Source organism: Kitasatospora sp. NPDC085879 (assembly GCF_040686255.1).
Classification (GTDB): domain Bacteria; phylum Actinomycetota; class Actinomycetes; order Streptomycetales; family Streptomycetaceae; genus Kitasatospora.
The window spans coordinates 1-211885 of the sequence record NZ_JBFBJZ010000007.1 but is presented as its reverse complement, the minus strand read 5'-3'; the positions used below and the strand labels follow the sequence as shown (position 1 = coordinate 211885).

Here is a 211885-nt window from a genome sequence, read left to right as displayed (position 1 = left end):
GACCACGTCCGCGTCCTGCACCGCAAGGGCAAGGAGGGCCTGGGCGCCGCCTACCTCGCCGGGTTCCGCTGGGGCATCGACGAGGGCTACACCGTCCTCGTCGAGATGGACGCCGACGGCTCCCACCAGCCCGAGGAACTGCCCCGCCTGCTCACCGCCCTGCGCGGCGCCGACCTCGTCCTCGGCTCCCGCTGGGTCCCCGGCGGCAAGGTCGTCAACTGGCCCAAGTCCCGCCTGCTGCTCTCCCGCGGCGGCTCCACCTACTCCCGCCTGATGCTCGACGTCCCGATCCGCGACGTCACCGGCGGCTACCGCGCCTTCCGCAAGGAGACCCTCGAAGGCCTCGGCATGGACGAGGTCGCCTCCGCCGGCTACTGCTTCCAGGTCGACCTCGCCTGGCGCGCCGTCAAGGCCGGCTTCAAGGTCGCCGAGGTCCCGATCACCTTCGTCGAGCGCGAGCACGGCGCCTCCAAGATGAGCCGCAACATCGTCGTCGAGGCCCTCTGGCGGGTCACCGCCTGGGGCATCACCTCCCGCCTCGACAAGATCACGCACACCGTCACCGGCAGGAACACCGGCGGGAGCAGGGGCGGGATCACGGGCGGGAGCGGGACGAGGTAGCCGGACGCCGGTCGGCGCGGGTGCGGGGCGCCACCGCCGGGGCGAGCATGGGGCTGGGTCGCACGGAGTGCACGCTCGCGGAGGGAGCCGGTGTGACAGGGTCGCAGCAGCCGGGGATGCGGGCCAGGGCGGCCGGAACGGCCCGTTCGCTCAGGCTGATGCCCGACCGCGTGCCGCTGATCGGCCGGGCGCTGCACCAGGTCCTCCGGGTGAACCTGCTGGACTGTGCCACCCGGATGGCCGCACAGGCCTTCCTCAGTGCGCTGCCCGCGCTGATGGCGCTGGCGGTGTTCGCCCCGGCCGCGATCAAGGAGGGCGTGGTCACCTCGCTGCGCGAGCAGCTCGGGTTGAAGGGCGCCGCCCAGCAGCAGGTCGCGGCCTTCCTGTCGACCGGACACGACGACGACGTCGCGCAGAGCTTCGGTGCGGTGGGCGTGATCGTGACCCTGCTGTCCGCCACCGCGCTGAGCCGCGCCGTGCAGCGGGTCTGCGAGCGCTGCTGGGAACTGCCGAAGGCGTCCGGGCGGATCACCGCCTGGCGGTGGCTGACCTGGCTGCTGGTGTGGCTGGTGGTGCTGGTCTTCCAGCACCAGTTGCACGACGGTTTCGGCGCGGGCCTGTGGCTGGGCATTCCACTGACCCTCCTGATGGACTCCGCGCTCTGGTGGTGGACCCAGCACCTGCTGCTCGCCGGACGGGTCCCCTGGCGCCCGCTGCTGCCGGGCGCGGTGCTGTGCGGGGCGGCGGTGGTGGGGGTGAGCGCGGCGGCCGCGGTGTACCTGCCCCGGGCGGTGTCGCAGAGCATCAGCCGGTTCGGCCCGTACGGCGTGGTGTTCACGCTGCTGTCCTGGCTGATCGTGATGTTCACCGCGGTGACCTTCACGATCGCGCTGGGCCGGGTGCTGTCGCAGGAGCCCGCGGTGGCGGCGCTGCTGGGCATCGAACCGACGACGCCGGCTGCACCGGACACACCGGCCGCACCGGGCGACGCCGCCGCGGCGCCGAAGACCGTCCAGGACGACGCGGGCGGCGGGGGCGGAACGGGCCCGGAGGCGTCGGAGCCGCGGAACGGCGGCGGGGGTTCCGCGCGGGGCCCCACACCCGGGTGAGACCGGGGGCGAGCCCGGACCGGGATGCGGGAAGGCCCCGCCGTTGCCGCCTTTCGGGGCGGGAACGGCGGGGCCTTCGCCCGTCCTGCGGGTGTCAGAGGATGCGGGTCAGCCGCGACAGGATGGACGGCGGCGCCAGGTCGCCCTGCAGGGTGACCGGCACCTCGATCCGGCCCTCGCCCTCACCGGCGGACAGGGTGCCGACCTGGGTGCCGGCCTTCACGGCGTGGCCGAGCTTGGTGGCGTCCAGGGTCAGCTCGGCGGTGATGCCCGACCAGCCGGCGACGGTGAGGTCCTTGGCGGCGACGATCGGCACCGAGCCGCCGAGGCCGTCCTCGACCCGGCCGACGACCTGGCCCTGCTTGGCCAGCGTCTGGCCTTCGAGGCCGTTCTGCACCGACTTGATGATCTTCAGGCTGGGCGCCTGGGCGACCTTGGCGAGGTCCACGCCGGCGACCGCCGGCTGCCGCAGGGTCACGCCGATGATGGTCCGCTTGGTGCCGCCGATCTCCTTGACCGCGGCCCACATCAGCGCCGACTGGGCCGCGGTGGACGAGCCGGTCTTCACGCCGATGACGCTGCCGCGCTCGGTGAAGACCAGGTCGTTCGTGTTCGGGATGCGGACGTTGTTGTACCGCATCTCGGGCTCCGCGACGATCTGCCGGAACACGTCGTCCTTCATGGCCTGCTCGGCGAGCTTGAGCTGGTCGGTGGCGGTGCTCTTGGTGTCGTCGTTGTAGCCGGCCGGGTCGGCGTAGGTGGTGTTGGTCATGCCGAGCTTGGCGGCCTCGGCGTTCATCTTCGCGATGAACGCCTCCTCCGAGCCCGCGTCCCAACGGGCCAGCAGGCGGGCGACGTTGTTGGCCGAGGGCAGCATCAGCAGCTCCAGCGCCTGGTACTGGCTGAGCTGCTGGCCCTCGGTCAGCTGGGCCCGCGACTGGTCCTTGAGGACGGACTCCTGGGCGGCCGCCTTGTCGACGGTGATGCTCGGGCCGCTCTCGCCCTTCTTGAGCGGGTGCGCCTTGAGGACCAGGTAGGCGTTCATCACCTTGGTGACACTGGCGATGGAGACGGGCGTCTGCTCACCGGAGGTGCCGACCGTTCCGACCCCGATCACCGCTGCCGCGGACTGGCCCTTGGCCGGCCAGTCGACCGCGAGCTTCTCGCCCTGGAAGGTGTAGTCGGTCGGCAGGCCGAGCTTGGTCTCCGGATCCGGGAGCGGGCGCAGCAGCTGCGCGACCGCCACCACGCCGAGCACGAAGGCGATGAACAGCGCCCAGATCGCGGTCCGCTTGGCGGCACGGCGCAGCGGGCTGGCCGGGCGGGCGCTGAGGGTGGCGAGCACCTCCATCGCCTCGATGGTGTTGTCCGGCGACGGGAGCGGAGCCGGCGGCACCGGCAGCGGGTCCGGCACGGGCAGCGGAGGCGGCGGGGGCGGGGTGGGCCGGGACTCCGGGCGCGGCGGGGCGGCTTCGGGGGCGTTGCCGCCGACGGGCTTGCGGGTGTCCTTGAGGGCGGCGCCGGCCACCTCGCGGCTGTCGCGCATGGCGAGTCGCGGGTCGGTGGACTTCGCGGAGGCCTTGTCCGGGTCCTCGGCAGGGGAGGCGGCCGGGGCACCGGTGGCGGGCGTGCGGGTCTCGGGGGGCAGCCGCAGGGCGCGCGTGGCGTTGTCGACGGGCAGCCGCAGCGCCCGGGTGGCGTTGTCGGCGGGGGCGTCGGCCGCGCTGTCGGACCCGGTGCCGGCGGCGGGCTTCTCGGGCCCAACGCTCTTGTCTGGCCTGGCGTCCTTGTCCGGCCCGGCGTTCTTGTCCGGTGCGCTCTTGTCGGCCTCGTCGGGCTTGGGTGCCTCCGGCTCGGGTGCCACCGGCTTGTCCGCGGCGGACTTGTCGTCCGTGCCGGCGCGGTCGGCCGGCGCCGACGGGGCCTCGGCGGCCTTGCGGACCTCCGGCGGCAGACGGAGCGCGGTGGTGGCGTCCGGGACGGGCTCGGCGGCGGTCTTGCCGAACGATCCTGCGGGGACCCGCAGCATCGTGGTCCTGTCGCTCGGCTGCTGGTCGCCGGCCTCGGCCTCGGCCGGCTCCGCGGCTTCGGCGGGCTCGGCGGGCTCGGCGGGCTCGGCTGCAGGGGCGGCGGCCTTGCGGACCTCCGGCGGCAGGCGCAGGGCGGTCGTGGCGTTGTCCACGGGCAGCCGGAGGGCGGCGGTGGCCTTGTCCGAAGCGCCGAGGCGGAGGTGGACGGTCGCGCCGCCCGCGCCGGCGGCGACCGCCACGGCCTCGTCGGCGTTCTCGTCGCGGTCCTCGGCAGTGACCTCGTCGCTGTCCTCGTCGATGCCCTCGTCCGTGTCGGGGGCAGCGTCGGAGGCAGCACCGTCGGCGTCCGCTGCCGCATCGGCGCCGTCGGAAGTGCCGTCGGAAGCTGCATCGGCGGCGGCATCAGCAGCGGTGTCGGTCGCGTCGTCGTCGCGGGCCGCGTCGTCGGTCTCGGCGGTGTCCGCCGGCTCGGTGCGGTCCGCGGGTGCGGAGGTCTCCGCGGGTTCGGCGGTACGCGCCGATGCGGTGTCCTCCTTCGTCGCCGAACCCTCGGCCGCCCCGTCGCGCCGCCCTGTGTCGGGGGACTCGCCCACTGACCCTCTCCTCCTCGTCCGCCCGGCGGACCGGCTGCCCGCCCGGGCCGGCGGGCCGTGGGCCGCGCCGATCCTTCATTTTTTCCTACGGGTTCTCGTCCCGTCGGGATGTCTGTACAGTCTCCGCCACCGGCGGCGCGTCAAGCGCGCGCACCCCGCCCGACCGGCCCTTTTTTCTGCCCGTCCGGTCCCGTCCCCGGCTCAGACGCCGGGCCGGGGAGACCGGTTCCAGCCTGCCGTGCCAAGGTCACGATTCGGAGGCGTACTCGACAAGCCTGTGTGAGAGGCGTCACGCTGTCTCTCATCCACGCGGGGAGGCTTGGATGGGCAGGAGCCGCAGAACAATTCCCGAGGAGCTGTTGCTGCTCGCACTGGACCCGACCACGGGTACCACTGCGCAGCCCCAGACCCTCGACCTCGGACTCGCCGGGGCGCAGCTGGTCGAGCTGTCCCTGGCCGGACGCATCGCCCCGGACGGGGACCGGATCGCCGTGGTTCTCGCACGGCCGACCGGTGATCCGACCCTCGACCACGCCTTGGAGCTGCTGCGACGGCGCGGCAGTGCGGTCCGGGCGTCGCACTGGATCGGCGGGCCCCGGCTGGGCCTGCGGCAGACGTACCTGGCGCACCTGGAGCGGTGCGGCATGGTGACGGCTGTGGCGGGCCAGGTGTGCGGGGTGCTTCCGACGACGCGGTACCAGGCGTCGGACGACTGCACCAATTCCGCGATCAAGCAGCGCTTGGACACCGCGATCCGCACGGGCGTGCCGCCGGACCCACGGACGGCCGCGCTGGCCGCGCTGGCGCACGCGGTGGGTCTGGGCAAGCACCTCTATCCGGGCAACGAGGGCAGGTCCTCGCGGTCCCGGCTGCGGGACCTGATCCGCTACGACCCGCTCGGCGGGATGGTGGCGCACGCGGTGATGGACGTGCAGAACGGTCTGCCGGTCCAACAGAACCGCAGTGCGGCCCCGGTGGCGGCGAGGCCGGCCGCGGGCGGCCGTCCGGTCGCCACCCGGGTGGGCGCGCGTTGATCGGCGCGCGCCGCAACTGAGTACGTGAGGGCGGCCCGCCCGGCAGGAAGACTGCCGGGCGGGCCGCCCTTCTGTGTCACCTGTGCCGTGGGGGGCGTTCGGCGCGCCGCGGCGGGGTAGGAGTGCGGACACCGCGCGTCGGCGGGCTTTTACCGCGCGGGACGACCAAGTGCAAGGCATGCCATCCCGATTACACACTTTTCCGATGATCTGTTCTAGTCCGCTGGGAGGATTCCCCGGCACGGAGCAGACACAAGATGGCATGCTCTCCACGTCAGGGGGGGTTGGTACCAATTTCCACACTGTTCCGAGGTGCAGCGCTGTCGTCTGCGCCAGAGGTCCGGCCGGAGGTCGATGTGTCCGCCAGCGTCAATCCCACCGTGCGCCGACGCAGGCTCGGCGCCGAACTCCGGCGCCTGCGCGAGCTCAAGGGCATGACCGCCGAGGAGGTGGCCGGCCGCCTGATGGTCTCCCAGTCGAAGATCAGCCGGCTGGAGAACGGCCGGCGCAGCATCAGCCAGCGGGACGTCAGAGATCTCTGCGACGTGTACGAGGTGGCCGACGAGCGGGTCCGCGCCGGGCTGATGGAGATGGCCCGCGAGTCCCGCCAGCGCGGCTGGTGGCACGAGTTCGGCGACATCCCGTACAGCGTCTACATCGGTCTGGAGGCGGAGGCCTCCTCGATCCGCGCGTACGAGTCCTCCTTCGTGCCGGGCCTGTTGCAGACCCGGGAGTACGCGGAGGCCGTGGTCGCCGGCACGTTCCCGGACTACGACGGCCAGGCGGTGCAGCGCCGGGTCGAGGTCCGGATGAAGCGCCAGCTGCGGATAGACGGCGACAGCGAGGACCGGCTCGGCAGTCTCTGGGTCGTCATAGACGAGGCGGTGCTGCGCCGCGAGGTCGGGAGCAAGGCCGTGATGGCGGACCAGCTCTGCCAGTTGCTGACACTCAGCGAGCAGCCGTACATCAACCTGCAGGTGATTCCGTTCAGCCACGGCGCCCACCCGGGCATGAGCGGGACATTCTCCCTGATGGAGTTCCCCGAGTCTGCCGATTCGACTGTTGTCTACTTCGAAGGGGTGACGAGCGATCTCTACCTGGAGAAGGAGGCCGACGTGCGCCGCTATACCAATCTTTACGACCACCTGCGGGCCGCGGCGCTCAGTGTCGCGGACAGTCGGTCACTGATGCACACCATTGCAGAGGGGTTCAGGTAATGACCACCACGTCCACGACCAATCTGACCTGGCGCAAGAGCAGCCACAGCGGCGGCAACGGCGCCTGCGTGGAGATCGCCGTCCCGGATACCCGCACGATCGCGGTGCGGGACTCCAAGGACCCGGAGGGCCCCCGACTGCAGTTCTCCAACGCCGCCTGGTCCGCCTTCACGACGGCCGTCGCGGCGGGCGCCTTCGGCGAGCTCTGACCGGGCAGAACGGTACGACGCGCTGCCCGGCGGCCCTCAGCCGACCGGGTAGCGCTCGGCCCAGCCCGGCGTGCCGTGCAGCTCGGGCCCGTGCAGGAGCTCCAGCGCGAAGTCGTCCGCCAGCTCCAGGATCGTGCCGCGCCCCTCCAGCTCCGCCACCAGATCGGCGGGCAGCGCCGTCTCCCCGTGCAGCGCGCCCAGCAGGTTCCCGCAGATCGACCCGGTGGAGTCGCTGTCGCCGGAGTGGTTGACCGCGAGCAGCAGGCCGGTCCGCACGTCCTCCGCGACCAGCGCGCAGTAGACGCCGATGGCCAGCGCCTCCTCGGCGACCCAGCCCTCCCCGAGCGCCTCGACCCGCTCCGCGGAGGGCTCGCCGGCCCGGACGGCGTCGAGTGCGGCGCGCAGGGCCGCCGTGGTCTCCTCGTGCGAGGGCCGCTCGGAGAGCAGCGCCAGGGCGAGGTGCACGCCCTCCTCGGGGGTGCCGCCGCGGGCCACCGCGTGGACGATCACCGCGAAGGCGCCGGCCGCCAGGTAGCCGGTGGGGTGGCCGTGCGTCAGGACGGAGCACTCCACGGCGAGCTGGAAGACCAGGCCCGGGTCCCAGGCGGTCAGCAGCCCGAACGGCGCTGCCCGCATCACCGTCCCGCAGCCCTTGGAGTGCGGGTTGCGGGGCGCGTCCACGGTGCCGAGGCGGTTCGCGTCCGGCCCGGAGAGCCCTGTGAGGCAGGCCTGGCCGGGTGCCCGCTGGGCGTACAGCCATTCCTGCCGGCCGAGCCAGCCGAGGTCGGGACGGCGCTCGTCCGGGCCCCAGTCCTGCTGGGTGGCGTGCCACCGCAGGTAGGCCTTGTGCACGTCGGTCGGCGGGTGCCAGGTGCCGGTGTCCCGGCCGACGTGTGCGCGGATCAGGCCGTCCAGGGTGAACAGGCTCATCTGGGTGTCGTCGGTGACCGCGCCGCGCCGCCCGTAAGCGGGCACGTAGCCGGTGACGCCGAGCGGGCCGTGCGCGGAGCGGATCTTCTCCAGCGGGTCGAACTCGATCCCGGCGCCGAGCGCGTCGCCGATCGCCCCGCCGAGCAGACAGCCCCGCACCCGGCTGCGGAAGTCCTGCTGCTGCGCGCGCGACCACAGGGGCATCACGGGTCTTCTGCCTTTCGTCCGGGGCGACCAGGAGCCTGCACTGTATTCGAAGAGCCGTACGGGGCGGTGTCGGGGTCGCGGACCTGCACCTCTCGCCCACACGCCCCGGCGGGAGCGTGCGGACTCCGCCTCCGGACCGATCCGACCCTGAGTCCTCCTCAGGGTCGGGTGCGACGACGGTCGTACCCGGATCCAGCTCTGCGGAGCGATGCCGCGGCGGCCCGCGGCGTCTCTAATGGAGAGGACAGACAGAGCGACGACTCGGAGGGGATGGACGAGATGGCGGAGCAGGAGCAGGGGGCGCCGTACCGGTCGGGCCGCAGGACGCTGGTGCGGGTGGCTGTTCCGGTGGCGGTGGTGGCGGCGGTGGCCGCGGGCGTCGGCCTGGTGCCGGCGCTGGCGAGCGACTCCGGCCCCGACCTGCCGTCGGTGACGGCGGAACAGCTGGTGGCGAAGGCGCTGGGCTCGGACACCCAGGCGCTGTCCGGAACGGTGCAGGTGAAGGCCGACCTCGGGGTGCCGTCGCAGCTGCTCGGCGCCGCCGGCGGGCTGGGCGCGCAGGGCCGGGGCGGCTCGGGCGGGCACCGCGGCTCCGAGGGCGGTGCCCAGCCGCAGGCGAAGCTCGCGGAGCTGCTCGCCGGCCAGCACACCCTGCAGGTCGCGGTGGACGGGCCGGACCGGCAGCGGATCGGCCTGGTGGAGGACCTCGCCGGCTACGAGCTGGTGCACAACGGCACGGACGTCTGGGCGTGGGACAGCTCCTCCAACGAGGCGGTGCACCTGACGGGCCCGCAGACCGCGACCGGGAGGACGCCGGGTCTGCCGGCGGCGGGCGCGGTGACCCCGCAGGACGCGGCGAAGCAGTTCCTGGCCTTCGCCTCGGGCAGCACGACGGTGGCGGTGGACGGCACGACCACGGTCGCCGGCCGGAACGCCTACCGGCTGACGCTGACCCCGAAGGGGCAGGGTTCGACGATCGCCCGGGTGCGGATCGCGGTGGACGCGGAGCACGGGGTGCCGCTGGCGGTGCAGGCGACGGCCGCGTCCGGCGGCCCGGTGCTGGACGTGCACTACAGCAAGGTGTCCTTCGACCGGCCCGCCGCCTCGGTGTTCGCGTTCACCCCGCCGAAGGGCGCGAAGGTGACGGAGCAGAAGGCCGACGAGACGGGCAGGGGTGCCGCCGGGCACGGCACGCCGAACGGGAAGCCGAACGGGAAGGCGCCCGCCGGCGGCCGGCCGGACGTGCAGCTGACGGGCGAGGGCTGGACGACCGTGGTGTCGCTCCGGCTGCCGGCGGGCGAGCTGTCCGGGCAGGGCGGCCAGGGGGCCGAGGGCGGGCCGCAGGGCGCGCTGTCCCTGGTGAAGGCGTTCGGCAAGCCGGTGGGCGGCGGCACGCTGATCGGCACGAAGGTGGTGAACGTGCTGGTGACGGACGACGGCCGGGTGTTCGCCGGTGCGGTGACGCTGCCGGTGCTGCAGCACGCGGCCGGGGTGAAGTAGTGGCCGGCGCTCCGCCGGTGGAGCGGTCGGGGGGCCGGGCCTTCGCGGGTCCGGCCCCCGCCGGGTCCGAGGAGGTGATCCGCACCAGCGGTCTGACCAAGCGGTTCGGTGACCGCACGGCGGTGGACGGGCTGGACCTGGTGGTACCGCGCGGCAGCGTGTTCGGCTTCCTCGGCCCGAACGGCTCGGGCAAGACGACGACGATCCGGATGCTGATGGGCCTGATCGCGCCGTCCGCCGGGTCGGCGGCGGTGCTGGGCGCACCGATGCCGCAGTCGGTCGGGGTCGTGCTGCCGCGGGTGGGGGCGCTGATCGAGGGGCCGGCGCTGTACGGCTTCCTGTCCGGGCGGGCCAATCTGGCCCGGTTCGACGCGGCCGATCCGACCGCCGACCCGCGGACACGGGAGCGGCGGGTGGCGGCGGCGCTGGACCGGGTGGGCCTGTCGGCGGCGGCCGGCCGGAAGGCCCGCGGGTACTCGCTGGGCATGAAGCAGCGGCTCGGCCTGGCGGCGGCGCTGCTGCGGCCGCGGGAGCTGCTGGTGCTGGACGAGCCGACCAACGGCCTGGATCCGCAGGGCATGCGGGAGATCCGGTCGCTGGTGCGGGAGCTTGCGGCGGACGGCACGACGGTGTTCCTCTCCTCCCACCTGCTGGACGAGATCGAGCAGGTCTGCACGCACGCGGCGGTGATGTCGCGGGGCCGGCTGGTGGTGCAGGGCACGGTGCCGGAGCTGGCCGCCCGGGCACAGGGCCGGCTGGTGGTGCGGACGGCGGACGGCGAGGAGGCGGCCCGGGTGCTGAAGGAGCACGGGGTGACGGATCTGCAGGTGGCGGCCGGGGTGGTGGACGGGCTGCCGCCGGACGGCGAGGAGGCGCTGCCGGCGCTGTGCGCGGCGCTGGTCGGCGCGGGGGTGCGGGTGCGCGGCTTCGCGGTGGAGCGCGGCACGTTGGAGGACGCCTTCGTGGCGCTGACCGGGGAGGGCTTCGATGTCGCGGGCTGAGGCGGTGCCGCGGGGCTCGGCGGCTCCCGCCCGGGCGGGGGCGGCCGGGTACGCCGCGCTGTTCACCAGTGAGCTGGCGCTGGTCTTCCGCCGGGCGCGGACGATGGCGATGCTGGGCATCCTGGCCGCGCTGCCGGTGCTGATCGGTGTCGTGGTGCGGGTGCAGACCGGGGGCAGCCGCGGCGAGGGGCCGGCGTTCATCGCCCAGGTGACCCAGAACGGGCTCTTCCTGGTCTTCACGGCCTTGGCCGTCACGTTGCCCGTCTTCCTGCCGATGACGGTGGGCGTGGTGGCGGGGGACGCGATCGCCGGTGAGGCGGCCACGGGCACGCTGCGCTATCTGCTGGTCGCCCCGGCGGGGCGGTCGCGGCTGCTGGCGGCGAAGTTCTCCGCGGCGATGGCGTTCTGCGTGGCGGCCACCGGTGTGGTGGCGGTCTCGGCGCTGGTGACGGGGGCGGCGCTGTTCCCGCTGGGCGAGGTGACGCTGCTGTCGGGGGACTCGATCGGGGTCGGCACGGCGCTGCTGCGGGCGGTGCTGGTGGCCGGGGTTGTCGCGCTGTCACTGGCCGGGCTGGTGGCGATCGGCCTGTTCGTGTCGACGCTGACGGGCAGTGGGATCGCCGCGATGGCGACCACCGTGGTGCTGGTGATCACGGTGCAGATCCTGGACAGCTTCCCGCAGCTGCACGCGGTGCAGCCGTTCCTGTTCACGCACCGGTGGCTGAGCTTCTCCGACCTGCTGCGGAACCCGATGCACTGGGACGACGTGCTGCAGAACCTGGGGCTGCAGGCGGTGTACGCGGTGGTGTTCGGCTCGGCGGCGTGGGCGCGCTTCACCAGTCGGGACATCACCGTCTGAGCCGTCCGCCGAAGCGTCCGGGGCCGGGCGGCCGGTCAGCGGACCGGCAGCATCCGGGAGGCGGCGGCCGCGCAGGCGAGCAGCGGCAGCTGGGCGGGGGCGATCAGGAAGAGCGGCGACCACTCGGGGCAGACCAGCCGGACGCCGGCGGTCAGGCCGTACAGCCGGGCCCGGTGGGAGCCCTTGAGGTCGACCCGGTCGAGCCGGTACGGGCCGTCGAGGGTTATCGCCGGGCGGCCGTGGCGCTGCCACTCGATGCGCACCGTGCCGCCGCTGGGGGCGCCGGTGAGCAGCAGGTCGCCGCTCTCGGCGGCGTCGAGTTCACGGCGGACGGCGGGCAGGCGCAGGGCGGCGCCGCGGGCGAGGAGGTCGTCGGCGGCGTCGCGCAGCGACTGGGCCGCGCGGCCGGGGCCGGCGGCGACACGGCGGAACGGCCGGGCGAGCTGCCCTGTGAGTTGACCCGTGAGGTGGACCATCACAACCCTCCTGTGGCCGTGCGGGCGCCCGCGCAGAACGGGGTTTCCGTCGGCCGGCGGCGGTGGCACCCCGGACGTTAGCAGTCCGAGACCTGGGTTGAGGAGATCCGGCGGGGACTTCTTCACAACGGGATTCCCGGTGCGAACGGCCCCCGCGCGGAGCGCGTTCGGGTGGTCTCAGCGGGTGACGGCGGAGGCGGTTCCGGGGGCCGCGGGGGCGGTGTCCGGCCGCTCGGTGGAGGCGGCCGCGGCGGCCGCGGCGAGGGCGGCGCGGTCCGTCCGGACGCGGCGCACCGCGTCGTAGGTGAGGACGGCGAGGGCGGCCCAGACGAGGGAGAAGCCGGCCCAGCGGGCGGGCGGCATCGACTCGTGGAAGACGGTGATCCCGATGAGGAACTGGAAGACCGGCGCCAGGTACTGGAGCAGGCCGAGGGTGGTCAGCGGGACGCGGACGGCGGCGGCGCCGAAGCACAGCAGCGGGATGGCGGTGATGAGGCCGCTGAGCATGAGCAGCCCGGAGTGCGCCCAGGCGGAGCTGTCGCCGGCGGCGTGGCCGAGGCTGCCCTCGCCGCGGATCTGCAGCCAGATCAGGAAGCCGAGGGCGAAGGGGAACATGACGGCGCTCTCGAGGGCGAAGCCCTCCTGGCCGCCGAGGGCGACCTTCTTCTTGAGCAGGCCGTAGGTGGCGAAGCTGAGCGCGAGGGTGAGGGCGATCCAGGGCAGCCGGCCGTAGCCGGCGGTGAGGACGGCGACGGCGAGGACGCCGATGCCGACGGCGACCCACTGGGCGCGGCGGAGGCGTTCGCGGAGCAGCAGGACGCCGAAGGCGATGGTGACGAGCGGGTTGATGAAGTAGCCGAGGCTGGTCTCGACGACGTGGCCGGAGTTGACGCCCCAGATGTAGACGCCCCAGTTGACGGAGATCACGGCGGCGGCGAGGGCGACGAGGGCGAGTCGGCGGGGCTGGGCGAGCAGCGGGCGGATCCATGCCCAGCGGCGCTGGACGAGCAGCATCAGGGCGACGGCGACGAGGGACCAGACCATCCGGTTGGCGAGGATGTCGACGGCTCCGGCCGGCTCCAGCAGCGGCCAGAAGAGCGGGAAGAGGCCCCACATGCCGTAGGCGGCGGCGCCGTACCAGAATCCGCGGCCGGTCTCGTGGTCGTCTCTCATGCCGCTCTGCCTCTCGCGCGCGCCGGTGCCGGATCGACGGTAGCGGCGGAAGGCAAGGATGTCACGCCCGTATCCAGATTTTGGTCATGACAGTTGCCTCATGCACCCGATGCGCGGCCCGATCCGCCGGTCGGCCCGTCGCTCGGCCCGTCGCTCGGCCGGCCGTCCGGTGCACGGTCGAGCGCGGCCAGCCCGTCGAGCACGCGCGCCAGGCCGAAGGCATAGGCGTGGGCCGCGCTGGAGGCGGCGCCGTGGGCCTCGCTGGCCGCGGTGCCGATCCGGGCGGCGGTGGGGAAGCGCTCCGGGTCGAAGACCTTGGCGAGCAGGTCGGCGTTGCCTGCCCACCACTGCTCGTCGCTCATCGCGCTCTCCTGCTCGGCGGCCCGTTCGTCGGCGGCGGCCCGGGCGCAGCTCTGCACGAAGCCGAGGACGAAGGAGAGGGCGGCGTCGGTCTCGACGTCGCCGAGGCCGAGCCCTTCGAGGGCACGCAGCTCGTACTCGTACTTGGCCATCAGGCCGGGGCCGAGCGGGGGGCGGCCGGTGGCGACCTCGGCGACCCAGGGGTGGGCGGCGTACAGGGCGGCGTTGTCGTCGGCGACGGCCGCGGCCCGGGCCCGCCAGCCGCCGTCGGCGGGGGTGCGGCGGGGCATCGCGGCGTAGACGGTGTCGAGCATCAGGTCGAGCAGTTCGGCCTTGCCCGGCACGTAGGTGTAGAGCGCCATCGGGGACAGGCCGAGCCGTTGGGCGACGGCGCGCATGGTGACGGCGCCGACGCCCTCGGCGTCGGCGAGGCCGATCGCGGCGGCGGCGATCTCCGGCACCGTCCTGGCCTGCCGGGGGCCGCGACGGCCGGACGGGACGCCGCCCCCGCCCCAGAGCAGCGCGAGGGTGCGCGCCGGGTCGCCTGCACTGCTGCGGTCGGTCACCATGGCCGGAATTCTTCCACCGCCAATCTCCGTACTGTGTACAGTGTACTTGGTACGGAGATGAGGAGGCGCATGACCGAGTTCGACCGACAGCTGCAGCGGCTGACCGACCTGGGCTACCCCGCCCTGGCCGGCCTGCCCGAGGACGACTTCACCGCCCTGCTCGAACCGCTGCGCGCGGCGGCCGGCCCCGGCACTCCGCCCGACGGCGGCCGGGTCCCGTTCGTGCTGGTGGTGACCCGGGAGCTGGTGCCGATCGAGCGGACGGTGCCGCTGACCGCGCTGGCCGGCCGCAGCCGCCCCGGGATCGTGGACCGGCACTACCCCGAGGGCGACCTCGCCCGGTTCACCCCGACCGTGCCGCTGCCGGGCGGCCGGGCCTACCTGCTGCGGGACGTCGACCGCGGCGAGGAGTTCTGCGGCGCCGTCCCCCGGGACGCGCTGGCCGCCGTCGCCGAGCGCGGCCGCACCCCGCTGACGATCGAGGAGGGCGTCGCCGTGGTCACCCAGTACCCGGAGCTGCTCGCCACCAACAGGTGCTTCTCGCTCGGCGCCTCGCGCTGCGGGGACCGCCGGGTGCCCGCGCTGTGGATCAGCGGGGGCGCGCCCAAGCTGGGCTGGTGCTGGGAGGGCAATCCGCACAGCTGGCTCGGCATGGCCTCGGCCGGCGGCCGGGCCTGAACTCAGCCGCGTCCCGCCGACGGCACGGCCTGCGCCGCCGGCGGGACGGGCAGCGCCTCCCGGGCCGACCGCCGCCCCGCGGCCCGCAGGAAGAGGCCGAACGAGGCCGCACCGAGCACCGCCGCCGCACAGATGAACCAGCCCAGCCCCGCCAGGTCGCCCTGCGGCAGCCGGCTGGACAGGAAGATCCCGACCGAGGCCGCCGACAGCTGCAGCGCGCCCATCAGCCCGGAGGCCGCACCGGCCGTGGAGCGGAAGTTCGTCACGCCCGCGCTCATCGACAGCGGCAGCAGGAAGCCGTTGCCGAGGGTCAGCACCGGCATGAAGGCGAGCACCAGCAGGTTCCACGGGTAGCCGACCCCGGTCAGGCCGAGCACCAGCACCAGCAGCGACCCGAGCACGAAGAACCGGTGGCCGCGCCAGAGCAGCGGGTCCACCGCCCGGGTGCGCACCAGCCGCCGCGACCACAGGTTGCCCAGCACGTAGGAGACGGACACCGTGATGTAGCAGTAGCTGGTGGCAGTGGTGGACAGCCCCATCCGCTCGAAGATCAGCGGTGAGGCCGCCAGGTAGCCGAAGTAGCCGCCGTACGCCACGCACAGGTTGCCGGTGTACGCCCAGAACAGCGGCTCCCGGGCCAGCCGCGGGTAGGCGCGCAGCGTGGCGCCGAGGCGCTTGGCCCGGCGCTCCGCGGGCAGGCTCTCCGGCACCGCCGCGACCACCGCGACCAGGGTGGCCAGGCCGATCACCGCGGTCGCCACGAACGGCGCCCGCCAGCTGACGTACTCGGTCAGGTAGCCGCCGACCAGCGGCGCGACCGACGGGGAGACACCCACGATCGGCATGATCGTGGTGAACACCCGGGCGGCGTCCTTCTCCTCGTACAGGTCGCCGATCACCGCCCGGCCGACCACCATGCCGGCGCCCGCGCCGAGCGCCTGCAGCAGCCGGCCCGCGGTGAACAGGACCACGCCGGTGGAGGCCGCGCAGAGCAGTGAGGCCGCGGTGAACAGGGCGAGCCCGGCGACGATCACCGGCCGGCGCCCCCAGCGGTCGGAGAGCGGGCCGTACAGCGCCTGGGCGACCGCGATGCCGATCACGAAGGCGCTGAACGTCCACTGCACCGAGGCGACCGAGGTGCCGAGGGCGTGCGCGGCCACCGGGATGCCGGGCAGGTTGATGTCGGAGGCGAACAGGCCGCTCGCGCTGAGCGATACCAGGACGGCGAGCAGCAGGCCGCGCGCGGGCGCGGCCTGGCGGGCCGACGGTTGACCGGTCGTCATCGGGACGGGCTCCCTTCGGGGGTGAGCATGAGGGCCGGGACGTCACGGGTGACCTCGCGGATCCGCTCGTCGGTCAGGCCGAAGTCGGTGAACCACGAGCGGGTGAGCTCCAGCCAGCTGTCGATGTCGGGCTGGGAGGGCTGGCCGAGGTCGGAGCTGTACAGCGCCCGGGGCAGCGCGGTGACCACCTTGCGGACGTCCTCCTCGTCCTGGTAGCCGAGCAGGCGGGTGAGCGCGGTCTGCTCGGTGTAGACCATCGGGGCCTCGGCCAGCTCGACCAGCTGCTCGTAGCGCAGCCCGGTCAGCGGGTTGGCGGGCTGGTTGAGCATCAGCGCGGGGATACCGGTGTCCACCGCGGCGTCGACCAGTCGGCGGACCTCCTCCGCCGAGGCGTGCCCGGTGGAGACCACGAAGTCCAGGTCGCGGGCCATCCGCAGGATCTCCAGCACCGCCGGCTTCAGCCTGCCCTGCTCGTCGGAGACGGTGAGCGGGGCGATGCCGTGGTCCGCCATGTGCGGGTGGCAGGGCCGCCGGACGAGGGTGCTGCGGTGGCTGCGGCCGGTCACCGTCGGCAGGTGGACGACCAGGCGCACCCCGGTGCCCTCGCCGTGCCGGTACACCGCGCCGAGGACGGCCTGCGGGTCGAGGCCGCCCGCGGTGCTGTTGAGCACCAGCGAGCCGGAGACCGGCAGGCCCATGGCGCGCAGTTCGCGGCTCTGCGCGACCGTGCAGCCGAGGTGGTTCTTCAGCACCACCCAGCCGCCGTGCCAGGCGTAGCGCCTGGCGGCCCGCAGGGCGGTGTGCCGGCGCAGGTAGGCGTCCGGGTCGGCGTGGTAGTGGACGTCGACGAAGGCCGCGGCGGACGGCCCCGCCTCAGTGGCCTGCATCGGCGACCGCCTCCTCGGCCGCGCGGCCGCCGTGCGCGTCCTCCCAGGGCCGGTCGTAGCGGAAGGCGGCCCGGGCCTCGTCCAGCCGGGAGCCGCCGGCGACGGCGGCCCGGATCCGGGCCTCGGTGCGCTCCACGTTCTCGGCGCGGGCGACCACCTCGGCCAGCCGGGCGCGCGGCACCACGAGGGCGCCGTTGTCGTCGGCGAAGACCAGGTCGCCGGGGGCGACGGCCGTCCCGCCGACGGTCAGCTCCACCTGGGTGCGGTCCAGCTGCACCCGGTTCTTGCCGCTGACCATGGTGACGCCGGTGCTGAACAGCGGGTACCCGGCCGCCCGGATCTCGCGGACGTCGCGGGCGCTGCCGTGCAGCACGGTGCCGCGCACACCGGCGGCCTGCGCCACCCCGGTGAGCAGCGAGCCCCAGTTGGTGCAGTCGGTGCTGCCGGCGTTGTCGACCACGACGACCGAGCCGGCAGGCACCTCGTCGAGGTAGTCGGCGGCGTTCCGGAAGCCGGTGGCCTCGCCGACCGGCCGGTAGCGGACGGTCCAGGCCGGTCCGAAGGCGACCGCGCCGGGCACCCGGGCGGCGACGCCGGGCAGCACCCCGGTGATGCCCAGGCTGTCGAGGGCGTCGGAGAGCGCCGCGGTGTCCAGCAGGGCGAGCCGGGCGGCGAGCTCGGGGTCGAGCGCGTGCGGCTCGCGGACGGTGCCGGCGGTGCCGGCCGGGACGGTCTCGGTCGGACGGTGGTCAGCGGTGGGCATCGGCGGTCTCCCCGGTCAGGGCGCGCAGCACGCTCCAGGCGATGAACTCGGCTGCGCAGTCGGATACTTCGGGCCCACGGCGGGGCACGGCGAGGGTGTGGCTGCGGACGGCGCCGGCCCGGGTGACGGTGCACCGCATGTCCAGCGAGCCGGTCCACTCCCCGGGTGCGGGCTGCGGGCCCTCGGCCCGGGCCCGGACCTCGACCGGCTCGCCCGCCGGGTCGGCGAGCGGGGCCAGCAGCCGTTCGGCCGCGCCGCCGCTCAGGGTGTCGTCCAGCTTGAGGGCGAACCCGGGTGCGGCGGCGGCGAGTTCCTCGGCGGCGGTCAGGCCGCTGCGGCTCACCACGTAGCCGGCGAGCAGCGCCTCGACCTCCTCGGCCGCGGCGGCCGGGGCCTCCGGCGGGAGGGTGATGTCGAGGTACGGGTAGTGCCAGCGGTAGCCGGCGGTGCGGCCGGGCAGGTGGGCGGTGAGCACCCGGTCGACGCCGGCGGCGACGTCCGCCTCGATCAGGCCGAGGGTGCGCCAGCGGGCGCGTTCGGCGGCGGGCGCCGCGGGGAAGTCCCGGTCGAGCAGGGTGCGCAGCATCGGCAGGCACTCCTTGGGCGGCCCGGGGAGCATCACCACGCGGGTGCGACCGAGGCGGGTCACCGAGCCCCAGGCGGTGCCGTCGGGGTTGGGCAGCAGGGTGCTGTCCTGCGGGAAGAGCGCCTGCCGCTCGTTGTCGGCGTGCACGGTGAGGCCGAAGCGCTGCAGCCGCTCGGTGACGGCCTGCCAGGCCTCCGGGCGGCGCTCCAGCGGGAGGCCGAGTGCCTGGGCGACGCCCTGCCGGGTGCGGTCGTCGGAGGTGGGGCCGAGTCCGCCGACCACCAGCAGCAGGTCGCCGCCGAGGAGTTCGCGGACGGCGCCGGTGATCTCGGCCAGGCCGTCGCCGACGGTGCGGCGGGCGGTGGTGCGCAGGCCGTGGGCGGCGGCCAGCTTGGCGGCCTCGGCGCCGTTGGTGTCGACGACGTCGCCGTTCAGCAGTTCCTCGCCGACGGTGAGGATCGCCGCGGTGGGCTGCGGGGCGGGCGCGGCGAGGGCGCGCAGGATCGCGTCGGCGCTCTCCCGGGTGCCGGCGGTGCCGCCGAGGTCGTAGGTGAGCGTCTCGCCGCGGCGCAGTACCTCGCGGACGGCACGCGGGATCTCCCGGGCGGCCTCGTCCAGGCCGAGGTGCTCCAGCATCAGGGCGATGGTGAGGGCGGTGGCGGCGGGGTTGGCGCGGTCCCGTCCGGCGAGGTGGGGGGCGCTGCCGTGGACGGGTTCGAAGTAGCTGCCGTGCTCGCCGATGTTGCCGCTGGGGGCGAGGCCGAGTCCGCCCATGACGCCGCCGCCGAGGTCGGAGAGGATGTCGCCGAACATGTTCTCGGCGACGATCACGCCGAACCGTTCGGGGCGGCGCACCATCCAGAGCGCGACGGCGTCGACGTTGTGCACCTCGGCCTCGATCTCCGGGTACTCGGCGGCGACGCGTTCGAGGATCTCCCGGGCGAAGTCGCCGCTGTGGCGGAGCACGTTCGGCTTGTCGGCCCAGGTGAGCCGGGTGTGGCCGTGCCGGCGGGCGTGGTCGAAGGCGAAGCGGAGCAGCCGTTCGATGCCGTGGCGGGTCGTCAGGCGCAGGGAGACGGCGGTGCCGTCGGGGCCGGAGGCGGTGGCGTTGGGGTGGTCGGCGACGTGCCGGCGCAGCGGTTCGGGGACGCCGGCGCCGGCGTGATCGAAGCCGGCGTAGAGGCCCTCGGTGTTCTCCCGGATCACCGTGAAGCGGTAGGGCAGGCCGCGGCCGAGGTGGTTCTCGACCGGCCGGATGTTGGCGAACAGGCCGAGTCGCTGGCGCAGTTGGATGACCGGGGAGACGTAGGCGGGCGGGTCGGCGCGCAGGTGGTCGGCGAGTTCGGCGCGGGCCTCGCGCAGTGGCTTGCTGGTGATCGCGCCGAGCAGGCAGGTGTCGGTGCGGTCGATGAGGTCCCAGGTGCGTCGGGGGACGGGGTCGCCCTCCTCGCGCCAGCACTCCCAGCCGATGTCGCCGTGGATCAGTTCGACGGGGGCGCCGACCGTGTCGAGGACGGGCAGGACGGCCTCGACGACCTCGCGGCCGATGCCGTCGCCGGGCAGGACGGCGATCTTCTTGACGTTGCTCACGCTGCCAGTTCCTCCAGGAACCGTCCGACGGCGGCGGCCGTGAACGGCGGGTTGTCGGCTTGGGGTCGCATGCCGGCGCCGGGCACCGGGGTGCTGTGCCGGTGCGGCGGGCGCGGCGGGACGCCGTGTCGGCCGGTGACGAGCTGGGAGTGCTCGCCGTACAGGTGGAGCAGGGGGCCGTCGAGCCGGGGTTCGGCGGCGCCGAGGTCGAGTCCGCGCAGCAGTGGCAGGCCGCGGGCGAGGCGGGTGCTGCCGGGCGTGGCGGGTGCGGGGACGGGGGTGGTGCGGGGCGGTTCGCCGACGCCGGTGGCGGGGGCGACGCGGTGCTCCAGCAGGGCGAGCGCCGCGCCGAGGTCGCCGGCCGCGGCGAGCACGGAGATCGCGCCGAGCCGCTCGTCGAGCTCGGCGTCGGCGCGCATCGGGGCGGAGATCAGCAGCGCCGGGGTGCCGCGGAAGGCGGGCCGGGCCAGCAGGTCGAGCGCGGTGGCGCCGCCGAGGGCGGCGCCGGCGATCAGGTCGGGCCGTCCGTCCGCGGCGAGTTCGGCCGCCCAGTGGTCGGCGGCGGCCGTGAAGTCGGGCCGGTCGGCGGAGAGTGTGTCGTACACCGTCACCCGGTAGCCGGCCGCGGTGAGCAGGCCGGTGACCGGCCCGAGGAACGCGCCGCCGTCCCACACCGGCATGGCCGGTGCGAGGACTGCGGCGCGCTTCGGGCCGTCACCGACCGTGCGACGTGCGTCGGTCACGCGGCCGCCCTTGCGTTCCTGGCGAGTTCGGTCGCGGAGTCGAACAGGGCGCCGATGCCGTCACCGCGCAGCCGGGCGCGGTGCTCGACCGTGAGGTCGAACCAGCCGAGCAGCAGGTCGGGCAGCGGCAGTTCGGGGCTGGCCTCGGGGATGTCGCGGCGGAGCTTCTCGGCGAGGGCGAGCGCGGAGCCGAGGTCGTAGCGGGCGGTGCCGTGCTGCCGGATCAGGTAGGCGAGCCACTGCTCGGTGATCAGGTTGCCGGGGCCCTTGCCCATGCCGAGGACCGAGGAGTCGATCCAGGTGGCGCCGGCCTCGGTCGCGGCGATCGCGTTGGCGAGGGCGAGGCCGAGGTTGTTGTGGGCGTGCAGGCCGATCTCGCAGTCGACGACGTGACCGACGGCGGTGACCAGGCGGTGGGTGTCGGCGGGCAGCAGGCTGCCGTTGGAGTCGGCCAGGTAGACCACGTCCGCGCCGAGTTCGGCGGCGTCGGCGGCGACGTGCACGAGCTGCCGCCGGGAGTGGTGGGTGACCCGGGTGAGGTTGATCGCGGTGGTGAAGCCGAGCTGCTTGGCGCGGGCCAGAGTGGCGAGCGCGGGTGCCGGCGCGGAGGCGTCGGCGCAGATGCGCAGCAGTCTGGCACCCGCCTCGTGGACGGCGGCGAGGTCGTCGTCGTCGGTGTTGTGCGGGTGGAGGATGACGCAGACCCGGTCGGGGCCTATCGCGTCGGCGGCGGCGCGGATGAACGCGTCGTCCCCCCGGCCGGTGAGACCGATGTCCGGGACCGGCTTGAAGGAGCCGTTCCGGTAGGCGATCTCGATCCATTCGACGCCAGCCCCGGCGCTGGTCCGCGCGTGGTCGAGCGCGTAGCCGAGTGGGAAGTCGAAGTTGTTGCGGTATCCGCCGTCACGGAGTGTGACGTCGATGTTCGTGAGCACCTGTCTCCTTGGTGGCGTACATGATGCCCATCCCCCTGCGGGATGTGCGGTCCCTCTGGGAAACCACCCCACCACCGGCAGTGACCGCGATCAACGGCCATTCCTCACACGAACCGATCGTCCGGATCAATCGATGGCGGCGCCGGGGGCCGGCTCGGCGAGCTGGTCGCGGACGTCGGCGCAGGCGACGGCGAGCCGCTCGACCCTGCGGGCGGGCAGGCCTGGGCGCAGGGCCAGGGAGACCGGGACGGCGAGCGGCGTGCCGGCGAACTCGCGCCAGACCACCCGCCGGGAGAGTCCGGCCTCGGCGTTGCTGGCGTAGAGCACCGTCCAGGAGTCGGCGCTGAGCGCGATCTCGGCGAGGGTGTCGTGCTGGGTGGTGAAGGGCCGGCCGAGGACGGGCCGGAACCCGGCGGTGGCGCAGGCGGAGAGCAGCAGGTCGACCAGGGCGGGGTTGAGGTCGCGGGGGACGATCCGCAGCGGGAGGTCGCGCAGGGCGTCCAGCGGGACGGCCTGCCGCCCGGCGAGCGGGTGGGCGGCGGGCAGGACGGCGACCAGGCGGTCGGAGAACAGCGGCAGGACGCGCAGGCCCGGGATGGAGACGGCGCCGCGGACGACGGCGCCGTCGAGTTCGCCGGTGCGGACCTGGCGGATCCGCTGCGGGCCCGCGAGGTTGCGGAACTGGACCCGCAGGTCGGGGTCGTGGGCCATCAGCGAGTCGAGGAAGAGGTCGAGCCGGCTGCCGAGGCTGCTGCCGGTGCCCAGGCGCAGGGTCTCCTCGGCGGGGCCGGTGAGGCTTCGGGCCTCGGCGGCGAGCGAATCGAGGGCGACCAGGACGGCGCGGGCGCGCGGGAGGATGCGGTGGCCGGCCGGGGAGAGTTCGACCGATCGGCTGGTGCGCACGAAGAGGTCGTGGCCGAGTTCCCGTTCGAGCCGGCGGAGCTGCTGGCTGAGGGTGGACTGCGCGATGTGCTGGCGCTGCGCCGCGCGGCCGAAGTGCAGCTCCTCGGCGACCGATACGAAGTACTGCAGCTGCCTGATCTCCATGTCCGCCCCCGTGCCGAAAACATTCCTGCCGATCTGAAATGTAACGGACAGACATGCCGATCGGAGGCTACAAGGCAGATGGAGCAGCGGTTTCCAAAGCATCGGCCAGGATCAGGCAATGATTCGGCCAAGCCGGGGACAGCGCGGGCCCCGGGGGCGTACCTCCGGGGCCCGCGCGGGAGCGGTCAGACCACCGTCCAGGTGTCCTGGCCGGTGAGCAGGGCGCCGAGGTCGCCGCGGCCGCGGTCGGCGGTGGCCCGCTCCAGCTGCTCGGCCATCAGGTCGTCGTAGACCGGCCGCTCGACCGAGCGGAGCACCCCGATCGGGGTGTGGTGCAGGGTGTCGGCGTCGGCGAGCCGGGTCAGCGCGAAGGCGGTGGCGGGGCCGGCAGCGTGCGCATCGTGGACGAGCACCCCGGCCTCGTTGGCCGGTGTGACGGTGTCGACGTGGAGCTCGCCGTCCGGGCCGCGGAAGACGCCCTGGTCGGCCCCGAAGAGCATCGGACGACCGTGTTCGAGGCGGATCAGCGCCTCGTCGCGGGTGCCGGGCTCCTTGAGGACCTCGAAGGCGCCGTCGTTGAAGATGTTGCAGTTCTGGTAGATCTCCACCAGCGCGGTGCCCTGGTGCTCGGCGGCGGCCCGCAGCACGGACTGCAGGTGCTGCCGGTCGGAGTCGATGGTGCGGGCGACGAAGGTGGCCTCGGCGCCGAGCGCCAGCGAGAGCGGGTTGAACGGCGCGTCCAGGGAGCCCATCGGGGTGGACTTGGTGATCTTTCCGACCTCGCTGGTGGGCGAGTACTGGCCCTTGGTGAGGCCGTAGATCCGGTTGTTGAACAGCAGGATCTTCAGGTCGACGTTGCGCCGCAGGGCGTGGATCAGGTGGTTGCCGCCGATCGAGAGCGCGTCGCCGTCGCCGGTGACCACCCAGACGCTGAGGTCGCGGCGGGAGCTGGCGAGGCCGGTCGCGATCGCCGGGGCACGGCCGTGGATGGAGTGCATCCCGTAGGTGTTCATGTAGTACGGGAAGCGGGAGGAGCAGCCGATGCCGGAGACGAAGACGGTGTTCTCCCGGCGGATGCCGAGCTCCGGCATGAAGGCCTGGACGGCGGCGAGGATCGCGTAGTCGCCACAGCCGGGGCACCAGCGGACCTCCTGGTCGGTCTTGAAGTCCTTGGCGCTCTGCGGGCCCTCGGCCTTGGGCACCAGGGAGAGCGAGCGGAATTCGGTCATCGCTGGTCCTCCGCGTCGAGGGTGCCGATCGCCGCGTGCAGCACATCGGCCAACTGGGCGGCCTTGAAAGGAAGTCCGCGGACCTGGTTGTAGGACTGGGCGTCCACGAGGTACTTGGCCCGCAGCAGCAGGGCGAGCTGGCCGAGGTTCATCTCGGGGACGATGACCTTCTCGTAACCGCGCAGCACCTGGCCGAGGTTGGCCGGGAAGGGGTTGAGGTGGCGCAGGTGGGCCTGGGCGACGCGGCCGCCGTCGGCGCGGACCCGGCGCACGGCGGCGGTGATCGGCCCGTAGGTGGAGCCCCAGCCCAGCACCAGGACGCGGGCATCGCCCTGAGGGTCGTCGACCTCCAGCGGCGGGACCTCGATGCCGTCGATCTTGGCCTGCCGGGTGCGGACCATGAAGTCGTGGTTGGCCGGGTCGTAGGAGATGTTGCCGGTGCCGTCCTGCTTCTCGATGCCGCCGATCCGGTGCTCCAGGCCGGGGGTGCCGGGCACCGCCCAGGGGCGGGCCAGCGTCTGCGGGTCGCGCTTGTACGGCCAGAAGGCGCGGCTGCCGTCGGGCAGCTCGTGGTTCGGCTCGGTGGCGAAGTCGACGGTCAGGTCGGGCAGTTCGTCGACGGCGGGGATGCGCCACGGTTCGGAGCCGTTGGCGAGGTAGCCGTCGGAGAGCAGGAAGACCGGGGTGCGGTAGGTCAGCGCGATCCGCGCCGCCTCCAGGGCGGCGGTGAAGCACTCGGCGGGGGTGGCAGGCGCGACGACCGGCACCGGGGCCTCGCCGTTGCGGCCGAACATGGCCTGCAGCAGGTCGGCCTGCTCGGTCTTGGTGGGCAGGCCGGTGGACGGGCCGCCGCGCTGGATGTCCACGACCAGCAGCGGCAGTTCGAGCGAGACGGCGAGGCCGATGGTCTCCGACTTGAGGGCGACGCCGGGGCCGGAGGTGGTGGTGACGCCGAGCGCGCCGCCGAAGGCCGCGCCGAGGGCGGCGCCGATGCCGGCGATCTCGTCCTCGGCCTGGAAGGTGCGCACGCCGAAGTTCTTGTGCTTCGACAGCTCGTGCAGGATGTCGGAGGCCGGGGTGATCGGGTACGAGCCGAGGAAGAGCGGTAGCCCGGAGCGCGTGGAGGCGGCGATCAGGCCGTAGGAGAGCGCCAGGTTGCCGGAGATGTTGCGGTAGGTGCCCGACGGCAGCGCGGCCGGGGCGATCTCGTAGGAGACCGCGAAGTCCTCGGTGGTCTCGCCGAAGTTCCAGCCGGCCCGGAAGGCCAGGATGTTGGCCTCGGCGATGTCGGGCCGCTTCGCGAACTTCTGCCGCAGGAAGGTCTCGGTGCCGCCGGTCGGCCGGTGGTACATCCAGGAGAGCAGGCCGAGCGCGAACATGTTCTTGGCGCGTTCGGCGTCCTTGCGGGCCAGGCCGCTCTCCTTGAGCGCCTCCAGCGTCAGGCTGGTCAGCGGCACCTTGTGCAGTCGGAAGGCGTCCAGCGAGCCGTCGCCCAGCGGGTCGGCGGCGTAGCCGACCTTCGCCAGGGCCCGCTTGGTGAACTCGTCGGTGTTGACGATGATCTCGGCGCCGTGCGGCACGTCCGGCAGGTTGGCCTTCAGCGCGGCCGGGTTCATCGCCACCAGCACGTTGGGGGCGTCGCCCGGGGTCAGGATGTCGTGGTCGGCGAAGTGCAGCTGGAAGCTGGACACGCCCGGCAGGGTGCCGGCGGGTGCCCGGATCTCGGCCGGGAAGTTCGGCAGGGTGGAGAGGTCGTTGCCGAAGGACGCCGTCTCCGAGGTGAAGCGGTCCCCGGTGAGCTGCATGCCGTCGCCGGAGTCCCCGGCGAAGCGGATGATCACCCGGTCGAGCGTGCGGGTGGGCTTGACCGGACGCCCCTGCCTGGCCGACGGAGGCGCCGAGCCGGCCCGGCCCTCGCTCCCGTCCGAGCCGTCCACTGCCTCTGACTGATCGACCTGACTGGTCACTGCCGCGGACCTCCTCGTGGGCGCCAGCCGCGGGCGTGAGCCGTGTGCCCCGTCCGCCTGGTGCACCACTCGCATCCTAAGGCGGACGGGGATCACTCGACCGGAACTCGGGCACGTGGAGTCGCTCGATGCGCCAACTCCGATCGGACGGCGACCGCAGGGTGGGCCGATACGGTCAGGAGTTCAGGTAGGTGAGCACCGCCAGCACCCGGCGGTGGTCCTCGGGGCTCTGGCCGAGGCCGAGCTTGAGGAAGATGTTGCTGACGTGCTTCTCCACCGCGCCGTCCGAGACCACCAGCTGCCGGGCGATCGCCGCGTTGGTGCGGCCCTCGGCCATCAGCCCGAGCACCTCGCGCTCGCGCGGTGTGAGACCCGCCAGGACGTCTCCGCGGCGGCTGCGGCTGAGCAGCTGCTGGACCACCTCCGGATCGAGCGCGGTGCCCCCGCCGGCCACCCGGACGACCGCGTCCACGAACTCGCGGACGTCGGCGACCCGGTCCTTCAGCAGGTAGCCCACGCCCCGGGTGGAGCCGGCCAGCAGCTCGCCGGCGTACCGCTCCTCCACGAACTGCGAGAACACCAGCACGCCGAGCCCCGGGTACCGGCCGCGCAGGGCGACGCAGGCGCGCACGCCCTCGTCGGTGTGGCTGGGCGGCATCCGGACGTCGGCGACCACCACGTCCGGCAGCTCGCCGGCCTCGGCCAGCTCGTGGACGGTCTTCAGCAGCGCCTCGCCGTCGCCGACCCCGGCAACCACCTCCAGGCCCCGATCGATCAGCAGCCTGGTGAGGCCCTCCCGCAGGAGGACGGAGTCCTCGGCGATCACGACGCGCAGCATTGACGAGCCCCCTTCGACGGCGGGCCGCCCCCGTGACAGGCCCGGTCTCACCCCAAAGTCACATGGTACGGATCGCGACCGCGTCGCAGAGGCCCTGCAGGGCCGCCTTGGCCGGGCACTCCGGCAGCGGGGCGAGCAGGGCGCGGGCCTCCTCGGCGTACCGCAGGGTCTCCCGGCGGGCCCGCTCCAGCGCCGGGTGGCGGCGCAGCAGGCGCAGCGCCTCGGCGTGCAGCTCGTCGTCCTCGGCGAGGTCGCCCTCCAGCAGCTCGCGCAGCCGCAGGTCGGCGGGGTCGTCCTGGTCCACCGGGGTCTGCCGGAGCAGCAGCACGGGCAGGGTGGGGACGCCCTCGCGCAGGTCGGTGCCGGGGGTCTTGCCGGACTCGTGGCCGTCGCTGGCGACGTCGAGGACGTCGTCGGCGAGCTGGAAGGCGGTGCCCATGCGCTCGCCGTACTGGGTGAGGATGTCGACCACCCACGGCTCGGCGCCGGCCATCAGGGCGCCGAAGCGGCAGGAGACGGCGACCAGCGAGCCGGTCTTGCCGGAGATGACGTCCAGGTAGTGCTGGAGCGGGTCGTCGGCCGGACGGGGCCCTGCGGTCTCCAGGATCTGGCCGGTGACCAGGCGCTCGAAGGCGTCGGCCTGGATCCGGACGGCCTCCGGGCCGAGGTCGGCGAGGACCTGCGAGGCGCGGGAGAAGAGGAAGTCGCCGGTGAGGATGGCGACCGAGTTGTCCCAGCGGGAGTTCGCGCTCTGGGCGCCGCGCCGCACCGGGGCCTCGTCCATGACGTCGTCGTGGTACAGCGTGGCGAGGTGGGTGAGCTCGACGACGACGGCGGCCGGCACCACGCCGGGCGCGTACGGGTCGCCGAACTGGGCGGCGAGCATGACCAGCAGCGGGCGGAACCGCTTGCCGCCGGCCTCGATGAGGTGGCTGGCGGTGACGGTGATGAACGGAACCTCGCTCTTCACCGCCTCGACGAGCGCGGTTTCGACCGCGTCCATCCCCGTCTGGACGTCACGGGTCAGATCGCGGTCCTGCACGCTCAGCCCGAAGGGCCCCACGACGGTCACGAAGACCACTCCTGTCCCTGGTCGTTCCCAGCGGCCTGGTCCCCCCGGTCGCCGCCTCGATGCGTACTGCTGCACGCACTAGGCAGCGTATCCGGTCACGAGTGGATCACTGCACGGGCATGTCCCCAACCAGCGCGTCGGCGCGGTGCGGCACCCGCCCGGGGGCCGGAAAGCACCCGGCCCCCACCGGTCGGCGGGGGCCGGGCAGCGGGCCCGTGCGGCCTAGCGGACGAAGAGCGAGGCCTTCGACGCCAGGTCGAGGAAGTACTGCGGCAGCAGGCCGAGGCCCAGCGTGACCAGCACGCCGACGCCGATGGCGGTGGCGGTGAGCGGGCTGGGCACGGCCACCGAGGGGCCATGCGGCTGCGGGTCGGAGAAGAACATCAGCACGATGACGCGGATGTAGAAGAACGCCGCGACGGCCGAGCTGAGCACACCGACGATCACCAGCGGGGTCGCGCCGCCGGCCGCCGCGGCCTGGAAGACCGCGAACTTCCCGGTGAAGCCGCTGGTCAGCGGGATGCCGGCGAAGGCCAGCAGGAACAGCGCGAAGACCGCCGCCAGCAGGGGCGAGCGCCGGCCGAGGCCGGCCCAGTTGGAGAGGTGGGTGGCCTCGCCCTTGGAGTCGCGCACCAGGGTGACCACGGCGAACGCGCCGAGGGTCACGAAGGAGTAGGCGAGCAGGTAGAAGAGGACGGCGCTCAGGCCCTGCCGGTTGGTGGCGATCACGCCGGTGAGGATGAAGCCGGCGTGGGCGATCGAGGAGTAGGCGAGCAGTCGTTTCACGTCCTGCTGGGTGACGGCGAGGATCGCGCCGACCACCATGGTGAGGATCGCCACACCCCACATGACGGGCCGCCAGTCCCACTTCAGGCCGGGGAAGGCCACGTAGAAGAGGCGGAGGAAGGCGCCGAACGCGGCGGTCTTGGTCGCCGCGGCCATGAAGCCGGTGACCGGGGTCGGCGCGCCCTGGTAGACGTCCGGGGTCCAGGCGTGGAACGGCACGGCGCCGACCTTGAAGAGCAGGCCGACGGCGAGCATGGCCAGGCCGATCAGCAGCAGCGCGTCGTTCTGGGTGGTGACGGCGAGCGCCGGGGTGACCGGGGCGACCCCGGAGACCACGTCGGCGATGTCGCCGAGCTGGACGCTGCCCGCGTAGCCGTACAGCAGCGCGGTGCCGAACAGGAAGAACGCCGAGGCGAAGGCGCCGAGCAGGAAGTACTTGAGCGCCGCCTCCTGGGAGAGCAGCCGGCGCCGCCGGGCGAGCCCGCACAGCAGGTAGAGCGGGAGGGAGAGCACCTCCAGCGCCACGAACATGGTCAGCAGGTCGTTGGCGGCGGGGAAGAGCAGCATGCCGCCGACGGCGAACAGGGTGAGCGGGAAGACCTCGGTGGTGGTGAAGCCGGCCCGGGTGGCCTCGCGCTCCTGGTCGCCGCCGGGGACGGACGCGCCCTGGGCGGTGAAGGAGTCGACGCCGTGCCCGTTCAGGCGCGGCTCCAGCCGGCGCTCCGCGTAGGTGAGGACGGCGAGGACCGCGGTGAGCAGGATGACGCCCTGCAGGAAGAGCGCCGGGCCGTCGATGGCGACCGAGCCCATGGCGAGCAGGCCGGCGTCGGTGGTGGCGTAGCCCTGCGCGGCGAGCACGACGACCGCGGTGAAGGCGCCGCCGAGACCGAGCAGGGAGATCCCGATCTGGGCGCCGTAGCGGGCCCGGCGCGGCAGGAAGGCCTCGGCGAGGATGCCCACGACCGCGGCACCGAAGACGATCAGCATCGGGGAGAGCTGGCCGTACTCGATGTGCGGGGCGGGGATGCTCGCGCTGTTGCCGCCCGCGGCGGCGAGCCACTGGGTGGGGCTCATTCGTGCTCACCTCCGTTGGTGGCGGCGACCGGGTGGGCCGGTGCCGGGTCGGTCGAGTGGACCTGGGAGAGCGTGGCGTCGACGGCCGGGTTCACCATGTCGGTGAGCGGCTTCGGGTACACGCCGAGCAGCAGGGTGAGCGCCACCAGCGGTGCCACCACGGCGAGTTCGCGGACCTTGAGGTCCTCCATGCCCTCCATCCGCGGCTTCACCGGGCCGGTCATGGTGCGCTGGTACAGCAGCAGGGCGTACAGCGCGGCCAGCACGATGCCGAAGGTGGCGGCGATGCCGATCGCCGGGTACCGGCTGAATGTGCCGACCAGCACCAGGAACTCGCTGACGAACGGCGCCAGGCCGGGCAGCGACAGGGTGGCCAGACCGCCGATCAGGAAGGTGCCGGCGAGCACCGGGGCGACCTTCTGCACGCCGCCGTAGTCGGCGATCAGCCGGGAGCCGCGACGGGAGATCAGGAAGCCCGCGACGAGCATCCACGCGGCGGTGGAGATGCCGTGGTTGACCATGTAGAGGGTGGCGCCGCTCTGGCCCTGGCTGGTCAGCGCGAAGATGCCCATGATGATGAAGCCGAAGTGCGAGATGGAGGCGTAGGCGACCAGCCGCTTGATGTCCTTCTGGCCGATCGCCACCAGGGCGCCGTAGACGATGCCGATCAGCGCGAGCACCAGGATCGCCGGGGCGAAGGTCTTGGAGGCGTCCGGGAAGAGGCCGAGGCAGTACCGCAGCATCGCGAAGGTGCCGACCTTGTCGACGACCGCGGTGATGAGGACGGCCGTTCCGGCGGTGGACTCGCCCATCGCGTTCGGCAGCCAGGTGTGCAGCGGCCAGAGCGGGGCCTTCACTGCGAAGGCGAAGAAGAAGCCGAGGAAGAGCACCTTCTCGGCAGCCGGGTCGATCACCAGCTTGCCGTCGGCGATCGCGGAGGTGAGCGTCGGCAGGTCGAAGGTGGCGAGGTCCTGGTCGGCGGCGATGACGTACAGCCCGATCACCGCGGCCAGCATGACCAGGCCGCCGAGCAGGTTGTACAGCAGGAACTTCACCGCGGCGTAGGACCGCTGCCGGCCCGCGTCCGGGCCGCCCGCCCGGTCGCCGAAGCCGCCGATCAGGAAGTACATCGGGATCAGCATGGCTTCGAAGAACACGTAGAACACGAAGACGTCGGTGGCCAGGAAGGACACCAGCACCATCGCCTCGACCGCGAGGATCAGGGCGAAGAAGCCCTGGGTGCGGCGCTTGGCCTCGAAGGTGCCCTCGGGGGCGGGGGCCTGGTCCGCGTCGTGCCAGGAGGCGAGCAGCACCAGCGGCACCAGCACCGCGGTGAGCAGCGCCAGCACGGCGCCGATGCCGTCCACGCCGAGCGAGAAGCTGATGCCGAAGGAGCGGATCCAGCTGTGGGACTCGGTCAGCTGGTAGCGCGGGCCGCCCGGATCGAACCGGGTGGCGACGACGGCGGTCAGCGCCAGGGTGGCCGCGGAGACGGCCAGTGCCACGGCCTTGGTGGTACGCCGGCGGGCCTCGCTGTTGCCCGCCGGCAGTGCGGCGGTGACCACCGCTCCGGCGGCGGGCACGGCGCAGGTCGCGGTCAGCAGGTAGCTCATGGCCGGCCTCCCCGCAGAGCCTCAGCTGTCATGGTGTGACCTTCCATCAGACCGACCTCATGAGCAGGGTGGTGGCGACCAGCACGAGCGTGCCGCCGAACATGGAGAGCGCGTACGTGCGGACGAAGCCCGTCTGCATCCTGCGCATGCGTCCGGAGACGCCGCCGATGGTGGCGGCGAGGCCGTTGACGAAGCCGTCGAGGCCGCGGCTGTCGAACCAGACCAGGGTCGCGGCGAGCGCCGAGCCGGGGCGGACCAGGACGGCGTGGTTGAAGTCGTCCTGGAGCAGGTCGCGGCGGGCGGCCCGGGTGAGCGCGGAGCCCACCGGCGGGGTGACCGGGACGCGGGTGCGGCCGTACATCGCGTAGGCCAGGGCGACACCGGCCAGCATGCAGACGGTGGTGAGCGCGGTGACCGCGGCCGCCGGGATCGGCGGGTGGCCCTCCTCGAAGCCGGTGACCGGCTCCAGCCACTTCAGGAAGGCGTCGCCGTACGTGAACAGCGCGCCGGCGAAGACCGAGCCGACCGCGAGGACCACCATCGGCAGCGTCATGACCTTCGGGGACTCGTGCGGGTGCGGCTCCTCGCCCGTCTCCGGGTCCGGCTGCCAGCGCTTCTCGCCGAAGAAGGTCAGCATCATCACGCGGGTCATGTAGAACGCGGTGACGGCCGCGCCGATCAGGGCGCACAGGCCGAGGATCCAGCCCTCGGCGCCGCCCTTGGAGAACGCCGCCTCGATGATCTTGTCCTTGGAGAAGAAGCCGGACAGGCCGGGGAAGCCGATGATCGCCAGGTAGCCGAGGCCGAAGGTGGCGAAGGTGACCGGCATGTACTTGCGCAGGCCGCCGTAGTGCCGCATGTTCACCTCGTCGTTCATGCCGTGCATGACCGATCCGGCGCCGAGGAAGAGCCCGGCCTTGAAGAAGCCGTGGGTCACCAGGTGCATGATCGCGAAGACGTAGCCGATCGGGCCGAGGCCGGCCGCCAGCACCATGTAGCCGATCTGCGACATGGTCGAGCCGGCCAGCGCCTTCTTGATGTCGTCCTTGGCGCAACCGACGATCGCACCGAAGAGCAGGGTGACGGTACCGACCACGACCACCGCGGTCTGTGCGTCCGGCGCCAGGTCGAAGATCGCCGAGGAGCGGGTGATCAGGTAGACGCCGGCGGTCACCATGGTCGCCGCGTGGATGAGCGCGGAGACCGGGGTCGGGCCCTCCATCGCGTCCCCGAGCCAGGACTGCAGCGGCACCTGGGCGGACTTGCCGCAGGCGGCCAGCAGCAGCATCAGCGCGATCGCCGTCAGCTTGCCCTCGCTCGCGTCGTCCGCCGCCCCGAAGACCGGGCCGAAGGCGAAGGAGCCGAACTCCACGAACATCAGCATGATCGCGATCGACAGGCCCAGGTCGCCGACCCGGTTGACGATGAACGCCTTCTTGGCGGCCGTCGCGGCGCTCGGCTTGTGCTGCCAGAAGCCGATCAGCAGGTACGAGGCGAGGCCCACGCCCTCCCAGCCGACGTACAGCAGCAGGTAGTTGTCGGCCAGCACCAGCAGCAGCATGGCCGCCAGGAACAGGTTGAGGTAGCCGAAGAAGCGGCGGCGGCGCTCGTCGTGGGCCATGTAGCCCACCGAGTACACGTGGATCAGTGTGCCGACACCGGTGATCAGCAGGACGAAGGTCATGGACAACTGGTCCAGCTGGAAGGCGACATCGGCCTGGAAGCCGTTCACCGGGATCCAGCTGTACAGGAATTCGCGGACCGGCCGTTCCTCCGTGGGCCGGCCGAGCATCTGGGAGAAGAGGACCAGGCCGAGGCCGAAGGAGGCGGCGGCGGCCAGGGTGCCGAGCCAGTGGCCGAACCGGTCGAGCGCGCGCCCGCCGAGCAGCAGCAGGGCGGCGCCGGCCAGCGGTACCCCGACCAGCAGCGGAATGAGTGAGTTCACCGTGGGCCCTCCGCCTTACAGCTTCATCAGGTTGCTGTCGTCGACCGAGGCGGTGTGCCTGGTCCGGAAGATGCTCACGATGATGGCGAGGCCGACCACGACCTCGGCCGCCGCGACCACCATGGTGAAGAACGCGATGATCTGGCCGTCCAGGTTGCCGTGCATCCGGGAGAAGGTGACCAGGGCCAGGTTCGAGGCGTTGAGCATCAGCTCGACGCACATGAACAGCACGATCGCGTTCCGCCGGATCAACACACCGGACGCGCCGATGGTGAACAACAGGGCGGAGAGATAGAGGTAGTTGACGGGGTTCACGCCTCGTCCTCCTTCTTCGTCTCCTTCGTCGGCACCGTCTCCAGCGCGGGACGCCGGCCCGGGGCGACCGGGCGGGCGGAGGACTCGCGGCCCAGCCACTCGGCGGTGGACTCCTCCAGCTCCGCCATCCGCTGCAGCATCTCCTGGCTGACGTCGCGGACCTGGCCGCGCTCGCGCAGGGTGCCCATCACCGAGTCCTCGGCGACGGTGCCGTCCGGAAGCAGGCCCGGGACGTCGACCGCGTTGTGCCGGGCGTACACGCCGGGAGCGGGCAGCGGCGGCACCTGCAGGTTGTCCTGGACGCGCTGGGCGGCCAGCTCGCGCTGGGTCCTCGGCTTCCGCACGTACTCGCGGTGGGTCAGCACCATGGCGCCGATCGCCGCGGTGATCAGCAGCGCGCCGGTCACCTCGAAGGCCCACACGTACTTGGTGAAGATCAGCCGGGCCAGGCCCTGCACATTGCCCTCGGCGTTGGCCTCGGACAGGCCGGTGAAGTCGCGCAGCTTCGCGTTGGCGAGGCCTGCGATCAGCAGCACGCCGAAGCCGAGCCCGCAGAGCACCGCGGCGAACCGCTGGCCCTTCAGCTGCTCCTTCAGCGAGTCCGCGCTGGTGACGCCGACCAGCATCACCACGAACAGGAAGAGCATCATGATCGCGCCGGTGTAGACGACGATCTGCACCACGCCCAGGAACACCGCCCCCTGGGCCATGTAGCAGACCGCCAGCGACAGCATCGTCGCCGCCAGGCAGAGCGCGCTGTGCACCGCCTTGCGCATCAGCAGCATGCCGAGCGCACCGCCGACCGCGATCACCGCGAGAACCCAGAACTGGACGGCCTCTCCGGTGGAGGTCATGGCTGCACCTCCTTGTCGTGCTGGTGCCGCTCCTGCTGCACGGTGCCGGGCGCGGCCTGGGTGATCTCGCCCCGGTAGTAGGCCTGTTCGTCGGCCCCCGGGTAGTAGGCGTGCGGGCTGTCGACCATCCCCTCGGAGAGGCCGACCAGCAGCTGCTCCTTGGTGAAGATCAGGTCGGCCCGGGAGGAGTCCGCGAGCTCGTACTCGTTGGTCATGGTGAGCGCCCGGGTCGGGCAGGCCTCGATGCACAGCCCGCACAGGATGCAGCGGGCGTAGTTGATCTGGTACACCGCGCCGTAGCGCTCGCCGGGCGAGTAGCGCTCCTCGTCCCGGTTGTCGGCGCCCTCGACGTAGATGGCGTCGGCCGGGCAGGCCCAGGCGCACAGCTCGCAGCCGATGCACTTCTCCAGGCCGTCCGGGTGCCGGTTCAGCTGGTGGCGGCCGTGGAAGCGCGGAGCGGTGGGCTTCTTCTGCTCCGGGTACTGCTCGGTGAGCCGCTTCTTGAACATGGCCTTGAAGGTCACGCCGAAGCCGGCGGCCGGGCCGAGGATCGACGGCTTGGCCGTCGTGTCGTGTCCCGGGGTGTCGTCCGATGACATGTCGGCTCAGCTCCCTTCGGAATGGTCGGCCCCGTTGAGGGCGTCCTGGAGTTGCGGGGCGCGGCTGCGCCGGCGGGGCACCGGCGGCAGCTCCTGGCCGGGCAGCGGCGGCACCGGGTAACCCCCGGCCAACGGGTCGAAGGCGGCGGGCGGGGCGGGCTCGGCCGCGCCGGGCTTCTTCCGCAGCAGGTCCCAGACCAGTGCGAGCAGCAGCACCGCGGCGATCGGCGCGCCGACGTAGAGCACCACCTCGGCGAAGTCGTAGCCCTCGTTGCGCAGGGCGCGGACGCTGGCCACCATCACCAGCCAGACCAGCGAGACCGGGATGAGGATCTTCCAGCCGAGCTTCATGAACTGGTCGTAGCGCAGCCGGGGCAGCGTGCCGCGGAGCCAGATGAAGAAGAAGAGCAGCAGCTGGATCTTGACGATGATCCAGAGCATCGGCCACCAGCCGTGGTTGGCGCCCTCCCAGAAGGCCGAGATCGGCCAGGGGGCCCGCCAGCCGCCCAGGAAGAGGGTGGAGGCGACGGCCGAGACGGTCACCATGTTGACGTACTCGGCGAGCATGAACATCGCGAACTTCAGCGAGGAGTACTCGGTGTTGAAGCCGCCGACCAGCTCGCCCTCGGCCTCCGGGAGGTCGAACGGCGCCCGGTTGGTCTCGCCGACCATCGCGATGATGTAGACGATGAACGAGACCGGTAGCAGCACCGCGAACCAGGTCGGCTGCTGGGAGGCGACGATCTCCGAGGTGGACATCGAGCCCGAGTAGATGAAGACCGCCGCGAAGGACAGGCCCATCGCGATCTCGTAGCTGATCATCTGGGCGGAGGAGCGGATGCCGCCGAGCAGCGGGTAGGTCGAGCCGGAGGACCAGCCGGCCAGCACGATGCCGTAGATGCCGACGGAAGCGGTCGCCAGGATGTAGAGCAGGGCGATCGGCAGGTCGGTGAGCTGCAGCGGGGTGCGGGTGCCGAAGATCGACACCTGGTCGTCGGCCGGGCCGAAGGGGATCACCGCGAAGGCCATGAACGCCGGGATCGCGCTGACGATCGGGGCGAGGATGTAGACCACCTTGTCCGCCCCGGTGACGACCAGGTCCTCCTTGAGGGCCAGCTTCACGCCGTCGGCGAGCGACTGCAGCATGCCCCAGGGGCCGTGCCGGTTGGGGCCGATCCGCAGCTGCATCCAGGCGACGACCTTGCGCTCCCACACGATGGCGATGAGCACCGTGAGGACGAGGAAGGCGAAGACGAAGACCGCCTTGAGCAGCACCAGCCACCAGGGGTCGCGGCCGAAGAAGCCGAGCGTGTCGTAGGCGGCGAGCATCTGGGGGGCAGCGAGGGTTCGCATCACGCCTCCTGTGCCGGTGCGATGGTGACCAGGTGGCCGACGGTGGTGCCGAGCGTGCGGTGCGCGCCGCCCGGCGTGGAGTTGAGGGGCAGCCAGACCGTGCGGTCCGGCATGCCCTCGGTGATCTCCAGCGGCAGGACGACCGAGCCGGCCGGGCCGGTGACCCGCAGTGCCGCCGCGGCGCCGATCTCGGCGGCGGTGCCCGCGGAGAGCCGGGCGACCACCGGGTGCCGGGTGCCGGCGAGGTGCTCGTCGCCGTCCTGGAGGCTGCCGTTGTCGAGCAGCATCCGGTGGCCGGCGAGGACCGCCTGGCCGGTGGCCGGCCGGGGCAGCGGCGCGGGGTGCGCGGTGGGGGCGGCCGGCCGGTCGCCCGGCCACGGGGTGAAGCGGTCGAGCTCGCGGCGGGCGGCGGTGACGTCCGGCAGGCCGAGCGGCCGGCCGAGGGCGTCGGCCAGCATGTGCAGCACCCGCACGTCCGAGTGCAGATGGCGCCGCATCAGCTGGTCGGCCTTGAGCGCGGGCTCGAACAGCCGGACCCTGCCCTCCCAGTCGAGGAAGGTGCCGGCCTTCTCGGCGACCGCGGCGACCGGCAGCACCACGTCGGCGTGCGCGGTGACGGCGGAGGGCCGCAGCTCCAGCGAGACCACGAAGGCGGCCCGGGCGAGCGCCTCCTCGGCGAGCGCCGGGTCGGCGAGGTCCTCGACGCCGACGCCGCCGACCACGAGCGCGTCCAGGTCGCCGGCCGCGGTGGCGGCGAGGATCTGGTCGGTGTCGCGGCCGAGCCGGGACGGCAGGTCGGGCACGCCCCAGGCGGCGGCGGCCTCGGCGCGGGCGGCGAGCACGGTGACCGGGCGGCCGCCGGGCAGCAGGCCGGGCAGTGCGCCGGCCTCGACGGCGCCGCGCTCGCCGGCCCTGCGCGGGATCCAGGCGAGGGTGGCGCCGGTGGCGTGGGCGAGCCGCAGGGCGGCGGTGAGGCCGCCGGCGACGGCGGCCAGTCGCTCGCCGACCAGGATCACCGCGCCGGGCGAGCGCAGCGCGTCGGAGGCCCGGCCGGCGTCGTCGGCGAGCACCTCGTCGCCGGCCAGGGCGGCCAGCCACTCGGCCTCGGTGCCGGGGGCGGCGGGCAGCAGCGAGCCGCGGAGCTTGGTGAGGCCGCGGGTGGCGTGCGAGGCGATCGCGTAGACCCGCTGGCCCTTGTCGCGGACGGCCTTGCGCAGCCGCAGGAAGACGATCGGCGACTCCTCCTCGGCCTCCAGGCCGGCGAGCAGCACGGCCGGGGCGTCCTCCAGCTGCCGGTAGGTGACGCCGGCGCCGTCCAGGTCGGTGCCGCGGCCGGCGACGGCGGCGGCCAGGAAGTCCGCCTCCTCGCCGCTGTGCGGGCGGGCCCGGAAGTCGACGTCGTTGGTGCCGAGCACCAGGCGGGCGAACTTGGCGTAGCCGTAGGCGTCCTCGACGGTGACCCGGCCGCCGGCGAGTACGCCGGTGCGGGCGCCGCGCAGCCCCTCGGCGGCCCGGGCGAGCGCCTCGGGCCAGGAGGAGGGGGCGAGTTCGCCGTCCGCGCCGCGGACCAGCGGGGTGGCGATGCGGTCGCGCTGCTGGGCGTAGCGGAAGGCGAAGCGGCCCTTGTCGCAGCTCCACTCCTCGTTGACCTCGGGGTCCTCGCCGGCGAGGCGGCGCAGCACCTTGCCGCGGCGGTGGTCGGTGCGCATCGAGCAGCCGGCGGAGCAGTGCTCGCAGACGCTGGGCGAGGAGACCAGGTCGAAGGGGCGGGAGCGGAAGCGGTAGGCGGTGGAGGTGAGCGCGCCGACCGGGCAGATCTGGATGGTGTTGCCGGAGAAGTAGGAGTGGAAGTCGTCGCCCTCGCCGGTGCCGACCTGCTGGAGGGCGCCGCGTTCGACGAGGTCGATGAAGGGGTCTCCGGCGATCTGCTGGGAGAACCGGGTGCAGCGGGCGCAGAGCACGCAGCGCTCCCGGTCGAGCAGGACCTGGGTGGAGATCGGAACGGGCTTGGGGTAGGTGCGCTTGACGCCGTCGAAGCGGGTGTCGGCGTCGCCGGTGGACATCGCCTGGTTCTGCAGCGGGCACTCGCCGCCCTTGTCGCAGACCGGGCAGTCCAGCGGGTGGTTGATGAGCAGCAGCTCCATGACGCCGCGCTGGGCCTTCTCGGCGACCGGGGAGCTGAGCTGCGTGCGCACGACCATGCCTTCGGCGACCGGGATGGTGCAGGAGGCGACGGGCTTGCGCTGGCCCTCGATCTCGACGATGCACTGGCGACAGGCGCCCGCCGGGTCCAGCAGCGGGTGGTCGCAGAAGCGCGGGATCTGGGTGCCGATCTGCTCGGCGGCGCGGATGACCAGGGTGCCCTTGGGCACCTGGACCTCGACGCCGTCGATGGTGAGCGTGACGAGGTCGGTGGCCGTGGTGTCTGTGACGGTCACGCGTGCACCTCCCTCTCCGTGGCGGACTCGTGGGCGTGGGGCCGGCCTGCCCAGACGGTGGAGGCGGCGGGGTCGAGCGGGCAGCGCCGCTCGGTGAGGTGCTGCTCGTACTCCTCGCGGAAGTACTGCAGCGAGGAGACGATCGGGCTGGCGGCGCCGTCGCCGAGGGCGCAGAACGACTTGCCGTTGATGTTGTCGGCGATGTCGAGGAGCTTCTCCAGGTCGCCGCTCTCGCCCTGGCCCGCCTCGATCCGCTTGAGCAGCTGGACGAGCCAGTAGGTGCCCTCGCGGCAGGGGGTGCACTTGCCGCAGGACTCGTGGGCGTAGAACTCCGTCCAGCGGGTGACGGCGCGGACCACGCAGGTGGTCTCGTCGAAGACCTGGAGGGCCTTGGTGCCGAGCATGGAGCCGGCGGCGCCGACGCCCTCGTAGTCGAGCGGGACGTCGAGGTGCTGGTCGGTGAACATCGGTGTGGAGGAGCCGCCCGGGGTCCAGAACTTGAGGCGGTGGCCGGCCCGGATGCCGCCGCTGATCTCCAGCAGCTGGCGCAGGGTGATGCCGAGCGGGGCCTCGTACTGGCCGGGGTTGGTGACGTGCCCGGACAGCGAGTAGAGGGTGAAGCCGGGGGACTTCTCGGTGCCGAGTCCCTTGAACCACTCCTTGCCGCGGCTGAGGATCGGCGGCACGGAGGCGATCGACTCGACGTTGTTCACCACGGTCGGGCAGGCGTAGAGGCCGGCGATCGCGGGGAACGGCGGGCGGAGCCGGGGCTGGCCGCGGCGGCCCTCCAGGGAGTCGAGGAGGGCGGTCTCCTCGCCGCAGATGTAGGCGCCGGCTCCGGCGTGCACGGTGATGTCGAGGTCGATGCCGGAGCCGAGGATGTCCTTGCCGAGGTAGCCGGCCTCGTAGGCCTCGGCGACGGCGGCCTGCAGCCGGCGGAGCACCGGGACGACCTCGCCGCGCAGGTAGATGAAGGCGTGGTTGCAGCGGATCGCGTAGGAGGCGATCACCATGCCCTCGATGAGGGAGTGCGGGTTGGCGAAGAGCAGCGGGATGTCCTTGCAGGTGCCCGGCTCGGACTCGTCCGCGTTGACGACGAGGTAGTGCGGCTTGCCGTCGTTCTGCGGGATGAACTGCCACTTCATGCCGGTGGGGAAGCCGGCGCCGCCGCGGCCGCGCAGGCCGGAGTCCTTGACGAGGGCGATGACCTCGTCGGGCGGCATGGCGAGGGCGCTGCGCAGGCCTGCGTAGCCGTCGTGACGGAGGTAGGTCTCCAGCGTCCAGGGACGGTCGTCGTCCCAGCTGGCGGAGAGGACCGGCGTCAGGAGCTTCTCGGCCGGTTCGGCGGAGGTCATCACGCTTCGGTCCCTTCGTGCCGGGGGGCGACCACCTTGGTGCCCGCGGTGCCGGGGAGCGCCTCGCCCTTGGCGAGCTTGAGGCCCGCGAGGGAGGGGGTGCCGCCGGCGCCGGACTCGTCGACGGCGCCGGGGCGCTCGTCGGGGAAGCCGGCGAGGATGCGCGCGGTCTCCTTGAAGGAGCAGAGCTTGGCGCCGCGGGTGGGGCGGACCTCCCGGCCGGCGCGCAGGTCGTCGACGAGCTGCTTGGCGCTCTCGGGGGTCTGGTTGTCGAAGAACTCCCAGTTGACCATCACCACGGGGGCGTAGTCGCAGGCGGCGTTGCACTCGATGTGCTCGATGGAGATCGCGCCGTCGTCGGTGGTCCGGTTGTTCTCGATGCCGAGGTGCTGCTTGAGCTCGTCGAAGATCTGGTCGCCGCCGAGGACGGCGCACAGGGTGTTGGTGCAGACGCCGACGTGGTAGTCGCCGGCGGGCCGGCGGCGGTACATGGTGTAGAAGGTCGCGACCGCGGTGACCTCTGCGGTGGTGAGGTCGAGTTGTTCGGCGCAGAAGCGGATGCCGGTCGGGGTGACGCAGCCGTCCTCGGCCTGCACCAGGTGGAGCAGCGGGAGCAGGGCGGAGCGGGCGACCGGGTAGCGGCCGATCAGTTCGCGGGCGTCGGCGGCGAGCCGCTCGTGGACGTCCTGCGGGTACGGCTTGGCCGGCAGTGCCGGCAGCCCGAGTTCGACGTTGGTCACCGGTCCACGCCTCCCATCACCGGGTCGATCCCGGCCACCGCGACGATGACGTCGGCGACCTGGCCGCCCTCGCACATCGCCGCCATCGTCTGCAGGTTGGTGAACGAGGGGTCGCGGAAGTGGACCCGGTAGGGCCGGGTGCCTCCGTCGCTGACCACGTGCACCCCGAGTTCGCCCTTGGCCGACTCGACGGCCGTGTAGGCCTGGCCGACGGGCACCCGGAAGCCCTCGGTGACCAGCTTGAAGTGGTGGATCAGGGCCTCCATGGAGGTGCCCATGATCTTCCGGATGTGGTCGAGGGAGTTGCCCATGCCGTCGGGGCCGACGGCGAGTTGGGCGGGCCAGGCGATCTTCTTGTCGCCGACCATGACCGGGCCGGGCTTCAGCCGGTCGAGGCACTGCTCGACGATCCGCAGGGACTGCTTCATCTCCTCCAGCCGGATCAGGAAGCGGCCGTAGGAGTCGGCGGTGTCGGCGGTGGCGACCTCGAAGTCGTAGTCCTCGTAGCCGCAGTAGGGGTCGGTCTTGCGCAGGTCGTGCGGCAGGCCGGTGGCGCGCAGGATCGGGCCGGTGGCGCCGAGGGCGAGACAGCCGGCCAGGTCGAGGTGGCCGACGTCGACCAGGCGGGCCTTGAAGACCGGGTTGGTGGTGGCGAGTTTGTCGTACTCGTGCATCCGGGAGCGGAACAGCTGGACGGCTTCGCGGATCTTGTCGACGGCGCCGGGCGGGAGGTCCTGGGCGAGGCCGCCGGGGCGGACGTAGGCGTGGTTCATCCGCAGGCCGGTGACCAGCTCGAAGACGTCCAGGATGAGTTCGCGGTCGCGGAAGCCGTAGATCATCAGAGTGGTGGAGCCGATCTCCATGCCGCCGGTGGCGAGTGCCACGAGGTGCGAGGAGATGCGGTTGAGCTCCATCATGAGAACGCGGACCACGGTGGCGCGCTCGGGGACGTCGGCGGTGATGCCGAGCAGCTTCTCGACGGCGAGGCAGTAGGCGGTCTCGTTGAACAGCGGCGTCAGGTAGTCCATGCGGGTCACGAAGGTGGTGCCCTGGACCCAGTTCCGGAACTCCATGTTCTTCTCGATGCCGGTGTGGAGGTAGCCGATGCCGCAGCGGGCCTCCTTCACCGTCTCGCCGTCGATCTCCAGGATGAGCCGGAGCACGCCGTGGGTGGACGGGTGCTGCGGGCCCATGTTGACGATGATCCGCTCGTCGTCGGCACGGGCGACGGCGTCGACGACCTCGCCCCAGTCGCCGCCGGTGACGGTGAAGACGCGCCCCTCGGTGGTCTCGCGGGCACCGGCCTCTTCGTAGTGGTGAGTGGTCATCAGCTGTACGACCTCCGCTGGTCGGGCGCCGGGATCTGGGCACCCTTGTACTCGACGGGGATGCCGCCGAGCGGGTAGTCCTTGCGCTGCGGGTGGCCCAGCCAGTCGTCCGGCATCATGATCCGGGTGAGGGCGGGGTGGCCGTCGAAGACCAGGCCGAAGAAGTCGTAGGTCTCGCGCTCGTGCCAGTCGTTGGTCGGGTAGACGCTGACGACGGAGGGGACGTGCGGGTCGGTGTCCGGCGCGGTGACCTCCAGCCGGATCAGCCGGGTGTGGGTGATCGACCGCAGGTGGTAGACGGCGTGCAGCTCACGGCCCTTGTCGGCCGGGTAGTGGACGCCGCTCACACCGAGGCAGAGCTCGAAGCGGAGCGCCGGGTCGTCGCGCAGCGTGCGGACGGCCTTCAGCAGGTGCTCGCGGGCGACGTGGAAGGTGAGTTCGTCGCGGTCGACGACGGTCTTCTCGATCACCGCGGCGACGTCGAGGCCCTGCTCCTCCAGGGCGCCCTCGAACTCGTCGGCGACCTCGTCGAACCAGCCGCCGTAGGGGCGGGTGCTCGCGGGCGGGAGGGCGACCGGGCTGTTGAGGCCGCCGAATCCGGAGGTGTCGCCGGTGCCCTGGGCGCCGAACATGCCCTGGCGGCTGCCGATCACCTCGACCGGGATCTCCTTGCGGGTGGCGGGTACGCCGTTCTGCTCGGTCATCGCAGCAGCCCCCGCATCTCGCTGACCGGCGTGGCCTGCAGGGCGATCTGCTCGGCCTGCTCCTCGGCGCGGCGGCGGTTCACGCCGAGCTTCTCGTGCTGGATCTTGTCGTGCAGCTTGAGGATCGCGTCCAACAGCATCTCCGGGCGGGGCGGACAGCCCGGCAGGTAGATGTCGACGGGGACGATGTGGTCCACGCCCTGGACGATCGCGTAGTTGTTGAACATGCCCCCGGAGGAGGCGCAGACGCCCATCGAGATGACCCACTTCGGGTTCGGCATCTGGTCGTAGACCTGCCGCAGCACCGGTGCCATCTTCTGGCTCACCCGGCCGGCCACGATCATCAGGTCGGCCTGCCGCGGGGAGCCGCGGAACACCTCCATGCCGAACCGGGCCAGGTCGTAGCGGCCGGCGCCGGTCGTCATCATCTCGATCGCGCAGCAGGCCAGGCCGAAGGTGGCGGGGAAGAGCGACGCCTTCCGCACCCACCCAGCGGCGGCCTCCACGCTGGTGAGCAGAAAGCCGCTCGGCAGCTTCTCCTCGATACCCATCAGATCCCTCTCAATGCCCTCAAGTCCGGTGGCTTGTCCGCCCGTTCACAAAGTCAGCGGTCAGTCCCACTCCAGACCGCCGCGGCGCCAGACATAGGCGTACGCAACGAAGACGGTGGCGATGAACAGGAGCATCTCGACCAGCCCGAAGATCCCGAGGGCGTCGAAGCTGACCGCCCAGGGGTAGAGGAAGACGATCTCGATGTCGAAGACGATGAAGAGCATCGCCGTCAGGTAGTACTTGATCGGGAACCGCCCGCCGCCCAGCGGCTGCGGGGTCGGCTCGATGCCGCACTCGTACGCCTCCAACTTGGCCCGGTTGTAGCGCTTCGGGCCGGTGAGCGAGGCCATCACGACGGAGCCGACCGCGAACGCCGCCGCGATGGCACCGAGTACGAGGATCGGCGCGTAGGCATTCATAGCCCCCGCTCCCTCCGTCCAGTCGTCCTTGACTGCAGATAGGAACTGCCGGGTCACGCCGGGGTGATCCGGTGATCCGGACCGTGAGATCAACCCCATGTGAGGCAGTTCACAAAGCCTGGATCGAGCGCATCTTATGCCCGTCGGCTTGTGATCTGCGACACGCGGTTCGGAACGATCTTTGTGATCTACGCCACCTGACAAACGACCCCCAAGGGGATCAAGCCACGGCTCAACCACCCATTGAAGGCAAATGGTCACAAACAGTCGCATTCACTTCTGAAGCGACTGGTCAGAGGCTTGCGCCTATATCAATCATGCGGCGGCCGGAGCAAATTTCTGAGCACTCTGTCAGACGTGATATAGGCACCTCACCCACCCGAGTGCGGCACCGGTGCGATCGATTGACCTTTCTTTCACAAGCTCACGAACGGCACCCCGCCGCCACGGCGCGGTACCCGTTCAGCGGCTGGCCGCGCGGCCCCCGGCCCGCGAACCTTGATCCATGCCTCTCCCCCGCTACGGCGTGGCCGCCGGCACCTTCCTCGACTTCACCCGCGACCCCTCGCACGACTTCGGCCACTGGTACCACGGCCACCTCACCCTCGCGACGCCCGAAGGCCCGCACCACGCGGCGCTGGACGTGGACTCGCCGAGCGACAACGGGGTCGCCTACCGGGTGGTGGACGGCCTCACCACCGCCGACATCGCCGCCGTCCGCGCCCTGCCGGACGGCTTCCACCCGCTGGCCTCCACCCCCTCCTCCGGCGCGCTCGACTACGTGCGCAGCCCGATGCTGCAGGACGTCACCTGGGTCGCCGCGGTCGCCGCGCTGATCCGCCGGCTGCGGCTGCTGCTGGCCCGCCCGGCCGTCGGCGCGGCCGCCTTCGGCCCCGACCTCGCCGACCGGCTGGCCGGGCTGCTGCCCGTCCGGGCCTACCCGTGGGTGCCCAGCGACGGCGACAACGCGCTCGACGTGCTGCAGCCGTACCTGCATGCCGCGAGCCGGATCTACGTCTTCGGCCAGCGCTTCGACACCGGGCTCGGCGTGCACGACGTCCACCTCAACCAGGGCGACCCGTACGGCAGCCCGTGGTGGGACGACAACGGGCCCTGGCAGGACGGCGCGGTGGTCTGCGAGCACGCCACCGGGTCGGTGGCGGTCTGGCAGATCAAGTTCGACACCCAGGTCCTCACCACGGACGACGCCGGCCACCCCCGCTGACGCCCTGACGCGCGGCGGCCGGGCTGCCGTACGGTGGAGGACCGCCCCGTCCTCCGTCGCCGAGGAGCCGCCCGCATGGAGACCAGCAACTGGGAGAGCATCGACCGCCTGGTGGGCTGGCTGGACGGCGCGAGCGTGCTGCCCGTCGGCGAGGAACGGCTGCTGCGGCTGCTCAAGCTCTCCGAGGAGGTCGGCGAGGTCGGACAGGCCGTGATCGGCGCCACCGGGCAGAACCCGCGCAAGGGCGTCACACACAGCTGGCAGGACGTCCAGGAGGAGCTGTGCGACGTCGTGGTGAGCGCCCTGGTCGCCCTGCGCACGCTCACCCCCGACGCCCGGGCGGTGTTCGAGCAGCGGCTGGCCCGGATCGAGGCCCGCTCACTGGCCGCCCGCCGGGAGAACCAGGGCAACCCGTGAGGGGCGCGGGGCCTTGGGTCACCGGTTCCCGGTGAGCCGGAACGAGGCCCGGCCGAAGCCCACCTGGTCGCCCGGGCCGACCCGGACGGGGCCGGTCACCCGGCGGCCGTTGACGAAGGTGCCGTTGGCCGAGCCGAGGTCGTGCAGCACCCAGCCGCCGTCCTGGTAGCGCAGTTCGGCATGGGTGCGGGAGACGGTCGAGTCGGACAGCCGCAGCCCGCTGCCGTGGTTGCGGCCGATCCGCAGCGGCGCCGGGCCGGGCTGCGGCAGACCGAGCTCGGGCAGCTGCTGGTTGTGCCAGGTGCGGCGCAGCCGCACGTGGAAGGCGGAGACGCCGCCGACGGCGCGCAGCACGAGGCGGCCGACCGGGCCGCCGTTGGGCAGCCCGGAGAGCGCCTCGTCGATCTCCGCGCGGGTGCGGGCGACGAGGACGAGCTCCATCCGCCGCATGAAGGTGTCGTGGGACAGCCGCCCGTTGCCGACTCCGTCGCGCAGCGCTCCGAGCGCCCGCTCGCGGTCGGCCTCGGACGGCCGGGCCACCTCTGCCCCGAACTCTGCTGACGCCATGGAGGAATTGTCCGGCCAGCCCAACTTCCCTGTCCAGCGGCGGTGCGCGGACGGCCCGTCAGGCCCGCGGGGCCACCTTGGTGAGGCCGTTGATGATGCGGTCCATCGCGTCGCCGCCCTGCGGGTCGGTCAGGTTGGCGAGCAGCTTCAGCAGGAACTTCATCAGGATCGGGTGGGTGAGGCCGCGTTCGGCCGCGGCCTGCATGATCTTCGGGTTGCCGAGCAGCTTCACGAAGACCCGGCCCATCGAGTAGTAGCCGCCGTAGACGTCCTTGAGGATCTGCGGGTAGCGCTGCAGGGCGCGCTCGCGACCGGCGTCGGTGACCCGGGCCAGCGCCTGGACGATGACGCCCGCGGCGATCTGGCCGGACTCCATGGCGTAGGCGATGCCCTCGCCGTTGAACGGGTTGACCATGCCGGCGGCGTCGCCGACCAGCAGCAGGCCGCGGGTGTAGTGCGGCTGCCGGTTGAAGGCCATCGGCAGGGCGGCACCGCGGATCGGGTCGGTCATGTTCTCCGGGGTGTAGCCCCACTCCTCGGGCATGCTCGCGCACCAGCTCTTCAGCACCTCGCGCCAGTTGAGGTCGCCGAAGGAGGGCGAGGAGTCGAGGATGCCGAGGCCGACGTTGGAGGTGCCGTCGCCCATGCCGAAGATCCAGCCGTAGCCGGGCAGCAGCTTGCGCTGGCCGTGCCGGGTGTCCCAGAGCTCCAGCCAGGACTCCAGGTAGTCGTCGTCGTGCCGGGGCGAGGTGAAGTACGTCCGGTAGGCGACGCCCATCGGGCGGTCCTCGCGCCGGTGCAGGCCCATGGCGACCGACAGCCGGGTGGAGTTGCCGTCCGCGGCGACGACCAGCGGGGCGCTGAAGACGACCGGGCGCTTCTCGTCACCGAGCTTGGCGGTGACGCCGGTGATCCGGCCGGTGCGCTCGTCCAGCACCGGGCCGGTGACGTTGCAGTTCTCGTACAGCCGGGCGCCGGCCTTGGAGGCCTGACGGGCCAGCAGCTCGTCGAAGTCGGCGCGCTTGCGGACGAGCCCGTAGTCCGGGAAGGCGGACAGCTCCGGCCAGTCGAGCTCCAGGCGGACGCCGCCGCCGATGATCCGCAGGCCCTTGTTGTGCAGCCAGCCGTTCTCGGTGGAGACGTCGATGCCCATGTCGACGAGCTGCTTGGTGGCGCGCGGGGTCAGGCCGTCGCCGCAGACCTTCTCCCGCGGGAACTCGGTCTTCTCCAGCAGCAGGACGTCCAGCCCGGCCTGGGCCAGGTAGTACGCCGTGGTGGCGCCGGCCGGGCCCGCGCCGACCACGATGACGTCGGCGGTGCTCTCGACGGTACCGCTCAGGTCGATGGCGGTGTCGGACACGGGGCACACTCCTGCGCTGGAACGGCGGACGGCTGACTGCGATGAGTCTAGCCAGCGCTTATGCGCGGAACCCCCGGTGCAGGGCCACGATGCCGCCGGTGAGGTTGCGCCAGGCGACCTTCGTCCAGCCGGCCTGCTGCAGCTTGGCGGCGAGCTCGGGCTGGTCGGGCCAGGAGCGGATGGACTCGGCGAGGTACACGTAGGCGTCCGGGTTGCTGCTGACCGCGGAGGCGACCGGCGGCAGGGCGCGCATCAGGTACTCGGTGTAGACGGTGCGGAAGGGCGTCCAGGTCGGCGTGGAGAACTCGCAGATGACGACCTTTCCGCCGGGCTTGGTGACCCGGTGCATCTCGCGCAGCGCGGCGTCGGTGTCCTGCACGTTGCGCAGCGCGAAGGAGATGGTGACGGCGTCGAAGGTGGCGTCGGCGAAGGGCAGCTTCGTGGCGTCGCCCGCGGTCATCGCCAGCTCCGGGTGGCGCTGCTTGCCCTCGGCGAGCATGCCGGTGGAGAAGTCGCAGGGCACCACCTTGGCGCCGGCCTCGGCGAACGGCAGCGAGGAGGTGCCGGTGCCGGCCCCCAGGTCGAGGACCAGCTGGCCGGGCTCGGCCGCGACCGCGTCGGCGACCGCCCGCCGCCAGGCGCGGGCCTGACCGAGGGAGAGCACGTCGTTGGTGCGGTCGTACTTGGCCGCGACGTCGTCGAACATGGCGGCGACTTCGTGGGGCTGCTTGTCCAGGGAGGCTCGGGTCACGCCCCCATTGTTCACCCTGGGCCGGGCAGCGCGGGACACGGGTGCGCCCCGGGGTGGCGCACCCCGCCGGCGGCCGGATGCTTCGCGGCGGAACGGCCCGGCGCGGGCGGCCGGGACACGCTTTCAGGGCCGGGCGCGGCGGCCGCCTCTGCGCCGGCGGCGGGAGCGCTTGCCGTGGGTGAGCGCCGGCATGCCCTCGGCGGCCAGCACGACGGTGGTGCGGGCCCGGGCGCGCTCGGTGCGGGCCGGGAGGGTGCGGCGGTGGCGCAGGATGCGGGCCAGGCACAGGCCCAGGAAGAGCAGGGCGATCGGCACGCTGGTGCGGGCCAGGGTGATGCCGACGGGCTGGGGGTAGCGGTTGCCGCAGACCCGGACGGCGGCCGGGTCGTCGGCGGCGTGCTCCAGGCAGAGGGTGTCGCCGAGCCTGGTGCTCTCGGGCAGCCAGAGGTCGGCGGCGGTGAGGCTGCGGCCCTCGGCGGTGTAGCGGACCTCGCTGTAGCTGCCGCTGCCGCCGGGGAGCTGGGTGACGGTGCCCTGGACGCGGACCGGGTTGGCGGTGATCCGGTCGGCCTGGTCGGCCTGCCGCCAGCCGAGCAGGCACATGCCGAGGGCGAGCACGGCGCTCAGCACGGCCCCGAGGTACCAGCCTCGGCCCAGCCGGGGGGCTGGCTGGCGGGGGGCGGTGGCGGGTCGCATCGGTCCTGTCCTGGCGGCCGGGGCCCGGTCGGGGGCCCGGTGGTGAGGGGCGCCCTCAAGACGGCGCCTGAGGGGCTGTCCGGGATCGTAGCCGCTGGCGGGGCCTCAGGTCACGGCAGGATGTGTGCGGTTTGTACGACCTTTGCCGGTCCGGACGGTGTGCGGGTGCGCGGAACGTGCGCGAGAGGGCGTCAGCGGCCGCGGTAGAGCAGCCGCCCGCCGAGCACGGTGGCCAGGCAGCAGCTCGCGCCGGACCGTTCCAGTTCGGTGGCCGAGGCGGCCGCGAAGACGGCGAAGTCCGCCGGGCCGCCGGCCCGCAGCGGGCGGTGCACGGCCTCGGCGAGGGTGCGGCCGGCGAGCGGGTCGAGGCCGCCGTCGGCGCCGTCGCCGGGGACGGCGGTCAGCCCGGAGCGGGCCACCGCAGTGCGGACGGCCGGGTGTTCGAAGGGGCCGGCGACCGCGGTGGTGCCGTGGCCGAGCATCCGCTGCAGGCCGCGCCGGGCGGAGCCGCCGCGCCGTTCGTCCGGCACGTCGAGGACGAGCGGCTGCTCGCCGAGGTCCTCGCGCGGGTCGGGGTGGTAGCGCCGCTCCAGCTGGCAGGCCCCGTACGGGTTGAGCAGGCCGGGGGCGAGCAGGCCGGGCCACTCGCGCAGCCGGGCGGCGGTGCCTGGCCGGTCGGCGTACCGGCCGAGCCAGGTGACCCGGTCGCCGTCGACGAGCACCGCGCCGTCCGCGAACGCCGGGGCCGCGGCGTCGGCCGGGTCGGCGAGCAGCAGGGCGGCGCGGTGCAGGGTCAGCATCAGTTCGTCGAGAGGATCTTCAGCTCGGGGTGGGCGGTGCCGCCCTCGATCGCGGTGGAGGCGATGTGCGAGGCGACCCGCGGGTCGACCGGGTCGTTCGCCGGGTCGTCGAGGACGCGCAGGTGCTGGTAGGTGGTGGAGCGCTGCGCGGGGGTGCGTCCGGCCGCCCGGATGAGGTGGATCAGCTCGGTGAGGTTGGAGCGGTGCTTGGCGCCGGCCGCGGAGACGACGTTCTCCTCCAGCATCACGGAGCCGAGGTCGTCGGCGCCGTAGTGCAGCGAGAGCTGGCCGGCCTCCTTGCCGGTGGTGAGCCAGGAGCCCTGGATGTGGGCGACGTTGTCGAGGAAGAGCCGGGCGACGGCGATCATCCGCAGGTACTCGAAGACGGTGGCCTGGGTGCGGCCCTTGAGGTGGTTGTTCTGCGGCTGGTAGGTGTACGGGATGAAGGCGCGGAAGCCGCCGGTGCGGTCCTGCACGTCGCGGATCATCCGCAGGTGCTCGATCCGCTCGGCGTTGGTCTCGCCGGTGCCCATGAGCATGGTGGAGGTGGACTCCACACCGAGACCGTGCGCGATCTCCATGATCTCCAGCCAGCGCTCGCCGGACTCCTTGAGCGGGGCGATCGCCTTGCGCGGCCGCTCGGGCAGCAGTTCGGCGCCGGCGCCGGCGAAGGAGTCCAGGCCGGCGCGGTGGATCCGGGTGACGGCCTCCTCCACGGAGACCCCGGAGATCCGGGCCATGTGCTCGACCTCGGAGGCGCCCAGCGAGTGGATGACCAGCTGCGGGAACTCGGACTTGATGGCGGAGAAGGCCCGCTCGTAGTACTCCACGCCGTAGTCGGGGTGGTGGCCGCCCTGGAACATGATCTGGGTGCCGCCCAGCTCGACCGTCTCCGCGCAGCGGCGCAGGATCTCGTCGAGGTCGCGCGACCAGCCCTTGTCGCTCTTCGGCGGGACGTAGAACGCGCAGAACTTGCAGGCCGTCACACAGACGTTGGTGTAGTTGATGTTCCGTTCGATGATGTACGTGGCGATGTGCTCGACGCCGGCGTAGCGGCGGCGGCGCACCGCGTCGGCGGCCGAGCCGAGGGCGTGCAGCGGCGCGGAGCGGTACAGCTCCAGCGCCTCCTCGGGGGTGATCCGACCGCCGGCGGCCGCACGGTCGAGAACGGCCTGCAGGTCGGCGGCGGCGGGGGAGTCGAGGGTCTGCTCGGACACCTGGCGGGCCTACTTTCTTTCCAACGGCGGGCTGTCCGACGGCGGTGCCGGAGGGGCGGCGGGGCACCCCCGGCCCGGAGGACACGGCGGGACCGAACCAGCCTACGCCAGCCGTTTTCGGCGCCCGGTCACCCCTGCTTGGCCAGGTCCCCGGAGGGGTCCATGCCGAGCGCCTCGCCGCTGACCTGCAGGTGCAGCGCGCCCTGCCCGCTCGGGGTGTAGGTCTGCTTCTCGGGATCGCCGGTGCACCGCGGGTCGCTGCCGACCGGGCGCTCCTGCAGCTCGATCCGGTCGGCGCCGGCGGTGAGCAGGGTGAGTTCGCCGTGGCAGACGGTGTCGCTGAAGGCGGAGGCGTTGCTGGTCCGGCCGACGACCTCGCCGACCCGGCCCTTGGTGAACTCGACCCGGAAGGTGCTGGGAAGGCCGCCGAGGCGGGTGACGATGGTGCCCTTCCAGCTGCCGAGGTAGCCGGCCGGGAGGCTGCCGGAGCCGCTCGCCGCGGGCGTCGCGGACGAGGGTGCCGCGGACGAGGGTGCCGAGGAGCCGGCGGCCGACGGCCCGGGGGTGTTGTTGCCGTCCGGGCCGGCGGGTCTGCCGGTGGCGGCGTCGTGGCTGCCGCCGTTCGCCTCGCCGGAGTCGTGCAGGGCGAACCAGAGGCCGCCGCCTCCGGCGGCGAGCAGCGCCAGCACGGCGAGCGGGGCGGCCCAACGGCGGCGCGGCCGGCGGACGGCGGGCCGGTCGAGCTCGGTCGGGGTGCGGTCGTGCGGCACTCCGACGGGCGTCGCGGGCCCTGCGGGTACGGGCGGTACGGCGACGGCCGGCGGGTCGTGCGCCTCCGGGTCGTGTGCCTCCAGGTCGAGCAGTCCGACGGCGCTGCGGGCGACGGCGGCGGAGACGGCGGACGGCAGCCAGTCGCCGGAGGCGGGGGAGGCGCCGGGGGCCAGCAGGGCGCGCAGCGCGGCCGGGGTGGGCCGGTCGGCGGCGTGCTTGGCGAGGCAGGCCCGGACGGCCTCGTACAGCGGGCCGGTGAGCCCGTCCAGGTCGGGCTCCTCGTGCAGCACCCGGTAGAGCAGCACGGCGGCGCTGACGCCCTCGCCGAAGGGGGCGGTGCCGGTGGCGGCGAAGGCGAGGACGGCGCCGAGCGAGAAGACGTCCCCGGCGGGCCCGGCGGGTTCGCCCGCGGCCTGTTCGGGCGAGAGGTAGCCGGGCGAGCCGACCACGTAGCCGGAGCGGGTGAGGGCGGTCGCGGCGTCCAGGGCGCGGGCGATGCCGAAGTCGATCAGACGCGGCCCGTCGAGGGCGAGCAGCACGTTGGAGGGTTTGACGTCGCGGTGCACCAGGCCGAGCCCGTGCACCTGTTCCAGGGCCTCCGCGAGGGCGGCGCCGAGGGTGTGCACGGCCGGGACGGGCAGCGGGCCGTGCCGCCGGACGGCGGCGTCCAACGAGGGACCGGCCACGTAGCCGCTGGCCACCCAGGGGTGGTCGCCCTCGGTGTCGGCGTCCAGCACCGGGGCCGTCCAGCGGCCGCCGACCAGCCTCGCGGCGGCGACCTCCTGACGGAACCTGGCCCGGAACTCGGGGTCGTCGGCGAGTTCGCCGCGCACCACCTTGACCGCGACGGTGCGGCCGCCGGCCGTGCGGCCCAGGTAGACCCGCCCCATGCCGCCGGCGCCGAGGCGGCCGAGCAGCCGGTACGCACCGACCCTGGCCGGGTCCGCAGCACCCAGTGGTTCCATCGCCCCCGCCTCCCGTCCGCCCGATGCGCCCCGCCGGACAGTACCAACCCGGGCGCCCGCACGCCGGTGTTACCCGGCCGCGGGCACGGACACGGACTCCAGCAGGCGCACCGTCACATCCGGGGCGAACCCGCTGTCGTGGGCGACCCGGCGGGCGAACTCGGCGATGCCGGCGAGCTGGCGGCCGCCGAGCGAGTAGTCGAGGGCCTCGGTGAAGTAGCGCTCCAGCAGCGGCGCGTCGAAGGACTCCCAGCGGGCGGCCTGCTCGGCGACCTTGGCGGCCTCGGTGAGCGAGAGGTCGCGGGACTCCAGGAAGGCGCGGTGCACGGCCGCGGTCGTCCCCGGGGAGCGCTCGAGGTAGTCGCGGCGGGCGGCCCAGACGGCGAAGACGAAGGGCAGGCCCGTCCAGTCCTTCCACATGGCGCCGAGGTCGTGCACGGCGAGGCCCTGGCTGGGGGCCTGCTGCAGGGAGGCGCGCAGGGCGGGGTCGCCGATGAGGACGGCGGCGTCGGCGCGGGCGAGCATCGCGTCGAGGTCGGGCGGGCAGGAGTAGTAGTCGGGCCGGACGCCCTCGCGCTCCTCCAGCAGCAGGCGGGCGAGCCGGACGGAGGTGCGGCTGGTGGAGCCGAGGGCGACGGGGCGGCCGTCGAGGTCGGCGAGCGGCACCTTGCTGACGATCACGCAGGACATCACCGGGCCGTCGCTGCCGACCGCGATGTCCGGCAGGACGACGAGGTCCTCGGCGTGCCGCAGGTACTCCACGCAGGTGATCGGGCCGATGTCCAGGTCGCCGGCGACCAGCCGGTCGCTGAGCTTCTCGGGGGTGTCCCGGGTGAGGTCGAGGTCGAGCAGGTTGCCGGTCCGCGCGAGCCCCCAGTAGAGGGGCAAACAGTTGAGGAACTGAATGTGTCCGACCCGGGGCCTTACCGCCGCCGAGCTGCCCGCTTCGCTACCGGTCACCGTGCTCTCCCTCTGATGTTCGTACTCTCCCCGCAGCGTATGCCTGCCGGTTCCGGCTCCCGACACCAGGCGGGCGACACACCGGCGCGCCCTCCGTTCACCCCTGGTCGGGGCCGCTCCACCGTGCTAACGTCTCTTCCAGTTGCAGTTTGATTTCCCTTGCAGTACTTGAAGCCTGCGGAGCATGTAACCGCGGGCTTTTCGTAGTTTTTCAGCAGTTTCAGCGCAATTGAGCATTGATTGAGCACTGTGCGAAAAACTCCGGAGCTTCCCGGAGGCAGGGCGATCAGCGCAGCGGACCGGATGTCACACGGTGTGGCCTCCAATACGTCCCTCGCAAGGAGAACGGCATGGCTCAGGGAACCGTCAAGTGGTTCAACGCTGAGAAGGGCTTCGGCTTCATCGCCCAGGAGGGCGGCGGCCCCGACGTCTTCGTCCACTACTCCGCCATCAACTCGAGCGGCTTCCGCTCGCTGGAGGAGAACCAGGCGGTCACCTTCGACGTCACCCAGGGCCCGAAGGGCCCGCAGGCGGAGAACGTCACCGCTGTCTGACGATCCTCTTTTGATGATCTGATCGCTCAGGACCTCCGGGTCCGCCGGCGGCCACCGGCCGTCTCACGAGCACGAAGAGCAGTACCAAGGGGGCCTGCCACGGCTGTGGCGGGCCCCCTGCCTGTTTTCCCGCCGAACGCCGGCCCCGGGGAGCGGGCCTCCCCGGGCTCCGACACCCGGGCGGGCACCCTGGGCGGGCACCCGGAAGAGGCACTGCTCCATCAGCCTTCCCCCATCGCTCGATCGGGTGATCCTCGCCACCCCGCCGCGGCCGTTGTCTATTCGTGACCGGACGAGTCCGCCCGGGTGCGAAACTGCCGGAGCCCTTCGCGCGTCTAACGAGGGGAATACGGCGAAGGGGTATGGCAGTGAAGCGGGCGGCAGGCAGGGTCGTGGCGGCGGCGGTACTCGGTGGGGCACTGGTGCTGACCACCGCGTGCAGCAGCAGCGGCGGGGGTTCGTCGGCGGGCCCCGACAAGCAGGCGGAGCAGAAGAAGTCGCAGGCCGTGGTGAGCATCGAGCCGGCCAACGGCGCCACCAAGGTGAAGCCGACCGCGCTCAAGATCGCGGTGGCGAACGGCAAGCTCACCACCGTCAAGGTGACCGGCAAGGACGGCAAGGAGGTCCCGGGCACGATCACCCCGGACGGCCTCGGCTGGACGCCCTCGCAGAACCTCGCCGTCTCCACGGAGTACAAGGTGAGCGCCCAGGCCGCCGACGCCTCCGGGGTGGCGGCCACCACGGAGAGCAGCTTCACCACGCTGACGCCCACCAAGGGCGCGAGCCCCTACGACAACATCGCGGACGGGCAGACCTACGGCGTCGGCATGATCGTCTCGCTGAACTTCAAGAAGGGCGTCGAGAACAAGGCCGCGGTCGAGAAGGCCGTCACCTTCGAGGCGTCCGACGGCAGCGTGGTCAAGCCGCACTGGTTCGGCAACACCCGGGTGGACTTCCGGCCGGAGCAGTTCTGGAAGCCGCAGACCAAGGTCAGCGTGCACTACCGGCTGAAGAGCGTCGAGACCGCCCCGGACGTGTACGGCGAGGTCGACAGCGACCAGAGCTTCACCATCGGCCGCTCCCGGGTCAGCGTCGCGGACGCCTCCACCCACCAGATGGTGGTCAAGGAGGACGGCAAGCCGGACGCCACCATCCCGATCAGCGCCGGCGCCAGCTCGCCCGCCTCCCAGAACACCTTCAACGGCACGATGGTGGTCATGGCGAAGGAGGGGACGACCGTCATGGACTCCTCCACCGTCGTCAACCACCAGGGCCCGGCCTACAAGGTCGAGATGCCGCACGCCCTGCGCCTCACCCCGACCGGCACCTACGTGCACGGCAAGTACGCCCCCGGGGTCTTCGGCCACACCAACACCAGCCACGGCTGCATCGGCCTGGAGGACACCTCCGCGAAGGACGGCTCGCCGGGCTCCTCCGCGGGCGTGTTCTACGACGCCGCGATCGTCGGCGACCCGGTCACCGTGCAGAACTCGGTCGGCCAGCAGGTGAAGCCGGACAACGGTCTGAGCGGCTGGAACATCTCCTGGGACAAGTGGTGACCCGCTGACCCGAACGCCGTCGGGGCGTCCGTCCGGAGGGGGGATCCGGACGGGCGCCCCGACGGCGTTTCAGGAGTGGTCCAGGGGTCAGGAGCGGTCCCCGGGCGGCGTCACCAGGCGGACGGCGCGGGCGGGGCCACCACCGGCGGGCGGTCGTCGCAGGTGATGGTGTTGGGCAGCTCCCACGGGGCGAGCCAGGCGCCGGTGGTGCCGCCGCCGTCGTTGCCGCCGAGGTCGGTCACCGAGAACTCCGAACCGGCCGGGGTGAAGTGGAAGGTGCCGCAGTTGTTGACGCCGACCGCGCCGACGTTTCGGGCGTCCACGTTCTCGAAGTCCGCGGAGCCGGCCGCGCGGGCGCTGAGCACCGAGGTGCCGGTGCCGTCCACCCGGATGTCCTTGAAGTGCAGGCCGGTCACCTTGTAGAGGTCCTTCACCGGCCAGTCGGCGACCACCATCACCGCGTTGTAGGTGCTGTCGAGGAAGTGGTCCCCGGTCACCCGGACGTCCGCGGCGATGTCCTTCTCCAGCGCGTAGACCCAGATCGCGCCGAGGCCGATGTTCCAGTTCAGCTCGTGGGTGCCGGAGCGGACGGTGGTGTTGTCGGTGATCCACAGGTGGCCGGTGAACGGCTCGGCGCCGAAGCGGGAGCCGACGTGGATCGCGCTGCCCTCGCGGACGGGGTCCGCGACCAGGTTGCCGGAGACGGTGTTGTCGGCGCCGCCGTAGATCGCGATGCCGTTGGCCAGCACCGGCGACTGCACGGTGTTGTGGTCGAAGGTGTTGCGGGCGTCCGCGGTCTTCTCCGACCACATGGCGAGGCCGTCGTCGCCGGTGTTGCGGACGAGGTTGTGGGAGACCACCGAGTCGGTGACGCCGGTGTGGAAGTTCAGGCCGTCGGCGATCTGGTCGGTGATCACATTGCGGGTGACCTCGAGGTTCTTCATCGGGCCGTCGAACCAGAGGCCCACCTTGGTGTGGTGGATGTACAGGCCCTCGACGGTGGAGTCGCTCATCGCGCCGCCGACGCCGTTCACCTGGTCGGTGTCGATCCGCTCGCGGACGTCGCCCTCGATCGCGAAGCCGGACAGGTGGACGTTGCGGCTGCCGCCCACGGCGGCGTCCTTGCCGTAGAAGCCGACGCCGGTGTGCACCGAGCTGTCCGGGGCCGGGGTGGCGAGGTCCACCTGGTGGCCCTTGACGACGGTGTACCAGCTGCCGGCGCCCTCGATCGTCACGTCGTCGACCACGATGTGCCGGTTGACCTGGAAGATGCCCGGCGGCAGGTAGACCGGCAGGTGCGTGCGGCGGGCGAAGGCGATCGCCCGGTCGATGGCGTCCGCGGAGTCGCGGCGGCCGGTCGGGTCGGCGCCGAAGGCCAGCACGTCGGCGGCCGCGAGGTTCAGGTGCGGGGCGCCGACGAGCTCGGAGTCGAGCAGGTCGACCACCGTCCAGGCGGCCTTGCTGCCGGCCGGGACGGTCAGCCGGACGGTGTCGCCGGCCTTGTGGGTGCGGCCGAGCAGCAGGCGCTGCTCGTCGTAGAAGTGGCTGGGCCGGAACGGCTTGGCGATCTCCGGCGCCGGGGTGGTGGCGCTCGGCACGCAGGAGCACTCGGTGATCCACCAGTCGGGGTGCAGCAGCCCGGCCTGCGGGTCGTTGCTGAAGGGGTACTGGTTGTAGAGCCAGGAGTACTGCGAGGTCAGCGTCATGGTGCTGCGGTTGCGGCCGTTCACCGTGACGTCGAGCGGCGCGGTGATGCCGCCGCCGTTCGGGGCGTCCGGGATGCTGTAGCGCACGGTGATCGCGTTCGCCGCCGCGGGCAGGGTGAACTCGACGTACTGACCTGGCGTCAGCTTCACCGCGGAGCGGCCGGAGGCCTCCGAGGGCAGGGTGTAGGCGGTGCGGTCCGGGCCGATCACGGTGCCGTTGCTCTGGGCGTTCTCCGCCTCCTGCTCGGCCACGCCGAGGTCGGCGCCGCGGCCGGCGACCAGGTCGGGTGCCAGTCCCGCCCGCGTCACGACGGCCCCGGCGGCGGCCCGCCCGGCGTCGGCGGCGGCCGGGCTGGCGCAGCCCACCGTGACCGCGGTCACCGCCGCCAGCACCGCCGCGGCCCGTCGCTGCGGCCCGCCGGCCCGGCGTGCCGCAGCTCCTCTGATGCTCCGTGACATCGCTTGCTCGTTTCTCTCGGGGTGGTGGCGGACCAAGGCGCCCGCCGCGGAGCGTAGGGCGCCCGCGCGCCACCCCACAAGAGTCGTGCAAGCTATTTTCGAAGATCTATTGATTTGATGCAGGATTGATTATTGATTCTTGCGCGCCGGCGGGAGTGCGGGCGACCGGCCGGGGAACGGCCCAGGGCCCCTCCCCCGGGTACGGGAAGGGGCCCTGGACGGGTCGGTCCGGCGTCAGGCCGCGGCGGGCTCGGCCTCCCGGGCCGGGCCGCCGGCCGGAGCCGCGGCCGGCTCGGCCAGCAGGTCACCGGTCGGGTGGTCGTACGCGGCGCGGTCCAGCGTCTTCTCCCGGGCCGAGACCAGGATCGGCACCACGGCCTGACCGGCCACGTTGGTGGCGGTGCGGACCATGTCGAGGATCGGGTCGATGGCGAGCAGCAGGCCCACGCCCTCCAGCGGCAGGCCGACGGTGGACAGGGTGAGCGTCAGCATGACGATCGCGCCGGTGAGGCCGGCGGTCGCGGCCGAGCCGATCACCGAGACGAAGGCGATCAGCAGGTAGTCGCCGATGCCCAGGTGGATGCCGTACACCTGCGCCACGAAGATCGCGGCGAGCGAGGGGTAGATCGCGGCGCAGCCGTCCATCTTGGTGGTCGCCCCGAACGGGACGGCGAACGAGGCGTACTCGCTCGGCACGCCGAGGCGCTCGGTGACGCGGCGGGTGACCGGCAGGGTGCCGACCGAGGAGCGGGAGACGAAGGCCAGCTGGATGGCCGGCCAGGCGCCGCGGAAGAAGTGCACCGGGTTGAGGCCGCCGGCGAAGCGCAGCAGCAGCGGGTAGACCGCGAACAGCACGATCGCGCAGCCGATGTAGACGTCGGCGGTGAGCGTGGCGAACGGGGCGAGCAGGTCCCAGCCGTACTTGGCGACGGACTTGCCGATCAGGCCGAGGGTGCCGAGCGGGGCGAGTCTGATGACCCACCAGAGCGCGGTCTGGGTGAGGTCGAGGACGGACTCGGCGAGCCGGCGGACGGACTCGGCCTTCTCGCCGATCTTCAGCACGGCGGCGCCGGTGACGATGCCGAGGAAGACGATCTGGAGGACGTTCACCTCGACGAACGCGGTGGCGATGTTGGTCGGGATGATGCCGGTCAGGAAGTCGACCCAGCTGCCGGCCTCCTCCGGAGCCTTGAGCCCCTCGGTGGAGAGGTCGGCGCCGCGGCCGGGGTCGGTGAGCAGACCGAGGCCGAGGCCGACCGCGACCGCGATCAGCGAGGTGGCGAGGAACCAGAGCAGGGTGCGGACGGCGAGCCGGGCGGCGTTGGCGACGTTCCGCAGGTTGGCGACGCTGACGACGATCGCGGTGAACACCAACGGGGGGACGGCCAGCTTCAGCAGCTGGACGAAGGTCTTGCCGACGGTGTCGAGGGTGGTGGTGAGCCAGGCGATGTCGCCGGCGCGGGCGATCCAGCCGAGCAGCAGGCCGAGGACGAGGCCGCCGGCGATCTGCGCCCAGAAGGGCGTGCGGCGGACTGCGGACAGGGGTCCGGGCATGGGGATGCGACTCCGGGGGTCGGGGGCCGAACGGGGCCGGGCGTGGTCGAACGGAGGAGCTCGGACACGGCGGCACGCGCGGGGCCCGTCCGGGCGGGGGCCGCGGAAGGACCGTCAGGAGAGGCGTGCCGCCCCGGTACAGCCGCAGGCGCGGCAGGCGCGCGGGCCGGTCACGGCCCGCGGCGGGCAGGCGCAGCGGCGGGCGGGCGTCGTGCCCGTCCAGGCCTTGAATGCTGCGTCTGCGGAGGTCATGGCCGGAACGTTAGCAGTAAACATTTGAGATGTTCAAAGTATTGGTTTGAGCTATGGCCGCGAACCAGCCAGGCGCCGCAGCGGCCGGCGCGGGCGCGGATTGACCGGGGGCGACGGTTATACGTATAACTTCAGGTATGGGCTACCTCGCGCTGCTCCGCGCCCCGCACGTCACCCGGCTGCTCCTCGGCACCCTGCTCGGCCGGCTCCCGGCCGGCATGACCGGCCTGGTGATCGCCCTCGCGCTGCGCGAGGCCGGGGCGCCGTACAGCCGGATCGGCCTGGCCACCGCCGCCTACGCGGTCTCCGCCGCCGTCGGCGGACCGGTGCTCGGACGGCTCGTCGACCGCACCGGCCAGCCGCGGGTGCTGCTCAGCACCGCCGTCGTCGCCGGTCTCGGCTACACCCTGCTCGCCGTCGCCCCCGGCTCCGCGATCGCCGCCCCCGCCGGCGCCGCCCTGGCCGGCCTCGCCATGCCGCCGCTCGAACCCTGCCTGCGGGCGCTGTGGCCCTCCGTGGTGAAGGAGGAGCAGCTCGACACCGCGTACGCCTTCGACTCCGCCTCCCAGCAGATCCTCTACGTCGCCGGGCCGCTCGCGGTGGCCGGCATCGCCGCGGGCTTCGGCCCGTCCACAGCCCTGTGGACGGCGGCCGCGCTCGGGCTGCTCGGCTCGCTGGTCGTCGCCACCGCCGCGCCCGCCCGTGCCTGGCGGGCACCGGCGCGGTCCGCCTCCGCCGGACTGCTCGGGCCGCTGCGCTCGCCCGGTCTCGTCCTGCTGCTGATCGGCCTGGCCGGCGCCGGCTGGACGGTCGGCGCCCAGAGCGTGCTCTTCATCGCCTACGCCGAGCAGCACCCCGGCGCGCTGCCCGGCGGGGCCGGACTGATGCTCGCGCTGGCCGCGCTCGGCGGGCTGCTCGGCGCGCTCGGCTACGGCGCCGTCCGCTGGCGCAGCACCACCGCGACCCGCACCTGGGTGATCGCACTGCTGATGGCCGCCTCCTACCTGCCGCTGATCGCCCTGCCGGGGCCGTACGCGATGGCCGCGCTCTCGTTCCTCTCCGGCATCGGACTGGCACCGCTGCTGGCGGCCGCCTTCGTGCTGATCGCGGAGCTGGCGCCCACCGGGACGGTCACCGAGGCCTTCGCCTGGCTGATCACGCTGTTCGCGACCGGGAACGCTGCGGGGTACGCGGTCTCCGGGATGCTGGTCGAGGGCTCGCTGTTCCGGGTGGCGGTGGCCGCGGCGGCCGGGATCGGGGTGGGCGGGGTGCTGCTGTTCGCCTGCCGCGGGTGGTTCCGGCCGGCGGCCGAGGCCGCGGCGGCGAAGCCGGCGGCACTTGCGGCCTGACGGCGGTGGCTGCGCGCCACCGGAGGGTGCGGCCCGGTTCGCCCGCGGGCCCTGCCCGGGCCCTGTGCGGCGCCCGCTCCGCCGTGGTCAGGCGGGGCGGGTGGAGGCGCGGGTGACCAGGGTGGTGGGGAGGGGCGGGACGGGGGTGACCGGGTCGCCGGCGAGGAGGGCGGCGAGGGCGGTGACGCCGGTGCGGCCGAGCTCTTCGCCGGGGAGGTCGACGGTGGTGAGCGGCGGGACGAGCAGGCCGGCGACCGGGATGTTGTCGATGCCGACCACCGAGACGTCGTCGGGGATCCGCAGGCCGAGTTCGGCGGCGGCCTGGTAGAGACCGGAGGCGACCACGTCGTCGTCGCAGATCACCGCGGCGGGCCGGTCGGGCCGCGCCAGCAGGGTGCGGGCGACGGCGCGGGCGGCCTCGGCGCCCTCGTTCAGGCTGACGCCGAGTTCGACGACCTCCAGGTCCGCGGTGGCGGCCTCGAAGCCGGCCTGGCGGGTGCGGAAGGTGTGCGCGGAGAGGGTGGAGCGCAGGTGGCCGATCCGGCGGTGGCCGCCGGCGGCGAGGTGCTCGACGGCGGCGCGCATGCCCGCCGCGACGTCGAGTTCGACGGTGGGGCGGCCGGGGTTGCGGGCCGGGTCGGCGTCGAGGAACACCGCCGGGGTGTCGGCGGGGAGCTCGCCGAGCTGGCTGTCGTCGGGCGAGCAGATCAGCAGCCCGTCGAAGCGGCCGGCGGTGGCGGCCTCGGCGAGGGTGGCGCCGTCCCAGCCGGAGGAGACGACGACGGCGAGGCCGCGCCGGTGCGCCTCCTCGTGGACGCCGGACAGCACCCGGCCGAAGAAGGGGCCGAGCAGGTTGGGCACGGCGAGCATCACCATGCCGCTGCGGCCGAGCCGCAGCTGGCGGCCGGCGGCCTGCGGCTGGTAGCCGAGGGTGCGGGCGGCCTCCCGGACGCGCTCCCGGGTGGCGTCGGAGACGCGGTGGCCGCCGGCGCCGGAGAAGACCAGCGAGACGGTGGCCTGGGAGACGCCGGCCAGCCGGGCCACGTCGCGCCCGGTGGGGCGGCGCGGCGGCGCGGGCTCGGCCAAGGTCAGTCCCGCTGGAGGGCGGCCTGGGCGGCGTCGACGGCCGCGTCCTCCTCGGCGTTCTGGGCGGCGATCCGCTGCGAGGTGCGGGCGCGCAGCCCGCCGACCGTGCCGGCGATCTGCTCGGACATGGCGTCGCGCTGCTTGCTCAGCACGACGTAGCTGACCGGGGCGGAGACCAGCAGGGCGAGCAGGATCAGGAAGACCACACCGCTGCTGCCGGCGACCGGGATGACGCCGAAGTGCCCGAGCAGCATGGCGAGGAGCAGGCAGCCGAGGAAGATACTCGCCCGCAGGGAGGTGTAGCGGAGCGTGGCGTGCGACTTGCGGCTGCTCACGGGTGGCGTCCTTCACGGCTGGGGTACGACGGGCGGCGCTCGGCCGGGCCGCCCGGGGCGGCCCACTCCGGGTGCCGGTCTCCCAGTGAAGCATGCCGGACGGCACCGTCCGCACGGGGTCAGGCGATGTCGTCGCGGAGGTCCAGCCACATGGTGACGTCGTCGCGGTCGTCGCCGGGCCCGACCCGGATCGCGCGGGGTACCCGGCCCACTTCCGTCCAGCCGCAGCGGCCGTAGAACTTCTCCAGGCCGAGGCCGCCGCGCAGGGTGAGGCGGAGGCTGTCGAGGCCCCAGGCGCGGGCGGTGCGCTCGGCCTCGGCGAGCAGCTCGGCGCCGTGGCCGCGGCCCTGCAGGTCGGGGTGGACCATGATCCGCTTGAGCACTCGCCAGTGCTCCATGAGGTCGAAGCGCATGGAGGCGAAGAAGAGGGCGGCGGCGAGCCGTCCGGTGCCGGCCTCGCGGCCGATCAGCAGCCGGTCCGGACCGGCCGGGCCGAGGCCGGCGAACTGCTCCTCGGCGGTGGGCTGGACCTGTTCCGCGGTGACCGGCGGGACGAAGCCGACCGCACCGCCTGCGTTGCTGACGTCCGTCCACAGCGCCACGATCTCGGCGCGCAGGCCGGGGGTGGGGTCGGGGTCCAGCGTGAAGACCAGTGTCATAGCCGAAGAGGCTATTCGCTCCTTACGACACCGCTCCTTACGGCACCCGTCCGCGCCGGGTCGCCGGCCGGACGCCCGCCCACCTGGACGCCCGCCCGGCCGGCCCGCTGCTCAGGCGGCCGCCGCGGCCGGGGCGGTGCCCGTCCGGTCGCCGCCGCGCAGCGCCAGGCAGAGCAGGACGGCCACGGCGCACAGCGCGCCCGCCGTGTACCAGGCGAGGTCGTAGTCGCCGAAGCGGTCGCGGGCCACACCGGCCAGTCCGGCGACCACGGCGGCGCCGATCTGGTGGGCGGCGAGCACCCAGCCGAAGACGATCGGCGCGTCGGCCCCGAAGTGGCGGCGGCAGAGCGCGACGGTGGGCGGCACGGTGGCGACCCAGTCCAGCCCGTAGAAGATCACGAAGGCGAGGATCGGGGGCTGCAGGGAGTGGCCGAACAGCTGCGGCAGGAAGAGCAGGGAGAGTCCGCGCAGACCGTAGTAGACGACCAGCAGGCGCCGGGAGTCGAAGCGGTCGGTGAACCATCCGCTGGCGATGGTGCCCGCCACGTCGAAGACGCCGACCAGGGCGAGCAGGCTCGCGCCGGTGGTGACGGGCATGCCGTGGTCGTGCGCGGCCGGGATGAAGTGGGTGCCGACCAGGCCCGCGGTGGTGGCGCCGCAGATCGCGAAGGAGCCGGCCAGCAGCCAGAACGCCCTCGTCCGGGCGGCCTCCCGCAGCACCCGCATCGAGCGGGCCAGGGCGCTGCCGTCGGTGGCCGGGGCGGGCGGCTGCTCGGTGGCCCCGTACGGCAGCAGGCCGATGTCGGCGGGGCGCTCGCGCATCAGCAGCAGGACGGGGACGGCGACGGCGGTGGCCGAGAGCGAGACCACGACGACCGCGGTGCGCCAGCCGTGGTGCTCGACCAGGGCGGCGAGCAGCGGCATGAAGACCAGGTTGCCGGCGGCGCCGGCGGCGGTCAGCACGCCGGTGACCAGGCCCTGCCGGGCCTGGAACCAGCGTCCGGTGACGGTGGTGGCGAAGGCGCCGGCCATCGATCCGCTGCCCAGGCCGACCAGCACGCCCCAGCAGAGGATGAGCTGCCAGCTCTCGGTCATGAGGACGGTGAGCCCGGCGCCGGTGGCGATGGTGAGCAGGGCGCTGACCACGACGAGCCGGATGCCGAAGCGGTCCATCAGCGCGGCGGCGAACGGCGCGGTCAGCCCGTACAGCGTGAGGTTGACCGAGACGGCGCTGCCGATGGTGGCGTGCGACCAGCCGAACTCGCCGTTCAGGGCGTCCATCATCAGGCCGGGTGCGGAGCGGAAGCCGGCCGAGCCCAGCAGGACGACCAGGGCGACGCCGGCCACCACCCAGGCGTAGTGGAGGCGGGGGGTGCGGGTGTCTGCGGGGGGTGCGGGTCTGCGGGTGGTCAGTTCGGTCACCGGTCGAGTGTCCCGGGGCGGCTCGGCAGCGGACGAGTGGCCTGACTGCCAGCTTTCGTAAGGATCGGGCCATGGCCCGCGTCCGGCCGCTCCGGGCTCACCGGGGGGCCACCTGCCGCAGGTCACGGATCGGCCGGGCGAGCAGCAGCGTGGCGACCACCAGCACCGCGACCGCGGCGCCCGCGAACAGCACCGCCCGCGGGCCGAAGGCCTCGGAGGCGGGGCCGGCCAGGGCGGACCCGACCGGCGCCATGCACACCGAGCCGGCCACCTCGTAGGCGTGGATCCGGTTCAGCACCTCGGCCGGCACCTGGGTCTGCACGTTGGTGGCCCACATGACGCCCCAGAAGGTGGCCCCGACACCGGTGACCAGGAAGCACACCGCGAGGACCGGGACGGGCAGCCCGAGGGCGATGCCGAGCGGCGTGAGCGGGAAGGCCAGCATGGCCAGCGCCCCGCCGCGCAGCGGGTACTGCGGCCGGATCCGGATGCCCAGCAGCCCGCCGAGCACGGTGCCGGCCCCGAACACCGCGTTGAGCACGCCGTACGTCGTGGAGCCGTGCTCGGGGACGATCAGGCCGGCGGCGACCGGCAGCAGCGGGCCGAAGCAGAGCGCACTGTAGAAGAACCAGATCACGATGACGCCCCACATCCAGGTGCGGGAGCGGAACTCGTGCCAGCCCTCGACCAGGTTCCGCCAGAGGCTGTCGCCGGCCGGCGGCGCCGGGGTCGGCCCGAGCCGCAGCGCGAGCAGGCAGCAGGCGCTCAGGGCGTAGGCGCACGCGGCGAGCACCATGACCCAGCCGGTGGCGGCGGCGCCCGCGAGCAGGCCCGCCACCGCCGGGCCGAGCAGCACGGTGAGCGCCTCGGAGGTGCGCAGCACGCCGTTGGCGCCGTGCACGTCGCGGGCGGTCCGCGGGACGGTGGAGGCGGCGCCGGGCTGGAACATCGCGGCGGCGGTACCGGCGAGGGCGAGCAGCGCGTACAGCTGCCAGAGGCGGTCGACGCCGGTGAAGAAGAGCCAGGCCATCAGCACCCGGGTGGCGAGGTTGACCAGGTCTGCGGTGATCATCAGGCGGCGGGCGGTGAAGCGGTCGGCGAGCACGCCGCCGACCAGCACCAGGCCCGCGAAGGGGGCCATCAGGAAGGCCATCGCGTAGCCGACGCTGCCCAGCGGGTGGCCGGCGCCGATCAGGCCGGCCGCGACGGCGACCGGGAGCATGGCGTCGCTGAGCAGGCCGGAGCTGCGGGCGGTGAAGTAGAGCCGGAAGTTGCGGGTCCAGATGGCGGGGCCGGCGGCGGGTTCGACGACGGTGCCGGCCGGGGCGGGCGCGGGTCTCAGTTCGGGCACAGCCACAGTTTTGGTCCAGACCACTTCCGCAGGCCAGGGGTTTGCGGGTCACAATGTGGAACCGCCCGCGGGAAGGGAGATCGGGATGACGGAGGCCGCGCGGCCGCACCGGGTCGCGGTGCTGGCGCTGGACCGGGTGATCGCTTTCGAACTGGCCGTCCCGGCACGGATCTTCGAGTCGGCGAAGGGTCCGGACGGCACGCCGCTGTACCAGGTGGCCACCTGCACCGTGGACGGCGGACCGGTCGCCACCAGCACGGACTTCCGCATCGTGGTCGACCACGGCCCCGAACTCCTCGCCGAGGCCGACACGGTGGTGGTCCCGGCGCAGAAGGACGGCGCGGACGACGTGGTCGCGGGCGTGCTCGACCCGCGGATCACCGCCGCGCTCGCGATGGTCCGCCCCGGCACGCGGCTGGTGTCGATCTGCACCGGCGCCTTCGTCCTGGCGGCGGCCGGCCTGCTGGACGGCCGCCCGGCCACCACGCACTGGGCGTACACCGAGCGCTTCGCCCGGATGTTCCCGCAGGTGCGGCTGGACCCGGACGTGCTCTTCACCGACGACGGCGACGTGCTGACCTCCGGCGGGGTCGCCGCCGGGGTGGACCTCTGCCTGCACCTGGTGCGGCGCGACCACGGCAGCGCGGTCGCCAACGCGGTGGCCCGGACCTGCCTGGTGCCGCCGTGGCGGGAGGGCGGGCAGAAGCAGTACGTCGAGGCGCGCGGGCCCGTGCCGCCGCCGGGCGGGGCGGGCACCGCGGCCGTCCGGGCGTGGGCGCTGGAGCACCTGGACCGGCCGCTGCCGCTCGGCGAGCTGGCCACCCGGGCGGGCATGAGCGTGCGGACCTTCACCCGGAGGTTCCGCGAGGAGACCGGGAGCAGTCCGGGCGAGTGGCTTGCGCTGCAGCGCACCGAGCTGGCCCGGCAGCTGCTGGAGGAGACCGACCTGTCGGTGGACCAGGTGGCCCGGCGGGCCGGTTTCGGCACCGCGGCCTCGCTGCGGCTGCACCTGCGCGGGCGGCTGGACGTCGCCCCGAGCGCCTACCGGCGGACCTTCCGCACCACCGAGCCGGTGCCGCGCCACTCGTCGGACGGTGCCCCGCCGCGCACGCCCCGAGCACGGCACGCCGGGACACCGTCCGAGCGGACGCGCGAGCCCTGAACCCGCGCGCCTGCACTCCGCACTCGCCGAGGAGGCCTGCGGGCGGTCGGCAGCCGGTCCCCCTGATGTGCTGGCACCACCCGGGCTTCCCCTCGGCGTCCCCTCGCGACGGAGAGCTGCACCCAAGAGTGATCAGTCGGATACGTCACGTCAATGGCTTGTCGGAAATTCGGCAAGGTTGCGGCGCATCGGCCGGAACCGGGAGCACGGCCGGGCCTGGCCGGACGACCCGCGCGCCCCGGCGCACCGGGGACGCCCGGCGGGCTCCGCGGCCGGTCGGGTGCGGGGCGGGTCCCGGTCGGTGCGGGCTGCCGCGCGGCCGGCCGGGGGCGTCAGAGCTGCCAGGCGAGTTCGTCGAGGACGGGCACCGCGGCCGGGACGGGGGCCTGCACGGCCGGGTCGATCTCGCACCAGACCCGCTTGCCGGAGCCCTCCGGGTACCAGCCCCAGCGCACGCAGAGCAGTTCGACCAGTTCCAGGCCTCGGCCGCTGGTCGCGTCCCGGCCGGCGTGGCGGGGGGCGGGCGCGCTGCGGCTGGCGTCGGCGACCTCGACCCGGACCGTCGATGAGGCGACGTCAGGCGACGCGGTGTCGGCCACCGGCATGCTCAGTCTCAGGACGGCGGGACAGCCGGTGTGCACCACGGCGTTGGTGACGAGTTCGGAGACGACGAGCACCAGGGTCTCGGCGATCGGCGCGTCGGGGTCGAGCCCGCACCCCTGAAGCCTGGTCCGTACCCACCGGCGCGCCCTGCCGACCTCCGCCGGGTCCGCCTGGACCGCCAGCTGCACCTGAAGTACCTGCACCGCTCCACCACCCGCACTCGGTAATCGGCCACCCACACCCTGCCGCCCGGCCCGGGCGGCAGCGCCTTCATCACACCGGTCGGCCGGCCGCGCTCGGCCGGTCTGCCTGGTCGGATTACCCATGGCTTCGACACGAATACGCCTCAGGATGATTCGACCGGGTGGTCGCAGCAAGCGCTTCGGGCATATTCCAGCGATCGGGGGACAGCTCGGTGCATACTGTCCCGCTCACCCTGACGAGCGTCGTACCGATGATCGTCCGGCCGGGGTCGGGGGCTGTGCACGAGCACAACGACGGTACCGCCACAACGGCCGAACGGGGTGCCCGCCACGAGCGAACCACCCTTGCCACATCTGTCCGAACCCGCCGTCGCCGCCGGGGTACCGGAAGGATCTGACGGGGTGAAACTTCCCGCCCCCTCATTTCCGCGTTTCACCCGGCGCCCCGGCGCACTTGGATACCGTGGTCGCAGGCATGGCCCGCCGGCCGTCCGCCGGGAGGATCGCGGGGTCGGCGACACGCCGGGGAGAGCGGGGAGGGACACCCTCGTGAGCAGAGAGCGCGGGACGGCATGAGCAGCTCCGACGAACGACTCGCGCTCCGCCTCGTCCGCGGCGAGGAGACCGCGCTCGGCGAGCTCTACGACCGGTTCGCGCCGCTCGTGCACGGCCTCGCACTGCGCGTCCTCGACGACCACGACGCCGCCGAGCAGCTCACCCGCGACGTCTTCGCCCAGGTCTGGTCGGAGCCGGGCCACTGGCACCCCGGGCAGGGCACCCTGCGGTCCTGGCTGGGTACGCTCACGCACCGCCGCGCGGTGGAGCGGCTGCGCGAGGGCTGCGGCGACGAGCGGGAGATCGCCACCCGGTCCGCCTCCGCGCTCGCCCACCACGCCGTCGCCTCGCTGCCCGACCCGCTCCGCGAGACCATCGCCCCCGGCCACCACGACGGCCGCACCTACCGGGACACCGCCCGCCGGCTCGGCATCAGCGACTCCGCGGCCAAGCACCGGATGCGCCTCGGCCTGCAGCTGGTGGCCGGCGAACTGGCCGGCGCCCGCGACGCCCGTCGCGGCCCCGAACCCGTCCCGGCGGCCGGACGGCCGGGGCCGTGACGGCCTCCGGGCGGCACGAGGCGCTGCGCTCCCTGCTGGGGGCGTGGGCGCTCGGTGCCTGCCCGCGCGAGGAGGCCGCCGAGGTCGACCGGCACCTCGGCGAGTGCGAGGAGTGCGCCGAGGAGGCGGCCCGGCTCGGCGGGGCCGCCGCCGAGCTCACCCCCGACGAGCCGCTCGACCTCTCCGCCGCACTGCGCCGCCAGGTGCTCGACTGGTGCCTGAGCCGCCGTCCGCCCGAGCTGCCGGTACCGGCCTGGGCCGGCCCGTACGCCGCGGAGAGCGCCAAGCTGGACGCGCTGCTGCGCGACCTCGGCCCGGCCGAGTGGCTGGAGGTCGCCGAGCTGCCCTGGCACGGCGGGGTGCAGCGCTGGCGGCCGGCCGAGGTGGTCTGCCACCTGACCGCGGTGGACGGCTACCTGGCCCGCACGGTCGGCCTGCCCGACCCGCTGGGCGGCGCCCGCCCGCCGGTGGTCGGCCGGCGGCCGCCGGCGCCCCGGACGCCGGAGCGGGGCGGCCCGGCCGACGTCCTGGGCCGCACCCTGGCACTGATCACCGCGGCCGGCGGGGACGACCCCGAGCAGGTGCGCCGGCGCTGGCGGCGGCAGAGCCACGCGCTGCTGCGGTCCGCCGCGGCCGGCGGCGTCGACGGCGGTGCGCCGGTCGACTACGGCTTCGCCGTGCTGCCGCTGCGCGACGCCTTCCTGGACCGCGCCTTCGAGTGCTGGATCCACGGCGACGACATCGCCCGCGCGGTGGACTACCCCTATCCGCCGCCCGCCCCGGCGCACCTGCACCGGCTGATCGACCTCGGGGCGCGGATACTCCCCCGGCTGTTCGCCGCGCACCGCGCGCAGCACGGCCCCTCCGGGTCCCCGGGGCGGGCGCTGCGGCTGGTGATCGACGGCCCGGCCGCCGGCGAGTGGCTGATCCCGCTGGACGGGCCGGGCGGCCTCGCCGAGCCGGTCGCCGAGATGGCGCTGGACGGGCTGGAGTTCTGCTACCTGGCGGCCGCGCACCGCGACCCGGACCTGATCCCGGTCGGCCGGGAGGGCGACCGGGAGGCGATCCGGCAGGTGCTGCACGCGCTGCCGCTGCTCTCCCGTCCCTGAGGTCCCCGCCGGGCTCCCGGGCGCGGCCGGAGACGGCCCGGGCTCAGGCGAAGACGACCGTGCGGTTGCCGTTGAGCAGCACCCGCCGCTCGCTGTGCCACTTGACGGCGCGGGCGAGCGCCTGGCACTCGACGTCCCGGCCGATCGCGACCAGCTGCTCCGGCGTGACGTCGTGGGTCACCCGGGCCACCTCCTGCTCGATGATCGGGCCCTCGTCGAGGTCGGCGGTGACGTAGTGCGCGGTGGCGCCGATGAGCTTCACACCGCGGGTGTGTGCCTGGTGGTAGGGCTTGGCGCCCTTGAAGCTCGGCAGGAAGGAGTGGTGGATGTTGATCACGCGGCCGGAGAGCTCCTTGCAGAGGTCGTCCGAGAGCACCTGCATGTAGCGGGCGAGCACCACCAGGTCCACGCTCTCCTCGGCGACCAGGTCGAGCAGCCGGCGCTCGGCCTCGGCCTTGGTCTCCACGGTGACCGGGATGTGGTGGAAGGGGATGCCGTAGGACTCCGTCAGCTCGCGGAAGTCGGTGTGGTTGGAGACCACCGCGGCGATCTCCACCGGCAGGGCGCCGATCCGGGTGCGGAAGAGCAGGTCGTTCAGGCAGTGGCCGAACTTCGACACCATGAGCACGACACGCATCCGCTCGGCGGTCGAGTGGATGTGCCAGTCCATGTGGAAGGAGGCGCCGACGGCGGCGAAGCTGGCCCGCAGCTTCTCCGCGGTGACCGGCCCGGCCGCGGAGAAGTGCACGCGCATGAAGAACAGCCCGCTGTCGGCGTCGCCGAACTGCTGGCTGTCGATGATGTTGCAGCCGGTCATGAAGAGGTAGCTGGAGACCGCGTGCACGATGCCCTGCTTGTCCGGGCAGGACAGCGTGAGGACGTACTGGGCGCCGGCCTTCTGCTCTTCCACGTGCGGTTTCCTTCACTCGTTCACGACACGACGGCCAAGCGTGTCACATCCCGGACGCGCGGCGCGCCGCTGACCGGACTGCGGGACGCAGCCGCGCGCCGGGGCCGCCGGGTCAGGCCGCCTGCGTCATGATGCGCAGCACCTCCAGGGTGCGCGGCGGGGTGTCCGGGTCGTCACCGTCGTTGACGGCGAACAGGACGTGGGCCTCCCGGGCGGCCACGACCGCCTCGGGCCAGAGCGGGTGGCCCAGGTAGGCGGCGGCCGGGGCGTCGGCGCCGACCTGGTGCAGCACCCGCAGCACCCGCAGCACCGCGGCGTCCAGCGCGGCGGCCTCGGCCGCGTCCCGGACGACGGTGCCGATGTACTTCGCGGCGGGCCAGCGGTCCAGCCAGCTGTCCTCGACGAGGCGGTAGACGGCGTCCGTGACGTCGCCGTAGCCGTCCAGGCCGGCCAGCCAGGCGTGCTGCTGGAAGGACGGGTCGGAGAGCATGTGGAGCGCCGAGCGGATCCGGGCCCGCCAGCGCCACCAGGGGAGATCGTTGAGCGGCATGCGGCCCATCGTGCTGGAGCGGCGGCCGCCGCGAGAAGAGGTGTTGGCGGACCGATACGAAGAATCTGTGGAGTCGGACATCGTGCTCCGATCGTACGTGTCGCCACCGACCGCCGTTCTACACGCGTCACCCCCCGGAGTTCCGCCCGCGTTGGCCTTCTGTTCGCTTTTCGTCCCTCTCACGGTGCCCGGCCAGGTCAAGGCTTGATTTCGGCCGAATAACAGAGCGGCCGAGTGTGTGGACCCGGGAGGGGAGAGTCACCATGTGGCGGAACGGATCGCCCGACGACCATCGCACCGCCGGCCGGCCCAGCGCCGGCCTCCGCCGGCACCACCGCAGAGCAGGTGTCCTGGCCGCCGCGGCAGCCCTGGTCCCCGCGATCTTCGCCACGTCGGCCTGCGGGGGCCCCGCCGACGCCGCGTCCGCCTCCAGCGACCTGACCGTGATGACCTGGGCGCCGTCCGACACCGGATCGGCCGACCGGCCCGGCATGACCGCGCTCGCCGAGGCGGTGGGCCGCGAGATCAACGCCAAGGGCGGCCTGCACGGCCGGCAGCTGCGCGTGCTGACCTGCAACGAGCACAACACCGCGGAGGGGGTCACCGCCTGCGCCCGGCAGGCGGTCGACGCCCACGCCGTCGCCGTGGTCGGCTCCTACAGCCAGTACGGCAGCAGCTTCGTGTCGACCCTGGAGCAGGCCGGCATCCCCTACCTGGGCGGCTACGGCCTGTCGACGCCGGAGTTCAGCAGCCCGTTCTCCTACCCGGTGGCCGGCGGCACGCCCGCGCTGATCGCCGGCAGCGGCCGCCAGCTGGTCGAGGCGGGCTGCAAGACCGTCGCGCTGATCCGTCCGGACACCCGGGCCGGCGACACCCTGGTCGGATACCTGGACGCCGCGCTGCGCCCGTCCGGGATCAGGCTGACCGACGTCAAGGCGCCGGAGCGGTCCAACGACTACACGCCGATCGCCCAGAAGGCCATCGGCGACGACAGGAACGGCAACTGCATCACCGTCGCGCTCGGCCCCGAGCCGACCGCCAACCTGCTCGACCCGTTCCGCCGGCTCGGCCCCAAGCACACCGCGCTCGCCTCGGTGATCGGCAGCTTCCAGCAGTCCGTGGTGGACTCCACCGGCGGCGACGGCGGCCCGCTCGGCGGCGCCTACGCCACCGGCTGGTTCCCGCCCGAGTCCTCCCCCGTGTGGGACGCGCTGCGCGGCACCGTCCGCACCTACGGCAGCGGCGACACCGCGATCGACGTCGCCGACCCGGGCGTGCAGACCACCTGGGTCGCCTACGAGGTGCTGCGCGCCGCGGCCTCCCGGGTGGACGCGGGCAAGCCGCTCACCGCCAAGACCCTGCGCGGCGTCCTGGACAGCGGCGACCCGATCGAGACCAACGGCGCCACCCCGCCGCTCAGCTGGGGCATGACCAGCATGCTCGCCAGCGCGGACTCGCCGCGGCTGGTGAACACCTCGGTCACCTTCCAGCACGTGCAGGGCGGCCGGCTGATCGAGCAGCGCAAGGGCTTCGTCGACGTCCGCTGGGTGCTCGCCGGCGGCAAGGCCCCGTCGTGACGGCCCCCTGACGGCCCTCTGACGACACGCACAGCACGCGAGGGGCGGACGGGATCTCATCCCGTCCGCCCCTCGCGTGCTGTACGGCCCCGGGGGGCCTCAGAGCTCCGTCTTGTCCTTGGTCGGCAGCCCGGCCTGGCCCGCGATCGCGTTCCACAGCGAGGACGCCTTCTCCTTCGCCCCGGTCGCCGTGCCGCTGGCCTCGGTCGCCGCCTTCAGGTGCGGGTTGTTCTTGATCGCCGCCGGGTCGCAGCCGGCCACGGCGTCGCCCGCCCAGCCCGCGTACTCGGTGTCCGCGGTGGCCGAGGCCTGCCAGGCCTTCTGCAGCTGCGAGGTCAGCTCGGTGCCGCCGGTCAGCTTGTCCACCTTGAGCGCGCCGAGCTTGGTCAGCAGGCCCTGCCGCTGGGTCGCCGCGCCGGCGAGCGCCGCCTGCGACTCCGGCAGCTTCTCGCACTTGCCGACCGCGGCCACCGCGCCGACCACCGCCTGCCGGCTGGCACTGGCGGTGCCGAGCAGGTCGGACAGCGCCTTCGCCTGCTCCTTGGCCTCCGGGGTCATCCCCCCGGTGCCGGCCGTGGCCGGAGCGCCGCTGGACGCCTTGGCCACCGGAGTCGAGCCGGTGCCGGACGGCGTGTCGTCGCCGCCGCTCATCAGCACCGCGACCAGGATGCCCGCGGCCGCGCAGCCGGCGATCACCCCGCCGATGATCATCTGGTTCGACGGCCGGCCCGAGCCGGAGCCCGCCCGGCGGCCCGGGTCGGCGTAGCCGGTCGGGGCGCTCGGCGCGGCCGTCGGTGCGGCCGGGAAGGACTGGCCGCCGAAGGTCTGCTGGGCGCCGTAGCCGGGCTGCGGCACGGCCTGCTGCTGGGCCTCGGCCGGGAAGCCGCCGCCGAAGGCCTGCTGCCCGCCGTACGACTGCTGCTGCCCACCGAAGGCCTGCTGGCCGCCGTACGACTGCCCGCCGTAGCCGGGCTGACCGGGCATCGGCTGACCCGGTGTCTGCGGGACGCCGCCGGCCGACGGGTCGGCCGTCGGGTACGGCGGCAGGTACTGCGTCTCCGGCGCGTGCTCGACCGGCGCGGCCGGCTGCATGGCGCCCGACTGGGCGGCACCCGGCTGGGCGGCGCCGGGTGGCGGCCCCCAGTACTCGGGGCCGCCCTGGCCCTGCACCGGTGGCGCGGCCTGCGGCACCGGCTGCTGGACGGGCGGCGCCTGCTGTGCGGGCACGCCCGACTGACCCTGCTCCCCTCCGGACTCCGGCCTGAACAGATCGTCCAAGTTGAAGTCGCTGGAGGAATGGGAGTGGGAGAAGCGGCGCTGGCTCAACGCGATTCCTCACCTGTGCCGCGCGCACGCTGACGGCGGACCACAACTGCTCGACGACCTGGGTAACGCTGCATAGCACGCCCACGCTACCCCGTCACCTGCACGGGTGACTACGCAGGGAGGGCGTTCCTCACCTGCTCCTCACGAAGCGGGCCGTCCCCGACTCAGGCCGCCTCCCCCGCCAGCCGGGCATGGAACTCCCGGACGACCCGGTGCTCGCGGTACGGCTCGAGCCGGCTGCGGAAGTCGTGCAGGTACTCCACACCTCGGTTCGACCGCAGACCGCTCAGCAGCCGCACGGCCTGCGCGCCCGTCTCGCAGGCCCGCTCCACCTCGCGCTGCTGCAACTGCGCCGTCGCGAGCAGGACGAGGTCCACCGCGCGCCGGCGCACCCGGCTCACCGGGTGCAGTTCCAGCGCGGTCCGGGCGTACGCCTCCGCCTTCGCGCCCTGCTCGAGGTCGCGGTGGCAGTGCGCGAGCTCGTCGGCGAGGTAGGCCTCGTCGAAGTGGACGATCCAGTCGGGGTCGTCCGCCGGGTTGCGGTGCGTCATCGCCTCCTGGGCCTTGGCCGCCACCGCTTCGCACGACCGGGCGTCGCCGAGCAGGGCGTGGCCGCGCGCCTCGGCGGCGTAGAACATCGCCATCGCGGTCGGGGTGGCGACCGCGCGGGCGCCCTCCTGGGCGGCCCTGGCCAGCTGGGCGATCTCCCGCGGGTTGCCGAGGGTGGCCGCCAGGTGGCTCATCGAGGCGGCGAGCACATAGCCGCCGTAGCCGCGGTCGTCGGCTGCCTGGGCCAGCCGCAGCGCCTGGATGTAGTACCGCTGGGCGAGCCCCGGCTGGCCGGTGTCGACCGCCATGTAGCCGGCCAGCTCGGTCAGCCGGGCGACGGCGGCGAAGAGCTGACGCCCCGTCTCGTCCCGGTAGCCGCCGGAGAGCAGGTTGGAGACCACGCTGTTCAGGTAGTGCACCACCACCGGGCGGACGTGGCCGCTGCCGAAGCGGTGGTCCAGCTCGACCAGCATCTGGGTGGTGGCCCGGACGGCGGCGACGTCGGTCGGGCCGACCCGGGTGGCGCCGGCCCGGGCGACCACCGCGTCCGGCGGGGTGATCAGCCAGTCCCGGCTGGGCTCGACCAGGGCGGAGGCGGCCACGGCGGCGCCGGCCAGGAAGTCGCGGCGGCCCACGTCGCTGCGCCACAGCTCGCAGACCTGCTCCAGCGCGGCGTTCAGGTTGGGGGCGAACTGCAGGCCGACCGCGGAGCTGAGCCCCTTGCCGTCGGCCATGCCGATCTCGTCCACCGTGACGCCGCGGCCCAGCTTGCGGCCGAGCGCCTCGGCGATCACCGCGGGGGCCTGGCCGCGCGGCTGCTGGCCGCGGAGCCAGCGGGCCACCGAGGTCTTGTCGTAGCGAAGGTCCAGGCCGTGCTCCGCGCCGCAGAGATTGACCCGGCGGGCCAGTCCCGCGTTCGAGCAGCCCGCTTCTTGGATCAGTTGCTGCAAGCGCTCGTTGGGCTCTCGTGCGACGAGTGGTCTCGCGGCCATGGACTTCGCCTCCCCAACGCCCCCGGCCCTGACCGGGGGGCGACGATTCTGCTGGTGCCTGCGCCGGCGGCGGGGCGCGACCTGCCCCGGCCGGGAACCCGGCGACACCAGCGGAATACCCAGGGTGACGTATCCACTCCCCCCGCGCCCTGCTGAATGCCCCCGTGCGCCCCCATTGCGCCCGTTACCGCCCCCGAAATTCCGGTGGGCGCGACGGGCGACTCACCGTCGAGAGTGACATCGGAGGCGGAGGGCTGACCACCCCCCGTCCGGCCGTAACCGCCTTCACGCACGGTAGTTGAGCAGCACGTGGACAACAGCCCAGGAGCCCGTGAGCAGGGTCTGCCCCCGCTCCTCATCGAAGCCGTCAGTTACGCGGAGGACCGCCACTGGGAGGTCGTCCCCGGCACATGGCTGGTCGACGGCGACGGACCGGCGCACTGCTCGTGCGGCGCCCTCCGGTGTGCGCTGCCCGGCGCGCACCCGGCGGAGGAGGACTGGCGGCGCAGGGCCAGCGCGGGCCCGGGTGTGGTGCGCCGCTGGTGGACGGAGCGGCCGGAGGCCTCGATCCTGCTGCCCACCGGCAGCTCCTTCGACGTGCTGGACGTCCCGGAGGTGGCGGGCTGCCTGGCGCTCGCCCGGATGGAACGGATGGGGCTGCAGCTCGGCCCGGTGGTGGCCGTCCCGGCGGCGGCCGGGCAGACCGGCCGCCGGCTGCACTTCCTGGTGCTGCCCGGGGTGGCCGCCAAGCTGCCCGAGGTGCTCAGCAAGCTGGGCTGGGCACCCGGCCGCCTCGACCTGGTGGGGCGCGGCGAGGGCGACTTCGTGGTGGCCCCGCCGTCCCGGGTCGGTCCCTACAGCTTCGCCCAGTGGGCCAGGCCGCCGTCCGCGATCAACCGCTGGCTGCCGGACGCCGCCGAGCTGATCAACCCGCTCGCGTACGCCTGCGGCCGGGAGGCCGCGCAGCCGCCCCGGCCGCAGCAGCTGCCGGTCGCGGCGGCCGTCCGCTGAACGGGGCCTGACGGGATTTCACCCGTCCGCCGATCGCCGCCCTGCTCCTATCGGGTGAGGGCGGGAACCGCGCGACACCCTCGCGCGCATCCGGCGGGCCCCGCCCCTCACAGGGGGCGGGGCCCGCCTGACGCTTTCACGCCCTGAGGCATCGGTGTACCCGCTGGTCAGAACGGCAAGCCCGCTCGTTCGGGTGACAACTCTCAAGGATTGGAAGGATCTGCCGAGGGGACAAATTCGGCGGGGAGCAAGCACGACGGCAGCACGAGAGGGGGCACGGACCCGGGGGACCGGGAGGGGCGTTCGGTCGGGGAAGCCGGACGCGGGGAAGGGGGCTCGGGGCTGCGGCACCGTCCCGGCTCGGGGTGGCCGGTGCCGCAGCGCAGGGGGACAGGGAGGGAGCAGGGAGGGGTCAGGGAGGGAACCGAGGGGGACGGGTGGGGCACAGCAGGGGCCCGGTGCCGGGGAGCACCGGGCCCCTGTCGTGGTGAGGAGCACGGTGAGGAACGTGCTGAGGAGCGGAGGGCACACCGAAGGGCGGCCCGGCGGCGGGTCTGCCTGCCGGGTCGCGAACCGAGGCCGCGGCGGTGCCGGGCCCGGGCGGTGCCTAGACCTGAGCGACGAAGACGTGCGCGGCGATGTCCTTGCCGAGCTCGGCCGCGCTCTCGCCGGCGCCGACCACGACGCCGCCGGCGGCCGGGGCGACCTGCACGGTGGCGCCCGGACGGACACCGGCCCGGCGCAGCGTCCGCATCAGCTCCTCGTCGGTCTGGATCGGCTCGCCGATCCGGCGGACGACCACGCTGGAGCTGCCGGTGCCGGCCACCGAGTCGAGGGTGAGCAGGGCCGCGTCGAAGCCCTCGCCCTCGGCCTTGGTGTCGCCGAGCTCGTCCAGGCCGGGGATCGGGTTGCCGTACGGGGACTGGGTGGGGTGGCCGAGCATGGCGAGCACCTTGCGCTCGACCGTCTCGCTCATCACGTGCTCCCAGCGACAGGCCTCCTCGTGGACCTGCTCCCACTCAAGGCCGATCACGTCGACCAGCAGGCACTCGGCGATCCGGTGCTTGCGCATGACCCGGACGGCGAGCCTTCGTCCCTCCTCCGTCAGCTCCAGGTGGCGGTCGCCCGCAACCCGGAGGAGGCCGTCACGCTCCATCCGCCCGACGGTCTGGCTGACCGTGGGGCCGCTCTGCTCCAGGCGCTCCGCGATGCGGGCGCGCATCGGCGTGATGCCCTCCTCCTCGAGTTCGAGGATGGTGCGGAGGTACATCTCCGTGGTGTCGATCAGGCCAGACATCGCCGCTGGTCTCCGTTCTTCGGTGTCCTCACCGCCAATTCTGGCGTACTGCGGTGTCAACAGGGGCGGGTCGTGGTACATGCCCGGGTCTTTTCATCGCTGTTGACAGCAGGACGCCGCAGGCAGCACCGTGCTCGCCGTATCTTCCTCCATGAGCGGTCTGGACCACCGGGCCCCGCACAGATTCGGAGATTTCGATGACCGACCTGGTCGGGCAGTACTTCGACGCCGCCGTGGCCCATCTGGAGCGGGTCCGCCGGGAGGAGGCGGAGTCGATCGCGGCGGCCGCCGGGCTGCTCGCCGACGCGGTCGCGGAGGGTCGCCGGATCTTCGCCTTCGGCGCCGGGCACTCCTCGCTCGCCGCCCAGGACGTGGTGTACCGGGCGGGCGGGCTGGTGGTGATCAACCTGCTGGACGTCCCCGGGATGACCGGGGTGAACGTGATGCCGGCGCCGCTCGGCAGCGCGCTGGAGCGGGTGTCCGGGCTGGCCACCGCCACGCTGGACCTGACCCCGGCGGGCCCGGGCGACCTGCTCTTCCTGATCTCGCTCTCCGGGCGCCAGGTGATGCCGGTCGAGCTGGCCCGGCACGCCCGGGAGCGCGGCATGAAGGTGATCGGGGTGACCTCGCTGGCCTATCCCGGGGCGGTCACCTCCAACCACCCGTCCGGGACGTACCTCAAGGACAACTGCGACGTGGTGCTGGACAACAAGATCGCGGTCGGCGACGGCGAGCTGTCCTGCCCGGGGGCGGAGACCACCTTCGGCCCGGTCTCCACGATCGTGACCAGCGCGCTGATGCAGGCCGTCGTGGTCTCGGCGGTCGGTCGGCTGACCGAGCGCGGGATCACCCCGCCGCTGTTCCGCTCCGGCAACGTGGACGGCGGCACCGAGTGGAACGCCAAGGTCATGGCGGACAACCGGGAGCGGATCCACTACGCCTTCTGACGGACCGTCGTCCGCTCCCGCGGCGGGCCGGGTGCGGCTTCTGTCCGAACTGTGCCTGTCCGCGTGGGACGGTCCGCACCCATACTGGCCGTTCCCCAGGCGTACCGCGCCACCGCGCGGGGCAGAACAGCTGCTGCTGGGGGCTGCTGGGGTTCGAGCGACGGTGGGGGGCCGACATGACGACGGGGCCGGCACGTTCGATCGGCTGGGTGCGCGAGGAGGACCTGCTGCCCGAGCTGTTCTGGGCCGCCGACTCCTCCTCGCTGCAGGGCCAGCGCCGGGCCGTACTGCTCTCCCGCTGGGAGCTGGTGCTGCTGGTCGCCGCCGCCGCGACGGGCTCCGCGGACGGCATGGCGTGGGCGTGGGTGGCGGCCTTCGCGTACCTCTGCACCGTGCTGATGGCCGCACTGGTGAGCGTGCAGAACCCGCAGGGCCTCTGGTACGAGGGCCGGGCCGTCGCCGAGTCGGTGAAGACGCTCTCCTGGAAGTACGCGGTGCGGGCCGACTCCTACCGGCCGCCGCCGAAGAAGCTGCCGGACGCCGAGCGGCTGTACGCGATCCAGCTGAACGGCATCCTCGGCGAGTTCGAGACCGACCGGGTGATCCCGCAGATGGCCCGGGTCCGCGCGGAGCTGGAGACCTGGCGGGGGCCGGCCAGGCACCCGCAGATCACCGAGAAGATGGAGCAGCTGCGCGGGCAGCCGCTCACCGTGCGCCGCGACATCTACCTGCGCGAGCGGGTGCACGCCCAGCGCATCTGGTACCAGAACAAGGCGCGGCAGTGCGCCAACGCCGGCCGCCGGGCCGGGCGGCTGGGGATCGCGCTGCCGCTGCTCGGTCTGGTGCTGGCGGTGCTGCGGGCGCTCGGCTGGTTCACCTACGACGCGCTGGGCACGGTCTCCGCGGTGGCCGCGTCGGTGGCCGCCTGGTCCCAGCTGCGGCAGTACCGGCCGCAGGCGGCCGCCTATTCGCTCGCGGCGTCCGAACTCGTCCTGGTGGAGCGTCAGCTGGACCAGCTGCGGCCGGACTCCGAGGACGCCGAGGAGACCTGGGCGCGGCTCGCCCGGGACGCCGAGGACGCCATCTCCCGGGAGCACACCACCTGGCAGGCCCGCCGCGAGGTGCGCAGCCTCGATGTCCCCAACTGACCTGGAGGAACCGCGTGGTACGACGACTGGTCGAGGCCGCAGGGCGACGGAGGCTGGCGGTCGAGACCACCGGCGACCCGTACGGGAAGCCGGTGTTCCTGCTGCACGGCACGCCGGGCAGCAGAGTGGGGCCGATGCCGCGCAGCAGTGTGCTGGCCCGGCTCGGCGTCCGGCTGCTCTCCTTCGACCGGCCGGGGTACGGCGGGTCGACCCGGCTGCCGGGCCGCCGGGTGGCCGCGGCGGCCGACGACGTGGTGGCGATCGCGGACGCGTTCGGACTGGACGGCTTCGCCGTCCTCGGCCGGTCCGGCGGCGGGCCGCATGCGCTGGCCTGCGCGGCGCTGCTGCCGGAGCGGGTCGCCAGGGTGGCGGCGCTGGTGAGCCTGGCGCCGCGGCACGCCGAGGGGCTGGACTGGTACGGCGGGATGACGCACTCCAATGTCCGGGAGTACACGGACGTGGAACGGGGCGAGGAGCACTTCGCCGACACCTTCCGCTTCCGGTCCGGCCTGATCCGGGACAACCCGCACGCGCTGATCAACGACCTGGTGCCGGAACTGCCGCCGACCGACCGGGCGCTGGTGTCCGACGCGGGGATCCGGCGGATGCTGCTGGCGACCTACCAGGAGGCGTTCCGGTACGGCGCGGACGGCTGGATCGACGACGTGCTGGCGTTCACCGCGCCCTGGGGGTTCGAGGTGTCGTCGATCCGGGTGCCGACCCGGCTGTGGCACGGTGCGGACGACCAGTTCTCGCCGGTGGACCACTCCCGCTGGCTGGCCGACCACATTCCGGGCGCCGACCTCTACCTGGAGCCGGGGGCGGCGCACTTCGGCGCGCTCAAGGTCATGACGGAGGCGCTGCAGTGGGCTGCGGCGGGCTGACCCGGGTGGGCGGTTCGGCTCCGGCGAGGACGGCGAGCACGTTGTCCACCGCCAGGTCTCCCATGGCCTGACGGGTGCGGACGGTGGCGCTGCCGAGGTGCGGGGCGAGCACCGCGCGCTCCTGGGCGAGCAGCGCGGCGGGGACGGCCGGCTCCTGCTCGAAGTTGTCCACGGCGGCGGCGAACAGGTGACCGGAGGCGAGGGCGGCGGCCACCGCCTCCTCGTCGACGACACCCGCGGTCATGCTGACCAGGACGGCTCCGGCGGGCATCAGGGCGATCCTCTCGGCGTCGACCAGGTGGCGGGTGCCGGCGGTCAGCGGGGCGGTCACCACCAGCACCGGGGACGCGGCGAGCAGTTCGTCGAGCGGCAGGTGGCGGGCGCCCTGCTCGCGGCCGGCCGGGAGCCGGTTGCGGTTGTGGTAGCTCACCGGCATGCCGAAGCCGGCGGCGCGGCGGGCGACGGCCTGTCCGATCCGGCCCATGCCGAGGATGCCGAGAGGGGTGCCGGAGAGCTCCACGCCGAGCATGAAGGTCGGTGCCCAGGCCCAGGACCGGCCGGAGCGGAGCAGCCGCTCGCCCTCGCCGAGCCGGCGGCCGGCGGCGAGCAGCAGGGCCCAGGCCATGTCCGCGGTGGCCTCGGTGAGCACGCCGGGGGTGTTGGAGACGGCGACGCCGCGGGCCGCGCAGGCGGCGTGGTCGATGTTGTGGGTGCCGACCGCGTGGTTGGCGACCAGCGCCAGGGCGGGGCCGGCCGCGTCGAGGAGCTCGGTGTCGACGGTGTCGTCGAGGGTGGTGAGCAGCGCGGTGCAGCCGGCCGCGGCGGCGAGGAGTTCGGCGCGCGGCAGCGGTGCCTCGCTGTCGTGGTGCACGACCTCGCAGGCGGCGGCGAGCCGTTCCAGTACGCCGGGGGCGAGCCGGCGGGTGACGAGGACCCTGGGCGCGGTGGTGTCGGTCATCAGGCCCGCAGGCTACACCGCCGCCGGCCCCCCGCCCCGGGGACCGGCCGGGGCGGGGGGCCGGGCGGACGGCGGCTCAGAGCGGCTGGGGTTCGAGGTCGCGGTTGATCCGCTGCCAGCCGCGGGCGGAGACGATCGTCGGGTGGTCGTCGCCGAACAGCTCGACCAGGGCGGTGATGGCCTGCCTGCGCATGGCATCCGCCTCGTCCTGGCGGCCGGCGGAGCGCAGGGTGATGGCCAGGTTGAGCCAGCACACCACGGCGTCCGGGTGGCCGGGGCCGTAGCGGTTGTGCAGCCCGGCGTAGGCGGCGCGGCCGAGTTCCTCGGCCTTGGCGAGCTGGTGGTCGTCGGCGTAGGCGTTGGCGAGGTTGATGGTGGCGTTGAGGGTGTACGGGTGGTCGGGGTCGAGGGAGTGGGCGAGTCCGGCGACGGCCTCCTCGTTGTGCCGGATGGCGCCGGTGACGTCGCCGCTGCCGCGGAGGTAGATGGCGAGGTTGTTCTGGCAGACGGCGGTGAAGGGGTGCTGGTCGCCGTGCAGGCGCCGGTAGCCCTCGTAGGCGGCGGCGGCGATGTCGCGGGCGGTCTCCTTGTCGCCGGCGGCGCTGTGGTCGGCGGCCAGGTTGAGGCGGCAGGCGAGGGCGTCCGCGTTGTCCGGGCCGTACCGGTCGACGTACCGCTCGTAGGTCTGCTCGGTGAGCCGGCGCGCCTCGCGGACTTCGCCGGCGCGGCGGAGCGAGACGGCGAGGGACTTGGCGTTGCGGAGGTTCTCCGGGGCGTCGGGCTGGAGGATCTCGTCGAGGCTCTCGGTGACCTCGCGGAGCAGTTCGGCCGAGCCCTTGTAGTCGCCCATCTCGCGCAGGTCGCGGGCCAGGTTGGACTTGCTGGAGAGGGTGTACGGGTGGCGCGGGCCGAGGACGGCCGCCCGCCGGTCGAAGGTCTCCTGGTCGAGGTCCCGGGCGAGCTGGGAGTTGCCGACGAGCCGGTGGTCGATGGCGAGGTTGTTGGCGACGGACAGGGTGCGCGGGTTGTCGTCGCCGAACAGGTCGCGGAACTGGTTGTAGGTGTCGATGTCCAGGATCAGCGCCTCCTGGAACCGGCCGAGGTTGCGCAGGTCGGCGCCGAGCGAGCCCGCGGTCATCAGGGTGAAGGCGTTGTGGTCGCCGAGGAGTTCCTTCTGCCCGGCGAGGGTGGCCCGGTCCAGTTCGAGCGCCTCGCTGTACGCGCCCTGGGAGCGGAGCACGTTGGCGAGCTGGAAGTTGAGGCTGAGCATCTGGCGGCGCAGGAAGCGTCGTTCGGCGGCGTTGGTCTCGGCGGCGTAGCGGTCGGCCCAGGTGACGTCGAGGGAGCGGGCGAGGCTCATGGCGCGTTCGAGGTCGACGCGCTTCCACAGGTAGCGGACGCGGTCGATGAGCAGTTCCCGGGTCTCGCGCTCGTCGCAGTCCTGGGCGCGTGACGGTGTGAGGTGGGGCCAGATCTTCTCGAAGGCGGGCCAGTTGCCGGGGTCGTCGGTGTCGCCCAGGGAGGGGCGCGCGTTCACCAGGATGCGGTGCACGTCGTGCATCGCGTCCTGCTGCTCGGTGGGGGTCATGCCGCTGCGGACGACGGCCTGGACGAGCCGGTGCACCTGGAAGCTGTTGCTGGCTGCGTCGGTCTTGGCGAGGGCGTACCGGCTGACGGCCTGGATGACCTTGCCGAGCATGAAGCTGTCGGTGAGCTCCTCGTCGTAGGGGGCGAGGGCGCGGGTCATCTGCTCGTTGTAGAAGAGCGTGAGGGAGATCGGCTCGGGGGCGAAGAAGGCGCAGAGCTGGAGGAGTCGGACGGCGGCCGGGGACTGCTCGCGCAGCCGGGCGATGGAGACGTTCCAGGTGGCGCCGACCGGGGTCGGGTAGTCGACCGGGGTGTCGCCGGCGGCGAGCGCCTTGGTGGCCTCGGCCTGCAGCTGGGCCACGTAGGTGTCGACGGGGGTGCGGGTGGTCTCCAGCCAGGCGGCGGCGACCTCGACGGCGAGCGGCAGGTCGCCGACGGCCTCGGCGACCCGGTCGGCGTCCTGGCGGGTGAGTCCGCGGACCCGGCGGCGCAGGTGGTCGATGCTCTCGCCGCGGGTGAAGACGTCCACGCCGAGCACTCCGGCCTGTCCGGACCAGCCCTGGTTGCGGGAGGTGATGAGGATGTGGCCCGTGCCGCCGGGGAAGTACCGGCGGACCTCGGAGGGTTCGTCGGCGTTGTCGAAGATCAGCAGCCAGCGTGAGGTCGGGGTGCCGCGGCGCAGTGCCTCGCGGGCGGACTCGGCGGCCTCGTTGACGCTCTCGCCGACCCGCAGGCCGAGTCGGTCGGCGAGTTCGGCGAGGTCGAGGACGACGGACTCGGGCTGCTCGGCGTCGATCCACCAGACCAGGTCGTAGTGCGACATGAAGCGGTGGGCGTACTCCAGCGCGACCTGGGTCTTGCCGACACCGCCGAGCCCGTACAGGGTCTGCGGGGTGGGCAGTACGGCGGTGGGCCCGCCGACCAGCTGTTCGCGCAGGTCGTCGAGGACCTTGGCGCGCCCGGTGAAGGAGGGGTTGCGCTGCGGCACCGACCAGTACGTGGGGCGGGTGCCGGGGAAGCGCGGACTGCCCGGGCTGCGCTCGGTCGGCACCGGGTCGGTGTGGCCGAGGGCGCGCAGCAGGGTGAGGGCGGCCTGGGTCTCGTCGCGGCCGACCAGGTCGACGGGGTTGCGGTTGTTGAACGGCGCGGTGAGCCGGACGTCGCCCACGCGGACGGGGATCACCTGGCGGCGGGTGCCGGCCGGGTCGCCGCCGACGGCGCGCTCCCACAGGGCCTGGGCCTGCGGCGAGACGAGGTAGGCCGAGGAGAGCACGGCGACGGTGCGGTAGGCGGCGTCGATGCCCTGCTCGGTGGAGGCCCGCGGGTCGGCACCGACCCCGAGATCGCGGGAGACCACCCGGAAGCCGGCGTCGGTGAGCACGGAGGCGATCCAGTCCGCCCAGACCCGGTCCTCGGGCACGAAGCTCAGGTAGAGGTCGGCGGGGGCGGTGGGCCGGCGCCGGATGAAGGCGTCGAGGTTGCGCAGTCGCTCCAGTTCGTCCATCGGCGGCAGGGTGGTGATCCGGTCCCGGGTGAGGACGGCGGTGAGCCGCTCGCAGGCGGAGAGCAGGGAGGCAGGCTGGCCGGGCGCGTCACCGAACGGGGCGAGGATCTCCTCGTAGGAGTAGAACGGCCGGTAGGGGATCTCCACCGAGGCCCAGTACTGGGCGAGTTCGGGTTCGGCGAGGCCGGAGGGCAGGCCGGAGAAGCGGATCCGGGCGTGCGCACGACCGGCGTCGGCCTTCTCCTTCTCGTTCTCGTCGATGCGCATCGGGACGGGCAGGATGCGGATGCCGCGGTCGGCGTAGCGGCCGTTGACGGTGTGGGCGATCCGGGCGGCGCCGTCGATGCTCTGGTCGCTGAGGGTGAAGCAGACCACCAGGTCGTCGGGCATCTCGACGGTGCAGATGTCGGCGGTGTCGGTGAGGCCGGTACGGCTGTCGATCAGGACGTAGTCGTAGTGGTGCTTCATGTCCTGGCGCAGCGACTGCAGGAACCGCTGCCCGTCGTAGCGCTCGTAGAAGTCGTCCCAGTCGATCCGGTTGGCGGAGTAGTCCCGGTTGACCTGGCCGGCCGGGACGTAGTCGAGGCCGCCGCTGCCGGGGAAACGCCAGCGGAGCGAGATGGCGTGCGGGTGGATCCGGGCGAAGTCCTCGTGCCAGTCGAGGGCGCGCTCCGTGGGGCGGCGGGCCTCGTCGTAGTAGTCGGCGAAGAGGTCCATCATGCCGGTGGTGCCGTCGACGGCCGCCTGGTCGAGGAAGGGGTGGAAGAACCGGCCGAGGCCGGGCGCCTCCAGGTCCCAGTCGACGGTGAGCACCCGGAAGCCGTTGGCGGCGAGGATCCAGGCGGTGTTGGCGAGCGCCATGGTCCGGCCGGTGCCGCCCTTGTACGAGTAGAACGTGATGATCCGCCCCTGACGGTCCTCGTCCGAGCGGCTCTCGGCCTCCGGCTCCGGCCCGAAGCGGCGGCCCGCCGTGGCGGCCCACGTCTGCCTGTCGGTCATGGCTGTCCTCCCCCAGGCGCGGCCCTTACGGTGCCTCCGCCGTCCTCGTCGTCCCCTGGCGTGTCGAGCGGCACGGTGCGGGACGGCCGCTGTCCGGTGTCGAAGTCGGCCCGCAGGCTCGGTCTGCGCTGGGCCGGCAGGTGCTGGATCTTGGGTCCGTCCCGGCGTTCGAAACCCTGGTTGGCGCGGATCACCGCCCACTCCATCTCGCCGCGGAAGGCCTCCAGGCTGCCGGGGGCGGAGGATCCGCCGCCCCGCAGGGTGGGCCGCCGGGAACGGGCGGAGCGCAGCACGTCGTCACTGAGGCGGGTGAGTTCCTCGTCGTGGGCGGCGCACTCCTCGTCCTCGGTGTTCCACGGTTCGAGGGTGGTGACCCAGGCCGGATGGCGCTGGTCCAACCGGCGCACGGCCTCCCGGCGGCGGCCGTCGTAGAGGGCCCACCGGTCGATCAGCACGATGCCGGGGGCGGTGGGCTCGGCGCCGCCGAGCATGGCCGGCGCCTCGGTCTCGAACTCGTGGACGGTGGCCTGGAATCCCATGCTGCGGGCGACGTCGACGGCGTCCTCGGCGAGCGGCCTGCGGGACTCCGGCCGGTAGGGCTGCCAGTCGGTGCGGCGCGCGCCGTAGTAGTCGGCGCTGCGGCCCGGCGGCTGTTCGCCGCGGCGGTAGGAGTAGACGGAGATGCGCAGGGTGTTGCCGGGCGGCTCGGTGCCGGTGAAGGCGCTCGGCTGTTCCTCGAACCTGGCCGGGCGGGCGACCGGGATGATGGTCCGCTCGGCGACCTCGACGATGCGCTGGGCGAGCCGGTGGACGGCGAGTTCGTACTGGGACCGGTACGCGGTGAGCTTCATCAGCGCGTACAGGCCCTCGGCGGCGTAGTCGGGCCCGAAACTGCCGTGGTTGAACTGGAGTTCACTGGCGCAGCGGGGCAGCGTGTAGTGGTCCATGGCGACCCAGAGGACCGGGACGATGCCACTGGTCACCTCGCCGTCCTGCCATCTCTGGTAGACCGGGCGCTGACTGAAGGAGTGCCACTCCTGGCCGCAGGCATGGCTCTTGAAGTAGCGGGGCGAGTAGAGCGGGACGAAGACCCGGCACGACGCGAGTTCGCGGGCGAGGCGGTCGGCCCAGAACTGCCCCTGGTGCATGGACTGGTCCATGAATCCGACCGGGACGCCCTCGGGGACGTCGGTCAGTTCGGTGATCGCCTCGCACAGGTCGTCGTAGAGTCTGGCCACCCAGTGGTTGGGGTCGCCCGCCTTGCCGGTGGCACGCGGGGTGTGGGCGTAGCTGAGGAAGAAGTACGGCCGCGCAGCATCCTTCCCCCATCCCCCCGGGCTGTTCACACGCGCCTCCCCCGAGACCGTCCGCCACCTGACCCCCAGGCGGGATCAGTCTAGGAAGGTGACCTTCCCCGAAGGAATAGGGCCGCAACGCGCGGAGGGCTCCCAACTCTCGCCCGCAGGGCGGTCGAGCCACCGCGCGGCCCCGTCCACGGCCTCGGCGATCGGCATCAGGACACAGTCCGCGTCGCCGAAATGGCCTTTCACCAGGCCTTTGAGAGTGGGGGTGATCTCCGCCGCCATCCGGTCGAAGTGGGCGGTGTCCACGCGGGGCGCATAGAAGTGTTTCCACCGTGCACGACCGCCCCTCCCGAGGACGACGGTGGAGTAGCGTTGCATCGTCCGGCCGGGCTGCCGGTACTCGGCCAGATGGAACACCGTGCAGCAGGTCCACGGCACGCCGATCATGAGGACCCTGGCCCCGGCCTTGTACAGCCGGTTCAGCGGCGAGTGCTCACCGAGGTGGCTCTCGTACCGGTGGTCGGCCGTCAGCTCCCTCGCCATCGGGCCGACGGCGGTGAAGGACGTCTGCGGGTGGCGGCTGCGCACCGCCCCCGGCAGCAGCCGGATCTCCTCGGAGACCCGGCCCATGGTGGGCGAGGCCGGCGTGCTGTTCCGGTCGAAGGGGGGCATGCGGTCGAGGAAGCGGAGCCGTTCGGCGCTTGAGAGGCCTGCCGTGGCCTCCTTGTGCAGCCGGGACGTCCGCGAGTTCTCCGGGGTCGCGGTGTAGGCGACCAGCGTTCCCTCAGGGCCGAGCGCGTCCTGCAGGGCCGACACGATGGTCCGTGCGCGGTCCTCGACCGGCCCGACCGCCCGCGCGGAGGACTGGACGAGCAGGATCTCCCCCCGCTCTACTCCGAGCGCGCGCAGATGGCCCGTCAGCTCAGCTCGGGTGTACAACCCGTCCTCCAGCCGCTGTGGCGAATCGATGGCCGAGCCTATCGGGATCCGGGGCGGGTGGCTGCACGCCGAACGGAACTGTCCATCGGCGGTCGTGCCCCCGGTCAGGGACTTCATCCGGCGCACACCGAAGTGTCATGCGGAGGAAAGAAGCGGGAAGACCAACCGATCGGCTCAATGGTCGGATGGTCTCCCGGACCGGTGTCCTCCAGTTCGGCCACCGCCTCCCGCACCCAACAGGCTGTCACCGCGCCCCGGAACCCAGCGCTGCCCTGTCGTCAGGTCCTGCCGGGGGCTGCGGCCCGGGCCTCCCAGGCGGCCCGGGCCGCGGCCGCCTCGGCGCGTGCGGCGGCCTCGACGGAGGGGCCGACCGGCACGTCCAGCCACGGCCGGACGGCGTTGCCCATGCCCTCGGCGAAGCGCTCGCCGAGCTTGGTGAGGGACCCGGAGGCGGCCAGGGTGTCGACCGCGGCGGCGGTGTGCGAGCGCCAGAGGGCGAACTGGAGGCGGGCCCGGTCGGCGGCCGTACCGGCCAGCCCGTCGTAGGTCCGCACCCGGGTGCCCCAGAACTCGGTCACCGCGAGGTGCGCGTAGGTGCCTTGCAGCAGGCCTTCCAGCGGACGGGGGTCGGGCCGCCAGGGGGCGTGGTAGAGCCGGTCGTCCGCAGGGTCGAAGAGCTCGTGCCGGTCGAGCACGGCACCCAGCTTGACGTGCTGGAACTCGTGGACGAGCAGCAGCGCCAGGATCGGCGCGGTGGCCGGGCGGGCGATGCCGACGGCGCCGAAGGCCTGCCGGGCGGCGGCGCTGACGTCGCGGCCGTCGGGGCCGGGCCGCAGCGGGGTGACGGTGCCGAGGCCGGCGGCGAGGCCGGGCGCGTACGTGGGCAGGTCGCGGCCGACGAGTTCCCAGGCCTCCCGCAGCGCGCCCGTCCAGCCGAGCAGTTCCTCGTCGGAGAGCCGTTCGGCGACCGGCCACTGGTGGCTGTCGCGCTGCGGGTCGGTGTCCTCCAGGGCGAGCGTCCAGCCGGGCAGGGCGACCCGGCGGACGGGCTGCCAGGCGCCGCCGGCCGGGGTGTCCCAGCCGACGGTCGTGCCGCGGACGGTGAAGCCCTCGGCGGTGCCGGTGAGCCGGGCTTCGCCGGCGCCGCCGACGATCAGTCGGCCCAGCGTGGGCAGGTGCACGGCGCCGCCGCGGACGGGGACCGGGAGGTCGACCTCGACGCGCGCGCGCAGCGCCGCGGCGGCGGCCAGCTCGGCGAGGCCGCCGAGGTCGGCGCCGCGTTCGCCGCGCAGGCAGCGGGCGGCCCAGGCGCGCGCGTACGGGTGGCCCAGGACGGCGTCCAGGGCGTGCGGGGCGCGGCCGTCGAGCTCGGCGAGCAGCTGCCAGGCGTCGGGGCGGCCCTCGGCGAGGGCGGCGAGCATCCGCCGGGTGAGCCCGAGCTGGGCCGCGGCGAGGGCGGTGACGGTGGCGCGGTCGCCGTACCCCGCGGCCAGTTGGTCGAACTGGTCGTCCGTCAGGTCCGGTTCGACGGGTGCGGCCTGGGCGGGCACGGTGGCGGCCGGACCGATCCGGTCACGGACGGTGGTGATGAGCTGCATCAGGTCTCCGCAGAAGACCGAGGGATTGGCGAAGCCGCTGCCGGTGCGGTAGCGGTGGGCGTAGAGGCCGCCGCCGCACGAGCGGACGACGGGGCAGGCCCGGCACTGCTCGGCCAGCCCGGCCAGCCCGGACTGCCGTTCGCGCATGCCGGGGTGGTCGGCGACCTGGTCGAGGGTGTGCTCGAACACGGTGAAGCCGGTGGCCGGGGCACCGTCGTAGGCGGTCTTGAGGCTGTCGGCCTGCTCGAAACCGCCGTCGGTCTCGACGACGACGAGGTCGGCGGGGTCGAGCCCGAGGGACTCGGTGAGGCTGGAGCGTCCGCGCAGGGTGCGGTGGACGGAGTCGAAGGTCCGCACCGGCACGGGCCGCCCGTCGGCGCTCCACCGTTGGTGGACGGCGAGCAGCCAGTCCGCGTACGGGTGTGCGCCGAGGCGCTCCGGCCTGGGCGGGGGGCTGTCCCAGGTGGCGTGCGGGAGCAGGAAGTCGATCCGCGGCGGTTCCAGGGCGACGAGCGCCTCGTAGACCGCGATCGGGTCGTTCTCGAGGTCGATGGTGCAGAGCAGTCCGGCGTAGAGGTGCCGGTATTCGGGGCGGCGCAGCAGGTCGAGGGCTGCGAGGACCTTGGCGTGGCTGGAGCGGCCGTCGGCGAAGCGCCGGTGGCGGTCGTTGGCGGTCCGATCGCCGTCGAGGGAGACCCCGACCTTGATGCCGTACTCGGCGAAGAGATCGAGAAACGCGGTGCTCAGGAGCACCGCGTTGGTGTGGATGCGCAGGTCGAGGGCGCAGCCGGGCGGCAGCGCCCGGTGCAGTTCCTCGGCGGCCCGGCGCAGCAGTGCCGGACCGGCGAGCAGGGGTTCCCCGCCGTGCAGCACGACGTGCACGGCGGGCAGGGCGTGGGCGCGAGCGTGTTCGGCGATGCGTTCGGCCGTCCTGGTGAGGACGGCCTCCGGAACGGCCCGAGGCTTGCCGCGCCAACTGGTGTCGGCGTGCTCGTAGACGTAGCAGTGGTCGCAGGAAAGATCGCAACGGCTGTGCATCTTGAGCACGAACTGCGAGAACGGCACCACCGGCGCGGCAGCCGCGTCGTGCGGGCCGCCGGACTCTCCCACCCCTGTCAGATGGACGAGTTGAACGCGGCGACGGCCACCTGGCCGTTCTCCGCACCGGGCAGCGCGCGGTGCAGCTGCGCGGTCAGTTCGTCCGTTCCCAGAGCGGCGAGCGCGGCAAGAGAAGGCCGTGTGACGGCTTCCTCGGCGGGTGCGTCGTCGACAGGCCGGGTGGCGAGTGCAGCGACCATGGGAAGTCTCGATTCTGCGAGGTCAAAGCGCCAATGGGGGAAACGCCGTACGGGACGCGCCCCGATCGTTCCGGCAGGGAAGAACCTCCTGTCCGGCCCCGGGCCCGCGGCCCGCCCCCATTATGCCGCGAGTTTGACGCACTTTCAGCGTTTCTCTTGCTCCGAATCGGGTATCCCAATCGTTTGGGTTAGCCCGGATACGACAGCATGCCCGATCAGGGGCACAGGCGCTCGACGGTCCAGCCGCCCTCGGCGTCCGCCACGAAGATCAGGCGGTCGTGGAGGCGGTTCTCGCGGCCCTGCCAGAACTCGACGGCCTCCGGAACGACCCGGTAGCCGCCCCAGAACGGGGGTACGGGCACGCCCTCGCCCTCGGGGTAGCGGGCGGCGAGGTCGGCGTAGCGCTGTTCGAGGATCTCGCGGCCGGCCACCGGGCTGGACTGCTCGCTGGCCCAGGCTCCGAGCTGGGAGCCGTGCGGGCGGGTGCGGAAGTAGGCGGCGGTCTCGTCCCGGCCGACCTTCTCGACGCGGCCGGAGACGATCACCTGGCGGGCCAGCTCGATCCACGGGAAGAGCAGCGAGGCCTGCGGGTTGACGGCGAGTTCGGCGCCCTTGCGCGAGCCGTAGTTGGTGAAGAAGACGAAGCCGCGGAGGTCGTAGCCCTTGAGCAGGACGGTGCGCGAGCTGGGCCGGCCGGCGGCGTCCGCGGTGGAGAGCACCATGGCGTTGGGCTCGGCCACACCCGCTTCCTCCGCCTCGTGGAACCACGTGGTGAACTGCGTCACCGGGTCGGCGGCCAGATCGCCCTCGGCGAGCCCCTCGTGCTGGTAGTGCTTGCGCATGACGGCGAGGTCCGGGCCCGGCCGGCGTTCGGTAGGCGTCGTCAGGGCAGTCGGGGGGCGTTCCGCGGTAGGCACGGCAACATCATCCCGTACGACAAGCGTTGCGGGCTGCTACGTCCCGGCAAACCCCGGGGGGAGTTAAGGTGTCACGCCACCGCTTGGCCGACCGCCGACCCAGGAACGTCCGGTATGGGTCGGTTTCCTGCCGGGTGTCCGCCGATGATGCCGGATGCCGGAGCGGTCGGGCGTCGCTTTGGGGGAAACATCACCGTCGTGGTGTATGGCGCAATGCACGCCGTGCCTGCCAGGCTGACACCGAGTGCCAACCACCCATGGTCACCCCGGCCCGTCGCACCACTCGCCGCGGCGAGCCGGATCGGATCACTGAAGGAGCCGTCTGATGTCCGACTTCGTACCCGGGCTCGAAGGTGTCGTCGCCTTCGAGAGCGAGATCGCCGAACCCGACCGTGAAGGCGGCGCCCTGCGCTACCGCGGTGTGGACATCGACGACCTGGTGGGCCACGTCTCCTTCGGCCACGTGTGGGGCCTGCTGGTCGACGGCAAGTTCAACCCCGGTCTGCCGGCCGCCGAGCCCTTCCCGATTCCGGTGCACTCCGGCGACATCCGGGTGGACGTGCAGTCCGCCCTCGCCATGCTCGCCCCGGTCTGGGGTCTCAAGCCGCTGCTCGACATCTCCGCCGAGCAGGCCCGCGACGACCTCGCCCGGGCCGCGGTGATGGCGCTGTCCTACGTCGCGCAGTCCGCGCGCGGCCAGGGCCTGCCGATGGTCCCGCAGCGCGAGATCGACAAGGCCGAGACGGTCGTCGAGCGGTTCATGATCCGCTGGCGCGGCGAGCCGGACCCGCGCCACGTGAAGGCCGTCGACGCCTACTGGACGTCCGCCGCCGAGCACGGCATGAACGCCTCCACCTTCACCGCCCGGGTCATCGCCTCCACCGGCGCCGACGTCGCGGCCGCGCTCTCCGGCGCGGTCGGCGCGATGTCCGGCCCGCTGCACGGCGGTGCGCCGTCCCGCGTGCTCGGCATGATCGAGGAGATCGAGCGCACCGGTGACGCGGTGGGCTACGTCAAGAAGGCGCTGGACAAGGGCGAGCGCCTGATGGGCTTCGGCCACCGCGTGTACCGCGCCGAGGACCCGCGCGCCCGCGTGCTGCGCCGCACCGCCAAGGAGCTCGGCGCCCCGCGCTTCGAGATCGCCGAGGCGCTGGAGAAGGCCGCGCTGGAGGAGCTGCACAACCGCCGCCCCGACCGCGTGCTCGCCACCAACGTGGAGTTCTGGGCCGCGATCATGCTGGACTTCGCCGAGGTCCCGGCGCACATGTTCACCTCGATGTTCACCTGTGCCCGGACGGCCGGCTGGTCGGCGCACATCCTGGAGCAGAAGCGGACCGGTCGCCTCGTGCGCCCCTCCGCGCGCTACGTCGGCCCGGGCCCGCGCAGCCCGCGCGAGGTCGAGGGCTACGACTCGATCGCGCACTGACGCACAGCTCTTTCGGGCGGGTCCGGGCGTGCCCGGACCCGCCCGGACCGTGCGGGGATCACATCTCAGCGGGCGGACGTCCGCCCCCGTACGGCCCTCCGGGGCAGTAGGCTGCCGCCGTGGCCCAGATCCAGATCCCCGCTGACATCAAGCCCGCCGACGGCCGCTTCGGCTGCGGCCCGTCCAAGGTGCGCCCCGAGGCCCTGAGTGCCCTCGCCGCCACCGGAACCTCCCTGCTGGGTACCTCCCACCGCCAGGCCCCGGTCAAGAACGTGGTCAAGCGCGTGCGCGAGGGCGTGAGCAGCCTCTTCTCCCTTCCCGAGGGGTACGAGGTGGTGCTCGGCAACGGCGGCTCCACCGCCTTCTGGGACATCGCCGCCTTCGGTCTGGTGCGCGAGAAGTCCCAGCACCTGAACTTCGGCGAGTTCTCGTCCAAGTTCGCCTCCTCCGTGAAGGCCGCGCCGTGGCTGGCCGAGCCGTCCGTGATCAAGACCGAGCCGGGCACCCACCCGCTGCCGGTCGCCGAGGCGGGCGTGGACGTCTACGCGCTCACCCACAACGAGACCTCCACCGGTGTCGCCATGCCGATCCGCCGCCCCGAGGGCGCGGACGCGGGCTCGCTGGTACTGGTCGACGCCACCTCGGGCGCCGGCGGCCTGCCGGTCGACATCACCGAGACGGACGTCTACTACTTCGCCCCGCAGAAGTCCTTCGCCAGCGAGGGCGGCCTGTGGCTGGCGACCTTCTCGCCGGCCGCCCTGGAGCGCGCCGCGGAGATCGCCGGCTCCGGCCGCTACATCCCGCCGTTCTTCGACCTGCCGACGGCGATCGACAACTCGTCGAAGGACCAGACGTACAACACCCCGTCGATCGGCACGCTCTTCCTGCTCGCCGAGCAGCTGGACTGGCTGAACGGCAACGGCGGCCTGGAGTGGGCCGTGGCCCGCACCGCGGAGTCCTCCTCGATCCTGTACTCCTGGGCCGAGAAGTCCTCCTTCGCGCAGCCCTTCGTGGCCAGGGCCGAGGAGCGTTCGCAGGTCGTCGGCACCATCGACTTCGACGACTCGGTCGACGCCGCCGCGATCGCCAAGGCGCTGCGCGCCAACGGCATCGTGGACACCGAGCCCTACCGCAAGCTGGGCCGCAACCAGCTGCGGATCGCGATGTTCCCGGCGATCGACCCGGCGGACGTCCAGGCGCTGACGGCGTGCATCGACTACGTGGTGGACCAGCTCTGACGGCTGCGGACGCACCGAAGGGCCACCGCCTGCGGGCGGTGGCCCTTCGCCGTTCGGTGCCGGGTGTTCGGTGCCGGTCCGGTCACTTCCGCACGAGCGCGCTGACGATCACCACCACGAGCAGCAGCACCAGCGCGCCGGTCACGATCCGCATGCGAGTCTTCGGGTCCACGCTTCGAGGTTAGTCGGTCGCCGGCAGCGCCTCGGCACTGGCCCGTGGCGGCCCGTCGCCGCGCTGCTCGCGCTCCCGGAAGACGGAGGGCGCGACCCCGACCCGGCGGGTGAACAGCCGGGTGAAGTACGCCGGGTCCTCGTAGCCGACCCGGCGGGCCACCGCCGCCACCGGCAGCTCCCCCGCGGCGAGCAGCAGCTTCGCCTCGCTGAGCCGCACCGCCAGCAGGTACTCCTTCGGACCGGTCTCGCCCACGGCCCGCACGGCGCGGCGCAGCCCGGCCACGGACAGGCCGGCCCTGCGGGCGTGCTCGGCGACCGAGTGCGGCAGGAAGGCGTCCCGGCGCAGTGCCTCCAGCACGGTGCCGCCGCGCGGGTCCAGGTCGGCCCGCTGCCGGTGCAGTTCGAGGAGCAGCTCGTGCACCGCGGCCGCGGCCTCGGTGTCCACCAGGGGGCCGCCGCGACGGCAGGCGCCGGCGATCCGGGCGATCACCCGCTGGGCGCGGTCGGCGTCGAGCAGCGGCACCACCTCCTCGTCCGGGAGGAGGCCGAGTTCGGTGTAGCCGGCCAGGCCGGGGCCGGTGAAGTCGACGAAGGCCTCGGACCAGCCGTCCGCGTCGTCCGGGGCGTAGTGGTGCGGCACGCCGGGGCGCAGCCAGACCACCGCGGGGGCGGCCACCGGGCGGCGGGCGCCGTCCGGTGCGGCGTACCAGCCGCGGCCGGCGGTGACGACGACGGCCACCCAGCGGTCCAGGATGCGGGGCCCGACCACGGGCAGCCGCCCGCGCTGCATGCCGACGCCCAGGCAGGCGAGCCCGGTGGCCAGCTGGGCCGGGCCGGGTGTCAGGTAGTGCCACCACCGCTGCACGGCTCACCTCCGGGGACGACAGTCCAACACCTGCCCGGGTTTTGTCCATGGCCGGGGCGGCGCCGTCTGTGCAGGCTGGGGGCATGCTGACCTACGACTCCGCGGGCTTCCGGCTGGACGGGCGCCCGCTGCGCATCCTGTCCGGCGCCGTGCACTACTTCCGCACCCGTCCCGAGCAGTGGCCGGCCCGGCTGGCCGCCGTCCGGGCGATGGGCCTGAACACCGTCGAGACGTACGTGGCGTGGAACGTGCACGAGCCGGCACCGGGCCGGTTCGAGCGGACGGAGGAGCTCGGCGCCTTCCTCGACGAGGCGGCGCGGCAGGGCCTGTGGGCGATCGTCCGGCCGGGCCCGTACATCTGCGCGGAGTGGGACAACGGCGGGCTGCCCGGCTGGCTGACCGCCCGGGTGGGGCGGCGGGCCCGGACCTCGGACCCGGAGTACCTGGCGGCCGTGGACGCCTTCCTGGACGCCGTGCTGCCCGCCGTGGCGGCCCGGCAGGTCGACCGGGGCGGGAACGTGCTGATGGTGCAGGTGGAGAACGAGTACGGCTCCTTCGGCAGCGACGCCGGCTATCTGCGGCACCTGGCGGACGGCCTGCTGCGGCGCGGGGTGACCGTCCCGCTGTTCACCTCGGACGGGCCGGAGGACCACATGCTGACCGGCGGGACACTGCCCGGGGTCCTCGCCACGGTGAACTTCGGCTCGGCACCGGAGGAGGGCTTCGCGGTGCTCCGCCGGCACCGCCCCGAGGACCCGCCGTTCTGCATGGAGTTCTGGAACGGCTGGTTCGACCACTGGGGCAAGCCGCACCACACCCGCGACCCGGAGGACGCCGCCGACACCCTGCGCCGCATCCTGGCGGCCGGGGCCTCGGTCAACCTCTACATGGCGCACGGCGGCACCAACTTCGGCACCGGCGCGGGCGCCAACCACGCCGACCCGCCGTTCAACTCCACCGCCTGGACGCACTCGCCGTACCAGCCGGTGACCACCTCCTACGACTACGACGCCCCGCTGGACGAGCGGGGCACGCCGACCGCCAAGTTCGCGCTGTTCCGGGAGGTGCTGGCCGAGTTCGCCGCGGCGCGGCCCGTGGAGGCGCGCTTCCTCGACGACCGGGAGGCGGCACTGCCGGAGCTGCCGCCGGTGCTGCAGGCGCCGGCGGTGGGGCTCACCGAGTCGGCCGCCCTGCCGTTCGGCCCGGCGGTGGACGCGCCGGTGCCGCCGCTCTTCGAGGAGCTCGGGCTGGAGCACGGCCTGGTCCGGTACACCGCGAAGGTCCCGGACGGGCGGCCGGAGCTGCCGCTCACCGTCGAGGGCCTGCGGGACCGGGCGGTGCTCCGGGTGGACGGGGAGCGGGTGGCCGAGCTGGAACGCGGGGTGGCGCAGCCGGAGCTCGCGGTACCCGGCGGGGTGGCGGTGGAGCTGCTGGTGGAGTCGCTCGGCCGGGTCAACTACGGCCCGCTGGTGGGCGAGACCAAGGGCGTCGACGGTGTCCGGCACGAACGGCAGTACCTGCACCGGTGGCGGGCCGAGGCGCTCCGCCTCGACCCGCTGCCCGCGGCGGAGTTCGGGCCCGCGCCGCAGGACCGTCCGGGGACCGGGGAGCGGCTCGTCCGGGGTGTGCTGGAGCTGGAGGCCACCGGGGACGCCTTCCTCGCGGTGCCCGGCGGCGTGCGCGGGTACCTGTGGGTGAACGGCTTCCTGCTGGGCCGCTACGACGCCCGGGGCCCGCAGGCGACGCTGTACTGCCCGCAGCCGCTGCTCCGCCCGGGCCGCAACGAGATCACCGTCCTGGAACTCGCGGACGCCCACCCCCAGAAGGTCGAACTCCGCCCCGGCCCGGACCTGGGCTGAGCCCGGGGGCGTTCGCCACGCGCTCAGCCGGCCTCCCAGCGGGCGAGGGGCCAGGTGGCGAGGGTGCGGTAGTGGGACGGGCCGAAGCCGGTTTCGCTGAGCATCAGGTGGAACTCGCCGGCCTCCCACTCCATGCCGCGGAAGCCGTCCAACCCGGTGGCGAGGTGCTGCAGCTCGGCGGCGGCCACCCGCTGCTCGGCCCGGCGGCGGCCGCGGCTCGACCCGGCGCGGGCCAGCGTGAGGTGCGGGTGGAAGCCGTACTGGTCGGTCTCGACGCCGACCTCGCCGACCGCGCCGCGGACGGCCTCGGCGAGCCGCCGCAGGGCCCACACCTCGCCGTCCACGCCGGCCCAGAGCACCCGGTCGCCGAAGGTGCCGCAGCCGGCCAGCCGCAGCCGGTGGGCGCCGTGCTCGCCGGCCGTCCGGGCCAGTGCGGCCTCCAGTTCGGGCAGCTCGGTGACGGGCACCTCGCCGAGGAAGGCGAGGGTGAGGTGCCAGCCCTCGGTCCCGCTCCAGCGCAGCCGGTCCGCACCGGGCTGTTCCCGGACGGCGGCCGCGGCGTCGACCAGTTCCTGCAAAGCCTCGCTCGGCGGGTTGACCGCCACAAAGAGCCTCATGGCCCCATCTTCCCCGCAGGCCCCCTTCCGCCGGGCGGGATCCACGACTAGAACGATCCGTATGAAGATCAGAACAGGAGGCCCCGGGGACGCGGCCGACACCCTTGCCCTGCTCGACGCCGCCGTCGCCTGGCTGGCCTCGCACGGGCGGACCGGCCAGTGGGGCGACAAGCCGTGGACCGGCCGCCCGGCCGCGGTGGAGCGGATCCACCGCTACGCGGGCGACTACCTGCTGCGCGCCGCCGAGGACACGGAGGGCCGCACCGTCGGCGTCTGCGTGCTGGCGGAGGAGCCGCCGGACTACGCCACCCCGGCCGGCGAGCGGGAGCTGTACGTGCGGCTGCTGGTCACCGACCGGGAGCGGTCGGGTTCCGGGATCGGCGCGGCCCTGGTCGCCGACGCGGTGGAGCAGGCCCGTTCGCGCGGCATCGGCCTGCTCCGGGTGGACTGCTACGCGGGCGACGACCGCAAGCTGGTCGCCCAGTACGAGCGGCTCGGCTTCACCCCGACCGAGGCCTTCGAGGCGGCCCAGCCGAGCGGGCCGTGGCCGGGGCAGATCCTGGCGATCCGCCTGTGATGCCTGTGACGTCTGTGCCGCCTGTGATGCCTGTGAGCCCGTGACGAAGGACCGGCCGGTGCCGCGTGGGCACCGGCCGGGCCCGGTCTCAGCAGGCGGTGGCCAGGGCCTTCTTCGGCAGGGTGCGCGGCACCACCGCGACCACCCGACGGCCCGCACCCGGGTGCAGGTCGACCCGGACCTTGAGGTCGGCGGCGCGGGCCAGCACCACGGCGACCACCGCGGCGGCGGCCGCCGACACCAGGCCGCAGGCGAGCAGGCCGAGCCGCGGCCCGTACGCGGCGGTGACCCAGCCGACCAGCGGGGCGCCGATCGGGGTGCCGCCGGTGAAGACCAGCACCAGCAGGCCCATCACCCGGCCGCGGACGGCAGGATCGGTGCCCAGCTGGAGCGCGGCGTTGACCGAGGTGTTGAAGGTCAGGCCGAAGACACCGATCAGCGTCAGCAGGGCCGCGAAGGTCCAGTAGCCGGGTGCGAAGGCGGCCAGGACCTCCAGGATGCCGAAGGCCACGGCGGCGCCGACCAGCCTGCGCAGCCGGGGCGCGCCGCGTCTCGCGGCCAGCAGCGCGCCTGCCAGCGAGCCGACCGCCATCGCCGTGTTGAGCAGGCCGTACTCGCCCGCTCCGACCTTGAAGGTGTCGTAGGCGAACCCGGAGAGCAGGGTCGGGAAGTTGAAGCCGAAGGTGCCGATGAACCCGGCCAGCACCATCGGCCACAGCAGCTCCGGCCGCTCGCGGACGTAGCGCAGGCCCTCGCGGAGCTGGCCGCGCTGCCGGGCGACCGGTGCGACGGGACGCAGTTCGCTCTCGCGCATCGCCAGCAGGCCGCCGAGCACGGCGGCGAAGGACAGCGCATTGACCGCGAAGGCCCAGCCGCTGCCGACCGCGGCGATCAGCAGGCCGGCGACGGCCGGGCCGACCAGGCGGGCGGTCTGGAAGTTGGCGGCGTTCAGGCTGACCGCGTTGGCGAGGTCCTTGGCGGGCACCATCTCGCTCACGAATGCCTGCCGGGTCGGGTTGTCGACGACGGTGACCAGACCGAGCAGCAGCGCGAAGACGTACACGTAGCCGGCCGTCACGACGCCGGTCACGGTGAGCACCGCGAGGGCGGCGGCGAGCAGGCCCATCGCGCCCTGGGTGGCGAGCAGCAGCCGGCGCTTGGGCAGCCGGTCGGCGAGCACGCCGCCCCACAGGCCCAGCAGCAGCATCGGCAGGAACTGCATGGCGGTGGTCACGCCGACCGCGAAGGGGCTGCCGGTGAGGCTCAGCACCAGCCAGTCCTGGGCGATGCGCTGCATCCAGGTGCCGGTGTTGGAGACGACCTGGCCGGCGAAGAAGTAGCGGTAGTTGCGGATCCGCAGGGAGGAGAACATTCCTCCGGGCCGGGTGAAGCGGGCCCCGGTGGGGCCGTCCCCCGCCCGTGGTGCGGCGGGGTCGGATGCGGCGGGGGTGACCGCCGCGGGGCGTTCGTCGGGGTCGTCGTCGCCGGTGCCGGGCAGGCCCACGGGGGCGGGCGCCTGGCTCTCGGCGGTGGCAGCGCGGTCGGCTGCGGGTTCTGCGGTGAGGTCGTCGGTACGGGTGGCGGCGGCGCTGGCTGCGGCCGGCGGTGTCAAGGTGGTCTCCCCTCGGGGCGCGGCGACGGGCAGGTACGTCGCTGCGCGGCTGGTGTCACTGATGTGTCCTGCGGTGATGCGGTACTCCTTCGTTCGGGCCGTGGGATGTCGTGCCTGGCAGCCGTGGCTGTCAGAGGTGCGCGAGTTTGTAGAGGGCCGGTGCCGCCGCGCGGACCAGCGCCCACTCCTCCTCGCTCAGCCCCTCGGCCAGTTCGGCCAGCCAGGCGTTCCGCCGCCGGCGACTCTCCATGAGGATCGTCTCCGCCTGCTCGGTGCTGCTGACGACCACCTGACGGCGGTCGTCCGGGTGCGGCTCGCGCCGCACCAGCCCCTTCTCCTCCAGCATCGCGATGATCCGCGTCATGGACGGCGGCTGGACGTGCTCGCGCCGGGCGAGCTCGCCGGGTGTCGCACTGCCGCAGCGGGCCAGGGTGCCGAGCACCCCCATTTCGGTGGGGCTCAGCGACTCCTCGACCCGCTGGTTTCTCAGCCGGCGGGCGAGGCGCATCGTGGACGATCGCAGCTGGCTGACGGCTGCGAGGTCGTCCTCGGACATCTCGGGCATGGTCATTAGACTACGTCATTACCCTCGCTAAGGAAAATCCTTTACGGCCGCCCGCGGCCGGCCTCCCGCCAGGGTGCGGAGACGGGCGGGACATCGTGTCGATCTCCGGTGACAAGATCTTGCGCCAAACGTGAAGTACCGCTACTGACCTGCGAGTTCACCGAATCTCCCGGCGTTGCCCACGAGCGGAGCGGGTCGCTAGGGTTCGGCTTGTCAGGAACACAGCACGCCGGCACTGTGCACCCCTACTCCGCCCCCGGGAGTCCTCTTGGGTCACATCCACCACGCTGTCTACGGCTGGGTGACACCGGCGTTCTCGTACCTCGTCGCATGTCTGGGCGCCCTGGTGGCGCTCCGCAGCACCCGCTGGGCCCTGCTCACCGAGGGGCGCTCGCGGCGCAACTGGCTGCTGCTCGGCACGATCTCGCTCGGCGGCGGCATCTGGAGCATGCACTTCGTCGCCATGCTCGGCTTCGCCGTCAGCGGCGTCGAGATCCACTACAACGTGCCGCTGACCCTGGTCAGCCTGCTCGTGGCGATCGGCTTCGTCGGCATCGGCATCTTCACCGTGGGCCACAGCTCGAACCGGCGCAGCGCCCTGCTCATCGGCGGCGTCGCCACCGGGCTCGGGGTGGCCGCCATGCACTACCTGGGCATGGCCGCGATGCGGTTGCCCGGCCGGATCGGCTACGACCACGTCCTGGTCGGCGCCTCGGTCGGGATCGCCGTCCTCGCCGCGACCGCCGCGCTCTGGGCTGCGCTCAACATCCAGGGCACCGCGGCGGTGCTGGCCGCCTCCCCGGTGATGGGCGTGGCGGTGTGCGCCATGCACTACACCGGCATGATGGCCGTCTCGGTGCACCTCTCGGACAGCGAGCGCACGCCGCCCGGCCCGGTGGCGCTGCAGTTCGTCTTTCCGCTGGCGGTCGGCTTCGGCACGTACGTCTTCATCAGTGCGCTGGCCTTCGCGGTCGCGCCGAGCAAGCAGCGTCCGGTGGTCACCGGCCGGGCCGCACCGCTGCCGCCGAAGCCGGCGGCGCGTCGCGCCCCGGACGACTGGCCGCAGTGGCCGCTGCACGGCACCCCGCGGGAGACGGACCTGTTCTCCCCGGGCACCGGCTACAACGGGCAGACCGGCCAGGGCGCCCAGAGTGCCCAGAGCGGCCAGAGCGGTCGGCGGCGGGCCCGCCCGGCGCCGTCCGCCCCGGTGAGCGGCCGGATCGTGCCCGCCTGGTCGGGTCCGCAGCCCGACGGGCAGCCACAGCACTGAGACGGCCGCGAGGGCCGCACACGACGACGGGCCGGTCCGCCACGGGGGCGGACCGGCCCGCTGCCGTTCTGCGGGTCAGCCGCGGAGGTGCTCCGGGGTCGCGGTCGGGCAGACCTTGTGCACGAAGTCGCGGCGCAGCCGGTGGTAGGGCTCGTCCGGGGCGGTGAAGTTGCGCCGCATGTGCGTCAGTTCCTCGGCGCGGTAGGCGGCGAGCGGCTTGGCGGCCTCGTCGGCGGCCCGGCGGCGCTTCTTCTCCAGCAGCCGGGTGCCCAGCTCGGGCGAGTCGGCGAGCGCGGCCGCCTCCCGCTCCACCCAGCGGCGGAACTCGGCGGCGCTGCCCCGGCGCACCCGGTCGACCAGGCCGACCGACTCGGCCTCCTGCGGGCCGACCGGCAGCGCGGCGGTGGTGAGCCGGCGGGCGGTCTCCTCGCCGACCCGGCGGGGCAGGGTGTACGTCCAGTACTCGGAGCCGTACAGGCCCATCAGCCGGTAGTGCGGGTTGAGCACGGCGGAGGAGCGGCACCAGACCTCGTCGGCGGCGACGGCCAGCATCAGGCCGCCGGCGGCGGCGTTGCCGGCCAGCGCGGAGACGGTGAGCTTGTCGGTGGTGGTGAGGATCGCCTCGACGAGGTCGTCCATGGCGTTGATGTTCTGCCAGGACTCCTCGGCGGGGTCGGCGGCCGCCTCGATGGTGTTGAGGTGGATGCCGTTGGAGTAGAAGTCCCGGGCCGGGCCGAGCACCAGCACCGAGGTGGGCCGGGTGCAGGCCTCCCGGTAGGCGGCGAGCAGCCGCCGGCACTGCCCGGTGCTCATGGCACCGCCGGGGAAGGCGAACTCCAGGTACCCGACCCCGGCGTCCTCGCGGTAGCGCAGCTGGGAGTACGTGCTGCGCCGGGCCGCCTCCCAGGGGGTGACGGGCGCCTCGGGGACGCCGTCGAGGAGGTCACCGAGCGCCTGGTCGGCGGGCAGCTTGAAGGTGGCCGGGCCGCCGGGGGTGCGGCGCGGGCGCAGTTGCGGGATCCACACGGCGCCGTCGGTGGTGGCCCGGCAGATCGCGCCCTCGCGGGTGGCGAGGACGGCGCCGGGGGCGCCGCGCAGGCGGTCCTCGGGGTGGCCGCCGTGCAGGAAGTGCTCGCGGCCGTACAGCTCGTCGAGCACGCCGGGCTGGGAGTCGCCGGAGCGCAGCTTCCGCAGCACGGTGGCGGTGTCGTCGGCGGCCCAGTCGATCCGCCGGTACTCCTGGGCGTGGTACGGGCGGAGCGTGCCGCGGACGTCCCAGCGGGAGTAGTCGAGCGGCTCGGGTTCGAACCAGCCGCTGTCGTAGCGCTCGACGGCGAGCAGCACGGCCTCCAGGGCGGCGTCGGCGACCTCGGTGCGGTACGCCTCGCTCTTGCCGCAGGCGGGCAGGGTGAAGGGGACGGAGGCCCAGATCGGGCCGGCGTCCATCTCGGCGACGGCCTGGAGCACCGTCACGCCCCACTCCTCGGCGCCCTGGTGGATGGCCCAGTCGAGGGAGGAGGGCCCGCGGTCGCCCTTGGGCCCGGGGTGCACGATGAGGACGGGGTGTCCGCGCCAGACGTCCTCGGGCACGGCCCGGGTGAGCATCGGCGCGAGGACGAGGTCGGGTTCGAAGCGGCCGACGGCGGCGCGGACGGGCTCGTCCCCGAGGGCGAGTTCGACGGCCACGGTGTGGCCGCGGTCGCGCAGCTCGGTGTGGACACGCTGGGTGAGGCTGTTGAACGCGCTGGCGACCAGCAGGATGCGCAAGGTGGCCCTCCGACGACATGTCACGGTGGTGGGGGAGTCCCGACCGGTCGGCTCCGGATGCCGCAGATGCCTACCCGGGAGCGCGGCCGGCATCACCGGGTACGGGCGCCGGGGCAGGGGCGGGCCGGCCGGGGTCCGGCCATCCAAGCATGGTCATGGACACGCAAGTTGCCAGATCGGGGCGTGTTGACGGCCCCTGCACAACACCCGCCCGGAACACGCGCCCCCTCCGTCGAATGGACGCCGGATCGCCACCCGTACGCCCCCTCGCGCGCCGGTCCGCTCCCCCTCCTGGAGCACACCCGGGAACGCCGACGAGCCCTCCCCCGGCATCCGGGGAAGGGCCCTCAGGGCGGCGGCGGTCAGAGCAGGCCGAGCGCCGGCATCAGGTAGTAGAAGGCGAACACCGCGGACACCGCGTACATCGCCGCGGGCACCTCGCGGCCCCGGCCGGCGGCCAGGCGCAGCACGCAGAAGGCGATGAAGCCCATGCCGAGGCCGTTGGTGATCGAGTAGGTGAACGGCATCAGGACGATGGTCAGGAACGCCGGGATCGCGATGGTGTGGTCGGCCCAGTCGATGTCCTTGATCGAGTTGGCCAGGATCAGGAAGCCGACCGCGACCAGCGCCGGGGTGGCGGCCTGCGCCGGGACCATGGTGGCCACCGGGGTGAGGAAGAGCGCCAGCAGGAACAGCGTGCCGGTGACGATCGAGGCGAAGCCCGTCCGGGCGCCCTCGCCGACGCCCGCGGTGGACTCCACGTAGCAGGTGTTGGCGGAGCAGGAGGTGGCGCCGCCGGCGGCGGTGGCGATGCCGTCCACCAGGAGGATCTTGTTGATGCCCGGCAGGTCGCCCTTCTCGTCGAGCAGGTGCGCCTCGTCGGCGACGCCGAGGATGGTGCCCATCGCGTCGAAGAAGCAGGACATCAGCACGGTGAAGACGAAGAGCGCACCGGTCAGCGCGCCGGCGTGGTGGAACCCGCCGAACAGGCTGACCTTGCCGATCAGGCCGAAGTCCGGCGCGGCCACCGGGCTGCCGGGCCAGGTCGGGACGGTCAGGCCCCAGCCCTGGCCGAGGCCGACGACCTGCTCGATCACCAGGGCGACGGCGGTGGCGGCGACGATGCCGATCAGGATCGCGCCGGGCACCTTGCGGACCAGCAGGACGAGGGTGAGCAGCAGGCCGAGCACGAAGACCAGCACGGGCCAGCCGAGCAGGTGGCCGCTGCCGCCGAGCTGCAGCGGGACGGTGGTGTGCGCGGCGTCCGGGATCCGGCTGACGAAGCCGGCGTCGACCAGGCCGATCAGGGCGATGAACAGGCCGATGCCGATCGCGATGGCCTTGCGCAGGCCGAGCGGCACGGCGTTCATCACGCGCTCGCGCAGGCCGGTGGCGACCAGCAGCAGGATCGCGAAGCCGGCCAGCACGACCATGCCCATCGCCTCGGCCCAGGTCATCCGCGGGGCGAGCTGGAGGGCGACGATGCTGTTGACGCCGAGGCCTGCCGCGAGGGCGATCGGCACGTTGCCGATGACGCCCATCAGCAGCGTGGTGAGGCCGGCGGTGAGCGCGGTGGCGGTGACGAGCTGACCGCTGTCGAGGTGCGCGCCGGTCATGTCCGTGGCGTTGGCCAGGATGATCGGGTTCAGCACCAGGATGTAGGCCATGGTGAAGAAGGTGGCGACGCCGCCGCGGATCTCCCGGGGCAGCGTGGAGCCGCGCTCGGTGATCCTGAAGAAGCGGTCGAGCGCACCCGCGGGGGGCCGGGGTGCGGCGGAGGGCGCGGAGGTCGCGTCGAGCACGGACGTCGACTGGGCCTGCGGAGACATGCGGGGTCCTCGTCGGGTGGGGGCACGGGAGGAGGGACCTGGGGCGACGCTGACCTGGTCCGCCGGCGGCCTCGCCACGGTCGGGGATGACGCGCGTAGCAGCAACCGGAAGCCCCAGTATGTGTTTTCGCTCGTTCGCACGCCATCTTCGCGCGTAGAAAAAGGCCCTTACCGACAGCTCCCTACGAAACCGGTCGCACCGGGCCCGGTGCACCTGCCCCGGCGGTCGTCCGCCCCCGTACCCTAGGGGCCATGCCCAAGACCGCGCTGCGCCCCTCGCCCCCGCCCCTGGAGGCCAACGACGTCGCCATCGTCGGCGGTGGCACGGTGCTGTGGTTCGTCGCCTTCGTCGCCCTGCTGCCCTTCAAGGGCAGCCTGGAGGCCCACGGTCACGGCACCTGGCCGTGGATCTGCCTCTCCGGCGGCCTGCTCGGGCTGATCGGCCTCTGGTACTGCCGCTCCCGCCGGGACGCCATCCGCCGCGCCCGGGCCGCCGAGGCGGGCACCGAGGCAGGAACGGCCGCCGAGAGCCCCGAGGGCCCCGCCACTCGTCTGGACTGACCGCTCCTCGGCGGAGCGGCACCCGCCCAGGGCCCCACCTAGAGTCGGTCCCATGACGCATCCCGCGGAGGGCACGGCCGAGTCAGGACACCCGGGACCGCCCGGGCGTCGGGGCGGACTGACGGCGGCCGAGGTCGCCGAGCGGGTCGCCCGCGGCCAGGTCAACGACGTTCCGGTGCGCTCCAGCCGCTCCGTCCGCGAGATCGTCCGGGCCAACGTCTTCACCCGCTTCAACGCGATCATCGGCGTGATGTTCGCCATCATCCTGGTGGTCGGCCCGATCCAGGACGGCCTGTTCGGCCTGGTCATCGTGGCCAACACCGCGATCGGCATCGTCCAGGAGCTGCGTGCCAAGCGCACCCTCGACAGCCTCGCGCTGATCGGCGAGGCCAGGCCCCAGGTCCGCCGGGACGGCGCCGCCTCCTCCGTGCCCATCGCCGCCGTCGTGCTCGACGACACCGTGCTGCTCGGCACCGGCGACAAGGTCGTCGTGGACGGCTCCGTCACCGAGGCGGACGGTCTGGAGATCGACGAGTCGCTGCTCACCGGCGAGCCCGACTCGGTGCTGAAACGCCCCGGCGACCAGGTGATGTCCGGCAGCTTCGTAGTCGCCGGCTCCGGGGCGTTCACCGCCACCAAGGTCGGCCGGCAGGCCTACGCCGTCCGGCTCGCCGAGGAGGCCGCCAAGTTCACCCTCGTCCGCTCCGAGCTGCGCAGCGGCATCGACGAGATCCTCAAGTTCATCACCTGGCTGCTGGTGCCCACCGCGCTCGGCCTGATCATCAGCCAGCTCGCGGTGGAGCGCAACGACTGGCAGGAGGCCGTCCGCCGGATGGTGGCCGGCATCGTGCCGATGGTGCCCGAGGGCCTGGTGCTGCTGACCTCGGTCGCCTTCGCGATCGGTGTGATCCGCCTCGGCCGCCGCAAGTGCCTGGTGCAGGAGCTGCCCGCGATCGAGGGCCTCGCCCGGGTCGACACCGTCTGCCTGGACAAGACCGGCACCCTCACCGAGGGCGGCATGGACCTGCTGGAGCTGCGGCCGCTCGCCGACGGCCGGGCCGAGCACGGCGGGCCCGAGGCCCTCCAGGAGGCCCTCGGCGCGCTCGGCGGTGCGGACGCCCGGCCGAACCCCTCCATGCAGGCCGTGATCGACGCCTTCGGCCCGCCGCCGGACGGCCGCTGGCGGGTGGTCGAGTCGGTGCCCTTCTCCTCCGCCCGCAAGTGGAGCGCGGCCCGGCTCGCCGAGCCGCGGGGCGGCGAGGGCAGTTGGCTGCTCGGCGCTCCCGACGTGCTGCTGCCCGCCGGGCATCCCGCGCTGGCCGAGGCCGACGCGCTCGGCGCCCGCGGACTGCGGGTGCTGCTGCTCGGCCGCTCGCCGCTGCCGCTCGACGACCCCGACCCGGCCGCCGGGCTGGACCCGCTCGCCCTGGTGGTGCTCCAGCAGCGGCTGCGCTCGGACGCCGCCGACACCCTGCGCTACTTCGAGCGCCAGCAGGTCCGGGCCAAGGTGATCTCCGGCGACGCCGCGGTCGCGGTCGGCGCGGTCGCCTCCCACCTCGGCCTGCCCGGCGCCGGGGAGCCGGTGGACGCCCGCACCCTCCCCCACGACGACCCGGCCGCCTTCGCCGACGCCGCCGACGCCACCTCGGTGTTCGGCCGGGTCACCCCGCAGCAGAAGCGCGACCTGGTCGGCGCCCTCCAGTCCCGCGGGCACACCGTGGCGATGACCGGCGACGGCGTCAACGACGTGCTGGCCCTCAAGGACGCCGACATCGGCGTCGCCATGGGCACCGGCAGCGACGCGACCCGCGCGGTCGCCCAGATCGTGCTGCTCGACGACTCCTTCGCCACCCTGCCCTCGGTGGTCGCCGAGGGGCGCCGGGTGATCGGCAACATCGAACGGGTCGCCAACCTCTTCCTGGTGAAGACCGTCTACTCGGTGCTGCTCGCCCTGCTGGTGGTCTTCACTCACGTGCCGTACCCGTTCCTGCCGAGGCACTCCACCGTGCTCTCGACCCTGACGATCGGCGTGCCGGCCTTCTTCCTCGCGCTCGCGCCCAACAACGAGCGGGCCAGGACGGGCTTCGTCCGGCGGGTGCTGCGCTTCGCCGTGCCCGGCGGGGTGATCGCCGGCACGGCCACCTTCACCGCGTACATGCTGGCGCGGGCGAACAACGGCACCGACCTGAAGGCGGACACCAGCGTGGCGACGCTGACGCTCTTCCTGGTCGCGATGTGGGTGCTGGCGATCGTCGCCCGGCCGTACTCCTGGTGGCGGATCCTGCTGATCGCGGCGATGGGCGGGGCGTTCGCCCTGGTGCTGATGGTGCCCTGGCTGTCCGACTTCTTCCAGCTCGAACTGGCCGGGGTGCGCGACCCGTGGATCGGGGTGCTGATCGCCGGGATCGCGGGCGTGCTGCTGGAGATCAGCTGGCGGATGATCGTGCTCCGCTCCGAGCCCGCCGAGACCGACGCCGACTAGGCCCCGGGACCGGGGCCGCGGTGCGGCGGGCCCGGTCCCGGGCCGGTCAGGACTCGTAGTCGCGGGCGGCCAGCAGCTCGTAGGCGCGATCCGGCTCGGCCAGCGCGGCGAGGATCTCGAAGCGCCGGTGCCACTGGCCGACCGACCAGGCGAGGCCGGCCGCCAGGCCCTCCGGGGTGGCCGCGTGCAGCAGGCCCGGCACCGGCGGCACCTCGAACTCGTCGTCCTCGTCGCCCGCCTCGGCCTCCTCCGGGGCGTACGGCACCTCCGGGGTGCCAGCGGCGGTGTCCCAGCGCCAGTCGACGTGGGCCTCCTCGCCGTCCGGGCCGACCACCAGCAGTTCCTCGTGCTCCTCGTACGCGGCCGGGCAGCCCGGCAGCAGGTCGCGGACCACGGCCGGCACCCGGTGCAGCACGCCGTCGGAGAGCACCCGGCCGCCCGCCACCTCGCTGGCCAGCGACACGTGCAGCCGCTCGGCGAGCGCCACGGCCAGCTCGGGGGCGACCGGCAGCACCGGGTGGTCGTGCAGCAGCTCGACCAGGTCCGGGGCGTCGGCGACGACGGCCCGCGAGGCGTCCACGACCACCGTGGTGTCGGGGCGGCGGCCGGTCTCCTGGTCCAGCGGGGCGAGCGCCCGAACGACGTCCAGCGGCTCGACCCGTTCGGCCGGCAGCGCGGCCAGCTGGGTGTGGATGCCGTGCAGCTGGCGGTGGGTCACCTCGGAGGCGTCGTCCACCAGGCGGTCCAGCAGCTCCTCCGGGCCGTGCGGCTCGGCCAGCAGCGCGGCCAGCGTGGTCCGCACCCCGAGGGCGTGCAGGAACTGGTCGTCGAGGTCGGTGCGGGCCTCGTCGTACAGGCCGCGCAGCAGCGGGTCGGCGCCGGCCGCGCGCAGGCCGGCCGGCTCGCGGCCGTCCAGCACCGGATGGTCGCGCAGCCACCAGGCGGTGTACGGCGGCAGGTCGACGTAGCGGCCGTCCGGCAGCAGGGTGCGCACCGGGTTCACCACCGCGTCCCGGTACGGCGGGCGGGCGAGCACCGCCAGCGCCTGCGGCCAGGCCGCGTCGTCGACGAGGTCGAGGTCGCGGACGGCGAGCAGTTCGGCGGCGACCGGCGGCACGCCGATCTCCCCGCTGTCGTCGGCGTGCAGCGCCTCCAGGGTGTCCTCGCACCACTCGGCGAGGCCGTCCGGGGCCTCGTCGACCAGCCCCGTGGGGGCGCCGCCCGCGGCCCGGTCGGCGGGGACGGTCGGGTCGAGCCGCTCCAGGTCGTCCGGGTCCAGCACCACGTCCTCGGCGCGGACAAGCACGAAGCCGGCCAGCGCGCCGGCCGCGGCCAGCACCTGCGGCCCCCAGCGCTCCAGGAGGTCCTCGTCGACGTACGCGGCGTCGCCGTCCCGGGCCAGCTCGGCCAGCGGCGAGTCCGGGATGATCAGCTCGCCGGCCCGGGTCAGCTCGCCCTCGTCGTCCGGCAGCGCCAGCCGGGCCAGCCACGGGTGGTCACCCGGGCCCGCCTCGGCGGCCTTCACCAGGGCGAGCACCGCGTCCGCGAGGTCGACCGCGGCGTCGAAGTCGTCCTCGCCGACCTCCAGCGAGCGGGCGACCGCAGCCCGCACCTCCGGGGTGTCCAGCACCCCGGCCGGGGTCGCCGTCACAGCGCCGAGCTTGGCCAGCAGCGGGTGGGCGGCCTCAGGGTGGGCGAGCCGCAGGTCGAGCAGGCCGAGTGCCTCCGTCAGCGAGTCCGGGTAGCCCTCGTAGCCGGTCCAGTCCTCGGGGTCGGAGGGCAGCAGCACCCGGCGCGGGCCGGTGACCGTCCGGCCGTCGGCCAGCGGCACCGGCAGCGCGCCCAGTGCCTCCGGGTCGGCGCCGCCCAGCGCCGCGTACAGGTTGCGCCACCAGGCGGGCTCGCGCTCCAGGCCGCCGAGCTGGTCGACCACCTCGGCCAGCGGCACCCGCCGGACGTCCAGCGCGCGCAGCTCCGGGCGGCGCTCCAGGCCGGCCGGCAGCAGCCCCGGGAAGATCGGCGCCAGCGCGGCCACCACCGAGCTGTCGGCGCCCTCCAGCAGCGTCGCGTCGCGCGGCCGCAGGGCCGGGGTGCCCTCCTCGACCGGGCCGGGGTGCGGCAGGAACGCCGTGCCGGGCAGCCTGCCCAGGATCGCGGCGCGCAGCGCGTTGTCCAGCGCGCCGTGGCCGAGCCGGCCCGGCACCAGGGAGAGCGAGCCGAGGTCGGCGCCGCGGGCCTTCAGCAGCTCGGCGTAGGCGTCGGCGGCGCGCTCGGTGAGGAAGTCGGTGAGCGGGCCGGGGGCGACGTGCCGGCGGGTGGAGTCCAGCGGGTAGCCCGCGATCAGCAGCGCGGGCACGCCCAGCGGCTCGTCGCTCGGCGTCGGCGCGTGCACCACCGCGGTGGTCCGCAGCGGCTGCGGCACCCCGGTGTCGGAGACCGGCACGGCCCAGGTCACCGACCAGTACGGGCGGGCGCGCTCCTCGGTGGTCCGGTCGCTCAGCAGGCCGGCCGAGACGGTGCCCTCGGCGCCGACGGTCTGCCAGACGGTGGCGCGGTCGCCGTCGGTGATGGTGACGGTGGTGATGCCGTCCGGGCGCGGGGCGTCCGCGGAACGGGTCAGGGTCCGGACGCCCTCCGGCGTCTCCACCACGACCTCGGCCAGCCCGGGCAGGGTCAGCAGCAGCGCGTCGTCGATCTCGGCCAGCAGACGGCGGGTCAGGTCCTCGGCGGCGGCGTCCCGCAGCGGCAGCACCACCACCGTGTCGTAGCCGTCCGGGGCCGACCCCTCCGCGGGGAAGGGCAGGCGCAGCAGCGGCACGTGGCCCTCGCGGCGGCGGAGCTCCTCGCCCAGCTGCGGGCGGGCGGCGGCCAGCGCGAACGCCTCCGACAGCGACCAGCGGACGGCGCCGTGCGAGGAGACCACGGCGGGCTCGTCGGTGACCGTGAGCACGGCCGAGAAGCCGACGCCGAACCGGCCGACGGCCCGGGCGTCCTCGGGGCGCTTGGCGGAGGCGCGGAGGGTGGAGAGGGACTCCACCGCGGTGGCGTCCAGCGGGGCGCCGGTGTTGGCTGCGGCCAGCACGCCGTCCCGGAGGATCAGCCGCAGCCGGCCGGGGGCGGTGCCGTTGCGGGCGGCGGCGTCGGCGGCGTTCTGGGCGAGCTCGACGATCAGCCGGTCGCGGTAGCCGCCGAGGGCGAGCTCCTCCTCGGCGTTGGCGTCCTCCCGGAACCGTGCCGGGGCGGCCGTCCACGCGTCCAGGACACGGTGGCGCAGGCCCGCCGTGTCGAAGACGTCCGCCGTCTGCCCGTCCGTACCGCCGATGATCCGAGGCTCCACTGGCCCTGCCGCCTTCCGCCGTTCGCACCCTGCGTACGGTCCGCATTCTCCCCTGCCGGGGGGACGGCTCCGACCGCCCCCGTGGGGGTGCCCCCTCAGGAGTGGCCGAGCTCCTCGGTGGGGGCGTCGGGTTCGACGGAGCCGCCGGCGCGGTCGGGGTGGAGGGTGAGGGGCTCGACCACGGTCTCGTCGAGGATCAGTTCGGAGGGGGTGGGCGGGGCGGGCAGCACGGCCGCCTCGGAGTGGCCGCCGCAGCCGTAGCCGAAGGCCACGACCTGGCCGTCGGCGGGGCCGAACTCGTTGCCGCAGACGCCGAACGCCTGCCCCAGCGAGCCGCCGATCGGGATCAGGAAGCCGCAGGTGTCGCAGTTCGCCGGGGCGGCCTGCGCCATCGGCGTCTGCGGGCCGAAGGAGGTCTCCCAGCGCTCGGCGGCGAGGTGGAGGCCGAGCCGGGAGAGCACCCGCGGCCGGGCGAGGCCGAGTTCCTCGGCGACGGCGCCGATCCGGGCGCGGGCCGGCGCGGGCTGGATGTGCGGGTCGGTGAGGACGACGTCCTCCTCCGTGGCCTCGCTCATGGCGGAGTTGGGGGCGGGCTCGTCCTCGCCGCTCCAGCCGGGCTCCAGCCGCACGTCGTCGGCGCCGGTGGGCAGCAGGTCGCCGGGGCCCATGTCGCCGGGGCGCAGACGCTCGCTCCACGGCACCCACTGCGGGGCCAGCACGGCGTCGTCCCCGGGCAGCAGGACGGCCTCGTCGAGGGTGACGTTCTTCGCGCGCGGGGCGCGCGCCACGGTGACCGCCCAGTGCCAGCCGCGGTAGGCGGCGTCGAGGCACTCGAAGGTGTGGGTGACCACGCGGTCGGCGTCGGCGCGGGCGCCGAGGTGGGATCCGACGATCTCCGGTCCGACCATCTCGACGGCGGCCTGGCGGGCGAGTTCGACGGCCTCGGCGCAGAGACGGTCGGGGGTACGGCTTCGCATCGCAGCGCTCACGGCGTCGATTCTCTCCCAGTCCTGTTGTCCGGCGGCGGTCCCGCGCACGGCCGGGGCCGTCCGGGGGCGGTGCCCCGCCCGCCGAGGGCTGTACAAGGGGCACTTCTTATTCTGCGCGACCGGGTCCGTGCCCGGCACCAACCGCGCCGCCCCGCCCGGTCCGTCCCAGACCCCGTGCGCGCGTAGTGCAGGCTACCCGTCGGTCGGGGCCCCGGCACAGTCCGGGGCGGCGCGCGGCGCCGGTGGAACGCATGCGCGGTCAACAGTCGTACGGCGACCCATTCTCGGGCAGGATGGCGTATGTGGCGGACGAGACCCCCTCGCAGCACGGCGTGGACGCTCCGCAGCCGGAGGGTTCCTCGGGGGTGAGCGCTGTGCCGCCGCAGGAGTCGGCGGGCGGTGTCGGGTCGGTGCCGCCGAAGGCGGGGAAGTCCCGGAGCGCGCTGGTACGGGGGGCTTCTGCGGCGGGCGTGCGGACCGGCCGGGTGGTGCACGGCACGGGCCGGCGGATCCGCCGGGCGACGTCCGCGAAGGGGGCCGGAGAGTCGGGGCTCGCGAAGCTGATCGAGCTGCACGCGCTGAACTCCTTCGGCGACATGCTCATCACGATCGCACTGGCCTCCACCATCTTCTTCTCGGTGCCGACCGGGGAGGCCCGCGGCCGGGTGGCGCTCTACCTGCTGATCACCATGGCGCCGTTCGCCCTGCTGGCCCCGGTGATCGGCCCGCTGCTGGACCGGCTGCCGCACGGCCGCCGGTCGGCGATGGCGATGTCGATGCTGGCCCGCGCGGTGCTGGCGTGGACGATGGCCGGTTCGATCAGCGGCGGGGGGATCGCGCTCTATCCGGAGGCGCTGGGCGTGCTGGTGGCGTCCAAGGCGTACGGGGTGGTGCGCAGCGTGGTGGTGCCGCGGCTGCTGCCGCCGCAGTTGTCGCTGGTGAAGGCGAACTCGCGGGTGACGCTGGCCGGTCTGCTGGCGACGATGGTGGCGGCCGGGGTGGGCGGGCTGCTGCACCTGGCCGGGCCGGGGTGGCCGCTGCGCGGGGCGTTCCTGGTGTTCGTGATCGGCACGCTGATGGCGTTTCACCTGCCGCACAAGGTGGACTCGGCGAAGGGCGAGCAGCGTGCGGTGCTTCACGCGGAGGGGCACGGCGCGCGCTCGTCGAAGGCGATCCTGCGGACGGTGGGCCCGTCGGTGATCCTGGCGCTGCGCGGGGTGTCCTCGCTGCGGTGGCTGGTGGGCTTCCTGGTGATGTTCCTGGCGTTCCTGATCCGCAAGGAGCCGGTGAGCGGCGTGCCGGAGACGGCGGCGCTGGGGATCGTGGCCGCGGCGGCGGGGGTGGGCAACGCGCTGGGGTCGGTGTTCGGCTCGTTGCTGAAGACCCGCGGGTCGGAGGCGACGGTGGCGGCGATGCTGCTGCTGGCGGCGATGGCGACGGCCGCGGCAGCGATCTGGTACAGCCTGTTGACGATGGCGGTGGTGGCGGCGGCCTCGGGCATCGCGGCCTCGCTGGGCAAGCTGGCGCTGGACGCGGTGATCCAGCGGGACGTGCCGGAGGCGGTGCGGACGTCTGCCTTCGCGCGGTCCGAGACGGTCCTTCAGCTGTGCTGGGTGGCGGGCGGCGTGGTCGGCATCTCGCTGCCGCTGAACCCGACGCTCGGCCTGGCGCTGGCGGCGGCGGTGATGACGGTGGCGCTGCTGTGGACGCTGCGGTCGCTGTTCAAGGTGGGCCTGCGCGGGTCGGCCGCTCGGCCACGGGTGGCATAGCCGCGGCGACTCGGCGACCCCCGCATCGCGTGATCGCGAAAGCCCGGTAGCCTCTTGCCCATGAGCCTCAGCACCCGTGCAATCGCCGCCATCGGCGCCGTGGTCGTGATCGGCGCCGGCACGGTCGGCGGTTCCATCGCGTACGCCAGTAACAAGGGCAAGCCCGCCGAGCACGTCGCGACCCTGACGGTCGGCCGTTCGTCGATCACGTCCGCGCCGTTCTGCTACAACGACGGCAAGGCGCTGGCGCAGGACGTCCTCGCCAAGTGCCAGGTGGACGCGAAGAAGGCCCGCGAGGCCGGCAAGCTGCCGACGACCGACGTGCAGGCCAGCGACCGGGTCGGCGTGGGCGTTCCGCCGTCGGTCGCGGACACCGGCTGGTTCGCCTTCACGGACGGCGGCGCGCAGGGCCAGACCCCGCTCGCGCAGGACACCCGCGGCACCACCTGGTCCGGCTCGGTGGCGGCCTCGCAGCTGCTGAACTCCTCTGGCGACACCACGGTGACGGTCGTCGAGGCCGACCAGAAGAGCCAGGAGATCCTGGCCGTCTGGTTCTTCGACATGAAGACCCAGGACTGACCCGACCGGCGATGAGCCTTCGGTACGACGACGAGCAGTCCGGCCCCGGCGCCGGGCTGCTCGTCGTCGTCGCCGTGCAGGCCGAGGCGGACGCGGTGCTGCGCGGACTCGGCGGCGACGGCGGCGCCCTGGCGCTGCCGGGCGGCGGTCTGCGGCACGGCCGGCGGCCCGCGGGCGTGCCGGTGGACGTGCTGGCGGGCGGGGTCGGCCCGGCCGCGGTGGCCGCGGCGACGGCGGCGGCCCTGGCGTCCCGACGGTACCGGCTGACGGTGTCGGCCGGCATCGCGGGCGGCTTCGCCCCGCACGCGCCGGTCGGCGCGACGGTGGTGGCCTCGGAGATCGTCGCGGCCGACCTCGGCGCCGAGACCCCGGACGGCTTCCGGGACGTCTCCGCACTGGGCTTCGGCAGTGTCCGGCACCGGCCCGCGCCGGGTGCGGTCGACCTGGCCGCGAAGGCCCTGGACGCGGTGGCCGGCCCGGTGCTGACCGTCTCCACGGTGACCGGCAGCGCCGAGCGCGCCGCCGAGCTGGCGTCCCGTCATCCGGGTGCGGCCGCGGAGGCGATGGAGGGCTTCGGCGTGGCCGAGGCGGCCGCCCGGTTCGGCGTGCCCGCCCTCGAGATCAGGACCGTGTCCAACCCCGTCGGCCCGCGCGACCGCGCGGCCTGGCGGATCGGCGAGGCGCTCGCGGCCCTGGAGCGGGCCTTCGCGGCGCTGCCGTACCCCGAACTGCTCCAGGAGACCGCCGATGGCTGAGCCGATGCGGGTCGCGTACTCGCCGTGCCCGAACGACACCTTCGTCTTCCACGCCTGGGCGCACGGCCTGGTGCCCGGCACGGACGCGCCCGAGGTGCTGTTCGCCGACATCGACCTCACCAACGGCATGGCCGAGCGGGGCGAGCTCGACCTGCTGAAGATCAGCTACGGGCAGCTGCCCTGGGTGCTGGACGAGTACGCGCTGCTGCCCTGCGGCGGGGCGCTCGGCCGCGGCTGCGGCCCGCTGGTGCTGACCAGGGAGCCGGGCACCGACCTGGCCGGCGGCACGGTGGCGGTGCCGAGCGAGCGCTCGACGGCCTACCTGCTCTTCCGGCTGTGGGCGGCGAAGGCGGTGCCGGGCGGCTTCGGGAGGATCGTCGTGATGCCGTTCCACGAGATCATGCCCGCCGTGCGGGACGGCCTGGTCGACGCCGGCCTGGTGATCCACGAGGCCCGTTTCACGTACCACCGGTACGGGCTGCACAGCCTCGCCGACATGGGTGAGGCCTGGGAGCGGGAGACCGGGCTGCCGATCCCGCTCGGCGCGATCGTCGCCCGCCGCTCGCTGGGGGCGGACCGGCTGAAGGAGCTCGCCGACACCCTGCGGGCCTCCGTCCGGGCCGCCTGGGCCGCCCCGGAGGCCTCCCGGGAGTACGTGCTGGCGCACGCGCAGGAGATGGACCCGGCCGTCGCCGACCAGCACATCGGCCTGTACGTCAACGCGTTCACCGAGGACCTCGGTGCGGAGGGGTACGCGGCGGTCGAGACGCTGCTCACCCGGGCCGCCGCGGAAGGGCTGGTGCCCTCGGTCGACCCGGGTGCGCTGCGTTTCTGAGGTCCTGACGCCCTCGTCGGGCGGTGCGGTCAGACGTCGAACTGGTCCGCGACCGCCCGGAGCAGCACGGCGAGCTTCTGGCCGGCCGGCTTGGCGGGGTAGCGGCCGCGCTGCAGGCCCGGCAGGACGTCGTCCAGCGTGGTGATCAGGTCCTGCACGATCGGTGCCATGTCGTCGGGGCTGCGGCGCTGCGCGGCGGCGACCGACGGCAGGGCGTCGAGCAGCGTCACGCCCATCGCCTGGTCGCCGCGGTGGCCCGCGACGATCCCGAACTCGACGCGCTGGCCCGGCCGCAGCGTGGTGACCCCGGCGGGCAGCGCCTTGGTGTGGACGAAGACGTCGCCCCCGTCGTCGCGCGACAGGAAGCCGAATCCCTTCGTCTCGTTGAACCACTTGACCTGGCCGGTGGGCATCTCGAACTGTCCTCGATGTGGGTGTGGGCGGGCCGGCTGTGACCGGACCCGTCGGGTGGACCGCGAGCCGACACCCTACGCGGGTGATCGGCGACTCTCAGCGGATTAATGATCCCTCAGCCGCTCACTCCCGAGCGGCACGTCCGGACGGGGGCCTGGCACGGCACGGACGCGGCGCGGCGCAATCCACAGGCAGACACCCCCTCGGCGAAGCGGGGTACTCGATCACCCCGTGCGAGGGCTGCATACCCGGCCGGGCCCGCGGTCGAAACTTTGGGTCCCCGGGGAACTGCGGGCAGTGACGGACGGCACGTCGCGGCCGGTCCCCCGGCCCGCCGACCGGGGCCGGACACGGCCTAGGCTGGCGGTCATGGCTCTCACCGTCGGCTTCGACCTCGACATGACGCTGCTGGACACCCGCCCCGGGATCAAGGCCACCTACGACGCGCTCGCCGCCGAGACCGGCACCTGGATCGACAGCGACCTCGCGGTCAGCCGGCTCGGGCCCCCGCTGCTGCAGGAGCTCGCGCACTGGTTCCCGGCCGAGCGGCTGGACGTGATCGCGGACCGTTACCGGGTGATGTACCGGGAGTACGCGCTGCCGGCGACCCTGCTGCTGCCCGGCGCCCGGGAGGCGGTCGCCGCCGTGCGCGCCCGGGGCGGGCGGGTCGCGGTGATCACCGGCAAGTACGAGCCGAACGCCCGGCTGCACCTGGAGCACTTCGACCTGGAGGCGGACGTCCTGGTCGGGGACCTGTGGGCGGAGACCAAGGGCGACGCGCTGCGCGAGCACGGCGCCGGCGTCTACGTCGGGGACCATCTCGGCGACATCCGCGGCGCCCGGGCGGCGGGTGCCGTCGCGGTCGCGGTGGCCACCGGGCCGTACAGCGCCGGCGAACTGCGCGAGGCGGGCGCGGACGTCGTCCTGGACGACCTCACGGCCTTCCCCGGCTGGCTCGCCGACGCCCTGTAGCGGCCCCGTCGATCCCTGGGCCGCCGTCAGCCCCGGGCGCGGCGGCGCTCGGCGCGGGCGGTGGCCAGGACTCCGGCCAGGGACACCAGGAAGCCGAGCGGCATCAGCATGCAGATCCAGTACGCCGCGCTGGGCAGCCTGGTCAGGTCGAAGAACAGCGGGACGAAGGTGACCAGGGTCGCGACCGCGCCGACGGCGAAGACGATCGCCCCGGCACGGACCAGGGCGTCACCACGGTCGGCGGACTGCTTGCTCACAACGGGCTCCTCACGGCACGGACCCCGTCATTCTCCCAGCAAATCGGCCCCCGCCGTTCGGCGGGGGCCGATTCAGCCTGCGCGCCGAGTCCTCCCAGAAATCTCCCAGCGATCCTTGAAACTGAGAGCGGAACCGGGGTAACGGGGGAGCAGAGAGATGGGACTCACCAGCCACAAAGTGCTGGCGCTGTCCGCCCTGGTGGCGGTGGCGGCGATCGCGGGCACGGTCTGGCTGTGGCCCCGGCTGGCCGAGCGGACCTGGACGGCGGTGCTGGCCCGGCTCGGCACGATCGTCGGCACGCAGCTCGCGGTGATGTGCACGATCGGTCTGCTCGCCAACAACTACTTCGCGTTCTACAGCAGCTGGGACGACCTGCTGGGCACCGGCGACCAGGGGCCGGTGACGATCCAGAACCGGCTGGAGGGCCGGGAGCACGGTGTGCAGCGGCTCTCGGGGGAGAACGTCCGCGGCACCAACACCGTCGGCCGGGACGCGGCCCAGGTCGGCCGGCTGGAGCGGATCCGGATCCCCGGGGCGACCACCGGGCTGTCCACGGACGGCTACGTGTACCTGCCGCCGCAGTACTTCCAGCCGGAGTACCAGGACAAGCGCTTCCCCGCCGCGATCGCCATCACCGGCTTCCCCGGCGACGCCAAGAACCTGATCACCAAGCTGAACTACCCCGCCACCGAACTGCAGCTGATCCGGGACGGCAAGATGAAGCCGACCGTCCTGGTGCTGATGCGGCCCTCGCCGGCGATGCCGCGGGACACCGAGTGCGAGGACGTGCCGGGCGGTCCGAAGGCGGCGACCTACTTCAGCACCGACGTGCCGGCCGCGATCCGGGCCGCGTACCGGGTGGCCCAGGGTCCCGGCAGCTGGGGTGCGATCGGCAACTCCACCGGCGGGTACTGCGCGCTCAAGCTGGCGCTGCGCAGCCCGGACGTGTTCTCCGCGGCGGTCTCGCTCTCCGGCTACTACAGGGCGGCCGAGGACGCCACGACCGGCGACCTGTTCGGCGGCGACGGGCGGCGCCGCGAGGACGCCGACCTGACCTGGCGGCTCACCCACCTGCCCCGCCCTGCGGTGTCGCTGCTGGTCGGCGGCAGCCGCGAGGGCGACGGCGACTACTTCGGCAACACCGAGAAGTTCGTCGCGGCGGCCAAGGGCGGGCAGACGAAGGTCTCCTCGATCACGCTGGCGACCGGCGGCCACAACTTCAACACCTGGTCGCGGATGCTGCCGGCCTCGCTGGGCTGGCTGGGCGAACACCTCGCCGACCCGCGCTGACGTGTGCCGCCGCGGGGTGACGGCTCCTCAGAAGGATCGGGCATTTCGTCCATAATCGGACGGAGATGCCCGACTTCCGGGAGGTCCCGATGCCCAACCGGCCGACCCGCCGGGCGGTCCTGACCGCGATCGCCGCAGGCGCCGGCGCCGCCCTGGCCGGATGCACCGGTCCGCAGATCCGCGGCGGCGCGCCGGCCGCGACCGACGCCGAGGGCACGGCGAGCGGCAGCCCCAGCCCGCGGCCCTCCCCCAGCACCACGGTGACCGCCGCGAACGGCCCGGTCACCGTGCCCGGCGGCCCCGTCCGGGTGGTGGTGCTCGGCACCCCGGAGCTGGACTCCGCGATGACCCTCGGCATCACCCCGGTCGGTGCCACCCGCTCCGCCCTCGACCCCGGCCTCCCGGACTACTGGCCGGCCTCACGGCTCGCCGAGATCGCCTACGTCGGCGACACCGGCACCCCCGACCCGGAGCGGATCCGGGCCGTGCAGCCGCAGGTCGTCCTCGGCAGCCAGTCCCGCGACAGCGCCCACCTGGACGAGCTGCGGCAGATCGCGCCGACCGTGTTCAGCCGCACCCCGGGCCAGCCCTGGAAGGACAACTTCCAGCTGCACGCGCAGACCCTCGGCCGCCAGGAGCAGGCCGCCGCCGTCACCGCCGAGTACCGGCGGCACACCGAGCGGGCCACCCGGGCGATCCGGGACGCCGGCTCGGGCGGCCGCCGGATCAGCCTGCTGCGCTTCGTCGAGGGCCCGCTGCCCGGCATCCGCACCTACGGGCGGCAGAGCTGGCCGGGGAGCGTCCTCACCGATGTCGGCCTCGGGCGACCGGACGTGCAGAACACCGACCAGGACGAGATCGACCTGCCCCTCGACCAGCTGGCCCGCGCCGACGCCGACTTCCTCTTCTACGCCACCTACGGCGACCCGGAGCGGGCCGGGACCACGGCGGTGCTGCGCAGCCCGGCCTGGCTCGCGCTGGGCGCCGTCCGGGCGCACCGCGCCTTCCCGGTGGAGGACGGGCTGTGGTTCCAGGGCACCGGCTACACCGGCGCCAATCTGGTCCTCGGCGAGCTGCAGCGCTTCCTCGGCGGCTGAGCCTGCGGCCCCGCACGGCCCTGCGGGTGCCGGTCAGTCGGCCTTGCGGCGGCGCAGGGTCACCGTGAGGACGGCGAGCGCGGTGAGGACCGCGGCGGCCCGCAGCACACCGGGGGCGGCCGTCCAGACCGCGTGGTTCATCGCCGCGCCCTCGGCCAGCGGCTGCCCCCAGCGCCCCTTGGTGCGGCCCCAGTACCAGGCGGCGGAGCCGAACAGGGTGGCCAGCGGGATGCCGAGCACCAGGGTCTTGCGGGTGAGGTCGGAGAGCTGCCGGGAGAGGTAGGCCGCGCCCCAGCCGAGCAGCATCGCCAGCAGCTGGCCGGTGACGGCGCCGGCCAGCAGCGCGGCCGCGGCGACGAGCAGCAGCGGGGAGGGGCGGCGGCCGGCGAGCGGGCCGGCGGGCTTGGCCGGGGCGGCCTTGGGGTCGGCCCCGGCGGCTCCGCCGCCCTCCGCGGTATCGCCCTTGGCCTTGGCCTTGCGGCCGAGGCCCTTGCGGCCCTTGCGTCCATTCGGCGGTTCGGGCCGGGCGGGTGCCTCGGGGGCCGGGGCGTCCGCGGCCGGGGCCTCGGCGCGCTGCGCGGGGAGGTCGGCGACCGGCTGACCGAGCAGGTCGAGGCCGTCGTGGTACTCCACCACCTCCCAGCCGGGGAGGTTGAGGGTGCCGCCGGGCCCGGCGGGCAGCGGGCCGTCCGCCGGGGCCGGGCTCTTCGGCGGGGTGCGCGGGGGCTCCGCGGCGGGCGCCGCCGGGCTCTGCGGGGCGTACACGCTCTGCTCGTCGGCCGGGGTGTCGTCGGCGGCCGGGCGCGGCGGGCCGATCACCCGCCAGGGCTGCTCGGATCGCCACCACTCGCCGCCGGCCGCCCGGCCGCCCTGTCCGGCGCCGTCCGCCGCTCCGCCCGCCCCGTCGTCCGCCATCGCCCGCACCCCTGCTCGCTCACCGGCCCGCCCACCGCTGACGGTACCGACTGGCGTGCCGCGCACGCGAGAGGCGCCGCCGTCGCCGGGCGCGGAACGACGGCGGGGCGCGTGCGGGGCGGCGGCGGAGCGGGTGCGGGGCGGCGGTGGAGCGGGTGCGGTGGAAGGGATGCGGCGACCGGTCGCCGTCCGGCACTGGGCCCCGGCAACCCGGGCCGACTAACCTGGGTCGGATGACCACCCAGCAGAGCGGACCGTCCCGCGCCCGGGCCGCCGCACCCCGCACGCTCGCCGAGGAGCTCCGCGCCCGCAGCGACGAGGCCCTCACCGGGCTGCTGCGCGCGCGACCCGACCTGCTGAACCCGGTGCCGGGGGACCTGACCCAGCTGTCCGCGCGCCTCTCCAGCCGGGCCTCGGCGCTGCGCGCCCTGGAGCGGCTCGACCGGTTCACCCTGCAGGTCGCCGAGGCGCTGGCCGCCGCGCCGGACGGCAGCAGCGACACCGTCGTCCGCAATCTGCTGGCCGGCCCGGCCCGGGTGAAACCGCACCCGCGGGCCGAGCCGGTGGACCGGGCCGCGGTCACCGCCGCGCTGCCCGGGGCGCTGGAGACACTGCGGGTCAGGGCCCTGCTGTGGGGCCCGGAGTCGGGGCTGCGGCTGGTGCTGGCCGTCCGGGAGGCACTGGCGCCGAGCGCGGCCAACCCGGGCCGGACGGGCCTCGGCCCCACTGTGGCGGAGGCCACCGCCGGGATGTCCCCGGCCCGGCTGCAGGAGCTGCTGGCCGGGGCCGGGCTGCCCGCCACCCCCGACCCGGTGACCGCGGTGGCCGCCCTGGCCGACCTGTTCACCGACCGCAAGCGGTGCGCGGCCCTCCTGGAGCAGGCGCCGCCGCCGGCGCTCGCGCTGCTGGACCGGCTGGTCTGGGGCCCGCCGACCGGCACCCTGCCGGACGCCGCCCGCCCGGTCACCGCCGAGCAGGCGCACACCCCGCTGGAGTGGCTGCTCGCCCGCGGCCTGCTGCTGCCGTCCGGGCCGGGCTCGGTGGTGCTGCCGCGCGAGCTCGCCCTGCACCTGCGCGGCGGGCGCAGCCACCGCGCCGTGGAGCCGGCGCGGCCGGCCCTGGGGGCCGTCGCCGAGCGGGACCGTGCCACGGCGGACGCCACCGCGGCGGGCCAGGCCTACACCGCGGTGCGCACCGTCGAGGAGCTGCTGGAGGGCTGGGGGCTGCAGCCGCCGCCCACCCTGCGGGCGGGTGGCGTGGGCGTCCGCGACCTGAAGCGGGCGGCGCTGGCGCTGGACTGCTCCGAGCCGATCGCCGCGTTCTGGCTGGAACTCGCCTACGGCGCCGGCCTGCTCGCCCCGGACGGCGACGCGGACGAGCACTGGGCGCCGACCCCGGCGTACGACGGCTGGTTGCAGGACACCGTCGCCGAGCGGTGGACCGTGCTGGCCGCGAGCTGGCTCGCCGCGACCCGGGTGGCCGCGCTGACCGGCAGCCCGGACGCCAAGGGCAGGCCGCGGGCCGCGCTCGGCCCGGAGCTGGACCGCACGCTCGCGCCGTCCGTCCGCCGGGCGGTGCTGGGGCTGCTGGCCGAGCTGCCGCCGGGCGGCACGGCCGGGGCCGAGGAACTGCTGCCGGTGCTGCGCTGGCAGCGGCCGCTGCGCGGCGGGGCGACCGGGCCGGACGGCCGCGACCTGCGCGAGCACCTCACCGACTGGACGCTGCAGGAGGCGGAGCTGCTCGGGGTCACCGGCCGCGGCGCGCTCTCCTCGGCCGCCCGGGAGCTGCTGGCGGGCGGCGACCCGGTGCCCGCGCTCGACCCGCTGCTGCCGCAGCCGCTGGACCACGTCATCCTGCAGCCGGACCTCACGGCGATCGCGCCGGGCCCGCTGCTCACCCCGCTCTCCCAGGCGCTGGCGCTCAGCGCGGACATCGAGTCCAAGGGCGGGGCGACGGTGTACCGGTTCACCGCGGAGTCCGTCCGGCGGGCACTGGACGCCGGACGGACCGCCTCCGACCTGCACGCCTTCCTGGCGCAGCACTCGCGGACGCCGGTGCCGCAGCCGCTCACCTACCTGATCGACGACGTGGCGCGGCGGCACGGTGTGCTGCGGGTCGGGGCGGCCTCCTCGTACCTGCGCTGCGACGATCCCTCGCTGCTGAACGAGGTGCTGGCGGACCGCCGGGGCGCGGAGCTGCGGCTGCGGCTGCTGGCGCCGACGGTGCTGGCCGCGCAGGCGCCGCCGGACACGCTGCTCTCGGTGCTGCGGGCGATGGGCTACGCGCCGGCCGCGGAGTCCGCCGAGGGCGATGTGCTGATCACCCGGCCGGACAGCCGGCGCACGCCGCCGCGCAGCGCGCCCAAACCGGTGCCGGACGGGCCGCCGCGCCCGGACGGCGCGCTGCTCGGCGCGGCGGTGAAGGCGATCCGGGCCGGCGACCGGGCGGCAACCGCCGTCCGCCGGGAGACGGTGGCCGGGCCGGCCGCGCACCTGCCGCAGTCCGGCCCGGCCCGCACCGACCTGCGGCAGCTGCCGCGCACCGCGGCCGCCGACACGCTGGCCGCGCTGCAGACCGCGGTGCTGCTCGGCGAGCGGATGTGGATCGGCTACATCAACGCCGAGGGCATCGCCTCGCAGCGGGTGGTCGACCCGGTGAAGGTCGAGGGCGGCTTCGTCACCGCGTACGACCACCACGCGGACGAGGTGCGCACCTTCGCCCTGCACCGGATCACCGGGGTGGCCGAGGTCGACGAGCCGGCCTGAGGGGCGCCGGGGGGCGGGGTCAGTGGCCCTGCGCGGCCTTGGCGTCCTGCTCGGCCTTCTGCTGCTTGGCCTGCTCGACGAAGGACTGCGGGTCCGGGATCTTGGGCTGCACCCCGGTCAGCAGGCCGGTCGCGGTGAAGGCGGTGGCGCCGAGAAGGCCGCCCGGGTGGCTGATGTCGGCGACCTGGTCGAGGCCGGGCTCGGCGGCCTGGGCGGGGCTCGCGCCGAGGACGGTGGCGAAGGCCGCGCCGGAGAGGGCGAGGCCGGCGAGGAGGCGGTTCGGCTTGTTCATGCCCTGCCCAACGAGGCCGACCCCGCCCGGTCACCCGGAACCGCCCGGGTGCGGGACACTGGAAAGTCTGCGACACGACACACGGAGGGGTTGCCCGCGTGAACGACGGACCGCTGATCGTCCAGAGCGACAAGACGCTGCTGCTGGAGATCGACCACCCGAGAGCGGCGGACTGCCGGCGGGTGATCGCCCCGTTCGCCGAGCTGGAGCGCGCCCCCGAGCACGTGCACACCTACCGGGTGACACCGCTCGGCCTGTGGAACGCCCGGGCGGCCGGCCACGACGCCGAGCAGGTGGTGGACGCCCTGGTGAGCCACTCGCGCTACCCGGTGCCGCACGCCCTGCTGGTGGACATCGCCGACACCATGGCCCGCTACGGCCGGCTGCAGCTGCAGAAGCACCCGGTGCACGGGCTGGTCCTGTCCACCACCGACCGGCCGGTGCTGGAGGAGGTGCTCCGCTCCAAGAAGATCGCCCCGCTGGTCGGCGCCCGGATCGACCCGGACACCGTGGTGGTGCACCCTTCGGAGCGCGGCCAGATCAAGCAGGCGCTGCTGAAGCTCGGCTGGCCCGCCGAGGACCACGCCGGCTACGTGGACGGCGAGGCCCACCCGATCGACCTGCACGAGGACGGCTGGCAGCTGCGCCCGTACCAGAAGCAGGCGGTCGAGGGCTTCTGGCACGGCGGCAGCGGTGTGGTGGTGCTGCCCTGCGGCGCGGGCAAGACGCTGGTCGGCGCGGCGGCGATGGCGGAGGCCAAGTCGACCACGCTGATCCTGGTGACCAACACGGTCTCGGCCCGGCAGTGGAAGCACGAGCTGGTGAAGCGCACCTCGCTGACCGAGGACGAGATCGGCGAGTACAGCGGCACCCGCAAGGAGATCCGCCCGGTCACCATCGCCACCTACCAGGTGATGACGACCCGCCGGAAGGGCGTCTACCCGCACCTGGAGCTGTTCGACGCCCGCAACTGGGGCCTGGTGGTGTACGACGAGGTGCACCTGCTGCCGGCCCCGGTCTTCAAGTTCACCGCGGACCTGCAGGCCCGTCGCCGGCTCGGCCTGACGGCGACCCTGGTGCGCGAGGACGGCCGCGAGGGCGACGTGTTCTCGCTGATCGGCCCCAAGCGGTTCGACGCGCCGTGGAAGGAGATCGAGGCGCAGGGCTACATCGCGCCCGCGGACTGCGTGGAGGTGCGGGTGACGCTCTCCGACTCGGAGCGGCTGGCGTACGCGACCGCCGAGCCGGAGGAGCGGTACCGGTTCTGCTCCACCACGGCGACCAAGCGGCGGGTGGTGGAGTCACTGGTCCGCAAGCACGAGAAGGACCAGACGCTGATCATCGGCCAGTACATCGACCAGCTGGACGAGCTGGGCGAGGTGCTCGAAGCCCCGGTGATCAAGGGCGAGACGACCAACGCCCAGCGCGAGAAGCTGTTCGACGCGTTCCGGAACAAGGAGATCTCCGTGCTGGTGGTCTCCAAGGTGGCGAACTTCTCGATCGACCTGCCGGAGGCCACCGTGGCCATCCAGGTGTCGGGGACGTTCGGCTCCCGCCAGGAGGAGGCGCAGCGGCTCGGCCGGGTGCTGCGGCCCAAGGCGGACGGGCACATGGCCCACTTCTACTCGGTGGTCGCGCGGGACACCGTGGACCAGGACTTCGCGGCGCACCGGCAGCGCTTCCTGGCCGAGCAGGGCTACGCGTACCGGATCGTCGACGCGGACGACATCTGAGCGGACAGCATCCGGGCGGTCGCCCCCGAGCGAGGAGCGGCGGGCCGGGTCAGTAGGAGACGCCGTCGCGGCCGAGGAAGACGACGCGGGCGGCGGTGTCGAGCACGATGCCGACGTTGCGGACGGCCTTCGCCACCGGGCTGCGGTGGCGGGGGCCGGCCGGGGCGGTGCGGTCGGCGGACGGATGGTCGGCGGTGTGGCGGGTTCTCTCTCTCATGCCTCCACCGTAGGTTTTCGGCCATCCGAGCGCATCGGCCCGAAGTCCGTTTCCGCGGGCCGCGGGTGTCGTCCTCAAGGCGTAGGGCGACCCCGAGGTTCGGGGGTGACGACCCCGAGACCGCCACCGGACCGGAAGTGTGCGAAATGATTGGTGCGGCCGCGGGGAGCGGTCTATGATCGCCGGTCTGCCCCCTCCCGAACCGTGGTGCCCCGTCGTGCGGCAGCCGGGGGAGGTCCGGCCGGTCGGCAACCGGCCGGTGTCCTTCTGCCGTGGCCCAAACGATGAGTCCGCTGCCCCCGTACGGCCCGCCGTACGGGCGGGGCAGCCGGGAAGGTTCGCCGTGCACTCCCCCACCACCGACGCCGCCGATACGGATCCGCTGCAGCGCGAGCGGGACCACCTGACCTCCTCGCGCGCCGCGCTGCGCGCCATGCGCGAGGACGTCGAGTCGCTGGACCTCCGCGACGTGACCGGCACCTGGGTGTCGGCCGCCGTCCTGCACAACCAGATCCAGCAGCGGATCGCCGCACTGGCCGACCTGGCGCACACCCCGCTGTTCTTCGGCCGCCTGGACTACCTGCACGCGATCAGCGAGGAGCTCGCCGAGGGCGGCACCGGCGAGCAGTTCTACATCGGCCGCCGGCACGTCCACGACGCCGACGGCGACCCGATGGTGATCGACTGGCGGGCGCCGGTCTCGCAGCCGTTCTACCGGGCCAGCCGCAAGGACCCGATGGACGTCGAACGGCGCCGCCGGTTCGGCTACACGGCGGGCGAGCTGACGGCGTACGAGGACGAGCACCTGACCGACCCGGCCGAGGACGACACCCGCTCGGCGCTCCTCGCGGCGGAGATCGAGAAGCCGCGCGTCGGTCCGATGCGCGACATCGTCGCCACCATCCAGCCCGAGCAGGACGAGATCGTCCGGGCCGACATCACGGGCACGGTCTGCGTCCAGGGCGCCCCGGGCACCGGGAAGACCGCCGTCGGCCTGCACCGCGTCGCCTACCTGCTGTACGCGCACCGGGAGCGGCTGGCCCGCACCGGCACGCTGGTGATCGGCCCGAACAGCTCCTTCCTGCAGTACATCGAGCAGGTGCTGCCCGCGCTCGGCGAGCTGGACGTCGCCCAGGCGACCGTGCAGCAGCTGGTGGGACACGTCGAGGTGCGCGGCGAGGACTCCGCCGAGGCGGCACTGGTGAAGGGCGACGCCCGGATGGCGGAGGTGCTGCGCCGGGCGGTGCGCTCGGGTGTCACGCTGCCCGCCGAACCGTGCGTGGTCGTCCGCGGCGCCCGGCGCTGGCGGGTGCCGGTGCACGAACTCACCGAGATCATCGAGGAGTTGCAGGGCAGGGAGATCCGCTACGGGGCCGCGAGGGAGGCGCTTCCGCAGCGGATCGCGCACGCCGTCCTGGTGAAGATGGAGCAGTCCGGTGAGGCGCCGGACGACCGGGTGCAGGACGCGGTGGCCCGCAACGCGGCGGTCAAGGCGGCGGTCAAGGAGTGCTGGCCTCCGGTCGACCCGGTGAAGCTGGTGCACCGGCTGCTGTCGGACGCGGAGTTCCTCGCGCAGTGCGCGGACGGCGTGCTGACCGAGGAGGAGCAGCGGGCCGTCCGCTGGGAGAAGCCGGCCCGCTCGCCGAGGACGGCCCGCTGGTCGGCGGCGGACGCGGTCCTGGTGGACGAGGCCGCCGACCTGGTGCAGCGCACCGCCTCGCTCGGCCACGTGGTGCTCGACGAGGCCCAGGACCTGTCGCCGATGCAGTACCGCGCGGTGGGCCGCCGCTGCTCGACCGGCTCGGCGACCGTCCTCGGCGACCTCGCCCAGGGCACCACCCCGTGGGCGACCGCCGGCTGGACGGAGGCGCTGCACCACCTGGGCAAGCCGGGAGCGCACATCGAGGAGCTCACCCAGGGCTTCCGGGTGCCGGAGGAGGTCATCGCGTACGCCTCGCGGCTGCTGCCCGCCATCGCGCCCGGGCTGGCGCCCGCCACCTCCGTCCGCGACGCGCCCGGCTCGCTGACGGTCCGCCGGGTCGACGGCAACCAGGTCGCCGAGGTGGTGGCGGCCTGCCGGGCGGCGCTCGGCCACGAGGGCTCGACCGGCCTGATCGCCGCGGACTCCCGCATCCCGCTGTTCGCCGAGGCGCTGGCCGCGGCCGGCCTGTCCTTCGTCGAGCCCGGTACCGAGACCACCGCCGAGTCCCGGCTGACCCTGGTGCCCGCCTCACTGGCCAAGGGCCTCGAGTACGACTACGTGGTGCTGGACGAGCCCGCCGACGTGGTGGCCGGCGAACCCGACGAGCGGACCGGGCTGCGCCGGCTGTACGTCGCCCTCACCCGGGCGGTCTCCGGGCTGTACGTCCTGCACTCGGCGCCGCTGCCGGACCAGCTCGGCTGAGCGGCGCCCGGCCGCCCCGGCCCGGGTGGATCACCGCTGCGGAGCCGGGGTGTCAGGCGTCGGCCAGGGCGCGCCAGGAGGCGACCTTGGCGGGGTCGACCGGGGTGGACCAGCCGTCCACGCGGGCGGCGCCGCCGATGTGGAAGGCGTCGAAGCCGGCGGCCTTGAGGCCGGGCACGTGCTCGGCGCGCAGGCCGCCGCCGACCAGGATGCGCTGTGCGTAGCCGGGCTCGCCCGCCTTGCCGATCTCGCCCTCCAGCACGCCCTGTCCGGCGTCGACGCCGGCCGGGGCGCCGGAGGTGAGGAAGGTGTCCAGGCCGGGCAGCCCGGCCACCGCGGCCCGGACGGCGGCCCGGTCGGCGCTGTGGTCGAGCGCGCGGTGGAAGGTCCACGGGCAGCCCGCCACGGCCTCCGCGACCGCGGCGGTGGCCGCCAGGTCGACGGCGCCGTCCGCGCCCAGGAAGCCGAAGACGAACTCCTCGGCGCCCTCGGCCCGCAGCACGGCCGTGCGGGCGAGCAGGTCGTCCAGGTCGCCGGGGGTGAAGCCGTCGCGGATGCGCAGCATCACCCGCAGCGGCAGGGAGACCGCCGCCCGGATCTCGGCGAAGCCGGCCGCGGACGGGGTGAGCCCGTCCGCGGCCATGTCGGTGACCAGCTCCAAGCGGTCGGCACCGCCGGACTCGGCGGCCCGGGCATCCTGGGCGGTCAGCGCGATGACTTCGACAATTGGTCTAGACATATGCGTACCCTGCCACACGGGGGGCCCGCTGGGCGAGCCCCCCTCCCCGATCGGTCAGCCGACGGCCGGGGGCAGCTCCGCGGAACGGCCGCGGCGGATCAGCAGGGCCACGGACGCGACGAAGCCCACGGCGGCGACGAGCACCAGCACCGACGCCTGCAGATCGCCGAACATCACGTACATCCGTCCCAGGTTCTCGCCGACCATCCCCGGCAGCAGTGCCAGGACGACGGCGACCGGCAGGTGGTGGCCGCGGGCGGCGGCCGCCAGCCCGAGCGCCATCAGCCCCGCGGAGACCAGCGGCACCACGAGGAACATCTCCGAGCTGCCGTGCATGAACAGGCCGGAGCCGGAGTACAGCACCAGTGCGCCGACGGCGAGGGCCGCGGCACCGAACCCGCGTCGGGCGGACGCCCGGGGCAGCAGATCGGGCGGCGCGGCCAGCACGAAGACGGACCAGATCAGCGGCGGCAGGAGGGTCGACCCGAGCCACACGACCGCGCCGAAGGAGGACCCGGGGAAGGCCGGACTCAGCATCTGGGCGATCCGGAGGTACGCCACGCCGAGCGCGCCCAACACGGCCGGCAGCACGAGGAACCGGGCGAGTGTCCACCGTCCGGCGAGCCCTGCGACGGCGGCCGCGAACTGCCCGGCGGCGATGAGCACGAACAGCAGCATCTGGGTGTCGAGCCCGTGCCGCCACGGATTGCTCAGCACCGGCAGCAGCAGGTCGGGCAGCGCCGTCCCGGCCCCCGCCGCCAGGACCAGCGGTGCGGCGACGGCCAGCAACCGCCCGCCGGGTGCGGCCGAGGTGAGCCCGGTCCGCAGCCGCAGACCGTACCCGGCTATGCCGGCCAGCTCACGGGCGGCGGCGAGGCGTCCGGCGCCGGCCGTGGTGTCGGCATAGACGGCGGCGAGCTCCGGGCCGCGGCCGGCGCGGTAGGCGGCGGGGTAGAGCCGCAGCGCGGCGGAGAGCAGACGTGTCGTCACGCGAAGACCCCCTTGGCGCGCGGGCTGCTCTTGGGGCGGGCGGCCGCCATCCGGCGCTCCGCCTCGGCGGCCACGGCCCGCAGCCGCTCGGCCTCGGCGGCCAGCACCTCCCGGCCGGCGCCGGTGGCGCATAGCTGCGGCGGGCCCGGCCGTCGACCACCTCCTCGCGCTCGACCTCGATCAGCCCCTGCAGCAGCAGGCGGTCGAGGGCGCCGTACAGGGTGCCGGTGCGCATCCGGACCCGGCCGCCGGAGATCGCGGCGATCTCCTGGATCAGCGCGTACCCGTGTCGCGGGGCGTCCGCGAGCGCGGTGAGCAGGAGCAGCGTGGGCTCCTGCATGCTTCGTTCCGTCATGTCGACTACATATACCGGTCGCCGACTTATGGTGTCCGGCGAACCGGTGGAATCGGGCCGGGCGCAGAATGGGTGTCATGACCGATGCGCTGCTGGACCGTTGGAACGAACTGCTGCGCCGCTGCGGGGCGGCGGCAGACCCGGAGCCGTACGGGCGGGACCTGCTGGCCCGGTGGTCCGAGCCGCAGCGGCGGTACCACACCGTGGCGCACCTGACCGCCGTGCTCGACCACGTGGACGCGCTGGCCGGACGGGCCGAGAACGCCGACGCGGTGCGGCTGGCCGCCTGGTTCCACGACGCGGTCTACCGCCCGGACCGCTCGGAGAACGAGGAACGCAGCGCCCAACTCGCCGTCCGGGCACTGCGCGAGGCCGGACTGGCCGAGGAACTGGTCGACGAGACCGCCCGACTGGTACGGCTGACGGCAGGTCACGGCTGCGAGAGCGGCGACCGCAACGGCGAGGTGCTCTGCGACGCGGACCTCGCGATCCTCGGCACCGACCCGGACCGGTACGCGGCGTACACGGCGGCCGTGCGCGAGGAGTACGGCTTCGTCCCGGAAGAGGCCTTCCGGGCCGGGCGGGCGGCGATCCTGCGGCAGCTGCTGGAACTGCCCGCGCTCTACCGCACACCGGAGGCGCTGGCCCGGTTCGACGCCGCCGCCCGGGCCAACCTCGCGGCGGAGCTCAGGAGCCTGGAGAGCTGACCTTGCGGCGGCGCAGGCCGGCGGCGGTGAGCCGGGCGACCAGCTCCTTGCTGCCGACCGGCCGGGCGCCGAGGGCCACGGCCCGCTCGTACCAGTCCGCCGGTATGTCGTAGTGGTCGCGCTCGAAGCCGCGGGCGGGCGCGCCCAGCTCCGCGGCGAAGGCGTGCAGTTCCTCGTAGCTGACGTCGCTGACCAGGTGCGACCAGAACTTCCCGTGGCCGGGCCAGCTGGGCGGGTCGACGAGGATCACGACAGCTCTCCGACCGGGGCCACCACCACGCCGCGCTTGCCGCACACCCAGTGCGGGTCGGGGCCGAGTTCCGGCTCCACGCTGAGCGCGTGCGGATCGTCCTCGGCGGCGCAGTCGGCGCACAGCGGCCAGCGCCCGTACGCCTCCAGCAGCGCGTCCTGCACGTCCTGGGCGACCAGCCCGAGCACGAACTCGGTGCCGTCCGGCCACTGCTCGAGCCACCACCGCCGGTGCGTCACGGCGTCCTCCACCAGCGACACCACCGCGGCGTCCGCCACGTCCCGGGCGGTCAGGTCGGCGAGGATCAGTGCACGGGCGCCGTGCAGGGCGGCTTCGATCTCAGAGCTGGCCATCCGCCCATTCTCCCGCAGGTCACTTGGCGGCCGGGAACCCTTCCGTGCTCAGCTCGATCGCGAACGGCGCGGGCAACGCGACCGGCTGCCCGAAGGGCGTGCGGACACCCCGCTGGTACCGCCCCTGATCCGGTTCGGAGAACAGCGTGACCGTCGGCCCTTCCTCGTCGAAGCGGTCGACCAGCAGGAAGATCGGGACGGGCGCGTGGCCGTACGCCCAGAGCTTCTTGGTGCGGTCGAGCCGGGCGGTCCGCTTCGAGGTGATCTCCACCGCCATCAGCAGGCCGGACGCATCGATCGACGCCTCCTGCTCCACCAGGCGCGCATCGTCCACCACCACCAGGTCGGGCACGTACAGCTTCTCCAGCGGGACGATCTCCGTGCCCAGGGTCTGGTAGACGCCCACCTCGGGCGGCAGGCACGCGAGCAGCGCCCGGTGCACCTTTCCGGCAATCACGTTGTGGCCCACGTTGGGCGGCGGCACCAAGCGGATCTCCCCCTCGTCGATCTCCGCGCGCCAGCCCTCGGGGACGTCCAGCTCCAGCCAGGTGTTCAGCAGGTAGTCCCACTGACGCCCCGGCTCGACCGACATCGCAGTCACCGCCGACCTCCTGTCTCCCGTTCGACGCTCGTGGTCGTCACTGTACGGACCGTCCGAGGTGCCCCATTCCGTCATGGGCTCAGCGTCCCACGAACGAGTGAGCGGTGCGGGAATGCCGCGAGGGCGGCCTCCCCGTGTGGGGAGACCGCCCTCGCAGAGCGTTCCTGGTCCGCTGATCCTCGGGAGGATCAGAAGTCCATGTCACCGCCCGGCATGCCGCCGCCGGCGGCCGCGGAGGCCTTCTCCGGCTTGTCGGCGATGACGGCCTCGGTGGTGAGGAAGAGCGCCGCGATGGAGGCGGCGTTCTGCAGCGCGGAGCGGGTGACCTTGGCCGGGTCGATGATGCCCGCGGCGATGAGGTCGACGTACTCGTTGGTCGCGGCGTTCAGGCCGTGGCCGGCGGGGAGGTTGCGCACCTTCTCCACCACGACGCCGCCCTCGAGGCCGGCGTTGGTCGCGATCTGCTTGATCGGGGCCTCGAGCGCCACGCGGACGATGTTGGCACCGGTGGCCTCGTCGCCCTCGAGCTCCAGCTTGTCGAACGCGACACCGGCCTGCAGCAGCGCGACGCCACCACCGGCGACGATGCCCTCCTCGACGGCGGCCTTCGCGTTGCGGACGGCGTCCTCGATGCGGTGCTTGCGCTCCTTGAGCTCGACCTCGGTGGCCGCGCCGGCCTTGATGACGGCCACGCCGCCGGCCAGCTTGGCGAGGCGCTCCTGGAGCTTCTCGCGGTCGTAGTCCGAGTCGCTGTTCTCGATCTCGGCGCGGATCTGGTTCACGCGGCCGGCGACCTGGTCGCTGTCGCCGCCACCGTCGACGATGGTGGTCTCGTCCTTGGTGATGACCACCTTGCGGGCGGTGCCCAGCAGGTCGAGGCCCGCGTTCTCCAGCTTGAGGCCGACCTCCTCGGAGATGACGGTGCCGCCGGTGAGGATGGCGATGTCGCCGAGCATGGCCTTGCGGCGGTCGCCGAAGCCCGGGGCCTTGACGGCGACGGACTTGAAGGTGCCGCGGATCTTGTTCACGACCAGGGTCGACAGGGCCTCGCCCTCGACGTCCTCGGCGATGATGACGAGCGGCTTGCCGCTCTGCATGACCTTCTCCAGCAGCGGGAGGAGGTCCTTGACCGAGGAGATCTTGGAGTTGGCGATGAGGATGTACGGGTCCTCGAAGCTGGTCTCCATGCGCTCCAGGTCGGTGGCGAAGTACGCGGAGATGTAGCCCTTGTCGAAGCGCATGCCCTCGGTGAGCTCGAGCTCCAGACCGAAGGTGTTGCTCTCCTCGACGGTGATGACGCCTTCCTTGCCGACCTTGTCCATGGCCTCGGCGATGAGCTCGCCGATCTGGGTGTCGGCGGCCGAGATGGAGGCGGTGGAGGCGATCTGCTCCTTGGTCTCCACGTCCTTGGCCTGGGCGAGCAGCTGGTCGGAGACGGCCGAGACGGCCTTCTCGATGCCGCGCTTCAGGGCCATCGGGTTGGCGCCGGCGGCGACGTTGCGCAGACCCTCGCGGACGAGCGCCTGGGCGAGCACGGTGGCGGTGGTGGTGCCGTCACCCGCGACGTCGTCGGTCTTCTTGGCGACCTCCTTGACGAGCTCCGCGCCGATCTTCTCGTACGGGTCCTCGAGCTCGATCTCCTTGGCGATGGAGACACCGTCGTTGGTGATCGTGGGGGCGCCCCACTTCTTCTCAAGGACGACGTTGCGGCCCTTGGGGCCGAGCGTGACCTTGACGGCGTCGGCAAGCTGGTTCATGCCGCGCTCAAGGCCGCGGCGAGCTTCCTCATCAAAAGCGATGATCTTGGCCATCTGAAGTGGTCCTCCGGGACACGGTCGACTGCTCGGACCAGAGGTGCCCGCGACGGACGGCCCTGTGAGCGGGGGTCCTTTCCCCTACCGCTCGACGGGGCCTCACCGACCCGGTCCGCTTGTCACTCTCAAGCTGTGAGTGCTAACGCCAATGATTAGCACTCACGGGTGGCGAGTGCAAGCCCGATCGCCGTGTCCCGGCGGAACGGCCGCACCGGTTCCGGACATGACGCAGGCCCGTACGACGTGTCGTACGGGCCTGGCGCGAAGAAAGTCGCCGACCAGCTCGTGACGAGCCGAGGGCTCCGCAGGTCGAAGGTCAGCCCGCAGCGGCGCGAACCATGTCCGCCTGCGGCCCCTTCTGCCCCTGGGAGATCTCGAACTCGACCCGCTGGCCCTCCTCGAGGGTGCGGTAGCCGTCCATCTGGATCGCGCTGTAGTGGACGAACACGTCCGCACCACCGTCGACCGCGATGAAGCCGTAGCCCTTCTCCGCGTTGAACCACTTGACGGTGCCCTGAGCCATTCCGAACTCCCCTTGTGCTGTGCTGGCCATTCACGGGTCCGCAGTCTTTGCGGGCCCAGGTCCGGTGGGCCGGCCCGAGGGAACCCCCCCTGGGCACAGCCGTGCACGCCGCAGACCACCGCCCGGGGCCCCGGTACGGGCCCGACGGACGGGTGAATGCGTCGACCGCGGCTGAATGTATCCGGACAGGTGCCCTGTGCAACAGGGTCAACTTCGGGGAAATCCCGGGCTGCACCAAGGGATATGACGGGATGAAAGTGCCCGATCTCGGCATTTCACGCCGGACATAACGGGCAGAAAACGACATATTGCCGCAGGAATTCTGACACTTGCCTGACAGGTTCGCTCCCGTGCCGTCCGCTTCCCGTCTCAGCGGGCGGACGTGGCCGACGATCGGCGCCAGAGCCTTGCGCACACGATCCAGCCGCCCGGGCCGGGGTGCGCCATTCCTGGTATTACCGCTGATCAGAATGGGCGGCGCGGAGGGGAGCACTGCCACCGCCCCGAACTCTACTCCCCGTCAGGCGGTGCTTTTTCCACCCGACACGGCGAGAGCCGCCGCCGGACCGGAAAATAGGATTCCGGTCCCGGCGGCGGCTCGCCGCGGGCAGGGTGCGGGGCTCAGCAGCCGCCGGCCACCGCGGGGATGATCGACACCGTGGCGCCGTCCTTGATCGCCGTCTCCAGGCCCTCGGCGAAGCGCACGTCGTCGTCGTTCACGTAGACGTTGACGAAGCGGCGGAGCTTGCCGGCGTCGTCCAGGATGCGGGCGGAGATGCCGGTGTGGTTCTGCTCCAGGTCGGCCACGACGGCGGCCAGGGTGTCGCCCTCGGCGGTCACCTCGGCCGCACCGCCGGTGTAGGTGCGCAGGATGGTCGGGATGCGGACGGTGGCGCTCATGGGCGTGCTCCTTGGCGGAAGGGGTTGGCTGCTCAGGCGAGGCCGGCGGCGCGGAAGGACTCCAGCGTCGGGCGGATGGTGGCGGTCAGGCCGGAGTCGGCGACCGCGTCGAGGGTCTTCAGGCCGTCGCCGGTGTTGATGGCCACGGTCTCCTTCGACGGGTCCAGCTGCCCGGTCTCGACCAGCTTCTTCAGGACGCCGACGGTCACGCCGCCGGCGGTCTCGGCGAAGATGCCCTCGGTGCGCGCCAGCAGCTTGATGGCGGCCACCACCTCGGCGTCGGTGACGTCCTCGACCGCACCGCCGGTGCGGCGGGCGATGTCGAGCACGTACGGGCCGTCGGCCGGGTTGCCGATCGCCAGGGACTTGGCGATGGTCTGCGGCTTGACCGGGCGGATCACGTCGTGGCCGGCCTTGAAGGCGGCGGAGATCGGGGAGCAGCCCTCGGCCTGGGCGCCGAAGATCTTGTACGGGCGGTCCTCGACCAGGCCGAGCTTGATCAGTTCCTGCAGGCCCTTGTCGATCTTGGTGAGCTGCGAGCCGGAGGCGATCGGGATCACGATCTGCTCGGGCAGCCGCCAGCCGAGCTGCTCGCAGATCTCGAAGGCCAGCGTCTTGGAACCCTCGCCGTAGTACGGGCGGAGGTTGACGTTGACGAAGCCCCAGCCCTCGCCGGCCGGGTCGCCGATCAGCTCGGAGCAGAAGCGGTTCACGTCGTCGTAGTTGCCGTCGATGCCGATCAGGGCGCCGCCGTACACGCCGGCCATGACGATCTTGCCCTGCTCCAGGTCGTGCGGGATGAACACGCAGGACTTGAAGCCGGCCCGGGCGGCGGCCGCGCCGACCGCGCCGGCCAGGTTGCCGGTGGACGAGCAGGACAGGGTGGTGAAGTCGAAGGCGCGGGCGGCCTCGATGGCGCAGGCGACCACGCGGTCCTTGAAGGAGTGTGTCGGGTTGCCGGAGTCGTCCTTGACGTGCAGCTGGGCGGTGAAGCCGAGCTCACGGCCCAGGTTGTCGGCCTTGACCAGCGGGGTCCAGCCCGGGTTGAGGTTGGGCTTGCCGGCCACGTCGGCGGGCACCGGCAGCAGCGGGGCGTAGCGCCAGATGCTGGCCGGGCCGGCCTCGATGCGCTTGCGGAGTTCGGCGGCGTCGTAGCCGGAGTAGTCGTACGCGATCTCCAGCGGGCCGAAGCACTCGAGGCACGCGAAGCTCGGGCCGAGCGGGAAGCGGGTGCCGCACTCGCGACAGGAAAGGGCTGCGGCCGGACCGAGGTCGACGGTGGCAGCGGGTGCAGGGGTAGCGGTAGCCATGCTGGCGGAGGCCTCTCTCCTCATCTTCCCCGTGGCGCGGTTGCGCCACAGGCCGGAATTGGCACCTGTCCCGCGGGGGCCTGCGACCGCCACGCGAGAAGGTTGCCGGGACGTCGACGGGCCGTTCCCTCAGTCCCTCTGGATGAGCTCTGTGAAGTTGTGTGTTGTGCGCTGCGGCGACCCCGGCGTGCGAAGGCGCGACCGCAGTACGAAGACTGTATCCGAAGGCACCGGCGCCGAAAGGCGGCGTCCGATCCGCGAGATGGAAGTTACGAGGAGCGAGACCGTGACCGAGCAGCCCCGTCCCGACGTGCTCCCCGAGGTCGCGTCCTGGCTGCGTCGCCGCTCCTGGGCGGCGGCCGACTACCCGGTGGAGCGGCTGCTCGCCGCCAAGCGGGCGGCGGGGAGCGCGGGAACGGTCAGCGTGGTGCTGCCCGCCCTCGACGAGGAGCCCACCGTCGGGGAGATCGTCGCCACCGTCCGCACCGAGCTGATGGAGCGTCACCCGCTGGTCGACGAGCTGGTCGTGGTGGACTCGGGCTCGGTCGACCGGACGGCCGAGATCGCCCGGGCGGCCGGCGCCCGAGTGGTGCACCGCGACGACCTCCTGCCCCGGCTGCCGGCCGCCCCCGGCAAGGGCGAGGTGCTCTGGCGGTCGCTGCTGGCCACCTCCGGCGCGGTGGTCTGCTTCGTCGACGCGGACCTGCGCGAGTTCGACCCGGCCTTCGTCACCGGGATCGTCGGGCCGCTGCTCACCGACCCCGGGCTGCAGCTGGTCAAGGCGATGTACGACCGGCCGCTGGAGACCGCGGGCGCGGTGGTACCGGCCGGCGGCGGTCGGGTGACCGAGCTCGTCGCCCGCCCGCTGATCAACCTGCACTGGCCGCAGCTGGCCGGCTTCGTCCAGCCGCTCGGCGGCGAGTACGCGGCCCGCCGCTCGCTGCTGGAGCGGCTGCCCTTCCCGACCGGGTACGGGGTGGAGCTCGGGCTGCTGGTGGACGCTCTGGAGGCGGTCGGGCTGGACGCGCTGGCCCAGGTCGACGTCGGGGTCCGGCACCACCGCCACCAGGACGGGCAGGCGCTCGGGCGGATGGCCGCCACGATCTACCGCACCGCCCTGGAGCGGCTGGACCGCACCCACCGGCTGAAGGCCGGCGAGGACCTGGTGCACCCGCTGCTCACCCAGTTCAGCCGCGATCCGGGCACAGCCGGCTTCACCGCGCACACCCACGAGGTGACCGCCCTGGAGCGGCCGCCGATGCGCACCGTGCCCGAGTACCGGGAGCGCTGAGCGGCACCCGCCGCGGCCGCCGGATGGTTTGCCGCGGCGGTCGCGCGGCAAGCTAGGGGATATGGCCGATCTCGCGTTCGAACGCACGCAGCAGTCCGGCGCCGCCCCCGTCCTGGTGGCCTCGAACCGCGGCCCGGTGTCCTTCAGCAGCGGGGACGACGGCACGCTCACCCTGAAGAGAGGCGGCGGCGGCCTGGTGTCCGGGCTCTCCGCGATCGCCGACCCGTCGGCGGTCTGGGTCTGCGCCGCCCTCGGCGACGCCGACCGGCAGGCCGCCCGGCAGGCCCCGGACGGGCGGCTCGACCTGGCCGGCCACGACGTCGGCGGACAGGCCGTCCGGATGCTGGACATCGAGCCCGGCACCTTCGCCCGCGCCTACAACGGCATCGCCAACTCCACCCTGTGGTTCGTCCACCACCTGCTGTACGACACCCCGGTCAGCCCCGTCTTCGACGACCGGTTCCGGCGCGAGTGGGAGTCCTACACCGCGTACAACACCGCCTTCGCCGAGGCGCTGGCCGCCGAGGCCGCCCCCGGCGCCGCCGTCCTGGTGCAGGACTACCACCTGTCGCTCGCCCCGGCGCTGCTCCGCGCGCTCCGGCCGGACCTGCGGATCGGGCACTTCTCGCACACCCCGTGGGCGCCGCCGGAGTACTACCGCCTGCTGCCCGACGACGTCGCCGCCGAGGTGCTCGCCGGCATCCTGGGCGCCGACCGGGCCGGCTTCCTCACCGAACGGTGGGCGCTCGCCTTCGCCGACTGCTGCGAGGCGGTGCTCGGCGCCACCGTGGACCGCGCGGCCCGCACCGTCACCCACGACGGGCGCACCACGCGCCTGGGCGTGCACGGGCTCGGCGCCGACGCCGACTTCCTGCGCGAGCGCGCGCACCGGCCGGACGTGGACGCCCGGCTGGCGGCGCTCCGCGAGGCGGTGGGCGACCGGCGGACGATCGTCCGGGTCGACCGCACCGAACTCAGCAAGAACATCGTCCGCGGCCTGCTCGCCTACCGGCACCTGCTGCGCAGCCGGCCCGAGTGGCTGGAGCGGGTCGTCCACATCGCCTTCGCCTACCCCTCCCGGCACGACCTGCCGGAGTACCGCGAGTACACGGCGGCGGTGCAGCGGATCGCCCGGGAGATCACCGACGAGTTCGCCACGGCCGACTGGCAGCCGCTGATCCTGCACGTCAACGACGACTTCCCGCGGTCGCTGGCGGCCTACCGGCTGGCCGACGTGGCGCTGGTCAACCCGATCCGGGACGGCATGAACCTGGTCGCCAAGGAGGTCCCGGTGGTCTCCGACGCGGGCTGCGCCCTGGTGCTCTCCCGCGAGGCGGGCGCGTACGCGGAACTCGCCGAGGACGCGATCACGGTCAACCCGTACGACGTGATCGCCACCGCGGACGCGCTGCACCGGGCGCTGACCATGCCTGCGGAGGAGCGCGCCGACCGCACCAAGCGGCTCACCGCAGCGGCCACCGCGCTGCCTCCGCAGCAGTGGTTCCTCGACCAGCTCAACGCCCTCGGCTGACACCCGAGGCACATGGCTGACCACTCAGGGGCGCTACCTCTCAGCGCCCAGTTCCTCGGCGAGGGCCGCCAGCAGCTCCACCAGGCCGGCCGGGCCCGGGACGACGAGGTCCGCCCGGTCGGCCAGTTCGCGCACCGGCGCCTCGCCGGTGGTCGGGCCGCTGCAGACGAGCAGGCCGGACAGGCCCTCGCCGCGGCGCTTCTCGACGGCGGCGAAGGCGGCCAGGTCGCCGAGGTCGTCGCCGGCGTAGAGCACCGTGCGGGCGGACCGCTCGGCGAGGAAGGCCTCCAGGGCGCCGCCCTTGTCGACGCCGGGCGGGCGCAGCTCCAGCACGAACCGGCCGGGTTCGACGACGAGCCCGTGCTCGGCGGCGAAGGCGGCCAGCGGGGCGCGCAGCCGGTCCATGGCGGGCTGCGGTTCGGCGGTGCGGCGGGTGTGCACGGCGAGCGCGCGGCCCTTGTCCTCCGTCCAGGTGCCCTCGGGGGCGCCCTCGCGGGCCAGCAGGGCGGGCAGTGCGGCGCGGGCGGCGGCGACGCCGGGCGGCGGCTCGGGGGCGGTGAGCGCCCCGGTGTGCGCGTCCCAGCGCTCGGCGCCGTACTGGCCGAGCACGGTCAGGTGCTCCAGCCCCGGGACACCGTCGAAGCCGCCGAAGGCGACCGCGTCCGCCGCGGGGCGGCCGGTGACCACGGCCACCGCGCCGACCCGGGGGGCCAGCGCGGCCAGCACGACGGCGGCCTCGGGGTGTGCCCGGGCGGTGGTCGGGTCGGCGACGATCGGGGCCAGCGTCCCGTCGAAGTCGAGGGCTACCACGGCCTCGCCGGGTGCGGCCAGCAGCGCCGCCAGACCGTCCCGCCCGGCGGCCGTGCTCGGTGTGAACTGCTCAGGAATGCCCATGTCCGGGACGGTACCCAGGCTCGGGCGCCGGACACCGTCAGCGCTCGGCGCGCCGCCGCTCACGGATCCGGCGCAGCCGGTTGACCAGCACCGGGTCGGCGGCGAGCGCCTCCGGATTGTCCAGCAGGGCGTTGAGCAGCTGGTAGTAGCGGGTCGCGGAGACGTCCAGCTCGACGCGGATCGCCCGCTCCTTGGCGCCGGCGGTGCGCCAGGGCCGGGCCTCCAGGGCGAGCACCGCGCGGTCCCGCTCGGTCAGGGGGGCCATCGTCCACCTCCTCTTACGAGGTGTCATTCTGCCCGGCCGGTGCGACACACTCTGCCGACCCCGTCCGGGGGCCCGGCCCGGCTAGCGTCGTGGCATGACCTTCGCCGTGCACATCCCCGACGCCGAGCTGGAACCCGATCCGCTCGACCCCGACCAGATCGTCGCCGGTTCGCCCGAGGTGACCGGCAAGGTGCTGTGGTCCTCACCGGACGGCCGGCAGCTGCGCGGCCTGTGGCAGATCACCCCGGGCACGGTGACCGACACCGAGGCGGACGAGCTGTTCGTGGTGGTGAGCGGCCGGGCCACCATCGAGGTCGAGGGCGGCCCGGTCCTGGAGGTCGGCCCGGGCGACGCGGCCGTCCTGCACGCAGGCGACCGGACGACCTGGACGGTGCACGAGACCCTGCGCAAGGCGTACGCGATCACGCTGCCCTGAGCCGTCCCGTGCTCAGCGCCGGCTGCGGCCCGCCTCGGTGGCGGCGGCGGTCTGCAGGGCGGCGAGCGCGTCGTTGCCGTCGCGCTTCACCGCGGCGCCGATCTGCTGCTTCACCAGGCCGCTGACCTTGTCCCAGGACGGGTCGCCGTAGGGGTAGAAGTTGGCGGTCGGCAGGGCGTTGAGGAATTCGGCGAGGTCGCGGTGGCGGCCGCTGCCGGTCATCTCGGTGCGGGTCTCCTGGGTGACCGGCAGCAGGTTGTACTGCTCGTCGAAGGCGAGCTGGTTGTCGGTGCGGTAGAGGAAGCCGAGGAACTTCTTGATCTCGGTGCGGTGGCCGTTGGCCTTGAAGGCCATCATCCAGTCGGCCACGCCGAAGGTGGCCGGCTTGACCGAGGAGTCCTTGCGCGGGATCGCCGCCGTGCCGTAGTCGATCTTCGCGGCGGTGGCCTTGGCGACCAGGCCGGGGTGGCCGTTGAGCATCGCGACCTTGCCCGCCGCGAAGTCGCTGAAGGCGGTCTTGCGGTCGGTCGCGGCCGGGTCGGCGTAGGTGAGGTGCTTGTCGACCAGGTTGGTGCGCAGCCAGGCGAAGGTGGCCCGGTTCTGCGGGGAGTCGAAGGTGTAGTTGCCGGCGTTGTCGGCGAGGCCGCCGCCCCCGCCCATGGCCCAGATCATGGATTCGGCCTGGGCCTCCTCCGGGCCGAGCGGCAGCGCGTACGGGGTGACCCCGGGCACCTTGGCCCTGATGAGTTCGGCGTCCTTGCGCAGTTCGTCCCAGGTGGTGGGCGGGGCGGTGATGCCGGCCTTGGCGAAGACCGCCTTGTTGTAGAAGAAGACCCGGGTCGAGGCGACGAACGGGATGCCGTACTGGCTTCCGAGGACCTGGCCGGCGCGTGAGAAGGCGTCGATCATGCCGGCCTGGGTGTCGATGGAGAGGACCTCGGTGGCCGGGTAGAGCCGGTCGGCGGCGACCTGGTCGGCGAAGCCGCCGGTCTGCACGAGGTCGGGGGTGTGGCCGGAGGCGATCAGCTGGGCGACCCGCTTGTCGATGTCGTTCCAGCTCTGCAGGTCGAGTTCGACCTTGACGCCGGGATTGGCCTCCTCGAAGCGGTGGATCACGTCGTCCCAGAAGTGCGAGGTGCTGTTGACCTCGTTGTCGCCGTAGTCGGCGGCGACCAGGCGCAGGGTGACGTCTCCGCCGCCGTCGCCGGAGCCGAGGGTGCTGCAGCCGGTGGCGAGGACGAGGGCGAGTGCGGGCAGCAGGGTGCGACAGGAGCGGAGCGGGTTCGTGCGGGTGAGGGTGTTCACGCGGGACCGCCTTCGGAAGGGGAAGCTGCGCCACCCTCCCAAGCGTCCGCCGGTGTGGTCCAGACCTGTTCGCGCGGTAGTTATCGAAGTGTCAGACCTCGTTGCACCGGCTGCAATCGGAACCGGGCAGATCCGGGCATTCCGCGTGGCGGTTCAGACGGCGATCACCTGGACGCCGGCCTCCGTGAACGCCCGCGTCAGCTCCTCGTCGGCCGCGGAGTCGGTGACCAGGGTGTCGATCGCGTCCAGGCCACAGATCCGGGCGAAGGCGCGGCGGCCCAGCTTGGAGGAGTCGGCGGCGACGACCACCCGACGGGCGCGCTCGGCGAGCAGCCGGTTCACCCCGGCCTCGCCCTCGTGGTGGGCGGTCGCGCCGTGCTCGACGTCGATCGCGTCCACGCCGAGCACCGTGACGTCCAGGGCGAGTTCGCCCAGCAGCAGGCCGGCCAGCGGGCCGATCAGCTCGTAGGACTGCGGGCGAGCGACACCGCCGGTGACCACGATCTTCACCTGCGGACGGACCGTCAGCTCGTTGGCGATGTTGAGGGCGTTGGTGACCACGGTGAGGCCCTGCCCGCCGCCCTCCGCGGGCTCGGTCAGGTCGGGCCGGACGGCGAGCGCCCGGGCGACCTCGGTGGTGGTGGTGCCGCCGTTGAGGCCGACCACCTCGCCGGGCGCGACCAGGCCGGCCACCGCGGCGCCGATGCGCTGCTTGGCGTCGGCGTGCCGGGCTGTCTTGTAGCGCAGTGGCAGGTCGTAGGAGACGTGGTGGGCGACGGCGCCGCCACGGGTGCGGGTGACCATCTGCTGGCGGGCCAGCTGGTCCAGGTCTCGACGGATGGTCGCGGCGGAGACCTGCAGGGCCTCGGCGGCCTCCTCGACCTCCAGCCGACCGTGCTCGGCCAGCAGCTCCAGCAGTGCGTTCCACCGCTCGTACCTGGACACCGCGCGCCGCCCTCCCTACCTGATCCGACCGCTGCGCGCACCTGCGCGAAGCCTGCACAGCTTTGCACACCGGCGCGGCGCCGCGCCCGGGCGAAGGCCGGATTTCGGCGACGCACCGGAGCCACCGTTGCGCATTGCTGCGCGAAAGGGCTATAAATCAATCATCTTCACGCAGTTCCGGTCCGTTCCGGCGCATCAGCCCGAGGAGCCGCTCCATGCCCCAGCCATCCCTCACCGCCGAGGAGCTGGCCACCCAGCCCGCCGACTGGCGCACGGCGGCGGCCCTGGCCGCCGAGTCGCCCGCCGCCCTGCCGCAGCACGGGGAGCGGGTGGCCGTCGTCGGCTGCGGCACGTCCTGGTTCATGGCCCAGGCGTTCGCCGCCCTGCGGGAGGCCGGCGGCCACGGCGAGACCGACGCCTTCGCCGCCTCCGAGTTCCCGCACGAGCGCCGCTACGACCGGGTGCTGGCGATCAGCCGCTCGGGCACCACCACCGAGGTGCTGGACCTGCTGCGACAGGCGAAGGCGCCGACCACGGCGATCACCGCGGACGTCTCGCAGCCGATCACCGGGGTCGCCGGGGCGGTGGTCGACCTCGGCTTCGCGGACGAGCGGTCGGTGGTGCAGACCCGCTTCGCGACCACGACGCTCGCCCTGCTCCGCGCCCACCTGGAGAACGAGGGCGCCCTGCCGCCCGGCGTCCGAACCGTGGCCCGGGCCGCCGACGACGCGCTCGCCGCGGTGGAGGCCGCGCTGCCCCCGCAGCTCGTCGGCAGCGAGCAGTTCTCCTTCCTCGGCACCGGCTGGACGGGCGGCCTGGCCCAGGAGGCCGCGCTCAAGATGCGTGAGGCCTCGCTGTCCTGGACGGAGGCCTACCCGGCGATGGAGTACCGGCACGGGCCGATCAGCATCGCCGCCCCCGGCCGCGCGGTGGTCGTCTTCGGCGACCTCCCGGAGGGCCTGGCCGCGCAGGTCGGGGCGACCGGCGCCCTACTGGTGGCCGGTTCCGGCGCGGACGGCATCGACCCGCTGGCCGACCTCGTCCGGGCACAGCGTCTGGCGCTGGCGATCGCCGAGGCCCGCGGGCTGGACCCGGACCGGCCCCGGAACCTGACCCGGTCGGTGGTACTGGCCCCGGACGGGGCATGAGAAAGGGAGAAGGCCGGGAAGGAGCAAACCTCCCAGCTGCGGCGCAATGGCGACAAACGTCACCGCCATGGACCAGACCAATCACGCAACTGGACTAGACCTCTCGGACCGGCTCAAGGGAGACTGTCCCCCGTGAAGCACGTCATCGCACTCGATGTGGGCGGCACCGGCATGAAAGCCGCGCTGCTCGCCCAGGACGGCTCCGTGCTGCTCGAAGCACGCCGCCCGACCGGGCGGGAGCACGGCACGGACGCCGTCGTCGCCACCATCCTCGACTTCGCCGCCGAACTGGCGGACGAGGGCCGCACCCGTCTCGGGAGCGCTCCCGTCGCCGCCGGCGTCGCGGTGCCGGGGACGATCGACGAGAAGAACGGGATCGCGGTCTTCTCCGCCAACCTCGGCTGGCGCGACCTGCCGCTGCGCAAGCTCCTCGGCGAGCGCCTCGGCGGGCTGCCGGTCGCCCTCGGCCACGACGTCCGCTCCGGCGGGCTGGCCGAGGGACGGATCGGCGCCGGCCGCGGCGTGGACCGCTTCCTGTTCGTCGCGCTGGGCACCGGCATCGCCGGCGCCATCGGCATCGGCGGTCGGATCGAGGCGGGCGCGCACGGCTACGGCGGCGAGATCGGCCACGTGGTGGTCCGCCCCGGCGGACCGCTCTGCGGCTGCGGCGCCCGCGGCTGCCTGGAGACCCTGGCCTCGGCCTCCGCGGTCTCCCGGGCCTGGGCCGAGGCCTGCGGCGACCCGGACGCGGACGCGGCGGCCTGCGCGGCCGCCGTCGAGGCCGGCGACCCGCGGGCGGCGGAGGTGTGGCAGGTCGCGGTGGACGCCCTCGCGGACGGCATCGTGCTGGCCCAGAGCCTGCTCGACCCGTCCACGGTGATCGTCGGCGGCGGGCTGGCCGAGGCCGGTGACACGCTCTTCACACCGCTGCGTACGGCGGTCTCCGAGCGGCTGACCTTCCAGATGCCCCCCGTGGTCGTCCCGGCCATGCTCAGAGACACCGCCGCTTCCCTGGGCGCGGGTCTGCTCGCCTGGGATCTGCTCTCCACGGAGGTGACCGCGTGACCGCGGACCGCATTGCACTGGCCGGCGCCCGACTCGTCCTGCCGGGCGGCGTCGTCGAGAACGGCCGGCTCACCGTCGACGGCCCGCGCATCGCGGCCCTCGGCGGCGAGCCGGAGCTCTCCGACCTCGACCTCACCGGGTACACGGTCGTCCCCGGTTTCGTCGACCTGCACGTGCACGGCGGCGGCGGCGCCTCGTACGCCGCCGGCGACGCCGAGCAGGCGGTGGTCGCGGCCCGCACCCACCGGGCGCACGGCACCACCACCACGGTCGCCTCGACCGTCACCGGCGAGATCGACGAGGTCTGCCGGCAGGCGGCCGTCCTCTCCGAGCTGGTCGAGGACGGCGTGCTGGCCGGCGTGCACTTCGAGGGCCCGTTCATCTCGCCGGGCCGCTGCGGCGCGCACGACCCCGCCCTGCTGCGCGACCCCGACCCGGCGGTCGTCCGCAAGGTGGTGGACGCCGCCCGCGGCACCGCCCGTATGGTCACCCTCGCCCCCGAGCTCCCGGGCGGACTGGAGTCCGTGCGGATGCTCGCGGACCTCGGCGTGATCGCCGCGGTCGGCCACACCGACTCCGACTACGCCAAGACCCTGGAGGCCATCGAGGCCGGCGCGACCGTCGCCACCCACCTGTTCAACGCGATGCCCGCCATCGGCCACCGCGCCCCCGGTCCGATCGTCGCCCTGCTGGAGGACGAGCGGGTCACCGTGGAACTGATCAACGACGGCGTCCACCTGCACCCCTCGGTGCTGGACCTCGCCTACGGCTCCGCCGGCTCCGGCCGGGTCGCGCTGATCACCGACGCGATGGGCGCGGCCGGCATGGGCGACGGCCTCTACCCGCTCGGCCCGCTGGAGGTCCGGGTGGAGAACGGTGTCGCGCGGCTGGTCGAGGGCGGCTCCATCGCCGGCTCCACCCTCACCCTCGACGTGGCGTTCCGGCGCTCCGTCACCGTCAACGGCCTGAGCCTGAACCAGGCCGTCGAGTCCCTGTCCGCCGTTCCGGCCCGGCTGCTCGGCCTGTCGGACTCCGTCGGGTCGCTGGAGACGGGCAAGTACGCCGACCTCGTCGTCCTCGACTCCCTCACGTACGACCTCGTCGCGGTGATGCGCCGCGGCGAGTGGATCACCGGCGCGGACCGCCTCGCCAGGACCGTCTCGGTCTGACCCCCGTCCCACCGGGGGTGAGTGGCGGCACCGCGTCCCGTCACTCACCCCCTGGGGGACAGCCATGCCCATTGCCGCCACCGCCGACCTGCTCGCCGCAGCGACGGCCGACCGCCGCGGTCTGCCCGCCTTCAACGTGATCACCCTGGAGCACGCCGAGGCGGTCGCCGCGGGGGCCGAACAGGCCGGCACCGCCGCCGTGCTGCAGATCAGTCAGAACGCCGTCCGCTACCACGGCCGGCTGCTGCCGCTCGCCCGCGCCTGCGCCGAGATCGCCGCCGCCGCCGGGGTGCCGCTCTCGCTCCACCTCGACCACGTCGAGGACCTCGACCTGCTGCACGCCGCACCGGCGGCCGGATTCTCCTCCGCGATGTACGACGCCTCCCGGCTGCCGCACGACGACAACGTCAAGTCGACCGCGCAGGCCGCCTCCTGGGCGCACCGGCACGGGCTGCACCTGGAGGCCGAGCTCGGCCGGATCGGCGGCAAGGAGGGCGAGCCGCCGCTCTCCCCGCACGCCCCGGGCGCCCGCACCGACCCGGCGGAGGCGGAGCGGTACGTCGCGGACACCGGGGTGGACGCGCTCGCCGTCGCGGTCGGCAGCTCGCACGCGATGACCACCCGCACCGCCGCCCTGGACCACGACCTGATCGCCCGGCTGGCCGCGGCGGTGCCCGTTCCGCTGGTCCTGCACGGCAGTTCGGGGGTGCCGGACGGCCAGCTCGCGGCCGGCATCGCGGCCGGCCTGGTGAAGGTCAACATCGGGACGGCGCTCAACACCGCCTTCACCCCGGCGGTCCGCCGGCACCTGGCCGGGGACGAGCGGGTCACCGACCCGCGCCGCTACCTCGCCGAGGGGCGCGCGGCGATGACCGCCGCGGTCGCCCGCCTCGCCGCCGTGGTCAGCTCTTCGGGTAGTCGCTGACCGACATGTCGGTCAGCGCGACCTGGTCGAGCAGGATGCTGCCGCCGCCGGCCGGGATGGTCACCGTCAGGGTGTTCGTCCCGGCCACCAGCTGCGGCCATATGTTCGTGCTGTACCAGGCGCGGTCCGCGTCGGCGTTGCCCTTGGAGTAGTTCTTGAACGTCACCCCGTTGGGGTGCTCCTTGCCGTTGACGGTGACCTGCGCCGGCGTGTCCGAGCCGGTGTTGTTGAAGTGCAGCCAGAACTTGGCCTGCCCGGCCTGCTGGGCGACCACCGTCCAGGTCACCGTGGATCCGCCCTGCAGCGTCAGATAGCTGCCGTCCGCGGAGACCGCGCCCTTCACGCTGCTCGCGGCCGGGGCGTTCTGCGCCTGCAGCTTGGAGGCGTCGGAGACCGGCTTGCTGTCGGGCGTCGGACTCGCCGACGCGGAGGACGAGGCCGGGGCGCCGGTCGAGGCCTGCGCGGAGGCCGCGGTCGGGTTCGGCCCGGCCTTGTCCTTCTTGCCCGGGTCCCCGGTCGAGAGCGCGATGCCCGCGCCGATCGCCACCGCGGCGATCACCGCGATCGCGCCGATGACCGCGCCCTTGCCGCGCCCGGAGGTCTCCCGCTCCTCGCCCGCCTGCGGGCGGGAGCGCTCGGCGTACCGGCTCTGCTGCGGCGGCAGCGGCGTGGTCTGCTGCCCCTGGCCGTACGACTGCTGCGGAGGGTAGGGCTGCTGCTGGGGGCGCGCGGCCTGCTGGCCGTACTGCGCCCGGCCGACCTCCATCGGGCGGCTGTACGAGCTGCGCGGCTGGCTGGGCGCGGCCGAGCCGTCGGCGGGGCGGTAGAGGTAGGCGAACGGGTCGTCTTCGCCCGCGCCCTCGGGCGCGCCGTTGCTGCCGTCCGTGGTCACGGTGCTCACTCCCCGGGCAGATGATGGACGCTCGTACCAGCGGAACCCTACCTGCCGGGGCCGACCACAGGGAAAGCCGATCAGCGCACCTGTTACCCGGCGCGACGGTGGGAACGCTCCCCGCGCGCTCCCCTCACGGAACCTCCACGCGCCCGCTTCTCGTCGTACATCCGCTCGTCGGCGGCGTGCAGCACCTCCTCGATCGACATGCCGCAACCCGCCCAGCCGATGCCCAGGCTGACGCCGACCCGCATCGCGCGGTTGTCTATCCGCATCGGCGGGATGATCGCGTTGCGCAGCCGCCCGGCGAGGTCCTTCGCCTCCTCGCGGCCGATGCCGTCGGCGAGCACCACGAACTCGTCGCCGCCGAGCCGGGCCACCGTGTCGCCCTCCCGGACAGCCTGCTGCAGCCGGCGGGCGACCTCGATCAGCACCGCGTCGCCCGCGTTGTGGCCGAACCGGTCGTTGATGGACTTGAAGCCGTCCAGGTCGCAGAAGAGCACCGCCAGGCCCTTGTCCGGCATGCCGGGCCCGCGGTGCGCGCCGGTCCACGGCTCCGGGCCGTCCGGCGGCTCCGCGGGCACCACGGTGTGCAGGTGCGCCGGGTCGTGGTCGAAGCGGCTCAGCACCTCGCCCGCGGCGAAGGCCTCCAGGTCGCGGTCGAAGGCCGGGTCGGAGGAGCCGTAGCCGTGCGTCAGCGCGGTCGGGCCGCCCGGGCCGTCGAACGCGGTGTGCGCGCTGTACGAGAACCCGGGGTGGGCGAAGGCCGGGCCGTGGTCGTGCGCGGTGGGCGGCAGACTGCACAGCCGGCGGCCGAGGCGGGTGCGCAGCTCGGCGCCGTTCGGCAGGCCGGTCAGCGCGTCGTGGCTGGCCCGGTGCGCCAGCTGCAGCTCGTGCCGCTTGCGGTCCTCGATGTCCTCGACGTGGGTGAGCAGGAAGCTCGGGCCCTCGCCGGCGTCCGCCACCACCGAGTTGCGCAGGCAGACCCACTGGTAGCCGCCGTCCCGGCGGGAGAGCCGCAGCTCGGCCCGGCCGCCCTCGGCGCTGGTGCGGTGCAGCAGGGCGAGGTCCTCGGGGTGGACGAGGTCGGCGAAGCTCTGCCGGCGCAGGGTCGCCCGCGGCCGTCCGAGCAGCCGGCAGAGCGCGTCGTTGACCCGGGTGAGCTGGCCGCGGGCGGCGCCGTGCAGCTCGGTGATGGCCATCCCGCTGGGCGCGTACTCGAAGGCCTGACGGAAGCTCTCCTCGCTGGCCCGCAGCGCCTGCTGCTCCTTCTCCAGGCGGGCCAGCGCGCGCTGCATCTCGGCGCGCAGCCGGGCGTTGCCGATCGCGATGGAGGCCTGCAGGGAGAACATCTCCAGCGCCTCGCGGGTCCAGGCGCCGGGCCGTTTGCCGCCGCGCGGCCGGTCGACCGAGAGCACGCCGAGCAGGTCGCCGCCGGCGCTGTACATCGGGGCGAACAGGAAGTCCCGCGGGTGCCAGTCGTTGGCGTAGGTCGGCAGCGGGCCGTCGCCCGTCCAGGTCGGCACGTCGGTGCCGATCGCCCAGCCCCGGTCGTACGGCAGGAAGCGCAGCGTGCCCCAGTGGTCGCTGACGCTGAGCATGCGGTCCCAGGACTCGCGGGAGCCGACCTGGCCGAGCAGCACCGCCGGGCCGCCCACCCCGCTCTCCTCGAGCTCCCAGACCGCCGCCACCACCAGGTCGCCGTCGGGCCGGACGAGGCTCACCGCGGCCGCGTCGAACCCGAGCCCGTGCACGGCGCCCTCCACCACGGCCTGCAGGGTGCCGGCCAGGCTGCGGGCAGCGTTGAGGTCCGCCACGACCCGGTGCAAGGTGCGGAGGGTCGCGAGGCGGACGTAGGGCTCCGACTCGGCTTCCATGCGGGGGCTCCCCGGCTGCTTCGGATTGGCGGTGATGGTTATCGTCCGATTGCCAGAAGAACTGAATCACAGCGAGCACAGCGATAGGCACGCTCGGTCAGCAATAGGCCGTCACTTGTGACTCAAATCACATCACTTGCCCGTGCCCCGGCGCCGCCGGGCGGTCGCATACCGGGACGAACCGTGACATCGCCCCGCAGCCCGACCGCCCGTACCGGCCCGCGGTCCTACGACCAGGGCCCGATTCCGCTCCGCACGGGCGCGGACTACCGTGCGGTACGTGCACACCTCCTCGCAACCCTCGCCCACCCGTACGGCCGGCCCCGACGAATTCCGGGCCGCCCTCTCCCAGCTCGCCTCGGGCGTGGCCCTGGTGACCGCCAACGACCCCGAGGACGGCGAGGACGCGGGCATGACGGCGACCTCGTTCCTGTCGGTGTCGCTGGAGCCGCCGCTGGTGCTGATCTCGGTCCGCGAGGACTCCCGGATGGACGACGTGCTCACCCGTGCCGAGACCTGGGCGGTGTCCGTGCTCGCGGAGGAGCAGCGCACCGCCGCCTCCCGGTTCGCCATGAAGGGCCGGCTCAGCGACCGGCTGCTCTTCGCCGACACCCCGCACCGCCGCGGGGAGCACAGCGGTGCACCGCTGGTCGAGGGTGCTCTGGCGACCGTGGAGTGCCGCACCGAGCAGCGCGTTCCCGCCGGTGACCACGTCCTGGTGGTCGGCCGGGTGCTGGAGGCGCGGGTCGAGCAGCCCGGCGCGAAGCCGCTGCTCTACTTCCGCGGCGACTACCGCAGGCTCGGCTGACGGCACCGCCGGCCGCCGGCGCGGCGTCAGTCCGCCGGGCGGACCCGGCCCCGGCCCTGCTTCAGCTGCGCGCGGTGGCGCTTGTGCTCCAGCCGGCGCTCGACCATGCCGCGGGTCGGCCTGGTCGCCCGGCGGGCCTTCGGCGGCGGGGCGGTGGCCTCGCCGAGCAGCGCGGCCAGCCGCGCGGCGGCGGTCTCCCGGTTGCGCCACTGCGAGCGGTGCTCGGAGGCCCGGACGACCAGCACCCGGCCGTCCACCAGGCGGTGGGCGAGGCGCTCCAGGGCGCGCTCCTTCCACACCGGGGGCAGGGCCGCCGACGCCGCGAGGTCGTAGCGCAGCTCGACCTGGGTGTCGGAGGTGTTCACGTGCTGGCCGCCGGGGCCGGAGGAACGCGAGAAGCGCCAGACGAGCTCGGCGTCGGGGACGACCACCGACCCCCGTACGCGGATGGGCTCGGACATGCGTCCATCATCCCGCCCCGCCCGGCCCCGGGTCACGCGGTTATCGGCGAGAAGCCCGGTGGGCACCCCGGTGGCAGCCCGGTGGGCGGCACCTCGGGGGTGCGTCCCGCGCGCTTGAGAGAATGGCGTCGTGATCGAGCTCGGGTACTCCCTGTCCAACCGCTTCCCCGACCCGCCGCAGACGGACTACCGGCAGGCCCCTGTGCGGAGCCTGCGGCACGACCTGTTCTGCGGCGACGTCTACCTGGAGGTGGACGGCGAAGCCGTCGAGACGCGCTGGGGCTGGGTGCCGGTGCTCGACTTCGCGTGGGCGCTGTGCGACATCGCCGAGCAGGTGGACCTGGACCCGCAGGGCAGCCGCGCCGCGGCCGTGCAGACCGCCGACCTGGACTTCACCCAGAACACCGAGCTGCTCCGGTTCGCCCGCCGCTTCGGCTGGGTGGAGATCACCGCGACCTGGCTGCGGGACGCCGAGCCGCTGGTCGTCCGGCACGCCGACTTCCGCCGCGAGGCCCGCGACTTCCTGCAGGACGTGCTGGCCGATCTGACGGACCTGCACGAGGGCCTCGCCGACAATCCGAACATCTGGACCGTGCAGGGCCGTTTCCCCCGGGTCTGACCGGCGCCCGGCCGCCCCCGCGCGCCTACGGCACGCCGCCACGCGTCGGTTCGTACGAGAAATTCGGCCGGGCCTGGAACCATGGCCCCCGCGAGCAGCGTTCTTCCGAACAAAAGCGACCGAAGGGACACACACACCATGCCCGTGAGCCTCTCCAAGGGTGGCAACGTCTCGCTGACCAAGGAGGCCCCCGGCCTGAGCGCCGTCACCGTCGGCCTCGGTTGGGACATCCGCACCACCACCGGTGCGGAGTTCGACCTCGACGCCAGCGCGATCGTGCTGAACAACGACGGCAAGGTGTACTCCGACCGTCACTTCGTCTTCTTCAACAACACCAGCACCCCGGACAACTCGGTCGTCCACACCGGCGACAACCGGACGGGCGAGGGCGCCGGCGACGACGAGCAGATCAACGTGAACCTGGCCGCCCTGCCGGCCGACGTCACCCGGATCACCTTCCCGGTCTCCATCTACGACGCGGTCACCCGCGGCCAGAGCTTCGGCCAGGTCCGCAACGCCTACATCCGGGTGCTCAACGCGGCCGGCGGCGCCGAGATCGCCCGCTACGACCTGTCCGAGGACGCCGCCACCGAGACGGCCATGATCTTCGGCGAGCTGTACCGCAGCGGCGCGGAGTGGAAGTTCCGCGCCATCGGCCAGGGCTACGCCTCGGGCCTGGTCGGCATCGCACAGGACTTCGGCGTCAACGTCTGACGCACCGGCAGCCACCGGGCCGTCAACGTCCGGTGCTCCACGAACGGGCGATGCCCGGGAACCGTCGGGTTCCCGGGCATCGCCCGTTCGACGTTCTCCGGCGCCCCGTCAGGAGCGGCCCGCCCGCAGCTCGGGGAGCTGCAGCATCTCGGTGTCCTCGTGCGGCGTCAGGTCGACCACCTCGGGGCGGCCGTGCTCGGCCTCCTCCGCCGGGGCGGCCGGCGCCTGCTCGGCCTGCTGCGGCCGGTCGGCCGGGGCGGAGTAGCGCACGCTCTCGGCGAGCGCCTCGTCGCCCACCACGTCGGCCAGGTCGCCGACGGCGGGCGCCGGGGCGGCCGCGCGGAGCGCCGCGGCGGTGGCGGGCCGGCCGAAGAAGCTGAATCCGGCACCCCGGCCGACGGCCCGGACGCGCGCGGACGGCACGACGGTGCCCGTCCGCGGCCGCACGGCGGGCGGCGCGGTGAGCGGCTGCGGGGCGGTGGACGGCCGGTCGACGGCCGTCCCCACGACCGTGACGGGCTCGGCCGCCGGGGCCTGCGGCCGGGCGACCGGCACCGGCTGCGGCATCCGCGGCCGGAGGGCCAGCTGGGCCCGCGCCTCGCCCTCCTGGCGGCGCTCCTCCGCCTCGGTGCCGAGGCGTTCCAGGTGGCGCAGGGCGGCGGCGGCCCGCACGTACGCGGCCGGGCTGGCCGGGTGCTTCGGGCGGGCGGCCTCCTGGGCGCGCTTGGCCGCCTCGGCCTCGCGCATCGCCTGCTCGGCGACCATCACGGCACGCTCGCGCAGCAGGCGGGCGATCTCGGTCTCGGCCTTGGCGAGCCGGGACTTCTCGGCGGTCAGCCGCCGGCCGAAGCGGGTGGCCCGCTCCTCGGCGACCTCGGCCGCGTACTCGGCCTCGGCGAGCTGCTCCTCGAAGCGCTCCTCCAGGCGCAGCCGCCTGGTCGCGGCGAGCTGCAGGGCACCGCGGGCGGCACGGTCGCGCTGGCGCAGCAGGAGGCCGAGCCCGACGGCCGCGACCACGGCGGCGACGCCGACCGAACGTGCCACCACCGGATCGGGTGTGGCCACCAGTGCGGCCACGGCGGCGAGCACGAGCACCCCGATGGCGGCGGGTGGCACGTAGCGGCCGAGGACGGAGGAATGACGGTGGCGTCCACGAGACATGCCAAGAAACTAGCGTGCGAATCGGGGCCCTGTCAGCCTCGCCACTCATTCGGCTCTTGACAGGTCGTCGGAAATACCGGGCGCTTCACACCGGTCACGGGCCGTTACCATGACGGGCGTCCGTCCGACCGTTGAGCGAGGCGCCCGTGTCCCCCGGCTTCCGTGTTCACCCAGGCGAGTTGACCGCCGCCGGGCAGGCCGCCCGGCAGACCGCCGAACGGCTGCGCGCCGACGCCCGGGCGGTGCTCCCGCCGACCGACGCCGCGGTGGCGGCACTGCCCGGCTGGCGGACGGCCGCCGCGCTGCGGGACTGCGCGGAGGCCTGGCACCGGCTGTTCGAGCGGCTGGCGGACGACCTCGGCACGATCGGCGCCGACCTGGTGCGGACGGCCGAGGGCTACACCGCCGCCGACGAGTCCGTCCGGCGCAGCCTCACCGCGGCGGGCTGAGGTGGACGCCACCGCCCTGGCCGCCGCCCGCCCGGCCGAACTGCCCGCCGTCGCAGCGGCGTACGGCGCCCTGATCGCCGCGCTGGACGGCCACCACGACGCCTGGGCCGGACAGACCGCGGGCCGGGTGCACGGCTCCGGCTGGCAGGGCCGCGCGGCCGAGCTGGCGGGCGCCGCGGTCGACCGGGCCACCGGCCGGCTGCAGGCCGCGTGGATGGAGCTGACGATCGTCCAGGAGACGCTGCGTCAGGCCGCGGAGGCGTTCGGGGTGGCGCAGGCCGCGCTGTCCGCCGATCCGGCCGGCGCGCTCGCCGCGGCGGAGCGGGCCGACGCGGCGGCCGCCGAGCGGCTGGCGGCGCTGGCCGCGGCCGCCCGGGACGGCAGGGCGCTGACCCCGGCCGCGGCGATGGCGGGCCTGGGTCGGCTGGCCGACCCTCGGGAGCCGCTGAACGCCGCGCTTCGGGCGCTGCTGCCGCCGCCGGGGGCCGGGCCGGTGCAGGTGGCCGCCTGGTGGCGTGGCCTGGCCCCGGGCGCCCGGGAGGCGCTGCTGCAGGGGCGGCCCGAGCTGGTGGGCGCCCTGGACGGGCTGCCGGCCCGCGACCGGGACCGGGCCAACCGGCTGCAGCTCTCCCGCCTGCTGGAGCACCCGGACGTGCTGCCCGGCCCTGTGCGGGAGGGCCTGCGGGCGGTGGCCGCCCGGCTGGCCGAGGGCGACCCGGCGGGCGGTCCGCTCCTGCTGCTCGCGCTGGGCGCCGAGGGGCAGGGCAGGGCGGTGCTCTCGTACGGCGACCCGGACACCGCGGACGACGTGGCGGTGTACGTGCCGGGCTTCGGCACCGCGCTGGCCAACGCGGGCCGCGGGGACGCCGAACGGGCCGAGCGGATCCGCACGGCCGCGGCGGGCTGCGGGGGCGGCCGGACGACGGCGGCGATGGTGTGGCTGGGGTACGACGCCCCGCCGAACGAGGGGCTGAGCCTGCGCTCGGCCGAGGTGGCGGGCGACGGCCGGGCCCGGGCCGGCGCGGAGGACCTGAACCGCTTCCTGGGCGGGCTGCGGGCCGCCCGGCCCGGGAGCCCGGCGCACGTCACCGCGGTCGGGCACAGCTACGGCTCGCTGGTGGTGGGGCTCGCCGCCCGGCAGGACGGCGCCGGGATGGACGACGTGGTGCTGGTGGGCAGCCCGGGCGTCGGGGTGGACCGGGCCGACGGGCTGAAGGTGGGCGGCGACCACGTGTACGTCGGGGTGGCCGAGCACGACCCGGTCGGCCGGCTCCCGGCCGGCACGGCGGTGGCCGGCGGCATGCTGCTGGGTGGTCCTGCCGCGGCCCTGGCCGCCCAGGCGGCCGGCCCGGACCGGCTGTGGTTCGGCCGCGACCCGGCGGACGAAGGCTTCGGCGCGCACCGCTTCGAGGTGGCGCCCGGCGATCCGGAGCACGCCTTCGCGAGTCACTCCGCCTATTTCGACGTGACACCGGACGGCCCGTCCGCCTCCCTGGCGAACATCGGCCGGGTGGTCGCGGGCCACGGCCCCGAGACCACCCCGGCCCCGCACCGCTGAGCCGGGCACCGGGCCCGCCCCACCCTCGTCAGCGGGGTGAGGGCTCCGCCGGGTGGCCGGGGCCGTTGTGGTCCTCGGGCAGCTTGCAGATGTGCTGCAGCCAGAGCGCGGCGGCCATCACCGCGGCGCCGGCGAGCACGGCGAAGCCGGCGGTGACGGCCTGCGACTTGCGGGCCGCGATGTCGAGCTGCTCCAGCAGGTAGACCCCGGTGCCGGCGTAGATGCCGGTGACCACCGCGGCGACCAGGGCGCTGGCCTGGGCGAGCACCAGGGCCCGGGCGGCGTGCAGCGGGTCCACACCCTTGGCGTCGGGCCGCCGCTCGCGGACCGCCTTGAGCCGGGAGCGCAGCGAGATCGCGGTGGCGAGCAGCACGACGGCGACCGCCGCGAGCACCAGTGGTGCCGCGGCCGGCACGCCGGGCAGGCTGCCGAGCGATCCCCAGAGCTTGGCCCCGGACCAGGACAGCACGCCCGCCACGGCGGTGATGCCGAGCAGCAGGCGGAGACGGATCGGCTTCACGCGGACGATGTCCTTCCCGGCGGAGGCGACGGACTGCTGTCCCTGACGGACCGTCGCGGTGCGGCGGTGCCTGCCCACCGTACCGGGCCCTCGCACGCCACCTGTACGGACGGCCCGGCGGCCGGGGAAGTTCCCCGCCCGCCGGGCCGTCCGGCCGGGGTCACTCCGGCAGGCGCAGCTGCAGGTCGGCGCGGCGGCGGACGCCCTGGGCGTCCTCGCCGCCGAGGCCCTTGAGGAGGTCGGCGACGGGGCCGTGGCCGGGTACCTCGGCCGCCGGGTCGGCGTCGAGCCAGGGGGCGAGCACGAAGGCACGCTCGTGGGCGCGCGGGTGCGGCAGGATCAGCTCCGGGTCCTCGCTGAGGACGCCCTCCACGGCGAGGATGTCGACGTCGAGGGTGCGCGGGCCCCAGCGGACCTCGCGGACCCGCCCGAAGGCGTCCTCGACGGCGTTGCCGCGCTCCAGCAGGGACCGGGCGGGCAGCGTGGTGCGGAGCAGCACCACGGCGTTGAAGTAGGACGGCTGGTCGGCGGGGCCTCCGACGGCGTCCGTCTCGAAGACGCCGGACACGGAGGTGACCTTGATGCCGGGGGTGTCGGCGAGCGCGTCGACGGCGCCCTGCAGGGTCTCCAGCCGGTTGCCGAGGTTGGCGCCGAGCGCGATCGCGGCGTGGCGGACGGTCTGCAGGGTGGAGTCGGCACTGTCCACCCGGCGCTCCAGGTCGAACGTGGTCGGCGAGGCGGTCGGGTCGCTGGTGCTCATCGGGTTCCCTCTGCGGCTCGGGGGCGACGCGGCCGGCACGTCATGCGCGGCCCCGGTGAATGGTGACGGTCACATCGTCGAACGGGACGGTGATCGGGGCGTCCGGCTTGTGCACGGTGACCTCGACCTCCTGGACGGGCTCGTGCTTGAGGCACTGGTCGGCGATGCGCTGGGCGAGCGTCTCGATCAGGTCGACGGGGTCGCCGGCGATCACCGCGGTGACCTCCTCGGCGATCACGCCGTAGTGGGCGGTCTTGGTGAGATCGTCGCCCGCCGCGGCCGGCCGGGTGTCCAGGAAGAGCACGAGGTCGACGACGAAGGTCTGGCCCTCGATGCGCTCCCGTTCGAAGACGCCGTGGTGGCCGCGGGCACGCAGGCCCCGCAGGGTGACGCGGTCCAGCAAACGAATCACTGCTCCCAGGAAGACGGCCCCGACCGAGGGCAGGGCGAAGGCGGGCACCGTCGCCCGCCATCCCTCGAATCTACCTCCGGGTGCCCGCGGTCCAGACCGTCTACCCGGCAGGGCGGGGCGTCACGCGCGCCGGATCGGCGATTGACGTGAACGTTTCGTGCCGTTCCGGCGGCGGGGCGGGGCCGTCCTCCCCGGTCAGTCGTCGTCCTCGTCGTCTCCGCTGGTCAGTACGGGTGAGCCGTGGTGGGACCAGATCCGCCAGCCGTCCTGGGTGCGGCGGAAGAGGTTGGTCGAGACGACCTTGCCGCCGACCAGCGGGCCGAGTTCGCCCTCCTCCTCGGCCTCGCCGCCGGAGAGGATGTTCTCGGTGCAGGTGACAAGGGCCACATCGCCCTGCACCTCGCACTCGACGTCGGTCAGGAAGAACTGGATGTACTCGGTGTTGGCCATGATCAGCATGTACGAGCGGGTGACCTGGGCCCGCCCGCGCAGCACCGGCCAGCCCGGGTGGACGCAGACCACGCCGCTCTTGTCGTCGGCGTCCCCGGCGCCCAGCCAGATGGCTTCGACGGCCTCCAGGTCGCCGTTCTCCAGCGCCTCGTAGAGCGCATGGTTCGCCGCGAGTACGGCCTCGCGGTCCACTTCCAGGGCCGCCGCCCGGTCACCGCCGCTCATCGCGCCGCCTCCGCTCGGCGGGCCTGCCTCGCCCTCGTCCCGCACTGTGCCTCCTGCCGGGCTTCTGCCACGCCTACCCCCTTCGGGCGGCCTGCTGCCAGGCCGCGACCACTCGTACGGCGTCCGCCGTGCCGGCCACGTCGTGCACCCGGACGGCCCAGGCGCCGGCCCTGGCCGAGAGCACCGAGATCGCCGCCGTGGCGTCGTCCCGCTGCCTGGCCGGGCGCAGCTCCCCGGATTCCGGGTTGGCGAGCAGCGTACCCAGGAAGCGCTTGCGCGAAGCGGCGACGAGGACGGGGCGGCCGAGCGCGATGAGCGCGTCGAGCCGGCCGAGCAGGGCCCAGTTGTGCTCGCTGGTCTTGGCGAAGCCGAGTCCGGGGTCGAGGACGAGCTGTTCCTCCTTGACCCCGGCGGCGAGCAGGGCGCCCACCCGGGCGGTGAGTTCGGCGGTGACGTCGGCGACCACGTCGTCGTAGACGGCGAGGGAGTCCATGTCGGCGGACTGGCCGCGCCAGTGCATGACCACGAAGGGCGCGCCGGTGGCGGCCACCACCTCGGCCATCGCCGGGTCGGCGAGGCCGCCGGAGACGTCGTTGACCAGCCGGGCGCCGGCCTCCAAGGCGGCCGCGGCGACGCTCGCCCGCATGGTGTCCACGGAGACCACCGCGCCGGCCGCGGCGAGTTCGCGGACCACCGGGACGACCCGGCGCAGCTCCTCCGCCTCGGTGACCCGCTGGGCACCGGGCCGGGTGGACTCGCCGCCGACGTCGATCAGGTCGGCGCCCTGCGCGGTCAGCCGGAGCCCGTGCGCCACCGCGGCGGCCGGATCGAGCCACAGGCCGCCGTCGGAGAAGGAGTCCGGGGTGACGTTGACCACCCCCATCACGGCGCAGCGGTCGAGGGTCGGGAGGCCGGGCAGCGGGTTGTCCATGGGGCCATTATCGAGCCACCCGGCGGAGGCGGGACCGACCACCGCGGCGGCCGCACGAACGCCCGCGGCGGGCACCGGGAGCCGGTGCCCGCCGCGGGCGGTGGAGTGGGCGAGTGCGCCGCGGGCGGTCAGGCCGCCTCGGTGACCGCGGCCAGCCGGGCCTGGTCGGGCTCGGGCATCAGGCCCTGCCGCTGCCTGGGACGGCCCAGCCGGGGCATGCCGAGGGTGATGAAGGCCTCGGCCTGCATCGCCGCGAAGCCGATCCGCGGGAGGTCGCGGGTCTGCTTGTAGACGAGGAAGCGGGGCTCCCACATCGGCTGGAACTTGGCGTTGAACTTGTAGAGCGACTCGATCTGGAACCAGCGGGAGAGGAACACCAGCAGTCCGCGCCAGGCGCGCAGCACCGGGCCTGCGCCGATCCGCTCGCCGCGGGCGAGGGCGGAGCGGAACATCGCGAAGTTCAACGAGACCCGCTTGACGCCCATCGCGGGCACGGCCTGCAGGGCGGCGACGATGAGCAGCTCGTTGAGGCCGGGGTCGGCCTCGCGGTCGCGGCGCATCAGCTCCAGGGAGATGCCGTCCGGGCCCCAGGGGACGAAGTGCAGCACCGCCTTGAGGTCGCTGCCGGGCGGGCCGGCCGGCTCGCCCTCCTCCGCGGCCTTGTGGGCGGTGACGACGACGCACCGGTCGTCGGTGGGGTCGCCGAAGCGGCCGAGCGCCATGGAGAAGCCGCGCTCGGTGTCGGTGCCGCGCCAGCGGGAGGCGGCGTCGGCGATCACCCGGCGCTCCTCCAGGCTCAGGTCGCCGACCCGGCGGACCTGGCAGGAGTAGCCGTTGCGCTCGATCCGCTTGACCATCTGGCGGACGTTGCGCATGGCACGGCCGGCGAGCGAGAAGGTGGCGGTGTCGACGATCGCCTCGTCGCCCAGCTCCAGCGCGTCCAGGCCCGCCTCGCGGGTCCAGACCTCGCCGCCGACCTCGCTGCAGCCCATCACCGCGGGCACCCAGGCGTGCTCGCGGGCCTCCGCCATGAAGACCTTGATCGCGCCGGGCCAGGCCTCGACGTCGCCGACCGGGTCGCCGGAGGCGAGCATCACGCCGGAGACCACCCGGTAGGAGATGGCGGCCTTGCCGGAGGGAGAGAAGAGCACGCTCTTGTCGCGGCGGAGCGCGAAGTAGCCGAGCGAGTCCCGGGCGCCGTGGCGGGCGAGCAGCTCGCGGACCTTCACCTCGTCCTCGACGGTGAGCTCCGGCTCGGGCTTCTCCGGACGCAGCGCCAGGTAGGCGGTGGTGAACGCGGTCAGCAGGCCGAGCGCGCCGAGCGAGTAGGCGACCAGGTCGGAGATCCGGTCGGAGCCGTAGCGGATCGGGCCGTCGAAGCCGAAGAGGCCGTAGACCGTCTCCTGCAGGCGCTGGGCCATCGACGGGTCGCCGAGCTCCGACTTCGGGTGGACGCTCACGATCAGCAGGCCGAGCAGGACGCTGAAGGCGCCCATCACGACGAGGTTGGCGGCCGCGCGCCAGCGGGTGCGCGGGTCGGCCTTGGCGTAGAACTCGCGACGGTGGATCAGGATGACCGCGAACAGCACCAGCGAGATCACGGCCGGGCCGGTCTGGTGCCAGCGCAGCAGGTGCAGGGCGGCACCCACCGGCAGCAGGACGACGACGGCGCGCCAGGCCCGCCGCTTGCGGCGGCGCAGCGCGTGGGCGAGCAGCACCAGCAGGACGCCGACCATGAGCGTGCCGGCCGCGGCGAGCGTGGTGGTCGCGCCCGGCAGCTGCCCGGCGAAGGTGTGCATCCGGGTATGGCGCAGCTTCGGGAAGACGGCGCTGCAGATGTCGAGCAGGCCGATCAGGAGGCAGGCGTAGCCCACCACGCCCGGAAGCCAGGCGCGGGGGACGGCCGCGGCCTGGGTGCGCAGCGTCTGCAGCCCGCCCTTGCGGGGCTGCTCGGTCGACGGCTCAACGGACACGGGAACGCTCATGGAAGTTCAGCGTAGGGGCTGATCCGGCTCGTCCTGTCACTCCGAAGTAGGAGTTGTGATGGACCTTCATGACTATTCCTTGATCGAGCAAACCGCTGGTCAAGGAGGGCCCTCCGGCGGGCAGGCCGGGCGGGCGCCTCCCGGGCCGAGGGAAGCCTGGGGACGGGTGGTGACCGTCCTCGCCGGGCCGGTGTGGGACCGGGGGGCCGGGCGGACGGTCGCGGGTGACGGCACGCAGCGGCCGTCGCGTCAGGGACGGTGGTTCACGCACTGCACTCGGTGGACGCCGCATTCTAGGGCCTCGGTTGCACCCGGACGAGCACCTGCGACGGGGGCGGAATCCGACGCCCGGTCAGGCTAGCCCCGGTGGCCCGGGACCGTGGGCGAACGGACGATGAACCCTGGCCCCACCCCCGCCCGACGGAAGGCGCGCCATGGAACTGACCAGCAGGTCGCTGGTGTACTCGCTGATCGCGACGGCGGCCGTGGCCCTGGTCGCCACCCTCTGGCTGTGGCCCCGGCTGGCCCGCCAGCGGCCGCTGCCGATGCTGGGGCGCCTCGGCCTGCTGACGGTGGTTCAGGTCTCGGTGCTGGGCGCGATGGCGCTGGCGGTGAACAACTCGTACAGCTTCTACACCTCGTGGAACGACCTGCTGCACCCGGGCGGGGCGGCGCTGGCGCTGACCAGCTCGGAGCAGGCCAAGGGCGCGGCGCCGGACTCCCAGAAGCTGGTCGAGCCGAGCTCCGAGGGCGGGCTGGAGACGGTGAAGGACGTGCTGCCCGCCGGCAAGCCGGAGGAGGTGGGGCGGGTCGACTCGGTGAAGGTGACGGGCAGCGAGTCCGGGCTGTCCGACCAGGTCTTCGTCTACCTGCCGCCGGAGTACTTCATCCCCAAGTACGCACGCGAACGGTTCCCGGTGATGCTGGCCATCGGCGGCTACCCGGGGCCCTCGCTGCACCTGGTGGAGGGCCTGCGGGTGCCGCAGACGGTGTCGGAGCTGGAGAAGGCCGGCCGGATGTCCCCCTCGATCGTGGTGATGGCCCGGCCGACGGTGGCGCCGCCGCGGAACACCGAGTGCGTGGACGTGCCCGGCGGGCCCCACTCGGAGACCTGGTTCTCCAAGGACATCCCGACCGCGATCAGGTCCGCCTACCGGGCGAGCCACTCCTCCGCCTCCTGGGGGGTGTTCGGGTACTCCACAGGGGGGAGCTGCGCCCTCCGGATGGCGATGCGCAATCCGGACGCCTTCCCGAACGCGGCCGCCTTGCACGCGGACTACCAGGTGCCGAACGACCGCTGGACGGACGGCGACCTCTTCCACGGCGACGCGCAGGCCGCCTCGCAGTCGGACCTGAACTGGCGGCTGAAGAACCTGCCGGCCCCGCACGCGGCGCTGCTGGTGGTCAGCACCAGGACCGAGGACAACTACCAGGCGACCCAGCAGTTCCTGGCCTCGGCCCAGCAGGTCGCGGCGAACAACCCGGACTTCACCGTGGACTCGCTCTTCCTGGACGACGGCGGGCACAGCTTCGAGACCTGGCGGCGGGAGCTGCCGGCGGCGCTGGAGTGGATGAGCGACCACCTGGCCCCGCCGCCGGACCGCGAGCCGCGGCAGTAGCGGGAGCGTCCGGACACGCGTCCGGCGGGCCGGTTCTCCACCGGCCCGCCGGACGCGGGCGTGCTGCGTGCTGCGCCGGGCCGCTACCTCGCGGCGATCAGGCTCATCGCCTCGGCGCGGGTGGCCGGGTCGCGCAGCTGGCCGCGGACGGCCGAGGTGATGGTCTTGGCGCCGGGCTTGCGGATGCCGCGCATCGACATGCACATGTGCTCGCACTCGATGACGACGATCGCGCCGCGCGGCTCCAGGATGCGCATCAGGGCGTCGGCGACCTGGCTGGTCAGCCGCTCCTGGACCTGGGGGCGGCGGGCGTAGACGTCGACCAGCCGGGCGAGCTTCGACAGCCCGGTGATCTTGCCGGTGGTGGCCGGGATGTAGCCGACGTGCGCGACACCGCGGAACGGCACCAGGTGGTGCTCGCAGGTCGAGAACACCTCGATGTCCTTCACCAGCACCATCTCGTCGTGGCCGATGTCGAAGGTGGTGGTGAGCACGTCCTCGGGCTCCTGCCACAGCCCCGCGAATATCTCCTGGTAGGCGCGCGCCACGCGGGCCGGCGTCTCCAGCAGGCCCTCGCGGTCCGGGTCCTCGCCGACGGCGATGAGCAGCTCGCGCACCGCGTTCTCGGCACGCTTCTGGTCGAAGTGCCCGATGGCGGGCTCGCCCTCGAGGGTCACCGGGTCGATCATGCGGGCCTCACTTGCCTCATTGCCAGTAGAAGTCGGTCGTCGGGCAGGGCCCGGCAGCACGAATGCCGCGCCTCCAGGGTACAAACCCCGGTGGCGCGGCATTCATTCCGTACGGGCGGCCGCTCAGCTCTCGGTGGTGCCCTCGGCGGGCGGCAGCTTCATGACGTCCACCGGGGTGGCCTCGTGGGAGGAGGCGACGCCGTTGGTCAGCGCCAGCTCCTTCGGGGACTGCACCGGCGGGCGGGTGGAGGGGGTGCGGCGGGAGGAGCCCGTCCACGCCGGGCGGGCGGGGCGCTTCACGATCGTGGAGAAGACCTCGGCGATCTGCTCCTTGTTCAGCGTCTCCTTCTCCAGCAGCTCCAGCACCAGGTTGTCGAGCACGTCGCGGTTCTCGACCAGGATCTCCCAGGCCTCGTTGTGCGCGTTCTCGATGAGCTTCTTGACCTCCTCGTCCACCAGCCCGGCGACCTCCTCGGAGTAGTCGCGCTGGTGGGCCATCTCGCGGCCCAGGAACGGCTCGGAGTCGCCCGAGCCGAACTTGATCGCGCCGAGGCGCTCGCTCATGCCGTACTGGGTGACCATCGCACGGGCGGTGGCGGTGGCCTTCTCGATGTCGTTCGAGGCGCCGGTGGTCGGGTCGTGGAAGACCAGCTCCTCCGCCGCGCGGCCGCCCATCATGTAGGCGAGCTGGTCGAGCATCTCGTTGCGGGTGGTGGAGTACTTGTCCTCGTCCGGCAGGACCATGGTGTAGCCGAGCGCGCGGCCGCGGGACAGGATCGTGATCTTGTGCACCGGGTCGGCGTTCGGAGAGGCCGCCGCGACCAGGGCGTGGCCGCCCTCGTGGTACGCGGTGATCTTCTTCTCGCGGTCCGACATGATCCGGGTGCGCTTCTGCGGGCCGGCCACGACGCGGTCGATCGCCTCGTCCAGGACGAAGTTGTCGATCAGCTTCTTGTCCGACCGGGCCGTCAGCAGGGCGGCCTCGTTGAGGACGTTGCTGAGGTCGGCGCCGGTGAAGCCGGGGGTGCGCTTGGCGACGGCCGAGAGGTCGACGTCGGGCGCGATCGGCTTGCCCTTCTGGTGCACCTTGAGGATGTCCAGGCGGCCCTGGAGGTCGGGGCGCTCGACGGCGATCTGCCGGTCGAAGCGGCCCGGGCGCAGCAGCGCCGGGTCCAGGATGTCCGGGCGGTTGGTGGCGGCGATCAGGATCACGCCGCCCTTGACGTCGAAGCCGTCCATCTCGACGAGCAGCTGGTTCAGCGTCTGCTCGCGCTCGTCGTGGCCGCCGCCGAGGCCCGCACCGCGGTGCCGGCCGACGGCGTCGATCTCGTCGACGAAGATGATCGCCGGGGCGTTCGCCTTGGCCTGCTCGAACAGGTCGCGCACCCGGGAGGCGCCGACGCCGACGAACATCTCGACGAAGTCGGAACCGGAGATGGAGTAGAACGGCACGCCGGCCTCGCCGGCCACGGCGCGGGCCAGCAGGGTCTTGCCGGTGCCGGGCGGGCCGTAGAGCAGCACGCCCTTGGGGATCTTGGCGCCCACGGCCTGGAACTTCGACGGCTCCTGCAAGAACTCCTTGATCTCCTGGAGCTCCTCCACCGCCTCGTCCGCGCCGGCCACGTCCGAGAACGTGGTCTTCGGGGTGTCCTTGGTGAGCAGCTTGGCCTTGGACTTGCCGAACTGCATGACCCGGGAGCCGCCGCCCTGCATCTGGTTCATCAGGAAGAGGAAGACCAGGACGATGATGACGATCGGCAGCATCGACAGCAGGAGGCTGACGAAGGTCGACTGCCGCTCCGGGGTGACGGTGTAGTTGTTGGGCAGCTGGCCGCTCTTGAACGACTGCTGCAGCGTGTCGGCGATGCTGTTCGCCTGGCCGTCCGAGACGTACGACGCCTGGAACTTGCTGCCGCTGGGGGCCTTGCCGTTGGCCTTGGCCGGCAGCTGCTGGCCGTCCTTCAGCTCGATCTTGATGAGGTTCGAGTCACCGGTGGTGAGCTGCGCCTGCTTGACCTGGTTGTTGTTGATCGCCGCAATGACCTGGCCTGTGTCCGCCGTCTTGTAGCCGCTCGAGTCCGAGACGACCTGCATCAAAACGATGACGGCGAGGACGGCCAGCACGATCCACATGATCGGCGCACGGAAGTATCGCTTGACGTCCATCCATGCGGGGCGTTGCCGCCCCGTCCCTCCTGCCACTCGACGGCGCTGCGCGGCCTGGGCCGCGGCGCATCCGGTATCTGCTCATGAGAAGAGCGGTTCATTGGACCGTACCGCAGTACCACCCGCCCGCGGCGGGAGCACGACGGCACGACGTATTTTCCTACCTCGGCACAACGGGTGGGAACGGTGTGCTGTTCCCACCCGTCGCCCGGACGGTGTCAGCCGCCGTAGACGTGCGGCGCCAGGGTGCCGATGAACGGCAGGTTGCGCAGCTTCTCGGCGTAGTCGAGGCCGTAGCCGACCACGAACTCGTTGGGGATGTCGAAGCCGACGTACTTGACGTCGATCTCCACCTTGGCGGCGTCCGGCTTGCGCAGCAGGGTGCACACCTCGAGCGAGGCGGGCCGGCGCGAGCCGAGGTTGCCGAGCAGCCAGGACAGCGTCAGACCGGAGTCGATGATGTCCTCGACGATCAGCACGTCCTTGCCGGCGATGTCGGTGTCGAGGTCCTTGAGGATCCGCACCACGCCGGAGGACTTGGTGCCCATCCCGTACGACGAGACGGCCATCCAGTCCATGGTCACCTGGGAGTGCAGCACCCGGGCGAGGTCGGCCATCACCATGACGGCGCCCTTGAGCACGCCGACCAGCAGCAGGTCCCGCCCGGCGTAGTCCCGGTCGATCCGCTCGGCCAGCTCAAGCAGCTTGGCGTCGATCTCGTCCTTGCTGATGAGCACCTTCGCCAGGTCGGCGCCCATGTCGTTCTGATCCACCGGGGATACGTCCTCAAACGTTCGGGGTCTGTGTCGGCGGCGGCTCTGCGACCGGTTTGCCGCTAGTCGCTCTGCCGCCGAAACACCAGCGTGCCACACCTGCGGCTCGCTTCGACCCCCCCGGGTAGGTGCAGCGGCCCCTGGCCGCGCCAGCCGGTCACGAGGAGGTCGACGCTCTCCAGGTGCCGGGCGAACAGGTCGCCGGCGGGGCAGCCCGCACGCAGCGCGGCCCTGCGCAGCACCCGGCGGCGGACGGCCGGGGGCAGTTCGGCGAGCCGGCCGACGTCGAGGGCGCCTTCGGCCGTTCGGAGGTCGCGCTCGGCGAGGGCGGCCCACTGGTCGAGGGCGTCGGCGTCGTCGCGGAACAGGCGGGCGGTGCGGGCGAGCGCCTCGACCACGCCGCCGCCGAGGTGCTTCTCCAGCACCGGCAGCACCTCGTGGCGGACCCGGGCGCGGGTGTAGGCCGGGTCGGAGTTGTGCGGGTCGTCCCAGACCGGGATGGACTGCGCCGAGCAGGCCTGGCGGGTGGCGGCGCGGTCGAGTTCGAGCAGCGGGCGGCGGTAGCGGCCCTTCTGGGCGGGCATGCCGGCCAGCGAGCGGGCTCCGGAGCCGCGGGCGAGGCCCAGCAGGACGGTCTCGGCCTGGTCGTCGCGGGTGTGGCCGAGCAGGACGGCGAGTGCGCCGAGCCGGTCGGCGGCGTCGTCGAGGGCGGCGTAGCGGGCGTCCCGGGCGGCGTTCTCCGGGCCGCCGCCCCGGCCGACCTGGACGGGGATCGCCTCGACCGGGTCGAGGCCGAGCTCGCGCAGCCGGACGGCGACCTGCTCGGCCCGTTCGGTGGAGCCGGGCTGGAGGCCGTGGTCGACGGTGACGGCGCCCACCCGCAGGCCGAGCTTGGGCGCCTCGAAGGCGGTGGCGGTGGCCAGGGCCATCGAGTCGGCGCCGCCGCTGACGGCCACCAGGACGAGCGGGGAGCCGGGAGCGGCGGGGGTGCGCGGCAGCCCGGAGGGATGGCGGCGGGCGTTGCCGATCAGGGCGGTGGCGCCGGCCGGGACGAGCGCGGCGGCGGCGGGCCGGCTCTGCGGCGCGCGGACCGGGGCGGCGACGGGGACGCCCGCCTCGGCCGCGAGGTCGGCGAGGGTACGACGGACGGCGAGGCGTATCGCCGCGACGGCAGGGTGAGGGCCCACGGGGTGCACTCCTTGACGGAGACGGGGAGGGACGGCGGCCGGCCCGGGCGGCGGGGCGGGGAACCTCGCACGCTCACGGTCACCGGGCGCTCACAGATGGTCGCAGAAAGCGGCCCGCTGCCAGGCCGTGCACGCCAGCGCCGGGTCAACGGTCCCACGTACGGGTGAATGGAAAAACGTTCATTCGCCCGTCGTCCGCCCGGCTGGGGCAGGTGTGCGGGCGCCTCGGCGGGCCACGGACGCCCTCAGCGGGCCACCCGGGCGACCCAGGCGGCCGGGTCGTGGATCTCCTCCTTGGTGGGCAGGGTGTTCGGCGACGTCCAGACCCGGTTGAACCCGGCCATGCCGACCCGGTCCACCACGCCGCGGACGAAGACCGCGCCGTCCTGGTACTGGCGCAGTTTGGCGTCCATCCCGAGCAGCCGGCGCAGCACCAGGTCGAGCCGGCTCGCGCCGCGGTCGCGGCGGCGCTGGAACTTCTCCCGGATCTCGGCGACGCTCGGCACCACGGCCGGCCCGACTCCGTCCATCACCACGTCGGCGTGGCCCTCCAGCAGTGACATCACCGCGGTCAGCCGGCCGAGCACCTCGCGCTGGCCGGGCGACTGGACGGCCTCCAGCAGGGTCTGCGGGCCGGAGCCGTCACCACGGCCGCCGAGGCCGGGGAAGCCGTCCGCGACGACCTCGCGGGCCCGCTCCAGCAGCGCGCCCGGGTCGATGTCGGTCTGCGCCAGGAAGGACTGCACCTCGGACTGGATGTGGTCGCGCAGCCAGGGCACCGCGCTGAACTGGGTGCGGTGGGTCTCCTCGTGCAGGCACACCCAGAGCCGGAAGTCGTGCGGGTCCACGTCGAGCTCCCGCTCGACCTGGACGATGTTCGGCGCCACCAGCAGCAGCCGGCCCGGGCCGGGCGGCTCGGGGCCGCGGCGCGGCTTGTCGAAGAGCCCGGCGGGGCTGTCCGGCGCGGGCGGCAGCTCGGCCGGGGCGAAGGTCTCGTACTGGCCGAGCACCTTGGTGGAGAGGAAGGCCAGCAGCGCCCCGACCTCGATGCCGGTGGCCTTCTCGCCGATGCTGCCGAACACCTGGGCGCCGGCACCCTCGCCACGGCGGGCCTGCAGGCGGTCGACCAGCGGCTGGACGATGGTGCGGAAGCCCGCCACGTTGGCGCGCACCCAGCCGGACCGGTCCACCACCAGCACCGGGGTGGCCTCGGCGTCGGACAGCCGGGCGGGCTGCAGCCCGGTGTAGCCTCGCACGTGCTCCTCGGCCTCCAGGGCGTGCCGGCGCAGTTCGGCGACGACCTTCACGGCCTCCTCGCGGGTCACCTCCGGTCCCGGCCTGGCCAGCCGGGTGGCGGTCGCGACCGCGAGGTTCCAGTCCACCATTCCTGCTCCGCCGCTCGCGCTCGTCATGCCCTCACCGTACGTGCTCCGGGGCGGCGGAGGGAGGGAACCTGCCGGGCCGCGGCGCCGGGGCTCCACGGCGGGCGGATCAGCGGCAGCCGCAGGCCGCGATCCGGGCGACGATCCGGTCCACCGCGGCGCGGGCGTCGCCCGCGCCGGACCGGCTCATCAGCGCGAAGACCAGCACCCGGCCGTCCGCGTCGACGACCGTGCCGGCCAGCGTGACCACGCCGGAGAGCGTGCCGGTCTTGGCCCGGACGATGCCGGCCGCCTCGGCGGCACCGGAGCGGGCGCCGTAGCGGTTGACCAGGGTGCCGGTGAAGCCGGCGACCGGCAGGCCGGTGAGCACCGGGCGCAGCTCGGGGTGGTCCGGCGCGGCGGCGCGGGCGAGCAGTTCGGTGAGGGTGATCGGCGGGATCAGGTTGGTCTTGCTGAGGCCGCTGCCGTCGGCGAGCGCCACGCCCGCGGTCGGCACGCCGAGTGCGGTGAGCGCCTGCAGGGTGGCCGCGGAGGCGCCCTCGAAGCTCGCCGGGCGGTGCGCGGCGATGGCGACCTGCCGGGCGACGGCCTCGGCGAGGGTGTTGTCGGAGGTGGTGAGCAGCCGCTCGACGAGCCGGGGGACGGTGGGCGAGCGGACGGTGGCGAGGACGGCCGCGCCGGCCGGGGCGGTGGTCTGCGCGGGGGTGCCGTCCACGGTGACGCCCTCGGCGCGCAGCCGGTCGGCGAAGGCCGCGGCGGCCTGCCCGGCGGGGTCGTAGACCCGGGCGGGGGCCTCGTCGGGGGACTTCGGGTCGACCCGGCCCTCGTCGACCATCAGCGGGGTGACGGCGGCGATGTTCATGGCGTCGTGCTCGGGGTGCAGCAGCGGGCCGGTGTAGAGCGAGGTGTCGTAGCCGAGCCGGACGGTCGTGGTGCCGGCGGCCTTGAGCGCGGCGGCGGTGCGGGCGGCGAGGTCGGCGAGCGAGGCGGGGGCGGTGTCCGCGTCGACCGGCTGGCCGCCGACCCGGATCTGGTCGGCGGGCAGCACGGTGAGGGTCGGGTCGCCGCCGCCGACCAGGGTGATGCTGCCGGGGGTGCTGCCGCGGACGACGGTCGTGCTGATCCGGGTGGTCGGCGGGATCAGCGAGAGCGCGGCGACGGAGGTGGCGAGCTTGGTGGTGGAGGCGGGGGTGGCCGGGGTGTTCTCGCCGGAGCCGAGCAGCAGCCTGCCGGTGGCGGCGTCGGCGACCGCCCAGTTGAGGGTGCCGAGGGCGCCGTCGTGGACGGCGGCGCCGAGCGACCGCTGTATGCCCTCGCCGGTGGGCACGCCGGCGGCGTCCGCGACGGCGGCGAGCACCGGGCCCTTCACCGGGGCACTGCGCGGGCGCCGGGCCGTGCCCTGGCCGGGCCCGGCGTCGTTTTTCTTGTCGGTCCTGTCGTCGCCGGCGCCGTCGCGGCGGGCGCCGTCCGCGCCGTCGCCCGAGCGGTGGCGGTCCTGCCGGCCGGCGGCGGGGCCTGGATCGGCCGCCGCGGTGGGGACGGTGAGCGGTCCGGCGACCGCGAGCACCGTCGCGGCGGCTCCGGCGGCGACCGCCCTGCGGCCCCTCCACACCCGTGCACGCGCGTTCACCGACCGGCCCCTTTCCCGAGCACTACCTGCCGTGCGAGACACTGGATTCTGTCAGTTTCTACCTTGGAGGAACCTTGGAGTTCGACGTCCTGATCGAGATCCCGAAGGGCTCGCGCAACAAGTACGAGGTCGACCACGAGACCGGCCGGCTCCGTCTCGACCGGATGCTCTTCACCTCGACCCGCTACCCGGCCGACTACGGCTACGTCGAGGGCACGCTCGGCGAGGACGGCGACCCGCTGGACGCGCTGGTCATCCTGGACGAGCCGACCTTCCCGGGCTGCCTGATCAAGTGCCGCGCCATCGGCATGTTCCACATGACCGACGAGGCCGGCGGCGACGACAAGTTGCTCTGCGTCCCGGCGACCGACCCGCGCTGGGAGCACCTGCGGGACATCCACCACGTCTCGGAGTTCGACCGCCTGGAGATCCAGCACTTCTTCGAGGTCTACAAGGACCTGGAGCCCGGCAAGTCGGTCGAGGGCGCCAACTGGGTCGGCCGCGTCGAGGCCGAGGCCGAGATCGAGGCGTCGATCAAGCGCCTGGAGGAGACGGGCGGCCACTGAGCCGTCCCTCCACTCGGTTCTCCGAGGTGACGAGGGCCGGGGCGAGCAGCTGTGCTCGCCCCGGCCCTCGTGCGTGCGCGGGTCAGTCCGCGTCGTCCAGCCGGAAGCCGACCTTGAGCCCGACCTGGTAGTGCTCGATCCGGCCGTCCACGAGGTGTCCGCGGACCTGGGTCACCTCGAACCAGTCGAGGTTCCGCAGCGTCCTGGAGGCCCGCTCGATGCCGTTGCGGATCGCGTTGTCGATGCCCTCGGAGGAGGAGCCGACGATCTCGGTGACTCGGTAGACGTGGTCGGTCATGGCGCATCTCCCAGCTGTGGGTGACGAGGGACGGTGTGCGGGCCCTCGTCCACCGTGCCGCAGGACGCCGCGACCCGCGCGCCGAGCCGCCCCCGGGCGACCGCCCCGCGGCCGCCCGGGGGACACCCGGGGCACACCCGGGCCCCCGCCCCTGGCGCGCCGGGATCAGAACGCGGCGCGCACCTCGCCGACCACCGCGCCGCCGCCGTGCAGCGGCTCGGCACCGATCCGGCCCAGCACCTCGTGCTCGACGCCGAGGCGGCGCAGCGCGGCGGCGAGCACCGGTCCACGGGCCCGCTCGGCGCCGTCGTCGATCTTGAAGGCGAGTGCCCGGCCGTCGGCCAGCGCGACCACCTGGACGGCCTCGGCCCCCATCTTGGACAGCGCGCCGGGCACCGCCCGCATCAGCCAGGTGTCGGCGCGGCGGGTGCCGGCCACGTACTCCGGGTGGGCGCGCATCGCGTCGGCGACGCGGCGCTGCGGGCTGCCGGGCTCGGCGAGCACCAGGGAGCGGTAGCCGCGGGCCAGGCCGGTCAGCGAGACGGCGAGCAGCGGGGCGCCGCAGCCGTCGGTGCCGATGTGGGTGGCGCTCTCGCCGGTGGCCTCCTCCAGGGCCTCGCGGGCCAGCACCTGGATCGGGTGGGCGGCGTCGAGGTAGCCGGCGGTGTCCCAGCCGTTGGCGGCGCTGGCGGCGAGCCAGCCGGCGTGCTTGCCGGAGCAGTCCATGAGGATCGGGGCGGCGGCTCCGCCGGAGCGCAGCAGCAGCTCGGCCTCGACCCGGTCGAGCGGGAGGTCCGCGGGGGTGCGCAGGGCGTCCTCGGTGAGGCCCGCGGCGGCGAGGATCGCGCGGACGGCGTCGCGGTGGAAGTCCTCCGCGGAGTGGCTGGAGGCGGCCAGGGCGAGCGCGGCGCCGTCGAGGGCGAGGCCGGCCCGGAGGGTGGCCACCGCCTGGAAGGGCTTGGCGGTGGAGCGCGGGAAGACCGGTGCGTCCGGTGCGCCGAGCGCGTACTCGACCGTGCCGTCGGCGGCGAGCAGCACCAGGGAGCCGCGGTGGCGCCCCTCGGTGAAGCCGGAGCGTATGACCTCGGCGAGGGCGGGCAGGGCGGACAGCGGCATGGAGTACTCCTGACGGCGAGTGCACTGGGTGAGGGTGGCCCGGCCGCCGCCCGCTCCTCAGCCCCCCGTGAGCAGGTCGTCGACCCGTGCTTCCCCTTCACGGTACCTGCGGGTGATTTCGGCACTGCAGTCGTCCGCCGTCCGCTGCAGCAGCTGGCGGCGGCCGGAGACCTCGCGCTCGTGCCGGGTGAGCCGCTCGACGGCGGCCAGCAGGGCGGAGGTGGGGTGCGCCGCGAGGTCGGCGAGCCGGACGTCGCCCATCAGCGTGTCGGCCTCCCGCTGGTACTGCTCGCCGCGCGGCGGCCCGAGCGTGACGTGCCGGGCCGGGCGGCGGACGGAGGAGGGCAGGTCGGCCAGGATCGCCGGCAGCCGGTCGACCAGGTCGGCGGGGGCGGGCGGGGCGAGGTCGTGCGGCACCCGGCGGCGGGCGAGCTCGGCCCGCAGGATGTCCATCCGGCCCTGCAGCAGACGGCGGAGGTACGAGAGGTCGGCCTCCTGTTCCTGTGCGTCGCGCCGCAGCGTCCGTAGCTGGTCGAGGCCCAGCCCGCCGATGTCGCTCGCGTCCATCCACCACCTGCCGTTGTTCCTGCGTCCGGGGCCGGTGCGGCCCGTACGTGAGCACGCCCGGCAGCCCCCGGGGGGTTCCCGGCGGGGGCCGGTGCCACCCGCTCGGGCTATCGGCGGCCCGCACCGTGGCCGGTGCGGCCGGGCCGTGCGCGGGCGGCCGTCGACAGCGTCCCACCCCGGTGGGCGGCCGCGCACCGCCCGGCACCCGAACGGCCCCCCTGGCGAACCGCCATGGCTGGTACGACAATTGGCGGCTGCGCGCTGACCTGCGCCGACCTCGGCGCACGCGCGCGCCACCCGGCGCACGCCGATGCGCCGCGCGCCTCCGGCAGAATGGCGGCATGCGAGCAGTGGTGCAGCGGGTGTCGGAGGCGGCCGTCCGGGTGGACGGCGAGTGCGTGGGCGCGTTCGAGGGGCCCGGGCTGTGCGTCCTGGTCGGCGCGACGCACGAGGACACCCCGGCGAAGGCGGCCCAGCTGGCCCGCAAGCTGTGGACGCTGCGGCTCTTCCCCGGCACGCCGGAGCTGTCCTGCGAGGAGCTGGGCGCGCCGCTGCTGGTGATCAGTCAGTTCACGCTGTACGGCGACGCGCGCAAGGGCCGCCGGCCCACCTGGAACGCCGCGGCGCCCGGCCCGGTCGCCGAGCCGCTGGTGGACGCGGTCGTGGCCGAGCTGCGGGCGCTGGGCGCCAAGGTGGAGACCGGGCGGTTCGGCGCCGACATGAAGGTGTCCCTGGTGAACGACGGCCCGTTCACCGTGCTGCTGGAGGTCTGAGCCCCCGGCGGCTACTGCGGGACGATCACGTCCTGGGTGCCGGGCACGCCGTCGGCGAGCAGCACGGCGTCGACCGGGACGTTCCGCTTCACCAGCGCCATGGCGATCGGCCCGAGCTCCCAGTGGCGGGCCGAGGAGGTCACGAAGCCGAGCGGCCGCCCGTCCTCGCCGTCCGAGGCGAGCCGGACCTGGGCGCCGTGCGGCGGCAGCTTCTCCTCGGTGCCGTCCAGGTGCAGGAAGACCAGCCGGCGCGGCGGGCGGCCGAGGTTGTGCACCCGGGCGACCGTCTCCTGGCCGCGGTAGCAGCCCTTCTGCAGGTGGACGGCGGTGGCCAGCCAGTCGACCTCGTGCGGGATGGTGCGGTGGTCGGTCTCGAAGCCGAGCCGCGGGCGGTGGCCCTCGATCCGGAGCGCCTCGTACGCCCAGACGCCGGCCGCGGGCCCGTAACCGGCCGTCAGCTTCTCCAGCTCGGCCCGCGGGAGGAACAGGTCGCGGCCGTAGGGGAGTTCGCGGACGGCGGCGGCGCCGTCGGCCGAGGCGGCGGAGCCGGCCGGCAGGTGCACCACGGCGTAGTCGGCGGTCGCGTCGGCGATCTCCACCCGGTAGAAGAACTTCATGCTCTCCAGGTAGCCGAGCAGCGCGGGCACGGTGCCGGGCTCGACGTGCGCCCAGGTGGTCTCGCCGTCGTCGACCAGGAAGAGGGCGTGCTCGACGTGCCCGTGCGGGGAGAGGATCAGGGCGTCCGTCGCCTGCTGCGGGGGCAGCGCGCTGACGTGCTGGGTGAGCAGCAGGTGCAGCCAGGAGAGCCGGTCGGGGCCGCTGACGGTGACCACACCGCGGTGCGACAGGTCGACGAAGCCGCGGCCGGCGGCGAGCTCGCGCTGTTCACGGAAGAGGTCGCCGTAGTGGGCGGCGACACCCTCGTCGGGTCCCTCGGCGGGGACGGCGCCGGGCAGGGCGAGCAGCGGGCTCTTGGTTCCGGTCATACCGGCCAGCTTACGACTGCGCGCCGGCCCGCTTTTCGGTGCAGTCGGCGCAGCGGCCGAAGATCGCGAAGTGCTTGAGGTCGGTGTCGAAGCCGTGCTCGGCGCGCAGGCTCTCGATCAGCGGGGCGGCGATCGCGGTGTCGGTCTCGGTGACCTTGTCGCAGTCCCGGCAGACCAGGTGCAGGTGGGTGTGGCGGCCGGCCAGGTGGTAGGTCGGGGCGCCGTGGCCGAGGTGGGCGTGCGAGACCAGGCCGAGCTCCTCCAGCAGCTCCAGCGTCCGGTAGACGGTGGAGATGTTGACCCCGCTGGCGGTCTTGCGGACGTGCCCGAGGATCTCGTCCGGGGTGGCGTGGTCCAGCACGTCGACCGCCTCCAGGACGAGCTGGCGCTGCGGGGTCAGCCGGTAGCCGCGCTGCCGCAGGTCGCTCTTCCAGTCGGTGGGGGTTTCGGTGTTCGCCACGGTAGGTCCCTGCCCGGTTCGAGGTGATGGGACAAGTGTAGGGACCGACCGCGGGTCGGTCCCTACGTCGTGCGGCCCTGCGGCCCGGCCGGGCGGACCCGGCGGGCGGTCAGCGGAAGAACGCGATGCCGTCGTCCGGCAGGTCGTTGATGTCCTGGATCAGCTTCGCCGGGCTGAGCACCTTCTTGAGCTGCGCGGACATGTACGGCCGGAGCGGAACCGCGGGGGCGGCCTTCTCGCCGACCCAGAGGAGCTCCTCCTTGACCATGCCGAAGAGGCGCTTGCCGCCGGAGTAGGCCGGGGCGCCCTCGATCCGGGCGACCGCGTCGGTGGCGAGGTCGATCTGCGGCTTGCCGTCGTGCAGCTTGCCGTACCAGATCTCGACCGTGCCGTCGTCGCGGACGGACGAGACCTCGATCTCGCGCTCGCCCGAGGTGCCCTGCGCATTGGTGGTGATCCGCCAGAAGGCGTGCTCGTTCTCCAGCGGACGGACCTTCTCGCCCTGCTCGTCCAGCACCCAGGTGCGGGAGCGGAACTCGAGGAACGGGCGGCCGTCGTGCCGGAAGACGACTTCCTGGCCGAAGTTGCACTTCTCGGTGCCCGGGAAGTCGTAGACGCCGGCGCCCTCCCACGTGCCGAGGAGGAAGGCCAGCGGGACGACGTCACGGTGGAGGTCGGAGGGGATCTCGATCATTTTCCTGCTGCTGTCGTCGGGGTCTGCTCACCCCAACGTTACGGCAGTTCCGGCCGCCTCAGCGCAGTTCGGGCCGCGTCAGCGCTGGCCCTGGTAGAGCTTCATCACCGAGAAGATGGCGAACCAGGTGATCAGGACGGCCATCAGCGCGAGCAGGGCGTCGAAGAAGATTTCCAGACCGGACACGAGGCGCTCCATTGCGGGCGGGCGGGCAGATGATGAACGACGCCCGAGTCTATCGGCCGCCCCCCGCCGGGTCTCGGTGAGCCCCGCCACGCCGTCGCTACGCTGTCGCCATGTCGAAGAAGCTGGTCATCAAGGTCACGGCCGGGGCGGACGCGCCGGAGCGCTGCTCGCAGGCCTTCACGGTGGCGGCGGTCGCGGTCGCCAGTGGTGTCGAGGTGTCGCTCTGGCTGACCGGGGAGTCGTCCTGGTTCGCGCTGCCGGGGCGGGCGGCCGAGTTCGAGCTGCCGCACGCCGCCCCGCTGCCCGACCTGCTGGAGTCGGTCCTGGCGGCCGGCACGGTGACCCTGTGCACCCAGTGCGCGGCGCGCCGGGGCATCGATGAGAAGGACACCGTCGAGGGCGTCCGGATCGCGGGCGCCCAGGTCTTCCTGAGCGAGATCATGGCGGACGGGGCGCAGGCCCTCGTCTACTGACGGGCCCGCTATCCGCGGGGCTCGTGGTCGGGGTGGTCCCGGTCGTGGCCGGGGCGGTTCCAGCCGGGGTCGTCCCAGCGCGGGTCGTTCCACCAGTCGTCGTCCGGGTCCCGCTTGTTGGCGAAGACCGCCGCGAGCGGGGGGATGACCATGGCCAGGACGCACATCCCGATCGCCGCCGGGACGGACCAGAAGCGCACCACTCCCCACGCCAGGACGAACAGCCCGAGACAGACGCCCATCATGACGAAGTAGCGGACGTGCCGCTGGTGTGCCTGCACGTCTCCAGGGTATGGCCGAGGCCCCCTGCACTGCAGGGGGCCTCGGCACCGGTCCTCGGAGGTCAGACCGCGATCGCGACCTCGGTGAACTCGCCCTGGGCGGCGACGACCTGGCGGTCGACGGTCGCCCCCGGCACCAGTGCACGCAGCGTCCACTTGCCCGGACGGGCGAAGAAGCGGAACTGCCCGGTGGCCGAGGTGGGCACCTCGGCGGTGAACTCGCCGCCCTCGTCGAGCAGTCGGACGTAGCCGTTGACCGGCTCGCCGTCTCGGGTCACCGAACCCTGGATGATCGTCTCACTCGCCACGTCTACTCCTGCCAGGTCCGGGCCGCCGGCCTTCGCACCGCACATGTCTTGTCTTCCCTTCCTACGGTTCGAGCCGGGGGCTCAGTTGGAGCCGAGCTCGATCGGCACGCCGACGAGGCTGCCGTACTCGGTCCAGGAGCCGTCGTAGTTCTTCACGTTCGGCTGGTCGAGCAGCTCGTGCAGGACGAACCAGGTGAGCGCGGAGCGCTCGCCGATCCGGCAGTAGGCGATGGTGTCCTTGGCCAGGTCCACGCCCTCCTCCTGGTAGAGCGCGCGGAGCTCGTCGTCGCTCTTGAAGGTGCCGTCGTCGTTGGCGTTCTTGGCCCACGGGATGTTCTTCGCGGACGGGACGTGGCCCGGGCGCTGCGACTGCTCCTGCGGGAGGTGCGCCGGGGCGAGCAGCTTGCCGGAGAACTCGTCGGGCGAGCGCACGTCGACCAGGTTGAGGTTGCCGATCGCGTCGATCACGTCGTCGCGGAAGGCACGGATCGAGCTGTCGACGGCCTGCGCCGTGTAGGCGGTGGCGGCGCGCTCGGGCACCTCGACGACCAGCTCGCGGGAGTCCAGCTCCCACTTCTTGCGGCCGCCGTCCAGCAGGCGGACGTCGCCGTGGCCGTACAGCTTGAAGTACCAGTAGGCGTACGAGGCGAACCAGTTGTTGTTGCCGCCGTAGAGCACCACGGTCTGGTCGTTGGCGATGCCCTTGGCGCTGAGCAGCGCCTCGAAGCCGGCCTGGTCGATGAAGTCGCGGCGCACCGGGTCCTGGAGGTCCTTCTTCCAGTCGATGCGGACGGCGTTGCGGATGTGGTTCTTCTCGTAGGCGGAGGTGTCCTCGTCGACCTCGACGATGACGACCTTCGGGTCGTCCAGGCGGGCCTGGACCCAGTCGGCGTCGACCAGGACGTCGCTGCGGCTCATGGTGATGTCTCCATCCGGGGGCGGTTTGCGGAAGGCTGCTGGGGGTCGCTCGCGGGCCCGGTTCCGAATAGGTGTCCACGATTCGGACACCACAGGTCATGGGCCTGTCGCGCGGTTCGAGTCAGGGGGGCCGGAGGCCGTCGGCCCGTGGAACGGGCCCTCGCGGCGGCCGGCCTGCGCGGTGGGCGGGCCTGACGGGCTGGTCAGAGCTGCCCGGTCAGCGCATTCGACACAGGCAGGTGGACACGCGGCACAGGTCTACCGCCCGCCGCTTCGTGAGATCCGCCTGTCGCTTCATGACGACGATGCTAGGGACACCGCACGCCTGCTGTCATCAGTGTGTCAAATAATGAGACCGAATGGCCCGAATACTGGGATTTGCCGATTTACCGCCGCCCCGGCCAGCACGAATGCCGCCCCGGCGCGGTCGCGGGACGGCGGGGGACGGCGGCGCGGGGACCGATGCTGGACAGCCCGTCTCGCACTTCGGGACGGCTGCGGGGGTGGGCCGGGGTGGACGGGACGGCGGGAACGCGGCCGGGAACCCGGCCCGGTCAGCCGATCAGGCGGACGTTCTCGCCCCGGAAGGTGAGCTGGAGGCCGTCCGGCTGCGGCACGGCGCCGGCGAGGTTCAGCCCCGCGGGCAGCTCGGTGAGGGTGAAGCTGCGGGCGGCCAGCTTCCCGGCCAGGGCGCCGTTCAGCACCGAGGCCATGCCGGTCAGCTTGAAGCCGTCCGCGGTGATGGTGTTGCCCGAGCTGTGCACGTCGCCCTGGCCTATCGAGACGCCCATCAGCGAGGCCTTGATCCTGCCGGGCCCGGCGTACGAGAGCTCCAGGCGGTCCGCGCCCGGCACCCCGGACTGCGGCGCCGCCAGCCGGGCCGCGTCGGCGTAGCTGATCAGCCCGGTGCCGCTGCCGTGCCGGACGGTGGCGCTGCGGTAGCCGTCGCCCACCGCCACGCCCGACAGCTGCGCGCTGAAGGAGCGCAGCGCGACCTGCTCGCTGCCGTTGCCGACCGTCATGCCCTCGCCGGAGAGCCTGACGTCGTCGAACTCCCTGGCGAGGGCCTGGGTGAGGAAGGGGAAGCCGTCGATGTGCACGGTCGGCCGCTCGGCCATCCGGCCGCTGCCGGCCAGCTTGTCGGCGGCCTCGTCCTCGGCGACGCCCGCGGCCACCCGGTCCGCCCCGACGAGCAGGCCGGCCAGGGCCGCCAGGCCGATGGTCGCCTTCAGCCAGCCGCGCATCTTCTCTCCCCGATGATCGCTCCGAGTCGTCGTGCCGTTCGGAGTGCTACGACGATCGGCCGACCGCTGTGGTTCCTGGGCGCCGGGCCCGCTCAGCCGCCGGCGAAGGGCGGCAGCACCTCCACGGTGCCGCCCTCGGTCAGCGGCACCTCCGCCCGGTCGCGGGCGCCGACCTGCTCGCCGTCGACCAGGAAGGAGCAGTGTCCGAGCACCTGGAGCAGCCGCGGCCGGTCGGCGTGCCGCTCGTGCACCGCGGCCAGCGCCTCGGCGAGCGTGGCGGCCTCGTACGGCTCCTCGGCGGTGCCCGCCTCGGCCTTGGCGGCGGCCCAGAAGCGGATCGTGCCGGTCACCCGAGCGGCGGTCGGGGTCACTCCCCGGGGTGAAGCAGCGGCGGTGGTGCCCATGGCAAGCCCTCCTCGTCGTCCCTCGCCCGGTGCAGCGGCCCGGCTCCGTCCGCCGGCCCGCCCACGCCAAAGGTGTACACGTACGGTGCGGCCGGTGCTGCACCCATGATGGACCGGGCGCCCACCGGGACGTCAACGCCGCAGCTCGGACGGGAGGACCGCGGCCCTCCGGATCGGCCGGGGGCGCACACGGCGTGATCCAGCACTCGCCGCGCGCCCCTCCCGGAGCGGGGTGTGGTCGGCTATTCTCGAGGCGTAAGGGATCCGGGCAGAGTCGCCCCCGGGTCCTTTTGTGCTTTCAGGACGCCAGTACGGACGTTCTTGCGAACGGCGCCCCACCCGCGCCGGAGGCGGGAACACCCCGGGGACAGCGGCACAACGGAGTGCCCGCGGCCCGACGGGGCGTCAGGACCGGCGCCGGGCCACGCCCGGCGCGGGAGCAGACCGGAAGGTTCGCGGATGGGCAGGGCAGGAACGGTACGCCAGGGGTTGCGGGACTCCTGCCGTGCGCCCCGCTGTGCCGTGCGCACCGGCGAATCCACCGGAGCTCCCACCGGACGCCCTACGAGCGCCTCCTCCACCTTCAACGCCTCCGCGCCCGCCGGCCCCCGCCGCAGGCGCGGTGCGACCGCGACGACCCGGAAAGGGGACTACCGGGTATGAGTTCTCTCCTCCTGTTGACCAACGCTCTGCAACCGTCCGCCGAGGTACTGCCCGCGCTCGGCCTGCTCCTGCACAACGTCCGGGTCGCCCCGGCCGAGGGTTCGGCCCTGGTCGACACCCCCAGCGCCGACGTGATCCTGGTCGACGGACGGCGCGACCTGCCGCAGATCCGCAGCCTCTGCCAGCTGCTGCGGTCGACCGGCATCGGCTGCCCACTGGTGCTGATCGTCACCGAGGGCGGCCTGGCCGCGGTGACGGCCGAGTGGGGCATCGACGACGTCCTGCTCGACACCGCCGGCCCGGCCGAGGTCGAGGCCCGGATCCGGCTCGCCATGGGCCGCCTGCAGGTCACCGCCGACGACTCCCCGATGGAGATCCGCAACGGCGACCTGTCGGTGGACGAGGCCACCTACTCCGCCAAGCTCAAGGGCCGGGTGCTGGACCTCACCTTCAAGGAGTTCGAGCTGCTCAAGTACCTCGCGCAGCACCCCGGCCGGGTCTTCACCCGGGCGCAGCTGCTGCAGGAGGTCTGGGGCTACGACTACTTCGGCGGCACCCGCACGGTCGACGTCCACGTCCGCCGGCTGCGGGCCAAGCTCGGCGTCGAGCACGAGCAGCTGATCGGCACCGTGCGCAACGTCGGCTACCGGTTCGTCGTCCCGGAGAAGCCGGACAAGGGCGAGCGGCCCGGCACCGAGCAGCGCGCCGCAGCCGTCCAGGAGGTCTGAGCCCGGGCGGCGGCCGGCCGGTCCGGCCGCCGCCCGCGCGCGATCCGCCCGGCTTGTCCGGGAAGGGGCGATAACACCCGCCCGCAGCCGGCAGGTAACTCTCCGGTACGTGAGACTCCTCCTACCGTCCACCTGCCACCCGCGTAGACTCCCTCCGTGGCCAAGGTGACGCGCGACGATGTAGCCCGACTGGCTGGGACCTCGACCGCGGTCGTCAGCTACGTGATCAACAACGGACCCCGCCCGGTCGCCCCGGCGACCCGCGAGAAGGTCCTCGCGGCGATCGAGCAGCTCGGCTACCGGCCGAACAGCGTCGCCCAGGCGATGGCCTCGCGCCGCACCAACCTGATCGGGATGGTCGTCCCCGACGCCCGGCAGCCCTTCTTCGCGGAGATGGCGCACGCGGTGGAACGCGCCGCCTCCGAGCGCGGCAAGCTCGTCCTGATCGGCAACTCCGACTACGTGGACGACCGCGAGGTGCACTACGTGCGGGCCTTCCTCGGCATGCGGGTGGCCGGCCTGATCCTGGTCAGCCAGGGCCCCTCGCAGCGGGCCGCCGAGGAGTTCGCCGCGATGGAGGGCGCCAAGGTCGTCCTGCTGCACCGCCGGCCCGAGGCGATCGACGACGTCGCCGTCGTCACCGACGACGTCGGCGGCTCCGAGCTCGCCGTCCGCCACCTGCTGGAGGTGCACGGCCACCCGTACGTGGTCTGCTTCGGCGGCCCGGTGGAGTCCCCCGCGCCCGGCGACCCGGTCATCGACCACGTCGAGGGCTGGCAGCGCGCCATGGCCGCGCACGGCCTGCCGGCCGAGCCGCACCTGGTCGACGCACCGTTCCACCGGTACGGCGCCTACGAGGTGGCGGTGGAGCTGCTGCGCTCCCCGAACCGCCCGCCGGCCATCTTCTGCTCCACCGACGACCAGGCGATCGGCGTGCTGCGGGCCGCCCGCGAGGTGGGCCTGCGGGTGCCGGAGGACCTCGCCGTGGCCGGGTTCGACGACGTGCCCGAGGCGGCCCTCGCCGACCCGCCGCTCACCACCGTCGCCTCCGACCGGGACGCGATGGCCCGCGCCGCCGTGGACCTGGTGCTCGACGACTCGCTGATGGTGCCCGGTTCGGACACCGAGCGGGTCCGCAAATTCGAATCGCGCCTGGTCGTCCGGCGTTCCTGCGGCTGCACCGGCCAGGAGCCCGCGCCGGTGGCCTGACCAGGCTTTATGAGAACCTGACGGGCTTCTCGGAGCGTTCTGAGCGCGTTCTCATCAAACGTTCATCCGGCGGGCGGAGCGTGGTCGTCATGAGCGACCCGTACCGCAGCAGCGAGGACCCGTACCGCACCGCCGACGGCCACCTGGTGTGGCCAGCCGAGCACCCGGCCCGGCCGGACCACGAGCCGACCGCGCACCCGGCCGACGCCCACCCGGCCGCCGGCACCGGACCGACCGGCCACGCCGCGGACGGCGGGCAGCTCCCGCCGCCGTACTCCGCCGCCTCGGCGGAGCCCCCCGAGCCGCCCGTCCCGCCCGAGGGCACGGCCGGCGCGGCCGGCTCCGGCGGGCACGCCCGGCGGAGCTTCCTGCGCAGCCGGCTCGCCCTGGCCGCGGCCGTCGCCGCCGCGGCCGCGGTGCTCGGCGGAGTGGCCGGCGGCGTGGTCACCAGGGCCGGGGACGGCACGTCGGTCGCAGCGAGCACCCTGGTCAGCCCGGTCGCCGCCAAGTCCGACGGCACCGCCGACGTCACCGCCATCGCCGGCGCGGTCTCCCCGAGCGTCGTCCAGATCACCGTGCAGGACGGCAGCGGCACCGCCACCGGCACCGGCGTCGTGCTCACCGCCAAGGGCCGGATCCTCACCAACTACCACGTGATAGCGGGCGCGGTGGACGGCGGGCGGATGACCGTCACCTTCCACGACGGCAGCACCGCCGAGGCCACCGTCACCGGCACCGACAAGTCCCTGGACGTCGCCGTGATCACCGCCACCGGCGTCAGCGGGCTCACCCCCGCCGTACTCGGCGACTCGTCCGGCGTGCGGATCGGCGACCCGGTCGTCGCCATCGGCAATCCCGAGGGCCTCACCGGCACCGTCACCTCCGGCATCATCAGCGCCGAGAACCGCGAGGTCACCGTCCAGGTCGACGAGGGCACCACCCGCGGCAACGGCGGCTTCGGCTTCCCGCAGCTGCCCGGCCTCCAGGGCGGCACCGGCTCCAACGGCTCCGACAGTTCCGGCAGTTCCGGCAACTCCGCCACCTACAAGGCGCTGCAGACCGACGCGGCGCTCAACCCCGGCAACTCCGGCGGCCCGCTGATCAACGCCAACGGCCAGGTCATCGGCATCAACTCGGCGATGTACTCGGCGAGCGGCTCCAACTCCACGGCCGACTCGAGCAACGCCGGCAGCGTCGGCCTCGGCTTCGCCATCCCCATCGACACCGTCAAGCAGGTGCTCTCGGCGATGCAGTCCGGCCAGAACCTGTGACCGCGCTCCTCCCGCACCCGGGCACCTCCCGCAGGACAATGGCAGCACCCCCACCGCCCCGCCCCCACGAGAGCCAGAAAGGGCCCCAGCCCATGACTCCCCCCGCCGACGACCGCACCCCTGCCGAGACCGCCGGCTCCGGCCCCGCGCGGCTCCTCGTGGTCGACGACGAACCCGCCCTGCGGGACGCCCTGGAGAGCAGCCTCGCCTTCGAGGGCTACGAGGTCACCACCGCCACCGACGGCTTCGAGGCCCTGGAGGCCGTCGAACGCGACCGGCCCGACCTGGTGCTGCTCGACATCATGATGCCGCGGATGGACGGCCTCACCGCCGTCCGCCGGATGCGCTCGCGCGGCGACACCGCGCCGGTGCTCATGCTCACCGCCCGCGACGCCGTCGGCGACCGCGTCACCGGCCTCGACGTCGGCGCCGACGACTACCTCGCCAAGCCCTTCGAACTCGACGAACTGCTCGCCCGGGTCCGCGCCCTGCTCCGCCGCAGCGCCCTCGCCAGCGAGGCGGCCGCCCGCGCGGCCGCCGCCGAGGACGACGGCGAGGTGCTCTCCTTCGCCGACCTGCGGATGAACACCGCCACCCGCGAGGTCACCCGCGAGGGCCGGCCGATCGAACTCACCCGCACGGAGTTCATGCTGCTGGAGATGTTCCTCTCGCACCCGCGGCAGGTGCTGACCCGCGAGCAGATCCTCAAGGCCGTCTGGGGCTTCGACTTCGAGCCGTCCTCCAACTCGCTCGACGTGTACGTGATGTACCTGCGGCGCAAGACCGAGCAGGGCGGCATGCCCCGGCTCATCCAGACCGTGCGCGGCGTGGGCTACGCGCTGCGGCCCGCCAGCGGCGCAGCGGCGTGAAGGCGATCGGCCGGCTGACGGGGTGGTTCCGCGGGCGCTCGCTGCGGAGCAGGCTGGCCATGCTCACCGCCGCCGCGGTCGCGGTGGCGATCGCGCTGTCGGCCCTGGCGTGCTGGTTCTTCGTCAAGGATCAGCTGTACCACCAGGTCCGCACCAACCTGGCCGGGGCACCGTACGACTTCCGGACCATCGCGAACGGCCAGTTGGCCGGCGACACGCTCCAGAGCTGCGGCACCACGCCCCAGCAGGCGCTGACCAAGTCGCTCGCCGCCAACACGCTGTTCGCCGCCACCCACCCCAACCGGAGCGGGCCGGACCACGGCGGGCCGAACCGCTGGGACAACCAGCTGGTGACCTCCGCCGGGACGGTCTGTCTGCCGCTCGGGGCCACCAAGGCCATCGAGACCGACCCCGCCGACCGGTCGATCCTGACCGAGCCGGACAACACGGCCCACTACCGGGACGGCGCGTTCGTCGGCGGCAAACCGGCCATGGTGCGGGTGACCAAGGTCTACCTCGTGCCGTCCCAGGAACCCGCGATCATGCTGACCGCGCAGGACGTCTCCGCCGTCGAGAACTCACTGCAGCGGCTCGGCCTCATCCTCGTCGGCGTGGCCTCGGTCGGCGTGGTCGGAGCGGGGTTCATCGGCCGGATCGTGGCGCGGTCGGCGCTCAAGCCGGTGGACCAGTTGACGGACGCGGTGGAGCACATCGCGCGGACGGAGGAGGTCGGGACGACCATCCCCGTCCACGGGAGCGACGAGATCGCGCGGCTGTCGACCTCGTTCAACTCGATGTCCACCGCGCTGCTCAACTCCCGCGAGCGGCAGACCCGGCTGATCGCCGACGCCGGACACGAACTGCGCACCCCGCTGACCTCGCTGCGGACCAACGTCGATCTGCTGATCCGCAGCGACGAGACGGGCCGGCCACTGCCGCCGGCCACCCGCAGCCGGCTGCTCGGCAACATGAAGGCGCAGATGCAGGAGCTGACGCTGCTGATCGGCGACCTCCTGCAGCTGTCCCGGCCGGACTCCCCGAAGCCGGGTCAGAACCTGGCCGTGGTGGCCCTGCACGAGATCGCCGGGCGGGCCGTGGAGCGGGCCCGGCTGCGCGGCCCGGGGCTGGAGTTCCGGGTGGCGGTGCACCCCTGGTACGTGCACGGGGACGCGGCGGCGCTGGAGCGGGCGGTGATCAACCTGCTGGACAACGCGGTGAAGTACAGCCCGCCGGGCGGTCCGGTCGAGGTGGCGCTGGCGGACGGCCGGCTGACCGTCCGGGACCACGGGCCGGGCATCCCGCAGGACGAGCTGCCGTACGTCTTCGACCGGTTCTGGCGCTCGCCGTCCTCGCGGCAGCTGCCCGGTTCGGGGCTGGGGCTGTCGATCGTGGCGCAGACCGTCCGGGACGCCGGGGGCGAGGTGACGCTGGGCCCGGCCGTGGACGGCGGCCCGGGGGCACTGGCCACCCTGCGACTGCCCGGGCAGTCGGACCGGCCGGAGTAGCCCTCCGCGGGACCCGGGAGATGGCGGAGGGCGGGACACCCCCTCAGGTGTCCCGCCCTCCGTGTCCTGTGCGGCGGTGCGTCAGTCCTTGTCGGTGCCGTTGCCGACCAGGGCGATGCGGTCGCGGGCCGGCGGGGCCAGCGGCGCGGCGGCCGTGCCGGTGGCGGTCAGGTAGGCGTTGAACAGCTCCAGGTCGGACGGGCCGACGAGGGTGTTGGTGCCCGAGGTGAAGGCCGGGAAGCCGTCACCGCCGCCCGCCAGGAACTCGTTGGCGGCGACCCGGTAGGAGGCGGCCGGGTCGATCGCGATGCCGTTGAGCTTGACCGAGGGGACGACCACGCGGCCGGCACCGGTCTTGGTCATGTCCAGGGTGTAGGTGAAGCCCTTGGAGACCTGCAGGATCTTCGGCGCGGCGTCGTTCGGGCCGCTGACCTGCTGCTGCAGCAGCTGGATGATCTGGGCGCCGGTCAGCGTCTTGACCTGCATCATGTTGGTGAACGGCTGGACGGTGAACGCCTCGCCGTAGGTCACCACGCCGTCGCCCTCGGCGGCGGACGCCTTGTAGACCAGGTCCGAGCGGATGCCGCCGGGGTTCATGAAGGCGATCTGGGCGCCGCCCTTGTCGGCGGGCGCCATGCCGGCCAGCTGGGCGTCGGCGATGACGTCACCGAGCGGCTTCTCCAGGTCGGCGGAGCCGCGGCCGTTGATGTCGGCGGAGATGTGGCCGATCGGACGGTTGGCGATCGGCGCCGCCATCTTGTTGTACGTGTCGATCAGCTTGGTCATGTCCGGCGCCTTGGCCACGGTGCGGCGCACCACGTGGTTGGCGGCGGTGACCGACGGGCGGACGATGGCGCCCGAGCGCTTGTCGATCTGCAGGTTGATCTCGGTGTACAGGCGCCCGAAGGAGGCGGCGCTGGTGACCGAGCGCGGCACGCCGTTCTTGTCCGGGATGGCGCAGGCGTACGCGTTGTGGGTGTGACCGGTGACGATCGCGCCGACCGCGGGGTCGATGTTCTTCGCGATGTCGACGATCGGGCCGGAGACGCCGGAGCCGCCCGCGCCGCAGTCGAAGTTGTAGGTGGTGGAGGCCGGGTAGCCGCCCTCGTGGATCAGGGCCACGATCGCGTTCACGCCCTTGCGCTTCAGCACGGCCGTGTACTTGTTGATCGTCTCGACCTCGTCGCCGAACTTGAGGCCCTTGACGCCCGCGGCGGTGACGATGTTCGGCGTGCCCTCCAGGGTGACGCCGATGAAGCCGACCTTCTCGCCGTGCACCTCGGTGATCCAGTACGGGTCGAGGATCGGGCGGCCGGTCTTCTCGTTGGTGACGTTGGCGGCCAGGTACTGGAAGTCGGCGCCCTTGAACTTGCGGCCCTTGGTGTAGCAGCCGTCGGTCGGGTGGCAGCCGCCGTCCTGCAGGCGCAGCAGTTCCTTGGCGCCCTCGTCGAACTCGTGGTTGCCCACGCTGGTGACGTCGAGGCCGAGCTTGTTCATCGCCTCGACGGTCGGCTCGTCGTGGAACAGGCCGGAGAGCAGGGGGCTCGCGCCGACGATGTCGCCGGCGGCCACGGTCAGCGTGTTCCGGTGGCCCTTGCGGGCCTCGCGCAGTGCGGTGGCCAGGTACTCGACACCGCCGGCCGGGGTGGAGACCACCTGGCCGGTCGCCGGGTCGACCTCCTTGATGGTGCCGGAGGACCCGGCCGGGGGCTCGAGGTTGCCGTGGAAGTCGTTGATGGCGAGGAGCTGGAGGTCCTCGACCTTCGGCTTGTGGTGGCCGTGCGCCTCGGCGACGCTCGGCACGAGCAGCGTGCCGAGCAGGCCCGCGGCCGCGGCCGCGGCGAGCGCCGTGCGGCGGTATCTGCCGGTCTGACCGGATGTGGACATGAGGGTACCCCGTACCGTCTGGGGCCCGGCAGACGCCGGGGCCATCGTGGCATGACGGGTGAAGCCTAGGGTCAACGCGCGTAGCTGTCAGGTCCTCTGACGTAACGAGAGGGTTTCCGCCAGCTGACATGATGTCGAGCAACGACCCCCGGGAGCGCCGTGGCGCCGCCGGGGGTCGTTGTCGCGGGAGTCGTGTTCGCGGGGTCGTGCTGGTGGAGTCGTTGTCGCCCGGACTCCGCCGCTCAGATCATCGGTTCGGCGGCCAGTTGCTGTTCGGCCCGCTGGCGCTCGGCGACGGCGTCCTCGGTCATCGCCCGGTCGGTGTAGACGAGCGGGCGCTCCGACTCGGTGATGATGTGCTTGACCACCTGGACGTTGCCGTTGACGTCCCACACCGCGATACCGGGCGACAGGGTGGGGATGATCTCCACCGCCCACCGGGGCAGGCCGAGCACCCGGCCGGTGGCTCTCGCCTCCTCGGCCTTCTGCATGTAGATGGTGCGGGTGGACGCCATCTTGAGGATCGCCGAGGCCTCCTTGGCGGCCGCGCCGTCCACCACGTCCGAGAGGTGGTGGACCACCGCCACGAAGGAGAGGCCCAGGCGGCGGCCGAACTTCAGCAGCCGCTGGAAGAGCTGGGCCACGAAGGGGCTGTTGATGATGTGCCAGGCCTCTTCGACCAGGAAGATCCGCTTCACCCGGTCCGGCCGCAGCCAGGTGTGCTCCAGCCAGACACCGACGATCGCCATCAGGATCGGCATCGCGATGGAGTTCCGGTCGATGTGCGACAGGTCGAAGACGATCAGCGGCGCGTCCAGGTCGATACCGGCCGTGGTCGGGCCGTCGAACATGCCGCGCAGGTCGCCGTCGACCAGCCGATCCAGCACCAGGGCCACGTCCAGGCCCCAGGACTGCACGTCGTCGACGGCCACCCCGAGCGACTCCAGCGAGGAGAGTTCGGGGTTGCGCAGGGTGGTGATGATGTCGTCCAGCACGGGCTGGCGATCCTTCACCGTGGCGTACACATGGGCGTGCGCCGCCTTCAGCGCGAAGCCGGCCCGCTCCTCCAGGCCCCGCCCCATCGCCACCTCGATGATGGTGCGCAGCAGCGACAGCTGCCCGGTGGTGGTGATCGACGGGTCCAGCGGGTTGAGCTTCACCCCGCCGTCCCGGGCCGCCATCGGATCGAGCCGGATGGACTTTATGCCCAGCGCGTTGGCGATCAGGTTCCACTCGCCGACGCCGTCCTCGCCCTGCGCGTCCAGCACCACCACCTGCCGGTCGCGGAAGCGCAGCTGGCGCAGCACGTACGTCTTCTCCAGCGCCGACTTGCCGTTGCCGGACTCGCCGAGCACCAGCCAGTGCGGGGCCGGCAGCTGCTGGCCGTACAGCTGGAACGGGTCGTAGACGTAGCCCTTGCCGCTGTACACCTCTCGGCCGATGATCACGCCCGAGTCGCCGAGGCCCGGCGCGGCCGTCGGCAGGTAGACCGCCTGGGCCTGCCCGGTCGAGGTGCGGACGGGCAGCCGGGTGGTCTCCACCTTGCCGAACATCAGGCTGGTGAAGGCGTCGGTCAGGTTGCCGATCACGGGGTCCCCTCCCTCAGCGGCGGATGCCGGTCGCGAACGGCAGCGTGTTGACGAAAGCCCGGTGGTGCTCGCGGTCGCACCACTCCAGCTTGAGGTAGCTCTTGCCGGCCGAGGCGCGGATGGTCCGCTTGTCGCGCGCCAGCGCCTCGGGGGTGCGGGCGGAGACCGTGATGTACCCGACCAGGTTGACGCCGGCCGCGCCGGAGGCGAGGTCGTCGCCGCGCTGGTCGACCCGGCCGGTGTGGGCCAGGTCGCGCGGGTCGACGGTGCGGTTCATCTTGGCGGCGCGACTGGCCTCCGCCTCGTCGTTGGTCTTCTCGGTGAGCATCCGCTCGATGGCGACGTCGGTCGGCTCCAGGTCCATCGTGACGGCGACCGTGCGGATCACGTCCGGGGTGTGCACCAGCAGCGGCGCCAGGAAGTTGACGCCGACCGGGGTCAGCGGCCACTCCTTGACCCAGGCGGTGGCGTGGCACCACGGCTCCCGGGTCGCCGACTCGCGGGTCTTCGCCTGCAGGAGCTGCGGGTGCGTGGCGTCCAGCTCGGCCGGCCAGGCGTTGCGCCGGCTCATCGCCTGGATGTGGTCGATCGGGTGGTCCGGGTCGTACATCGAGTGCACCAGCGAGGCCAGCCGGGCCTGGCCCAGCGGCTGCCGGACCCGGATGTCCGCCTCGGCCAGCCGCGCGCAGATGTCCGTCAGCTCACGGGCCATCACCGTCGCCAGGCCCTCGTCGTCGCGCTGTCGCCGGCCGTCGGCCGTCCGCCCCATGGCATGTGCCTCGGCCGCCAGGTCCCGGGTGTAGTGCATGCAGGCCACCAGGTAGGCCCGGTGCTGCTCGGAGGAGGTCGACACCATCGACTGCAGCTGGTCGTACGACTCCTTGAGCCAGCGCGGCGCCTCGTCGTCGCCGCGGCGCTCCACGTCCTTGGCGTGCGCGTCCGGGTCGGCGGGCAGCGTCCGGGCCAGCATCTGGAGCCGGGTCACGAAGCCGTCGCCGTTCGCCACGTGCTTGAGCAGCGTGCCGAACCGGTCGACCAGCGTCTCCTGGTCCTCCGAGTCGCGCAGGCCGACGCCCGGGCCCTCGATCTCGATCGCGGCGGTGACGGTGCGGCGCTCCAGGTGCATCAGCACCCCGACCTCGTCCGGCCCGAACGGCGCGGACAGCCAGCGGAGCCGGCCCACGCCCGGTGGCGGTCCGACCTCCACCTCGCGCCCGTCGAGGCGCGTCCCGGCGTCGATCACCTCGGACTTCCACACCGCCCGCCCGGAGCGCACCGTCCGCCGGTACGTGCGGTTGATCTCCACCCACTTGTAGAAGGTGCGGCGGCGGTACGGCACGTACACAGCCATGATCGCCAACAGCGGGAGGCCGACCAGGCCGGCGATCCGCAGCGGCAGGATCGGCATCAGCAGACCCCACATCATGCCGAGGAAGGCACCGAAGATGATCAGCACGATCTCGCCGGATTCGCGGTTGCGCCCGATCGGCGCGTTCGGCCGCGACTTGCCGATGAGGTAGGTGCGGCGCTGGTGCGCGTACGGCTGGGCGTACTGGGCGCCGAACTGGCCGAGCTGATCGCTGCTCACCCGTCACCCTCCCTTCGTGGGGTTGTTGATCGGGGCGGGGGGCTGGGCGGGCGGCGCGGAAGCACGGCCGGCGTGCGCGGCGATGCCCGGAGCGACTCCGCCGCCACCGGAGCCGGAGGAGGCGTTGGCCGCCTGCGGGCCGCCGCGCGAGCCGTGCGCGGAGATGCCCTGCTTCACCAGGTTCGCCGGACCGTTGATCATCGCCGAACCGGCCGAGACGGCACTCGCCCTGGCCCGGCGCACCTGCTGCAGCTCGTCGCCGAAGCCCGGCACGAAGCGGTAGACGGCCGCGCTGGAGAAGATCGACAGGAAGAGGATCGCCAGACCGGACAGCACCCGGGCGAAGTCGTCGCTCGCCCCGGCCCCGGTGGCGACCGCGCCGGCCAGGCCCAGGATGACCACGATGATCGGCTTGGCGAGGTCGACCGCCAGCATCAGGCCGGCCCAGCGGCGGACGTGCTTCCACAACTGCTTGTCGACCAGGCCCGCGTACACGGCGGTGCCGAGCAGCGCACCCACGTACAGCATCGCGGCCCGGATCAGCAGCTCGATCCAGAGCACGGCCGCGGCCAGCACCGCCACCAGCGAGACGATGATCAGGATCAGCGGACCGCCGCCGAGGGAGCCCTTCTCCAGGGTGTCCGCGAATCCGCCCAGGTAGGTGCCGGTGTCCGACTTGGTGCCGGCCGCGATCGCCGCGGTCAGCCCGTCCGTCGCCGAGACCACCGTGTAGAGGATCAGCGGGGTGAACGCCGAGGCGATCACCGTCAGCCAGAGGAAGCCGATCGCCTCCGAGAAGGCCTGCGCCAGCGGCGCACCGCGCACCGCCCGCTTGGTCACCGCCAGCAGCCACAGCACCAGCGTGATCACCGTCGAACCGGCGAACACCACCGCGTACTGCTGCAGGAAGGCGGCGTTGGTGAAGTCCACCTGCGTCGTGCCGTCGATCGCCCCGCCCAGCTTGCGCACCACCCACGCGGCAGCCTGCGCACACCCCTTGGCGAGCGACCCCAGCGGGTCGGTGGCCGCCCCGACGCCTTCGGTCCCGGGAATGACGGTGCTGTTGGGCGGGGGACAGAGCTTGTTGCCGCCCAGCCAGTCCGCACCGCCCTGCCCGGTGCAGGTCGAGGCCGAGGGCGACGGCGACGGCGACGGGTCGGCGAACACCCGTTGTGCGGTGATCAGCGCGGTCGCCTGCAGGCCCGCGAGTGCGCCGCCCAGCGCGCCGGCCCTCCGGACGAGGGATCTGGTCGAGCCGTCACCGCGCATAGCGGAAGCCTCCGAACCTCTGGACTGCGTCAGTGATCTGCTGGGCCGTGGCCGCCTGCTGATCGCCCGGAACGGGGGCAGGGCCCGAAGCCCGGTCGAAGTCGGTCACCTTCCAGTCGCTGCCGTTCCAGCGCATGGTGACGGTGAGGGTGTACCAGTCCTGGGAGACCGGCCTGGTCGAGCCGTCGCCCGCCAGCCCGTGCAGCCCCGTGCACCACACCTCCACCTTCGTCGCCGTGTCGGCGTAGTTGGCGGTGCGGGTGCCGACGGGGATGGTGCGGCTGACGAAGGTGAGGCCCTTGGGGGCCTCACCCTGGGCGTCGAGGCCGAAGCGGCCGTTGTTCTCGGCGGTGAAGGCGGCGTCGAGCCGCTGCTGGAGCTGGGCGGCGACGGTGGGGTCGGAGACGGTGTCGACGACGGTGTGGCGGCTGGTGGTCTGGAACATCTCCGCGGAGCCGAGGGCGGTCGCGTAGTTGGCGGCGGCCGACTGGGCACCCTGGTCGGTGTGCGGGAAGCCGTTGGCGATGCCGTTGTCGGTGGTGTCGACGGGTTTGGTCCCGCTCGGGGCGGTGGCGGCCGAGCCGGCCTGGGCGCCGTCCCCCGAGCCGGAGGTGGCGTTGCCGCTGCCGGTGGGGCCGGGGTCGGGTTTGCCGCGGTTGGCGATGGAGACCGCGATCACCAGCAGGGTGACCACGAGCAGGACGGTCAGCAGGGTCCGGACCGGACGTGGCTGACGTGTGGTCATCTGGTGGGGCTGTTCGGCGACCGGCAGCCGCGTCCGGGTGTGCGGCTGGTCGTCGGACAACGGCACGGCGGCCCTCCTGGTGCGGGGAGCCCCGTGGGGCCCCGGTGACGCGAACACGACTGTGCCGGCAGAGACGCATGGCCGCCCCGCCGGGATGACTATCCGATCCGTACGATCGTCAGATCGCCATGCCATAGACAATGGTGAACAGGGTGCCCAGCGATCCGATGATGAACACGCCGGTCAGTCCCGCGATGATCAGTCCCTTGCCCTGCTCGGCACTGAACGTGTCGCGCATGGCCGTGGCACCGATGCGCTGCTTGGCGGCTCCCCAGACCGCGATGGCGAGGCAGGCCAGGATGGCGACCGCCATCACGACCTCGACCATCACCCGCGCCTCGGAGCCGAGGGTGGCGAACGGCCCCCAGTCCGGGGCGATGCCGCCGATGATGGTGTCGATGTTGGCCTTCTTGGGTGGGTCCTCGGCCAGGTAGCCGATCACCTTGCTGTCCACGCTGCTCAGGTTCATTCCATCTCACCGCCCGATCAGGGAAATTCAAGGCCCCGGAACACGGCTGCGCGAAGGGGCAGGACCTATTCTTGGCCAGATCTGATGTCGACTTGGCTATATCTCGCGGATTGGTCGTGAGTCATGGGACACGTACGACAGGATGTCCACCGTACGAAGGATACCGCTCACTCTTCGTATCTGTGTTGATTGCGCTGAGCAACGCCTTCCGGGACAATCGCAACTGACGCCACGTCGGGATGGTGCTGATGGTACTCCGCAGAGCGGGCGCGGCCGCTGCCGCCGCAGCGGTGGTGACGGTCGGTTTCGTCGGCCTGATCACCGTCGGGACCTTCGCCGCCAGCGGCACGCCCCGGTCGAACACCAACCACCTCGGCATCTCCTCGGGCACGGTCCCGGCCGCCTACCGCCCGCTGATCGAGAAGTGGGGCACCCTCTGCCCCGAGATCTCTCCTCCGATGCTCGCGGCGCAGCTGTACCAGGAGAGCGGTTTCGACCCGACCGCCAAGAGTCCGGCCAAGGCGTACGGGATGGCGCAGTTCCTGGAGGGCACCTGGGCCAGTTACGGGGTGGACGCCAACGGGGACGGCCGGCGCGACATCTGGGACCCGGCGGACGCCATCGCCTCGGCCGCGACCTACGACTGCGCGCTCGCCAAGGACGTCTCCACCGTGCCCGGCGACCGGCAGGCGAACATGCTCGCCGCCTACAACGCCGGGCCGTACGCGGTGATAAGGGCGGGCGGCGTCCCGGGCTACCGGGAGACCCAGGGCTATGTGAAGAACATCCAGTCGCTGGCCAGGAGCTTCACCGCGCCGGCCCCGCAGGCCGCGATCGGTCTCTCCCAGCAGGCGGCCGGCGCCATCTACTTCGCGCAGACCAAGCTCGGCACGCCGTACCTGTGGGGCGGCGAGGGTCTGCCCTCGCAGCAGGGGCGGTTCGACTGCTCGGGTCTGACCCAGGCCGCGTTCGCGAGCGTCGGCATCACCCTGCCCCGGGTGGCCAACGACCAGTGGTACGCCGGCGAGCACCCCTCCCGGGACCAACTCCGCCCGGGTGACCTGGTGTTCTTCGCGAACGACCTGAGCGATCCGCGGTCCATCCACCACGTCGGGATCTACGTCGGCGGCGGGTACATGATCGACGCCCCGCACACCGGCGCGGTGATCCGCTACGACACCATCAACCAGCGGGACTACATCGGTGCCACCCGGGTCACGCCGGACGGTGCCGCGGCTCTGCCGGTCCGGAACGCCGACGGTACGATCAGCGGCGGCCAGGGCCCGGCACAGAGCTGAGCCGCCGGCCCGCCCCGGGTGTGGGCGGGCGGTGGACGGTGGGTCAATTTTCCGTGACGAGCGGTCTCCGTGGAACCCTGTGCCCTGCTCAGGACGTTGTTGCTCCGTACCGGACCTGTTCCGGGGGTGCGACCGCGGTGCGCCGACCCGGCGTTCCGGACACGAGAGAGAGGTGCGGCGTGTCGACGCTGCTCGCCGACACGGGCAACCCGGACCTGGGCCTGCTCCGCGCGATCAACGGCCTGGCCGTCTCGGCCCCTGGCTGGCTGGACTCCGCGGTCTCGTGGGTCGGCGAGTACGGCATCCTGCTGGGCCTGGCCGCGGTCTGCCTGGTCGCCTGGCTGCAGGCGCGCAGGCGGCCGGACGCCCCGGTGGCGGTGGCCGGCCTGCTCTGGGCCCCGCTGGCGGTGGCGATCGCGGAGCTGGCCAACCTGCCGATCTCGGCGATCGTGGACCGGCCGCGTCCCTTCGTGGACCATCCCGAGCTGGAGGTCCTGGTGGAGGGCAAGGAGGGCACCCTCTCCTTCGTGAGTGACCACTCGGCGATGTCGATGGGCATCGCGGTCGCCCTGCTGCTGGTGAACCGCCGGCTCGGCCTGGTCGCGGGCGGGCTCGCGCTGGTGCAGGGCTTCTGCCGGATGTACATGGGTGTGCACTACCCGACGGACGTGATCGGCGGCTTCGCGCTGGCCACCGCGGTGGTGCTGCTGCTGGCGCCGCTGGCGATGGCGGTGCTGGTGCCGTTCTGCCACGCGCTCACCAGGACGGCCGCCGCGCCGCTGGTGGTCGCCCGCCGGCGGGACGCGGGCGGGGCCGGCGTCGGGGGCGGCCGCAGCCGCCGGCGGCGGGAGCCGGCCGCGGCCGAGCAGCAGGCGCCCGAGTCCGACCTGGCCGCCTGAGCGAAGGCCGCCACGGGCCGGTCAGGGCCGGCCGTCGCGCTCGTGCTCGTCGGCGTCCCGCCGGGCGCGGTCGCGGGAGCGCCGCCCCGGGGCGAACCAGCCGCAGCTGCAGCTGGCGAAGCAGAAGGATCCGCGTTCTTCGAGGGCCACCCGGTGGGCGGCGAGCGGAATGAACGCGGACTCCGCCGGGACGTCGCTGGACACGTGTTTCACGGTAACGCGCCGCGCGGGGGCGCGCGGACGATTCCGTACGCCGGGACGGCCGTAACCCGTGCGGCTCGGGCTCGTTGGGCCCGGGAGAGCTCTGCCCATCCGGGGTGGCTGCTTGCCGGGCATCGGGGCCCGAGGGGGTTGTGTCGATCGTGAAGAAGCTGAAGCACGTCCGTACCGCCGCGGCGGTGGCGCTGCTGGCCGCCGCTCTGTCCGCCTGTGCCGGCGGCGGTGCCGAGCCGCAGGGCGGCTCCGCGGACGTGCTCTCCGCCGACCCGCTGACGGCGGTGCGCTCCGCGGCCGACATCACCGGCCGGACGGGCTCCGCCCGGACCAGCACCGAGCTGGTCACCGAGTCCGCGGACAAGAAGGCCGTGTTCAAGGGCACCGGCGGCTACGACTACGTGAAGCGGATCGGCACGCTGGAGATCGACGTGCCGCCCGGGGCCGCCACCACCGGCACGATCAAGGAGGTCCTCCTGCCGGGCACGGTCTACCTGCAGAACAGCGGGGCGAAGGTGCCGGCCGGCAAGTGGGTCCGGCTGGACGTCCGCCAGCTCCCCGACGGCAATCTGGTCAGCAGCGGCGCCACCGACCCGTCGAGCGCCGCCGGCGCGCTGCGCGGGGCGGAGACGGCCGAGCTGGTCGGCACCGAGACGGTCGACGGCACCGAGCTCAAGCACTACAAGGGCACCCTGGACCTCGCCAAGGCCGCCGAGGCCACCGGCGGGCGGGGGGCGGACGGCCTGCGGATGGCCGCGCAGACCTTCACGGTGAAGCAGGTGCCGTACGAGGTGTGGCTGGACGCCCAGGGGCGGGTGCACAAGGTGGTGGAGACCTTCGCCTTCGCGGGGGTGGCCGGCTCCAAGGAGTCGAAGGACCAGGTGAAGGTGGTCTCGACCACTTCGCTGGCCGATTTCGGCGCCCCGGTGCAGGCGGCCGAGCCGGCCACCACCGACATCTACTCACCGAAGGCCTCGGCGCCCGCGAAGTGACGGGCCTAGTGCCTGTGGCCGAAGAGATGACCCGTCCGTGCCATACGGCGGGGCCGTGCTCCTGCCTACCCTGGAGGACGGGGTACCCGCCGTCCTGGCCGGGAGGCGGCGCTGGAGGGGTGGTGCAGGTGGCATCCTCGGAGGGCCGCGCGGGCGGCCACGACAAGACCGCGCTCGACGAGATCGAGCTGGCCGGCGAGCTCATGATCGCCGCATCGACCAGTTCCGACGAGAAGCTGGCCACCGAGCAGATCGACCGGGTGCTGCTCGACCGGGTGTCGGCCGCCGTGCCGGGTCAGGACGGCGCCGGGCGGGCGGCCGCAGCGGGCTGACCCCTGGCGGCCGCCCGGGCGCCGCATCCCGCCGCGCGGGCGCGCCCCGCCCGGGCGCCGCATCCCGCCGCGCGGGCGCGCGTTGACCGGTGCTCAGACCGGTGCTCGGACCGGTGTTCAGGTGCGCAGCAGCCGGGAGATGGCCGCGGTGGCCTCGGCGACCTTGCCGTCGAGTTCGGCGCCGCCCTGCTCGGCGGCGGCGGCCACGCAGTGCCGCAGGTGCTCCTCCAGGAGGGAGAGCGCGAAGGACTGCAGCGCCTTGGTGCCGGCGGAGACCTGGGTGAGGATGTCGATGCAGTAGACGTCCTCGTCGACCATGCGCTGCAGGCCCCGGATCTGGCCCTCGATCCGGCGGAGCCGCTTGAGGTGCTCGTTCTTCTGGGCGCTGTAGCCGTGCGGACCGTGCGGCCGGGCGGCGCCCGCCTGGGCGGTGATGTCGTCGCCGTCGGCCGCGGTGTCGGGGGTGCCGGTCGCGGTCGCGGTGTCGGGGGTGCTGGTGTCCTCGGTGCGCGTCTGAATCGTGGTCATCCGGCCCGCCTCTGTCTCCCTGCTCGCCGTCCCTGGACCTCCAGTGTCCAACACGGTGGCTGTCCTGCATGTTCCGCCGTCCGGGCGTCAGCTCGGATCTCCCCGTGCACGGCAGGAGCAAACCGGCTGTGGTTCCGCCAGACTGGGGAACCGCGTCAACACCCCGTTTGCACTCCCGGGACGGCGAACGCCTAGAGTCGTTCAGTCCCTACCCCGCACATCGGAGATTTCCGTGCGTTTTAGCCTGACCCCGAAGGAGACGAGCTTCTACGACATGTTCGCCGCCGCGGCGGAGAACCTCGTCGTCGGGTCGAAGCTCCTGCTGGAACTGCTGGGATCAGACGTGTCGGCCCGCGCGGAGATCGTCGAGCGCATGCGCGCCGCCGAGCACGCGGGCGACGACACCACCCATGCGATCTTCCACCAGCTGAACTCCTCCTTCATCACGCCCTTCGACCGCGAGGACATCTACAGCCTCGCCGGGTCGCTGGACGACATCATGGACTTCATGGAGGAGGCGGTCGACCTGGTCGTCCTCTACGACATCGAGTCCCTGCCGAAGGGTGTCGAGCAGCAGATCGAGGTGCTGGCCCGGGCCGCCGAGCTGACCGCCGCGGCGATGCCGAACCTGCGGTCGATGCAGAACCTCACCGAGTACTGGATCGAGATCAACCGGCTGGAGAACCAGGCCGACCAGATCCACCGCAAGCTGCTGGCCCACCTGTTCTCCGGCCAGTACGACGCGATCGAGGTGCTCAAGCTGAAGCAGGTCGTCGACGTCCTGGAAGAGGCTGCCGACGCCTTCGAGCACGTGGCGAACACGGTGGAGACCATCGCGGTCAAGGAGTCCTGACCTCCGTGGATACGGCAGCACTGATCGCCGTCCTCGGCGTGGCCTTCTTCTTCACCTACACCAACGGCTTCCACGACTCCGCGAACGCGATCGCCACCTCGGTCTCGACCCGGGCACTGACCCCGCGGGCGGCCCTGGCGATGGCCGCGGTCATGAACCTTGCGGGCGCCTTCCTCGGTTCGGGGGTGGCGAAGACGGTGTCCAGCGGCATCATCGAGACGCCCTCGGGCAGCCAGGGTATGGCGATCCTCTTCGCCGCGCTGGTGGGCGCGATCACCTGGAACCTGACCACCTGGTACTTCGGCCTTCCGTCCTCCTCCTCGCACGCGCTGTTCGGCGGCCTGGTGGGTGCGGCGCTGGCCGGCGGCACGGGGGTGATCTGGAGCGGCGTGGTCGACAAGATCATCATCCCGATGGTGGTCTCGCCGGTGGTCGGCCTGATCGGCGGCTTCCTGGTGATGCTGGCGATCCTGTGGATCTTCCGCAGGGCCAACCCGCACCGCGCCAAGCGCAACTTCCGGGTCGCGCAGACCGCCTCGGCCGCCGCCATGGCCCTGGCCCACGGCCTGCAGGACGCCCAGAAGACCATGGGCATCGTGGTGATGGCGCTCACCATCTCCGGCCACCAGACCGGCAGCGACATCCCGATCTGGGTGAAGGTCTCCTGCGCGACGATGCTGTCGCTGGGCACCTACGCGGGCGGCTGGCGGATCATGCGGACCCTCGGCCGGAAGATCATCGAGCTCGACCCGCCGCAGGGCTTCGCCGCCGAGGCCACCGCGTCGAGCGTCATGTACATCACCTCGTTCGTCTACGCGGCGCCGATCTCCACCACGCATGTGATCACCTCGGCGATCATGGGTGTGGGTGCCACCAAGCGGATCCGCGCGGTCCGCTGGGGTGTCGCCAAGAACATCGTGATGGGCTGGTTCATCACCATGCCGGCCGCCGCCCTGGTGGCCGCGGCGATGTACGGCATCGTGGATCTGCTCTTCCTCTGACCGGCGGGCAACCGCCCCGCGCAGGCCGCCCGGAAAGGGTGCAGGGCCCGCCCCCACATCACGGGGGCGGGCCCTGCGTACTTCGCGGCGGCACCGCCATGCAGCACCGCGAAGTAGTCGGTGGGGCTCCGGGGAGCCCGGCTCGGTCAGCCGAAGCGGCCGGAGATGTAGTCCTCGGTCGCCTGGACGGACGGGTTGGAGAAGATCCGCTGGGTGTCGTCCAGCTCGATCAGCTTGCCCGGCTGGCCGACGCCGGCCAGGTTGAAGAAGGCGGTGCGGTCCGAGACGCGGGCTGCCTGCTGCATGTTGTGGGTCACGATGACGATCGTGTACTGGGACTTCAGCTCGCCGATCAGGTCCTCGATGGCGAGGGTGGAGATCGGGTCGAGCGCGGAGCAGGGCTCGTCCATCAGCAGGACCTGGGGCTCGACCGCGATGGCGCGGGCGATGCACAGGCGCTGCTGCTGGCCGCCGGAGAGGCCGGCGCCAGGCTTGTTGAGCCGGTCCTTGACCTCGTTCCAGAGGTTGGCGCCCTTGAGGGACTTCTCCGCGACGCCGTCCAGCACGGACTTCTTCCGCACGCCGGCGAGCTTGAGGCCGGCCACCACGTTGTCGTAGATCGACATGGTCGGGAAGGGGTTCGGCCGCTGGAACACCATGCCGATCGAGCGGCGCACGGCGACCGGGTCGATGTTGGTGGCGTACAGGTTCTCGTCGTCGAGCATCACCTTGCCCTCGACGCGGGCACCCGGGATGACCTCGTGCATGCGGTTGAGGGTCCGCAGGAAGGTGGACTTGCCGCAGCCGGACGGGCCGATGAAGGCCGTCACGGAGCGGGGCTCGATGGTCATCGAGATGTCCTCGATGGCGCGGGTGGCTCCGTAGTAGGCGGACAGTCCGCTGACGTCGATGCGCTTGGCCATGATCTTTCGTCTTCTCTCGCCCGCGGCAGCGCCGCTAATGAATTCTTCTCGTACGTCAGTCGGGTCAGTGTCCGCCCTTGGGCGAGCGCCAGCGTGCGATGCCCCGCGCGATGAGGTTGAGCCCCATCACGAAGAAGATCAGCACCAGCGCGGCGCCCCAGGCGCGGGCGTAGCCGAAGTCGTTGTTGACCATCGAGTACTGCTGCCAGATGTAGAGCGGCAGCGACTGCTGCGGTCCGTTGAACGGGTCGCCGTTGATGGCGTCTGCACCGAAGACCAGCATCATGACCGGCGCGGTCTCGCCGGTGATGCGGGCGACGGCCAGCATCACACCGGTGGTGATGCCGCCGATCGCGGTCGGCAGCACGATCCGGATGATGGTCTTCCACTTCGGCACGCCGAGGGCGTACGAGGCCTCCCGCAGCTCGTTCGGGACGAGGCGGAGCATCTCCTCGGTGGAGCGCACGACGACCGGCATCATCAGGATGGCCAGCGCGAGACTGCCGGAGAAGCCCGAGTAGTCGAACCCGAGCAAGATGTTCCAGAGCGAGAGGATGAACAGACCGGCGACGATCGACGGAACACCCGTCATGACGTCGACGAAGAAGGTGACCCACTTGGCGAGCTGGCCGCGGCCGTACTCGACGAGGTAGACGGCGGTCAGCAGACCGATCGGGGCCGCGATCAGGGTGGCCAGCAGGACCTGCTCCAGGGTGCCGATCAGCGCGTGGTAGATGCCGCCGCCGGGGCCGGAGGAGATCACGTTCTTCATGGAGTGGGTGAGGAAGTTGGCGTCCAGCACTTCCAGGCCCTGCTGCACGGTGTAGAAGGTCAGCGCGGCCAGCGGCACGACGGCCAGGATGAACGCGACCCAGACCACCGCGGTGGCGAGCCGGTCCTTGGCCTGGCGGCGGCCCTCGACGCGGGCGGAGAGCGAGTAGCTCAGCACCACGAAGAGCGCGGCGGCGATCAGACCCCACTGCAGGTGGCTGGCGAGTCCGGCGCCGGCGCCGATGGCGCAGCCGAGGCCGATGGAGAGGGCGGCGACGCCGGCCGGCGCCCACTTCGGGAGGCGGGCGGTGGTGAGGCTGCGGCGCAGCTGCGGAGCCGAGTCCGCAATGGTGGTCGCGGTGCTCATGCGTTGGCCCCCGAGTACTCCTTGCGGCGCGCGATGATCAGTCGGGCGGCGCCGTTCACCAGCAGGGTGATCACGAAGAGGACCAGGCCGGAGGCCATGAGGGCGTCACGGCCGAACGGCTGGGCCTCGTTGAACTTGAGCGCGATGTTCTGCGCGAAGGTGCCGCCGCCGGGGTCCAGGACGTGTAGCGAGAGCACGCTGTTGGCGGAGAGCACGATGGCGACCGCGATGGTCTCGCCGAGGGCGCGGCCGAGGCCGAGCATCGAGGCGGAGATGATGCCGGGGCGGCCGAAGGGCAGCACCGCGGTGCGGACCATCTCCCAGCGGGTGGCACCGAGGGCGAGGGCCGCCTCCTCGTGCATCCGCGGGACCTGCCGGAAGACCTCGCGGCTGACCGCGGTGATGATCGGCAGGACCATGATCGCCAGCAGGATGCCGACGGTGAACAGGTTGCGCGGGGTGACGCCGGGCTGGGTCTGGTCGAAGACGTAGGTCCAGCCGAGGTACTGGTCCATCCACGCGGTCATGCCGTCCATGTGCGGGACGAGGAACAGCACGCCCCACAGGCCGTAGACGATGCTGGGCACCGCGGCGAGCAGGTCGACCAGGTAGGCGAAGGGCTGCGCGATGCGGCGCGGCGCGTAGTGCGAGATGAACAGCGCGATGCCGACGGCGACCGGCACGGCGATCACCATGGCGATCACGGCGCTGACGATGGTGCCGAAGGCGAGGACGGCGATGCCGAAGACCGGCTTGGGCGCGTCCGGGTTCCACTCGAAGGTGGTGAGGAAGTTGCCCTCGTCCTTGGACAGCGCGATGCCCGAGCGGTAGGCGAGGAAGCCTGCGATCGCGGCCATGATGACCAGCAGCAGGATGCCCGACCCTCGGGAGAGGTTGAAGAAGATGCTGTCGCCGAGCCGGCTGTCGCTCCGGCTGCGGCGGGCCCTGCCCCGTGTGGCGGCAGGGGGGGATGAAGTCATGATCGTCTACTCCGGTCTGACGGTGCTGCCCCCGTGGGGGACGGCACCTGGCGGCGGTGCCCCGGACGTGTGGTGCGTGGGTGGTGCTTCCGGCGGGGCGGCCCGTCCCCCCTTGAGGGCCGCCCCGCCGGTGCTGGGTCAGGCCAGGGTCGGGATGACGGCCTGAACCTTGGAGGCCAGCTCCTTCGGCAGCGGGACGTAGCCCTTGGCGCCGATGGCCTGCTGGCCGGCGTCGCTGATGGTGTAGGTGAGGAAGGACTTCAGGGTGTCGAGGCTCTCGGCCTTGTTGCCCTTGTCGCAGACGATCTCGTAGGTGACCAGGACGATCGGGTAGGCGCCCTCGTCCTTGGTCGCGTAGTCGAGGCTCAGGGCCAGGTCGCTGCCGGTGCCGGCGATCTTCGCCTTGGCGAAGGTGGTGGCGGCGTTCTCGGCGGTGGCCTCGACCGGCTTGGCGGCGCCCGTGTTGATGGCGGCGCTCTTCAGGCTGTTGGTCTGGGCGTAGGAGAGCTCGACGTAGCTGATCGAGTTCTTGACCTGCTTGACCTGCGCGGAGACGCCGGCCGAGCCGTTGGCGGACTGGCCGCCCTTGCCCGCCCAGGTCTTGCTGGCCGGGTAGGTCCAGGCGCCGTTGGAGGCCTTGGCCAGGTAGCCGGTCAGGTTCGCGGTGGTGCCGGAGTCGTCCGAGCGGTGGATGGCCTGGATCGGCGCGTCCGGCAGGGTGACACCCGGGTTGAGGGCGGCGATCGCCGGGTCGTTCCACTTGGTGATCTGCGAGTCGAAGATCTTGGCGACGGTCTGGCCGTCGAGGACGAGCTTGTCGACGTTCTCGACGTTGAAGACGATCGAGATCAGGCCGCCGACCATCGGCAGGTTGACGCCCTGGCCGCCGGTGCAGACCTGCTTCGAGGCGTCGACCTCGGCCGGCTTGAGGGCCGAGTCGGAGCCGGCGAAGGCGACCTTGCCCTGGTTGAACTGCTGCACACCGGCGCCGGAGCCGCCACCGCCGTAGGTGATGGTGGAGCCGGAGCAGGCGGAGCCGAAGGCGGCCTTCCACACGTCGACCGCGTTGGTCTGGGCGGTCGAACCCGCACCCAGCAGCTGGCCGCCCTTGCCGCAGGCGATCTGCGCGGCCGGGGCCGCACCGGAGGCCGCAGCGCTGCTGCCCGTGCTGCTGGTCGAGTTGTCGTCCGTACCGCAGGCCGCGAGCGACAGCGAGCCGACGAGCGCCATGGCACCGATGGCGAGGGCCTTGGAGCCGTTTCGCTGGAGCTTCACTGGGTGTCCCTTTCTGAGGCATAACCCTGCGCCGGGGTGAGCTCGTCGATGGCTCGATCAGCGCGGGTTTCGCTGTGGTCCGGGGCCCGTTCGGCCCTCCGGTGGCACCGAAGGTAGGCCGGGCAGGTGACGCGTCAGGCGGTCGCAAATGAACGGATGGTGAACCTCGAACGGCTGGCAGGAAACCGACCTCGGTAGTAACGGTTGCGTCACGGTGAGGGCGCGGTGAGATCACCTTGGGCGACCTCGCTGACCTGCGGCGGGGCGGTGGGAACACGCTACGTCGGGAGGCGCCTGGATCAGGCGCGCGCGCCGTCCAGCATGTCCAGCAGCGCATCCACCAGCGCGCGGTCCCGGACGTGGGTGAGCCGTGATTTCGCCTTCTTCGGGGGCAGCCATTCCAGCCGGTCGACCTCCCGCCCGGGGGTGAACGAACCGCCGGTCGGCACCGCGGCCCAGTACCGCACCTCCTTGGGCCGGCCTTCGACCAGGTAGTGCTGCGCGGGCAGCTCCGGGCCGAGGACGCAGTGCATCCCGGTCTCCTCGCGCAGTTCGCGCAGCGCCGCCGCCTGCCAGCCCTCGCCGGGTTCGAGCTTGCCCTTGGGAAGGCTCCAGTCGTCGTACTTCGGCCGGTGGATCACCGCGATCCGCGGCTTCTTCAGGCCGCTGCCGTCCTTCTTCGGCCCTCCGGGCACCCACAGCACCCCGCCGGCCGCCAGCACGGTCGGCCCGTAGCCGGGTGCCGCGGCCCTGCGGGCCGGCGCGCCGCCGCCCCTGGTCCGCCGGGCGAGCCGGGCTCGGAAGGGGTTGGCGGCGCGCTGCTGCGCTGCGGTCAGGCGGTCGCCCATTCATGCCATCCATGGTGCGGGAGCTTCGGCCACTGGTGGCCGAAGGCGTACCGGGCCGCCTCCACCTCCAGTCGCTGATCAGCATGCACCACTCCGAGCACGTACGCGGTCGCCGGCGTGATCCTCGGCGTGCGGGCCGCGGTCGAGGCGGTGGCGGCGGCGTCGGAGGCGTCGCGGTGGCGGTCGAGGACCTCGTCCAGCCGGTCGAGCTCCGCGGTGGGCACCGCGCACACCTCCAAGGCGTACCGGGCACGCTTCACCAGCACCCGTACCCGGTGCCAGGGCTCGTCGTCCGCGGCGAGCAGCGCGTCGGCGTCCGCGACGGGGGAGGCGCCGCGGGCCGCGGGCAGCACCGCGAGCCGGTGCAGGCCGTCCCCGCCGTACGGCTGGACGGCGCGGGCCAGCGGCAGCCGCTCCGTCCCGGCGGCGAGCGCGCCGAGCGCCGCGGCGGCCTGCCGGGTCAGCACGCTGCCGTCCCGCCCGGCGGCCGCGTCCAGCAGCGGCACCTCGCCGCTCAGCAGGGTCATCCGGTCGGCCAGCGCGTGCAGCCGGGCCGTCCGCAGTTCCTGCAGCAGGGCGGTGTGCGCCCGGGTGCGGGCGAGGGTGAGCTGGCGCTCCAGGAGGGCGCGGGCCTTGGGCGCGCCGGCGTGGCCGGCGAGCATGCCGGGCGTGTCGGCGCCGGTGTCGCTGAGCGAGTCCAGCGCGGCGAGCAGCCGGGACGAGCGGCGCCGGTAACCCGGCTCGCGGCCGAGCAGGTCGAGCAGCCAGGCCAGCTCGGTCCGCAGCTCGCCGGCCCAGCCGGGCTCGAAGGCGGCCTCGAAGGTGTGCAGGGCGCCGCCGATCCGCCGGACGGCGCGCAGGAGGTCGTCCGCACCCGCCGCCGAGGCCGGGAGCGAGCCCGGTCTCGACCCGGCCTCGCCCACCGCCTGCGGCAGCGCGCGCAGGAACGCGCCGGCCTGGGTCGTGAGGTAGCCGGAGAGGACTTCCCCCGCGGACGCGCTCGGCGCCGCCGGGGCCGTCATCGGCGAATCGGTCATGACAAGGACTCCCCCATGTGGTCGTCCCGGGCCGCCGCGGCCGCCGTCCCGGCCACCGCCGGAACCGGGGGCACGGGCGGCGGCCCGGACAGTGGTCAGCGGCCCGCGGACACGTTCCGGTGGCGCTTGCGCGAGGCGATGAACAGATCCTGGACGTGCTGCAGCGGCCTGCCTTCCGCGTCGGCCGAGTGCCGCGTCCAGCTCCCGTCGGCGCCGAGGTGCCAGGACTCGGTCTCGTCGGAGACCCCGAGGTCGAGCAGCCCGGACAGCTCCGCCCGGTGCGCCGGGTCGGAGACCCGCACCAGCGCCTCGATCCGGCGGTCCAGGTTGCGGTGCATCATGTCCGCGCTGCCGAACCACACCTCGGGCTCGCCCCCGTTGCCGAACACGAAGATCCGCGAGTGCTCCAGGAACCGGCCGAGCACGCTGCGCACCCGGACGTTCTCGCTCAGCCCGGCGACGCCGGGGCGGATCGCGCAGATGCCGCGCACCCACACCTCCACCGGCACGCCGGCCTGCGAGGCCCGGTACAGCGCGTCGATCACCGTCTCGTCGACGATCGAGTTGACCTTGATCTTCACGTACGCGGGCCGGCCGGCCCGGTGGTGCGCGATCTCCCCGTGGATCCGCGAGACCAGGCCGTCCCGCAGGCCGCGCGGCGCGGTCAGCAGGCGGCGGTAGGACTCGCGGCGCGAGTACCCGGACAGCCGGTTGAAGAGGTCCGAGAGGTCGGCGCCGACCTGCGGGTCCGCGGTCAGCAGGCCGAGGTCCTCGTAGAGCCGGGCGGTCTTCGGGTGGTAGTTGCCGGTGCCGACGTGCGCGTAGCGGCGGAGCATCTCGCCCTCCTGCCGCACGACCAGCGACAGCTTGCAGTGCGTCTTCAGCCCGATCAGGCCGTAGACCACGTGGCAGCCGGACTCCTCCAGCTTGCGGGCCCACTTGATGTTGGCCTGCTCGTCGAAGCGGGCCTTGATCTCCACCAGGACCAGCACCTGCTTGCCGGACTCGGCCGCGTCGATCAGCGCGTCGACGATCGGCGAGTCACCGGAGGTCCGGTACAGCGTCTGCTTGATCGCCAGCACGTGCGGGTCGGCCGCCGCCTGCTCCAGGAAGGCCTGCACCGAGGTCGAGAAGCTGTCGTACGGGTGGTGCAGCAGCACGTCCCGCTCGCGCATCGCGGCGAAGATGTCCGGCTGGGATGCCGACTCCACGTCGGTCAGCCCGCGCGCGGTGCCCGCCACGAACTTCGGGTACTTCAGCTCCGGCCGGTCGAGGTCGGCGATCCCGAACAGCCCGGTGAGGTCCAGCGGCCCGGGCAGCGGGAACACCTCGGCCTCGGTGACGTTCAGCTCGCGCACCAGCAGGTCGAGGATGTACGGGTCGATCGACTCCTCGACCTCCAGGCGGACCGGCGGACCGAAGCGCCGCCGCATGAGCTCCTTCTCCAGCGCCTTGAGGATGTTCTCGGCGTCGTCCTCCTCGACCTCCAGGTCCTCGTTCCGGGTGACCCGGAAGGCGTGGTGCGCGAGCACCTCCATGCCCGGGAAGAGCTCCTCGAGGTGCGCGCCCATGACGTCCTCCAGCGGCACGTACCGCTGCGGGGACGCCTCCAGGAAGCGGGAGAGCGACTGCGGGACCTTCACCCGGGCGAAGTGCTTGTGCCCGGAGACCGGGTTGCGCACGACGACCGCCAGGTTGAGGCTCAGCCCCGATATGTACGGGAAGGGGTGCGCCGGGTCGACGGCCAGCGGGGTCAGCACCGGGAAGATCTGCTGCCGGAACAGCGTGTGCAGCCGGGCCTGCTCCTTCTCCGCGAGCTCCGGCCAGCGCACCACCTCGATGCCCTCGGCGGCCAGGTCGGGCAGCACCTCGTGCTGGAAGGACGCCGCGTGCCGGGCCATCAGCTCGCGCGCGCGCCGCCAGATCAGGTCCAGCACCTCGCGGGGCTGCAGGCCGGACGCGCTGCGGGTGGCCACGCCGGTCGCGATCCGGCGCTTGAGGCCGGCCACCCGGACCATGAAGAACTCGTCCAGGTTGCTGGCGAAGATCGCCAGGAACTTGGCCCGCTCCAGCAGCGGGATGTCCGGGTCCTCGGCGAGCTCCAGGACCCGCTCGTTGAACGCGAGCCAGCTGCGCTCCCGGTCGAGGAACCGGCCCTCCGGCAGTGCCCCGAACTCGGTCTCGATGTCCGCCAGCGCGGAGTGGACGCCGCCCGTGGAGCTGGCCGTCGCCGACCGGGGCGCCACCCGCACGGCGCCCGGCTCGTCGGCGACCGGGGCACCGAGCGCGTTGGTGATGGCGGTCGGCAGCGCGGCGGCAACGGCCGGGGCCACGGCCGCGCCGGCGCTGCGGGCCGCCGCGGCCTGCGGACGGGCGTCACCCGCCGCCGGGCCGGTCGCCTTCGGTACCCGGGTACGACTCTTGGATGCCTGCTTGGAGCCCGCACCGGTGGCGGCGCCGGAGGCCGCACCGGACGAGGCGGAGACGGGGCCAGGGATGGTCATCGGTGCCAGCTCCTCATGCAGGGCGAAGTCCCGGGCGCACGTACCGCGGTCGTCTGCCGTGCTCGCGGCGGCGTACGTGTGTGTGGCGTACGCAGCGTCCTCGTCCCGCCACTCCAGTGCCCACCCGCCGGGAGCGGCCGGGTGGAGCTGGGCCGGTCGGCGGGCGGAGCGGGGACGAGGCACTACGGGCGTCATCCTGTGATCTTCGCGGCGTCAATTGAATCCACGGTAAACACCGGATGGCCAGGAGGAAAGCTGAGTCGGTCACCCCTGTGGGGTCGAACCACCGGCCTTGCTCTCCGGCTGGACGCGGTACATCAGGTCCACCTCGTGGACGGTGAAGCCCAATCGTTCATATACCCGCACAGCGGCCGGATTGTCAGCGTCCACATAGAGAAGGACGGCCGGCACCCCGCGCTCGCGGATCAGGTGCCGCAGACCGGCGGCGGTGAGCGCCCGACCCAGCCCGCTGCCCTGCTCACCGGGTGCCACTCCGACCACGTACACCTCGCCCAGGCCGTCGGGGTGCACCTTCGTCCAGTGGAAGCCGACGAGCTCGCCGCCACGGACCGCCAGGAAGAAGCCCGCCGGGTCGAACCAGGGCTCGGCCAGCCGGTCGGCGAGGTCCGCCTCCGTCCACGCACCCTGCTCGGGGTGGTGCGCGAAGGCCAGCGCGTTCAGCCGCAGCCAGGCGGCGTCGTCCTCGCCCGGGCGGAACGCGCGGAGCTCGACACCCTCCGGTAGCACCGGCTCCGGCACGTCGCCGCCCGCCGGCCGGCGCATCTGCCTCAGCTCGCGGACCAGCTCACCACCGTGCCGCTCCGCCAGACGGGCGGCACCCGGGTGGCCGCCGTGCGCCCAGCAGTCCACCGCCTTCGCGGGCGGGACCTCCGCCAGCAGGGCCTCGGCCAGCCGGCCGCCGAGACCACGCCTCCGCACCTCGGGGTGGACGGCGAGTTCGGCGGTCGCGAAACCGCCGTCACCTGCCGTCTCCAGCTGCGCGTACCCGGCCGGACGGCCGCCGAGTGTCTGCAGCAGGTGCCGCACACCCGGCCGTCCTTCGCCCTCGCGGAGCCGCAGCCGGCCCGCCTCCGACACCGCCTCCCTGCCGTCGTCGACGGCGGCCGCCGTCAGGACGGCCCGCGCGATGAACAGTTCCTCGGCGGTCAGCTCGGACACGGCACGGATGCTTTCGCCTGCGGGCGGCGTCGGGGTGGTCTCCATACTGCGACCCTACGTCGCTATCACCCACCGACCGCGCAGAACCCCTAAACGCAAAGAAGCCCCGCCCGGAACCCGGGCGGGGCTTCTTCAGAAGAATTGTTCGGCGGCGTCCTACTCTCCCACAGGGTCCCCCCTGCAGTACCATCGGCGCTACGAGGCTTAGCTTCCGGGTTCGGAATGTAACCGGGCGTTTCCCTCGCGCTATGACCACCGAAACACTATGAAACTCTTCGAACAACCGACAACGGTCTGTTCGTGGTTTCAGAACCAACACAGTGGACGCGAGCAACTGAGGACAAGCCCTCGGCCTATTAGTACCGGTCAACTCCACCCATTACTGGGCTTCCATATCCGGCCTATCAACCCAGTCGTCTACTGGGAGCC

196 protein-coding genes, 2 rRNA genes, 1 pseudogene and 1 riboswitch are annotated in these 211885 nt (G+C 73.4%); of the genes and pseudogenes, 67 read left to right on the top strand and 132 right to left on the bottom strand.

From position 1 onward, the window contains the following. Together AB0P35_RS08470 and AB0P35_RS08465 are read left to right on the top strand one after the other, a co-directional pair. On the top strand, positions 1-621 hold a 621-nt coding region (locus tag AB0P35_RS08470; protein ID WP_363508122.1), incomplete at its 5' end, for a polyprenol monophosphomannose synthase. Between the two features lie 158 nt (positions 622-779). Next, positions 780-1730, top strand: coding sequence for a YhjD/YihY/BrkB family envelope integrity protein (locus tag AB0P35_RS08465; RefSeq protein WP_363508119.1), 951 nt, complete (start codon positions 780-782; stop codon positions 1728-1730). Positions 1731-1824: 94 nt separating this feature from the next. On the opposite strand, the gene AB0P35_RS08460 is transcribed toward AB0P35_RS08465, so the two are convergent. Continuing rightward, positions 1825-4353, bottom strand: a complete 2529-nt coding sequence (locus AB0P35_RS08460; protein WP_363508116.1) for a hypothetical protein — start codon at positions 4351-4353, stop codon at positions 1825-1827. Between the two features lie 323 nt (positions 4354-4676). On the opposite strand from AB0P35_RS08460, the gene AB0P35_RS08455 reads away from it, so the two are divergent. The 3 genes from AB0P35_RS08455 (at position 4677) to AB0P35_RS08445 (ending at position 6813) form a co-directional block, all read left to right on the top strand. Beyond that, positions 4677-5387 (top strand): GPP34 family phosphoprotein, encoded by a 711-nt coding sequence (locus tag AB0P35_RS08455; protein ID WP_095873486.1) that lies wholly within the window; start codon positions 4677-4679, stop codon positions 5385-5387. A gap of 356 nt (positions 5388-5743) precedes the next feature. Continuing rightward, positions 5744-6604: a helix-turn-helix transcriptional regulator gene (locus AB0P35_RS08450; protein WP_095873487.1), complete on the top strand. Its 861-nt coding sequence runs from the start codon at positions 5744-5746 to the stop codon at positions 6602-6604. Beyond that, positions 6604-6813: a DUF397 domain-containing protein gene (locus AB0P35_RS08445; protein WP_095873488.1), complete on the top strand. Its 210-nt coding sequence runs from the start codon at positions 6604-6606 to the stop codon at positions 6811-6813. Before AB0P35_RS08450 ends, AB0P35_RS08445 begins: the two co-directional genes overlap by 1 nt. Positions 6814-6849: 36 nt before the next feature. Here AB0P35_RS08445 and AB0P35_RS08440 read toward each other — a convergent pair whose 3' ends face one another. Continuing rightward, positions 6850-7947 carry an ADP-ribosylglycohydrolase family protein gene (locus AB0P35_RS08440; protein WP_363508113.1) on the bottom strand — a complete coding sequence of 366 codons (1098 nt, stop codon included), beginning with the start codon at positions 7945-7947 and terminating at the stop codon, positions 6850-6852. 282 nt (positions 7948-8229) lie between these two features. Here AB0P35_RS08440 and AB0P35_RS08435 point away from each other — a divergent pair, with 282 nt between their 5' ends. The 3 genes from AB0P35_RS08435 (at position 8230) to AB0P35_RS08425 (ending at position 11310) form a co-directional block, all read left to right on the top strand. Continuing rightward, positions 8230-9450, top strand: a complete 1221-nt coding sequence (locus tag AB0P35_RS08435) for a DUF2092 domain-containing protein (RefSeq protein ID WP_363508110.1) — start codon at positions 8230-8232, stop codon at positions 9448-9450. Positions 9451-9524: 74 nt separating this feature from the next. Further along, the gene (locus AB0P35_RS08430) at positions 9525-10451 is read left to right on the top strand and encodes an ABC transporter ATP-binding protein (protein ID WP_257019083.1); all 927 of its coding nucleotides are present in this window, start codon (positions 9525-9527) and stop codon (positions 10449-10451) included. After that, positions 10438-11310, top strand: a complete 873-nt coding sequence (locus AB0P35_RS08425; RefSeq protein ID WP_363508107.1) for an ABC transporter permease — start codon at positions 10438-10440, stop codon at positions 11308-11310. Before AB0P35_RS08430 ends, AB0P35_RS08425 begins: the two co-directional genes overlap by 14 nt. A gap of 35 nt (positions 11311-11345) precedes the next feature. On the opposite strand, the gene AB0P35_RS08420 is transcribed toward AB0P35_RS08425, so the two are convergent. The 3 genes from AB0P35_RS08420 to AB0P35_RS08410 form a co-directional block, all read right to left on the bottom strand. Beyond that, positions 11346-11786, bottom strand: coding sequence for a hypothetical protein (locus AB0P35_RS08420; protein ID WP_363508105.1), 441 nt, complete (start codon positions 11784-11786; stop codon positions 11346-11348). Positions 11787-11963: 177 nt separating this feature from the next. Next, positions 11964-12959, bottom strand: a complete 996-nt coding sequence (gene rarD / locus AB0P35_RS08415; protein WP_363508102.1) for an EamA family transporter RarD — start codon at positions 12957-12959, stop codon at positions 11964-11966. A gap of 98 nt (positions 12960-13057) precedes the next feature. Continuing rightward, complete coding sequence (locus AB0P35_RS08410; protein ID WP_363508099.1) at positions 13058-13888, bottom strand: TetR/AcrR family transcriptional regulator; 831 nt, start codon at positions 13886-13888, stop codon at positions 13058-13060. A gap of 69 nt (positions 13889-13957) precedes the next feature. On the opposite strand from AB0P35_RS08410, the gene AB0P35_RS08405 reads away from it, so the two are divergent. Next, the gene (locus tag AB0P35_RS08405; protein WP_363508096.1) at positions 13958-14566 is read left to right on the top strand and encodes a DUF5701 family protein; all 609 of its coding nucleotides are present in this window, start codon (positions 13958-13960) and stop codon (positions 14564-14566) included. Between the two features lie 2 nt (positions 14567-14568). Here AB0P35_RS08405 and AB0P35_RS08400 read toward each other — a convergent pair whose 3' ends face one another. The 25 genes from AB0P35_RS08400 to AB0P35_RS08280 all read right to left on the bottom strand — a co-directional run bounded on the left by AB0P35_RS08400 (position 14569) and on the right by AB0P35_RS08280 (position 43581). Continuing rightward, positions 14569-15849: a multidrug effflux MFS transporter gene (locus tag AB0P35_RS08400; RefSeq protein WP_363508093.1), complete on the bottom strand. Its 1281-nt coding sequence runs from the start codon at positions 15847-15849 to the stop codon at positions 14569-14571. Continuing rightward, on the bottom strand, positions 15846-16736 hold the full coding sequence (locus tag AB0P35_RS08395) for a DUF6282 family protein (RefSeq protein ID WP_363508090.1): 891 nt from the start codon (positions 16734-16736) through the stop codon (positions 15846-15848). Before AB0P35_RS08395 ends, AB0P35_RS08400 begins: the two co-directional genes overlap by 4 nt. After that, on the bottom strand, positions 16723-17499 hold the full coding sequence (locus AB0P35_RS08390; protein WP_363508087.1) for an RraA family protein: 777 nt from the start codon (positions 17497-17499) through the stop codon (positions 16723-16725). Before AB0P35_RS08390 ends, AB0P35_RS08395 begins: the two co-directional genes overlap by 14 nt. After that, complete coding sequence (locus AB0P35_RS08385; protein WP_363508084.1) at positions 17486-19675, bottom strand: isocitrate/isopropylmalate family dehydrogenase; 2190 nt, start codon at positions 19673-19675, stop codon at positions 17486-17488. Before AB0P35_RS08385 ends, AB0P35_RS08390 begins: the two co-directional genes overlap by 14 nt. Continuing rightward, positions 19672-20418 carry a hypothetical protein gene (locus AB0P35_RS08380; protein ID WP_363508081.1) on the bottom strand — a complete coding sequence of 249 codons (747 nt, stop codon included), beginning with the start codon at positions 20416-20418 and terminating at the stop codon, positions 19672-19674. Before AB0P35_RS08380 ends, AB0P35_RS08385 begins: the two co-directional genes overlap by 4 nt. Beyond that, positions 20415-21353 carry a hypothetical protein gene (locus AB0P35_RS08375; RefSeq protein WP_363508078.1) on the bottom strand — a complete coding sequence of 313 codons (939 nt, stop codon included), beginning with the start codon at positions 21351-21353 and terminating at the stop codon, positions 20415-20417. Before AB0P35_RS08375 ends, AB0P35_RS08380 begins: the two co-directional genes overlap by 4 nt. 126 nt (positions 21354-21479) lie before the next feature. Next, positions 21480-22400 (bottom strand): LysR substrate-binding domain-containing protein, encoded by a 921-nt coding sequence (locus AB0P35_RS08370; protein WP_363508075.1) that lies wholly within the window; start codon positions 22398-22400, stop codon positions 21480-21482. 185 nt (positions 22401-22585) lie between these two features. Next, the gene (locus AB0P35_RS08365) at positions 22586-23629 is read right to left on the bottom strand and encodes a 2-oxoacid:ferredoxin oxidoreductase subunit beta (RefSeq protein ID WP_363508072.1); all 1044 of its coding nucleotides are present in this window, start codon (positions 23627-23629) and stop codon (positions 22586-22588) included. Next, entirely contained in the window at positions 23626-25596 is a 1971-nt protein-coding gene (locus AB0P35_RS08360; protein ID WP_363508069.1) for a 2-oxoacid:acceptor oxidoreductase subunit alpha, read from the bottom strand. The genes AB0P35_RS08365 and AB0P35_RS08360 overlap by 4 nt, the downstream gene beginning before the upstream one ends. A gap of 175 nt (positions 25597-25771) precedes the next feature. Continuing rightward, positions 25772-26431 (bottom strand): response regulator transcription factor, encoded by a 660-nt coding sequence (locus tag AB0P35_RS08355; protein ID WP_306454428.1) that lies wholly within the window; start codon positions 26429-26431, stop codon positions 25772-25774. 61 nt (positions 26432-26492) lie between these two features. Then, complete coding sequence (locus AB0P35_RS08350; protein ID WP_095873507.1) at positions 26493-27506, bottom strand: polyprenyl synthetase family protein; 1014 nt, start codon at positions 27504-27506, stop codon at positions 26493-26495. 222 nt (positions 27507-27728) lie between these two features. Then, positions 27729-29366: an NADH-quinone oxidoreductase subunit NuoN gene (nuoN, locus tag AB0P35_RS08345; RefSeq protein ID WP_363508066.1), complete on the bottom strand. Its 1638-nt coding sequence runs from the start codon at positions 29364-29366 to the stop codon at positions 27729-27731. Next, the gene (locus tag AB0P35_RS08340) at positions 29363-30979 is read right to left on the bottom strand and encodes an NADH-quinone oxidoreductase subunit M (RefSeq protein ID WP_363508063.1); all 1617 of its coding nucleotides are present in this window, start codon (positions 30977-30979) and stop codon (positions 29363-29365) included. The genes nuoN and AB0P35_RS08340 overlap by 4 nt, the downstream gene beginning before the upstream one ends. 46 nt (positions 30980-31025) lie before the next feature. Further along, positions 31026-32924, bottom strand: a complete 1899-nt coding sequence (nuoL, locus tag AB0P35_RS08335) for an NADH-quinone oxidoreductase subunit L (RefSeq protein ID WP_363508060.1) — start codon at positions 32922-32924, stop codon at positions 31026-31028. Positions 32925-32939: 15 nt separating this feature from the next. After that, on the bottom strand, positions 32940-33239 hold the full coding sequence (gene nuoK, locus AB0P35_RS08330; RefSeq protein WP_030268988.1) for an NADH-quinone oxidoreductase subunit NuoK: 300 nt from the start codon (positions 33237-33239) through the stop codon (positions 32940-32942). After that, complete coding sequence (locus AB0P35_RS08325) at positions 33236-34093, bottom strand: NADH-quinone oxidoreductase subunit J (RefSeq protein WP_363508057.1); 858 nt, start codon at positions 34091-34093, stop codon at positions 33236-33238. Before AB0P35_RS08325 ends, nuoK begins: the two co-directional genes overlap by 4 nt. Next, entirely contained in the window at positions 34090-34692 is a 603-nt protein-coding gene (gene nuoI / locus AB0P35_RS08320) for an NADH-quinone oxidoreductase subunit NuoI (protein WP_095873512.1), read from the bottom strand. Before nuoI ends, AB0P35_RS08325 begins: the two co-directional genes overlap by 4 nt. Positions 34693-34698: 6 nt before the next feature. Beyond that, positions 34699-36045, bottom strand: a complete 1347-nt coding sequence (gene nuoH, locus AB0P35_RS08315) for an NADH-quinone oxidoreductase subunit NuoH (protein WP_363508054.1) — start codon at positions 36043-36045, stop codon at positions 34699-34701. After that, positions 36045-38483: an NADH-quinone oxidoreductase subunit G gene (locus AB0P35_RS08310; RefSeq protein ID WP_363508051.1), complete on the bottom strand. Its 2439-nt coding sequence runs from the start codon at positions 38481-38483 to the stop codon at positions 36045-36047. The genes nuoH and AB0P35_RS08310 overlap by 1 nt, the downstream gene beginning before the upstream one ends. Beyond that, positions 38480-39838, bottom strand: coding sequence for an NADH-quinone oxidoreductase subunit NuoF (nuoF, locus tag AB0P35_RS08305; protein WP_363508048.1), 1359 nt, complete (start codon positions 39836-39838; stop codon positions 38480-38482). Before nuoF ends, AB0P35_RS08310 begins: the two co-directional genes overlap by 4 nt. Then, positions 39838-40578, bottom strand: a complete 741-nt coding sequence (nuoE, locus tag AB0P35_RS08300) for an NADH-quinone oxidoreductase subunit NuoE (protein ID WP_257019086.1) — start codon at positions 40576-40578, stop codon at positions 39838-39840. Before nuoE ends, nuoF begins: the two co-directional genes overlap by 1 nt. Then, entirely contained in the window at positions 40575-41906 is a 1332-nt protein-coding gene (locus AB0P35_RS08295; RefSeq protein WP_363508044.1) for an NADH-quinone oxidoreductase subunit D, read from the bottom strand. The genes nuoE and AB0P35_RS08295 overlap by 4 nt, the downstream gene beginning before the upstream one ends. Beyond that, positions 41906-42610 carry an NADH-quinone oxidoreductase subunit C gene (locus AB0P35_RS08290; RefSeq protein WP_095873516.1) on the bottom strand — a complete coding sequence of 235 codons (705 nt, stop codon included), beginning with the start codon at positions 42608-42610 and terminating at the stop codon, positions 41906-41908. The genes AB0P35_RS08295 and AB0P35_RS08290 overlap by 1 nt, the downstream gene beginning before the upstream one ends. Further along, positions 42607-43161, bottom strand: coding sequence for an NADH-quinone oxidoreductase subunit B (locus AB0P35_RS08285; protein ID WP_095873517.1), 555 nt, complete (start codon positions 43159-43161; stop codon positions 42607-42609). The genes AB0P35_RS08290 and AB0P35_RS08285 overlap by 4 nt, the downstream gene beginning before the upstream one ends. 60 nt (positions 43162-43221) lie before the next feature. Then, positions 43222-43581, bottom strand: coding sequence for an NADH-quinone oxidoreductase subunit A (locus AB0P35_RS08280; protein WP_095873518.1), 360 nt, complete (start codon positions 43579-43581; stop codon positions 43222-43224). Between the two features lie 505 nt (positions 43582-44086). Here AB0P35_RS08280 and AB0P35_RS08275 point away from each other — a divergent pair. Both AB0P35_RS08275 and AB0P35_RS08270 read left to right on the top strand, forming a co-directional pair. Continuing rightward, positions 44087-44806, top strand: coding sequence for a DUF2278 family protein (locus AB0P35_RS08275; protein ID WP_363508039.1), 720 nt, complete (start codon positions 44087-44089; stop codon positions 44804-44806). 75 nt (positions 44807-44881) lie between these two features. Beyond that, positions 44882-45223, top strand: a complete 342-nt coding sequence (locus AB0P35_RS08270) for a MazG-like family protein (RefSeq protein ID WP_363508036.1) — start codon at positions 44882-44884, stop codon at positions 45221-45223. A gap of 18 nt (positions 45224-45241) precedes the next feature. Here AB0P35_RS08270 and AB0P35_RS08265 read toward each other — a convergent pair whose 3' ends face one another. The 8 genes from AB0P35_RS08265 to AB0P35_RS08230 all read right to left on the bottom strand — a co-directional run bounded on the left by AB0P35_RS08265 (position 45242) and on the right by AB0P35_RS08230 (position 53310). Then, on the bottom strand, positions 45242-45790 hold the full coding sequence (locus AB0P35_RS08265; protein WP_363508033.1) for a DUF1707 and FHA domain-containing protein: 549 nt from the start codon (positions 45788-45790) through the stop codon (positions 45242-45244). Positions 45791-45848: 58 nt separating this feature from the next. Continuing rightward, complete coding sequence (locus tag AB0P35_RS08260; RefSeq protein WP_363508030.1) at positions 45849-47159, bottom strand: geranylgeranyl reductase family protein; 1311 nt, start codon at positions 47157-47159, stop codon at positions 45849-45851. A gap of 49 nt (positions 47160-47208) precedes the next feature. Then, on the bottom strand, positions 47209-47901 hold the full coding sequence (locus AB0P35_RS08255) for a demethylmenaquinone methyltransferase (RefSeq protein WP_363508027.1): 693 nt from the start codon (positions 47899-47901) through the stop codon (positions 47209-47211). 123 nt (positions 47902-48024) lie between these two features. Further along, the gene (locus AB0P35_RS08250; protein ID WP_363508024.1) at positions 48025-48597 is read right to left on the bottom strand and encodes a hypothetical protein; all 573 of its coding nucleotides are present in this window, start codon (positions 48595-48597) and stop codon (positions 48025-48027) included. A 191-nt stretch (positions 48598-48788) separates the two neighbouring features. Then, complete coding sequence (locus AB0P35_RS08245) at positions 48789-49397, bottom strand: hypothetical protein (protein ID WP_363508021.1); 609 nt, start codon at positions 49395-49397, stop codon at positions 48789-48791. Continuing rightward, the gene (mqnC, locus tag AB0P35_RS08240; protein ID WP_095873525.1) at positions 49397-50614 is read right to left on the bottom strand and encodes a cyclic dehypoxanthinyl futalosine synthase; all 1218 of its coding nucleotides are present in this window, start codon (positions 50612-50614) and stop codon (positions 49397-49399) included. Before mqnC ends, AB0P35_RS08245 begins: the two co-directional genes overlap by 1 nt. Before the next feature lie 128 nt (positions 50615-50742). Further along, positions 50743-52350, bottom strand: coding sequence for a serine/threonine-protein kinase (locus AB0P35_RS08235; protein WP_363508018.1), 1608 nt, complete (start codon positions 52348-52350; stop codon positions 50743-50745). Between the two features lie 69 nt (positions 52351-52419). Beyond that, positions 52420-53310: a menaquinone biosynthesis protein gene (locus tag AB0P35_RS08230; protein ID WP_363508015.1), complete on the bottom strand. Its 891-nt coding sequence runs from the start codon at positions 53308-53310 to the stop codon at positions 52420-52422. Between the two features lie 350 nt (positions 53311-53660). On the opposite strand from AB0P35_RS08230, the gene AB0P35_RS08225 reads away from it, so the two are divergent. Together AB0P35_RS08225 and AB0P35_RS08220 are read left to right on the top strand one after the other, a co-directional pair. Further along, complete coding sequence (locus AB0P35_RS08225; protein WP_095873528.1) at positions 53661-53864, top strand: cold-shock protein; 204 nt, start codon at positions 53661-53663, stop codon at positions 53862-53864. A gap of 362 nt (positions 53865-54226) precedes the next feature. After that, the gene (locus AB0P35_RS08220) at positions 54227-55423 is read left to right on the top strand and encodes an Ig-like domain-containing protein (RefSeq protein ID WP_363508012.1); all 1197 of its coding nucleotides are present in this window, start codon (positions 54227-54229) and stop codon (positions 55421-55423) included. 110 nt (positions 55424-55533) lie between these two features. Here the strand turns inward: AB0P35_RS08220 and AB0P35_RS08215 are convergent, their stop codons facing one another. The 3 genes from AB0P35_RS08215 to AB0P35_RS08205 all read right to left on the bottom strand — a co-directional run bounded on the left by AB0P35_RS08215 (position 55534) and on the right by AB0P35_RS08205 (position 59394). Next, positions 55534-57588, bottom strand: a complete 2055-nt coding sequence (locus tag AB0P35_RS08215; protein WP_363508010.1) for a glycosyl hydrolase family 28-related protein — start codon at positions 57586-57588, stop codon at positions 55534-55536. Between the two features lie 234 nt (positions 57589-57822). Beyond that, on the bottom strand, positions 57823-59142 hold the full coding sequence (locus tag AB0P35_RS08210; protein ID WP_363508007.1) for a dicarboxylate/amino acid:cation symporter: 1320 nt from the start codon (positions 59140-59142) through the stop codon (positions 57823-57825). Positions 59143-59256: 114 nt separating this feature from the next. Next, positions 59257-59394, bottom strand: coding sequence for a hypothetical protein (locus tag AB0P35_RS08205; RefSeq protein ID WP_179419392.1), 138 nt, complete (start codon positions 59392-59394; stop codon positions 59257-59259). 137 nt (positions 59395-59531) lie between these two features. Between AB0P35_RS08205 and AB0P35_RS08200 the strand changes: the two genes are divergently transcribed. Continuing rightward, complete coding sequence (locus tag AB0P35_RS08200) at positions 59532-60743, top strand: MFS transporter (protein ID WP_363508004.1); 1212 nt, start codon at positions 59532-59534, stop codon at positions 60741-60743. Positions 60744-60830: 87 nt separating this feature from the next. Here the strand turns inward: AB0P35_RS08200 and AB0P35_RS08195 are convergent, their stop codons facing one another. The 5 genes from AB0P35_RS08195 to AB0P35_RS08175 all read right to left on the bottom strand — a co-directional run bounded on the left by AB0P35_RS08195 (position 60831) and on the right by AB0P35_RS08175 (position 65596). Next, positions 60831-61829 carry a LacI family DNA-binding transcriptional regulator gene (locus AB0P35_RS08195; RefSeq protein ID WP_363508001.1) on the bottom strand — a complete coding sequence of 333 codons (999 nt, stop codon included), beginning with the start codon at positions 61827-61829 and terminating at the stop codon, positions 60831-60833. Between the two features lie 2 nt (positions 61830-61831). Beyond that, positions 61832-62164, bottom strand: coding sequence for a DUF4229 domain-containing protein (locus AB0P35_RS08190; protein ID WP_363507998.1), 333 nt, complete (start codon positions 62162-62164; stop codon positions 61832-61834). A 119-nt stretch (positions 62165-62283) separates the two neighbouring features. Then, entirely contained in the window at positions 62284-62823 is a 540-nt protein-coding gene (locus AB0P35_RS08185) for a GNAT family N-acetyltransferase (protein ID WP_363507995.1), read from the bottom strand. A 111-nt stretch (positions 62824-62934) separates the two neighbouring features. Next, positions 62935-64245, bottom strand: coding sequence for an MFS transporter (locus tag AB0P35_RS08180; RefSeq protein ID WP_363507992.1), 1311 nt, complete (start codon positions 64243-64245; stop codon positions 62935-62937). 97 nt (positions 64246-64342) lie between these two features. Next, positions 64343-65596 (bottom strand): MFS transporter, encoded by a 1254-nt coding sequence (locus AB0P35_RS08175; RefSeq protein WP_363507990.1) that lies wholly within the window; start codon positions 65594-65596, stop codon positions 64343-64345. Between the two features lie 85 nt (positions 65597-65681). Here AB0P35_RS08175 and AB0P35_RS08170 point away from each other — a divergent pair, with 85 nt between their 5' ends. After that, positions 65682-66758, top strand: coding sequence for a helix-turn-helix domain-containing protein (locus AB0P35_RS08170; RefSeq protein WP_363507987.1), 1077 nt, complete (start codon positions 65682-65684; stop codon positions 66756-66758). A gap of 332 nt (positions 66759-67090) precedes the next feature. Here AB0P35_RS08170 and AB0P35_RS08165 read toward each other — a convergent pair whose 3' ends face one another. After that, the gene (locus AB0P35_RS08165; RefSeq protein ID WP_363507984.1) at positions 67091-67564 is read right to left on the bottom strand and encodes an ATP-binding protein; all 474 of its coding nucleotides are present in this window, start codon (positions 67562-67564) and stop codon (positions 67091-67093) included. Positions 67565-68136: 572 nt separating this feature from the next. On the opposite strand from AB0P35_RS08165, the gene AB0P35_RS08160 reads away from it, so the two are divergent. Continuing rightward, on the top strand, positions 68137-68679 hold the full coding sequence (locus AB0P35_RS08160) for a sigma factor (protein WP_363507981.1): 543 nt from the start codon (positions 68137-68139) through the stop codon (positions 68677-68679). Further along, entirely contained in the window at positions 68676-69788 is a 1113-nt protein-coding gene (locus AB0P35_RS08155) for a zf-HC2 domain-containing protein (protein ID WP_363507978.1), read from the top strand. Before AB0P35_RS08160 ends, AB0P35_RS08155 begins: the two co-directional genes overlap by 4 nt. A gap of 43 nt (positions 69789-69831) precedes the next feature. Here the strand turns inward: AB0P35_RS08155 and purU are convergent, their stop codons facing one another. Together purU and AB0P35_RS08145 are read right to left on the bottom strand one after the other, a co-directional pair. After that, a complete protein-coding gene (gene purU, locus AB0P35_RS08150) occupies positions 69832-70698 on the bottom strand; it encodes a formyltetrahydrofolate deformylase (RefSeq protein ID WP_095873539.1) in 867 nt (288 codons plus the stop codon). A 112-nt stretch (positions 70699-70810) separates the two neighbouring features. Continuing rightward, positions 70811-71248, bottom strand: coding sequence for a hypothetical protein (locus tag AB0P35_RS08145; RefSeq protein ID WP_257019088.1), 438 nt, complete (start codon positions 71246-71248; stop codon positions 70811-70813). Between the two features lie 263 nt (positions 71249-71511). Here AB0P35_RS08145 and AB0P35_RS08140 point away from each other — a divergent pair, with 263 nt between their 5' ends. Further along, on the top strand, positions 71512-72825 hold the full coding sequence (locus tag AB0P35_RS08140; protein ID WP_363507974.1) for an ABC transporter substrate-binding protein: 1314 nt from the start codon (positions 71512-71514) through the stop codon (positions 72823-72825). A gap of 99 nt (positions 72826-72924) precedes the next feature. On the opposite strand, the gene AB0P35_RS08135 is transcribed toward AB0P35_RS08140, so the two are convergent. Both AB0P35_RS08135 and AB0P35_RS08130 read right to left on the bottom strand, forming a co-directional pair. After that, positions 72925-74052 (bottom strand): hypothetical protein, encoded by a 1128-nt coding sequence (locus AB0P35_RS08135; RefSeq protein WP_363507971.1) that lies wholly within the window; start codon positions 74050-74052, stop codon positions 72925-72927. A gap of 263 nt (positions 74053-74315) precedes the next feature. Further along, the gene (locus tag AB0P35_RS08130; RefSeq protein WP_095873543.1) at positions 74316-75692 is read right to left on the bottom strand and encodes a transcriptional regulator; all 1377 of its coding nucleotides are present in this window, start codon (positions 75690-75692) and stop codon (positions 74316-74318) included. 309 nt (positions 75693-76001) lie between these two features. Between AB0P35_RS08130 and AB0P35_RS08125 the strand changes: the two genes are divergently transcribed. After that, positions 76002-76703, top strand: a complete 702-nt coding sequence (locus AB0P35_RS08125) for a bifunctional DNA primase/polymerase (protein WP_363507968.1) — start codon at positions 76002-76004, stop codon at positions 76701-76703. A 607-nt stretch (positions 76704-77310) separates the two neighbouring features. On the opposite strand, the gene AB0P35_RS08120 is transcribed toward AB0P35_RS08125, so the two are convergent. Further along, on the bottom strand, positions 77311-78000 hold the full coding sequence (locus AB0P35_RS08120) for a metal-dependent transcriptional regulator (RefSeq protein ID WP_363507965.1): 690 nt from the start codon (positions 77998-78000) through the stop codon (positions 77311-77313). A gap of 191 nt (positions 78001-78191) precedes the next feature. Here AB0P35_RS08120 and AB0P35_RS08115 point away from each other — a divergent pair, with 191 nt between their 5' ends. The 3 genes from AB0P35_RS08115 (at position 78192) to AB0P35_RS08105 (ending at position 80979) form a co-directional block, all read left to right on the top strand. Then, positions 78192-78947, top strand: coding sequence for an SIS domain-containing protein (locus AB0P35_RS08115; protein ID WP_363508144.1), 756 nt, complete (start codon positions 78192-78194; stop codon positions 78945-78947). A 176-nt stretch (positions 78948-79123) separates the two neighbouring features. Continuing rightward, positions 79124-80095 (top strand): DUF4231 domain-containing protein, encoded by a 972-nt coding sequence (locus tag AB0P35_RS08110; RefSeq protein WP_095873547.1) that lies wholly within the window; start codon positions 79124-79126, stop codon positions 80093-80095. Between the two features lie 14 nt (positions 80096-80109). Beyond that, positions 80110-80979: an alpha/beta fold hydrolase gene (locus AB0P35_RS08105; protein ID WP_363507962.1), complete on the top strand. Its 870-nt coding sequence runs from the start codon at positions 80110-80112 to the stop codon at positions 80977-80979. On the opposite strand, the gene AB0P35_RS08100 is transcribed toward AB0P35_RS08105, so the two are convergent. The 7 genes from AB0P35_RS08100 to pdxH all read right to left on the bottom strand — a co-directional run bounded on the left by AB0P35_RS08100 (position 80942) and on the right by pdxH (position 92008). After that, positions 80942-81937 carry a D-glycerate dehydrogenase gene (locus AB0P35_RS08100; RefSeq protein ID WP_363507959.1) on the bottom strand — a complete coding sequence of 332 codons (996 nt, stop codon included), beginning with the start codon at positions 81935-81937 and terminating at the stop codon, positions 80942-80944. The genes AB0P35_RS08105 and AB0P35_RS08100 overlap by 38 nt on opposite strands. Positions 81938-82013: 76 nt before the next feature. Beyond that, positions 82014-85889, bottom strand: a complete 3876-nt coding sequence (gene fxsT / locus AB0P35_RS08095; protein ID WP_257019286.1) for an FxSxx-COOH system tetratricopeptide repeat protein — start codon at positions 85887-85889, stop codon at positions 82014-82016. A 134-nt stretch (positions 85890-86023) separates the two neighbouring features. Then, positions 86024-87373 carry a TIR-like protein FxsC gene (locus AB0P35_RS08090; protein WP_144298628.1) on the bottom strand — a complete coding sequence of 450 codons (1350 nt, stop codon included), beginning with the start codon at positions 87371-87373 and terminating at the stop codon, positions 86024-86026. 45 nt (positions 87374-87418) lie between these two features. Continuing rightward, the gene (locus AB0P35_RS08085; RefSeq protein ID WP_363507955.1) at positions 87419-88270 is read right to left on the bottom strand and encodes an AAC(3) family N-acetyltransferase; all 852 of its coding nucleotides are present in this window, start codon (positions 88268-88270) and stop codon (positions 87419-87421) included. A 278-nt stretch (positions 88271-88548) separates the two neighbouring features. Further along, complete coding sequence (locus AB0P35_RS08080; RefSeq protein WP_363507952.1) at positions 88549-90978, bottom strand: FxsB family cyclophane-forming radical SAM/SPASM peptide maturase; 2430 nt, start codon at positions 90976-90978, stop codon at positions 88549-88551. A 5-nt stretch (positions 90979-90983) separates the two neighbouring features. Then, a complete protein-coding gene (gene fxsA / locus AB0P35_RS08075; RefSeq protein WP_095873552.1) occupies positions 90984-91166 on the bottom strand; it encodes an FxSxx-COOH cyclophane-containing RiPP peptide in 183 nt (60 codons plus the stop codon). Between the two features lie 215 nt (positions 91167-91381). Further along, a complete protein-coding gene (pdxH, locus tag AB0P35_RS08070) occupies positions 91382-92008 on the bottom strand; it encodes a pyridoxamine 5'-phosphate oxidase (RefSeq protein ID WP_095875493.1) in 627 nt (208 codons plus the stop codon). Positions 92009-92408: 400 nt separating this feature from the next. Between pdxH and AB0P35_RS08065 the strand changes: the two genes are divergently transcribed. Together AB0P35_RS08065 and serC are read left to right on the top strand one after the other, a co-directional pair. Then, positions 92409-93509, top strand: coding sequence for a citrate synthase 2 (locus AB0P35_RS08065; RefSeq protein ID WP_363507947.1), 1101 nt, complete (start codon positions 92409-92411; stop codon positions 93507-93509). Between the two features lie 119 nt (positions 93510-93628). Beyond that, positions 93629-94747 carry a phosphoserine transaminase gene (gene serC / locus AB0P35_RS08060; RefSeq protein WP_363507944.1) on the top strand — a complete coding sequence of 373 codons (1119 nt, stop codon included), beginning with the start codon at positions 93629-93631 and terminating at the stop codon, positions 94745-94747. Between the two features lie 181 nt (positions 94748-94928). Here serC and AB0P35_RS08055 read toward each other — a convergent pair whose 3' ends face one another. Further along, positions 94929-95786, bottom strand: a complete 858-nt coding sequence (locus tag AB0P35_RS08055) for an AraC family transcriptional regulator (protein ID WP_363507941.1) — start codon at positions 95784-95786, stop codon at positions 94929-94931. Positions 95787-95869: 83 nt separating this feature from the next. On the opposite strand from AB0P35_RS08055, the gene AB0P35_RS08050 reads away from it, so the two are divergent. Further along, positions 95870-97645, top strand: coding sequence for a glycoside hydrolase family 35 protein (locus tag AB0P35_RS08050; RefSeq protein ID WP_363507938.1), 1776 nt, complete (start codon positions 95870-95872; stop codon positions 97643-97645). Positions 97646-97668: 23 nt separating this feature from the next. On the opposite strand, the gene thpR is transcribed toward AB0P35_RS08050, so the two are convergent. After that, positions 97669-98262, bottom strand: coding sequence for an RNA 2',3'-cyclic phosphodiesterase (gene thpR / locus AB0P35_RS08045; RefSeq protein ID WP_363507935.1), 594 nt, complete (start codon positions 98260-98262; stop codon positions 97669-97671). Positions 98263-98323: 61 nt separating this feature from the next. Between thpR and AB0P35_RS08040 the strand changes: the two genes are divergently transcribed. Beyond that, the gene (locus AB0P35_RS08040) at positions 98324-98839 is read left to right on the top strand and encodes a GNAT family N-acetyltransferase (RefSeq protein ID WP_095873557.1); all 516 of its coding nucleotides are present in this window, start codon (positions 98324-98326) and stop codon (positions 98837-98839) included. A gap of 88 nt (positions 98840-98927) precedes the next feature. Here the strand turns inward: AB0P35_RS08040 and AB0P35_RS08035 are convergent, their stop codons facing one another. Beyond that, positions 98928-100343 carry an MFS transporter gene (locus tag AB0P35_RS08035; RefSeq protein WP_306454429.1) on the bottom strand — a complete coding sequence of 472 codons (1416 nt, stop codon included), beginning with the start codon at positions 100341-100343 and terminating at the stop codon, positions 98928-98930. 238 nt (positions 100344-100581) lie between these two features. Beyond that, a complete protein-coding gene (locus AB0P35_RS08030) occupies positions 100582-101016 on the bottom strand; it encodes a MarR family transcriptional regulator (protein WP_179419398.1) in 435 nt (144 codons plus the stop codon). A 268-nt stretch (positions 101017-101284) separates the two neighbouring features. Here AB0P35_RS08030 and AB0P35_RS08025 point away from each other — a divergent pair, with 268 nt between their 5' ends. Continuing rightward, positions 101285-102286 carry an MHYT domain-containing protein gene (locus AB0P35_RS08025; protein ID WP_363507931.1) on the top strand — a complete coding sequence of 334 codons (1002 nt, stop codon included), beginning with the start codon at positions 101285-101287 and terminating at the stop codon, positions 102284-102286. A gap of 75 nt (positions 102287-102361) precedes the next feature. Here AB0P35_RS08025 and AB0P35_RS08020 read toward each other — a convergent pair whose 3' ends face one another. Together AB0P35_RS08020 and AB0P35_RS08015 are read right to left on the bottom strand one after the other, a co-directional pair. Then, positions 102362-104053 carry a hydrogenase maturation protein gene (locus AB0P35_RS08020; protein ID WP_363507928.1) on the bottom strand — a complete coding sequence of 564 codons (1692 nt, stop codon included), beginning with the start codon at positions 104051-104053 and terminating at the stop codon, positions 102362-102364. Positions 104054-104415: 362 nt separating this feature from the next. Then, positions 104416-105882, bottom strand: coding sequence for an NCS2 family permease (locus tag AB0P35_RS08015; protein ID WP_363507925.1), 1467 nt, complete (start codon positions 105880-105882; stop codon positions 104416-104418). Between the two features lie 252 nt (positions 105883-106134). Between AB0P35_RS08015 and AB0P35_RS08010 the strand changes: the two genes are divergently transcribed. Both AB0P35_RS08010 and AB0P35_RS08005 read left to right on the top strand, forming a co-directional pair. Continuing rightward, positions 106135-106443, top strand: a complete 309-nt coding sequence (locus AB0P35_RS08010; protein ID WP_363507922.1) for a DUF2530 domain-containing protein — start codon at positions 106135-106137, stop codon at positions 106441-106443. Between the two features lie 52 nt (positions 106444-106495). Next, positions 106496-108925 carry an HAD-IC family P-type ATPase gene (locus AB0P35_RS08005; protein WP_363507919.1) on the top strand — a complete coding sequence of 810 codons (2430 nt, stop codon included), beginning with the start codon at positions 106496-106498 and terminating at the stop codon, positions 108923-108925. Positions 108926-108971: 46 nt separating this feature from the next. On the opposite strand, the gene AB0P35_RS08000 is transcribed toward AB0P35_RS08005, so the two are convergent. Together AB0P35_RS08000 and AB0P35_RS07995 are read right to left on the bottom strand one after the other, a co-directional pair. Then, positions 108972-112262: a molecular chaperone Hsp90 gene (locus AB0P35_RS08000; protein WP_363507916.1), complete on the bottom strand. Its 3291-nt coding sequence runs from the start codon at positions 112260-112262 to the stop codon at positions 108972-108974. A gap of 95 nt (positions 112263-112357) precedes the next feature. Beyond that, positions 112358-113239 (bottom strand): DUF3027 domain-containing protein, encoded by an 882-nt coding sequence (locus AB0P35_RS07995; RefSeq protein WP_095873564.1) that lies wholly within the window; start codon positions 113237-113239, stop codon positions 112358-112360. A gap of 482 nt (positions 113240-113721) precedes the next feature. Between AB0P35_RS07995 and AB0P35_RS07990 the strand changes: the two genes are divergently transcribed. Genes AB0P35_RS07990 through AB0P35_RS07975 form a run of 4 tightly spaced genes read left to right on the top strand, consistent with a single transcriptional unit; the run spans position 113722 to position 117189 of the window. After that, on the top strand, positions 113722-115020 hold the full coding sequence (locus AB0P35_RS07990; RefSeq protein WP_363508140.1) for an MFS transporter: 1299 nt from the start codon (positions 113722-113724) through the stop codon (positions 115018-115020). Positions 115021-115080: 60 nt separating this feature from the next. Next, a complete protein-coding gene (locus tag AB0P35_RS07985) occupies positions 115081-115599 on the top strand; it encodes a DUF2771 family protein (RefSeq protein WP_095873565.1) in 519 nt (172 codons plus the stop codon). An 11-nt stretch (positions 115600-115610) separates the two neighbouring features. After that, positions 115611-116354 (top strand): futalosine hydrolase, encoded by a 744-nt coding sequence (locus AB0P35_RS07980; protein WP_363507912.1) that lies wholly within the window; start codon positions 115611-115613, stop codon positions 116352-116354. Next, the gene (locus tag AB0P35_RS07975; protein WP_363507909.1) at positions 116347-117189 is read left to right on the top strand and encodes a 1,4-dihydroxy-6-naphthoate synthase; all 843 of its coding nucleotides are present in this window, start codon (positions 116347-116349) and stop codon (positions 117187-117189) included. Before AB0P35_RS07980 ends, AB0P35_RS07975 begins: the two co-directional genes overlap by 8 nt. Positions 117190-117218: 29 nt before the next feature. On the opposite strand, the gene AB0P35_RS07970 is transcribed toward AB0P35_RS07975, so the two are convergent. Then, positions 117219-117602, bottom strand: a complete 384-nt coding sequence (locus AB0P35_RS07970) for a cold-shock protein (RefSeq protein WP_095873568.1) — start codon at positions 117600-117602, stop codon at positions 117219-117221. A gap of 370 nt (positions 117603-117972) precedes the next feature. On the opposite strand from AB0P35_RS07970, the gene AB0P35_RS07965 reads away from it, so the two are divergent. Continuing rightward, positions 117973-118575 carry an HAD hydrolase-like protein gene (locus AB0P35_RS07965; RefSeq protein ID WP_095873569.1) on the top strand — a complete coding sequence of 201 codons (603 nt, stop codon included), beginning with the start codon at positions 117973-117975 and terminating at the stop codon, positions 118573-118575. Between the two features lie 26 nt (positions 118576-118601). Here AB0P35_RS07965 and AB0P35_RS07960 read toward each other — a convergent pair whose 3' ends face one another. Continuing rightward, positions 118602-118832, bottom strand: a complete 231-nt coding sequence (locus AB0P35_RS07960; protein WP_363507906.1) for a hypothetical protein — start codon at positions 118830-118832, stop codon at positions 118602-118604. 157 nt (positions 118833-118989) lie between these two features. On the opposite strand from AB0P35_RS07960, the gene AB0P35_RS07955 reads away from it, so the two are divergent. Then, complete coding sequence (locus AB0P35_RS07955; RefSeq protein ID WP_095873570.1) at positions 118990-120123, top strand: alpha/beta hydrolase-fold protein; 1134 nt, start codon at positions 118990-118992, stop codon at positions 120121-120123. A gap of 65 nt (positions 120124-120188) precedes the next feature. Beyond that, positions 120189-121220, top strand: coding sequence for an iron-siderophore ABC transporter substrate-binding protein (locus AB0P35_RS07950; RefSeq protein WP_363507903.1), 1032 nt, complete (start codon positions 120189-120191; stop codon positions 121218-121220). Between the two features lie 33 nt (positions 121221-121253). On the opposite strand, the gene AB0P35_RS07945 is transcribed toward AB0P35_RS07950, so the two are convergent. Further along, positions 121254-122135: a hypothetical protein gene (locus AB0P35_RS07945; protein ID WP_363507900.1), complete on the bottom strand. Its 882-nt coding sequence runs from the start codon at positions 122133-122135 to the stop codon at positions 121254-121256. A gap of 233 nt (positions 122136-122368) precedes the next feature. On the opposite strand from AB0P35_RS07945, the gene AB0P35_RS07940 reads away from it, so the two are divergent. Then, positions 122369-124900 (top strand): helicase C-terminal domain-containing protein, encoded by a 2532-nt coding sequence (locus AB0P35_RS07940; protein ID WP_363507898.1) that lies wholly within the window; start codon positions 122369-122371, stop codon positions 124898-124900. 19 nt (positions 124901-124919) lie between these two features. On the opposite strand, the gene AB0P35_RS07935 is transcribed toward AB0P35_RS07940, so the two are convergent. Continuing rightward, positions 124920-125192, bottom strand: coding sequence for a hypothetical protein (locus AB0P35_RS07935; protein WP_095873574.1), 273 nt, complete (start codon positions 125190-125192; stop codon positions 124920-124922). Between the two features lie 98 nt (positions 125193-125290). On the opposite strand from AB0P35_RS07935, the gene AB0P35_RS07930 reads away from it, so the two are divergent. Next, positions 125291-126925 carry a DNA repair helicase XPB gene (locus tag AB0P35_RS07930; protein ID WP_095873575.1) on the top strand — a complete coding sequence of 545 codons (1635 nt, stop codon included), beginning with the start codon at positions 125291-125293 and terminating at the stop codon, positions 126923-126925. A 49-nt stretch (positions 126926-126974) separates the two neighbouring features. Here the strand turns inward: AB0P35_RS07930 and AB0P35_RS07925 are convergent, their stop codons facing one another. Continuing rightward, positions 126975-127142 (bottom strand): hypothetical protein, encoded by a 168-nt coding sequence (locus tag AB0P35_RS07925; protein ID WP_363507894.1) that lies wholly within the window; start codon positions 127140-127142, stop codon positions 126975-126977. A 343-nt stretch (positions 127143-127485) separates the two neighbouring features. Between AB0P35_RS07925 and AB0P35_RS07920 the strand changes: the two genes are divergently transcribed. Next, entirely contained in the window at positions 127486-129546 is a 2061-nt protein-coding gene (locus AB0P35_RS07920; RefSeq protein ID WP_363507891.1) for an ATP-binding domain-containing protein, read from the top strand. Between the two features lie 52 nt (positions 129547-129598). Here AB0P35_RS07920 and AB0P35_RS07915 read toward each other — a convergent pair whose 3' ends face one another. The 3 genes and pseudogenes from AB0P35_RS07915 to AB0P35_RS07905 all read right to left on the bottom strand — a co-directional run bounded on the left by AB0P35_RS07915 (position 129599) and on the right by AB0P35_RS07905 (position 131630). Further along, positions 129599-130285, bottom strand: coding sequence for a copper homeostasis protein CutC (locus AB0P35_RS07915; RefSeq protein WP_363507888.1), 687 nt, complete (start codon positions 130283-130285; stop codon positions 129599-129601). A gap of 54 nt (positions 130286-130339) precedes the next feature. Beyond that, the gene (locus tag AB0P35_RS07910) at positions 130340-131275 is read right to left on the bottom strand and encodes a hypothetical protein (RefSeq protein WP_363507885.1); all 936 of its coding nucleotides are present in this window, start codon (positions 131273-131275) and stop codon (positions 130340-130342) included. After that, positions 131272-131630 (bottom strand): annotated as a pseudogene (locus AB0P35_RS07905) (PadR family transcriptional regulator). Before AB0P35_RS07905 ends, AB0P35_RS07910 begins: the two are co-directional and overlap by 4 nt. Positions 131631-131707: 77 nt before the next feature. On the opposite strand from AB0P35_RS07905, the gene AB0P35_RS07900 reads away from it, so the two are divergent. Further along, positions 131708-132337: a hypothetical protein gene (locus tag AB0P35_RS07900; RefSeq protein WP_363507882.1), complete on the top strand. Its 630-nt coding sequence runs from the start codon at positions 131708-131710 to the stop codon at positions 132335-132337. On the opposite strand, the gene AB0P35_RS07895 is transcribed toward AB0P35_RS07900, so the two are convergent. From AB0P35_RS07895 to thrC, 7 genes are all read right to left on the bottom strand, one after another. Further along, on the bottom strand, positions 132318-132587 hold the full coding sequence (locus AB0P35_RS07895) for a DUF4031 domain-containing protein (RefSeq protein WP_095873580.1): 270 nt from the start codon (positions 132585-132587) through the stop codon (positions 132318-132320). The genes AB0P35_RS07900 and AB0P35_RS07895 overlap by 20 nt on opposite strands. Beyond that, positions 132584-132940 (bottom strand): hypothetical protein, encoded by a 357-nt coding sequence (locus AB0P35_RS07890; protein ID WP_363507879.1) that lies wholly within the window; start codon positions 132938-132940, stop codon positions 132584-132586. Before AB0P35_RS07890 ends, AB0P35_RS07895 begins: the two co-directional genes overlap by 4 nt. Positions 132941-132959: 19 nt before the next feature. Further along, entirely contained in the window at positions 132960-133532 is a 573-nt protein-coding gene (locus AB0P35_RS07885) for a Uma2 family endonuclease (RefSeq protein ID WP_363508137.1), read from the bottom strand. Positions 133533-133729: 197 nt separating this feature from the next. Next, positions 133730-135352, bottom strand: a complete 1623-nt coding sequence (gene groL / locus AB0P35_RS07880) for a chaperonin GroEL (protein ID WP_095873583.1) — start codon at positions 135350-135352, stop codon at positions 133730-133732. 319 nt (positions 135353-135671) lie between these two features. Further along, entirely contained in the window at positions 135672-135878 is a 207-nt protein-coding gene (locus AB0P35_RS07875) for a cold-shock protein (RefSeq protein ID WP_030235075.1), read from the bottom strand. Between the two features lie 621 nt (positions 135879-136499). Further along, positions 136500-136778, bottom strand: a complete 279-nt coding sequence (locus AB0P35_RS07870) for a MoaD/ThiS family protein (RefSeq protein ID WP_095873584.1) — start codon at positions 136776-136778, stop codon at positions 136500-136502. A gap of 32 nt (positions 136779-136810) precedes the next feature. Next, positions 136811-138088 carry a threonine synthase gene (gene thrC / locus AB0P35_RS07865; RefSeq protein WP_363507875.1) on the bottom strand — a complete coding sequence of 426 codons (1278 nt, stop codon included), beginning with the start codon at positions 138086-138088 and terminating at the stop codon, positions 136811-136813. Between the two features lie 17 nt (positions 138089-138105). Continuing rightward, positions 138106-138237, bottom strand: a riboswitch (SAM riboswitch). A gap of 161 nt (positions 138238-138398) precedes the next feature. Here thrC and AB0P35_RS07860 point away from each other — a divergent pair. Together AB0P35_RS07860 and AB0P35_RS07855 are read left to right on the top strand one after the other, a co-directional pair. Beyond that, entirely contained in the window at positions 138399-139379 is a 981-nt protein-coding gene (locus tag AB0P35_RS07860) for a glucosyl-3-phosphoglycerate synthase (RefSeq protein ID WP_363508134.1), read from the top strand. Between the two features lie 61 nt (positions 139380-139440). Continuing rightward, the gene (locus AB0P35_RS07855; protein ID WP_095873586.1) at positions 139441-140910 is read left to right on the top strand and encodes a trehalose-6-phosphate synthase; all 1470 of its coding nucleotides are present in this window, start codon (positions 139441-139443) and stop codon (positions 140908-140910) included. A 33-nt stretch (positions 140911-140943) separates the two neighbouring features. On the opposite strand, the gene otsB is transcribed toward AB0P35_RS07855, so the two are convergent. Together otsB and AB0P35_RS07845 are read right to left on the bottom strand one after the other, a co-directional pair. Then, positions 140944-141804 (bottom strand): trehalose-phosphatase, encoded by an 861-nt coding sequence (otsB, locus tag AB0P35_RS07850; protein WP_363507871.1) that lies wholly within the window; start codon positions 141802-141804, stop codon positions 140944-140946. Between the two features lie 37 nt (positions 141805-141841). Next, the gene (locus AB0P35_RS07845) at positions 141842-142069 is read right to left on the bottom strand and encodes a DUF3263 domain-containing protein (protein ID WP_363507868.1); all 228 of its coding nucleotides are present in this window, start codon (positions 142067-142069) and stop codon (positions 141842-141844) included. Positions 142070-142163: 94 nt separating this feature from the next. Here AB0P35_RS07845 and AB0P35_RS07840 point away from each other — a divergent pair, with 94 nt between their 5' ends. Continuing rightward, positions 142164-142505 carry a cupin domain-containing protein gene (locus AB0P35_RS07840; protein ID WP_095873588.1) on the top strand — a complete coding sequence of 114 codons (342 nt, stop codon included), beginning with the start codon at positions 142164-142166 and terminating at the stop codon, positions 142503-142505. 12 nt (positions 142506-142517) lie between these two features. Here AB0P35_RS07840 and AB0P35_RS07835 read toward each other — a convergent pair whose 3' ends face one another. Beyond that, the gene (locus AB0P35_RS07835) at positions 142518-143810 is read right to left on the bottom strand and encodes an extracellular solute-binding protein (protein WP_363507866.1); all 1293 of its coding nucleotides are present in this window, start codon (positions 143808-143810) and stop codon (positions 142518-142520) included. Between the two features lie 153 nt (positions 143811-143963). Then, complete coding sequence (locus tag AB0P35_RS07830) at positions 143964-144755, bottom strand: DeoR/GlpR family DNA-binding transcription regulator (protein ID WP_095873589.1); 792 nt, start codon at positions 144753-144755, stop codon at positions 143964-143966. A gap of 215 nt (positions 144756-144970) precedes the next feature. Here AB0P35_RS07830 and AB0P35_RS07825 point away from each other — a divergent pair, with 215 nt between their 5' ends. The 4 genes from AB0P35_RS07825 (at position 144971) to AB0P35_RS07810 (ending at position 149062) form a co-directional block, all read left to right on the top strand. Continuing rightward, positions 144971-145903, top strand: coding sequence for an SIS domain-containing protein (locus tag AB0P35_RS07825; protein WP_363507863.1), 933 nt, complete (start codon positions 144971-144973; stop codon positions 145901-145903). Positions 145904-146035: 132 nt separating this feature from the next. Beyond that, positions 146036-146968: an ROK family protein gene (locus tag AB0P35_RS07820; RefSeq protein ID WP_363507860.1), complete on the top strand. Its 933-nt coding sequence runs from the start codon at positions 146036-146038 to the stop codon at positions 146966-146968. After that, complete coding sequence (gene nagA, locus AB0P35_RS07815; RefSeq protein ID WP_363507857.1) at positions 146965-148137, top strand: N-acetylglucosamine-6-phosphate deacetylase; 1173 nt, start codon at positions 146965-146967, stop codon at positions 148135-148137. The genes AB0P35_RS07820 and nagA overlap by 4 nt, the downstream gene beginning before the upstream one ends. Positions 148138-148201: 64 nt before the next feature. After that, positions 148202-149062, top strand: a complete 861-nt coding sequence (locus AB0P35_RS07810; protein WP_363507854.1) for a class II fructose-bisphosphate aldolase — start codon at positions 148202-148204, stop codon at positions 149060-149062. Here the strand turns inward: AB0P35_RS07810 and AB0P35_RS07805 are convergent. Both AB0P35_RS07805 and AB0P35_RS07800 read right to left on the bottom strand, forming a co-directional pair. Then, on the bottom strand, positions 149040-149963 hold the full coding sequence (locus AB0P35_RS07805; RefSeq protein ID WP_363507851.1) for a hypothetical protein: 924 nt from the start codon (positions 149961-149963) through the stop codon (positions 149040-149042). The two genes, AB0P35_RS07810 and AB0P35_RS07805, sit on opposite strands and share 23 nt — an antisense overlap. An 83-nt stretch (positions 149964-150046) precedes the next feature. Next, positions 150047-151831: a sensor domain-containing diguanylate cyclase gene (locus tag AB0P35_RS07800; RefSeq protein ID WP_095873595.1), complete on the bottom strand. Its 1785-nt coding sequence runs from the start codon at positions 151829-151831 to the stop codon at positions 150047-150049. Positions 151832-152111: 280 nt separating this feature from the next. Here AB0P35_RS07800 and AB0P35_RS07795 point away from each other — a divergent pair, with 280 nt between their 5' ends. Beyond that, on the top strand, positions 152112-152639 hold the full coding sequence (locus AB0P35_RS07795) for a flavin reductase family protein (RefSeq protein WP_095875502.1): 528 nt from the start codon (positions 152112-152114) through the stop codon (positions 152637-152639). A gap of 26 nt (positions 152640-152665) precedes the next feature. Here AB0P35_RS07795 and arfB read toward each other — a convergent pair whose 3' ends face one another. Continuing rightward, positions 152666-153100, bottom strand: coding sequence for an alternative ribosome rescue aminoacyl-tRNA hydrolase ArfB (arfB, locus tag AB0P35_RS07790; protein WP_095873596.1), 435 nt, complete (start codon positions 153098-153100; stop codon positions 152666-152668). Between the two features lie 130 nt (positions 153101-153230). On the opposite strand from arfB, the gene AB0P35_RS07785 reads away from it, so the two are divergent. Continuing rightward, positions 153231-153719 carry a hypothetical protein gene (locus AB0P35_RS07785; protein WP_095873597.1) on the top strand — a complete coding sequence of 163 codons (489 nt, stop codon included), beginning with the start codon at positions 153231-153233 and terminating at the stop codon, positions 153717-153719. A gap of 138 nt (positions 153720-153857) precedes the next feature. Then, complete coding sequence (locus AB0P35_RS07780; protein ID WP_095873598.1) at positions 153858-154433, top strand: TerD family protein; 576 nt, start codon at positions 153858-153860, stop codon at positions 154431-154433. Positions 154434-154541: 108 nt separating this feature from the next. Here AB0P35_RS07780 and AB0P35_RS07775 read toward each other — a convergent pair whose 3' ends face one another. Then, positions 154542-155594, bottom strand: coding sequence for a hypothetical protein (locus AB0P35_RS07775; RefSeq protein ID WP_363507845.1), 1053 nt, complete (start codon positions 155592-155594; stop codon positions 154542-154544). A gap of 146 nt (positions 155595-155740) precedes the next feature. Here AB0P35_RS07775 and AB0P35_RS07770 point away from each other — a divergent pair, with 146 nt between their 5' ends. Both AB0P35_RS07770 and AB0P35_RS07765 read left to right on the top strand, forming a co-directional pair. Beyond that, the gene (locus tag AB0P35_RS07770) at positions 155741-156043 is read left to right on the top strand and encodes a type VII secretion target (protein WP_363508131.1); all 303 of its coding nucleotides are present in this window, start codon (positions 155741-155743) and stop codon (positions 156041-156043) included. A 1-nt stretch (position 156044) separates the two neighbouring features. Continuing rightward, the gene (locus AB0P35_RS07765) at positions 156045-157601 is read left to right on the top strand and encodes an alpha/beta hydrolase (protein ID WP_363507842.1); all 1557 of its coding nucleotides are present in this window, start codon (positions 156045-156047) and stop codon (positions 157599-157601) included. A gap of 28 nt (positions 157602-157629) precedes the next feature. On the opposite strand, the gene AB0P35_RS07760 is transcribed toward AB0P35_RS07765, so the two are convergent. The 6 genes from AB0P35_RS07760 to AB0P35_RS07735 all read right to left on the bottom strand — a co-directional run bounded on the left by AB0P35_RS07760 (position 157630) and on the right by AB0P35_RS07735 (position 162884). Further along, entirely contained in the window at positions 157630-158121 is a 492-nt protein-coding gene (locus AB0P35_RS07760) for a DUF3180 domain-containing protein (protein WP_363507839.1), read from the bottom strand. Between the two features lie 160 nt (positions 158122-158281). Continuing rightward, the gene (gene folK / locus AB0P35_RS07755) at positions 158282-158881 is read right to left on the bottom strand and encodes a 2-amino-4-hydroxy-6-hydroxymethyldihydropteridine diphosphokinase (RefSeq protein WP_363507836.1); all 600 of its coding nucleotides are present in this window, start codon (positions 158879-158881) and stop codon (positions 158282-158284) included. 40 nt (positions 158882-158921) lie between these two features. Then, on the bottom strand, positions 158922-159281 hold the full coding sequence (folB, locus tag AB0P35_RS07750) for a dihydroneopterin aldolase (protein ID WP_095875504.1): 360 nt from the start codon (positions 159279-159281) through the stop codon (positions 158922-158924). Positions 159282-159488: 207 nt separating this feature from the next. Further along, entirely contained in the window at positions 159489-159968 is a 480-nt protein-coding gene (locus AB0P35_RS07745; RefSeq protein ID WP_363507833.1) for a nuclear transport factor 2 family protein, read from the bottom strand. Between the two features lie 73 nt (positions 159969-160041). Beyond that, positions 160042-160899 (bottom strand): dihydropteroate synthase, encoded by an 858-nt coding sequence (gene folP / locus AB0P35_RS07740; RefSeq protein ID WP_363507830.1) that lies wholly within the window; start codon positions 160897-160899, stop codon positions 160042-160044. Positions 160900-161027: 128 nt separating this feature from the next. After that, a complete protein-coding gene (locus AB0P35_RS07735; RefSeq protein WP_363507827.1) occupies positions 161028-162884 on the bottom strand; it encodes a phosphatidylglycerol lysyltransferase domain-containing protein in 1857 nt (618 codons plus the stop codon). 434 nt (positions 162885-163318) lie between these two features. Between AB0P35_RS07735 and AB0P35_RS07730 the strand changes: the two genes are divergently transcribed. Next, entirely contained in the window at positions 163319-164503 is a 1185-nt protein-coding gene (locus AB0P35_RS07730) for an alpha/beta hydrolase-fold protein (protein WP_363507824.1), read from the top strand. Positions 164504-164586: 83 nt separating this feature from the next. Here the strand turns inward: AB0P35_RS07730 and folE are convergent, their stop codons facing one another. The 6 genes from folE to dacB form a co-directional block, all read right to left on the bottom strand. Further along, positions 164587-165192 (bottom strand): GTP cyclohydrolase I FolE, encoded by a 606-nt coding sequence (folE, locus tag AB0P35_RS07725; protein ID WP_095873605.1) that lies wholly within the window; start codon positions 165190-165192, stop codon positions 164587-164589. A gap of 123 nt (positions 165193-165315) precedes the next feature. Next, on the bottom strand, positions 165316-167358 hold the full coding sequence (gene ftsH, locus AB0P35_RS07720) for an ATP-dependent zinc metalloprotease FtsH (RefSeq protein ID WP_363507821.1): 2043 nt from the start codon (positions 167356-167358) through the stop codon (positions 165316-165318). A gap of 218 nt (positions 167359-167576) precedes the next feature. Then, positions 167577-168131, bottom strand: a complete 555-nt coding sequence (gene hpt, locus AB0P35_RS07715) for a hypoxanthine phosphoribosyltransferase (RefSeq protein WP_179419403.1) — start codon at positions 168129-168131, stop codon at positions 167577-167579. A gap of 62 nt (positions 168132-168193) precedes the next feature. Then, positions 168194-169318 carry a tRNA lysidine(34) synthetase TilS gene (tilS, locus tag AB0P35_RS07710; protein WP_095873607.1) on the bottom strand — a complete coding sequence of 375 codons (1125 nt, stop codon included), beginning with the start codon at positions 169316-169318 and terminating at the stop codon, positions 168194-168196. Between the two features lie 245 nt (positions 169319-169563). Beyond that, a complete protein-coding gene (locus tag AB0P35_RS07705) occupies positions 169564-170730 on the bottom strand; it encodes a zinc-dependent metalloprotease (RefSeq protein WP_363507817.1) in 1167 nt (388 codons plus the stop codon). 79 nt (positions 170731-170809) lie between these two features. Then, on the bottom strand, positions 170810-172330 hold the full coding sequence (dacB, locus tag AB0P35_RS07700; protein ID WP_363507814.1) for a D-alanyl-D-alanine carboxypeptidase/D-alanyl-D-alanine-endopeptidase: 1521 nt from the start codon (positions 172328-172330) through the stop codon (positions 170810-170812). A 74-nt stretch (positions 172331-172404) separates the two neighbouring features. On the opposite strand from dacB, the gene AB0P35_RS07695 reads away from it, so the two are divergent. Then, a complete protein-coding gene (locus AB0P35_RS07695; protein WP_095873610.1) occupies positions 172405-172896 on the top strand; it encodes an inorganic diphosphatase in 492 nt (163 codons plus the stop codon). Positions 172897-172978: 82 nt separating this feature from the next. Here AB0P35_RS07695 and AB0P35_RS07690 read toward each other — a convergent pair whose 3' ends face one another. From AB0P35_RS07690 to AB0P35_RS07680, 3 genes are all read right to left on the bottom strand, one after another. Further along, positions 172979-173194 (bottom strand): dodecin, encoded by a 216-nt coding sequence (locus AB0P35_RS07690; protein WP_095873611.1) that lies wholly within the window; start codon positions 173192-173194, stop codon positions 172979-172981. Between the two features lie 165 nt (positions 173195-173359). Continuing rightward, entirely contained in the window at positions 173360-174310 is a 951-nt protein-coding gene (locus AB0P35_RS07685) for an asparaginase (protein WP_095873612.1), read from the bottom strand. A gap of 57 nt (positions 174311-174367) precedes the next feature. Continuing rightward, entirely contained in the window at positions 174368-174877 is a 510-nt protein-coding gene (locus AB0P35_RS07680; protein ID WP_095873613.1) for an ABC transporter substrate-binding protein, read from the bottom strand. A gap of 341 nt (positions 174878-175218) precedes the next feature. Here AB0P35_RS07680 and dtd point away from each other — a divergent pair, with 341 nt between their 5' ends. Continuing rightward, positions 175219-175650, top strand: a complete 432-nt coding sequence (dtd, locus tag AB0P35_RS07675) for a D-aminoacyl-tRNA deacylase (protein ID WP_095873614.1) — start codon at positions 175219-175221, stop codon at positions 175648-175650. Positions 175651-175661: 11 nt separating this feature from the next. Here dtd and AB0P35_RS07670 read toward each other — a convergent pair whose 3' ends face one another. The 3 genes from AB0P35_RS07670 to AB0P35_RS07660 all read right to left on the bottom strand — a co-directional run bounded on the left by AB0P35_RS07670 (position 175662) and on the right by AB0P35_RS07660 (position 177790). Then, entirely contained in the window at positions 175662-176636 is a 975-nt protein-coding gene (locus AB0P35_RS07670) for a folate-binding protein (protein WP_363507808.1), read from the bottom strand. Positions 176637-176646: 10 nt separating this feature from the next. Then, positions 176647-177096 (bottom strand): Fur family transcriptional regulator, encoded by a 450-nt coding sequence (locus tag AB0P35_RS07665; protein WP_095873616.1) that lies wholly within the window; start codon positions 177094-177096, stop codon positions 176647-176649. Positions 177097-177205: 109 nt separating this feature from the next. Continuing rightward, on the bottom strand, positions 177206-177790 hold the full coding sequence (locus AB0P35_RS07660; RefSeq protein WP_363507805.1) for an FABP family protein: 585 nt from the start codon (positions 177788-177790) through the stop codon (positions 177206-177208). Positions 177791-178086: 296 nt separating this feature from the next. Here AB0P35_RS07660 and AB0P35_RS07655 point away from each other — a divergent pair, with 296 nt between their 5' ends. After that, positions 178087-178449: a DsrE family protein gene (locus AB0P35_RS07655; RefSeq protein WP_363507802.1), complete on the top strand. Its 363-nt coding sequence runs from the start codon at positions 178087-178089 to the stop codon at positions 178447-178449. 8 nt (positions 178450-178457) lie between these two features. Here AB0P35_RS07655 and AB0P35_RS07650 read toward each other — a convergent pair whose 3' ends face one another. The 6 genes from AB0P35_RS07650 to AB0P35_RS07625 form a co-directional block, all read right to left on the bottom strand. Further along, positions 178458-178730 carry a DUF3099 domain-containing protein gene (locus tag AB0P35_RS07650; protein ID WP_095873618.1) on the bottom strand — a complete coding sequence of 91 codons (273 nt, stop codon included), beginning with the start codon at positions 178728-178730 and terminating at the stop codon, positions 178458-178460. 62 nt (positions 178731-178792) lie between these two features. Beyond that, entirely contained in the window at positions 178793-179083 is a 291-nt protein-coding gene (locus AB0P35_RS07645; protein ID WP_095873619.1) for a DUF1416 domain-containing protein, read from the bottom strand. A 36-nt stretch (positions 179084-179119) separates the two neighbouring features. Further along, positions 179120-179956: a sulfurtransferase gene (locus tag AB0P35_RS07640; protein ID WP_095873620.1), complete on the bottom strand. Its 837-nt coding sequence runs from the start codon at positions 179954-179956 to the stop codon at positions 179120-179122. Positions 179957-180173: 217 nt separating this feature from the next. Further along, a complete protein-coding gene (locus tag AB0P35_RS07635) occupies positions 180174-180254 on the bottom strand; it encodes a putative leader peptide (protein WP_350637490.1) in 81 nt (26 codons plus the stop codon). 256 nt (positions 180255-180510) lie between these two features. Continuing rightward, positions 180511-181200 (bottom strand): DUF2993 domain-containing protein, encoded by a 690-nt coding sequence (locus AB0P35_RS07630; protein ID WP_363507798.1) that lies wholly within the window; start codon positions 181198-181200, stop codon positions 180511-180513. A gap of 92 nt (positions 181201-181292) precedes the next feature. Then, entirely contained in the window at positions 181293-181538 is a 246-nt protein-coding gene (locus AB0P35_RS07625; RefSeq protein WP_363508128.1) for a MoaD/ThiS family protein, read from the bottom strand. Positions 181539-182263: 725 nt separating this feature from the next. Here AB0P35_RS07625 and AB0P35_RS07620 point away from each other — a divergent pair. The 5 genes from AB0P35_RS07620 to AB0P35_RS07600 all read left to right on the top strand — a co-directional run bounded on the left by AB0P35_RS07620 (position 182264) and on the right by AB0P35_RS07600 (position 187849). Further along, a complete protein-coding gene (locus AB0P35_RS07620) occupies positions 182264-182995 on the top strand; it encodes a response regulator transcription factor (RefSeq protein WP_095873622.1) in 732 nt (243 codons plus the stop codon). A 156-nt stretch (positions 182996-183151) separates the two neighbouring features. Next, a complete protein-coding gene (locus AB0P35_RS07615; RefSeq protein ID WP_095873623.1) occupies positions 183152-184204 on the top strand; it encodes a LacI family DNA-binding transcriptional regulator in 1053 nt (350 codons plus the stop codon). An 89-nt stretch (positions 184205-184293) separates the two neighbouring features. Then, positions 184294-185475 (top strand): trypsin-like peptidase domain-containing protein, encoded by a 1182-nt coding sequence (locus tag AB0P35_RS07610; RefSeq protein WP_363507793.1) that lies wholly within the window; start codon positions 184294-184296, stop codon positions 185473-185475. A gap of 92 nt (positions 185476-185567) precedes the next feature. Continuing rightward, on the top strand, positions 185568-186344 hold the full coding sequence (locus AB0P35_RS07605; protein WP_095873625.1) for a response regulator transcription factor: 777 nt from the start codon (positions 185568-185570) through the stop codon (positions 186342-186344). Between the two features lie 59 nt (positions 186345-186403). Then, positions 186404-187849, top strand: a complete 1446-nt coding sequence (locus AB0P35_RS07600) for a HAMP domain-containing sensor histidine kinase (RefSeq protein WP_363508125.1) — start codon at positions 186404-186406, stop codon at positions 187847-187849. An 81-nt stretch (positions 187850-187930) separates the two neighbouring features. On the opposite strand, the gene AB0P35_RS07595 is transcribed toward AB0P35_RS07600, so the two are convergent. The 6 genes from AB0P35_RS07595 to AB0P35_RS07570 all read right to left on the bottom strand — a co-directional run bounded on the left by AB0P35_RS07595 (position 187931) and on the right by AB0P35_RS07570 (position 195456). Next, positions 187931-189736, bottom strand: a complete 1806-nt coding sequence (locus AB0P35_RS07595) for a bifunctional metallophosphatase/5'-nucleotidase (RefSeq protein ID WP_363507790.1) — start codon at positions 189734-189736, stop codon at positions 187931-187933. Positions 189737-189978: 242 nt separating this feature from the next. Beyond that, positions 189979-191289 (bottom strand): ATP-binding protein, encoded by a 1311-nt coding sequence (locus tag AB0P35_RS07590; protein ID WP_095875509.1) that lies wholly within the window; start codon positions 191287-191289, stop codon positions 189979-189981. Positions 191290-191338: 49 nt separating this feature from the next. Continuing rightward, positions 191339-192913 carry an SCO6880 family protein gene (locus tag AB0P35_RS07585; RefSeq protein WP_363507788.1) on the bottom strand — a complete coding sequence of 525 codons (1575 nt, stop codon included), beginning with the start codon at positions 192911-192913 and terminating at the stop codon, positions 191339-191341. 3 nt (positions 192914-192916) lie between these two features. Further along, entirely contained in the window at positions 192917-194182 is a 1266-nt protein-coding gene (locus AB0P35_RS07580) for a hypothetical protein (RefSeq protein ID WP_363507785.1), read from the bottom strand. After that, positions 194172-194993: a hypothetical protein gene (locus tag AB0P35_RS07575; RefSeq protein WP_363507782.1), complete on the bottom strand. Its 822-nt coding sequence runs from the start codon at positions 194991-194993 to the stop codon at positions 194172-194174. Before AB0P35_RS07575 ends, AB0P35_RS07580 begins: the two co-directional genes overlap by 11 nt. A 112-nt stretch (positions 194994-195105) precedes the next feature. Beyond that, the gene (locus AB0P35_RS07570; protein WP_363507779.1) at positions 195106-195456 is read right to left on the bottom strand and encodes a hypothetical protein; all 351 of its coding nucleotides are present in this window, start codon (positions 195454-195456) and stop codon (positions 195106-195108) included. Between the two features lie 248 nt (positions 195457-195704). Here AB0P35_RS07570 and AB0P35_RS07565 point away from each other — a divergent pair, with 248 nt between their 5' ends. Continuing rightward, positions 195705-196754, top strand: coding sequence for a bifunctional lytic transglycosylase/C40 family peptidase (locus tag AB0P35_RS07565; RefSeq protein ID WP_363507776.1), 1050 nt, complete (start codon positions 195705-195707; stop codon positions 196752-196754). Positions 196755-196933: 179 nt separating this feature from the next. Beyond that, a complete protein-coding gene (locus tag AB0P35_RS07560) occupies positions 196934-197653 on the top strand; it encodes a phosphatase PAP2 family protein (protein ID WP_363507773.1) in 720 nt (239 codons plus the stop codon). A gap of 21 nt (positions 197654-197674) precedes the next feature. Here AB0P35_RS07560 and AB0P35_RS07555 read toward each other — a convergent pair whose 3' ends face one another. Further along, entirely contained in the window at positions 197675-197857 is a 183-nt protein-coding gene (locus AB0P35_RS07555; RefSeq protein ID WP_363508147.1) for a hypothetical protein, read from the bottom strand. Positions 197858-198015: 158 nt separating this feature from the next. Between AB0P35_RS07555 and AB0P35_RS07550 the strand changes: the two genes are divergently transcribed. Beyond that, on the top strand, positions 198016-198858 hold the full coding sequence (locus AB0P35_RS07550) for a hypothetical protein (protein WP_363507771.1): 843 nt from the start codon (positions 198016-198018) through the stop codon (positions 198856-198858). Positions 198859-198986: 128 nt separating this feature from the next. Continuing rightward, positions 198987-199190, top strand: coding sequence for a hypothetical protein (locus AB0P35_RS07545; protein WP_363507768.1), 204 nt, complete (start codon positions 198987-198989; stop codon positions 199188-199190). A gap of 117 nt (positions 199191-199307) precedes the next feature. On the opposite strand, the gene AB0P35_RS07540 is transcribed toward AB0P35_RS07545, so the two are convergent. Then, positions 199308-199718, bottom strand: coding sequence for a metal-sensitive transcriptional regulator (locus AB0P35_RS07540; RefSeq protein ID WP_095873636.1), 411 nt, complete (start codon positions 199716-199718; stop codon positions 199308-199310). Positions 199719-199950: 232 nt separating this feature from the next. On the opposite strand from AB0P35_RS07540, the gene AB0P35_RS07535 reads away from it, so the two are divergent. Together AB0P35_RS07535 and AB0P35_RS07530 are read left to right on the top strand one after the other, a co-directional pair. After that, a complete protein-coding gene (locus tag AB0P35_RS07535; RefSeq protein WP_095873637.1) occupies positions 199951-200571 on the top strand; it encodes a DUF47 family protein in 621 nt (206 codons plus the stop codon). A gap of 5 nt (positions 200572-200576) precedes the next feature. Then, complete coding sequence (locus AB0P35_RS07530) at positions 200577-201572, top strand: inorganic phosphate transporter (RefSeq protein WP_363507764.1); 996 nt, start codon at positions 200577-200579, stop codon at positions 201570-201572. 146 nt (positions 201573-201718) lie between these two features. On the opposite strand, the gene pstB is transcribed toward AB0P35_RS07530, so the two are convergent. The 10 genes from pstB to AB0P35_RS07480 form a co-directional block, all read right to left on the bottom strand. Continuing rightward, positions 201719-202495, bottom strand: coding sequence for a phosphate ABC transporter ATP-binding protein PstB (pstB, locus tag AB0P35_RS07525; RefSeq protein WP_095873639.1), 777 nt, complete (start codon positions 202493-202495; stop codon positions 201719-201721). 64 nt (positions 202496-202559) lie between these two features. Next, positions 202560-203633: a phosphate ABC transporter permease PstA gene (gene pstA / locus AB0P35_RS07520; RefSeq protein ID WP_363507761.1), complete on the bottom strand. Its 1074-nt coding sequence runs from the start codon at positions 203631-203633 to the stop codon at positions 202560-202562. Then, positions 203630-204613 carry a phosphate ABC transporter permease subunit PstC gene (gene pstC / locus AB0P35_RS07515; protein ID WP_095873641.1) on the bottom strand — a complete coding sequence of 328 codons (984 nt, stop codon included), beginning with the start codon at positions 204611-204613 and terminating at the stop codon, positions 203630-203632. The genes pstA and pstC overlap by 4 nt, the downstream gene beginning before the upstream one ends. Positions 204614-204751: 138 nt before the next feature. Beyond that, positions 204752-205888, bottom strand: coding sequence for a phosphate ABC transporter substrate-binding protein PstS (gene pstS / locus AB0P35_RS07510; RefSeq protein WP_095873642.1), 1137 nt, complete (start codon positions 205886-205888; stop codon positions 204752-204754). Positions 205889-206187: 299 nt separating this feature from the next. Further along, the gene (locus AB0P35_RS07505; RefSeq protein WP_363507757.1) at positions 206188-206736 is read right to left on the bottom strand and encodes an NUDIX hydrolase; all 549 of its coding nucleotides are present in this window, start codon (positions 206734-206736) and stop codon (positions 206188-206190) included. Continuing rightward, entirely contained in the window at positions 206721-207773 is a 1053-nt protein-coding gene (locus AB0P35_RS07500; RefSeq protein WP_363507754.1) for a CHAD domain-containing protein, read from the bottom strand. The genes AB0P35_RS07505 and AB0P35_RS07500 overlap by 16 nt, the downstream gene beginning before the upstream one ends. Positions 207774-207868: 95 nt before the next feature. Next, the gene (locus AB0P35_RS07495) at positions 207869-210277 is read right to left on the bottom strand and encodes an RNA degradosome polyphosphate kinase (protein WP_363507752.1); all 2409 of its coding nucleotides are present in this window, start codon (positions 210275-210277) and stop codon (positions 207869-207871) included. A 264-nt stretch (positions 210278-210541) separates the two neighbouring features. Then, the gene (gene mshD / locus AB0P35_RS07490; RefSeq protein ID WP_363507749.1) at positions 210542-211501 is read right to left on the bottom strand and encodes a mycothiol synthase; all 960 of its coding nucleotides are present in this window, start codon (positions 211499-211501) and stop codon (positions 210542-210544) included. 98 nt (positions 211502-211599) lie between these two features. Continuing rightward, positions 211600-211716, bottom strand: a 5S ribosomal RNA gene (gene rrf / locus AB0P35_RS07485). Positions 211717-211792: 76 nt separating this feature from the next. Then, positions 211793-211885, bottom strand: a 23S ribosomal RNA gene (locus AB0P35_RS07480); the annotation flags it as partial.

What these genes read in the sequence shown, in the direction of transcription:
- AB0P35_RS08420 (WP_363508105.1), bottom strand. Translation starts at nt 11,786, where the DNA reads ATGGTCCACCTCACGGGTCAACTCACAGGGCAGCTCGCCCGGCCGTTC.
- AB0P35_RS08295 (WP_363508044.1), bottom strand. Translation starts at nt 41,906, where the DNA reads ATGACCACTCACCACTACGAAGAGGCCGGTGCCCGCGAGACCACCGAG.
- AB0P35_RS08185 (WP_363507995.1), bottom strand. Translation starts at nt 62,823, where the DNA reads ATGACACTGGTCTTCACGCTGGACCCCGACCCCACCCCCGGCCTGCGC.
- AB0P35_RS08215 (WP_363508010.1), bottom strand. Translation starts at nt 57,588, where the DNA reads ATGTCACGGAGCATCAGAGGAGCTGCGGCACGCCGGGCCGGCGGGCCG.
- AB0P35_RS08265 (WP_363508033.1), bottom strand. Translation starts at nt 45,790, where the DNA reads ATGGCGTCAGCAGAGTTCGGGGCAGAGGTGGCCCGGCCGTCCGAGGCC.
- AB0P35_RS07840 (WP_095873588.1), top strand. Translation starts at nt 142,164, where the DNA reads ATGACCTTCGCCGTGCACATCCCCGACGCCGAGCTGGAACCCGATCCG.
- AB0P35_RS07730 (WP_363507824.1), top strand. Translation starts at nt 163,319, where the DNA reads ATGGAACTGACCAGCAGGTCGCTGGTGTACTCGCTGATCGCGACGGCG.
- AB0P35_RS07845 (WP_363507868.1), bottom strand. Translation starts at nt 142,069, where the DNA reads ATGGCCCCCCTGACCGAGCGGGACCGCGCGGTGCTCGCCCTGGAGGCC.
- AB0P35_RS08015 (WP_363507925.1), bottom strand. Translation starts at nt 105,882, where the DNA reads ATGTCTCCGCAGGCCCAGTCGACGTCCGTGCTCGACGCGACCTCCGCG.
- AB0P35_RS07975 (WP_363507909.1), top strand. Translation starts at nt 116,347, where the DNA reads ATGGCTGAGCCGATGCGGGTCGCGTACTCGCCGTGCCCGAACGACACC.
- pstA (WP_363507761.1), bottom strand. Translation starts at nt 203,633, where the DNA reads ATGAGCACCGCGACCACCATTGCGGACTCGGCTCCGCAGCTGCGCCGC.
- AB0P35_RS07875 (WP_030235075.1), bottom strand. Translation starts at nt 135,878, where the DNA reads ATGGCTCAGGGCACCGTCAAGTGGTTCAACGCGGAGAAGGGCTACGGC.
- AB0P35_RS08235 (WP_363508018.1), bottom strand. Translation starts at nt 52,350, where the DNA reads ATGGAACCACTGGGTGCTGCGGACCCGGCCAGGGTCGGTGCGTACCGG.
- AB0P35_RS08200 (WP_363508004.1), top strand. Translation starts at nt 59,532, where the DNA reads ATGGGCTACCTCGCGCTGCTCCGCGCCCCGCACGTCACCCGGCTGCTC.
- nuoN (WP_363508066.1), bottom strand. Translation starts at nt 29,366, where the DNA reads ATGAGCCCCACCCAGTGGCTCGCCGCCGCGGGCGGCAACAGCGCGAGC.
- AB0P35_RS08370 (WP_363508075.1), bottom strand. Translation starts at nt 22,400, where the DNA reads ATGGAGATCAGGCAGCTGCAGTACTTCGTATCGGTCGCCGAGGAGCTG.
- AB0P35_RS07645 (WP_095873619.1), bottom strand. Translation starts at nt 179,083, where the DNA reads ATGTGCGGTGCGAAGGCCGGCGGCCCGGACCTGGCAGGAGTAGACGTG.
- AB0P35_RS07635 (WP_350637490.1), bottom strand. Translation starts at nt 180,254, where the DNA reads ATGAAGCGACAGGCGGATCTCACGAAGCGGCGGGCGGTAGACCTGTGC.
- AB0P35_RS08455 (WP_095873486.1), top strand. Translation starts at nt 4,677, where the DNA reads ATGGGCAGGAGCCGCAGAACAATTCCCGAGGAGCTGTTGCTGCTCGCA.
- mshD (WP_363507749.1), bottom strand. Translation starts at nt 211,501, where the DNA reads ATGGAGACCACCCCGACGCCGCCCGCAGGCGAAAGCATCCGTGCCGTG.
- AB0P35_RS08285 (WP_095873517.1), bottom strand. Translation starts at nt 43,161, where the DNA reads ATGGGTATCGAGGAGAAGCTGCCGAGCGGCTTTCTGCTCACCAGCGTG.
- AB0P35_RS08050 (WP_363507938.1), top strand. Translation starts at nt 95,870, where the DNA reads ATGCTGACCTACGACTCCGCGGGCTTCCGGCTGGACGGGCGCCCGCTG.
- AB0P35_RS08145 (WP_257019088.1), bottom strand. Translation starts at nt 71,248, where the DNA reads ATGCCGCTCAACGATCTCCCCTGGTGGCGCTGGCGGGCCCGGATCCGC.
- AB0P35_RS08065 (WP_363507947.1), top strand. Translation starts at nt 92,409, where the DNA reads ATGTCCGACTTCGTACCCGGGCTCGAAGGTGTCGTCGCCTTCGAGAGC.
- AB0P35_RS07505 (WP_363507757.1), bottom strand. Translation starts at nt 206,736, where the DNA reads ATGGGCGACCGCCTGACCGCAGCGCAGCAGCGCGCCGCCAACCCCTTC.
- AB0P35_RS07915 (WP_363507888.1), bottom strand. Translation starts at nt 130,285, where the DNA reads ATGTCTAGACCAATTGTCGAAGTCATCGCGCTGACCGCCCAGGATGCC.
- AB0P35_RS07925 (WP_363507894.1), bottom strand. Translation starts at nt 127,142, where the DNA reads ATGAGAGAGAGAACCCGCCACACCGCCGACCATCCGTCCGCCGACCGC.
- AB0P35_RS07565 (WP_363507776.1), top strand. Translation starts at nt 195,705, where the DNA reads ATGGTACTCCGCAGAGCGGGCGCGGCCGCTGCCGCCGCAGCGGTGGTG.
- AB0P35_RS07570 (WP_363507779.1), bottom strand. Translation starts at nt 195,456, where the DNA reads ATGAACCTGAGCAGCGTGGACAGCAAGGTGATCGGCTACCTGGCCGAG.
- folE (WP_095873605.1), bottom strand. Translation starts at nt 165,192, where the DNA reads ATGATCGACCCGGTGACCCTCGAGGGCGAGCCCGCCATCGGGCACTTC.
- AB0P35_RS08275 (WP_363508039.1), top strand. Translation starts at nt 44,087, where the DNA reads ATGCCTCTCCCCCGCTACGGCGTGGCCGCCGGCACCTTCCTCGACTTC.
- AB0P35_RS08110 (WP_095873547.1), top strand. Translation starts at nt 79,124, where the DNA reads ATGACGACGGGGCCGGCACGTTCGATCGGCTGGGTGCGCGAGGAGGAC.
- AB0P35_RS07495 (WP_363507752.1), bottom strand. Translation starts at nt 210,277, where the DNA reads ATGACCATCCCTGGCCCCGTCTCCGCCTCGTCCGGTGCGGCCTCCGGC.
- AB0P35_RS08465 (WP_363508119.1), top strand. Translation starts at nt 780, where the DNA reads ATGCCCGACCGCGTGCCGCTGATCGGCCGGGCGCTGCACCAGGTCCTC.
- AB0P35_RS07685 (WP_095873612.1), bottom strand. Translation starts at nt 174,310, where the DNA reads ATGCCGCTGTCCGCCCTGCCCGCCCTCGCCGAGGTCATACGCTCCGGC.
- AB0P35_RS07610 (WP_363507793.1), top strand. Translation starts at nt 184,294, where the DNA reads ATGAGCGACCCGTACCGCAGCAGCGAGGACCCGTACCGCACCGCCGAC.
- AB0P35_RS07995 (WP_095873564.1), bottom strand. Translation starts at nt 113,239, where the DNA reads ATGCGAAGCCGTACCCCCGACCGTCTCTGCGCCGAGGCCGTCGAACTC.
- AB0P35_RS07745 (WP_363507833.1), bottom strand. Translation starts at nt 159,968, where the DNA reads ATGAGCGGCGGTGACCGGGCGGCGGCCCTGGAAGTGGACCGCGAGGCC.
- AB0P35_RS08445 (WP_095873488.1), top strand. Translation starts at nt 6,604, where the DNA reads ATGACCACCACGTCCACGACCAATCTGACCTGGCGCAAGAGCAGCCAC.
- AB0P35_RS08440 (WP_363508113.1), bottom strand. Translation starts at nt 7,947, where the DNA reads ATGCCCCTGTGGTCGCGCGCGCAGCAGCAGGACTTCCGCAGCCGGGTG.
- AB0P35_RS08120 (WP_363507965.1), bottom strand. Translation starts at nt 78,000, where the DNA reads ATGTCTGGCCTGATCGACACCACGGAGATGTACCTCCGCACCATCCTC.
- AB0P35_RS07945 (WP_363507900.1), bottom strand. Translation starts at nt 122,135, where the DNA reads ATGGCGGACGACGGGGCGGGCGGAGCGGCGGACGGCGCCGGACAGGGC.
- AB0P35_RS07590 (WP_095875509.1), bottom strand. Translation starts at nt 191,289, where the DNA reads ATGTTCGGCAAGGTGGAGACCACCCGGCTGCCCGTCCGCACCTCGACC.
- AB0P35_RS07705 (WP_363507817.1), bottom strand. Translation starts at nt 170,730, where the DNA reads ATGACGAGCGCGAGCGGCGGAGCAGGAATGGTGGACTGGAACCTCGCG.
- AB0P35_RS08405 (WP_363508096.1), top strand. Translation starts at nt 13,958, where the DNA reads ATGACCGAGTTCGACCGACAGCTGCAGCGGCTGACCGACCTGGGCTAC.
- groL (WP_095873583.1), bottom strand. Translation starts at nt 135,352, where the DNA reads ATGGCCAAGATCATCGCTTTTGATGAGGAAGCTCGCCGCGGCCTTGAG.
- AB0P35_RS08365 (WP_363508072.1), bottom strand. Translation starts at nt 23,629, where the DNA reads ATGACCGAATTCCGCTCGCTCTCCCTGGTGCCCAAGGCCGAGGGCCCG.
- AB0P35_RS08220 (WP_363508012.1), top strand. Translation starts at nt 54,227, where the DNA reads ATGGCAGTGAAGCGGGCGGCAGGCAGGGTCGTGGCGGCGGCGGTACTC.
- AB0P35_RS07595 (WP_363507790.1), bottom strand. Translation starts at nt 189,736, where the DNA reads ATGTCCACATCCGGTCAGACCGGCAGATACCGCCGCACGGCGCTCGCC.
- AB0P35_RS08005 (WP_363507919.1), top strand. Translation starts at nt 106,496, where the DNA reads ATGACGCATCCCGCGGAGGGCACGGCCGAGTCAGGACACCCGGGACCG.
- AB0P35_RS07580 (WP_363507785.1), bottom strand. Translation starts at nt 194,182, where the DNA reads ATGCGCGGTGACGGCTCGACCAGATCCCTCGTCCGGAGGGCCGGCGCG.
- otsB (WP_363507871.1), bottom strand. Translation starts at nt 141,804, where the DNA reads ATGGGCATTCCTGAGCAGTTCACACCGAGCACGGCCGCCGGGCGGGAC.
- ftsH (WP_363507821.1), bottom strand. Translation starts at nt 167,358, where the DNA reads ATGGACGTCAAGCGATACTTCCGTGCGCCGATCATGTGGATCGTGCTG.
- AB0P35_RS07630 (WP_363507798.1), bottom strand. Translation starts at nt 181,200, where the DNA reads ATGCGCGGCTGGCTGAAGGCGACCATCGGCCTGGCGGCCCTGGCCGGC.
- AB0P35_RS07640 (WP_095873620.1), bottom strand. Translation starts at nt 179,956, where the DNA reads ATGAGCCGCAGCGACGTCCTGGTCGACGCCGACTGGGTCCAGGCCCGC.
- AB0P35_RS08280 (WP_095873518.1), bottom strand. Translation starts at nt 43,581, where the DNA reads ATGAATGCCTACGCGCCGATCCTCGTACTCGGTGCCATCGCGGCGGCG.
- AB0P35_RS07680 (WP_095873613.1), bottom strand. Translation starts at nt 174,877, where the DNA reads ATGGACGCGAGCGACATCGGCGGGCTGGGCCTCGACCAGCTACGGACG.
- AB0P35_RS08030 (WP_179419398.1), bottom strand. Translation starts at nt 101,016, where the DNA reads ATGCCCGAGATGTCCGAGGACGACCTCGCAGCCGTCAGCCAGCTGCGA.
- AB0P35_RS07900 (WP_363507882.1), top strand. Translation starts at nt 131,708, where the DNA reads ATGACCGATGCGCTGCTGGACCGTTGGAACGAACTGCTGCGCCGCTGC.
- AB0P35_RS07735 (WP_363507827.1), bottom strand. Translation starts at nt 162,884, where the DNA reads ATGAGCGTTCCCGTGTCCGTTGAGCCGTCGACCGAGCAGCCCCGCAAG.
- nuoH (WP_363508054.1), bottom strand. Translation starts at nt 36,045, where the DNA reads ATGCGAACCCTCGCTGCCCCCCAGATGCTCGCCGCCTACGACACGCTC.
- folP (WP_363507830.1), bottom strand. Translation starts at nt 160,899, where the DNA reads ATGGACAACCCGCTGCCCGGCCTCCCGACCCTCGACCGCTGCGCCGTG.
- AB0P35_RS08040 (WP_095873557.1), top strand. Translation starts at nt 98,324, where the DNA reads ATGAAGATCAGAACAGGAGGCCCCGGGGACGCGGCCGACACCCTTGCC.
- AB0P35_RS08395 (WP_363508090.1), bottom strand. Translation starts at nt 16,736, where the DNA reads ATGCAGGCCACTGAGGCGGGGCCGTCCGCCGCGGCCTTCGTCGACGTC.
- AB0P35_RS08010 (WP_363507922.1), top strand. Translation starts at nt 106,135, where the DNA reads ATGCCCAAGACCGCGCTGCGCCCCTCGCCCCCGCCCCTGGAGGCCAAC.
- AB0P35_RS08410 (WP_363508099.1), bottom strand. Translation starts at nt 13,888, where the DNA reads ATGGTGACCGACCGCAGCAGTGCAGGCGACCCGGCGCGCACCCTCGCG.
- AB0P35_RS07670 (WP_363507808.1), bottom strand. Translation starts at nt 176,636, where the DNA reads ATGACCGGAACCAAGAGCCCGCTGCTCGCCCTGCCCGGCGCCGTCCCC.
- AB0P35_RS07620 (WP_095873622.1), top strand. Translation starts at nt 182,264, where the DNA reads ATGAGTTCTCTCCTCCTGTTGACCAACGCTCTGCAACCGTCCGCCGAG.
- AB0P35_RS08210 (WP_363508007.1), bottom strand. Translation starts at nt 59,142, where the DNA reads ATGCCCGGACCCCTGTCCGCAGTCCGCCGCACGCCCTTCTGGGCGCAG.
- AB0P35_RS07775 (WP_363507845.1), bottom strand. Translation starts at nt 155,594, where the DNA reads ATGTCTCGTGGACGCCACCGTCATTCCTCCGTCCTCGGCCGCTACGTG.
- AB0P35_RS07870 (WP_095873584.1), bottom strand. Translation starts at nt 136,778, where the DNA reads ATGAGCGCCACCGTCCGCATCCCGACCATCCTGCGCACCTACACCGGC.
- AB0P35_RS08340 (WP_363508063.1), bottom strand. Translation starts at nt 30,979, where the DNA reads ATGAGCTACCTGCTGACCGCGACCTGCGCCGTGCCCGCCGCCGGAGCG.
- AB0P35_RS08435 (WP_363508110.1), top strand. Translation starts at nt 8,230, where the DNA reads ATGGCGGAGCAGGAGCAGGGGGCGCCGTACCGGTCGGGCCGCAGGACG.
- AB0P35_RS08100 (WP_363507959.1), bottom strand. Translation starts at nt 81,937, where the DNA reads ATGACCGACACCACCGCGCCCAGGGTCCTCGTCACCCGCCGGCTCGCC.
- AB0P35_RS07825 (WP_363507863.1), top strand. Translation starts at nt 144,971, where the DNA reads ATGCCCCAGCCATCCCTCACCGCCGAGGAGCTGGCCACCCAGCCCGCC.
- AB0P35_RS07965 (WP_095873569.1), top strand. Translation starts at nt 117,973, where the DNA reads ATGGCTCTCACCGTCGGCTTCGACCTCGACATGACGCTGCTGGACACC.
- AB0P35_RS07500 (WP_363507754.1), bottom strand. Translation starts at nt 207,773, where the DNA reads ATGACCGATTCGCCGATGACGGCCCCGGCGGCGCCGAGCGCGTCCGCG.
- AB0P35_RS07800 (WP_095873595.1), bottom strand. Translation starts at nt 151,831, where the DNA reads ATGGAAGCCGAGTCGGAGCCCTACGTCCGCCTCGCGACCCTCCGCACC.
- AB0P35_RS08250 (WP_363508024.1), bottom strand. Translation starts at nt 48,597, where the DNA reads ATGCGACCCGCCACCGCCCCCCGCCAGCCAGCCCCCCGGCTGGGCCGA.
- AB0P35_RS08390 (WP_363508087.1), bottom strand. Translation starts at nt 17,499, where the DNA reads ATGCCCACCGCTGACCACCGTCCGACCGAGACCGTCCCGGCCGGCACC.
- AB0P35_RS07660 (WP_363507805.1), bottom strand. Translation starts at nt 177,790, where the DNA reads ATGATCGAGATCCCCTCCGACCTCCACCGTGACGTCGTCCCGCTGGCC.
- AB0P35_RS07655 (WP_363507802.1), top strand. Translation starts at nt 178,087, where the DNA reads ATGTCGAAGAAGCTGGTCATCAAGGTCACGGCCGGGGCGGACGCGCCG.
- AB0P35_RS07940 (WP_363507898.1), top strand. Translation starts at nt 122,369, where the DNA reads ATGACCACCCAGCAGAGCGGACCGTCCCGCGCCCGGGCCGCCGCACCC.
- thrC (WP_363507875.1), bottom strand. Translation starts at nt 138,088, where the DNA reads ATGGCTACCGCTACCCCTGCACCCGCTGCCACCGTCGACCTCGGTCCG.
- AB0P35_RS07690 (WP_095873611.1), bottom strand. Translation starts at nt 173,194, where the DNA reads ATGACCGACCACGTCTACCGAGTCACCGAGATCGTCGGCTCCTCCTCC.
- AB0P35_RS07950 (WP_363507903.1), top strand. Translation starts at nt 120,189, where the DNA reads ATGCCCGACTTCCGGGAGGTCCCGATGCCCAACCGGCCGACCCGCCGG.
- AB0P35_RS07955 (WP_095873570.1), top strand. Translation starts at nt 118,990, where the DNA reads ATGGGACTCACCAGCCACAAAGTGCTGGCGCTGTCCGCCCTGGTGGCG.
- AB0P35_RS07605 (WP_095873625.1), top strand. Translation starts at nt 185,568, where the DNA reads ATGACTCCCCCCGCCGACGACCGCACCCCTGCCGAGACCGCCGGCTCC.
- AB0P35_RS07600 (WP_363508125.1), top strand. Translation starts at nt 186,404, where the DNA reads ATGCTCACCGCCGCCGCGGTCGCGGTGGCGATCGCGCTGTCGGCCCTG.
- AB0P35_RS07540 (WP_095873636.1), bottom strand. Translation starts at nt 199,718, where the DNA reads ATGACCACGATTCAGACGCGCACCGAGGACACCAGCACCCCCGACACC.
- AB0P35_RS08270 (WP_363508036.1), top strand. Translation starts at nt 44,882, where the DNA reads ATGGAGACCAGCAACTGGGAGAGCATCGACCGCCTGGTGGGCTGGCTG.
- pstB (WP_095873639.1), bottom strand. Translation starts at nt 202,495, where the DNA reads ATGGCCAAGCGCATCGACGTCAGCGGACTGTCCGCCTACTACGGAGCC.
- AB0P35_RS08245 (WP_363508021.1), bottom strand. Translation starts at nt 49,397, where the DNA reads ATGCTGACCCTGCACCGCGCCGCCCTGCTGCTCGCCGACCCGGCCGAC.
- AB0P35_RS08205 (WP_179419392.1), bottom strand. Translation starts at nt 59,394, where the DNA reads ATGACCTCCGCAGACGCAGCATTCAAGGCCTGGACGGGCACGACGCCC.
- thpR (WP_363507935.1), bottom strand. Translation starts at nt 98,262, where the DNA reads ATGAGGCTCTTTGTGGCGGTCAACCCGCCGAGCGAGGCTTTGCAGGAA.
- AB0P35_RS07970 (WP_095873568.1), bottom strand. Translation starts at nt 117,602, where the DNA reads ATGCCCACCGGCCAGGTCAAGTGGTTCAACGAGACGAAGGGATTCGGC.
- AB0P35_RS08290 (WP_095873516.1), bottom strand. Translation starts at nt 42,610, where the DNA reads ATGACCGAGCAGAACGGCGTACCCGCCACCCGCAAGGAGATCCCGGTC.
- nuoF (WP_363508048.1), bottom strand. Translation starts at nt 39,838, where the DNA reads ATGACCTCCGCCGAACCGGCCGAGAAGCTCCTGACGCCGGTCCTCTCC.
- AB0P35_RS07980 (WP_363507912.1), top strand. Translation starts at nt 115,611, where the DNA reads ATGAGCCTTCGGTACGACGACGAGCAGTCCGGCCCCGGCGCCGGGCTG.
- AB0P35_RS07810 (WP_363507854.1), top strand. Translation starts at nt 148,202, where the DNA reads ATGCCCATTGCCGCCACCGCCGACCTGCTCGCCGCAGCGACGGCCGAC.
- folK (WP_363507836.1), bottom strand. Translation starts at nt 158,881, where the DNA reads ATGAGCACCAGCGACCCGACCGCCTCGCCGACCACGTTCGACCTGGAG.
- AB0P35_RS08400 (WP_363508093.1), bottom strand. Translation starts at nt 15,849, where the DNA reads ATGACGACCGGTCAACCGTCGGCCCGCCAGGCCGCGCCCGCGCGCGGC.
- AB0P35_RS07780 (WP_095873598.1), top strand. Translation starts at nt 153,858, where the DNA reads ATGCCCGTGAGCCTCTCCAAGGGTGGCAACGTCTCGCTGACCAAGGAG.
- AB0P35_RS08170 (WP_363507987.1), top strand. Translation starts at nt 65,682, where the DNA reads ATGACGGAGGCCGCGCGGCCGCACCGGGTCGCGGTGCTGGCGCTGGAC.
- fxsA (WP_095873552.1), bottom strand. Translation starts at nt 91,166, where the DNA reads ATGGTCGCTGCACTCGCCACCCGGCCTGTCGACGACGCACCCGCCGAG.
- pdxH (WP_095875493.1), bottom strand. Translation starts at nt 92,008, where the DNA reads ATGCGCAAGCACTACCAGCACGAGGGGCTCGCCGAGGGCGATCTGGCC.
- AB0P35_RS07890 (WP_363507879.1), bottom strand. Translation starts at nt 132,940, where the DNA reads ATGGCCAGCTCTGAGATCGAAGCCGCCCTGCACGGCGCCCGTGCACTG.
- AB0P35_RS08425 (WP_363508107.1), top strand. Translation starts at nt 10,438, where the DNA reads ATGTCGCGGGCTGAGGCGGTGCCGCGGGGCTCGGCGGCTCCCGCCCGG.
- AB0P35_RS08325 (WP_363508057.1), bottom strand. Translation starts at nt 34,093, where the DNA reads ATGACCTCCACCGGAGAGGCCGTCCAGTTCTGGGTTCTCGCGGTGATC.
- arfB (WP_095873596.1), bottom strand. Translation starts at nt 153,100, where the DNA reads ATGTCCGAGCCCATCCGCGTACGGGGGTCGGTGGTCGTCCCCGACGCC.
- AB0P35_RS07935 (WP_095873574.1), bottom strand. Translation starts at nt 125,192, where the DNA reads ATGAACAAGCCGAACCGCCTCCTCGCCGGCCTCGCCCTCTCCGGCGCG.
- AB0P35_RS08130 (WP_095873543.1), bottom strand. Translation starts at nt 75,692, where the DNA reads ATGGCCGCGAGACCACTCGTCGCACGAGAGCCCAACGAGCGCTTGCAG.
- rarD (WP_363508102.1), bottom strand. Translation starts at nt 12,959, where the DNA reads ATGAGAGACGACCACGAGACCGGCCGCGGATTCTGGTACGGCGCCGCC.
- pstC (WP_095873641.1), bottom strand. Translation starts at nt 204,613, where the DNA reads ATGACTTCATCCCCCCCTGCCGCCACACGGGGCAGGGCCCGCCGCAGC.
- AB0P35_RS08140 (WP_363507974.1), top strand. Translation starts at nt 71,512, where the DNA reads ATGTGGCGGAACGGATCGCCCGACGACCATCGCACCGCCGGCCGGCCC.
- AB0P35_RS07985 (WP_095873565.1), top strand. Translation starts at nt 115,081, where the DNA reads ATGAGCCTCAGCACCCGTGCAATCGCCGCCATCGGCGCCGTGGTCGTG.
- fxsT (WP_257019286.1), bottom strand. Translation starts at nt 85,889, where the DNA reads ATGGCGCTCGCCAACACCGCCTGGATCCTCGCCGCCAACGGCTTCCGG.
- AB0P35_RS07885 (WP_363508137.1), bottom strand. Translation starts at nt 133,532, where the DNA reads ATGTCGGTCGAGCCGGGGCGTCAGTGGGACTACCTGCTGAACACCTGG.
- AB0P35_RS08160 (WP_363507981.1), top strand. Translation starts at nt 68,137, where the DNA reads ATGAGCAGCTCCGACGAACGACTCGCGCTCCGCCTCGTCCGCGGCGAG.
- AB0P35_RS08225 (WP_095873528.1), top strand. Translation starts at nt 53,661, where the DNA reads ATGGCTCAGGGAACCGTCAAGTGGTTCAACGCTGAGAAGGGCTTCGGC.
- nuoI (WP_095873512.1), bottom strand. Translation starts at nt 34,692, where the DNA reads ATGTCATCGGACGACACCCCGGGACACGACACGACGGCCAAGCCGTCG.
- AB0P35_RS07855 (WP_095873586.1), top strand. Translation starts at nt 139,441, where the DNA reads ATGGCCGATCTCGCGTTCGAACGCACGCAGCAGTCCGGCGCCGCCCCC.
- dtd (WP_095873614.1), top strand. Translation starts at nt 175,219, where the DNA reads ATGCGAGCAGTGGTGCAGCGGGTGTCGGAGGCGGCCGTCCGGGTGGAC.